Source organism: Klebsiella michiganensis (assembly GCF_002925905.1).
Classification (GTDB): domain Bacteria; phylum Pseudomonadota; class Gammaproteobacteria; order Enterobacterales; family Enterobacteriaceae; genus Klebsiella; species Klebsiella michiganensis.
The window spans coordinates 519045-749730 of the sequence record NZ_PRDB01000001.1; the positions used below are offsets into that span (position 1 = coordinate 519045).

Genomic DNA, 230686 nt, shown 5'->3' on the forward strand with positions numbered 1-230686 from the left:
GGCAGCGACACTATGTGTTGTTGGGTAGGGGAGCGTTCTGTAAGCCGTTGAAGGTGGCCTGTGAGGGTTGCTGGAGGTATCAGAAGTGCGAATGCTGACATAAGTAACGATAATGCGGGTGAAAAACCCGCACGCCGGAAGACCAAGGGTTCCTGTCCAACGTTAATCGGGGCAGGGTGAGTCGACCCCTAAGGCGAGGCCGAAAGGCGTAGTCGATGGGAAACAGGTTAATATTCCTGTACTCGGTGTTACTGCGAAGGGGGGACGGAGAAGGCTATGTTGGCCGGGCGACGGTTGTCCCGGTTTAAGCATGTAGGCGGATGTTCCAGGTAAATCCGGAACGTCACTAACGCTGAGGTGTGATGACGAGGCACTACGGTGCTGAAGTGACAAATGCCCTGCTTCCAGGAAAAGCCTCTAAGCATCAGGTAACATCAAATCGTACCCCAAACCGACACAGGTGGTCAGGTAGAGAATACCAAGGCGCTTGAGAGAACTCGGGTGAAGGAACTAGGCAAAATGGTGCCGTAACTTCGGGAGAAGGCACGCTGATGGTAGGTGAAGCGACTTGCTCGTGGAGCTGAAATCAGTCGAAGATACCAGCTGGCTGCAACTGTTTATTAAAAACACAGCACTGTGCAAACACGAAAGTGGACGTATACGGTGTGACGCCTGCCCGGTGCCGGAAGGTTAATTGATGGGGTTATCCGTAAGGAGAAGCTCTTGATCGAAGCCCCGGTAAACGGCGGCCGTAACTATAACGGTCCTAAGGTAGCGAAATTCCTTGTCGGGTAAGTTCCGACCTGCACGAATGGCGTAATGATGGCCAGGCTGTCTCCACCCGAGACTCAGTGAAATTGAACTCGCTGTGAAGATGCAGTGTACCCGCGGCAAGACGGAAAGACCCCGTGAACCTTTACTATAGCTTGACACTGAACACTGGTCCTTGATGTGTAGGATAGGTGGGAGGCTTTGAAGTGTGGACGCCAGTCTGCATGGAGCCATCCTTGAAATACCACCCTTTAATGGCTGGTGTTCTAACGTGGGCCCCTAATCGGGGTTGCGGACAGTGTCTGGTGGGTAGTTTGACTGGGGCGGTCTCCTCCTAAAGAGTAACGGAGGAGCACGAAGGTCAGCTAATCCTGGTCGGACATCAGGAGGTTAGTGCAATGGCATAAGCTGGCTTGACTGCGAGCGTGACGGCGCGAGCAGGTGCGAAAGCAGGTCATAGTGATCCGGTGGTTCTGAATGGAAGGGCCATCGCTCAACGGATAAAAGGTACTCCGGGGATAACAGGCTGATACCGCCCAAGAGTTCATATCGACGGCGGTGTTTGGCACCTCGATGTCGGCTCATCACATCCTGGGGCTGAAGTAGGTCCCAAGGGTATGGCTGTTCGCCATTTAAAGTGGTACGCGAGCTGGGTTTAGAACGTCGTGAGACAGTTCGGTCCCTATCTGCCGTGGGCGCTGGAGAATTGAGGGGGGCTGCTCCTAGTACGAGAGGACCGGAGTGGACGCATCACTGGTGTTCGGGTTGTCATGCCAATGGCATTGCCCGGTAGCTAAATGCGGAAGAGATAAGTGCTGAAAGCATCTAAGCACGAAACTTGCCCCGAGATGAGTTCTCCCTGACTCCTTGAGAGTCCTGAAGGAACGTTGAAGACGACGACGTTGATAGGCCGGGTGTGTAAGCGCAGCGATGCGTTGAGCTAACCGGTACTAATGAACCGTGAGGCTTAACCTTACAACGCCGAAGATGTTTTGGCGGATTGAGAGATTTTCAGCTTAGATTCAGAGTTGAGTACGCAATAATTTGCGCAGCAGCAAGGCGACAAGCGAAGGAAAGGAAGGAGCATACTGTAGTATGTGACTGACTTTACGAGCGCGGGCAACGCGGCTGATGCGATAAAGAATTGCGTACTGAGCACAAAGAATTTGCCTGGCGGCACTAGCGCGGTGGTCCCACCTGACCCCATGCCGAACTCAGAAGTGAAACGCCGTAGCGCCGATGGTAGTGTGGGGTCTCCCCATGTGAGAGTAGGGAACTGCCAGGCATCAAACAAGTGAAGAGCCCATCCTGACGGATGGGCTTTTTGCGTTTTTGTCGTTTAAAATTGCCAGATTTTAGTCACGCCATGGTACCTGCTCCCCCTGACAATCAGGAAGCCTTCCCTCGCTATATACGGTAAACTAATGCAGATTTTGCATCTGGAAGCCATTATGAGCCACTCACTTAAGCCCTGGAACACCTTCGGTATTGACCGTTCTGCCAAAGCGATTGTACGCGCCGAAACTGAAAAACAGCTACTGGATGCCTGGCAAAATGCCACCGCAGAGCGCCAGCCAACCCTGATCCTTGGTGAAGGAAGCAATGTTCTGTTCCTGAAGGATTATTCCGGTACGGTCATTATCAACCGTATTATGGGGATAGAAGTGAGTGAAACATCTGACACGTGGCATTTGCATGTTGGTGCAGGAGAAAACTGGCATCAGCTGGTCCAGTTTGCGTTAAATAACGGAATGCCGGGCCTGGAAAATCTTGCTTTGATTCCTGGCTGCGCCGGCTCCTCGCCGATTCAAAATATTGGTGCTTACGGCGTTGAATTACAGAAAGTTTGCCGCTACGTCGACTGCATTGAGTTGGTCACGGGTGTGAAACAGCGTCTTTCCGCTGCTGAATGTCGCTTTGGCTACCGGGACAGTATTTTTAAACATGAATATCAGGACCGCTACGCCATTGTGGCGGTTGGTTTGACGTTGCCAAAAGCCTGGCAACCCGTTTTGACCTACGGTGATTTAACCCGGCTCGATCCGCAAACCGTTACCCCGCAGCAGGTATTTGACGCCGTCTGTCATATGCGCATGACCAAACTCCCCGATCCAAAAGTGAATGGAAATGCGGGGAGCTTCTTTAAGAACCCGGTCGTTAGCGCGGACAAGGCGCAAGCGCTGCTGGCGACCTATCCGGGTATCCCTCACTACCCTCAGCCGGATGGCAGTATGAAACTTGCCGCCGGCTGGCTTATCGATCAATGCCAGCTTAAAGGTAAAGTGATGGGTGGCGCAGCGGTGCATAGCCAGCAGGCGCTGGTATTGATCAATCAGCATCAGGCAACCAGTGAAGACGTGGTTGAGCTGGCTCATTACGTACGCCAGCAGGTTGGTGAGAAGTTTAATATCTGGTTACAGCCGGAAGTGCGCTTTATCGGTGAAACGGGTGAAGTTAATGCCGAGGAGACCATCGCATGAAAGACTACACCGTTCCTTTGACGCTAATATCGATCCTGGCCGACGCTGAATTTCACTCAGGTGAACAGCTTGGCGAGCGTTTAGGGATGAGTCGGGCAGCAATCAACAAGCATATTCAAACGTTACGCGATTGGGGAGTCGACGTATTTACCGTTCCGGGTAAAGGCTACAGTCTCCCTGAGCCTATCCAGCTTCTGGATGAAGAGCAGATCGCCAGGCAGATCGAGCATGGCCGGGTAACCGTACTACCGGTGATTGATTCCACGAACCAGTATCTTCTGGACAGACTTAGCGAACTGCAATCGGGTGATGCCTGCGTGGCTGAGTATCAGCAGGCAGGTCGCGGCCGCCGCGGGCGCAAGTGGTTCTCGCCGTTTGGTTCTAACCTTTACCTTTCAATGTACTGGCGACTGGAGCAGGGCCCTGCTGCGGCTATAGGCTTGAGTCTGGTCATTGGGATCGTCATTGCCGAGGTGCTGCAAAGCCTGGGGGCGGATAAAGTTCGGGTGAAATGGCCAAACGATCTCTATTTACAGGATCGGAAGCTGTCCGGGATCCTGGTGGAACTCACGGGGAAAACCGGCGATGCTGCGCAGATAGTCAGCGGCGCGGGGATCAACCTCATGATGCGCCGGGTGGAGTCTGATGTTGTCAATCAGGGTTGGATCAGCCTCCAGGAGGCAGGGATCTCTATCGATCGTAATACGTTAGCGGCTTGTCTGATTAAAGAGCTGCGGGCAGGATTTAAACTTTTTGAGAATGAAGGTCTGGCACCCTATCTCACCCGCTGGGAAAAGCTCGATAACTTTATTAATCGACCGGTTAAACTTATTATTGGCGATAAAGAGATCTTTGGTATTTCGCGAGGTATTGATGCTCAAGGCGCATTATTACTGGAGCAGGACGGGATGGTAAAACCCTGGATTGGCGGTGAGATATCATTGCGCAGCGCTGAATAAAAGAAGGGGAGCTAACGCTCCCTTTTTTATTTTCTTAAACGCACCTGATTCACAGAGTGGTTTGCGCTTTTGGTCATTATAAGGCTGGCTCGCTCACGCGTTGGTAGAATGTTCTCTTTTAAATTCAAAAGATTAATCTCATTCCACAGCGATGTGGCAATATCAATTGCTTCATCTTTAGACAGCTGAGCATAGCTATGAAAATAGGAGTCCGGGTCGGTAAACGCGCCTTCGCGGAATTTCAGAAAACGATTGATATACCAGTTTTTTAGCAGTTCTTCAGGCGCATCAACGTAAATTGAAAAATCAACGAAGTCCGAAACAAATACATGATGCGGATCGTGTGGATAATCCATGCCGCTCTGCAGAACATTTAATCCCTCAAGAATTAATATATCAGGCTGCGTGACGGTTTTATCCCCATCAGGAATGACGTCGTAAATCAGATGTGAATAAACCGGAGCCGTAGCGTCAGGAACGCCGGATTTCAGGTCTGAGACGAATTTAACCAGGCGATGCATGTCATAAGACTGCGGGAAGCCCTTCTTCTTCATCAGGCCGCGTTCTTTCAATACCGCGTTAGGATGCAGAAAACCATCTGTCGTGATTAATTCTACATGTCGATGTTCAGGCCAGCGGCTCAGCAATGCTTGCAGCACGCGCGCGGTAGTGCTCTTCCCGACCGCCACGCTACCCGCAATGCTAATGATGTAAGGAATACGTTGGCCATTAGTGCCAAGAAATTGTTCCAGTACAGCCTGGCGGCGCAGATTAGAGCTGATATAGAAATTGAGTAAACGCGACAGCGGCAAATAAATTTCCGCTACTTCTTCCAGGGAAAGATCTTCGTTGATGCCTTTTAACCGCGTGATTTCTTCTTCTGTTAGCGTCATCGGAACGGAATCACGAAGCGCAGCCCATTGGTCGCGGTTAAATTGTAGATACGGTGTCATTAACGTTTGCTCTTTTAGGCTCATAAGCATGCTCTTGCAACCGCCGAAGTACATGAAAGCGGGGTGCTTCACACTAGTTAATCAGGACAATGGGCAGGAGGGTAACACCAGATTGCGAGGAATAATAAGAAAAAAACTCATTGAATGATGCTTTCTAAAGGTAGCATCACAGAGATGAATGGTTTGGTAAGGGGATATAAAGTTCTCAGCAGAGACCCGTGGGTTATTCATTGAATCGGGTGGTCAGGTGATGGGGTATCGATGCCGCTTTAACGACTTCACTCTACTTTTAGCCCTCCTCGGCAACCCTATCCGTGAGGAAGATTGGCGTATTTTTGTCCTGCTCTGTTTGAAATTACACCATTTTTTCTCGTTTGAGCACAAAATGTGAGCAATAGAACATTTTCTGCAATTTTTTAGTTGCATGAACTCGCAGGTCTCCCTAGAATGCGCGCTACTTGATGCCGACTTAGCTCAGTAGGTAGAGCAACTGACTTGTAATCAGTAGGTCACCAGTTCGATTCCGGTAGTCGGCACCATCAAGTGCCTGGTGGGGTTCCCGAGCGGCCAAAGGGAGCAGACTGTAAATCTGCCGTCATCGACTTCGAAGGTTCGAATCCTTCCCCCACCACCATCTTTCGGCAACGCTTTGCGGAGCCAGAGTTGATTGGTTAAACTGGTCAGCTCAAACAAAAAAAGAGACGCTTCTCTTTTTTTTGTTATAGAAAGAACTGGGTAGCCGAGTTTCAGGATGCGGGCATCGTATAATGGCTATTACCTCAGCCTTCCAAGCTGATGATGCGGGTTCGATTCCCGCTGCCCGCTCCAAACGTGCTGATATGGCTCAGTTGGTAGAGCGCACCCTTGGTAAGGGTGAGGTCCCCAGTTCGACTCTGGGTATCAGCACCACTTCTTTATCTCTCCTCCCCTGTTTCTCTCTTGTTTATTGCATTCAACAAGTCGGGCATGTTGCCCGGTTGATGTGGTGATATCACCGATTTATCCGTGTCTTAGAGGGACAATCGATGTCTAAAGAAAAGTTTGAACGTACAAAACCGCACGTTAACGTCGGTACTATCGGCCACGTTGACCATGGTAAAACAACGCTGACCGCTGCAATCACTACCGTTCTGGCTAAAACCTACGGTGGTTCTGCTCGCGCATTCGACCAGATCGATAACGCGCCGGAAGAAAAAGCTCGTGGTATCACCATCAACACTTCTCACGTTGAATATGACACCCCGACTCGCCACTACGCGCACGTAGACTGCCCGGGCCACGCCGACTATGTTAAAAACATGATCACCGGTGCTGCGCAGATGGACGGCGCGATCCTGGTTGTTGCTGCGACTGACGGCCCGATGCCGCAGACTCGTGAGCACATCCTGCTGGGTCGTCAGGTAGGCGTTCCGTACATCATCGTGTTCCTGAACAAATGCGACATGGTTGATGACGAAGAGCTGCTGGAACTGGTTGAAATGGAAGTTCGTGAACTTCTGTCTCAGTACGATTTCCCGGGCGACGACACTCCGATCGTTCGCGGTTCCGCTCTGAAAGCGCTGGAAGGCGACGCAGACTGGGAAGCGAAAATCATCGAACTGGCTGGCTACCTGGATTCTTACATCCCGGAACCAGAGCGTGCGATTGACAAGCCGTTCCTGCTGCCGATCGAAGACGTATTCTCCATCTCCGGTCGTGGTACCGTTGTTACCGGTCGTGTAGAGCGCGGTATCATCAAAGTTGGCGAAGAAGTTGAAATCGTTGGTATCAAAGAGACTGCGAAGTCTACCTGTACTGGCGTTGAAATGTTCCGCAAACTGCTGGACGAAGGCCGTGCTGGTGAGAACGTCGGTGTTCTGCTGCGTGGTATCAAGCGTGAAGAAATCGAACGTGGTCAGGTACTGGCTAAGCCGGGTTCTATCAAGCCGCACACCAAGTTCGAATCTGAAGTGTACATTCTGTCCAAAGACGAAGGCGGCCGTCATACTCCGTTCTTCAAAGGCTACCGTCCGCAGTTCTACTTCCGTACAACTGACGTGACTGGCACCATCGAACTGCCGGAAGGCGTAGAGATGGTAATGCCGGGCGACAACATCAAAATGGTTGTTACCCTGATCCACCCAATCGCGATGGACGACGGTCTGCGTTTCGCAATCCGTGAAGGTGGCCGTACCGTTGGCGCGGGCGTGGTTGCTAAAGTTCTCGGCTAATTGCTGATAACATTTGACGCAATGCGCAATAAAAGGGCATCATTTGATGCCCTTTTTGCACGCTTTCACACCAGAACCTGGCTCATCAGTGATTTTTTGGGTCATAATCATTGCTGAGACAGGCTCTGAAGAGGGCGTTAAGTCCGAAACGCAGCAGAGCATTTCGGTTTGGTCGCCTCGCATTTCATGCGGGGTGAAGTTATTTGTCTGAATTCTTGTGACAGGTTGGTTTATGAGTGCGAATACCGAAGCTCAAGGGAGCGGGCGCGGCCTCGAAGCGATGAAGTGGACAATCGTAGTCGTGCTGCTGGTTGTGGCCATCGTCGGCAACTTCCTTTATCGTGACATTATGCTGGCAGTGCGTGCGCTGGCTGTAGTGATTCTGATCGCTGCAGCGGGCGGTGTCGCGCTGTTAACGACAAAAGGTAAGGCGACAGTCGCCTTCGCTCGTGAAGCGAGAACCGAAGTCCGCAAGGTGATCTGGCCGACTCGCCAGGAAACGTTGCATACCACGCTGATTGTTGCCGCAGTGACTGCCGTAATGTCACTGATCCTGTGGGGACTGGATGGTATTCTGGTTCGCCTGGTATCCTTTATCACTGGCCTGAGGTTCTGAGATGTCTGAAGCTCCTAAAAAACGCTGGTACGTCGTTCAGGCGTTTTCCGGTTTTGAAGGTCGCGTAGCTACCTCGTTGCGTGAACATATCAAATTACACAATATGGAAGAGTTGTTTGGCGAAGTCATGGTGCCGACCGAAGAAGTGGTCGAAATCCGCGGCGGCCAGCGTCGTAAAAGCGAACGCAAATTCTTCCCGGGCTACGTGCTGGTCCAGATGGTGATGAACGACGCGAGCTGGCACCTGGTGCGCAGCGTACCGCGTGTGATGGGTTTCATTGGCGGTACATCTGACCGTCCGGCACCGATCAGCGACAAAGAAGTCGACGCGATCATGAACCGTCTGCAGCAGGTTGGCGATAAGCCGCGGCCGAAAACGCTGTTTGAGCCGGGTGAAATGGTTCGCGTTAGCGACGGTCCATTTGCCGACTTTAACGGTGTGGTTGAAGAAGTGGACTACGAGAAGTCTCGTCTGAAAGTGTCCGTTTCTATCTTCGGTCGTGCAACGCCGGTTGAGCTGGACTTCGCTCAGGTAGAAAAAGCCTAACAGCCGATCAAAAAAGCAACGTTTTAATCGTTGCATGAGGCGCGGAATTGACATACAATTTCGCGCCTTTTGTTTTTATGGGTCTGATTCCCATAAAGCGATATTTATCACGGGGAGCCTTTTTAGGCGCTACACCCAAACGAGGAAATTTACATGGCTAAGAAAGTACAAGCCTATGTCAAGCTGCAGGTTGCAGCTGGTATGGCAAACCCGAGTCCGCCGGTTGGTCCAGCACTGGGTCAGCAGGGTGTGAACATCATGGAATTCTGCAAAGCGTTCAACGCAAAAACTGAATCCCTGGAAAAAGGTCTGCCGATCCCGGTTGTTATTACCGTTTACGCTGACCGTTCTTTCACCTTCGTTACCAAAACTCCGCCGGCAGCAGTTCTGCTGAAAAAAGCGGCTGGTATCAAGTCTGGTTCCGGTAAACCGAACAAAGACAAAGTAGGTAAAATTTCCCGCGCTCAGCTGCAGGAAATCGCGCAGACCAAAGCTGCCGACATGACTGGTTCCGACATTGAAGCGATGACTCGCTCCATTGAAGGTACTGCACGTTCCATGGGCCTGGTAGTGGAGGACTAAGAAATGGCTAAACTGACCAAGCGCATGTCCGTGATTCGTGACAAAGTTGATGCGACCAAACAGTACGACATCAACGAAGCCATCTCTCTGCTGAAAGAACTGGCTACTGCTAAGTTCGTTGAAAGCGTTGATGTTGCCGTTAACCTCGGCATCGACGCGCGTAAATCTGACCAGAACGTCCGCGGCGCGACCGTACTGCCGCACGGTACTGGCCGTTCAGTTCGCGTAGCCGTATTTGCCCAGGGCCCGAACGCTGAAGCAGCTAAAGCTGCTGGCGCAGAGCTGGTAGGTATGGAAGATCTGGCTGACCAGATCAAAAAAGGCGAAATGAACTTTGACGTTGTTATTGCTTCCCCGGATGCAATGCGCGTTGTTGGCCAGCTGGGCCAGGTTCTGGGTCCGCGCGGCCTGATGCCAAACCCGAAAGTGGGTACCGTAACGCCGAACGTTGCTGAAGCGGTTAAGAACGCTAAAGCAGGTCAGGTTCGTTACCGTAACGACAAAAACGGCATCATCCACACCACCATCGGTAAAGTGGATTTTGACGCTGATAAACTGAAAGAAAACCTGGAAGCTCTGCTGGTTGCGCTGAAAAAAGCAAAACCGACTCAGGCTAAAGGCGTGTACATCAAGAAAATCAGCATCTCCACCACCATGGGTGCTGGCGTTGCCGTTGATCAGGCTGGTCTGAGCGCTTCTGCGAACTAAGATTAGCTTTACGTGGGCGGTGAATTTGTCTACAATCTTACCCCCACGTATTCTGCTTATAGCAGACGTATAGCCGAGATATTCAGGCTGTGGCAAGGCGACAAATGAGTGAATCGCCTGGAGCATAGTTAACTATGTGACTGGTGTGAACGAAGGCAGTCAATGCCGCCACAGATTGAATAGCGACGGATAGACAAGATTTGTTCGTTGGAGCCTGGCCTATCCAGGCCTCCGTCGAAGACCGCAGGTGTTTCGCAAGAGACTTAATGCCCTGCGTAGACGGTGACAGAACGCTAAGATTATTTTTGGATACTCTGGCTTGTTTCTGCTCACCGTATTAAGACGCTCTTCTCTTTGAGTAGAGTGAAGTGAGTTCCGGAGCATGAGCTCTGGCAAACATCCAGGAGCAAAGCTAATGGCTTTAAATCTTCAAGACAAACAAGCGATTGTTGCTGAAGTCAGCGAAGTAGCCAAAGGCGCGCTGTCTGCAGTAGTTGCGGATTCCCGTGGCGTGACTGTAGACAAAATGACTGAACTGCGTAAAGCAGGTCGTGAAGCTGGCGTATACATGCGTGTTGTTCGCAACACCCTGCTGCGCCGCGTCGTTGAAGGTACTCCTTTCGAGTGCCTGAAAGACACGTTTGTTGGTCCGACCCTGATTGCATACTCTATGGAACACCCGGGCGCTGCCGCTCGTCTGTTCAAAGAGTTCGCGAAAGCGAATGCAAAATTTGAGGTCAAAGCCGCAGCCTTTGAAGGTGAGCTGATCCCGGCGTCGCAAATCGACCGCCTGGCAACTCTGCCGACCTACGAAGAAGCAATTGCACGCCTGATGGCAACCATGAAAGAAGCTTCGGCTGGCAAACTGGTTCGCACTCTGGCTGCTGTACGCGATGCGAAAGAAGCTGCTTAATCGCAGTTGTCTTTGTAAAGCATTCGCTTACGTATAAACTTATTCTGATATTCAGGAACAATTTAAATGTCTATCACTAAAGATCAAATCATTGAAGCAGTATCCGCTATGTCCGTAATGGACGTTGTTGAGCTGATCTCTGCAATGGAAGAAAAATTCGGTGTTTCCGCTGCTGCTGCTGTAGCTGTAGCTGCTGGCCCGGTTGAAGCTGCTGAAGAAAAAACTGAATTCGACGTAATTCTGAAAGGTATCGGCGCTAACAAAGTTGCCGTTATCAAAGCAGTACGTGGCGCAACTGGCCTGGGTCTGAAAGAAGCTAAAGACCTGGTAGAATCTGCTCCGGCCGCTCTGAAAGAAGGCGTGAGCAAAGATGACGCTGAAGCACTGAAAAAATCTCTGGAAGAAGCTGGCGCTGAAGTTGAAGTTAAATAAGCCAACCTTTCCGGTTGCAGCCTGAGAAATCAGGCTGATGGCTGGTGACTTTTTAGTCACCAGCCTTTTTGCGCTGTAAGGCGCCAGTAGAATTTCACACTGTTTGACTACTGGTTGTCCTGACAATGCTTGTTTCTATAGACGACTTAATATACTGCGACAGGTTAGGGCTCCTGAGCTGTGTAAATCGCAATGAAATGGTTTAAGCGTGATAGAAACAGGTATTGCGGAAAGTGTTCCATTTTCCGGTCAACAAAATAGTGTTGCATAAAAAACTGCCTTATGTGGGCAGATGGGTCGACTTGTCAGCGAGCTGAGGAACCCTATGGTTTACTCCTATACCGAGAAAAAACGTATTCGTAAGGATTTTGGTAAACGTCCGCAGGTTCTGGACATACCTTATCTCCTTTCTATCCAGCTTGACTCGTTTCAGAAGTTCATCGAGCAAGATCCTGAAGGGCAGTATGGTCTGGAAGCAGCTTTCCGTTCCGTATTCCCGATTAAAAGCTACAGCGGTAACTCTGAGCTGCAGTACGTCAGCTACCGTCTGGGCGAACCGGTTTTTGACGTTAAAGAATGTCAGATCCGTGGCGTGACCTACTCGGCACCGCTGCGCGTCAAACTGCGTCTGGTGATCTACGAGCGCGAAGCGCCGGAAGGCACCGTTAAAGACATTAAAGAGCAAGAAGTCTACATGGGCGAAATTCCGCTCATGACCGACAACGGTACCTTCGTTATCAACGGTACCGAGCGCGTTATCGTTTCTCAGCTGCACCGTAGCCCGGGCGTCTTCTTTGACAGTGACAAAGGTAAGACCCACTCTTCCGGTAAGGTCCTGTATAACGCACGTATCATTCCTTACCGTGGCTCCTGGCTGGACTTCGAGTTCGACCCGAAAGACAACCTGTTTGTCCGTATCGACCGTCGTCGTAAGCTGCCGGCTACCATCATCCTGCGCGCGCTGAATTACACCACTGAGCAGATCCTTGACCTGTTCTTCGAAAAAGTGGTCTTTGAAATTCGCGATAACAAGCTGCAGATGGAACTGGTACCGGAGCGTCTGCGCGGCGAAACGGCCTCCTTCGACATCGAAGCGAACGGTAAAGTGTACGTTGAGAAAGGGCGTCGCATCACCGCACGTCACATTCGCCAGCTGGAAAAAGACGATATCAAACATATCGAAGTTCCGGTTGAGTACATCGCTGGCAAAGTTGCCTCTAAAGACTATGTTGATGAATCTACTGGCGAGCTGATCTGCCCGGCGAACATGGAGCTGAGCCTGGATCTGCTAGCCAAGCTGAGCCAGTCTGGCCATAAGCGTATCGAAACGCTGTTCACCAACGATCTGGATCACGGTCCGTACATCTCTGAGACTGTACGCGTCGACCCGACCAACGACCGTCTGAGCGCGCTGGTAGAAATCTACCGCATGATGCGCCCTGGTGAGCCGCCGACTCGTGAAGCGGCTGAAAGCCTGTTCGAGAACCTGTTCTTCTCCGAAGACCGCTACGATCTGTCCGCGGTAGGTCGTATGAAGTTCAACCGTTCTCTGCTGCGCGACGAAATCGAAGGTTCCGGTATCCTGAGCAAAGAAGACATCATCGAAGTGATGAAGAAGCTCATCGATATCCGTAACGGTAAAGGCGAAGTCGATGATATCGACCACCTCGGCAACCGTCGTATCCGTTCCGTTGGCGAAATGGCGGAAAACCAGTTCCGCGTTGGCCTGGTCCGCGTAGAGCGTGCGGTGAAAGAGCGTCTGTCTCTGGGCGATCTGGATACCCTGATGCCTCAGGATATGATCAACGCCAAGCCGATTTCTGCGGCAGTGAAAGAGTTCTTTGGCTCCAGCCAGCTGTCTCAGTTTATGGACCAGAACAACCCGCTGTCTGAGATTACGCACAAACGTCGTATCTCCGCACTCGGCCCGGGCGGTCTGACCCGTGAACGCGCAGGCTTTGAAGTTCGAGACGTACACCCGACCCACTACGGTCGCGTATGTCCAATCGAAACGCCTGAAGGTCCGAACATCGGTCTGATCAACTCTCTGTCCGTGTACGCACAGACGAACGAATACGGTTTCCTCGAGACCCCGTACCGTAAAGTGACTGACGGTGTTGTAACCGACGAAATTCATTACCTGTCTGCTATCGAAGAAGGCAACTACGTTATTGCTCAGGCGAACTCCAACCTGGATGACGAAGGCCACTTTGTAGAAGATCTGGTTACCTGCCGTAGTAAAGGCGAATCCAGCTTGTTCAGCCGCGACCAGGTTGACTACATGGACGTATCCACCCAGCAGGTGGTATCCGTCGGTGCGTCCCTAATCCCGTTCCTGGAACACGATGACGCCAACCGTGCATTGATGGGTGCGAACATGCAACGTCAGGCCGTTCCGACTCTGCGCGCTGATAAGCCGCTGGTTGGTACCGGTATGGAACGTGCTGTTGCCGTTGACTCCGGTGTAACTGCGGTCGCTAAACGTGGCGGTACCGTTCAGTACGTGGATGCTTCCCGTATCGTTATTAAAGTTAACGAAGACGAGATGTACCCGGGCGAAGCCGGTATCGACATCTATAACCTGACCAAGTACACCCGTTCTAACCAGAACACCTGCATCAACCAGATGCCGTGTGTCTCTCTGGGTGAGCCGATTGAGCGCGGTGACGTGCTGGCTGACGGCCCGTCTACCGACCTCGGTGAACTGGCGCTCGGTCAGAACATGCGCGTCGCGTTCATGCCGTGGAACGGTTACAACTTCGAAGACTCCATCCTCGTTTCCGAGCGCGTTGTCCAGGAAGACCGTTTTACCACCATCCACATTCAGGAACTGGCGTGCGTGTCTCGTGACACCAAGCTGGGGCCGGAAGAGATCACCGCCGACATCCCGAACGTGGGTGAAGCTGCGCTCTCTAAACTGGATGAATCCGGTATCGTTTATATCGGCGCGGAAGTGACCGGTGGCGATATTCTGGTTGGTAAGGTAACGCCGAAAGGTGAAACCCAGCTGACGCCGGAAGAGAAACTGCTGCGTGCGATCTTCGGTGAGAAAGCGTCTGACGTTAAAGACTCTTCCCTGCGCGTACCAAACGGTGTCTCCGGTACCATTATCGACGTTCAGGTCTTTACCCGCGACGGCGTAGAAAAAGACAAACGTGCGCTGGAAATCGAAGAGATGCAGCTCAAACAGGCGAAGAAAGACCTGTCTGAAGAACTGCAGATCCTCGAAGCTGGCCTGTTTGGTCGTATCTACGCGGTGCTGGTCTCCGGCGGTATCGAAGCTGAGAAGCTCGATAAGCTGCCGCGCGATCGCTGGCTGGAACTGGGCCTGACCGACGAAGAGAAACAGAATCAGCTGGAACAGCTGGCTGAGCAGTACGACGAACTGAAACACGAGTTCGAGAAAAAACTCGAAGCGAAACGCCGCAAAATCACTCAGGGCGACGATCTGGCACCGGGCGTGCTGAAGATTGTCAAAGTGTATCTGGCCGTTAAACGTCAGATTCAGCCCGGTGACAAAATGGCAGGTCGTCACGGTAACAAGGGTGTTATCTCTAAGATCAACCCGATCGAAGATATGCCTTACGATGAAAACGGCACGCCGGTTGACATCGTACTGAACCCGCTGGGCGTACCGTCTCGTATGAACATCGGTCAGATCCTGGAAACTCACCTGGGTATGGCTGCGAAAGGTATTGGCGAGAAAATCAACGCCATGCTGAAACAGCAGCAGGAAGTCGCCAAACTGCGCGAATTCATCCAGCGTGCCTACGATCTGGGCACCGACGTGCGTCAGAAGGTTGATCTGAATACCTTCACTGACGAAGAAGTTATGCGTCTCGCTGAAAACCTGAAAAAAGGTATGCCGATCGCAACGCCGGTCTTCGACGGTGCGAAAGAGTCTGAAATCAAGGAACTGTTACAGCTTGGTGGCCTGCCGACTTCCGGCCAGATCACCCTGTTCGACGGTCGTACCGGTGAGCAATTCGAGCGCCAGGTTACCGTTGGCTACATGTACATGCTGAAACTGAACCACCTGGTTGATGACAAGATGCATGCGCGTTCTACCGGTTCTTACAGCCTGGTTACTCAGCAGCCGCTGGGTGGTAAGGCGCAGTTCGGTGGTCAGCGCTTCGGGGAGATGGAAGTGTGGGCGCTGGAAGCATATGGCGCAGCATACACCCTGCAGGAAATGCTCACCGTTAAGTCTGATGACGTGAACGGCCGTACTAAGATGTATAAGAACATCGTGGACGGCAACCATCAGATGGAACCGGGCATGCCGGAATCCTTCAACGTACTGTTGAAAGAGATTCGCTCGCTGGGCATCAACATCGAACTGGAAGACGAGTAACTCTCGCTCAAACAGGTCACTGGTGCCGGGGTAAGACCCGGCGCCAGATTGTGCTAACTCCGACGGGAGCAAATCCGTGAAAGACTTATTAAAGTTTCTGAAAGCGCAAACTAAAACCGAAGAGTTTGATGCGATCAAAATTGCTCTGGCATCGCCAGACATGATCCGTTCATGGTCTTTTGGTGAAGTTAAAAAGCCGGAAACCATTAACTACCGTACGTTCAAACCTGAGCGTGACGGCCTTTTCTGTGCGCGTATTTTCGGGCCAGTAAAAGACTACGAGTGCCTGTGCGGTAAGTACAAGCGCCTGAAACACCGCGGTGTGATCTGTGAGAAGTGCGGCGTTGAAGTGACCCAGACTAAAGTGCGCCGTGAGCGTATGGGCCACATCGAGCTGGCGTCTCCGACCGCCCACATCTGGTTCCTGAAGTCTCTGCCGTCCCGTATCGGCCTGCTGCTCGATATGCCGCTGCGCGATATCGAACGCGTGCTGTACTTCGAATCCTATGTGGTTATCGAAGGCGGTATGACCAACCTGGAACGCCAGCAGATCCTGACTGAAGAACAGTATCTGGATGCGCTGGAAGAGTTCGGTGACGAATTTGACGCGAAGATGGGTGCGGAAGCTATCCAGGCCCTGCTGAAGAGCATGGATCTGGAGCAAGAGTGCGAAACTCTGCGCGAAGAGCTGAACGAAACCAACTCCGAAACCAAGCGTAAGAAGCTGACCAAGCGTATCAAACTGCTGGAAGCGTTCGTACAGTCTGGCAACAAGCCGGAGTGGATGATCCTGACCGTTCTGCCGGTTCTGCCGCCAGATCTGCGTCCGCTGGTTCCGCTGGATGGCGGTCGTTTCGCGACTTCTGACCTGAACGATCTGTATCGTCGCGTCATTAACCGTAACAACCGTCTGAAACGTCTGCTGGATCTGGCTGCGCCGGACATCATCGTACGCAACGAAAAACGTATGCTGCAGGAAGCGGTCGACGCCCTGCTGGATAACGGTCGTCGCGGTCGTGCGATCACCGGTTCTAACAAACGTCCTCTGAAATCTTTGGCCGATATGATCAAAGGTAAGCAGGGTCGTTTCCGTCAGAACCTGCTCGGTAAGCGCGTTGACTACTCCGGTCGTTCTGTTATCACCGTAGGTCCATACCTGCGTCTGCATCAGTGCGGTCTGCCGAAGAAAATGGCGCTGGAGCTGTTCAAACCGTTCATCTACGGCAAGCTGGAACTGCGTGGCCTCGCCACCACCATCAAAGCCGCTAAGAAAATGGTTGAGCGTGAAGAAGCTGTCGTTTGGGATATCCTGGACGAAGTGATCCGCGAACACCCGGTACTGCTGAACCGTGCACCAACCCTGCACCGTCTGGGTATCCAGGCATTTGAGCCGGTACTGATCGAAGGTAAAGCTATTCAGCTGCACCCGCTGGTTTGTGCGGCATACAACGCCGACTTCGATGGTGACCAGATGGCTGTTCACGTACCGCTGACGCTGGAAGCCCAGCTCGAAGCGCGTGCGCTGATGATGTCTACCAACAACATCCTGTCTCCGGCGAACGGCGAACCAATCATCGTTCCGTCTCAGGACGTTGTACTGGGTCTGTACTACATGACCCGTGACTGTGTTAACGCCAAAGGCGAAGGCATGGTGCTGACTGGCCCGAAAGAAGCTGAGCGTATTTATCGCGCTGGCCTGGCCTCTCTGCATGCGCGCGTTAAAGTGCGTATCACCGAATACGAAAAAGATGAAAACGGCGAGTTCGTTGCGAAAACCAGCCTGAAAGATACGACCGTTGGTCGTGCCATTCTGTGGATGATCGTACCGAAAGGTCTGCCTTTCTCCATCGTCAACCAGGCGCTGGGCAAGAAAGCCATCTCTAAGATGCTGAACACCTGCTACCGTATTCTGGGCCTGAAACCGACCGTTATTTTTGCGGACCAGACGATGTACACCGGCTTTGCTTATGCAGCGCGCTCAGGTGCATCCGTTGGTATCGATGACATGGTCATCCCGGAGAAAAAATACGAGATCATCAGCGAAGCGGAAGCGGAAGTTGCTGAGATTCAGGAGCAGTTCCAGTCGGGTCTGGTTACCGCTGGCGAACGCTACAACAAAGTTATCGATATCTGGGCCGCGGCGAACGATCGTGTATCCAAAGCGATGATGGACAACCTGCAAACTGAAACCGTTATTAACCGTAACGGCGAAGAAGAGCAGCAGGTCTCCTTCAACAGCATTTACATGATGGCCGACTCCGGTGCGCGTGGTTCTGCTGCACAGATTCGTCAGCTTGCCGGTATGCGTGGTCTGATGGCGAAGCCGGATGGCTCCATCATCGAAACGCCAATCACCGCGAACTTCCGTGAAGGTCTGAACGTACTCCAGTACTTCATCTCCACGCACGGTGCGCGTAAAGGTCTGGCGGATACCGCACTGAAAACGGCGAACTCCGGTTACCTGACTCGTCGTCTGGTTGACGTTGCGCAGGACCTGGTCGTGACTGAAGACGACTGTGGCACCCTGGAAGGCATCACCATGACCCCGGTTATCGAGGGTGGCGATGTTAAAGAGCCGCTGCGCGATCGCGTACTGGGTCGTGTGACCGCTGAAGACGTTCTGAAGCCGGGTACGGCGGACATTCTGGTTCCACGCAACACGCTGCTGCACGAGCACTGGTGCGATCTGCTGGAAGAGAACTCCGTTGACTCCGTCAAAGTGCGTTCCGTTGTATCCTGTGACACCGACTTTGGTGTATGTGCGCACTGCTACGGTCGTGACCTGGCGCGTGGCCACATCATCAACAAAGGTGAGGCTATCGGCGTTATCGCGGCACAGTCCATCGGTGAGCCGGGTACACAGCTGACGATGCGTACGTTCCACATCGGTGGTGCGGCATCTCGTGCGGCTGCTGAGTCCAGCATCCAGGTGAAAAACAAAGGTAGCATCCGTCTGAGCAATGCGAAGTCGGTTGTGAACTCCAGCGGTAAGCTGGTTATTACTTCCCGTAATACCGAGCTGAAGCTGATCGACGAATTCGGTCGTACCAAAGAGAGCTATAAAGTGCCTTACGGCTCTGTTATGGCGAAAGGTGATGGCGAGCAGGTTGCCGGCGGTGAAACCGTAGCAAACTGGGATCCGCACACCATGCCGGTTATCACCGAAGTGAGTGGTTTTGTCCGCTTCACTGACATGATTGACGGCCAGACCATTACTCGTCAGACCGACGAGCTGACCGGTCTGTCTTCTCTGGTGGTTCTGGATTCTGCAGAGCGTACCACTGGCGGTAAAGATCTGCGTCCGGCGCTGAAAATCGTTGATGCTCAGGGCAATGACGTTCTGATCCCTGGCACCGATATGCCTGCGCAGTACTTCCTGCCGGGTAAAGCGATTGTTCAGCTGGAAGATGGCGTCCAGATCAGTTCTGGTGACACCCTGGCGCGTGTACCGCAGGAATCCGGCGGTACCAAGGACATCACCGGTGGTCTGCCGCGCGTTGCCGACCTGTTCGAAGCGCGTCGTCCGAAAGAGCCGGCAATCCTGGCTGAAATCAGCGGCATCATTTCCTTCGGTAAAGAAACCAAAGGGAAACGTCGTCTGGTTATCACCCCGGTAGACGGTAGCGATCCGTACGAAGAGATGATTCCTAAGTGGCGTCAGCTCAACGTGTTCGAAGGTGAACGCGTAGAACGTGGTGACGTGGTTTCCGACGGTCCGGAAGCGCCGCACGACATTCTGCGTCTGCGTGGCGTGCATGCTGTGACTCGTTACATCGTTAACGAAGTTCAGGACGTATACCGTCTGCAGGGCGTTAAGATTAACGATAAGCACATCGAAGTTATCGTTCGTCAGATGCTGCGTAAAGCGACCATCGAAAGCGCCGGTAGCTCCGACTTCCTGGAAGGCGAACAGGTTGAATACTCTCGCGTTAAGATTGCTAACCGCGATCTGGAAGCGAACGGCAAAGTGGGTGCAACATTCTCCCGCGATCTGCTGGGTATCACCAAAGCGTCCCTGGCAACCGAATCGTTCATCTCTGCCGCATCGTTCCAGGAGACCACCCGTGTCCTGACCGAAGCAGCCGTTGCGGGTAAACGCGACGAACTGCGTGGCCTGAAAGAGAACGTTATCGTGGGTCGTCTGATCCCGGCCGGTACCGGTTATGCGTACCACCAGGATCGTATGCGCCGTCGCGCAGCGGGCGAACTGCCAGCAGCGCCGCAGGTCAGCGTGGAAGAAGCTTCTGCTAACCTGGCAGAACTGCTGAACGCGGGTCTGGGCGGTTCTGACAACGATTAATCGTTGATTCGCTAAACGCTCAAAAAGCCAGTCAGGTCACCTGACTGGCTTTTTTATTGCCTGCCAGTTTATTCCGTCTACTTTTTTATTACATTTTATTGATGTAATAGCTGCAATTAATTAGCAAATATAAACCACTCCTATAATGATTTATTTCCATGACTGTTTTTCATCTTCAATGAAAGGGTGAAAATTCTACGCGTGTCAAAAAATAAGCACCGCAAACGCTATATAGTCAAAAAACTAAAATAATCATGTGATTACTTTCCCGGTTCTTTTCGGTTTACCGCAGCCGAGGGGATTGTTACGCCTGTTAAAAGGCGATGGAGGAGGTGAACTAATAAAAACAAAGCGGAGAGTATTGTCGTTATTTAATGGATAGCTTCTGGGGGATGTATGGAATTTGCTATACAACTTATCATTATCTTAATTTGTTTGTTCTATGGTGCGAGAAAGGGCGGCATTGCGCTCGGCCTTTTAGGCGGCATTGGGCTAGTTATCCTGGTCTTTGTTTTTCACCTGAAGCTTGGAAAACCGCCCGTCGATGTCATGCTGGTCATTATCGCCGTCGTGGCGGCATCGGCGACGCTGCAGGCTTCCGGTGGTCTAGACGTGATGCTGCAGATTGCCGAGAAACTCCTGCGGCGAAACCCGAAATATGTCTCGATCGTCGCGCCATTCGTCACCTGTACGCTGACGATTCTTTGCGGCACGGGGCACGTGGTATATACCATTCTGCCGATTATTTATGATGTCGCCATCAAAAATAACATCCGTCCGGAGCGACCCATGGCCGCCAGCTCGATCGGCGCGCAGATGGGGATTATCGCCAGCCCGGTTTCCGTGGCGGTCGTCTCGCTGGTGGCAATGCTTGGCAACTTTACCTTTAACGGCAAGCACCTTGAATTTCTCGACCTGCTGGCGATAACCATTCCGTCCACGCTGCTGGGGATTCTGGCCATTGGTATCTTCAGCTGGTTTCGCGGCAAAGACCTCGATAAAGACGAAACCTTCCAGGCCTTTATTGCGGTACCGGAAAACCGTCACTACGTGTACGGGGACACGGCCACGCTGCTGGATAGAAAGCTTCCGACCAGCAACTGGGTTGCAATGTGGATTTTTCTGGCCTCAATCGCGGTTGTCGCCCTGCTCGGCGCCTTCTCCGAACTGCGTCCGGCATTCGACGGTAAGCCGCTGTCGATGGTGCTGGTGATCCAGATGTTTATGCTGCTCTCCGGGGCGCTCATCATCATCATTACGAAAACGAATCCGGCTTCGATCTCCAAAAATGAGGTGTTCCGTTCCGGGATGATCGCTATCGTTGCCGTGTACGGCATCGCGTGGATGGCGGAAACGATGTTCGGCGCGCACATGACCGAGATTAAAGGCGTGCTCGGGGAGATGGTGAAGGAGTACCCGTGGGCCTACGCTATCGTTCTGCTGCTGGTATCGAAGTTTGTCAACTCCCAGGCGGCTGCGCTGGCGGCGATCGTTCCGGTGGCGTTGGCGATCGGCGTCGATCCCGCCTACATCGTCGCTTCCGCGCCCGCCTGCTACGGCTATTACATTCTGCCGACCTACCCAAGCGATCTGGCGGCGATTCAGTTCGACCGCTCAGGTACCACGCATATCGGCCGCTTTGTGATTAACCATAGCTTTATTCTGCCAGGGCTCATTGGCGTCAGCGTCTCTTGCGTCTTTGGCTGGGTATTTGCGGCGATGTACGGATTTCTTTAAGAGGATACGGGCGCCGGTAGCGGCGCCTGTTAAATCGTTGACGTTATTGTGCGAGCGGAATTCGGCGATAGAGCTCAATCATGTCGGTAGCCAGATCCTGAATGACCATCGCGTTCATCAGGTGGTCCTGAGAGTGTACGGTAATCAGGTTAACCGGAAGCTTGCCGCTGCCTTCATCCATGCCAATCAGCTGGGTCTGGATTTTATGCGCATGCTTGACGAATTCATGGGATTCCGCCATTGCCTGTTCGGCCGCAGCAAAATCGCCTTTACGCGCCAGCTGCAGAGCGGTTAACGCCGAGCTGCGCGCAGAACCGGCGTTAACCAGCAGCTCCATGATGATTGTTTCTAAATCTTCCATCTCTTACTCCATCAGCTTCAGGGCTTTATCAAGCACGGCATCGCCTTTCATCATGCCGTAATCCATCATATCGATGACGGCGACTTTTTTACCAAACGGGTCGGCCATTGCCTGTAGCTTGGCCTGCTCGTACTTCACCTGAGGGCCGAGCAGGATAATATCGGCAGCGGCAAGATTATCTTTAAACTCGGCAACCGGTACGGCTTTGATGGAGACTTCCACGCCTTTTTGTTGCGCAGCGGCCTGCATACGTTGAACCAGCATGCTGGTGGACATTCCTGCGGCACAGCATAAAACGATATTCTTCATAATTGTTGGCCCTTATGTTCCTTGATGTACCATCTTTATCGCGGGCAGGCGGGCGGGACAACCGCTTTACGGTGATTGTGTGTAAGTCATCACAAAATAATGAAACCGGTTTCGGTTCTGGGGGAGAAAACGCTAAAAGCCGCGTCCGACAGGCCTGAAACGGTGGGCTCTGTTAAGCGCGGACGATGCGATTCTTGCCCTGCTGCTTGGCTTTATACAGCGCTTCATCAACGCGTACGACAAGCTGCTCCAGGGGCTCCATATTCCATTCCCCCAGTCCCGCGCTGAATGTGACCGTTAGCCCTTCTTCACGCCAGGAGCGCAGCGCAACGCGGGCCCGCCAGCTCTCCAGCAGCATCAGGGCGTCATCGCTATGTCCGGTGGTAAAGATCGCCGCAAACTCTTCGCCGCCGTAGCGGTAAAGCGAAATTTGCAGGGGCTGGAGGATTTGCAGCCCTTCCCGGGCGACATTGCGCAGCACGATATCGCCGTTGAGGTGACCCCAGGTGTCGTTTATCGTTTTAAAGTTATCAATATCAACCAGCGCAAGAGAGAAGGGCTGATGATCGTTCATCAGCGCGGCGATATCGCTGTCAAAGGCGCGGCGGTTCTTGCAGCCGGTTAGCGCGTCGATGGTCGCCTGGCGAACGTAGGTTAACTCGCGCTGCTTATTGCTCTCGATGGCTTTGCTGAGCATCGCTTCCAGCCGCGGGGCGCGCTGAACATCCCCGGTTTTAATCGCATTGATGATGTTCATCAACACCGTACGTGAAGCATGGCGCAGATACAGTCCAAACAGCACGATAACGATCGCGGCCAGGGCAAAGCTCCAGGCGACGATATCCGTTTCATGGCGCGTTAAGTTGACCAGCGTCGAGTTATCGACCCGATAAATAACAAACCAGTCGGGGTTGGTAAAGGAGTAGTAATAGTACCAGGTGTCCGTATTGGTATCGTAAAGCTGGCCTTCGCCGCTGGTCATTCTGTCCATCAAGGCTTCACTGACGTAGGGTTTAAATAAAGCGCCGGGGTCGGGGTGGAGAATGACTTTACCATCGCGTTGCACCACAAAAAATTCTCCCTGGACGGGTGCAACCATCTGCCGTAACGCGTAGCCCATTGAGGTGAGATCGAGATGAAACGCGAGACTGCCCTTTAGCCGTCCCTCTGGAGAAATTATGGGTTTGTAGACGGTAATCGTCGGATGATGCGTGAAGTAGTCGTTGTACGGGCTGGTATACCGACTGAAGGTACTGGCTTCCGCTTGCTTAATAAACCACGGCCTTGTTTTGGCATCGAAGGACTGGCTATCTTCGGTTTCCAGAACCTCGGGCGCGCGCAGATAGTGCCCATTGGTATCCGCCAGCGAGATGGACGAAACGGTCTGCATCATATTTTGCAACTGCATAAGCTGCATCAACCCTTTTTCCGGATTGACGTTAACCGCCTCATTCAGCGCATCGTTGCGGGCAAAGAAAGTGGCGGCACGGGTGAGGATAAAGTCGTTGCCCTGCAGCAGCGTCTCCGTGTAGTTGGTCGCCATATTGTGGGTAAAATTGCGATTAATATGATGATAATCTTCGAGAAAATCATTCCTCTGCGTCGTCGTGGCAAACACCGCTATCAGCAAGAAGCTGAATAAAATACCCGCAAATCCGATGATAATCGGCGTGGTGAAAGAGAGCTTTCTATTATGACGAGCCATGAGTCGTAAATCGTTCCAGAAGCGTTAAACCGTGGGTGGAGACGCAGGTTTAGCCAGCATGCCTGCTGAGCGAATCAGATAAAACTCCGGTAATTATAACGCTGACGTTGTGATATGGACTGATTAATATTCGATATTGATGGAATTACCGTTGCAGCGAAGAGGCGGAAGCAGGGCGAAAAGGAGGAAGAGTGAATATTCGCCCTGGTCAGCGTCCGCTGCTGACAGGGGCAGAATAGAGAAACGGGAACAGGGCCACAATCTCCCGTTTCTCTTATTACGATCGTGCATGAAGAACGTTTAAGAAATTACATTCGTTATCATGACGATTGGGAGGCGCGTCCCAGCCAGCTGTCCCAATCCTTCCATACCGGCTGTAGACCGCTGGCCACCAGCGCGCTGGCGACCTCTTCCGGGCGGCGGTCATCGTGAGGCGCGAACTGCTCCAGCTCCGGATGGTTATCGGCATACCCGCCGGGCTGGGTTTTCGAAAAGGCGCTGACGTTGTTGATGGCCAGCGGGATCACCCGATCGCGGAACCAGGGGGATTCGCGGGTGGAGAGCGAGAGTTCCACTTCCGGAGCCAGCAGGCGGAAGGCGCAAATAGTTTGCACCAGCTGCCGTTCATCCATTAATGAGGCGGGCTCGATACCTCCCGCGCAAGGCCGCAGACGTGGGAAGGAGATGGAGTAGCGGCTGCGCCAGTAATACTGCTGGAGCCACAGCAGATGCTCCGCCACCATAAAGCAGTCCACCCGCCAGCTGTCGGAAAGGCCAATAAGTGCGCCAAGGCCAATTTTATCAATCCCCGCCTGCCCAAGCCTGTCCGGAGTATCCAGCCGCCAGAAGAAGTCCTGCTTTTTCCCTTTCAGATGGTGTTTCGCATACATGCTTTCATGATAGGTCTCCTGATAGACCATCACCCCGTCCAGACCGAGGGTTTTCAGCTCGGCGTACTCTTCCATCGCCAGCGGCTGGACCTCCATATGCAGCGAGGCGAACTGGCGGCGAATCGCGGGCAGATGTTGACGAAAGTAGTCCATGCCGACCTTGCCCTGATGTTCGCCGGTCACCAGCAGCAGATGCTCAAAGCCCATTTCGCGGATCGCCGCGCATTCACGGGCTATTTCCGCCTCATCCAGAGTCTTGCGCTTGATGCGGTTACTCATTGAGAAACCGCAGTAGGTACAGTCGTTGGCGCAGAGATTAGAGAGATACAGCGGGACATAAAAGCTGACGGTATTACCAAAACGCTGGCGAGTCAGGCGCTGAGCGCGCTGGGCCAGAGGCTCCAGATAGTCCGCGGCGGCGGGGGAGAGCAGGGCCATCATATCGTCACGGCTGAGCTGTTTTGCCGCCAGGGCGCGTTCAACGTCGGCGGGGGTTTTCCCGTTGATTCGCAGGCGAATATCGTCCCAGTCCAGCTGCCGCCAACGGTCAGTGAAGGTGTTCATACCCGCGCCTCCAGAAAGCCGGTCAGCGGGCTGGTGGCCTGCGCCTGCGCGCTGCGCACGCCCGGGCCTGCCTGTCGGGCCAGCAAGCCGGCATCGATCGCTAAACGGAAGGCCCGCGCCATGGTTACCGGATCGTCGGCAACGGCGATGGCGGTATTCACCAGTACCGCGTCAGCGCCCATTTCCAGCGCCTGCGCCGCGTGGCTCGGCACGCCAATACCCGCGTCAACGACTACCGGCACCGTGGCCTGCGCGATAATAATCTCCAGCATCGCTTTAGTTTCCAGCCCCTGATTGGAGCCGATGGGCGCGCCGAGCGGCATCACCGCCGCGCAGCCCGCTTCTTCAAGGCGCTTGCACAGCACCGGGTCGGCGCCGCAGTAGGGCAGCACCACGAAGCCTTCCCGTACCAGAATCTCCGCCGCTTTCAGCGTTTCGATCGGATCGGGGAGCAGCCAGCGGGCGTCCGGATGAATTTCCAGCTTCAGCCAGTGGGTGCCCAGCGCCTCCCGCGCCAGGCGGGCGGCAAATACCGCCTCTTCCGCCGTTTTGGCGCCGGAGGTGTTGGGCAGCAGGCTAACGCCGGCCGCCAGCAGCGGCGCGAGGATCGCGTCATTATGCTGACGGAGATCGACGCGCTTCATCGCCAGCGTCACCAGCTGGCTGCCGGAGGCGCGAATGGCCTCCACCATGACGTCGGGGGCGGCGAATTTACCGGTGCCGGTGAAAAGATGTGACTCAAAGGTTTTATCCGCAATACGTAACATGTCAGCCTCCAGCGATAACCTGAAAAAGCAGGATTTGATCGCCTTCCTGTAAGAGATGATCTTCCCACCGTTCACGCGGCAGGATGCGTTGATTGAGCGCCAGCGCGACGCCCGGCTGCTGCTGTTCCAGCTGCGTGAGCAGATCGGCGACGGAGGTCGCTTCGGCGCACTGCAACGGTTCATCGTTAAACCATATCCGCATGCAGCCCTCCGCATACCGGACAGCCCTGAGCCCGCTGGAGCGCGAGAGTGCGCCAGTTGCTGGTTCGGGCATCGAACAGGCGCAGCGTGTTCCGCGGGGCCATCATGCCGGCGAGCAGCTTGATGGCCTCCAGCGCCTGTAGGGTACCCATCATGCCAACCACCGGACCAATGATGCCCGCCGTGCGGCAGTTGCGTTCGGGTTCGTTAGCATCCGGCCACAGGCAGCGATAACAGCCCTGCTCCCACGGCGGCGTCAGTACCATCAGCTGCCCCCCAAGCCCGACGGCGCTGGCGGTAATCAGCGGCGTTTTAAGCGCGACGCAGGCGGCGTTGATCGCCTGTCGGGTCGCCATGTTATCGGTGCAATCCAGTACCACATCGGCCTTCGCCACTTCATCCTGCAGGGCCTTTCTGCCTAACCGCTGCTTCAGCGCAATCAGTTCAATCTGCGGATTTAACTGAGCCAGCCGGGCCCTGGCGGCCGTGGTTTTAGGCTGAGCGATATCCTCGCTGGTGAACAAAATTTGTCGCTGCAGGTTACTGACGTGCACGTCGTCGTCATCGACCAGCACCAGCGTGCCGACGCCAGCGCCGGCAAGATAGAGCGCGGCGGGAGAGCCCAGCCCGCCGAGACCCACGATCAACACCCGGCTGGCCAGCAGCATTTGCTGGCCTTCAATGGCGATATCCTCCAGCAGCAGCTGGCGGCTATAGCGCATAAAATCGCTGTCATTCATCACCGGCTCCCGCTATCTCGAGCAGCCGGGCCGTTGCCTGTCGCCAGTCGGCCGCCTGAGTAATGGCGCTGACCACCGCAACGCTGCCGACGCCGGTCGCCAGTACCGCCGGGGCGCGCTCAAGGCTGATGCCGCCAATCGCCACGGTTGGATAATCCCCGAGTCGCTGAATATGCTGCGCCAGCTGATCCAGCCCCTGAGGGGCGGAAGGCATCTGCTTGGTTTGCGTTGGAAAAACGTGCCCAAGCGCGATGTAAGAGGGACGCGCCGCCAGCGCGATATCAATTTCCATATCGTCATGCGTCGAAACGCCAAGACGCAGCCCGGCGTTGCGGATGGCGCTGAGGTCGGTGGTTTCCAGATCTTCCTGGCCTAAATGCACGCCGTAAGCCTGATGTTTGATGGCCAGGCGCCAGTAATCGTTAATAAACAGCCGCGCATGGTATTTGCGTCCCAGGGCGATAGCGGCAACGACATGCTCTTCAACCTCACTATCGCGTTTATCCTTGATGCGCAGCTGGAGAGTGCGAACGCCCGCGGCCAGCAGGCGTTCGATCCACGCGACGCTATCGACGACCGGATAGAGCCCTAAACGGAAAGGGACGGATGGAAAATCGGGTTGATACATCAGGCTTCCTCCTTACGTAGATAGATTTCACTGCCGCGGGCGCGGAAGTTATCCGACATATCGGCCATCCCCACTTCGATGGTCTGCGCGGCGGCGTAGTCGCGAACTTCCTGGCTTATCTTCATTGAGCAGAATTTAGGGCCGCACATGGAGCAGAAGTGGGCCACTTTGCCTGACTCCTGCGGCAGGGTTTCGTCGTGGTAAGCGCGCGCGGTGAACGGGTCGAGCGCCAGATTAAACTGATCTTCCCAGCGGAACTCGAAGCGCGCTTTCGACATGGCGTTATCGCGGATCTGCGCGCCGGGGTGGCCTTTGGCGAGATCGGCGGCGTGGGCGGCAATTTTGTAGGTAATCAGGCCCTGCTTAACGTCTTCTTTATTCGGCAGGCCGAGGTGCTCTTTTGGCGTCACGTAGCAGAGCATCGCGCAGCCGAACCAGCCGATCATGGCGGCGCCAATTCCCGAGGTGAAATGGTCATAGCCCGGCGCGATATCGGTGGTTAGCGGCCCTAAGGTGTAGAACGGCGCTTCGTGGCAGTGCTCCAGCTCTTCGGTCATATTGCGCTGAATCATCTGCATCGGCACGTGGCCCGGGCCTTCGATCATCACCTGTACGTCATACTCCCAGGCGATTTTGGTCAGTTCGCCCAGGGTGTGCAGTTCGGCGAACTGCGCTTCGTCGTTGGCATCCTGAATCGAGCCGGGACGCAGGCCGTCGCCCAATGACAGCGAGACGTCATAGGCGGCGCAGATTTCGCAGATTTCGCGGAAATGCTGGTAGAGGAAATTCTCTTTGTGATGGGACAGGCACCATTTCGCCATGATTGAGCCGCCGCGGGAGACGATGCCGGTCAGGCGCCTGGCGGTCATCGGCACGTACCGCAGCAGCACGCCCGCATGGATGGTGAAGTAGTCCACCCCCTGTTCCGCCTGCTCGAGCAGCGTATCGCGGAAGGCTTCCCAGGTGAGATCTTCGGCGATCCCGTTGACCTTCTCCAGCGCCTGGTAGATCGGCACCGTACCGATCGGTACCGGACTATTGCGCAGGATCCACTCGCGGGTTTCGTGAATATAGCGGCCGGTGGAGAGGTCCATGACCGTATCCGCTCCCCAGCGCGTTGCCCACACCAGCTTCTCGACCTCTTCTTCAATCGACGAGGTGACCGCCGAGTTGCCGATATTGGCGTTAACCTTCACGAGGAAGTTGCGGCCAATAATCATCGGTTCGGATTCCGGATGATTAATATTAGCCGGGATAATCGCGCGCCCGGCTGCGACTTCAGCCCGCACAAACTCCGGGGTGATATTCTCCGGCAGCCGCGCGCCAAACCCAACGCCCGGATGCTGCTGGCGCAGCACTTCGCCACGAATACGCTCGCGGCCCATATTCTCACGAATGGCGATGAACTCCATTTCCGGGGTGACAATCCCCTGACGGGCGTAGTGCAGCTGCGTCACGCATTTCCCGACGATGGCGCGCCTGGGCGTGAGCAGGCCGGTAAAGCGCAGTTCGTTGAGGCCATCATCCGCCAGCCGCTCTCTGGTATAGGCCGAGCTGCGATCGCTGAGTGCTTCGCAGTCGCGGCGCGCATCAATCCACGGCTGACGCAGTTTTGCCAGACCCTGCTGAACGTTAATCGCGACGTGCGGATCGCCATAGGGGCCGGAGGTGTCATAGACCGGAATAGCTTCGTTCGCTTCGTACTGAGGATTATCTTTGCTGCCGCCAATAAGCGTCGGGCTTAGCTGAATTTCGCGCATCGGTACGCGAATATCTTCCTGCGAACCGGGGATATAGATGCGCTGCGAATTGGGAAATGCGGTACCTTCCAGGGTGTCGATAAAGCGCTGGGCGCGTTCGCGTTGCTCTCGACGCGTGAGTTTGGTTGTAGACATAGCTCATTCCAGTTAAACAGGATATGGCTTGCCAGACGACGGATGGAGTAACAGATGCGATCGGCCCTGAAGAGGCAGATGCTAAACGCAGTTTACTCTTGTTCCCTTCGCAGGTATTAGCCTGATCAGGTTCCGCGGATCCCGAATTAACGGTCTCAGCCTTTTCCAGTGTGGAAAATGGGCACTCCGACAAGATGACATCCCCTCTCCGTGAGGGGGAATGTATGTAAACTACGCGTTAATGGCTCACAACTCAAGCGGTCGGCGCGATATTGTCGCTGACGTTGTCTTTGCGGCTGTGGGCGACGGCGAGGGCGATCAGGTTATCTTCCAGCGCAAAGCGCGCTTCCAGCGCTTCGCCGATATCCGACAGCGCCTGCTGGAACTCAAGGTAGTTATCGTGATCGATGGCGTTTTCGAGGCAGGAGTCGTAATAATCCATGATCTGCTGGGTATTGGCCTGCAGCTGTGGATAAATCTTAGTGGCGGCTAAAAGTGGCGTATCGCCTTCCAATTCGCCGATAAAGCGTTCATAAATATTAAAATGGCCGGAGGAGAGGTAGTCCACCAGGCTTTGACAAAAATCATCCAGCGCTTTCTCATTAAGCCGCATAAATGATTCTTTGCCGGGCTTCAGGCCAACCAGGTTGTAGTAAGCCACAAGCAAATGCTTACGTACTTGTAGCCAGCGATCGACCAGTTTATTGCTGCCTCCAACACGTTCCGTCAGGTTTTCCAGCTGGTTTAACATGGTTGACTCCGCAAGGTTTTAAGAGAAATACGTTGCTCACCAAAATGTAAATTTAATGTTAAAAGTGCCAGTAAAATAAAGGTAGTGCAATAGATATGGATCGTATTATTGAAAAATTAGATCGCGGCTGGTGGATCGTCAGCCACGAACAGAAATTATGGTTGCCCGACGGAGAATTGCCCTACGGCGAAGCGGTAAATTTTAATCTTGCGGGGCAGCCCGCGCTGCGAATCGGAGAATGGCAGGGCGATCCGGTGTGGCTGGTCCGCCAGGATCGCCGGCATGAGATGGGATCGCTGCGTCAGGTGCTCGATCAGGATGCTGGCCTTTTTCAACTGGCGGGACGCGGGATCCAGTTGGCGGAATTCTACCGCTCGCACAAATTCTGCGGCTACTGCGGCCATCCTATGCACCCCAGCAAAACCGAGTGGGCAATGCTGTGCAGCCACTGCCGCGAACGCTACTACCCGCAAATCGCCCCGTGCATTATCGTCGCCATCCGTCGGGATGATTCTATCCTGCTGGCGCAGCATACTCGCCATCGTAACGGCGTGCATACGGTGCTGGCCGGGTTTGTCGAAGTCGGCGAAACCCTGGAGCAGACCGTTGCCCGCGAGGTGATGGAGGAGAGCGGCATTAAGGTGAAAAACCTGCGCTACGTGACCTCTCAGCCCTGGCCGTTCCCACAATCGCTGATGACCGCGTTTATGGCCGAGTACGATAGCGGCGAGATTGTCATCGACAAGAAAGAGCTGCTGGAGGCGGGATGGTATCGCTATGACAATCTGCCGCTTTTGCCGCCGCCGGGCACCGTGGCGCGCCGTCTGATTGAAGATACCGTGGCGATGTGTCGGGCAGAGTATGAGTGACATGTTGCATATACTTTATCCTTCAAATTGCCTCTTTGTTGGCTGCTTTCACTTACCCCAGTCACTTACTTGAGTAAGCTCCTTGGGTTCATTCAATTGCCGCCTCGATCCACTTTGAATGATTTTGTGTATAAACTTGGCGCATCAACGCTAAAGGAATGTAAAAATGACCGAACTGAAGAACGATCGCTACCTGCGCGCGCTGCTACGCCAGCCGGTTGATGTCACCCCGGTATGGATGATGCGTCAGGCGGGCCGCTATTTACCGGAATATAAGGCCACCCGCGCCGAGGCGGGCGATTTTATGTCGCTGTGTAAAAACGCCGAGCTTGCCTGTGAAGTGACGCTGCAGCCGCTGCGCCGCTATAAGCTGGATGCGGCTATCCTCTTCTCGGACATTCTCACCATCCCGGATGCGATGGGGCTGGGGCTCTATTTCGAAGCCGGGGAGGGCCCGCGTTTTACCTCACCCATTACCGGCAAAGCGGATGTCGATAAATTACCCGTCCCCGACCCGGAAGATGAGCTTGGCTACGTGATGAACGCCGTGCGCACCATCCGCCGTGAGCTGAAGGGAGAAGTGCCGCTGATTGGCTTTTCCGGCAGCCCGTGGACGCTGGCGACCTACATGGTGGAAGGCGGCAGCAGCAAAGCGTTTACGGTGATCAAAAAGATGATGTACGCCGAGCCGCAGGCCCTGCACGCGCTGCTCGATAAGCTGGCGAAAAGCGTCACGCTGTATCTGAATGCGCAAATCAAAGCGGGCGCGCAGTCGGTGATGATCTTTGATACCTGGGGCGGGGTGCTGACCGGCCGGGATTATCAGCAGTTCTCGCTCTATTACATGCATAAAATCGTTGATGGGCTGCTGCGTGAGAATGATGGCCGCCGCGTGCCGGTGACGCTGTTTACCAAAGGCGGCGGGCAGTGGCTGGAAGCGATGGCGGAAACCGGCTGCGATGCGCTGGGGCTCGACTGGACGACCGATATCGCCGATGCGCGGCGTCGCGTCGGCCATAAAGTCGCCCTGCAGGGCAATATGGATCCCTCGATGCTCTATGCCCCTCCGGCGCGCATCGAAGAAGAGGTGGCGACCATTCTCGCCGGGTTTGGCCAGGGCGAAGGCCATGTCTTTAACCTTGGGCACGGCATTCATCAGGACGTCGACCCGGAACATGCGGGCGTATTTGTGGAGGCAGTGCACCGGTTGTCGGCGCCATACCACCGTTAAGGAGTGAATATGGATTTGTCATCGCTACGCACCAAGCAGCTCAGCCTGGCGGCATCGGTTGAACGAGGCGATCGGCTGGACCAGGATCCGCCGACGCTGATCGGCGGAGCGGATGTTGGATTTGAGCAAGAGGGAGAGGTGACCCGGGCGGCGATGGTGCTGCTGAGCTATCCGTCCCTGGAGCTGGTGGAGTATCAGGTCGCGCGCGTCGCGACCACGATGCCCTATATCCCCGGCTTCCTCTCCTTTCGCGAAACCCCCGCGCTGCTGGCGGCCTGGGAGCAGCTTTCGCAGAAGCCAAATCTCTTATTTGTTGATGGCCACGGTATTTCCCACCCGCGCCGCCTCGGCGTCGCCAGCCATTTTGGTCTGCTGGTGGATGTGCCGACCATCGGCGTGGCGAAAAAACGGCTGTGCGGTAAGTTCGAGCCGCTGGGCGATGAGCCCGGCGCGCTGGCGCCGTTGTTAGATAAAGGCGAGCAGCTGGCGTGGGTTTTGCGCAGTAAAACGCGCTGTAATCCCCTGTTTGTGAGTACCGGGCACCGCGTGGGCCTGGATAGCGCGCTGATGTGGGTGGAGCGCTGCCTGAAAGGCTACCGCCTGCCTGAACCGACGCGCTGGGCTGATGCCGTGGCGTCCCGGCGTCCGGCGTTTGTGCGTTGGCAAGCAAATCACGACTGATTCAGGTACACTGCGGCTAATTTCTGACTTCGAGATTTCATCATGTTACAAAACCCGATTCATCTGCGTCTGGAGAAGCTGGAAAGCTGGCAGCACGTGACCTTTATGGCCTGCCTGTGCGAGCGGATGTACCCCAACTACGCCATGTTCTGTCAGCAAACTGAGTTCGCCGATGGCCAGCTTTATCGCCGTATTCTCGATCTGATCTGGGAAACGCTGACGGTAAAAGATGCGAAGGTGAATTTCGACAGCCAACTGGAAAAGCTGGAAGAGGCGATTCCGGCCGCTGATGATTACGACCTGTACGGCGTCTATCCGGCCATTGATGCCTGCGTGGCCTTGAGTGAGCTGATTCATTCGCGGCTGAGCGGCGAAACGCTCGAACATGCTATTGAAGTCAGCAAGAGCTCGATCACCACCGTTGCGATGCTGGAAATGACCCAGGCTGGTCGCGAAATGACCGACGAAGAGCTCAAGGAAAACCCGGCAGTCGAACAAGAATGGGATATTCAGTGGGAGATTTTCCGTCTTCTGGCCGACTGCGAAGAACGCGATATTGAACTGATCAAAGGGCTGCGTGCAGACCTTCGCGAGGCCGGTGAGAGCAATATTGGTATAAATTTTCAGCAATGAGACCAGAAAACGTGATTTACCGCCTGAATTGTAGCGTCTGAAGGCTTCCATTCCGCCCCCCGTCTGGTCTACATTTGGGGGGCGAAAAAACGTGGCTATCGGTGCGTGTATGCAGGAGAGTGCTTTTCAGGCATTTCCGTCGCACTCGATGCTTAGCAAGCGATAAACACATTGTAAGGATAACTTATGAACAAGACTCAACTGATTGATGTAATTGCGGACAAAGCTGACCTGTCCAAAGCACAGGCGAAAGCTGCCCTGGAATCTACCCTGGCTGCAATTACCGAGTCTCTGAAAGAAGGTGATGCTGTTCAACTGGTTGGTTTCGGTACCTTCAAAGTGAACCACCGCGCTGAGCGTACTGGCCGCAACCCGCAGACCGGTAATGAAATCAAAATCGCCGCAGCAAACGTACCGGCATTTGTTTCTGGTAAAGCTCTGAAAGACGCAGTTAAGTAAGACCGCGTGGCAGTGTACAGTTTTATCGAAGGGGCTTGTCGGCCCCTTTTGTCTACCTGGCGCCGCACGCTGGCGCTGGTAGGCGTATTGCTGCTCACTGCCTGCAGCCATGATTCCTCTCTCCCGCCGTTTACCGCCAGCGGATATGCGGATAACCAGGGGGCGATGCGTATCTGGCGCAAAGATTCTAACGGCGAGGTCCATCTCCTTGCCGCCTTCAGTCCATGGCGTCATGGTAATACTTCGACCAGCGAGTACCGCTGGCAGGATGGCCAGCTCGCGCTGATTGAACTCAACGTCTACGGTAAACCGCCGGAACATATTCGCGCCCGGTTTGATGCGCAGGGCGAACTCAGCTTTATGCAGCGTGAAATCGATGGGCAGAAGCAGCAGCTTTCCAGCGATCAGGTCGCGCTATACCGCTATCGCGCTGAGCAAATACGCCAGACCAGCGACGCTCTGCGTCAGGGACGCGTTATGCTGCGCCAGGGGCGCTGGCATGCCAACAGGACGGTGACCACCTGTGAAGGTCAGACCGTGAAGCCTGACCTCGATACGCAGGCGCTGGCGCATATTGAGCGACGCCAGAATCACTCATCCATTGAGGTCAGCGTGGCGTGGCTGGAAGCGCCTGAAGGCTCTCAGCTGCTGCTGGTGGCAAACGAAGATTTCTGCACCTGGCAGCCGACAGAAAAAAGCTTCTGAGCCTTACCAGTGGCTCATCCCCATATGACCGCGGCCTCCGCCGCAGATCCCTGGTCCCATACCCACACCGCGAGAAATACCCGCCTGCGCTAATGCGAGATCGAACTTAACCCGCTGCTGGGCCAGCTGTTGACCGATAACCTCCATCTCCTGGGCAATGGATTCGACTTTCGCGCTGTCAGGCTTATCCGCGGTTAACAGCGCATGGTATTCGTAGCGTTTTGATTGAAGCTGCTGACGTAAAACGCGGGTTTGTTCATAGAAATCGTTATGCAGCTTCCGGGCAGTGGCCTGCTGATCGGCGGTGAGCTGGCTGTAGCCCTGGGGGCCCATTCCGCTGCCGTTATTCCAGTGGTGCCTTGCCCAGGCTGAACTGCTACCGAAAGTCAGCGCGGCGAGGGCAATCAGCGTCAGCGTCATTTTTTTGTTCCGTTTCATAGTTTATTCTCCTGGCTTATGGTTTCTCAATGATTTGCATCTTCTGTGCCAGAATGGAAAGGCCGCAGGATATCGGGCATTGAGCACCTTCCAGCCAGACGAGAGCGAGTAAAAATGACTCGCGGTCAAGGAGGCTGCGGGTCATTTTTACTCGATCGCCTTCCCGGTTTGCGCATGAGAAGCGGTTAGACGGGACGGAAAAATGGCATGATTTCTGCTGAGCGATACGGTGTCTGAGGAAAGGGAGTTGTCATGAACGCGATGCGGTTGTCTAAGGATTCCGTCGCCGTCTGGCTGAGCTGGTTGTTAACCGGCCTTATCTTGCTGCTGGTGTGCCTGTTCTCTGCGTTAATCGTGCGTGATTATGGCCGTGAAAATGAAGCCGCGCGCCAGACTATCCAGGAAAAGGGCAGCGTGCTGATTCGCGCCCTTGAGTCCGGCGCCCGGGTGGGCATGGGAATGCGTATGCATCATTCCCAACTGCAGGCGTTGCTGGAGGAGATGGCCTGGCAGCCAGGCGTGCTGTGGTTCGCTGTGACGGATGAGAGCGGTAAAATCATTGCCCATAGCGACCCGCAGCGGGTTGGTGAGTCGCTCTACTCTGCCAGCACTCTGCGTGAGCTGAATATTGGGAGCGAGGAGCGCTGGCGCCGGCTCGAAAAACCGGAACCGGCGCTGGAGATTTATCGTCAATTTCGCCCGCTTAACGGCGGCGGGCATCATATGCGCATGATGATGCGTCGCGAAGCTGCCGGGCTACGTACCCAGGCTCCCCAGGTTATTTTTATTGCTTTTGATACCCGCGAGCTGGATGCCGACCATGCCCGTAGCCTGCGTAATATGGTTATCATGCTCTGCGCGGCGGGCGTAGTGATGGCGGCAACGTTGCTGGCGCAGTTCTGGTTCCGCCGCTATCAACGTTCGCGCAAGCAGTTGCAGGAGGCGACGGCGCGTAAAGAAAAGCTGGTGGCGCTTGGTCATCTGGCCGCGGGCGTCGCCCATGAGATCCGCAACCCGCTGTCATCTATAAAAGGGCTGGCAAAGTATTTTGCCGAGCGAACCCCAGCCGATGGCGAAGCGCATCAGCTGGCCCAGGTGATGGCGAAGGAAGCCGATCGCCTGAACAGGGTCGTCAGCGAGCTGCTGGAACTGGTGCGTCCGGCGCATTTAACGTATCAATCGGTTGATTTGAATGACGTGATTACGCACTCGCTTCAGCTAATTAGCCAGGATGCCGCCAGCCGGGCAATAACGCTCGCGTTCACCGCGCAGCCCGCGCTATGCCGCATTCAGGCCGATCCGGATCGTTTGAAACAGGTGCTGCTGAACCTTTATCTCAATGCCGTCCACGCTATTGGCCGCGATGGCGTGATTACGGTGGCGGTGAGGGAATGCGGCGACGGGCGAGTAAAGGTGAGCGTTGCGGACAGCGGCAAGGGGATGACGGCGGAACAGCTACAGGCCATTTTTACCCCGTACTTCACGACCAAGGCCGACGGCACCGGGCTGGGCCTGGCGGTGGTGCAGAACATTGTCGAGCAGCACGGCGGAACGATTCACGCCGAGAGCGCCCCCGGCGAAGGCGCGCTATTTACTCTCTATTTGCCGGTCAACGGGCAACAAAAGGATGAACAAGGATGAGTGGCGAGCAGATCGATATTCTGGTGGTGGACGATGACATTAGCCACTGCACTATCTTACAGGCGCTGTTGCGGGGCTGGGGATACCGGGTTGCGCTGGCCTACAACGGTGTACAGGCGCTGGAACAGGTGCGCCAGACGGTGTTTGATCTGGTGCTTTGCGATATCCGCATGGCCGAGATGGACGGCATCGAAACGCTGAAAGAGATCAAAACCTGGAATCCGTCGATTCCGGTATTGATCATGACCGCATACTCCAGCGTCGATACCGCCGTGGAGGCGCTGAAATCCGGTGCGCTGGACTACCTGATTAAGCCGCTGGACTTTGACAAGCTGCAGCAGACGCTGTCTGAGGCGTTGGCCCATACGCGGCTGAGCGAGTCACCCGTCGCGGGTAGTCCCCCCGCGGCCCAGTTTGGCATGGTGGGCGATAGCCCGGCGATGCGGGCGCTGCTGAATAATATTGCCCTGGTTGCCCCCTCTGATGCGACGGTATTAATTCACGGCGAGTCGGGCACCGGGAAAGAGCTGGTCGCGCGGGCGCTGCACGCCAGCAGCGCCCGCAGCCGCAGGCCGCTGGTGATCCTCAACTGTGCCGCACTCAACGAGTCGTTGCTGGAGTCGGAGCTGTTTGGTCACGAGAAAGGCGCCTTTACCGGCGCGGACAAACGGCGAGAAGGGCGTTTTGTTGAAGCGGACGGCGGTACGCTCTTTCTCGATGAGATTGGCGATATTTCACCGCTGATGCAGGTGCGCCTGCTGCGGGCGATTCAGGAGCGTGAAGTGCAGCGCGTGGGCAGCAATCAGACCCTTTCGGTAGATGTACGGCTAATTGCCGCCACCCACCGGGATTTAGCTGAAGAGGTCAGCGCCGGACGTTTTCGTCAGGATCTCTACTATCGCCTGAACGTCGTGACTATCGATATGCCGCCGCTGCGTCAGCGCAAGGAGGATATCCCTCAGCTGGCGCGCTATTTCCTGCAGCGTTATGCCGAGCGTAACCGCAAAGCGGTGCAGGGGTTTACGCCGCAGGCGATGGACTTACTGATTCACTACGCATGGCCGGGGAATATTCGCGAACTGGAAAATGCGGTAGAGCGGGCGGTGGTCCTGCTGACCGGAGAGTATATCTCGGAACGCGAGCTGCCGCTGGCGATTGCCGGTACGTCGGTTTCGGACGCGCCGCACGGCGAGGATATTATTCAGCCGCTGGTGGAAGTCGAGAAAGAAGCGATCCTGGTGGCGCTCGAAAAAACGGGCGGCAACAAAACTGAAGCCGCCCGTCAGCTGGGCATTACGCGCAAAACGCTGCTGGCAAAGCTCAGCCGTTAGCTGTTTTGCTCACGCTCAATAGCGCGCCAGCCGATGTCGTTACGGCTAAAGCTGCCGTCCCAGCGGATATCGCTCATCAGGGCGTAAGCGCGCTTTTGCGCTTCAGCGACGGTGTGACCCAGCGCGGTAGCGCAGAGCACCCGGCCGCCGCTGGTCAGCACGCGATCGTCATCAGCGAGTCTGGTACCGGCGTGGAAGACCTTGCCGTCAGCCGCTTCTTCCAGCGGCAGGCCGTGGATCTCATCACCGGTACTGTAGTTGCCCGGATAGCCACCGGCGGCGATCACCACGCCCAGCGAGGCGCGTTCGTCCCACTCGGAGGTTTTCTCATTCAGCTTGCCGTCGCAGGCGGCGAGGCACAGATCTACCAGATCCGATTTCATGCGCAGCATGATCGGCTGGGTTTCCGGATCGCCAAAGCGGCAGTTGAACTCGATAACCTTCGGGTTTCCCTGTTTATCGATCATCAGGCCCGCATAGAGGAAACCGGTGTAGGTGTTCCCTTCCGCTGCCATACCTTTTACGGTTGGCCAGATAATGCGTTCCATGGTGCGCTGGTGAACCTCATCGGTTACCACCGGCGCCGGTGAGTAAGCGCCCATACCGCCCGTGTTCGGGCCGGTATCGCCATTGCCCACGCGTTTATGATCCTGGCTGGTGGCCATCGGCAGGACGTGCTCGCCGTCGACCATCACGATAAAGCTCGCCTCTTCGCCGTCGAGGAACTCTTCAATGACGATGCGGTGTCCGGCGTCGCCAAAGGCGTTACCTGCCAGCATGTCGTGAACGGCGGCTTCCGCTTCTTCCAGCGTCATGGCGACAATCACGCCCTTGCCGGCGGCCAGGCCGTCGGCCTTGATGACGATCGGCGCGCCTTTCTCACGCAGGTACGCCAGCGCGGGCTCGACTTCGGTGAAGTTCTGGTATTCCGCCGTCGGGATGTTATGACGCGCGAGGAAATCTTTGGTGAAGGCTTTGGAGCCTTCAAGCTGCGCCGCGCCTTCCGTTGGGCCGAAGATTTTCAGCCCTGCGGCACGGAACGCATCGACAACGCCAATTACCAGCGGCGCTTCCGGGCCAACGATGGTCAGGTCAATCTTCTCGCTTTGCGCAAAGCTCAGCAGCGCCGGAATATCGGTGACGCCGATAGCCACGTTCTGCAGCGCCGGTTCCAGCGCGGTGCCCGCGTTACCCGGGGCGACAAAAACGGTATCAACCTGCGGTGACTGTGCGGCCTTCCAGGCCAGCGCGTGTTCGCGTCCGCCGTTGCCAATAACTAATACTTTCATCGTCTGCTCCGTGAATTAATGGCGGAAGTGGCGCATGTCGGTGAAGATCATCGCGATGCCGTGCTCATCGGCGGCGGCAATCACCTCTTCGTCGCGAATAGAACCACCGGGCTGAATGACGCAGCTCACGCCAACGGCAGCAGCGGCATCAATACCGTCGCGGAACGGGAAGAAAGCGTCGGACGCCATAGCCGAACCTTTCACTTCCAGACCTTCATCACCGGCTTTAATCCCGGCGATTTTGGCGGAGTAAACGCGGCTCATCTGGCCTGCGCCTATCCCGATGGTCATATTCTCTTTGGCGTACACAATGGCGTTGGATTTAACGAATTTCGCCACTTTCCAGCAGAACAGCGCATCGCGCAGTTCCTGCTCGGTCGGCTGGCGTTTGGAAACCACGCGCAGTTCGCCTTCCGTAACCATACCCAGATCGCGATCCTGAACCAGCAGGCCGCCGTTAACGCGTTTGAAGTCCAGACCAGGTACGCGCTGCGTCCACTGACCGCAGGTCAGGACGCGGACATTCTGTTTCGCGGCAGTGATCTTCAGGGCTTCTTCCGTCGCAGACGGCGCGATGATCACTTCAACAAACTGGCGGGAGATGATCGCCTGCGCGGTTTCGGCATCCAGTTCGCGGTTAAACGCGATAATGCCGCCGAAGGCAGAGGTCGGGTCAGTTTTGTACGCACGGTCGTAGGCGTCCAGAATAGAGGTGCTTACCGCTACGCCACATGGGTTGCCGTGCTTCACAATAACGCAGGCCGGCTCGCTGAATTCTTTGACGCATTCCAGCGCGGCATCGGTGTCAGCGATGTTGTTATAGGAGAGCGCTTTACCCTGAACCTGCTGTGCAGTGGCAACAGAGGCTTCTTTGACTTCTTCTTCTATATAGAAGGCCGCCTGCTGGTGGCTGTTTTCACCATAGCGCATATCCTGCTTCTTAACGAAGTTCAGATTCAGGGTGCGCGGGAAGCGACCCGCGGCTTCTTTGCTCTCGCCGTGATAGGCCGGAACCATGCTGCCGAAGTAGTTGGCAATCATGCTGTCGTAGGCGGCGGTGTGTTCGAATGCCTTAATGGCGAGGTCGAAGCGGGTGTCGAGGGTCAGGGAGCCTTCGTTGGCATCCATCTCTTTAATAATGGCATCGTAGTCGCTGCTCTTCACCACGATGGCGACGTCTTTATGGTTCTTCGCCGCTGAGCGAACCATGGTTGGGCCGCCGATATCAATGTTTTCTACCGCATCTTCCAGCGAGCAGCCCTCGCGGGCAACGGTTTGAGCAAACGGATACAGGTTAACCACCACCATATCAATAGGCGCGATACCGTGTTGTTCCATAATACCGTCATCCTGGCCGCGGCGACCGAGAATACCGCCGTGAACTTTCGGATGCAGGGTCTTCACGCGTCCGTCCATCATTTCCGGGAAACCGGTGTAGTCAGAGACTTCGGTAACCGGCAGACCTTTCTCAGCCAGCAGGCGTGCGGTACCACCCGTAGACAGTAGCTCGACACCACGAGCGGAAAGCGCCTGCGCGAATTCGACGATACCGGCCTTGTCAGAAACACTGAGCAGGGCGCGGCGGACTGGACGACGTTGTTGCATGGTATTAAATCCCCAGGATTTGAATATTACAGAGAGCGTTAGGTGAATTTTTGTCTAAAAACTCACCTAACGCACCCAACCGGGCATCCTTGTTATAGCGCGGCATTGTAACGAAAACGTTTGCGCAACGCTCGCGAATTTTTATCTTTCTCTTTTTAGCCCAGGATCGCGCCCTATAGAGAGAGGATAGCGGGCCTTTATAAGAGGGTATCGGCCGCCACCTGTGGATAATTCTGTGCGTAACAGGGTATAAAGCGGGGTTTTGCTGGGGAATGCAGCAGTCAGTCATTTTTCTGCAATTTTACTATTGCGGATGCTCGGGAACTCCCTATAATGCGCCTCCATCGACACGGCAGATGTGAATCACTTCACAAACAACCCGGTCGGTTGAAGAGAAAAAAACCCTGAAATAACGGGTTGACTCTGAAAGAGGAAAGCGTAATATACGCCACCTCGCAACGGTGAGCGAAAGCCGCGTTGCACTGCTCTTTAACAATTTATCAGACAATCTGTGTGGGCACTCAAAGTGACATGGATTCTTAACGTCCTCGGACGAAAAATGAATACCAAGTCTCAAAGAGTGAACACGTAATTCATTACGAAGTTTAATTCTACGAGCATCAAACTTAAATTGAAGAGTTTGATCATGGCTCAGATTGAACGCTGGCGGCAGGCCTAACACATGCAAGTCGAACGGTAGCACAGAGAGCTTGCTCTCGGGTGACGAGTGGCGGACGGGTGAGTAATGTCTGGGAAACTGCCTGATGGAGGGGGATAACTACTGGAAACGGTAGCTAATACCGCATAACGTCGCAAGACCAAAGAGGGGGACCTTCGGGCCTCTTGCCATCAGATGTGCCCAGATGGGATTAGCTAGTAGGTGGGGTAACGGCTCACCTAGGCGACGATCCCTAGCTGGTCTGAGAGGATGACCAGCCACACTGGAACTGAGACACGGTCCAGACTCCTACGGGAGGCAGCAGTGGGGAATATTGCACAATGGGCGCAAGCCTGATGCAGCCATGCCGCGTGTATGAAGAAGGCCTTCGGGTTGTAAAGTACTTTCAGCGGGGAGGAAGGCGATAAGGTTAATAACCTTGTCGATTGACGTTACCCGCAGAAGAAGCACCGGCTAACTCCGTGCCAGCAGCCGCGGTAATACGGAGGGTGCAAGCGTTAATCGGAATTACTGGGCGTAAAGCGCACGCAGGCGGTCTGTCAAGTCGGATGTGAAATCCCCGGGCTCAACCTGGGAACTGCATTCGAAACTGGCAGGCTGGAGTCTTGTAGAGGGGGGTAGAATTCCAGGTGTAGCGGTGAAATGCGTAGAGATCTGGAGGAATACCGGTGGCGAAGGCGGCCCCCTGGACAAAGACTGACGCTCAGGTGCGAAAGCGTGGGGAGCAAACAGGATTAGATACCCTGGTAGTCCACGCTGTAAACGATGTCGACTTGGAGGTTGTTCCCTTGAGGAGTGGCTTCCGGAGCTAACGCGTTAAGTCGACCGCCTGGGGAGTACGGCCGCAAGGTTAAAACTCAAATGAATTGACGGGGGCCCGCACAAGCGGTGGAGCATGTGGTTTAATTCGATGCAACGCGAAGAACCTTACCTACTCTTGACATCCAGAGAACTTAGCAGAGATGCTTTGGTGCCTTCGGGAACTCTGAGACAGGTGCTGCATGGCTGTCGTCAGCTCGTGTTGTGAAATGTTGGGTTAAGTCCCGCAACGAGCGCAACCCTTATCCTTTGTTGCCAGCGATTCGGTCGGGAACTCAAAGGAGACTGCCAGTGATAAACTGGAGGAAGGTGGGGATGACGTCAAGTCATCATGGCCCTTACGAGTAGGGCTACACACGTGCTACAATGGCATATACAAAGAGAAGCGACCTCGCGAGAGCAAGCGGACCTCATAAAGTATGTCGTAGTCCGGATTGGAGTCTGCAACTCGACTCCATGAAGTCGGAATCGCTAGTAATCGTGGATCAGAATGCCACGGTGAATACGTTCCCGGGCCTTGTACACACCGCCCGTCACACCATGGGAGTGGGTTGCAAAAGAAGTAGGTAGCTTAACCTTCGGGAGGGCGCTTACCACTTTGTGATTCATGACTGGGGTGAAGTCGTAACAAGGTAACCGTAGGGGAACCTGCGGTTGGATCACCTCCTTACCTTAAAGAACCTGCCTTTGTAGTGCTCACACAGATTGTCTGATAGATGTAAAGAAGCAAGACGGCTGCGAAGTCGCGACACCTCGTGTCCCCTTCGTCTAGCGGTTAGGACTCCGCCCTTTCACGGCGGCAACAGGGGTTCGAATCCCCTAGGGGACGCCACTTGCTGGCTGTGAGTGAAAGGCACAACCAACCGATATCTCAAAACTCATCTTCGGGTGACGTTTGAGATATTTGCTCTTTAAAAATCTGGATCAAGCTGAAAATTGAAACGACACACTGTTCAAGTGTGTTCGAGTCTCTCAAATTTTCGCGACACGACGATGTTTTACGAAACATCTTCGGGTTGTGAGGTTAAGCGACTAAGCGTACACGGTGGATGCCCTGGCAGTCAGAGGCGATGAAGGACGTGCTAATCTGCGAAAAGCGTCGGTAAGGTGATATGAACCGTTACAGCCGGCGATGTCCGAATGGGGAAACCCAGTGCAATTCGTTGCACTATCGTTAACTGAATACATAGGTTAACGAGGCGAACCGGGGGAACTGAAACATCTAAGTACCCCGAGGAAAAGAAATCAACCGAGATTCCCCCAGTAGCGGCGAGCGAACGGGGAGCAGCCCGGAGTCTGAATCAGCTTGTGTGTTAGTGGAAGCGTCTGGAAAGTCGCAGGGTACAGGGTGATACTCCCGTACACTAAAACACACAGGTTGTGAACTCGAAGAGTAGGGCGGGACACGTGGTATCCTGTCTGAATATGGGGGGACCATCCTCCAAGGCTAAATACTCCTGACTGACCGATAGTGAACCAGTACCGTGAGGGAAAGGCGAAAAGAACCCCGGCGAGGGGAGTGAAAAAGAACCTGAAACCGTGTACGTACAAGCAGTAGGAGCCCACTTGTTGGGTGACTGCGTACCTTTTGTATAATGGGTCAGCGACTTATATTCTGTAGCAAGGTTAACCGTATAGGGGAGCCGCAGGGAAACCGAGTCTTAACTGGGCGTTAAGTTGCAGGGTATAGACCCGAAACCCGGTGATCTAGCCATGGGCAGGTTGAAGGTTGGGTAACACTAACTGGAGGACCGAACCGACTAATGTTGAAAAATTAGCGGATGACTTGTGGCTGGGGGTGAAAGGCCAATCAAACCGGGAGATAGCTGGTTCTCCCCGAAAGCTATTTAGGTAGCGCCTCGTGAACTCATCTTCGGGGGTAGAGCACTGTTTCGGCTAGGGGGTCATCCCGACTTACCAACCCGATGCAAACTACGAATACCGAAGAATGTTATCACGGGAGACACACGGCGGGTGCTAACGTCCGTCGTGAAGAGGGAAACAACCCAGACCGCCAGCTAAGGTCCCAAAGTCATGGTTAAGTGGGAAACGATGTGGGAAGGCCCAGACAGCCAGGATGTTGGCTTAGAAGCAGCCATCATTTAAAGAAAGCGTAATAGCTCACTGGTCGAGTCGGCCTGCGCGGAAGATGTAACGGGGCTAAACCATGCACCGAAGCTGCGGCAGCGACACTATGTGTTGTTGGGTAGGGGAGCGTTCTGTAAGCCGTTGAAGGTGGCCTGTGAGGGTTGCTGGAGGTATCAGAAGTGCGAATGCTGACATAAGTAACGATAATGCGGGTGAAAAACCCGCACGCCGGAAGACCAAGGGTTCCTGTCCAACGTTAATCGGGGCAGGGTGAGTCGACCCCTAAGGCGAGGCCGAAAGGCGTAGTCGATGGGAAACAGGTTAATATTCCTGTACTCGGTGTTACTGCGAAGGGGGGACGGAGAAGGCTATGTTGGCCGGGCGACGGTTGTCCCGGTTTAAGCATGTAGGCGGATGTTCCAGGTAAATCCGGAACGTCACTAACGCTGAGGTGTGATGACGAGGCACTACGGTGCTGAAGTGACAAATGCCCTGCTTCCAGGAAAAGCCTCTAAGCATCAGGTAACATCAAATCGTACCCCAAACCGACACAGGTGGTCAGGTAGAGAATACCAAGGCGCTTGAGAGAACTCGGGTGAAGGAACTAGGCAAAATGGTGCCGTAACTTCGGGAGAAGGCACGCTGATGGTAGGTGAAGCGACTTGCTCGTGGAGCTGAAATCAGTCGAAGATACCAGCTGGCTGCAACTGTTTATTAAAAACACAGCACTGTGCAAACACGAAAGTGGACGTATACGGTGTGACGCCTGCCCGGTGCCGGAAGGTTAATTGATGGGGTTATCCGTAAGGAGAAGCTCTTGATCGAAGCCCCGGTAAACGGCGGCCGTAACTATAACGGTCCTAAGGTAGCGAAATTCCTTGTCGGGTAAGTTCCGACCTGCACGAATGGCGTAATGATGGCCAGGCTGTCTCCACCCGAGACTCAGTGAAATTGAACTCGCTGTGAAGATGCAGTGTACCCGCGGCAAGACGGAAAGACCCCGTGAACCTTTACTATAGCTTGACACTGAACACTGGTCCTTGATGTGTAGGATAGGTGGGAGGCTTTGAAGTGTGGACGCCAGTCTGCATGGAGCCATCCTTGAAATACCACCCTTTAATGGCTGGTGTTCTAACGTGGGCCCCTAATCGGGGTTGCGGACAGTGTCTGGTGGGTAGTTTGACTGGGGCGGTCTCCTCCTAAAGAGTAACGGAGGAGCACGAAGGTCAGCTAATCCTGGTCGGACATCAGGAGGTTAGTGCAATGGCATAAGCTGGCTTGACTGCGAGCGTGACGGCGCGAGCAGGTGCGAAAGCAGGTCATAGTGATCCGGTGGTTCTGAATGGAAGGGCCATCGCTCAACGGATAAAAGGTACTCCGGGGATAACAGGCTGATACCGCCCAAGAGTTCATATCGACGGCGGTGTTTGGCACCTCGATGTCGGCTCATCACATCCTGGGGCTGAAGTAGGTCCCAAGGGTATGGCTGTTCGCCATTTAAAGTGGTACGCGAGCTGGGTTTAGAACGTCGTGAGACAGTTCGGTCCCTATCTGCCGTGGGCGCTGGAGAATTGAGGGGGGCTGCTCCTAGTACGAGAGGACCGGAGTGGACGCATCACTGGTGTTCGGGTTGTCATGCCAATGGCATTGCCCGGTAGCTAAATGCGGAAGAGATAAGTGCTGAAAGCATCTAAGCACGAAACTTGCCCCGAGATGAGTTCTCCCTGACTCCTTGAGAGTCCTGAAGGAACGTTGAAGACGACGACGTTGATAGGCCGGGTGTGTAAGCGCAGCGATGCGTTGAGCTAACCGGTACTAATGAACCGTGAGGCTTAACCTTACAACGCCGAAGATGTTTTGGCGATTTGAGAGATTTTCAATACAGCTTGATACAGATTAAACAGAATTTGCCTGGCGGCGACAGCGCGGTGGTCCCACCTGACCCCATGCCGAACTCAGAAGTGAAACGCCGTAGCGCCGATGGTAGTGTGGGGTCTCCCCATGTGAGAGTAGGGAACTGCCAGGCATCAAACAAGTGAAGAGCCCATCCTGACGGATGGGCTTTTTGCGTTTTGTCGCCAGAATCGACCGGACAGCGGTTACCCTTATCCGGTCTTACTTCATTACTCATGTACCAAATTCAATAACGGATAGGGTTTGCCAAGATCGTCCGTCTCAGAACGGCCTGTCACCTTAAAGCCCATCTTCTTATAAAATCCGACCGCTTGTTCATTCTGCTCATTAACGTTGGTCGTCAGTTTGGGCGCTAACGTCAGCGCGTGTTCAATCAACAGCTTACCCACGCCGCAGCCGCGGACCGTAGGGTCAACGAATAGCGCATCCATATGTTCCCCCGTAAGCAGCATAAAGGCGACCGGCTCGTCTTTCTCCGTCACCGCGACCCACAGCGGCGCTTCGGGTAAAAACGCGCTCACCAGATCTTCCAGTTCCGCTCTATACTCTTTTGATAAAAAATCGTGCGTTGCATCGACCGACCGACGCCAGATCGCAATCAGTTTTTTCCCTTCATCATGCCGTGAACGGCGGATACTAATAACCATATTTGCTCCTTTTCTTTGTTCTTATATTCTAACTCAAATGTCTCCGTGAAATTTTCTCACCCTGCACCTGCAGGCTCGACATTCACCTTATTCCTGGGTATCTTCAGCTGTCTGGATGTCTAAACGTTTATACGTATGCTATGAGGTAATAAAGTTATGCCAATTCGGGTGCAGGACGAGCTACCGGCCGTCAATTTCTTGCGTAATGAAAACGTCTTTGTGATGACGACAACTCGCGCGACGACTCAGGAAATCCGCCCGCTGAAGGTGCTCATCCTTAATCTGATGCCGAAGAAAATTGAGACTGAGAATCAGTTTTTGCGACTGCTTTCCAACTCTCCTCTGCAGCTTGATATCCAGCTGCTGCGCATCGATGCCCGCGAATCACGTAATACTCCGGCGGAACACCTGAACAACTTCTACTGCAACTTTGAAGATATTTGCGATCAGAACTTTGATGGCCTGATTGTTACCGGTGCACCTTTAGGTTTGGTTGAATTTAATGACGTTGCCTACTGGCCGCAGATAAAACAGGTGCTCGAATGGGCTAAAGATCATGTTACCTCAACGCTGTTTGTCTGTTGGGCGGTACAGGCAGCCCTCAATATCCTCTACGGTATCCCTAAACAGACCCGCTCTGAGAAGATTTCCGGGGTCTACGAACACCATATCCTGCAACCTCATGCCTTGTTAACCCGCGGCTTTGACGATAGCTTTCTGGCCCCGCACTCGCGCTATGCTGATTTCCCGGCGGCGCTGATACGCGACTACACCGACCTCGAGATCCTGGCGGAGACGGAAGAAGGGGACGCCTACCTGTTTGCCAGCAAAGATAAGCGCATCGCCTTCGTGACCGGTCACCCGGAATATGACGCGAACACCCTGGCCAACGAGTTCTTCCGCGATGTGGAAGCGGGTCTCGATCCGCAGGTTCCACATAATTATTTCCCGCAGAACGATCCGCAGAACAAACCGCGCGCCACCTGGCGAAGCCATGGCAATTTGCTATTTATCAACTGGCTGAATTATTACGTCTACCAGATCACGCCATACGATCTACGCCATATGAATCCGACTCTGGATTAATCTTCTACACAACGCGATCCTAAAGCGTTTCAGCATTTTGCCTCTGGCACCTTCGGGTGCCTTTTTTATTTCCGAAATGCAGCTCATATTGTAATTAAACTTTATTTATATTGTTATCAATAGGTTAAGTGATAATTAAATTAAAAATGGAAATTGTTTTTGATTTTGAAAAATAAATGCGTAGTCTTAATTGTGCTGAACGAAAACTACACAACGATCTTACGTTCGCGCCAACTGGATCAACCAAGAGGAGCAGCACATGACGCAGCAGGCGACAATCACTGACGAACTGGCTTTTAGCCAGCCATATGGCGACCAGGAGAAGCAAATCTTAACGCCTGAGGCCGTAGAATTTCTGACCGAGCTGGTGCGCCGCTTTACGCCTGAGCGCAATAAACTCCTGGCCGCGCGTATCCAGCAGCAGCAGGCAATTGATAACGGCAAGCTTCCCGATTTTATTTCGGAAACAGCTTCCATTCGTAACGGTGATTGGACGATCCGCGGCATTCCGGACGATTTGCAGGATCGGCGGGTAGAAATTACCGGTCCGGTAGAGCGCAAGATGGTCATCAATGCGCTCAATGCGAATGTAAAAGTCTTTATGGCGGATTTCGAAGACTCACTGGCGCCCGAATGGAGCAAAGTCATTGATGGGCAAATTAACCTGCGCGATGCGGTTAACGGCACCATCAGCTACACCAATGAAGCCGGCAAGATTTATCAGCTCAAGCCGAACCCGGCGCTGCTGATCTGCCGCGTGCGCGGTCTGCATCTGCCGGAAAAACACGTGACGTGGCGCAGGGAAGCGATTCCCGGCAGTCTGTTCGACTTCGCCCTCTATTTCTTCCACAACTACAAAGCGTTACTGGAAAAAGGCAGCGGCCCCTATTTCTATCTGCCGAAGACTCAGGCCTGGCAGGAAGCCGCGTGGTGGAGTGAAGTATTTAGCTTTACGGAAGACCGTTTTGAGCTGCCGCGCGGCACCATCAAAGCCACGCTGCTGATCGAAACGCTGCCCGCCGTATTTCAGATGGACGAAATTCTGCACGCCCTGCGCGACCATATTGTGGGTCTGAACTGCGGGCGCTGGGACTACATCTTCAGCTATATCAAAACGCTGAAGAATCATCCGGATCGCGTTCTGCCGGACCGCCAGGTGGTGACGATGGACAAGCCTTTCCTCAGCGCCTACTCGCGATTGTTGATTAAGACCTGCCACAGGCGCGGCGCGTTTGCGATGGGCGGCATGGCGGCCTTTATTCCGAGCAAAGATGCCGAGCGAAACAACCAGGTGCTGAACAAGGTAAAAGCGGACAAATCGCTGGAGGCGAATAACGGTCATGACGGTACCTGGATCGCGCATCCCGGGCTGGCTGACACCGCGATGGCCGTCTTTAACGGCGTACTGGGCGAGAACAAAAATCAGCTGTCCGTTACCCGCGAAGACGATGCGCCGATTACCGCTGAACAGCTGCTGGCTCCCTGCGAGGGCGAACGAACCGAAGAGGGCATGCGCGCCAACATTCGCGTGGCGGTGCAGTACATCGAGGCGTGGATTTCCGGCAACGGCTGCGTACCGATTTATGGCCTGATGGAAGATGCGGCGACGGCGGAAATCTCCCGTACCTCTATCTGGCAATGGATCCACCATGAGAAAACCCTCAGTAACGGCACACCGGTAACCAAAGCGCTGTTCCGCCAGTGGCTGGCCGAAGAGATGCGGGTGATTCAGGACGAACTGGGCGAGCACCGCTACAGCAGCGGGCGTTTTGATGAAGCCGCTCGCCTGATGGAACAGATCACCACCTCCGACGAGCTGATCGATTTCTTAACCCTGCCGGGCTACCGCCTTCTGGCCTAATTCACCACACAACAATATGGAGCATCTGCACATGAAAACCCGTACCCAACAAATCGAAGAATTAAACAAAGAGTGGACGAATCCGCGCTGGGAAGGCATTACTCGCCCATACAGCGCCGAAGATGTGGTGAAGCTGCGCGGCTCGGTCAACCCAGAATGTACTCTGGCGCAGCTGGGCGCGGCAAAGATGTGGCGACTGCTGCACGGGGAAGCGAAAAAAGGCTACGTCAACAGCCTGGGCGCGCTGACCGGCGGTCAGGCGCTGCAGCAGGCGAAAGCGGGCATTGAAGCGATTTATCTTTCCGGCTGGCAGGTCGCAGCGGACGCCAACCTGGCCTCCAGCATGTATCCGGATCAATCGCTCTATCCGGCGAACTCGGTACCGGCCGTGGTCGATCGGATCAACAACAGCTTCCGCCGCGCGGATCAGATCCAGTGGTCTGCGGGCATTGAGCCGAACGATCCGCGTTATACCGATTATTTCCTGCCGATCGTCGCCGACGCGGAAGCGGGGTTTGGCGGCGTGCTTAATGCGTTTGAGCTGATGAAATCGATGATTGAGGCCGGTGCAGCGGCCGTACACTTCGAAGACCAGCTGGCATCGGTGAAAAAATGCGGCCATATGGGCGGCAAAGTGCTGGTCCCCACGCAAGAGGCGATTCAGAAACTGGTCGCCGCGCGTCTGGCTGCGGACGTCATGGGCGTGCCGACGCTGGTGATCGCCCGCACTGACGCCGATGCGGCGGATTTAATTACCTCAGACTGCGATCCTTACGATCGCCAGTTCATTACCGGCGACCGTACCAGCGAAGGTTTCTTCCGTACCCATGCCGGTATCGAACAGGCCATCAGCCGCGGGCTGGCCTACGCGCCCTATGCCGACCTGGTGTGGTGTGAAACCTCTACCCCGGACCTTGAGCTGGCGAAGCGCTTTGCCGACGCGATCCACGCGAAATATCCGGGCAAACTGCTGGCCTACAACTGCTCGCCGTCGTTTAACTGGCAGAAAAAGCTGGATGATAAAACCATTGCCAGCTTCCAGCAGCAGCTGTCGGATATGGGCTACAAGTATCAGTTCATCACCCTGGCCGGTATTCACAGCATGTGGTTCAACATGTTCGACCTGGCCCACGCCTACGCCCAGGGCGAGGGGATGAAGCACTACGTTGAGAAGGTCCAGCAGCCGGAGTTCGCGGCGGCTAAAGATGGCTACACCTTTGTCTCTCATCAGCAGGAGGTCGGCACCGGCTACTTCGATAAGGTCACCACCATTATCCAGGGCGGAGCCTCATCAGTCACGGCGTTAACCGGCTCTACAGAAGAAGATCAGTTCTGATAATTTCCCCCTCTCCCTCTCTCCGGGGGAGAGGGATGGGTGAGGGGGAAGAGATGACGCGTGGCCTGGAATTATTGATTGCTCAAACTATTTTGCAGGGTTTTGACGCCCAGTACGGTCGTTTTCTTGAAGTGACTTCCGGCGCCCAGCAGCGCTTTGAACAGGCTGACTGGCATGCCGTCCAGCAGGCGATGAAGCAGCGTATTCATCTCTACGATCACCATGTCGGCCTGGTCGTCGAGCAGCTGCGCTGCATTACCGATGGTAAAAATACCGATACCGATTTTTTGCTGCAGGTAAAAGAACACTATACCCACCTGCTGCCGGATTACCCTCGTTTCGAAATTGCGGAGAGCTTTTTCAATTCCGTTTATTGCCGGTTGTTTGACCACCGCTCGCTGACTCCCGAGCGGCTTTTTATTTTCAGCTCTCAGCCAGAGCGGCGCTTACGCGCCATCCCGCGCCCGCTGGCCAAAGATTTCTTCCCCGAGCGCGGCTGGGACACGCTATTACGCAAAGTGTTATCCGATCTTCCTCTCCGTCTGCCGTGGCAAAACAGCGCGCGCGATATCGGTTATATCACCGCTTGCCTGCAGGAGGCGCTCGGCAGCGAGCTGCTTTCCCGGTCGCACCTGCAGGTGGCGAATGAACTGTTTTACCGCAATAAGGCGGCCTGGCTGGTAGGCAAACTGGTTACGCCGATGGCGACGCTGCCTTTTCTTCTGCCAATCCATCGCACCGATGAAGGCGAATTGTTTGTCGACGCCTGTCTGACGACGCATGCCGAAGCCAGCATCGTTTTTGGCTTCGCCCGCTCCTATTTTATGGTTTACGCGCCGCTACCCGGCGCGCTGGTCGAGTGGCTGCGCGAGATTCTCCCGGGGAAAACCACCGCTGAACTGTACATGGCGATTGGCTGCCAGAAGCATGCGAAAACCGAGAGCTATCGGGAATACCTGCACTATATTTCCCGCAGCGATGAGCAATTTATTGAAGCGCCGGGGATTCGCGGCATGGTGATGCTGGTGTTTACTTTGCCGGGATTTGACCGGGTATTTAAAGTCATTAAGGACCGCTTTGCGCCGCAGAAAGAGATGACCGCCGCCCACGTGCGCGCCTGCTATCAGCTGGTCAAAGAGCACGACCGCGTGGGAAGGATGGCCGATACCCAGGAGTTTGAGAACTTCGTCCTGGAGAAACGGCAAATTGCGCCCGAACTAATGGCCCTGTTACAAACCGAAGCCGGAGCGAAAATTACCGATCTCGGCGATCGGATTGCGATCAGCCATCTTTATATCGAGCGGCGGATGGTGCCGCTGAATATCTGGCTGGAGCAGGTGGACGGTCCGGCGCTGCGCGATGCGGTAGAGGAGTACGGCAACGCCATTCGTCAGCTGGCCGCCGCCAACATTTTCCCCGGCGATATGCTATTTAAAAACTTTGGCGTCACGCGTCACGGCCGGGTGGTGTTCTACGATTACGATGAAATTTGCTATATGACGGAGGTGAATTTCCGCGAGATCCCGCCGGCGCGCTACCCGGAGGATGAGCTTGCCAGCGAGCCCTGGTATAGCGTCTCGCCTGGCGATGTTTTTCCGGAAGAGTTTCGCCACTGGCTGTGCGCTGACCCGCGCATCGGACCGCTATTTGAAGAGATGCACGCCGACCTGCTGCGCGCCGACTACTGGCGGGAGCTGCAAACGCGTATCCGCAACGGCCACGTGGAAGACGTCTATGCCTATCGCCGCCGTCAGCGTTTTAGCGTGCGCTACGGCGACCTGAAGCAGGCGGGATAGCCGATGGCCTGCTTCAGGCTGCTTCGATAACGGCAAATTCTTCGTACACCAGCTCCATATCCGGCGCCCAGGTGCCTTCGCGTTCAAAGAATGCCTGATGCGCCGATTGCCAGTAAGCGAGGCTTAAATCACCTTCGCCCTCCAGCGCGGCGAGCTCAGGGCTCATTTCGTTAAAGCGAATGAGCCTGAGGGTCAGGGTGCGTATCACGCAGACGGCTTTCCCTTTGCCGTCCAGCACAATGTGATACGCCCCCGGCGTCACGGGCGGCTGCTCCTGCTGATAGCTGGCAAGCGAGCCGCAGGTGCCGCGTTTCTTCCCGGCGATAACCAGGGCAGCCAGCTCGTCGGCCAGCGCCGGTGAATCGCCGAAAGACCAGCAGAAAGCAGAAGGGTATTTATCCTGCCAGTAGGATTTCAGATCGCTCATTTAGCGCACTCCGCCGTAGGCCAGCGTCACTTCTTTCGCCGCCTTAATCACCATCGCGCCGAACTCGGTCACGCGGTCATCGGTAATGCGGGAAATGGGCCCGGAAATGGAGATGGCGGCGAACGGCTCACGATGTTCATCATAAATACACGACGCTACGCAGCGCAGGCCCAGCGCGTGTTCTTCGTCATCAAACGAGTAGCCGCGCTTACGCGTCTGGGCCAGGTCCTCTTTCAGATGTACCGGCGATACCAGGGTGGCATGGGTATAAGCGTGCAGACCTTGACGGTGCAGCAGGCCGGTAACCTGCTCTTCGCTTAGCTGCGACAGAAACGCCTTTCCGGCGCCGGAAGCGTGCATCGGCAGCTTACCGCCAATCGGTGCCGACATACGCATCAGCTGCGTACACTGCACCTGATCGATAATAATCGCCTGATGATCGCTCTGGTCAAGCACCGCGAGGTTAACCGTTTCACCGGAATCTTCCATCAGCTGACGCAAAATCGGATGGACGATCGCCAACAGATTACGGCTTTGCAGGAAGCTGCTGCCGACGACGAAAGCATGGGCGCCCACCGACCAGTGGCCCAGTTCACCGACCTGACGAACAAAACCCAGCTGCTGCATGGTCGTCAGCAGGCGGTGAGTCGTGGAGTTAGGCAGGCCGGCCTGCTGGGCCAGTTCGGTCAGCGCCACGCTGCCGTGGGATTCAGCAATCCATTCGAGCAGCTTCAGTCCGCGGGTCAGGGACTGAACTTGCCCGCCGGCCGGAGCGGCGGCGGGGGAGGCAGGTTTTCTGCCGCGTTTTGCGGGAGCGGGGGTCGCCATCGCGGACTCCTTTTTTCTGTATCGTGGAAATGATTTTCGTTTTATTTGGCGATAATGCAATCACTACCCGACTGATCGGATGAGTGAAGCTGAACATGTCTCATCTTGCCCGCTGTTCTCTTTTCCACCCCTTCGGTTTGTGCCAGTATGGTCTGTTGAGTTTTTTCGGTCTGGTTGAGCGTTGTCGGGAGCGAGTGTGAGCAGCAAAGTTGAGCAACTGCATCAGCAGTTAAAAGCACGTATTTTGGTTCTGGATGGGGGCATGGGCACCATGATCCAGAGCTACCGTCTGAGTGAGCAGGACTTTCGCGGCGAGCGCTTTGCCGACTGGCCGTGCGACCTGAAGGGCAACAACGACCTGCTGGTTCTCAGCAAGCCGGATGTGATAACCGCTATCCACGATGCCTATTTTGCGGCCGGGGCGGATATCATTGAAACCAACACTTTTAACTCGACGACCATCGCGATGGCGGATTACCAGATGGAATCCCTGTCGGCGGAAATCAACTTTGTGGCGGCGAAACTGGCCCGCGCCAGCGCCGATGCCTGGACCGCACGTACGCCGGAAAAACCGCGCTACGTCGCAGGGGTCCTCGGCCCGACTAACCGCACGGCGTCCATTTCTCCCGACGTCAACGACCCGGCCTTCCGCAACATCACCTTTGACGGGCTGGTGGAAGCCTACCGTGAATCCACCAAAGCGCTGGTGGAAGGCGGGGCGGATCTGATTTTGATTGAGACGGTGTTCGATACCCTCAACGCCAAAGCGGCGATCTTTGCGGTTAAAGAGGAGTTTGAAGCGCTGGGAGTCGATCTGCCGATTATGATCTCCGGCACTATCACCGACGCCTCCGGGCGCACGCTGTCCGGCCAGACCACCGAAGCCTTTTATAACTCGCTGCGCCACGCCGATGCGCTGACGTTTGGCCTCAACTGCGCCCTGGGGCCGGATGAGCTGCGCCAGTACGTGCAGGAGCTGTCGCGTATCGCCGAATGCTACGTTACCGCCCACCCGAACGCCGGTCTGCCGAACGCCTTTGGCGAATACGACCTGGACGCCGACACGATGGCGGCGCAAATTCGCGAATGGGCTGAAGCCGGATTCCTGAATATTGTCGGCGGCTGCTGCGGTACCACGCCGGAACATATCGCCGCCATGAGCCGCGCGGTGGCCGGCCTGCCGCCGCGCCAGCTGCCGGAAATCCCCGTCGCCTGTCGTCTTTCCGGCCTTGAGCCGCTGAATATCGGCGATGACAGCCTGTTTGTGAACGTCGGCGAACGCACCAACGTTACCGGCTCGGCGAAATTCAAACGCCTGATTAAAGAAGAAAAATATAACGAAGCGCTGGATGTGGCGCGCCAGCAGGTGGAAAGCGGCGCGCAGATTATCGATATCAATATGGATGAGGGGATGCTCGACGCCGAAGCGGCGATGACGCGTTTCCTCAACCTGATCGCCGGTGAGCCGGATATCGCCCGCGTGCCGATTATGATCGACTCCTCCAAATGGGAGGTCATCGAAAAGGGCCTGAAGTGTATTCAGGGTAAAGGCATCGTTAACTCCATCTCGATGAAAGAGGGCGTTGAGCCGTTTATCCAGCATGCGAAAAAGGTGCGCCGCTACGGCGCCGCCGTCGTGGTTATGGCCTTTGATGAAGTGGGCCAGGCCGATACCCGCGAGCGGAAAATTGAAATTTGCCGCCGGGCGTACAAAATTCTCACCGAAGAGGTGGGCTTCCCGCCGGAAGACATCATCTTTGACCCGAATATTTTCGCCGTGGCGACCGGGATTGAAGAGCACAACAACTATGCCCAGGACTTTATCGGCGCCTGCGAAGATATCAAACGCGAACTGCCGCACGCGCTGATCTCCGGCGGCGTCTCTAACGTGTCGTTCTCCTTCCGCGGCAACGACCCGGTGCGCGAGGCGATTCACGCGGTATTCCTCTACTACGCCATCCGCAACGGCATGGACATGGGCATCGTTAACGCCGGCCAGCTGGCGATTTACGACGACCTTCCCGCCGAGCTGCGCGATGCGGTTGAAGATGTGATTCTGAACCGCCGCGATGACGGCACTGAACGCCTGCTCGATCTGGCGGAAAAGTATCGCGGCAGCAAAACCGACGATACCGCCAACGCTCAGCAGGCGGAATGGCGCAGCTGGGACGTCAAAAAGCGCCTCGAATACTCGCTGGTTAAAGGCATTACCGAATTTATCGAGCTCGATACCGAAGAAGCCCGCCAGCAGGCCGCGCGTCCGATTGAGGTTATCGAAGGGCCGCTGATGGACGGCATGAACGTGGTCGGCGACCTGTTCGGTGAAGGGAAAATGTTCCTGCCGCAGGTGGTGAAATCCGCCCGCGTCATGAAGCAGGCGGTGGCCTACCTCGAACCCTATATTGAGGCCAGCAAAGAGAAAGGTTCCAGCAACGGCAAGATGGTCATCGCCACCGTGAAGGGTGACGTTCACGACATCGGCAAGAATATTGTCGGCGTGGTGCTGCAGTGTAACAACTACGAAATCGTCGACCTTGGCGTGATGGTGCCTGCGGATAAAATCCTGAAAACCGCTCGCGAGGTTAACGCCGACCTGATTGGCCTCTCCGGGCTGATTACGCCGTCGCTGGATGAGATGGTCAACGTGGCGAAGGAGATGGAGCGTCAGGGCTTTACTATTCCGCTGCTGATCGGCGGCGCAACCACCTCGAAAGCGCATACGGCGGTGAAAATCGAGCAGAACTACAGCGGGCCGACGGTCTACGTGCAGAACGCCTCGCGCACCGTTGGCGTGGTCGCCGCGCTGCTGTCCGATAGCCAGCGCGATGATTTTGTCGCCCGTACCCGCAAAGAGTACGAAACGGTACGTATTCAGCACGGGCGTAAAAAGCCGCGCACCCCGCCGGTCACGCTGGAGGCCGCGCGCGATAACGACCTGGCCTTTGACTGGGCAAGCTACACCCCGCCGGTGGCCCATCGTCTTGGCGTGCATGAGGTTGAGGCCAGTATCGAAACCCTGCGTAACTATATCGACTGGACGCCGTTCTTTATGACCTGGTCGCTGGCCGGTAAGTATCCGCGCATTCTGGAAGATGAAGTGGTCGGCGAAGAGGCGCAGCGCCTGTTTAAAGACGCCAACGAACTGCTGGATAAGCTCAGCGCCGGGAAGGCCCTGAATCCGCGCGGCGTGGTGGGGCTGTTCCCGGCTAACCGCGTCGGCGACGATGTTGAAATCTATCGCGATGAAACCCGGACTCACGTGCTGACGGTGGGGCATCATCTGCGCCAGCAGACGGAGAAAGTCGGCTTTGCCAACTACTGCCTGGCGGATTTTGTCGCGCCGAAGCTGTCGGGGAAGGCGGACTATATCGGCGCCTTTGCGGTGACCGGCGGCCTTGAGGAAGACGCGCTGGCCGACGCCTACGAGGCGCAGCACGATGACTACAACAAGATTATGGTGAAGGCGATTGCCGACCGCCTGGCGGAAGCCTTTGCCGAGTATCTGCATGAGCGGGTGCGTAAGGTTTACTGGGGCTATGCGGCGAACGAAAACCTCAGCAACGAGGAGCTGATCCGCGAGAACTACCAGGGAATTCGCCCGGCGCCGGGCTATCCGGCCTGCCCGGAGCACACCGAAAAGGCGACGATCTGGGAACTGCTGGAGGTGGAAAAACGCACCGGCATGAAGCTGACGGAATCTTTTGCCATGTGGCCCGGCGCATCGGTTTCCGGCTGGTACTTCAGCCATCCGGACAGCAAATACTTCGCGGTAGCGCAAATTCAGCGGGACCAGGTGGAAGACTATGCGTTGCGTAAGGGGATGAGCGTGGCGGAAGTGGAGCGCTGGCTGGCGCCGAACCTCGGTTACGATGCCGACTGATCCACCAAACCGTTATCTTTCCTTACAACTAACAGGGCGCTCAATGAGCGCCCTGTCTCTTTATTGTGCGTAAACCCTTATACTGAAGGAAGCTTGCGATCGTTGCCGTCGGATAAGCGAAGCGCTATCCGGCCTGTAACGGTTTATGAGTTTCGGGAACGAATAAATATAAGGAGAAGCTGATTCCGTGTTAACTCTGCTACACCTGTTGTCCGCCGTCGCCCTACTGGTGTGGGGCACCCATATTGTCCGTACCGGCGTGATGCGCGTCTACGGCGCTCGTCTGCGAAGCGTACTCAGCAGCAGCGTGGAGAAAAAACCGCTCGCCTTCTGCGCGGGGATCGGCGTTACCGCGCTGGTGCAGAGCAGCAACGCCACCACCATGCTGGTCACCTCTTTTGTCGCCCAGGATCTGGTGGCGCTGGCCCCTGCGCTGGTGATGGTGCTGGGCGCTGACGTCGGTACCGCGCTGATGGCGAGGGTGCTGACCTTCGATCTGTCCTGGCTTTCGCCGCTGCTGATTTTTATCGGCGTGATTTTCTTCCTTGGGCGCAAGCAAACGCGCGCGGGCCAGCTTGGGCGCGTGGGGATTGGTCTGGGCTTGATTCTGCTAGCGCTGGAGCTGATCGTGCAGGCGGTGCATCCCATCACCCAGGCTAACGGCGTACAGGTGATTTTCGCCTCGTTGACCGGCGATATTATGCTGGATGCGCTGATCGGCGCGGTGTTTGCCATCATCAGCTATTCAAGCCTGGCAGCGGTGCTGCTGACCGCAACGTTAACCGCCACCGGCGTGATTTCGTTTCCGGTGGCGCTGTGCCTGGTGATCGGCGCCAACCTCGGATCCGGGCTGCTGGCCATGCTAAACAACAGCGGCGCCAATGCTGCCGCGCGCCGCGTGGCGCTCGGCAGCCTGCTGTTTAAGCTGGTGGGTAGCCTGATTATCCTGCCGTTTGTGCATCTGTTGGCAAACGTCATGGATGAGCTTCCGCTGCAAAAATCCGAACTGGTTATCTATTTCCACGTCTTCTACAACCTGATCCGCTGTATCGCCATGGTGCCGTTTGCCGGCCCCATGGCTAACCTCTGTAAGCGTCTGATTCGCGATGAGCCCGAGCTGGACGCGCGGCTGAAGCCGAAGCATCTTGATACTTCGGCGCTGGATACGCCCGCCCTGGCGCTGGCCAATGCCGCCCGCGAAACCCTGCGTATTGGCGATGCCATGGAGCAGATGCTGGAAAGCCTGCATAAAGTGATGCACGGCGAGCCGCGTGAGGAGAAAGAGCTGCGGCGGATGGCGGACGATATCAACGTACTTTACACCGCCATTAAGCTCTATCTGGCGCGGATGCCGAAAGAGGAGCTGGCGGATGAGGAGTCCCGCCGCTGGGCGGAAATTATCGAAATGGCGCTTAACCTCGAGCAGGCTTCGGATATCGTCGAAAGAATGAGCAGCGAGATCGCCGATAAATCGCTGGCCGCGCGGCGCGCGTTCTCCATGGAGGGATTAAAAGAGCTGGATGCCCTCTACGAGCAGTTGCTCAGCAATCTGCAGCTGGCGATGTCGGTCTTCTTCTCCGGCGACGTGCCGAGCGCCCGCCGCCTGCGCCGCAGCAAGCATCGTTTTCGTATCATGAACCGTCGTTACTCGCATGCCCACGTTGACCGCCTGCATCAGCAAAACGTGCAGAGTATTGAGACCAGTACGCTGCACCTGGCGCTGCTGGGCGATATGAAGCGTCTGAATTCACTGTTCTGCTCGGTGGCCTATAGCGTGATGGAGCAGCCGGATGAGGACGATGAGCGCGATGATTATTAAGCGCTGATGTGCCGCCTGACATCCCCGGCTCGCGCTGCGCTTAGCCGGGCTACAGGTATACCGCGGTCTGCGGGATGGTAGCCCGGACAGATGCGCAGCATCGCCTCCGGGGAATTATGCCACTCTGCGCTTTGCTCCCGGGGACGGCGCAGAGCGCCTTGCCCGGGCTACGAGATCTCCACCGTCTGCGGGATGGTAGCCCGGACAGATGCGCAGCATCGCCTCCGGGGAATTATGCCACTCTGCGCTTTGCTCCCGGGGGCGGCGCAGAGCGCCTTGCCCGGGCTACGAGTTCTCCACCGTCTGCGGGATGGTAGCCCGGACAGGCGCGCAGCATCGCCTCCGGGTAATTATGCCACTCTGCGCTTTGCTCCCGGGGACGGCGCAGAGCGCCTTGCCCGGGCTACGAGTTCTTCACCGTCTGCGGGATGGTAGCCCGGACAGGCGCGCAGCGCCGCCTCCGGGAAACGTGCGCACGGGGTTTAGAAACGATGACCGGCGTTGAGGGTCACCGCGTCTTCTCCGGCTCTGAATACCAGCGTTGGATTCGGGCCGCCAAGGGTAGCGTGGCCCTGCGTCACCTGTATCCAGTTGCCTTCCGGCAGGCCGATAATCGTCAGCTCTGGCGCAACCACCAGCAGCTCGCGGATCCGCTGTTCGCGGGTCTCGCCTTTATGGCCTTCCGGCAGCGCGTTGGTGAAATGCGGGTTAATTTGCAGCGGGAACAGCCCCAGCGCAGCAAAACCGTTAGGGTCGACAATCGGCATATCGTTAGTGGTGCGAATCGTCGGGCAGGCCAGGTTAGCGCCCGCGCTCCAGCCGATATACAGCGCCCCGCGCTTCACCACATCCACCATCGGCGCCAGCAGGCCGCGTTCGCGGCACTCTTTCAGCAGCTGAAAGGTATTGCCGCCGCCGACGATAACTATCTCCGCATTCTCAATCGCCGACACCGGGTCCGCGACGCTGTGAATACCGGTAACCGTAACGCCCATTGGGCTGAAGACGGCGGCGGTTTTCGCGGTGTAATCATCCCAGGTTTGCGTCACCCCGGCAAAAGGGATGAATACCGCAGAACGACGGCCATTTAGCTGCCCGGCAATGGTCGGCAGCGCATGTTCCAGCCAGGCTTTGCCCGGCAGCGTTGAGTTACTCAATAGCAGCAGTTCCATTATTTCTCCATTTGACCAGATGATTATTCGGGCAGAGATGTTATCACAGGATATCTTACCGCTTGCTGACGTGGCTCACGCTGGGACGCGCTGAGCAAAGCGGAACGGTGATTATTGGCGCAGCGACTCTCTGAATTAATCTGGAAAGTGCCTCGCAGACTGACTCTACCGGGCGTGACAGGTTAGCGGGAACCGCTTAGTTTTACGTTGATGATTCACAGGCAAAGAATAGAAAATGCTCGTTTATTACGCTAATCTGAGGCATGTCATGCGCATTACCATGGGGGCTATCATGCGCACTACGTCGAACGTTAAAAAATCAGTCAATGTCTCGCTTTCGCCTGAAATCCTGGAAGAGGCGCGTAAACTTAAAATCAACATTTCGGCGGTTTTAACGGAAGCTTTACTTGAGAAATTTCGTGAGCACAAACGTGAAGAGTGGTTACGAGACAATAAGAAATCGATCGATACGATTAACCAATGGGTAGAAGAAAACGGTTCGTTTAGTGATTTTCAAAGGCCGTTCTGATGGAACAATATTGCGCTTATGAGAATACGGGAAGCGGTAAAAAGGTTTTCCCTTATTTAATCAACCTGCAGCATCCGGTCGCGAATGTCCTGAAGCATATCCTGGTTGCCCCTGTGATAGAACAAAACCAACTACCTGATACCCAGCCTCCGACCAAAATTTGTCCCGTGATTACGATTGCCGGTCAAACTTATATTGTGATGACGCATATGATGGCGGGTTTGCCGCAGAAAGAACTGGGCAAGCGCGTTGCTGATTTGACGGCGGACAGGGCTGCGCTGCGCGATGCAATCGACTTTCTGATCAACGGTTATTAGAGCGCCCTCCCTGGCGCTCTCCGTTTTGCCTTTATCCTCTGGCAAAGGCCGCGGCTTCAGCGACCAACGCCGCGTCCGGACGCACGCCGGTGTAGAGCGCAAACTGCTCCACCGCCTGCAGGGCAATCACCTCCGCACCGCTGATAACGCGCTTGTCCAGCCTCTGCGCCAGCTTGATGAGCGGGGTTTCCGGCGGCAGAGCGACCACGTCAAATATCACGTCGGCCCGTTCCACCATCGTCGGGCTAAAGGCCAGGGTTTCGCTTTCCGCGCCGCCCGCCATGCCGAGCGGCGTGACGTTAACCAGAATATCCGCTGCGATTCCCTCCGGCCTGGGCTGCCACTGAAAACCGTACTGCTTTGCCAGCGCCAGGCCGCGCTCGCGATGGCGGGCGGCGATAATCACATCGCGGAAACCGGCATCGCGGAAGGCGGCGATGACCGCTTTGCCCATTCCGCCGCTGCCCTGGATCATCACTTTGGCTGAGGAATCGAGCTGATAGCTGTCAATCAGGCTTTTCACCGCGATATAGTCGGTATTCAGCCCGGTCAGCCTGCCGTCGTCGTTGACGATGGTGTTGACCGAATCAATCGCCTTCGCCGAAGGGGCAAGCGCGTCAAGATACGCTATGCAGCTCTCTTTAAACGGCATAGAGACCGCGCAGCCGCGAATGCCTAATGCGCGCACGCCGTTTACCGCCGCGGCTATATCCTGGGTCGTAAACGCTTTATAGATATAGTTCAGCCCCAGCTTTTCATACAGGTAGTTATGAAAGCGGGTGCCGAAGTTACCCGGGCGCCCGGCCAGCGACATGCACAGCAGCGTATCGCGATCAATCATGAGTAATATCCTCCGCGTGGGCCAGAAGATACTCTTCCGCCTCTTTTGACCAGATACCGTGGTGACGTTCCATAATCGCCGCCAGCTGCGGGTCGCTAATGTTTCCCAGCGGCGTAAGCGGAATGTTTTTTCCGGTATAAACCAGCTTCTTACCGCCGCCTACCGCCGGTAAATCCAGGGTGGTCGCGCCCGCCGCGTTCAGCCCCAGAATATGAGTCACCACCTTCGCGGTCTGCACCTTTTTCTCCTGCATCAGCGCTACGGCGGCGCGCATATCGTCGGTATTGCCGCCGGAGGTGCCCACGTAGTGGGTGAAGGCGTAATGCACATCGTAAAAATTGATCGGTGCGCTGAACTGCTTATCCTGCGGGCCGGCAAAAAAGTTCAGGCAGCCGTCCGGGGCCAGCAGCGAGGATGCCAGGGTGATGAGCTGTTCGTTAGGGACGAAGACGAAGATATCGTCAAAGCCGTGGCCGCCGGAGAGCGCCATCAGCGTTTCGCGGCTGGCGTCGCGCCCATCCAGATAGTGGATCAGCGTTTGCGGCTCGGAGGGATAGTGCTGGCGCGCATAGCTGAGCTTTGGCTTATTGGTATCGGTGACCACCAGCAGCGCCGGGTTGATCGGGCCATGCAGCGCGTAGTCGATGGCCAGCAGACCCATCGGGCCGGTGCCGCCGAGGATCAGCGTGCGGCCCTGCGGGCGAATGCCCATCACATGGTTATAGCTGCCTTCCTGCAGATGATAGTTGGCGTTGAAGGCGCCAATCACGCAGGAAAGCGGCTCCACCAGCGAGCCTTCAAACCAGGTATCGCCTTCCCAGGAAAGCAAACAATCCTGTTCCATCACCTCGTTGGGGATCACCACGTGGGTGGCTTCGCCGCCGATCCATGGAAAAGAATAACCGGGGCAGTCCGGGCGATCCGGCAGCTGCAGGTTGGCCTGAATCACATAGCGCTGGCCGGCGTGAAACTTGTGCTGCCACTTTTTGCCGACGGCGATAATCTCCCCGCAGAACTCATGGCCGATAATGATTGGGTTCGTCGCCACATCGTCCGGCACCTTTTTGTGGTCCTCGCCCTGGTTCGCCTCTTTCCACGAGGAGAGGCACAGGCTGTCGGTGACCACCCTGGCGAGAATTTCATCATCCTGCATCGCCGGAAGTTCAAAGGTTTCCAGGCGCAGATCGCGTTTGCCGTAGAGCCGCAGGGCTGTTGTTGTTTGCATGTTTACCACCTCATCCCCTTCATCTTTCGCATGACGGCTGCGAAATCTTTTGGGTCTAACTTGTTGAAGTAGCCCCGGCATCGCCGGGGCGGAAAAATCAGGACAGGAAGCCCAGCGCGTTACCGATAATCCCCAAACCGAAGAGGGCGAAAATCAGCCATACCGGGTTCACTTTCTTATTGAGCAGGCGCACCATCAGTAGCGTCAGACCCAGAGCCAGCAGGCCGGGGCAGAGCTGATCGAGGATGTCCTGTACGGTCATGGTGACGGTCGAGCCGTCGGCGCCCGGGGTTTGCGAGACCACCAGCGGGACGTTGATGGTGGTCCACTTGGTCACCAGCACGCCCATCACAAACAGGCCAAGAATGGAGGCGCCTTCGGTCAGTTTTTGCAGCAGGTTGCCGCCCATATCGCTGACGATATTGACCCCTTTACGGAAGCCAAGCTGCAGCCCGTACCACTTCATCGCCAGACGTACCGCGTTGAAAATAAAGAAGAACAGCAGCGGTCCAAGAATATTGCCGGAGAGCGCCAGCGAGGCGCCGAGGGCGGCGGTAATCGGCCGCAGCGTGCCCCATACCAGCGGGTCGCCCACGCCTGCCAGCGGCCCCATCAGGCCAACTTTGATCCCGTTGATGGCGCCATCGTCGATAGCGGCGCCGTTGGCCCGGGCTTCCTCCATCGCGGCGGTGACGCCAATCACCGGCCCGCAGACTGCCGGAGTGGTGTTGAAGAACACCAGATGGCGCTTCAGCGCGGCGACCTGATCCTCCTTCAGCGGGTAGAGGCGCTTGATGGCCGGGATCATGTCGTAGCAGAAGCCAAGCCCGTGAATACGTTCGAAGTTGAATGACGCCTGCTGCAGGTTGGAGCGCAGAAACATGCTCACCAGGTCGCCTTGGGTAATTTTTCTCTGTTCCATGTTGGGCTCCATCAGTCGTCAAGCTGGTCAAGGGCAGTGGAAGAGGTGGCGGCGGCCTGCGGTTCGGGTTTACGCCACTGCGGATTAAGCTGGATATAAATCAGCGCGATGATGACCCCGACGCCGCCGAAGGCCAGCAGGCTAAAGTCGAGATAGCCGCCCGCGAGGAAGCCGAGGAAGAAGAAGGGCATCAGATACTTCACGCCCATCATGCGCAGCACCATGGCGTAGCCGACCACCACGATAAAACCGCCGGCGATTTGCAGACCGCGGGTGACGAATTCCGGAATGGCGTTGAGCATATTGCTGACCATATCCGCGCTGACAAACAGAGAAACGATGAGTGCGGGAATGGCGACGCGCAGCGCCTGAACGCCCAGCGCAGACACGTGCAGCAGATCGATTGTTCTGAAGCGCGCCTCTTCCGCGGCCTTATCCGCCGCGTGCTGGAACACCACGGTAATGGTGCGGGCGAACACGGTGAGCACCTGACCTGCGGCAGCGACCGGCAGCGCAATCGCTATTCCGGTAGCGATGCTTTGCTGGCCCACGATCACCAGGATGGCGGAGATAATGCTGGCTAACGCCGAATCCGGAGACTGCGCCGCGCCGACGTTCATCCAGCCGAGCGCGATCAGCTCCAGCGTCCCGCCGAGCATAATCCCGGTTTTTAGATCGCCGAGAATTAAGCCAACCACGGTACAGGCGATTAATGGCCGGTGCGTCTGGAATTCATCCAGCACGCTGCCCATCCCGGCAATACAGGAAAAAATAAATATGGCGATTATTTGTAGGGTACTTATTTCCATAATTTGTCACCTTGAGGGTATAGAAATCCCTGCCTTTTACGGCATTTACACGATGTTCTTCAGGCTGCCTCTTTGTTGACTGCATTCTCTCGCCCCAGTCACATAGTTAGCTATGCTGCTGGTGACTCGCTCATTTGCCGCCGCGATGCATCCAGAATGATAGTGTGTAATAAAAGGCGCGTTTTATTATTCTGTAACGGACTGCTCTGCTATTTTATCGAGAATATTAACCGACGGATCCGAAGCCACGACGCGTAAATCAAGCTTAACGCCCAGAGTATCTAACTGCTGAAAGGCATTAATATCCGCTGCGTCTAATGACACCGCTTTGGTTAACTGTTTTTTACCCGGTCGCCAGGCCATGCCGCCAATATTCAGCGTGGCTATTTTGACGCCCTGCTGCACCATGGTTAATACGTCCTGCGGATTAGTGAATAAATAAAAAACCGTTTCGTCCTGATATTGCGGGTTGTGATAAACGGCGACGGCTTTCTCGATATTCACCACATTGACCTTCATGCCCGGCGGCGCGGCCTGGCGAAGCAGCGTGCGGCGAACGTCGTCGTTATACACGTCGTCATTACAGATAATGATGCGCTGGGCGTTGGCCACTTTTGACCAAACGGTGGTGACCTGGCCGTGAATCAGGCGGTCATCAATGCGTGCGAGCGTAATGTTCATCAGAAATCCTCCTCAACGGTTTCCGGCTGCCGCCAGGTGACGCAGCACTGGCTGGCGATGGTCTCAAGATGTTGGCACAGTGCTTCTGCATTCATCGTTTGCTGGTTATCGACCAGCTCCAGAGCCAGCGGTAGCGACAGGCCGCTGATGACCCGAAGCTGTGGGTTGCGCATCGCCAGGCCGGCGGCGGCGTTCCACGGGCTGCCGCACTGTAGATCGACGGCGATGAGCCACTCCTCCTCTTTGTGAGTACTTACCAACTTTTCAAGCTTATCGGCGATATCGCCCGCGTTTTCCCCCGGTACAAACGCCACGGCGCTGACGTGGACATCGCCGTAAACCATGCGCACCGAGTCGAGCATGGCGCAGGCCAGCTGACCGTGAGCGCAGAAGATGACGTTAACCATGTTTCCCCCTTAGCCGCGCGTTTTGCCGCCCGCAATGTTAGTGGTTACTCCGGTAATGTAGCTGGCGCGCTCTGAGAGCAGATAGCAAACAAAATCAGCAACTTCGCTGAGACGGCCGGAGCGACCAACAGGAATCGCATTTTTGCTATAGCCTTCGCGCAGCTGTTCGACGGTGATATTGCGGGTCCAGGCCAGCGCTTCTTCATATTCCGGCGTACGCAGCCCGGTTTTTTCCAGAATGCCCGGCGCAACGCCTACGACGCGAATACCGTGCTTGCCCAGCTCTTTCGACCAGGAGCGGGTAAAGCTGTTCAGCGCGGCTTTGGTCGCGGCGTAGCAGCTCTGGCCTTCAGAGCCTTCGAGACCGCTTTCCGACGAGACGTTAACAATCACGCCGCTGCGCTGTTTAACCATCTGGCGCGCCACCGCCTGCGACATCAGGAACACGCCTTTTTGGTTGATATTGACCATTTTTTCGAAAGCCGCTTCATTTAATTCATAGCGACCGGACGGCGCTTTCTCATCGACTAATAAACGCGGGAAGTTGACGCCGGCGTTATTGACTAAACCATCAATGCGGCCAAATCGCTGAATAATACTGTCGACGGTTTTATTCACTTCGCTGGCGCTGGAAATATCGGTTGGCCAGAAATTATAATTATCGCGATCCTGATGTTTGTCGCCGCCGTGAATATCGCTCATCTGCACGTTTGCGCCCTGGGATAATAACTCATCGACAATCGCCAGTCCGATTCCTGATGCGCCGCCGGTCACGATAATTATTTTGTCTTTTAAATTTAACCATGTATTCATTATCGACTCCTGTTTCTTTAGATAAAGGGATCCCCCGCAGCAGCGCTGCGTGAAATCATATTCTTGACATTTACTTCAGTAATGACTCAGCGGTTTCTCGATTCGTCACCAGACAATTAATGTAATGACCGTTTAAGGCACCAAGAATCCCGGCGTATTTCTCCTCGCCCATGGCGATACCCACCGAGTAGCGCGCCTGCTTGAGTTTCGCCATCTCGATAGAGAGCGTTTTTTCGCTCATGGCGGTTTCGACCAGCGCGCCATCAATGTTGTAAAAACGCGAACAGATATCGCCGGCGACCTGGCGAGCGTTGAGATCGTCGCTCTCTTCACTGCCGTAAAATGCATGCCAGTTGGCGCCGTCGCGGATCGCCGGAGAACCAATGCCCACCAGCGCGACGTCCAGGTTATCCCAGTAGGAGGCAATCGTTTTAAAATGCCGGGACTGCATAATACCGTTGCGAATTAATGTGTTATCCAGCAGTGCCGGGAAATCAGCGAGATGAGATTCCGCTTTCAGCTTCGCCGCTGCGCCGTAGGTCAGCGTATTCACGTGGTAGCGACTTTCCAGTTTTCCGGAGGGGCCGCCGATAATCGGCACGCAGATAACCTGACGGGACTGGCTGGCCTGCGGCAGATTCTCCACCAGCGCGCGCACCGCCCGACCCCAGGAGAAGCCGACGATATCGCCCGGCTCCAGCAGCCTGTCGACCAATTGCGCGCCATGCAGGCCGATAAGATTGAGCTGATCCTCCTCCAGCAGTGAGTCGCAGGCCGCCACCACCGCCTCTTTGAGACCGAATTTTTGTTTTAGCTGCTGCTCAAGCCACAGATTTTCGTTGTAGTCGTAGTTGATGGCGATAGTGACGATGCCCTGCTCGCGGCCGCGCTTCAGCAGACGGCTGATAGTGGTGCGGTATATCCCCAGCTCGCGGGCAATCTGCGCCTGGGTCATATCCTGCTCATAGTAGAGCTGGGCGATTTTCACGATCAGACGAATATCGTCGCTGTTTTCCATCGTCACTGTCGGCTCCTGCACATTTGTGCAAATGGGAGAGTTGCTGTCATGATCTGATATAACCCCATCAGCGACCCGCTTCAAAGAAATTTTCCTCTATTTCATGATGATGTTCCGACCGTTTCTGTTGCACATTTGCGTTGCTTACCGGTGGTTTATGGCACCTTTGTGCCGGACGTGATAAGAGCCTGATTCTGCTTTGTTTCGCCGGGCAAAGTTGCCGGGCTTTCATGGGCACACTTTTGTGTTGAAAGGCGTGGCAGATCACATTTAGCGGCAGGCGACGAGAGCGCGATTCTTTTTTATCGCCCGCAAGGTAGGGTATATTTCGCTTTTACAGGAGATTTTATGCTGCCCGACTCATCAACCCGACTCAATAAATACATCAGCGAAAGCGGAATTTGCTCGCGTCGTGAAGCCGATCGCTTTATCGAACAAGGCAACGTTTTTATCAACGGCAAGCGCGCTACCATCGGCGACCAGGTTAAAGCGGGCGACGTGGTAAAGGTCAATGGCCGGTTGATTGAGCCGCGCGAAGCGGACGATCTGGTCCTGATTGCGCTGAATAAACCGGTTGGCATCGTCAGCACTACCGAAGACGGCGAACGCGACAACATCGTTGATTTCGTAAACCACAGCAAACGCGTTTTCCCCATCGGTCGCCTGGATAAAGACTCCCAGGGGCTGATCTTTCTGACCAACCATGGCGATCTGGTGAATAAAATCCTGCGCGCCGGTAACGATCACGAAAAAGAGTATCTGGTCACCGTTGATAAGCCGGTGACCGATGAGTTTATCCGCGGCATGGGGGCGGGCGTACCGATTCTCGGCACGGTGACGAAGAAGTGCAAAGTGAAAAAAGAAGCGCCGTTTGTGTTCCGCATTACCCTGGTGCAGGGGCTGAATCGCCAGATCCGCCGGATGTGCGAACACTTTGGCTATGAAGTGACGAAGCTTGAGCGGACGCGGATCATGAACGTCAGCCTGACGGGGATCCCGCTGGGAGAGTGGCGCGATCTGACCGACGATGAGCTGATCGATCTTTTCAAACTGATTGAAAACTCGTCTTCAGAAGCGAAACCGAAGGCAAAAGCGAAGCCGAAAACGGCCGGCATCAAGCGTCCCGTCGTGGCGATTGAAAAAACCAGCGACAAGTCCTCCCGCCCGGCGTCGAACGGCAAACGCTTTACCGCGCCGGGGCGCAAGAAGAAAGGGCGTTAACGTCTGCCGCGCGTCGGGGTATTTGCCGACCAGGAAAACGAGGCCTCTGCGTCCGGTTTATAAGCCTGCTTTTTCTTCAGCTGGCGGGCTTTCTTAGCCTCGGCCTCGCGCAGGGCCATCAGTTTATCGATGTACTCTTTTTTCACGCTGTTGGTTTCCGCGTTGGTCAGCGGACGGCCATGGGCGATGCGCGCGCGGTCGAGCAGGGTTTTCAGTTCGCGCTGTTCGCGCTCGGTCATCTCTTTTTGCGTGATGCGGGGGAGTGCCATAGTGGTGCCCTCAATTAGCCTGTGGTTTCAGTGTACGGTATTGGGGCTGACGTCTCACGGTAAATTGTTGTGCCTCGCAGAAAATCCCGGAGGCGGCGCTGCGCACCTGTCCGGCTACAAAACCCGCAAGCTGCACGGACCGTAGCCCGGCTAAGCGCAGCGCAAGCCGGGAAAATTACGGGTTATTCGCGCTCTTTTACCGTTTACGCGGTTTGTCGGCGATAGGCTTCCCTGACCAGTAGCCGGCCAGCAGCGAGCCGGACAGGTTGTGCCAGACCGAGAACAGCGCGCCGGGCAGCGCGGCCAGCGGGCCAAAGTAGATTTTCCCCAGCGCGGCGGCAAGGCCGGAGTTCTGCATTCCTACCTCGATCGCCAGCGTGCGGCAGGTGGACTCGTCAAAGCCAAACAGTCGCCCGCCCCAGTAGCCGCCGAGCAGACCGATAGTGTTATGCAGGATAACGGCGATAATCACCACAAAACCAACGGAAGCGATATGCGACGCGGAGCCTGCCACCACGGCGCAGATAATCGCCAGAATGCAGACCATCGAAAAGGCCGGCAGGAACGGCTCCACCGCCTTCACCACTTTCGGCAGCAGATGGTGCACGACAAGCCCCAGCGCAATCGGGATCACCACGATTTGCAGAATGCTGAGCAGCATCCCCATCACGTCCACCTGAATATGCGCATCCACGTACAGACGCGTCAGCAGCGGGGTGGCGACCACGCCAACCAGCGTGGAAACCGATGAGATGGTGACTGAGAGCGCGACGTCGCCTTTTGCCAGAAAGATCATCACGTTGGATGCCGTACCGCTGGCGACGCTGCCGACCAGCACCATCCCGGCGGAGAGCTCGGGCGGCATGTGAAAAATCAGCGCCAGCAGCCAGGCGGCGAGCGGCATCACCAGGTAGTGGAGAAAAATGCCTGCGGCGACCGGCGCGGGGCGAGAAAGCACGCGCTTAAAATCGTCGACTTTCAGATGTACGCCCATGCCGAACATAATCAGCATCAGCAGCGTCGGGACCCACGGGCCAACGGGGGTAAAAGTGGATGGCGTGTAATAGGCGATAACCGAGAGCAGCAGCGCCCATAATGGGAACAGCCGCGTAAGCGTGGCGAGCATGTTGTTTTCCTTGCACGTAAGTTGTGTTTGCTTGTTATAGACCGGCCGGGATCGAGCCCGGCCATCGCTATTGTTTATCGTGCTAAGACATATTATTCAAACAAATTATGCTCATGTTCCGCTGCGGATAAGCTCCCAGCTGAGTCCGAAGCGCGCTAAATATTTGCGCAAGCGGTCGGCATCGTTAGGGTTGGCCTTTTTTTGCCGGGAGACGGCGAACAGCTCGCGTCCGGCTTCGGAGAGCGAAGCGCTGCGCTGGCAGACCTCCAGCACCGTTTCCAGCTGGCGGCGATCGAACAGATCGATTTCCATTGCAATATCAGGAGAAGATGTCGTGAGCTGCCAGCTCTCTTTCAGCAGCATTATCTCCTCTTCCGCAACGGCCAGCGTAATGCGCCCCTGCTCGGCCAGGGTCGCCATACGCGCCACGGAGGAGCCTAGCTCGCGGAAATTGCCGCGCCATTGCGCCTGCGGCGAGCAGGCAAAGGCCAGATAGCGTTCGCGGGCGTCTTTATCGAAGCGGATCTGCGTCTGCCGCTCGTTGGCCAGTCGCCGTAATTCATACTCCACGTTCGGCGCAATATCTTCCCGCCGCTGCGCCAGGCCGGGGAGGGCAAAGCGCCACATATTGATGCGCGCATAAAGATCTTCGCGAAAGCGCCCCTCCGCCACCCACTGCTGCATATCGCGATGCGTGCCGGCGATTAGCTGGAAGTCGCTGTGCACCTCTTTATCCGAGCCAAACGGGAAAAAGGTTTTTTCTTCGATGGCCTTCAGCAGCATAGCCTGCTCATCCAGCCCCAGCTCGGCGATTTCATCGAGAAACAGCACGCCGCCGTCGGCTTCGCGTAATAGCCCGGCGCGAGGCGTAACCGCGCCGGTAAACGCGCCTTTGACATGTCCAAACAGCGTGGACATGGCGTTATCACCGCGCAGCGTGGCGCAGTTTACCGCCATGAATTTTCCCGCCACCCGATGGCGCGACTGACGAAGCTGAAAAATACGTTTGGCGAGGACGGACTTCCCGGCGCCCGTTGGGCCGGTCAGCAGGATCGGATCGGTCGATCGGATCGCCACGCGCTCAATACGATCGATAAGCGCGTTGAACGTCGCATTACGCGTCTCGATACCCGCCTTCAGGAAGGAGATGGACTGCTGCTGCTCGCGCTGAAAGCGGCTGGTGAGCGCGGCGTAGCGGCTTAAGTCCAGATCGATCACCGAGTAAATACCGGCGGCGACGGCGTCATCCGCTGCGCCTTTCGGCGCAGGGCTGGTCTGCAGCAGGCTGGCGGGGAGATAGCGCGCTTCGGTCAGCAGGAACCAGCAGATCTGCGCCACGTGGGTCCCGGTGGTGATATGCACCAGATACTCTTCGTTTTCGGTATCAAAGCGATAGCGGTTGGCGAAGTCGAGAAACGCCGCGTAGACCTCTTCAAAATCCCACGGATCGTTTATCTCAATCGTATGCGGGCGCACTTCGGTATGCGGCGAAAGCTGGGCGACATCGTCAATCAGCTTTTGCGCCATATTTTCATCACGCGGCTGGTGGAGAAGCTCCAGCCTGTCGACAGGAAAATCGGCCTGCTGGCATAGCCCAACGGTAGGCCGCCATTTTTTAAAGCGATTCGCCCGCTTGCCGCGTTTGTCCAGCACCGTTCCGAGGACGCCAATGACCACTCGCCGCTTTTTCATGTTTATCCCAAAAGATAAGTTTCGATATTTAAAGATAAAAAAACCTGCTGCCGGAAGCAAGCGTTACCGTTTGAATTAAAAAACAAAAGCGTTATTAATCAATTGATTGAAAAATAACTTTCGCATTTTTTATTGTTGGCACGCAACTGGCAATATCCCTTCCGTCACGACGCTGAAAACGCAGGGGGTTAAACCCCGCCGGCACGCCAGGAACGGTACAGGCCGTTTTTCGGGCGCGTTCCGTCAGCCGATGACCACCAATGGGTTCGATTCCCGATTTCATCTCCAATGAAAACTGGTCGTTAATCATAGAAATAACGCGGGGTGATGCGCAGTCAGAACGCCCCACAGCAGGCCGCCGGTAAAGGCGCCGTGCCGCAGGCAAAAGGGAGTTCCCCTGCGGCTTCGCCCCTGCACCCGCGCCTGATTTTGCTAAGGAACAAAAAATGACGAAGAAAATCACGATACGTAAAGGTCAGCTTGGCCTTTTATCCCGTCAGGGTGACTACTATCAGGTTCTGGAAGCGGGCGAGCATCGCCTGCCGTGGTTCAACGTCCCCGAAGTGCTGATCGTTAACCGGGACGGCAGCGAAGTGCCGGAGGCGCTGGCGGAGTATTTACGACGCTTTCAGCCGGAATGGATTGAACGCTACTGCCTGGCGGCGGATTTGACGGATGTCGAGGCCGGGGCGCTGTATGCCAACGGTGTGCTGCAGGAAATTTTACCGCCTTCGACGCGCCGACTGTACTGGTCCGCCGGTGATGAAATTCAGCTGCTACGTATCGATACCCGGCAGGTTGCGGTTCCGGCTGACATTATGAATGCGGTGCTGCAGCCGCGACGTCACGGGGCGGTAAAAGGTCGCGAAGCGATCCTCACCGTATCGGTGCCGGCGTGGCACGTCGGGGTGCTGAAAATCGACGGCGAGACACAATCGCTGCTGCAGCCTGGCCTGAGCGCGTACTGGAAGGTCAATCATCTGGTGGAAGCGGAAGTGGTCGATACCCGCCTGCAGGTGCTGGAGGTTGGCGGCCAGGAGATTCTGACCAAAGATAAAGTGAACCTGCGTTTAAATCTGGCGGCGAACTGGCGCTACAGCGATGTACTGCAGGCGTTTGGACAGCTGACGAAGCCGCTGGACCATCTGTATCGCGAGCTGCAGTTTGCGCTGCGTGAAGCCGTCGGAACGCGAACGCTGGATGAGCTGCTGGAAGATAAGAAAATCATTGATGAGGTCGTGAGCGCGCAGGTCACCGAGCGCATGGCGGCATTTGGTATCGACGTCGCGTCGCTGGGCGTGAAGGATATTGTGCTGCCCGGCGACATGAAAGCCATTTTGTCGCAGCTGGTGGAGGCGGAGAAATCGGCGCAGGCGAACGTGATCCGCCGGCGTGAAGAGACCGCGGCGACGCGCTCGCTGCTCAACACCGCGAAGGTGATGGAGAATAACCCGGTCGCGCTGCGCTTAAAAGAGCTGGAAACGCTGGAAAGAGTGGCGGAGCGCATCGATAAAATCTCGGTCTTTGGCGGCCTGGACCAGGTGCTGCATGGCCTGGTGAATCTAAAAGGATAATGAAAATGACGTATCACGCTGTAAGCGCCGCCATGCGCCATAAGGTGCGGCGGCAGTTAAAAGACGTGGAGCAGCGCTACGGCGTCAGAGTGCTCTACGCCTGCGAATCCGGCAGCCGGGGCTGGGGCTTTGCCTCGCCGGACAGCGATTATGATGTGCGGTTTCTCTACGTTCACCCGCTGGAGTGGTACCTGCGGGTGGATCCCCCGCGCGATGTTATTGAGCTGCCCATCGACGATGAGCTGGACGTCTGCGGCTGGGAGTGGCGCAAGGCGCTGGGTCTGCTGAAAGGGGCGAACCCGACGCTGATCGAATGGCTGGATTCACCGGTGGTGTATCAGCAGGATGACGCGACGGTTCAGGCGCTGAAGAAAGTGATACCGCATTGGTTTTCTCCGGTTCGCGCCCGCTGGCATTACTATTCGATGGCCCGTAAAAATTTTCGCGGCTATCTGCAAGGCGAACGGGTGCGGCTGAAAAAGTACTTTTACGTACTGCGCCCGCTGCTGGCCGTCCGCTGGGTTGAAGCGGGAAAAGGCGTGCCGCCGATGCGCTTTAATGAACTGCTGGCAGGAAGCGAGCTGGAAGCGGGTCTACGTGCGGAAATAGACGAGCTGCTGGAACGTAAACAGCGCGCAGGAGAGGCGGAAAACGGCCCGCGTCGACCGCTGCTGCATGCGTTTATTCAGTCCGAGCTGCTCAGAGGCGCAATCCCGCCAGCGCTGCCTGAGAGCCGGAGCGGTGATGTCAGGGAGTTGGACAGATTGCTGATGACCACGGTGATGGGAAACTAAAAATGGCCCGGCAGAAATGGCGGGCCATTTTATTCGCTATTACTCGAACAGATTATGATGCAGCTTCTGCACCACTTTTTCGGCATCCGCACCCGGGACCAGGAAGCACAGGTTATGGCTGGATGCGCCGTAGCAAATCATACGAATATTAAACGGGTCCAGTACGCCAAACACCTCTTTACCGACGCCGCACGCCTTCGACAGTTCATTACCAATGATGGCGACCAGCGCCAGATCCTGCTCGACCTCAACGCGGCACAGAGAGGAAAGTTCGGTCAACAGTCCCTGGGTGAGCAGGGTATCGCCAGCCGACGTCGAACCGGTGGTATCCATGGTCAGCGCCACGCTCACTTCCGACGTGGTGATCAGATCGACGGAGATACTGTGGCGGGCCAGAATACTGAATACCTCGGCCAGAAAACCGCGTGAGTGCAGCATATTCAGGCTGTGCAGGGTTAGCAGCGTCTGCTTGCGGCGCAGCGCCAGCGCGCGGAACAGCGGCGGGTTTTCGGTGTTTTTGCACACCAGCGTGCCGCCGGCTTTCGGCTCTTTGCTGGAGCCGACGAATACCGGAATATCGCTGCGCACGGCGGGGAGCAGGGTAGCCGGATGCAGGACCTTCGCGCCAAAGGTCGCCATTTCCGCCGCTTCTTCAAAAGCGATAACGTCAATGCGTTTGGCCGCCGGGGCGACGCGCGGGTCGGTGGTATAGATACCCGGAACATCGGTCCAGATGTCGACGCGGGTGGCGTTTAGCGCTTCGCCGAGTAGCGCGGCGGTATAGTCGCTGCCGCCGCGGCCAAGCGTGGTGGTGCGGCCTTTGGCTTCGCTGCCAATAAAGCCCTGGGTGATCACCACGCCTTCCGCAAGACGCGGGGCCAGCAGCTGCTGGGTTAATTCGGATAAGGCGGCAATATCCGGTTCCGCGCGGCCAAAGCGGTCGTTGGTGCGCATAATTTTGCGCACGTCGAACCACTGGGCGGCGATGCCGCGCTCGCGCAGGATCTCGACAAACAGCAGAGTAGACATCAGTTCGCCGTGGCTGACCAGTTCGTCGGTTAACGCGGTTGAGCTGGCCAGGGAGGCGGCTTCCGCCAGGGTGGTGATGTTTTCCAGCAGGCGCTCAATTTCATCGCGAATAACGTTGGGATAGCGCAGACGCTCCAGAATATTGAACTGGATTTGACGCATGGCATCGAGCTTCGCGAAACGTTCGCCGGGTTCCAGCCCTTCCGCTAAGGCGACCAGCAGGTTGGTCACCCCCGCTGAGGCGGAAAGCACCACCACGCGGGTATTGGCGTCCAGCAGCGCGACGTCCACGCTGCGGTTCATGGCATCAAAATCGGCAACGCTGGTGCCGCCGAACTTGGCTACAACTAAGTCTGTCATAACAACCTCGTGTCAGGGGGCCTGACTTATTAAAACGATTCCAGAAAACCAATCCTGGCGGGGCTGGACGCAACCGGATTGCAATAAAATGTCTTAATAAGCCAGGCCAAATTATTCAGCCATGGCACAAGGGAAGAGCGAAAAACAGGGTGGGCGCAGAGCGATAAACAAACTACGATGTCACCCAGAAGTGCTCCACCTTGTAGACCCGCTTGCCGATGCTGTGCATCAGACGGCGAGTATGAAACGCCCGACTGCGAACGTTTCTGGTGACAACCCAGGGGATTCAGCCCCTGTGGCCGGTGATGAGCGTAACCAGACGCTTATTCACCTCGGCGTTGCTCCCCCTCACGTATTTTCCCCGGACTGGCTCCTCCAATACGGTTACCTGGGCAACGCACCTCTTCTGGCAATTACCGACGTCTTTCACTTTGCCAGGGGGACGCGGGACATTATACCCCCCTGCAATACCCTTTCGCTGTAGCGTGAAATGCGCGATCCATACCTACCTACGTATATGTAGGTACTGCCGTTATATAAAGGCTTCAGGCGAAGTATGTCAACGTCAGGGTTATGCGGATTTTTCATGCGCGAGTCGCTGACAGAAAAAAGCCTTATGATGTCTATACTATGAGGGGCGATTTGCGCCAAATTGGCTCTAATCCTGACGCGTATCATCGGCATAACACAAAAATCATCACAATTTTTCGTCACCGGCGCTACAATCGACCGCAGTCACAATTCTCAAATCAGAAGAGTATTGCTAATGAAAAACATCAACCCAACGCAGACCTCTGCCTGGCAGGCATTACAGAAACACTTTGATGAAATGAAAGACGTTACCATCGCGGATCTGTTCGCGAAGGATAGCGATCGTTTCTCTAAATTCTCCGCCACGTTCGACGATCTGATGCTGGTGGATTTTTCCAAAAACCGCATCACCGAAGAGACGCTGGCAAAACTGCAGAACCTGGCCAAAGAGACCTTCCTGGCAGACGCCATTAAATCCATGTTCTCCGGCGAGAAGATTAACCGCACGGAAGACCGCGCGGTGCTGCACGTTGCGCTGCGTAACCGCAGCAATACTCCGATTCTGGTTGATGGCAAAGACGTGATGCCGGAAGTGAACGCCGTGCTTGAGAAGATGAAAACCTTCTCCGAAGCCATTATCTCCGGCAGCTGGAAAGGCTACACCGGTAAAGCGATTACCGACGTCGTCAACATCGGTATCGGCGGCTCCGACCTCGGCCCGTTCATGGTGACCGAAGCGCTGCGCCCGTACAAAAATCACCTGAATATGCATTTTGTTTCTAACGTCGATGGTACCCACATTGCCGAAGTGCTGAAAACGGTGAACCCGGAAACTACCCTGTTCCTGGTCGCGTCGAAAACCTTTACTACTCAGGAAACCATGACCAACGCTCACAGCGCGCGCGACTGGTTCCTGGCGACCGCTGGCGATGAGAAGCACGTCGCGAAACACTTCGCCGCGCTCTCGACCAACGGTAAAGCGGTTGGCGAGTTCGGTATTGATACCGCCAATATGTTTGAGTTCTGGGACTGGGTTGGCGGCCGTTACTCTCTGTGGTCAGCCATCGGCCTGTCCATCATCCTGTCCGTGGGCTTCGACAACTTTGTTGAGCTGCTCTCCGGCGCGCACGCGATGGACAAACACTTCTCCACCACGCCGGCTGAGAAAAACCTGCCGGTGCTGCTGGCGCTGATCGGTATCTGGTACAACAACTTCTTCGGCGCTGAAACCGAAGCGATTCTGCCGTACGACCAGTATATGCACCGTTTTGCCGCCTACTTCCAGCAGGGCAACATGGAATCCAACGGTAAATACGTTGACCGTAACGGCAACGCCGTGGATTACCAGACTGGCCCAATCATCTGGGGCGAGCCGGGGACCAACGGTCAGCACGCGTTCTACCAGCTGATTCACCAGGGGACCAAAATGGTGCCTTGCGACTTTATCGCGCCGGCGATTACGCATAACCCGCTGTCCGATCACCATCCGAAGCTGCTGTCCAACTTCTTTGCGCAGACCGAAGCGCTGGCGTTTGGTAAATCCCGCGAAGTGGTTGAGCAGGAATATCGCGATCAGGGTAAAGATCCGGCGACCCTGGAACACGTGGTGCCGTTCAAAGTGTTTGAAGGCAACCGCCCCACCAACTCCATCCTGCTGCGTGAAATTACGCCGTTCAGCCTGGGCGCGCTGATTGCCCTGTATGAGCACAAAATCTTCACCCAGGGCGTGATTATGAACATCTTCACCTTCGACCAGTGGGGCGTTGAGCTGGGCAAACAGCTGGCTAACCGCATCCTGCCGGAGCTGAAAGATGGTTCCGAAGTGAGCAGCCACGACAGCTCCACTAACGGTCTGATTAACCGCTATAAATCCTGGCGCGCATAATCGCTAAAACGTTCGCAATGCCGGCCCATGTGGCCGGCATTTTTGTTATAGCCGCCGCAGCAGCTTTGCCGGGTTCCCGGCCCACACGCCTTTCTCCGTAATGGATTTGGTCACCACGCTGCCCGCGCCAATCACGACCCCATCGCAGATGCTGACCGCCAGAATGGTTGCGCCGCTGCCGATAGACACATCGTTGCCAATCACAATTCTTCCCCAGCTCTCGCGGTCGGCGTTGGGTTTTCCCTCGCGGAACATATCGTTGGCGAACATCACGCCGTGGCCGATAAAACAGCGCTCGCCGATGGTCACGTACTCGCAGATAAAGGTGTGGGACTGAATTTTGCTGTCGTTGCCGATACGGGTATGGCCCTGAATCTCTACAAACGGCCCGACGAAGACGTTATCGCCAAGCGTGCAGTCGTAAAGGTTGGCGGGCTGGTAAATCACCACGTTTTCGCCGCTGGCGACGTTGCGAATGGCGGTTTCACGAAGGGTATGCATGCTGCCTCTCAGATTGGTTTAGCCAGAATATGGAGTGTGCTTTCCTGGGTTGCAGAATGAAATGCCACATCCTTCACGTGCTGCATCCCCTGACGTTCATAAAAACGGCGGGCACCGGTATTCGCGGCGAGCACTTCCAGCCATAGCCAGCTTTCACCGGTCTCTTTCGCACGCTTCTCGACGGCGCGAAAAATCTGCTCGCCGTAGCGATGCCCGGTAGCGTCAGGTAATAGATAGAGTTTATGCAATAGCGTACCCGTTGGGCCTTCGGGGTTGATATCCTGGCGGCAGGCATATTTAGCAAAGCCAATTGGCTCCTCTGCCTCAGCAATCAACCAGCAGCACTGCGGATCGGCCAGGCTGTGCGCCAGCGCGGCCATGGAATACTCTTGCTGCAGGTAGTGCTCCATTTCATCGGCGTTGTGCCAGAGGTGGGCAAAGTGGTGGCGATAGCTGGCATTGGCCATCTGGTTGAGTAAAGCCGCATCTTCCGGACGTGCAAGACGAATCTTTAGCATTCTGCGTTCCTCGCAAAGAAGTGGCGATATTTTGCCCGTAAAGTTCGCTGTGGGTAAACCTCAAAAGTGGGGGGATAAGAAGTGGCCGGAGGATGGCCTCCGGCCGGGGATCAGGCGACGGCGATGGCTTCGATCTCAATGCCCGCATCTTTAGGCAGTCTGGCGACTTCGACGCAGGAACGGGCCGGAAAGGCCGCGTTGTGTTCGGTGAAGAACGCTTCATACACCGCGTTGATGGTGGCGAAGTCATTCAGATCCTTGACGAAGACCATCGTCTTAACGATGTTTTTCACCTGCAAACCCGCCGCTTCAACGATAGCCTTAACGTTGTCCAGCGACTGTCGCGTTTGCACTGCGATGTTGTCAGACATGGTGCCGTCCTGCGGATTGACCGGGAGCTGCCCTGAGGTCATCGTCATGGTACCCAGATTTACTCCCTGAACATACGGGCCAATGGCGGCAGGCGCAGCGGCGGTGGTAATTATCATTCTGTTGATTCCTTCTGATAGGTGATTACATGAAATAGTTGAGCAAAACCAGTGAACCGACGCCGCTGACGACGACCCAGACCAGGCCCAGGCGGAAGCTGGCGAGCGTGCAGATAATCGCGGCGATCACCTTCGGGTTTTTCAAATCGAACTCCATGCTGGAGTTCACGCTCAGGATCTGAATCGTGATGATGGCCGGCAGCACGGTCACCGGCACAAAACGCAGCGTTTTGCTGACCCGGCTCGACATCTGAATCTTCCCGGCGAGGCCAATGAACGAGAAGCGAATAAGAAAGGTCACGGCGGCCATGCCAAGCGTCAGGGCGATAAAAAAGCTATTACTCATTTTCCAGCGCTCCTTCGAGAGAGAGTTTGTCAGCGGCCTGCGCCTGTTTACGCTCTTCGGCGAGATCGACGCTCAGGCCCGCCATTACGCCCAGTACGGACGCGACGACGATACCTAACGAGTAGGGCAGTACGACCAAAAGTACCCCGGATACGGCAGCAACAACGGCGGCGACGGTGCAGGCCTGGCTTTTGATTTGTGGGACCACGATGGCGATAAATGCGGCGACCATCGCGAAGTCCAGACCATATTTTTCAATGTGCGGAAAAGAGGCGCCAACCAGAGCGCCAAGGAAATCGGCCAGCACCCAGGCGAACCAAAACGTCAGCATTGCTGAAAAATAGAAAAGATATTTATCTTTTTTATTCTCCTCCATCTCTTTCACCGTCGTGGCGTACACTTCATCGGTCAGGGCATACGCCATAAAGCATTTTTTAAAGAAGGAGGCTTCGCGTACCGTACTGGAAATAGAGGCGCTATAAAGCACATGGCGAAGATTAATAATCAGCGTGGTGAATATAATCACCCCAAGGCTCGCTCCGGTTTTTAGCATATTTAACGCCAGCATTTGTGCCGAACCGGCGATGACAATCGTCGACCATGCCGTACTTTGCCAGATACTCATCCCGGCGCTAACGCTTAGCGCGCCGACAATAAATGAAAACGGAAAGTCGCCGATGCACAGGGGAAGTATGGCGCTCATACCCCGTAGAATCACTTTTTTGTTCATAAACAATACCTGTTGTATTCAGGAGATTAATTATTTGTGTAAGGTACATTAAAACGCTAATTAATGATTACTTTGCTACCATAATGTTGATGATTTCTTTATCGGTATAGGCCATAGGCTTAATTACCAGACGGCAGAGATTATTAATAGTCTGCTCAACGTCAGCACAAACAATGCCGTCATTAGAGCCTGCGCAGCTATTTTGCATCGCCATCAGTACGGCCTTAAAGGCGCTGGAAACCACGGACGATACTTTCATTGCGCAGCTATTAGAGGCGCCATCGCAAATCATGCCGGTAATATCGCTGATCATATTAATAATAGCGGTATTAATTGTTTGCAGGTCACGGGTAAATAACCACGCCATGCCTGCCGCGGCGCCCATCGCTGCCGTGGACGCCGCGCATAGCGCGGACAGACGCGTATAGCGGGAGTGGATCGATATGGCGGTCAGGTGGGAGAGCGCCAGCGCCCGCGCGAGGGTCTCTTCATCAGCGTTAAGATGCTCCGCGACCGTCACTACCGGCATGGTGGCGGCGATACCCTGGTTACCGGAACCAAAGTTAGACATCGCGACGACGGGGGCTCCGCCCATTCGCGCGTCGGATGCGGCGACGGTATTGATGATGACTTTACTCAGCAGGTCGTTGCTGAGCAGGCCATTTTTTACCGCATCAGAGAAGGTGCCGTTGATGTTCAAGCCGTATTTTTTGCTTTTACCTTCCTCCGCCAGCGCCGAATTGAGCCGGGCGGCTTCGAGAATAAATGCGATGTCGGCGAATTCGACCTCGTTAATAAAATTAAAGGCTTCCGCAAGCGAGAAGGTTGCTAATGTTTCCTGCTGCGTTACCGTACTCTGTTTGTCCGCCAGCACCTGCGCTTCGCCATTAATATACAGCTCAACGATATTGGTATGCGTGCCCTTGACCACCACGCGGCAGCTCTTTTCGCCACCCGTTAGCGTCAGATCCAGATGAATAAAGTCAGGAGTATCTTTCACGCTAATATTGACCTGGCCATCGGCAATTAACATCTGGGCTAATTCAACATGCCGTTCGGTAATTCCCTCCAGCGTTTTTAAACCTTTATCCGCATCGCCACCAAATGCGCCAATTGCGGCTGCGAGCGCCACCCCGCTGACGGAAGTGCCCGGAATAGTTACGCCCATCGCATTTTTGTACAGGTTCGCAGAAATAAAACCGCTAATGTTTTGACAAGCCGTATCTAAATGTTTCGCAGCGTAAGCGGCGGTAAAAGAAATAGCAACGGGTTCCGTACAGCCTAATGCCGGAGCCACTTCTTTTTTTAGCCAGTTTATAAACAGGGATGAGTGTTCAGTAGTCATGTTTTATATCGTTCCGCTAACGAGGGTTTATTAATCTGCGAGTATGCTAAGTCAATTTCTAAGGAAAAACTTACTCTAATGCGGGCGTAATTTATGCCTGAAAGAGAAAAATATTCGCTTATTACAATATTGTAAAATTGTGATCTTATTATGGTTAATTAACTGATTTGACGGGTATTTATATTCTGTTTTTTGAACATAAAAAGGGATTTAGTTAACTACCTCACAGCGTTGCCGAAAGTAAAAATTTCTCTTTTTACGTATTTCATCGGAGATGAGAAAGGCAAGCAGTGGAAAGAAGGGACTCACAAATGTAGATCTGGATCACATTTTTGCGTTATACAGGTCACAGGAAATCATGATGATGAGGTGTACCTATGCCGCCGGTTTATCGTCCGTTGGTGAGTTTTATTGCAACCGCAATGCAAACCGTTTTGAATCTTGGCCTGCTGTGCCTGGGGGTCATTCTGATCGTATTTCTGGGAAAGGAGACGCTGCATCTGGCGCACGTCCTGTTCACCCCGGAGCCTGTCAGCAAGTACAAGCTGGTGGAAGGGCTGGTGGTCTACTTCCTCTATTTCGAGTTTATCGCGCTGATAGTGAAGTACTTTGAGTCGGGATTTCACTTCCCGCTGCGCTACTTTGTCTATATCGGCATCACCGCAATCGTCCGCCTGATCATTATCGATCATGAGTCGCCTATGGCGGTGCTGATTTACTCCGCGGCGATCCTGATTCTGGTGATAACGCTCTGGCTGTGTAACTCCAACCGTCTGAAGCGCGAATAAAAAAAGCGGCCTCCAGGGCCGCTGACCAACAGTCACAAATAGAATTTATGTAGGGTCCAGTTGAGGATAGCAGTGGCATTTGCCTTACTTTTTCAGCTGAGGGCGACGGCGGTAATACCCGGTTGGGGTCGCGCATTACCGCTAAACCGTCGGCCCTCATCTGAAATTTGGGGCGGGTGTTACAAAAAAATTAACCTTTCACTCCGCCAGCCGTCAGGCCGTTAACCAACCAGCGCTGGGCCAGCAGGAACACCACGGTAATCGGAATGGCGGAAAGCACCGCCGCGGCGGCAAAGTCGCCCCACAGATAGTTCTGCGGGTTGAGATACTGTTGCATTCCGACCGCAAGGGTATAGCTGTTCACATCGCGCAGCAGCAGGGAGGCCACCGGCACTTCGGTAATCGCCGCGATGAACGACAGAATAAACACCACCGCCAGAATCGGTACCGACAGCGGGAGCAGCACCAGGCGGAAAGCCTGCCATGGGGTCGCACCGTCCAGCGCCGCCGCTTCTTCCAGCGAGCCGTCGATGGTTTCGAAGTAACCTTTGATCGTCCAGACGTGCAGCGCGATACCGCCCATGTAGGCGAAGATGACGCCGCCGTGGGTATTCAGGCCGACGAACGGCACGTACTGGCCGAGACGGTCAAACAGGGCGTACAGCGCGACCAGCGACAGCACCGCGGGGAACATCTGGAAAATCAGCATCCCTTTCAGCAGCGTTGCTTTACCCGGGAAGCGCATGCGGGCAAAAGCGTAAGCGCAGGTGGTAGAAAGCGCGACGATGCCAATGGCGGTAATGCCTGCCACCTTGATGGAGTTCCACAGCCACAGCAGCACCGGGAAGGGGGGCGGCGTGACGCGACCATCAGCGTGTTCGACGCGGAAGCCGAGCGCCAGCCGCCAGTGCTCCCAGGAGATACTTTCGGGGATCAGGCTACCGGTGGCGAAGTTCCCTTCGCGCAGAGAGATAGCGATGACCATCAGCAGCGGGAACATAATCGCCGCGATAAAAATCAGCAGCAGGAGGTGCGTCGTGAACAGGCGCAGCTTCTGAGATTTGGGTTGAACCATAGCCATAATCGTTATCTCCCTTAATCAAACTTCATACGTGTGGCTTTCAGGTTAACAATCGCCAGGGCGCCTACCAGCAGGAAGATCAGCGTGGCGATAGCCGCCGCAAGGCCGAAGTCCTGACCGCCGCCGCCTTCAAAGGCGATACGGTAGGTATAGCTCACCAGCAGGTCGGTGTAGCCCGCCGGCGTGGTGGTGCCGAGCCGGTCCGGCCCGCCGTTGGTCAACAGCTGAATCAGCACGAAGTTGTTAAAGTTAAAGGCGAAGCTGGCGATCATCAGCGGCGTCAGCGGCTTGATCAGCAGCGGCAGCGTAATTTTGAAGAAGTTCTGGAACGGCGTAGCGCCATCCATTGCCGAGGCTTCATATAAATCGTCAGGAATCGCTTTCAGCAGGCCCATGCACAGGATCATCATGTACGGATAGCCCAGCCAGGTGTTGACGATGATAATCATGGTACGCGCGGTGGTCGGGTCGCTAAACCAGGCCGGCTTGATGCCGAACAGCGCGCTGAGCATCATGTTGATCTCACCAAAGCTCTGGTTGAACAACCCTTTGAAAATCAGAATCGAGATAAACGACGGTACGGCGTAAGGCAGAATCAGCAGTACGCGGTAAATCGCTTTACCTTTCAGGGCTTCCCACTGGACGAGACAGGCGAGCACCATGCCGACCGCAACGGTGAGAATCACGGTCAGAACGGAGAACACCACCGTCCAGACGAAAATCGCGAAGAACGGTTTCTGGATGCCTTCATCCTGGAACACGCGAGTGAAGTTATCCCAGCCGATGGTCACGGTGTAGCCCGGGCTGAGCTTTTCGCTGCCCCAGCTACCGTCGGCGTTGATCGCCTGATAGAAACCGACCTCGGCGTTCGGACGGTATTTCACGCCGCTCTGGTTGTTGGTCAGCGTGCCGTCACTGGCCAGCGCGTACAGCGGCTGGGTACCGGAGAACTGACGCAGGGAGCTCATAATGACTTTGCTTTCATCCGGCAACACGGCGGTCAGCTGGTTCAGGGCGGTACGGTTTTGCGTAATCACGCGCAGCGTGGCGCGCTCGCCTTCCGGCAGGGCGTCTGCCTCTTTTAAGGCCAGCTTCTGTTCGCCGCCGAATTTAAAGGCGTCGGAAAGATAGTTTTTGCCGCTTTCGCCGTCGGTCAGCGCCAGCTTCCACTCATCTCCCGCCGGATAAAGCGCGAAGTTGTAGGATTTGCCCGCCTGGAAGGAGCGGTCCATCAGCACCTGTTGGGCGCGTTCGAAGGTCAGCTGGTTAGTGCTGCTGTAGTTGGTGAAAGCGATAGCGATAGTGCAGATCAGCGGGAACAGGACGAACAGCCCCATCCCGGCGAGACCCGGATAGACATAGCGCCAGGCGTAGGCCTTGCGATTGGAAAAAATATACAGGCCAACCGAGCTCAAAATCAGCGTCATGATGGCAAACAGGTACTCCCCCTGGGCGTACATCAAAACAACAAGGTAACCCACCAGCAGGCACAGCAAGCCGATCACAGACCATGTGAGCTGCGGGCTTTGCCACCAGTGCTTCTTTTTCACGACATCCATGGGGATCATCCTCTTTACACTTTATCCTTCGCGCTACCTCTTTGTTGGCTGCGGATGCGCACCCCAGTCACTTACTGATGTAAGCGCCTGGGGATTTGCATCCTTGCCGCCTCGATGTAGCGCGAATGATTTCGCGTAACAACGTATTCAACAAACCTTATTCCCTAAGAAATAAGGGAAACCGTATTACTTGGTGATACGAGCCTGTGCGTCTTTCAGCGCCGCATCGACGGTCTGGCGACCGCTAGCTGCGTTGATCACTGCGGTACGAACGGCATACCAGAAGGCGGACATCTGCGGAATATTCGGCATGATTTCACCTTTCTGGGCGTTAGCCATGGTGGCGGCGATACGCGGATCTTTTTCCAGTTTTTCCTGGAAGGATTTCAGCGCGACCGCGCCCAGCGGTTTGTCCTTGTTCACTTCATCCAGACCCTGATCGGTCATCAGGTAGTTTTCGAGGAACTCTTTCGCCAGTTCTTTGTTCGGGCTGGCGGCGTTAATACCGGCGCTCAGTACGCCAACGAACGGTTTAGACGGGTTGCCTTTGAAGGTCGGCAGCAGGGTAACGCCGTAGTTAACCTTGCTCTTATCGATGTTAGACCACGCCCACGGACCGTTGATGGTCATCGCGGTTTCGCCTTTGTTGAATGCCGCTTCCGCGATGGAGTAGTCGGTGTCGGCGTTCATATGTTTGTTCTTGATAAGGTCGACCAGGAAGGTCAGGCCCGCTTTCGCGCCAGCGCTATCCACGCCTACGTCTTTCACGTCGTACTTGCCGTTTTCAAACTTGAATGCATAACCGCCGTCGGCGGCGATCAGCGGCCAGGTGAAGTACGGTTCTTGCAGGTTGAACATCAGCGCGCTCTTACCTTTCGCTTTCAGTTCTTTATCCAGCGCCGGGATCTCTTCCCAGGTTTTCGGCGGGTTTGGCACCAGGTCTTTGTTATAGATCAGCGACAGCGCTTCAACGGCAACCGGGTAGGCAATCAGCTTGCCGTTATAGCGAACCGCATCCCAGGTGAACGGATAGAGTTTGTCCTGGAACGCTTTATCCGGGGTGATTTCCGCCAGCAGGCCGGACTGCGCGTAGCCGCCAAAACGGTCGTGAGCCCAGAAGATGATGTCAGGGCCGTCGCCGGTCGCGGCAACCTGCGGGAATTTCTCTTCCAGCTTATCCGGATGCTCTACGGAGACTTTAATGCCGGTGTCTTTTTCAAACTTTTTACCCACTTCAGCGAGGCCGTTGTAGCCTTTGTCGCCGTTAATCCAGATAACCAGCTTACCTTCTTCGATTTTTGCGAGGGCAGAGGCGGAAAACATCATCGTGGTCAATGCAGACAGCGCGAGGATGCGAGCGCCAGTTTTGATTTTCATATACCCGTCCTATTTGGTGATGTGCTCGTGGATACACTTGAGTGGCTTAACGGTGATGAGTTTCCTTTTTTAACAACCTCTTTCCATCCTCCCCATGTCTACGCCCCATCCCCCGATAGTGTGATCTCCATTGCAGAAATGCCGGTTATGAGTCCTGGAGCACATAAAAAGGCGGCCAATTTTGCAGGCTACATCACGAAATCGACGTCCGTCCGTCCCCCCCGGCGGCGAGAAGCAATCTCTCATCCTCCCGCCTCCTCCCCCATAAAAAAGCCGGGGGGTGGAGGATTTACCCTATTTATGAATGCCGCATAGTCAGCCCATCTTGAATGTGTCGTTAAGTGACAGGTTGTAACGAAGGGAGAAGGGCATGGCGAGCGTACAGCTGCGAAATGTAACGAAAGCCTGGGGTGACGTAGTGGTATCGAAAGATATCAATCTCGAGATCCAGGATGGGGAGTTCGTCGTGTTTGTTGGGCCATCAGGCTGCGGCAAATCCACCCTGCTGCGTATGATTGCCGGGCTGGAAACGGTGACCAGCGGCGATCTGCTGATTGGCGATACCCGAATGAATGATGTCCCGCCCGCCGAGCGCGGTATCGGGATGGTGTTTCAGTCTTATGCGCTTTACCCCCACCTTTCCGTTGCGGAAAACATGTCTTTTGGCCTGAAGCTGGCCGGCGCCAAAAAAGAGCTGATTAACCAGCGCGTGACTCAGGTGGCGGAAGTTCTTCAGCTGGCCCATCTGCTGGAGCGTAAACCGAAAGCGCTTTCCGGCGGTCAGCGTCAGCGCGTGGCGATTGGCCGTACTCTGGTGGCTGAACCGCGCGTGTTCCTGCTGGATGAACCGCTCTCTAACCTCGATGCCGCGCTGCGCGTGCAGATGCGCATTGAGATTTCCCGTCTGCATAAGCGTCTTGGCCGCACGATGATTTACGTGACCCACGACCAGGTCGAAGCGATGACCCTGGCCGACAAGATTGTGGTGCTGGACGCCGGTCGCGTCGCGCAGGTCGGGAAGCCTCTCGAACTCTATCACTACCCGGCGGATCGTTTCGTCGCGGGCTTTATTGGCTCGCCGAAGATGAATTTCCTGCCGGTGAAAGTCACCGCTACCGCCATTGAGCAGGTGCAGGTGGAGCTGCCAAACCGTCAGCAGGTCTGGCTGCCGGTGGACAGCGCCCGCGTTCAGGTCGGCGCCAACATGTCCTTAGGGATTCGCCCGGAACATCTGCTGCCCAGCGATATCGCCGACGTCACCCTTGAAGGTGAAGTTCAGGTGGTCGAACAGCTCGGCCACGAAACGCAAATTCATATCCAGATCCCATCCATCCGTCAAAACCTGGTTTACCGCCAGAACGACGTGGTGCTGGTAGAAGAGGGAGCCACATTCGCCATCGGTTTGCCGCCGGAGCGCTGCCATTTATTCCGTGAGGATGGCACCGCTTGTCGTCGGCTGCATAAAGAGCCGGGCGTGTAAGGCTTCTAACTAAAAAAAAACACAAAACCATTCGCGCTGCATCGAGGCGGCAAGGGAATGAATCCCTGGGAGCGTACAAAAGTACGTGACCAGGGTGAGTGAGCGCAGCCAACAAAGAGGCAGCCCGAAGGGTGAAGTGTTCAAAGAAAAGCAATGATCTCAGGAGATAGAATGATGATTACTCTGCGCAAACTTCCACTGGCGGTCGCCGTTGCGGCAGGCGTTATGTCTGCTCAGGCGCTGGCCGTTGATTTCCACGGCTACGCTCGTTCTGGTATCGGCTGGACCGGCAGCGGCGGTGAGCAACAGTGCTTTAAAGCCACGGGTGCTCAAAGCAAATACCGTCTTGGCAACGAATGTGAAACCTATGCGGAACTGAAGCTGGGCCAGGAGTTGTGGAAAGAAGGTGATAAGAGTTTTTATTTCGATACTAACGTCGCTTATTCCGTAAATCAGGAAGATGACTGGGAAAGTACCTCTCCGGCGTTTCGTGAAGCTAACATCCAGGGTAAAAACCTGATTGACTGGTTGCCGGGTTCTACCCTGTGGGCCGGTAAGCGCTTCTACCAGCGTCATGACGTTCACATGATCGACTTCTACTACTGGGATATCTCCGGCCCGGGTGCGGGTCTGGAAAACGTTGACCTCGGCTTCGGTAAACTCTCTCTGGCGGCCACGCGTAACTCAGAAAGCGGCGGTTCTTACACTTTCTCCAGCGATGACACCAAGAAATTTGCTGCTAAAACCGCAAACGACGTCTTTGACGTGCGTCTGGCCGGTATGGAAATCAACCCGGGCGGCGTACTGGAGTTAGGCGTGGATTATGGCCGCGCTAACCCGCAGGACGATTACCGTCTGGTTGATGGCGCATCAAAAGACGGCTGGATGTTCACCGGTGAACATACTCAGTCTATCTGGGGCGGCTTCAACAAGTTTGTTGTTCAGTATGCGACCGACTCGATGACCTCCTGGAACAGCGGTCACTCCCAGGGAACCAGCATCGATAACAACGGCAGCATGATCCGCGTTCTGGATCACGGCGCGATGGACTTCAACGATGACTGGGGCCTGATGTACGTTGCGATGTACCAGGACGTGGACCTGGACAGCAACAACGGTTCTACCTGGTACACCGTCGGTGTTCGTCCGATGTACAAATGGACGCCGATCATGAGCACCCAGCTGGAAGTCGGTTACGACAACGTGAAATCTCAGCGCACCAGCGAAAACAACAACCAGTACAAAATTACCCTGGCCCAGCAATGGCAGGCGGGTAACAGCGTCTGGTCTCGCCCGGCAATCCGTATTTTCGCGACCTACGCAAAATGGGATGAGAACTGGGGCTACAGCAACACCTCCGGTCTGCAGACTAAAGACGGCAGCGGTAACGGGGTTTACACCTCCAGCCGCGGTAACGATAGCGAAGTGACCTTCGGTGCGCAGATGGAAGTTTGGTGGTAACACCGCCGTAATCATGTAGTGACACGGAGGGGCTCTGCCCCTCCTGATTCTTCAGGATTAGCGCGCTATTGCCTGGCCACCGCTAAACCTACGCTATCCGAGGTGAGAACAATGAAAATGAAGAAAACTCTCGTCGCCCTGTGTTTATCCGCAGGAATGTTGGCATGCGCGCCGGGAATGAGCCTTGCCGACGTCAATTTTGTCCCGCAAAACACCAGCGCAGCGCCCGCCATCCCCGGCGCTGCCCTGCAGCAGCTCGTCTGGACGCCAGTCGATCAATCTAAAACGCAGACCGTTGATTTACTCACGGGCGGCCAGCGCCTGGATGTTGCCGGCATCTCCGGCCCGGTTGCGGCCTGGAGCGTTCCGGCGAATATTGGCGAACTGACCCTGACGCTCACGAGCGAAGTGAATAAGCAAAAACAGATTTTTGCGCCGAACGTGCTGATTCTCGATCAGAATATGACGCCATCCGCGTTCTTCCCCAGCAGCTATTTTACCTATCAGCAGCCCGGCGTAATGACCGCGGATCGGCTTGAAGGCGTCATGCGCCTGACCCCGGCGCTGGGGCAGCAGAAGCTTTACGTGCTGGTCTTTACGACGGAAAAAGATTTACAACAAACCACGACTCTGCTTGATCCGGCGAAAGCTTACGCTAAAGGCGCGGGCAATGCCGTGCCGGATATTCCAGACCCGATTGCCCGCCACACCACCGATGGCGTGCTGAAGCTAAAAGTCAAAACCAATAGCGGCTCCAGCGTGCTGGTTGGTCCGCTGTTTGGCTCTTCCGGCAATGGCCCGGTGACCGTCGGCAATACCGCAGCGCCGGTTGTCGCGCCGGCCCCGGCTCCGGCGGCGAAAAGCGAACCGATGCTTGATGACACCGAAACCTATTTCAACAACGGCATTAAGCAGGCGGTTGCGAAAGGCGATATCGATAAGGCCCTGAAATTGATGAACGAAGCTGAACGTCTTGGCTCGAAATCTGCTCGTTCCACCTTTATCAGCAGTGTAAAAGGCAAGGGGTGACCGTCTCCCCGCAATGCTGATGTTTAGGCACAGCCTTTAGGTGCGTCCGTCAGGGCGCACTTTTTTTTAGCGCGCCGCAGCCTCTGTTGCACGGCTGTTGCGCGGATGATCGTATATTGACGTTTGCCCGCCCCCGATGCCCCATTCTGCGATACAATACCTTTACGTTATGTACCGGAGATTCAGGCATGCCACATCCTGCGCTTACGCAACTGCGTGCGCTGCATTATTTTGCCGCTATGCCCCCGCTGGATGCGCATCTGCGCGACTGGCTATTGCTGGAAGACTCAATGACCAAACGCTTTGAGCAGCAGGGGAAGAAAGTCAGCGTCATCATGGTTAACGAAGGTTTTGTTGGACGCGACGCGCTGGCCGGTGAGGCGCCCCTGTTACCGAGCGAACCCCGCTACTGGCTGCGGGAAATCATTCTTTGCGCCAACGGTGAACCCTGGCTGGCCGGGCGCACGATAGTGCCCGAATCAACGCTGAGCGGCCCCGAACTGGCGCTGCAACAGCTGGGGCAAACGCCGTTGGGCCGCTATCTCTTCACGTCATCGACGCTAACCCGTGATTTTATTGAAATTGGTCGTCATGCAGAGCTGTGGGGGCGTCGTTCCCGCCTCCGGTTGAGCGGCAAACCGCTGCTGCTGACGGAACTGTTTTTGCCTGCATCGCCGTTGTATTAAGAGGAAAATGAAATGGAGTGGAGTCTGACGCAGAACAAGCTGCTGGCGTTTCACCGCCTGATGCGTACTGACAAACCGATTGGCGCGCTGCTGCTGCTGTGGCCGACGCTATGGGCGCTGTGGGTGGCGACGCCGGGGATACCGCCGCTATGGATCCTCGCCGTTTTTGTCGCCGGCGTCTGGCTGATGCGCGCCGCAGGCTGCGTGGTCAACGACTATGCCGATCGCAAGTTTGACGGCCACGTCAAACGGACGGCCCGCCGCCCGTTGCCGAGCGGCGACGTTAGCGAAAAGGAGGCGCGGACGCTGTTTGTCGTGCTGGTGCTGCTTTCGTTTCTGCTGGTGTTGACCCTGAACACCATGACCATTCTGCTGTCGGTAGCGGCGCTGGCGCTGGCATGGGTATATCCGTTTATGAAGCGCTATACCCACCTGCCTCAGGTCGTGCTGGGCGCGGCGTTCGGCTGGTCGATCCCGATGGCCTTTTCGGCGGTCAGCGAATCGCTGCCGCTGAGCTGCTGGCTGATGTTCCTCGCCAATATCCTGTGGGCGGTGGCCTACGATACCCAGTATGCGATGGTCGATCGTGATGATGACGTCAAAATCGGTATCAAATCGACGGCGATTCTCTTTGGCGACAACGATCGCTTAATCATCGGTATTTTACAGGTGGCGGTACTGGGTCTGATGGCCGCGGTAGGCTGGCTGAGCGGGCTGGGCTGGGAGTATTACTGGTCGTTGTTTATCGCCGCGGCGCTGTTTGCCTGGCAGCAGAAGCTGATATTTAAACGCGAACGCGATGCCTGCTTTAAGGCGTTTATGAACAATAACTACGTGGGGCTGGTGCTGTTTCTCGGCCTGGCGATGGGATATATGCAGTAGCGCTGTGGGTTTCCCGGCTTGCGGCGTAAACGCCTTAGCCGGGCTACAAAACCGCAGGGTCCGGTAGCCCGGCGCAGGCCGGGACATTTCTTTAAACGTTACGCTTCATCCTGGGTAACGCTTTCAATCGTTAATCGCACATCCGAAGTAATCAGATCCGCCAGCATGCGGTAGATCTTCAACGTCTCTTCCGGCTCGGCGTCCCCGGTATCGCTGATATAGCCTTCGTCACGCAGGGTCAGCACCAGCGTGCTGAACACCGCCTTATCGAAGAACTCCGGCGCGTTGATGCCGTGCAGAACGGACAGGCGCTGCGCCACGGTGCGGCTCTCTTTCTCCAGCGAACTGCGGTTGATTGACGGGTTAGCGCTCAGCAGCCAGAAGGTAATGGCGTAGCGCTGCAGCGTTTCGCGCGCGCCTGCGGCCAGCAGCTGCAGAGAACGGGCATGAGACGGATTGACGCTCACCTCAGCGTCGTTCAGGGCGATGAGGCCCTGACGCTGCATCTCAGCGATCAGCGCATCGACGACGCCCGCCAGCTCCGCTTTTTCCCAGCGCAGGAACAGCTCGGCCTTCAGGAACGGATAGAACATCTCGACGTGACGCAGGATTTCGGCACGGGTAATACGACGATGCTGAGTGACGATGGCGGCTAACAGCGACGGCATCACCAGCATATGGGCGATGTTGTTGCGGTAGTAGGTCATCAGGACGGCCTGCTCGCGCGGCAGAATGATGATATCGCCAATGGTATCTTTCTCGACTTCGAACTTGTTCATCTGCAGCGCGTGGTCAATCAGCTCGCTGGCCGAAGCCGCAGGCGTGGTCGCATCCGCTGAATATGGCACGTTGCGCAGCAGGGCGAGATAGCACTCCAGCTGCTCGGTGAGCTGCTCGCGGGTCAGTGAACGCTGACGCGATGCCAGAAGCGCGGTACAGCACAGGTTCATGGCGTTAGCCGCGCCGGCATTATTGATGCGCACCATCAGATCCGAGGCGATATTATTCACCGTCGGGGTCAGCCAGGAAGGGCGAACCGCTTCGATAGGGTCGATAGACTCGCGCCAGTCCGGCACATGCTGGTTCAGATAGGCCATCAGCGGCAGGGGTTCGCCGAAGTTAACGTAGCCCTGGCCGAGATTTCGCAGCTTGCTCAAGCCGCGCAGCATCTGCGGCAGGCTCTCTTTCTCTTTCGTCGCACCGCGTAGCTCTTTGGCGTAGGTACCGACCTCCATCACGTGCTCGTAGCCGATGTAAATCGGCACCAGGGTGATGGGGCGATTACCGCCGCGCAGCATCGCCTGAATGGTCATCGACAGGGTGCCGGTTTTCGGATCCAGCAGGCGTCCGGTACGCGAACGCCCGCCTTCAACGAAATACTCCACCGAATAGCCGCGGCTGAACAGCTCGCCGAGATATTCGCGGAATACGGTTGAGTAGAGCTTATTGCCCTTGAACGTACGGCGAATAAAGAACGCGCCGCCGCGACGGAAGATCGGACCGGCGGGCCAGAAGTTCAGGTTGATACCGGCGGCGATATGCGGCGGCACCAGGCCCTGATGATAAATGACGTAAGAGAGCAGCAGATAGTCCATATGGCTGCGGTGGCACGGGACATAAACGATCTCGTGGCCTTCATGCGCCAGCTGGCGCACGCGCTCGGCGTTATGCACGTTAATGCCCTGATACAGCCGGTTCCAGGTAAAGCCCAGCACGCGGTCGGTCAGGCGAATCATCTCATAGGAGAAGTTTGCGGCGATCTCTTCCATCAGGGCGATAGCGTTTTGCTGCGCCTTTTCATGAGAAATTTTCTTGCTGCGGGCTTCGTCTTCTACCGCACGGGCAATGGCTTTCGACGCCAGCAGTTTATTAAACAGATCCTGGCGCGCGGGCAGGCGCGGGCCGACCGCCGCCAGACGCTGACGGGCGAAGTGCATGCGCGCCACGCGGGCCAGCTTCTGGGCGATGGTTTTATCGGTACCGTGTTCGTCCGCCATCTTACGCAGCGAGACCGAAGGCGAGAAACGGACAAAGCTGTCGCGGCCCAGCCACAGAACGGCGAAGAATTTCTGAATGCCGTTGAGCATGCGCAGCGGCGGGTTCACCTCGCCTTTTTCACGCCCCGGCGCGCGACCGAACATCACCGAAACCGGCACCATCTGCACGTCAAGATCGGGATGGTTGCGGTGCAAATCCAGATAGTCGTGAAAGAGCTTGATAGACTCTTCTTTCGGCGTGTAATAGGTAAACACGCGCGGTCCGCCGTGGATAAATACGTAGCGCGGAAGCAGGCCGCCGTCGATCTCGAGCGGCTCCAGCGGGTCCGGTAACTCATGTTCCAGACATTGCGCGCGCAGCGTCAGCAGGTCCGCCTTCGAATTGTAGGGCAGGACATACATAATGGGACGCGAGGTATCCAGGCCTAATTCCTGAGCAGGTTGTGCCGGAATCGACTTGCTTTTTACCAGCGCCCTTAATGGTAAATTCAGTAATTTATAGTAAATTCGTTGCCAGCCAGACATAGACGATGTGAAGCCTCTGGTTAATCATGCAAATGCGCCGCAAGAATAACAGAAAGTGCGCAAAATTTCCGTTGTAACGCGGCAAACGCGTACACTCATTGACGTCATTTACATAAAAAGGTTTGTTTGATGGCCAATAATACCACTGGGTTAACCCGAATTATTAAAGCGGCAGGGTATTCCTGGAAAGGATTCCGGGCGGCGTGGGTCAACGAGGCCGCCTTTCGTCAGGAAGGCATCGCGGCCGTTGTTGCCGTGGCGATCGCCTGCTGGTTAGACGTCGATGCCATCACCCGGGTGCTGTTGATTAGCTCGGTCCTGCTAGTGATGATAGTTGAAATTATCAATAGCGCGATTGAGGCGGTTGTTGACCGTATTGGCCCTGAACATCACGAGCTGTCGGGGCGAGCGAAAGACATGGGATCGGCGGCGGTATTGCTGGCGATCATCATCGCGCTGATCGCGTGGGGAACGCTTTTATGGGCAAACTACCGCTAACTCCTGGCGTAGCGGCTCGCAAAACGGAAAGAAACTCCTGATTTTTGTGTGAAATGTGGTTCCAAAATCACCGTTAGCTGTATATACTCACAGCATAACTGTATATACACCCAGGGGGCGGAATGAAAGCGTTAACGACCAGGCAGCAAGAGGTGTTTGATCTCATTCGGGATCATATCAGCCAGACGGGCATGCCGCCGACGCGTGCGGAGATTGCTCAGCGCTTGGGGTTCCGTTCCCCAAACGCGGCGGAAGAACACCTGAAAGCGCTGGCGCGTAAAGGCGCAATCGAGATCGTTTCCGGCGCCTCACGCGGTATTCGTCTGCTGACGGAAGAAGAAACGGGTCTGCCGCTTATTGGCCGCGTCGCGGCGGGTGAGCCGCTGCTGGCCCAGCAGCACATTGAAGGTCACTATCAGGTCGATCCGGCTATGTTTAAGCCGAATGCGGATTTTCTGCTGCGCGTTAGCGGGATGTCGATGAAAGACATCGGTATTCTTGATGGCGACCTGCTGGCCGTCCATAAAACGCAGGATGTGCGCAATGGCCAGGTGGTTGTGGCGCGCATCGACGAAGAAGTTACCGTGAAGCGACTGAAAAAGCAGGGTAACGTCGTTGAACTGCTGCCGGAAAACAGCGAATTCTCGCCGATCGTGGTGGACCTTCGCGAGCAAAGCTTCACTATTGAAGGCCTGGCCGTTGGCGTTATCCGCAACGGCAACTGGCAGTAATCTCTTCACCTCGCGGCATCATCACCTGATGCATGATGCTGCGCCGTTTTTCCTCATTTGGGCTCTTTCTCCATGCTTTTTAACGCCGCCGACAAAGCCCTGTGGCGCTTAGCGCTGCCCATGATCTTCTCCAATATCACCGTTCCGCTGCTGGGGCTGGTGGATACCGCCGTTATTGGCCACCTCGACAGCCCGGTTTATCTGGGGGGCGTGGCGGTTGGCGCAACGGCGACCAGCTTCCTCTTTATGCTGCTGTTGTTCCTGCGAATGAGTACCACCGGACTGACGGCGCAGGCGTTTGGCGCAAAAGATCCGCAGCGGCTGGCGCGTGCGCTGGTACAGCCTCTGGGCCTGGCGCTGGCCGCCGGGGCGGCGATTGTGCTCTTACGGATGCCGTTAATCGACCTGGCGCTGCATATTGTCGGCGGTAGCGAAGCCGTGCTCGAACAGGCCAGACGCTTCCTGGAGCTCCGCTGGCTAAGCGCGCCGGCATCGCTGGCGAATCTGGTCCTGCTGGGCTGGCTGCTGGGCGTGCAGTACGCCAGAGCGCCGGTGATCCTGCTGGTGGTCGGCAACGTCCTCAACATCGTGCTCGATTTATGGCTGGTGATGGGCCTGCATATGAACGTGCAGGGGGCGGCGCTGGCGACGGTCACCGCAGAATACGTCACTTTCTTTATTGGCCTGCTGATGGCGAGACGCGTGCTGGCGCTGCGCGGCGTTTCCCTGTCGATGCTGAAAAACGCCTGGCGCGGAGATATACGCCGCCTGCTGGCGCTGAATCGCGACATCATGCTGCGCTCGCTGCTGCTACAGCTCTGCTTCGGGGCGGTGACGGTATTTGGCGCCCGCCTTGGCGCCGATGTCGTCGCGGTCAATGCGGTCCTCATGACGATGCTGACCTTTACCGCCTATGCGCTGGACGGTTTTGCCTACGCCGTTGAGGCGCACTCCGGGCAGGCCTACGGCGCGCGCGACGACAGCCAACTGCTTGCCGTCTGGCACGCGGCCTGCCGCCAGTCAGGGATGGTAGCGCTGGCGTTTGCGCTGATTTACGGCCTTGCCGGTGAGCAGATTATCGCTTTGCTGACCTCACTGCCTTCGCTGCAGCAGCTGGCCGACCGCTATCTGGTCTGGCAGATGATACTGCCGGTCATTGGCGTCTGGTGCTACCTGCTGGACGGAATGTTTATCGGCGCGACGCGGGGGGCGGAGATGCGCAACAGCATGGCGGTAGCGGCGGCGGGGTTTGCCCTGACGCTGCTGACGGTACCGACGCTCGGCAACCACGGACTGTGGCTGGCGCTGACGGTCTTTCTCGCTCTGCGCGGCGTTTCTCTGGCGGTTATCTGGCGGCGCCACTGGCAGCGCGGAACCTGGTTTTCGTAATGCATTTGGTGCATATGATGGTTAAAGATTCCGAATAATAAATCTTACTCAGAATACTCATCTATAGTTAAGTCATGTCCGGCACACAGCGGGCTGTTCATTCACCGAACGATAACCGAACGATGAGGAATGCATGATGAATAAAGACGAAATCGGCGGTAACTGGAAACAGTTCAAAGGTAAAGCGAAGGAAAAATGGGGCAAGCTGACCGACGATGACATGACCGTCATTGAAGGCAAACGCGACCAGCTGGTGGGCAGAATTCAGGAACGTTACGGTTACGCCAAAGACCAGGCAGAGAAAGAAGTGACCGACTGGGAAACCAAAAACGACTATCGCTGGTAGCGAAAACGCCGTGTTTTAACCCCTTACTATTGCCTGCTCTAACGATTTATACCCTAAATAATTCGAGTTGCAGGACAAGGCACTCGTGCTTTGAACAGCGCTTGCGCTGGCCCCGGAGGGGCGAGGCCGCAGGCCGAGTAACGCGGCAACGCAGAGAATCCCCAGGAGCTTACTCCAGTAAGTGACTGGGGTGAGCGACAAATCTGTCTGGAACAGATTTGAACGCCGTATCCCGGCGGCCCGAAGGGCGAGGCTCAGGGATGAGCCGAGTAACAAAGCCAACGCACATGCAACTTGAAGTATGACGGGTATACACCCTTGATTCCCGCTGCGGCTAACGCCTCAGCGGGCTTTCTTTTTGATCTGGATGGTATGGTCGTGGTGGCAGTGGCCCGGCGTACTGCAGGATTCAACCTCGACGCAGGCGGCGCACAGGCCGTGAGCCTCAATGACGTTGTGGCGCAGGGCGAATCCCATTCTTGCCGCCAGCGTATGCATAATATCTTCGACGCCTTCCGCACACTCTTCTTTGACGCCGCCGCAGCGGTCGCAGATAAACATCGCCGAGCTGTGGGTCGGCTGATCGAAAAGGTGACACAGCACATAGCTATTGGTGGATTCCACCTTATGCACGAACCCTTGCTCGAGTAAAAACTCCAGCGCCCGGTACACCGTCGGCGGTTTCGCCTGAGGCTCTTTTTCACGAAGGAGATCGAGCAGGTCGTAGGCGCTGATTGCCCCTTGCTGCAGGCTCATCAAACGCAATACTTCAAGGCGCTGCGGGGTCAGGCGCACGCCACGCTGCGCGCACAGCTTTTCAGCATGCGCTAACATTTGTTGCGAAGTGGTCTTATCCATGAGCGTCCTCTGGTTGCGTGAATCTGAAACTGTTACTTTATCACGATACCGGTAAAACGCCGAGACCCGGCGGGCTATACCCGTCACACTTCACGTTACCTGCGCGCTGGCTGCGCCAATTCGTCCCAGCCGCGCTCCTGGGGTCGCTCAACCTTGCCACCTTATGCTATACCTGATGCATCTCATTTTCGGGAGAAAACGATGAAACGACCTGACTGCATTCGACACTGGCGTGAACTGGAAGGCGTGGATGATTCCACCTATCCCGACAGTACTGAGCTTTTCTCCATCGGCGCGCCGCTGGCGCGGGGCCTGCGGCTGAATCGCCTGGGGATCCACCATGAGCGTCTACCGCCCGGACGCCGAACCTCTTATCCGCATGCGGAGAGCGACGAAGAAGAGTTTATCTACGTGCTGGAAGGCTATCCGGAAGTGTGGATTAACGGCTATCTCTGGAAGCTGGAGCCGGGGGATAGCGTCGGCTTTCCTGCCGGAACCGGCATTTGCCACACCTTCCTCAATAACACCGAGCAGGAGGTTCGCCTGTTAGTCGTTGGCGAGGCAAATAAGAAATTTAATCGCATCTACTACCCGCTTAACCCCGGCTATGCCGCCACGCGACAGGATCGCTGGGTTGACCATCCGCCGCAGTTTTTTGGCCCTCACGACGGGAAGCCACGGAAAATATAGCGTTTATTGCGGGATAAAAAAGGTGAGCGCTGACGCTATGCGTCAGTGGTTTATCTTTGTGCTATAGTAGCGCCCCTTTTTACCCGGATGCTTATTTATTCGCCATGATGTCAGATTCAACGCCTACTGCTTTCGCCGCTCACCGTTTTTCCATCGCGCCGATGCTCGACTGGACCGACAGACACTGCCGTTATTTTCTGCGTCAGCTGTCGCGCCACACGCTGCTGTACACCGAAATGGTGACCACCGGTGCGATTATTCACGGCAAGGGCGACTATCTGGCCTACAGCGAAGAAGAGCATCCGGTCGCCCTGCAGCTCGGCGGCAGCGATCCGGCTGCGCTGGCACACTGCGCGAAGCTGGCGCAGGCGCGCGGCTACGATGAAATTAACCTGAACGTTGGCTGCCCGTCCGATCGCGTGCAGAACGGTATGTTCGGCGCCTGCCTGATGGGGAACGCGCAGCTGGTGGCAGACTGTATTAAAGCCATGCGCGACGTCGTGTCGATCCCGGTCACGGTGAAAACCCGTATCGGCATTGACGACCAGGACAGCTACGGGTTTCTGTGTGATTTTATCGAAACGGTATCCGGGAAAGGCGAGTGCGAGATGTTTATCATCCATGCGCGCAAAGCGTGGCTTTCGGGGCTGAGCCCTAAAGAGAACCGCGAGATCCCGCCGCTTGACTATCCGCGCGTTTACCAGCTGAAGCGTGATTTTCCGCATCTGACGATGGCGATTAACGGCGGCATTAAGTCGCTGGAAGAAGCAAAACAACATCTTGCGCATATGGACGGCGTAATGGTGGGCCGTGAGGCCTATCAGAATCCAGGCATTCTGGCGTCGGTGGATCGGGAAATTTTCGGCGTGGAAGGCGTCGATGCTGACCCGGTTTCCGTGGTCCGGGCGATGTATCCCTATATCGAACGCGAGCTTAGCAACGGTACTTATCTGGGGCACGTAACGCGCCATATGCTCGGGCTGTTTCAGGGGATCCCCGGCGCGCGCCAGTGGCGTCGCTATCTGAGCGAAAATGCGCATAAAGCCGGGGCGGACATCAACGTGCTGGAACAGGCGCTGAAACTGGTTGCCGACAAGCGTTAGTTTTTCACTAAAACCTGGTCAAATTCACCACGCCCTGCACGTATCGTGCCGGGCGTTTTTGTTATTATTCAATAGGTTATATTTGGCACGATTTTTGTAATATCCGGTAAGGTAGATAAAATTTCTTTAGGGGAAAGACGATGCTGGAACTCTTATTCGTTATTGGCTTTTTTGTCATGTTATTGGTCACCGGCATTTCACTGCTGGGTATTATTGCCGCGATTGTGGTCGCGACCGCGCTGATGTTTGTCGGCGGTCTGTTTGCGTTAATGATTAAACTGCTGCCGTGGCTGCTGCTGGCCGTTGTTGTGGTTTGGGTGATTCGGGCGATAAAATCACCAACCGACAACCGTTATCGCGCTAATAACCGCTGGCGCTACTAAGGTATTGAGCGGTATGTCACAACCTGAAGATTTTTGCATAAAACAGCGTAGGCTTTGCTTATTAAATCTGTCACTATTAGCGGGTTAACGAATTCATCGTGCTGTACCCTACATACAGCCGAACAAAAAAAGTAAGGGCTTCCCATGTGGAAGCCCTAAACTTTAGTGCTCCGGCCATTACGGCAAGAGCAAACTTGAACCCTGCGTCGCCCGGCTTTCCAGCACCTCATGTGCGCGTCTGGCGTCGGTTAACGCATATTTTTGGCTCTCCGCGACATCCACTTTTATCACGCCGCTGGCGATCAGCGAAAACAGCTCGTTGCTGGCTTCCGTCAGCTCTTCACGCGTGGTGATATAGCCCTGCAGAGAAGGGCGGGTGACGTACAGCGAACCTTTTTGATTGAGGATCCCGAGATTGACGCCGGTCACCGGGCCGGAGGAGTTGCCGAAGCTCACCATCAGCCCCCGACGCTGCAGGCAGTCAAGGGAGGCTTCCCAGGTATCTTTCCCGACGGAATCATAAACCACGTGGACTTTCTTACCGTCGGTGATCTCTTTCAGGCGCTCGACGATATTCTCTTCGCGATAGTTAATGATCTGCCAGGCGCCGGCCTGTTTGGCGCGTTCAGCTTTTTGCGCGCTGCCGACGGTACCGATCAGCTTCGCGCCCAGCGCTTTGGCCCACTGACAGGCGATGAGCCCGACGCCGCCGGCCGCCGCATGAAATAAGAACGGCTCGCCCGCTTTGATCTCGTAGGTTTTCCGCAGCAGGTAATAGACCGTGAGCCCTTTCAGGAATGAGGCCGCCGCCTGCTCGAAAGAGATCGCGTCCGGCAAAATGGCGGCCTTATCCGCGGGCACGTTGTGGACGGTGCTATAGGCTCCCAGCGCCGATTGCGCGTAGACCACCCGATCGCCGGCTTTGATATGTTTCACGCCGCTGCCGACTTTGCTTACTACGCCAGCGGCTTCGGTACCCAGACCGCTCGGCAATGACGGGGGCGGGTAGAGGCCGCTGCGGATATAGGTATCAATGTAGTTGATGCCGATGGCCTTATTCTCTACCTGAATTTCGTGCTCTGCGGGATCTTTCGGCGTGAACTCCAGCGCTTGCAGAACATCAGGCCCTCCGTGCTGGTGAAATTCAATTCGTGTTGCCATGCTTCCTCCAGAAATGTGGTAATCTTTCGACCCATTCACTATCTCGGTAACTCCATTCACTATGGCAGGAAATAAACCCTTCAACAAACCACAGACTGAACCCCGCGAGCGTGATTATCAGCTCGATGGGTTGAAGGTCCCGCCGCACTCGATTGAAGCGGAACAGTCGGTGTTGGGCGGTTTAATGCTGGATAACGAACGCTGGGACGATGTTGCCGAGCGGGTTGTTTCGGAAGATTTTTATACCCGTCCGCATCGCCATATTTTCACCGAAATGGCGCGCCTGCAGGAATCGGGCAGCCCGATTGACCTGATTACGCTCGCCGAATCGCTGGAGCGTCAGGGGCAGCTGGACAGCGTCGGCGGCTTCGCCTACCTGGCGGAATTATCGAAAAATACGCCAAGTGCGGCGAACATCAGCGCTTATGCCGATATCGTCCGCGAACGTGCGGTGGTACGCGAAATGATCTCCGTGGCGAATGAAATCGCCGAGGCCGGTTTCGATCCCCAGGGCCGCACCAGCGAAGATCTGCTCGACCTCGCCGAATCCCGGGTGTTTAAAATTGCCGAAAGCCGCGCGAATAAAGACGAGGGGCCGAAGAATATCGCCGACGTGCTCGACGCTACCGTGGCGCGTATTGAACAGCTCTTCCAGCAGCCGCATGACGGCGTCACCGGGGTGAATACCGGCTATGACGATCTCAATAAAAAAACCGCCGGTCTTCAGCCGTCGGACCTGATTATTGTCGCCGCGCGTCCGTCAATGGGTAAGACGACTTTTGCGATGAACCTCGTGGAAAACGCGGCGATGCTGCAGGATAAGCCGGTACTCATCTTCAGTCTCGAGATGCCCTCGGAGCAGATTATGATGCGTTCTCTGGCCTCGCTGTCGCGCGTTGACCAGACCCGCATTCGTACCGGCCAGCTGGATGATGAAGACTGGGCGCGCATTTCCGGCACCATGGGAATTCTGCTGGAAAAACGTAACATCTATATTGATGACTCCTCCGGCCTGACGCCAACCGAAGTGCGCTCCCGCGCGCGGCGCATCGCCCGCGAGCACGGCGGCATCGGTCTTATTATGATCGACTACCTGCAGCTGATGCGCGTGCCGTCGCTCTCCGATAACCGTACGCTGGAAATCGCCGAAATTTCCCGCTCGCTCAAGGCGCTGGCGAAGGAGCTACAGGTGCCGGTGGTGGCGCTGTCGCAGCTTAACCGCTCGCTGGAACAGCGCGCGGATAAGCGCCCGGTCAACTCCGACCTGCGTGAGTCCGGCTCCATCGAGCAGGACGCCGACTTAATCATGTTTATCTACCGTGATGAGGTTTATCACGAAAACAGTGATTTAAAAGGCATCGCTGAAATTATTATTGGTAAACAGCGTAACGGCCCTATCGGGACGGTGCGCCTGACGTTTAACGGTCAGTGGTCGCGTTTTGATAATTATGCTGGGCCACAATACGACGACGAATAAATCTCCGTCATCCTTCTTGCCGCAGGTGCGTTGACTACGCCTGTTCATCCCGGTCACTTAGTTTACTAAGCTCCCGGGGATTCTCAGGCTTGTCGCCTTCCTGCAACACGAAGGATTTAGGAGATTCTTTTATTAAGGAATTCAAATGCAAGCGGCAACTGTAGTCATTAACCGCCGCGCTCTGCGACACAACCTGCAACGTCTGCGTGAACTGGCGCCCGCCAGCAAACTGGTTGCGGTGGTGAAAGCGAACGCCTACGGACACGGTCTTCTTGAGACCGCGCGAACGCTCCCGGACGCCGATGCTTTTGGCGTCGCCCGTCTTGAAGAAGCCCTGCGCCTGCGCGCGGGCGGTATCGCCCAGCCGATCCTGCTGCTGGAGGGATTCTTTGAGGCCGCCGACCTGCCGGTGATCTCCGCCCAGCGCCTGCACACGGCGGTACACAGCCCGGAGCAGCTGGCTGCGCTGGAGGAAGCGGATTTACCCGAGCCGGTAACCGTATGGATGAAGCTGGACACCGGGATGCATCGATTAGGCGTTCTGCCCGAACAGGCTGAAGCCTTTTATCAGCGCCTGAGCCAGTGTAAAAACGTCCGCCAGCCGGTCAATATCGTGAGCCATTTTGCCCGTGCGGATGAGCCTGAGTGCGGCGCGACCGAACGTCAGCTGGATATCTTTACCACCTTCACGGAAGGGAAACCGGGGCTGCGCTCAATCGCCGCATCCGGCGGTATATTGCTATGGCCGCAGTCGCACTTCGACTGGGCGCGTCCGGGGATTATTCTCTACGGCGTATCACCGCTCGACGGTGGATCCACCGGCGCGGATTTTGGCTGCCAGCCGGTGATGTCTCTGACCTCCAGCCTGATCGCGGTCCGCGAGCATAAAGCCGGCGAGCCGGTGGGCTACGGCGGAACCTGGGTCAGCGAGCGTGATACGCGTTTAGGCGTTGTGGCGATGGGCTACGGTGACGGCTATCCGCGCGCCGCGCCGTCCGGCACGCCGGTACTGGTTAACGGCCGGGAAGTGCCGATTGTCGGACGCGTGGCGATGGATATGATTTGCGTCGATCTCGGGCCTGAAGCACAGGACCACGCTGGCGACGCGGTCGTGCTGTGGGGCGAAGGCCTCCCCGTCGAGCGGATTGCCGAAATTACAAAAGTAAGTGCTTACGAACTTATTACGCGCCTGACTTCACGGGTATCCATGAAGTACGTGGATTAATGTCAGCCAGCGCGCTTTCCCCCGGTGGCGGCTGACGCCTTACCGGGGCTACGGGGCCGCTACCGGCTACGGGCCGGTAGCCCGGATAAGGCGGTTTAAGCCGCCATCCGGGATGGGCGTTCACGTTGTTGCGTCAAATCCAGCCCGTTCTGTTTTATCCGCCAACATCCCCTCGACCTTCTTTCACATCCAGTTTATTGTGTTATAACGAGCCCATGTAAACCTGGAGAAACATCGCGTGTTTCAGAAAGTTGACGCCTACGCTGGCGACCCCATTCTCTCCCTGATGGAGCGTTTTAAAGACGATCCGCGTAGTGACAAAGTAAATCTCAGCATCGGTCTTTATTACAACGAAGACGGCATCATTCCGCAGCTGAAGGCGGTTGCCGAAGCGGAAGCACGTCTTAACGCCCAGCCGCACGGCGCCTCAATCTATTTACCGATGGAAGGGCTGAACACCTATCGCCACGCGATTGCGTCGCTGCTGTTCGGGGCCGATCATCCGGTACTGGCGCAGCATCGCGTGGCCTCTATTCAGACGCTGGGCGGCTCCGGAGCGCTGAAAGTCGGCGCAGACTTCCTGAAACGCTACTTCCCAGGCTCGCGCGTATGGGTCAGCGACCCGACGTGGGAAAACCACATCGCTATATTTGAAGGGGCTGGATTCGAAGTAAGTACTTACCCTTGGTTTGATGATAAAACCAATGGCGTGCGTTTCGCGGCTTTCCTTGAAAAACTCAATACGCTACCGGAACGCGATATCGTGCTGCTGCATCCCTGCTGCCATAACCCAACGGGAGCCGATCTTACCAACGCTCAGTGGGATCAAGTGGTTGAGGTGCTGAAAGCGCGTAATTTGATTCCTTTCCTCGACATCGCCTATCAGGGCTTTGGCGCCGGCATGGAAGAGGATGCCTACGCTATCCGCGCTATAGCGAACGCCGGGATGCCTATGCTGGTCAGCAACTCGTTCTCGAAAATCTTCTCCCTGTACGGTGAGCGCGTTGGCGGGCTGTCGATCGTCTGTGAAGATACTGAAACCGCGGGGCGCGTACTGGGGCAATTAAAAGCGACCGTACGTCGCAACTACTCCAGCCCGCCGAACTTTGGCGCGCAGGTGGTTGCGGCGGTGTTGGGCGACAGCGCGCTGAAAGCCTCATGGCTGGCGGAAGTGGAAGGGATGCGCACCCGTATTCTGGCCATGCGTCAGGAGCTGGTTGATGTGCTGAAAGAGACGGTTCCGGGCGGTGATTTTGACTATCTGCTCAAGCAGCGCGGCATGTTTAGCTATACCGGTTTCAGCGCGGCCCAGGTTGACCGCCTGCGCGATGAGTTTGGCGTCTATCTGATTGCCAGCGGCCGCATGTGCGTCGCGGGGCTGAATGCAGGAAACGTGCGCCGCGTAGCGCAGGCGTTTGCTGCGGTAATATAAGTTCTTCCTGACCTTTTGCCCGCGCCAAATCATGACGCGGGCAATTCGCTTCCCGAAGTGTGATCATTCTCTTTTTATATGACATCAGAGCAGAAAAACCTTCCTATCCGCCTTCGCGGGGGGTAAGGTCTGGGTGCATTAATAAGCGTACACATTATTGAAAATTATAACGATTCGATTATTTAGGGAAAAATATGCGCAAGATCACCCTGGCCTTTGGGGCCGTCTGCTTACTGTTCACGCTAAATAGCTCCGTCGTTGCTCGCGCCTCCACACCGCAGCCGCTGTGGACGGGCACCAATATGGCGAAACTCGCCGAACAGGCGCCGATCCATTGGGTTTCCGTCGCCCAGATTGAAAATAGCCTGCTGGGACGCCAGCCGATGGCCGTCGGTTTTGATATTGATGATACCGTCCTGTTCTCCAGCCCGGGCTTCTGGCGCGGGCAGAAAACCTATTCCCCCGGCAGCGATGATTACCTGAAAAATCCGGAGTTCTGGGAAAAAATGAACAACGGCTGGGATGAATTCAGCATGCCGAAAGAGGTGGCGCGCCAGCTGATTGCGATGCACGTAAAGCGCGGCGATAGCATCTATTTCGTTACCGGCCGTAGCCAGACCAAAACCGAAACGGTATCAAAAACCCTGCAGGATGATTTTCTCATCCCGGCGGCGAATATGAACCCGGTTATTTTTGCCGGCGATAAACCTGGCCAGAACACCAAAACGCAGTGGCTGCAGGAGAAAGGGATCAAAGTTTTCTACGGCGATTCGGATAACGATATCTCCGCTGCCCGCGAGGTGGGCGCGCGTGGGATCCGTATCTTGCGGGCCTCAAACTCTTCCTATAAGCCGCTGCCGATGGCGGGCGCTCAGGGTGAAGAGGTCATTGTGAATTCAGAATATTAAGCTGCCCGCCGGCTTAATCATCAATCGCTAAAACGGCAGCCGGCACGCTGCCGTTTTTTTGTGCAAAATAGCGTGCCAAAGGTTTTACCTTTTCGCTTATTGCTGCACACTTAGGAAGGTTCATTAGTAAAAGGAGTGGCTTATGTGGCATCAGCAAACCCTGACGTTAGGCCCGAAAGTACGGGGCTTCCATCTGGTCACTGATGAAATTCTCGGGCAAATCCGCGAAATATCGCGGGTGAAAACTGGCCTGCTGCATTTGCTGCTCCAGCATACATCTGCTTCCCTGACGCTAAACGAAAACTGCGATCCGACCGTTCGCTTCGATATGGAGCAGCATTTTCTGCACGCCGTACCGGATAACGCGCCGTATGAACACGATTATGAAGGTCCTGATGACATGCCCTCGCACATTAAGTCGTCGATGCTGGGCGTATCGCTGATGCTGCCCGTACGGGATGGCAGCGTCAGGCTGGGGACCTGGCAGGGGATCTGGCTCGGGGAGCATCGTATTCATGGCGGATCGCGCCATATCATCGCGACGCTGATGGGGGAATAAAAATGACAATTTCGGATTTATTGCAGTACTGCATGGCAAAGCCGGGCGCCGAACAAAGCGTACATAGCGACTGGAAAGCGACGCAGATCAAAGCGGCGGACGTCCTGTTTGCGATGGTAAAAGAGGTTGAGGACAACCGGCCAGCGGTATCGTTAAAGACCAGCCCTGAGCTTGCGGAACTGTTGAGGCAGCAGCATCGAGATGTTCGCCCCAGCAAACATCTCAATAAAGCCCACTGGAGTACGGTGTTTCTTGACGGCTCCCTGCCTGATTCGCAAATTTACTATCTGGTGGATGCTTCCTACCAGCAGGCGCTTGATTCGCTTTCCGAGGCTAAGCGTAAGCTGTTGCCATAGCGCTAAATTCTGCCCAGCAGCGCCAGCAGGGTCACATCAAACAGACGAAGCAGCGTGGACTGCAGATGCGCCTGCATGGCGATCTGTTCGTTGTTGGCGCGAATGCTGGCAATATCGCGCTGCCCTTGCAGGAGCAGAATGAGGTCGTCCTGACTTAACCAGCCGCGCGCTTTCTCCTGTAACGCCTGAAGCGTGAGCATCCCGGCGTCGCGAATGTCGCTGTCTTCATCATTTACAATCGCGTGCATAAGCTGCAACCACTCTGCCGTATTCGCGCCGGCGCCGGCCAGCTGGGCGCTTAACTCTTCTATGGTGGACATGCTTATCTCCCTGAACGCTGTTGTTCGCCGTTGATGGCCTGCTGGTAAAGTTTTTCCGTCTGTTGCGCCAGAATTTCGGCCTCGAAAGGCGTCAGCGCTCTCTCCTGGGGGACGACGCGCCGGTACAGCCGCTGATAATTTTCCTCCAGTACGTGAAGATTACTCTGCCGTAGCGCATCGCTATCGCTTAACGCCAGGCTGAATAGCGGGCGAATCTGGCGATCCTCGTAACTGAGCAAGCGTTGGTCGAGTGGCGCTGCCGCCGCGTCGCTGATGAACTGCAGATGAAGCTGTTCCAGCATCAGCAGCTGCTGATGAGCCGCGCTGCTGTAGCCGTCTATCCAGCTGCAGGCGGTCAGCGCGAATAACGCCGCGACGAGCGAAAATCGATAAAGTCCGTGCTTTAAGTACATGATGCATCCTGCAATTTTTGGCGGTGGTGCTATCTGATAACAGATGCCGTCCGGCCGCAAATCACAAAATATCAGCGGGAGAAAATGAGAGGAAATGAGGCCTCTTCCCGGGACGGGAAGAGGCAGATGAGATTATTTCAGCATGGGCTTGAGGAAGCGAGCCGTATAGGAGGCCTCGCACTCGGCGACCGTTTCCGGCGTACCGGAAACGAGGATCTCTCCGCCGCCGCTTCCGCCTTCCGGCCCAAGGTCAACGATCCAGTCAGCCGTCTTGATGACATCCAGGTTGTGCTCAATCACCACGATGGTATTCCCCTGGTCGCGCAGCTGGTGCAGAACCTCCAGCAGCTGCTGAATATCGGCAAAGTGCAGACCGGTGGTCGGTTCATCAAGGATATACAGCGTTTGCCCGGTACCGCGTTTGGACAGCTCGCGCGCCAGCTTGACGCGCTGGGCCTCGCCGCCGGAGAGCGTGGTAGCCGACTGACCAAGGCGAATATAGGTCAGACCGACGTCCATCAGCGTTTGCAGCTTACGCGCCAGCGCCGGAACCGCATCGAAGAACTCACGCGCTTCTTCAATGGTCATATCCAGCACTTCATGAATCGTTTTGCCTTTGTACTTAATCTCCAGCGTTTCGCGGTTATAGCGTTTGCCTTTGCACTGGTCGCACGGTACGTAGATATCCGGCAGGAAGTGCATCTCGACTTTGATCACGCCATCGCCCTGGCAGGCTTCACAGCGGCCGCCGCGTACGTTAAAACTGAAGCGGCCGGGCGTGTAGCCACGCGAACGTGATTCAGGTACGCCGGCAAACAGTTCACGGACCGGCGTAAAGACGCCGGTGTAGGTTGCGGGGTTAGAACGCGGCGTACGGCCGATGGGGCTCTGGTCGATATCGATCACTTTGTCGAAATGTTCCAGCCCCTGCACGTCGCGGTAAGGTGCCGGTTCCGCGATGGTGGCGCCGTTGAGCTGACGCTGGGCAATCGGGAACAGCGTGTCGTTGATCAGCGTGGATTTACCCGACCCGGAAACGCCGGTGATACAGGTGAAGAGGCCCACCGGCAGCGTCAGCGTCACGTCTTTCAGGTTGTTGCCGCGCGCGCCGGACAGCTTCAGTACTTTCTCCGGATTGGCGGGTACGCGCTGTTTCGGCACTTCGATTTTACGCTTGCCGCTCATGAACTGGCCGGTCAGCGATTCCGGCACCGCCATAATATCTTCCAGCTTGCCTTCAGCCACGACCTGACCGCCGTGTACCCCAGCCCCTGGACCGATATCGATAACGTGGTCGGCGGCGCGAATGGCGTCTTCATCGTGCTCAACGACAATCACGGTGTTGCCGAGGTTTCGCAGGTGGATCAGCGTGCCCAGCAGGCGTTCGTTATCGCGCTGGTGCAGGCCGATAGAGGGCTCATCCAGTACGTACATGACGCCGACCAGGCCTGCGCCGATCTGGCTGGCGAGGCGGATACGCTGCGCTTCGCCGCCGGAGAGGGTTTCCGCCGAACGGGAGAGCGTCAGGTAGTTCAGACCGACGTTGACGAGGAATTTCAGGCGATCGCCAATCTCTTTCAGTACTTTTTCAGCAATTTGCGCACGCTGGCCGGAGAGCTTCAGGTTGTTGAAGAAGTCCATCGCGTGGCCGATGCTCATATCCGAGATGGTCGGCAGCGGGGTATTCTCCACAAACACGTGCCGCGCTTCGCGCTTCAGGCGGGTCCCTTCACAGCTGGTGCAGGGACGGTTGCTGATGAATTTCGCTAACTCTTCACGTACTGCGCTGGATTCCGTCTCTTTATAACGGCGCTCCATATTATGCAGCACGCCTTCGAACGGATGGCGGCGCACCGAGGTATCGCCGCGATCGTTCATATATTTGAATTCAATATTCTCTTTGCCTGAGCCGTACAGAACCACTTTTTGTACGCTGCTATTCAGCGTGCCCCAGGGCGCTTCCACATCGAATTCATAATGTTCCGCCAGCGACTTCAGCATCTGGAAGTAGTAAAAATTGCGCCGATCCCAGCCGCGAATCGCCCCGCCAGCCAGCGACAGCTCTGGGTTCTGAATGACGCGTTCCGGATCGAAATACTGCTGGACGCCGAGACCATCACAGGTCGGGCAAGCGCCAGCCGGGTTGTTGAAGGAGAACAGGCGCGGTTCCAGTTCGCGCATGCTGTAGCCGCAAATCGGGCAGGCGAAGTTGGCGGAAAACAGCAGCTCTTCGGCTTTCGGATCGTCCATATTGGCGACGATGGCGGTGCCGCCCGACAGCTCCAGCGCGGTTTCAAAAGACTCGGCCAGGCGCGTGCTGAGATCGTCGCGCACCTTAAAGCGGTCAATCACCACTTCAATGGTGTGTTTCTTCTGCAGCTCCAGCTTCGGCGGATCGGAGAGATCGCAGACCTCGCCGTCGATCCTCGCGCGGATGTAGCCCTGCCCGGCGAGGTTTTCCAGCGTTTTGTTATGCTCGCCTTTGCGCTCTTTAATGATCGGCGCCAGCAGCATCAGGCGCTGGCCTTCTGGCTGGGAGAGCACGTTATCGACCATCTGGCTCACGGTTTGCGCCGCCAGCGGAACGTCGTGATCCGGGCAGCGCGGCTCGCCGACGCGCGCGTACAGCAGACGCAGGTAGTCGTGAATTTCGGTAATGGTGCCTACCGTTGAACGGGGGTTGTGGGACGTTGATTTCTGTTCAATGGAAATCGCCGGCGACAGCCCTTCAATATGGTCGACGTCGGGCTTCTCCATCAGCGACAGGAACTGCCGCGCGTAGGCGGAGAGCGACTCAACGTAGCGACGCTGCCCTTCGGCATACAACGTGTCGAAAGCCAGTGAGGATTTGCCTGAACCCGAAAGCCCGGTGACGACAATGAGTTTGTCGCGCGGGATGACGAGGTTGATATTTTTGAGATTGTGGGTGCGGGCGCCCCGAACTTCGATCTTATCCATTCACCTTTCCCGGTAGATACGCGGATTGCCTGGTTTGTTAGAAGGACAAACGGCAGAAACGGCTAATTATGACACAATTTAACCTGTTTGAATATACAGTATTGGAATGCATTTTCCGGTGGGGTGTGTAAAAATGTCGCACCGCGAGAGTTATCTGGAACCTACTTCCCAGCTATCAACATAGTACCTGGAAATGGTACACTCGCGCGTTTACACTATTAAGAAACGCATTCAGGAGACACAAACATGGCCAGCAGAGGCGTAAACAAGGTGATTCTCGTCGGTAATCTGGGCCAGGACCCGGAAGTACGCTACATGCCGAGTGGTGGCGCAGTTGCCAACATTACGCTGGCTACTTCCGAATCCTGGCGTGATAAAGCGACCGGTGAGATGAAAGAGCAGACCGAATGGCACCGCGTTGTGCTGTTCGGCAAACTGGCGGAAGTGGCCGGCGAGTATCTGCGTAAAGGTTCTCAGGTCTATATTGAAGGCCAGCTGCGTACCCGTAAATGGACTGACCAATCCGGTCAGGAAAAATACACCACCGAGGTTGTCGTTAACGTTGGCGGCACGATGCAAATGCTCGGCGGTCGTCAGCAGGGCGCGGGCGCCCCGGCAGGCGGTGGTCAGCAGCAGGGCGGTTGGGGCCAGCCTCAGCAGCCGCAGGGCGGAAACCAGTTCAGCGGCGGCGCGCAGTCTCGTCCGCAGCAGCAGGCGCCGGCTGCCCCTTCCAATGAGCCGCCGATGGACTTTGATGACGATATTCCGTTCTAACGAAGCGTTAGCGTCGTAAAGTCATCTCTGAAAAAGCCCCTGTTCGGGGCTTTTTCTATTTTGTCACCCAGGCCATCTGCGCTATTTCACTGCGTGGCAGGCGTGGCAGGCGTGGCAGGCGTGGCAGGTGCGGCAGGCGTGGCAGGCGTGGCAGGTGCGGCAGGCGTGGCAGGTGTGGCAGGTGTGGCAGGTGCGGCAGGCATTCCCACTGTCGGCACGACCTGATTTTTGGAGGCCGTCGTCGCCTGCTGTTTACGCGCTATTTCATCCACGATCAGCCGGTAAGCGATGTAATATTTATAGATATTGCTGACATAGCTTACGGTCTCGGAGCCGATCTTCTCGGCGGCCAGATACTCCACGTTGCCAAACCAGACGTTCGGATCAAAACCGCGCTTTTTGGTATCCGCCCGCAGCCGGGCGATGCGCGCGGGGCCCGCGTTATAAGAAGCGAATGAGAACAGCGCCTTATCAAGCTGGGTCATCGGTTCATCGCCATAGTAGCGGTCTATCATCCAGCGCATATATTTCACCCCGGCATGAATGTTGGGGTCGAGCTGCTTAATATCGCCGACCTTCAGCTCCTTGCCGGTGCTCGGCATTACCTGCATAACGCCAATTGCGCCGACGTGGCTACGCACCGACTGATTTAGCCGCGACTCCTGATAGCCCTGCGCGGCCATCAGCAGCCAGTCAACATCGTAGCGATCGCCATATTTGCGGAAGATCTCCACCATGGTCAGAAATTTACGCCGCTCTTTTTGCGCCGCCGCGTTTTTAACGTACCTGGCATCCTTCAGGTAGCGCAGCAGAATCGTATTACCCAGCTTGCTGCCCTGACGATTCTTGTTGATGAATTCATTAAGCAAGGCCAGCAGCTGCGGGCTATTGTTGCGTACCGCCCAGCCGATATTGCCTTCCTTGCGCAGAATGATGTTCTGATGAACCTGAATGTTGGGGAAAACCTGTTTCCAGAACAGAGCCTTGTGGCGGTCGACGACGGTCAATGGAATCAGGCCCGCGTTAAGCATCTCTATCAGATCTTCATCCTCCAGCGCTTCGGGCGCCGGTTCGATGGTGATGGGGGGCAGCGATTGCTGGGCAAAGCGCGCGTTGAGCGCGACCAGGCTCTCGTAATAGCTCGATGAGGTACGCACAAAGACCGTTTTACCGGAAAGCTGCTGCAGATTTTCCACTTTGGGCGAGCCGGGGCCGGAAAGAAGCAGCTCCTGAACGTGAGAGTAGATTGGCGCGGTAAAGGTCATCTCCTGCTGGCGAGCGGGGGTAATCGTCAGGTTGGCGGCGATAATATCCCCCTTACCAGCGTTAAGCGCGCTGATGAGCTGGTCGCGGGCAACCGGAACAAAGATGATACGGACCTTAAGATGACGATGTTTGAGCTTTTTCTCCTTCGTCAGGCTTTGATTGAGGCTTCGCTCAAACTCCATAAAAATATCGTGAGTGGCGCCGCGCTGCGTCCCTTTGTTAATAAAGAAAAAGGTTTTGCTGAAGGTGGTTAATACGCGAATGGTTCGCCGGTCGAGCATACCCGGTAAATCTCCCTTCCATGGCTGCAGCATATCGTCAACGTTGACTTCCAGGGCCTCGCGCTCCTCGGGCTCTGACAGTTTATTCTCTGTGGCGGCGTAAACGGATGTGAAGCATAGCAGGGCGGCAAGGCATGCAAGTCCGCCGACAAGGTATCGATAGAACGACGACGTATTCATGGCGCGGTGCTCCGCAGGAGGATTTCCTTATTTTAGTCAATTTCTGGCCGTTAGCATGCCCGGCGATCGAGAATGTCGGTCGGTTAATCAGCTATTTTATTAATTAACAGGCTCAGTATTTATAGTGAAATAATAAAGAAATAAATATCGGTAATTATGGAGAGAATATGCTCAGATTGTGTTTTTTTAGTGTGGATATATTTTGATTATTTAAAGTGCAAATAAGGAGTAAACGTAAGTAATTATTTCATCTTTTTGTTTTTATTGAATTATTTAAAATTATTGCTGTGATGCATAATTATCCACTTGATAATAAATCTCATTTCTAATAACGTTGTGTGGCACAATACTCCTATTACTGCTGTTCGGCGAATGCTATCAAAGAATAGCGCGGTGCGTTTATTTCTTCATTTTTGCCAGAGTAATAAATCTATTTTGGTCGCTCATTATTTATTGCTATCCCTATTTAAACGGGAGGGCCTGACTACGCCAAAAAAAGAGATGTTACGCCAGGCATGGAAGACATGACCGGTGTTTATCTGGCGGATGAAGAAGGCGTGCCCCGACGGCTAAAAAGAAAAACAGGGCATATTCCATGAAATACGATTCACACTACTCGCTGGCCGTGCTGATCCCGATGGCCATCTGGGGAGGGATGCTGCCGGCGCAGGCCGCTGACAGCAACACGCCAGACGATACGAAGAAATCAGAAACGGCTACGGCAAATGATGACGAAACCATGGTGGTCACCGCGGCGGCGCAGACGCTGCAAGCGCCCGGCGTATCGACCATCACCGCTGAGGAGATCCGTAAACACCCGCCCGCGCGCGATGTCTCCGAGCTGATTCGTACCCAGCCCGGCGTCAACCTCACCGGCAACTCCACCAGCGGCCAGCGCGGTAATAACCGTCAGGTCGATATTCGCGGCATGGGGCCGGAGAACACCCTGATTCTGGTGGATGGTAAACCGGTGACCAGCCGTAATTCCGTGCGCTATGGCTGGCGCGGCGATCGAGATACGCGCGGTGATACCAGCTGGGTACCGGCGGAAATGATCGACCATATCGACGTGATTCGCGGCCCTGCGGCGGCCCGCTACGGTAATGGCGCGATGGGCGGGGTGGTAAATATCGTCACCAAACCGGCCACCAGCGAATGGCATGGATCATGGAATACCTATATGAACGCACCTCAGCACCGTAAAGAGGGAGCGACGAAGCGGACAAACTTCAGCCTCAATGGCCCGCTATCGGATGAGGTCAGCTTTAATTTATGGGGAAATCTGAGCAAAACGCAGGCCGATGCCCAGGATATTAATTCCGGTCACGAAGCGGCGCGAACCGGTAGCTATGCGGGATCGTATCCGGCTGGACGCGAAGGCGTAGTGAATAAAGATATCCACGGTAAGCTGCGCTGGGAATTTGCGCCGATGCAGGCGCTGGAGTTTGAAACCGGCTACAGCCGCCAGGGCAACCTGTATGCAGGCGATACCCAGAATACCAATACCAGCACGCTGGTGAAAAGTATGTACGGTAAAGAGACCAACCGCCTCTATCGTCAGACTTATGGCGTCACGTGGACCGGCGGCTGGGATAACGGCGTGACCAGCAATACTTACGCGCAGTATGAGCACACCCGTAACTCGCGTATGAACGAGGGGCTGGCGGGGGGAACGGAGGGGATCTTCTCCAGCAGCGAATTCTCCGATATCGACCTGTCGGATGTGCTGCTGCACAGCGAGGTGAATATTCCGTTTACCCTGGGATTCGAGCAGAATCTGACGCTGGGTACCGAGTGGAACCAGCAGCGGATGAAAGATGGCGTATCGACCACCCAGTCGCTCTCTTATGGCTCCATTGACGGTATCTTGGCAACCGGGCGTAGCCCCTATTCCAGCGCCGAGATTTTCTCGCTGTTTACCGAAGATAATATCGCGCTGACCGAGAGCACTATGCTGACGCCGGCTCTGCGCTTCGACCATCACAGCATCGTTGGCAATAACTGGAGCCCATCGCTGAACCTCTCGCAGGGGCTGTCGGATGACTGGACGCTGAAGCTGGGCATCGCCCGCGCCTATAAAGCGCCAAACCTTTATCAGCTCAACCCGAACTATATTCTCTACAGCAACGGCCAGGGCTGCTATGCCAGCAGCTCAGCCTGTTACCTGATGGGGAACAGCGATCTGAAGGCGGAAACCAGCGTTAATAAAGAGATTGGCCTTGAGTATAAGCACAACGGCTATCAGGCGGGGCTGACCTGGTTCCGTAACGACTATCATAACAAGATTGAATCGGGCTACTCGGCGGTGGGAACGGCCAGCAACGGCACGACCAATATTTATCAATGGGAAAACGTACCGAAGGCGCTGGTTGAAGGGCTGGAAGGCTCATTAAACCTGCCGGTAAGCGAAACGGTCAACTGGAGCAACAACCTGACGTGGATGCTGCAGAGTAAGAACAAGACCACCGGCGATCGCCTGTCGGTGATCCCGCAGTTCACCCTTAATTCGACCGTCAGCTGGCAGGTACGCGACGATCTTTCGCTGCAGAGTACTTTCACCTGGTATGGTCGGCAAAAACCTAAGCGCTTCAACTATAAGGGCGAGGCGGTATCCGGCAGCGAGCTGAATGAAGTGAGTCCTTACAGTATCGTCGGGCTCAGCGCGACCTGGGATGTGAATAAAAACCTGAGCCTGACCAGCGGCGTGGATAACCTGTTCGATATTCGCCACTACCGCGCCGGTAACGCGCAGACCACGGGGAATTCGACGACCGGCGCCTATCTGTATGGCGCGGGCGCGGAGACCTATAATGAATCGGGTCGGACGTTTTATGTCAGCGTGAATACGCACTTCTGATTATCTACTCAAACACCCGCCGGGATAGTGAACTATTCCGGCTTTTTATTTTTTATGTCGGGGAAAAAGGCCGGAGATATAAATGATGACAAAATCTCCACGGCTTCTACACAATTAACTCAACTTAGCAGCTTACACTGTTTCCTGTTGATCGGGTCTGCTTGATCCCGGAAACGATTAACGGTGGCATCCTGCCATTTCCATTCTAACGTTGTGTTCCTCTTCCCCCTTCCATTCCCAACCGCAGCAATGCGGAGGAGGGGGATCCCCTATCCGGAGATACACAGGATTTTGCGAAACTGGCCAGGCGTAATCGCATAGTATCTTTTAAAGGTACGGTTAAAGGCGCTGATATCTTCATAGCCCGCCATAATACAAATATCAACGATGCGAAAAGCCGGTTTAACCTTTAATAAATCAAGGGCTAATTGCATCCGCTGTTGGCGAATATAGGCCATTGGCGACATATTAAAATAGTGACGAAACAGGCGAAAAAGATGCCATTCAGAATAGCCGGAAAAGAGGCTCAGCGCCCGCATGGTGAGCTTCTTTTCAAGATTGTTTTTTATCCATTGCACCAGCTCGCTAAGCACTGAACGCTGAATTTCATTTCGTGGCATGATATCTACTCATTTCATTATAATGGCAATCTGGCTGCATAATTTATTCACTGTCTCTTCATTTTATCTACGGGGTTATAGGTTAGTTTGTGGCTGTTCCTGGTTTATCCCAGAGAGCATCATTCCTAACAAGATCTTTTTCCCCCTTTCAATCAATGAGAAAGGGGGCTTTTTGTTTTTTTAATTAAAAAACAAAAGATGTTGAATTTTAATGTTGTCAGGAAATGCTTATCTGACTGGGTGGGAGAAGGAAAGTTCCATTAGAAAATAATTTTTTCACCATTCTCATATATCCATTTTTTCTCCATTTTCTCGTCATAATTGCGTGCAATTCTGCGCCTCGTTCAGGTTATTTAAAACGGCGTCAGAATCTGTCTGGCGCAATGAACTGCATTATTCCCAGCAGGTATCTGCTATTGCCAAATATCTTTTAGACGACACCTCCATGCTAAAAAAAACGAGTCTCATCGCCGGTCTATTGATTTCCCCTTTAACGCTTTACGCATCAACCGCCTATACGGTAGATGACATTCGTTTCGAAGGGCTACAGCGCGTTACCGTTGGCGCTGCGCTACTGAGCATGCCTGTTCATACGGGAGAAGAGGTTTCTAACGAGGATATCAGTGATTCGGTCCGCGCCCTGTACGCCAGCGGCAACTTTGAGAACGTGCAGATCCTGCGCGATGGCAGCACGCTGGTGGTGCAGGTCACAGAGCGGCCAACCATCGCTAAAATCAGCTTTTCCGGGAATAAATCCGTTAAGGATGATGCTCTCAAAGAGAATCTGGCCGCCAGCGGTATTGAAGAAGGCAGCGCGCTGGATCGCAATGCGCTCACGGAAATAGAAAAGGGGCTCCAGGATTTCTATTACAGCGTCGGGAAATATAGCGCTCAGGTCCATGCTGTCGTCACGCCGCTACCGCGTAATCGCGTTGATTTAACCTTTGTCTTTCAGGAGGGGGTATCGGCAAAAATTGCGCAAATTAATATTATTGGCAACCAGGCCTTTAGCGCAGAAACATTGCTGGACCAGCTGCAGCTTCGCGACAGCGTTCCGTGGTGGAACGTGATTGGCGATAAGAAATACCAAAAGCAAAAAATGGCGGCGGATCTTGAGACCATCCGTAGCTATTATCTCGATCGCGGCTACGCGCGTTTTACCATTAACTCCAGTCAGGTCAGTATTACTCCGGATAAAAAATCGCTGTATATCACGATCAATCTTACCGAAGGCGATCGTTATAACGTGGCCAGTACGGTCGTGACCGGCGATATGGCGCAGCATAACCAGGAAATTGAAGCGCTGGTGAAGCCTTTAGCGGGGAAATGGTACAGCGGCGCGGAAATCACGGCGGCTGAGAACAGCATTAAGACGCTGCTGGGAAAATACGGCTATGCCTGGCCGCAGGTTAATACCGCGCCGGATATTGATGAGACGAAAAAAAGCGTCGTTTTGCATATTAACGTCAATGCCGGACGCCGTTATTCGGTTCGTCAGATTCGCTTTGAGGGTAACGATACTTCCCGCGATGCGGTGCTGCGTCGCGAAATGCGCCAGATGGAAGGCGCGTGGCTGAATGACGAGAAAGTCGAGCAGGGGAAAACGCGGCTGGATCGTACCGGATTTTTTGAAACCGTCGACAAGCAGATCGTTCCGGTAAGCGGTAGCCAGGATCAGGTGGACGTGGTCTATAAGGTGAAGGAGCGCAATACCGGCTCCTTTAACGTTGGTCTGGGCTTTGGTACCGACAGCGGCGTGAGCTACCAGCTCGGCGTCACTCAGGATAACTGGCTGGGGACCGGCAATAGCGTCAGCTTCAACGGCACGCGCAACAGCTACCAGTCCTATATTGAGCTGGGAGCGACGAACCCTTACTTCACCGTGGATGGCGTCAGCCTCGGCGGCAAAATTTTCTACAACAGCTACGACGCCTCGGATGCCGATTCCGGAAGCTACAACCAGCAAAGCTACGGCGTTGGCAGTACGCTGGGATTCCCGATTAGCGAGAATAACGCCCTCAACCTTGGCCTGGACTATGTCCATAACCGCCTGACCAATATGGAGCCGGAGCTCACCACCTGGAGCTATCTTAACTCACGGGGCATCTATCCTGACGTCGTCACCAAAGACGGCGACAGCGGTGCGACCTATAGCGCCAATGACTATTTTGCCAGCGTTGGCTGGAGCTATAACAACCTCGATCGCGGTTTCTTCCCGCGGGCTGGGAATAAAAGCAGCCTGACCGCCAAGGTCACCGTACCCGGTTCGGATAACAGCTATTACAAAGTGACTTTCGATACCACCCAATATATGCCGCTGGCCGAGAGCAAAAGCTGGGTATGGATGGAGCACCTGCGCGCGGGCTATGCCGATGGGCTGAACGGCAAATCGGTGCCGTTTTACGATAACTTTTATGCCGGCGGATCGTCGTCGGTTCGCGGTTTTTCGTCGAATACGATTGGCCCAAAAGCGGCTTATTATCGTTGTAATGGTTCTGAAAGCAGCTACAGCACCTGTCCGCTGGACTCATCATCCGATGCGGTTGGCGGTAACGCGATGGCGGTGCTGAACAGCGAGTTTATTGTGCCGACGCCGTTTGTGAATGACAAATATGCCGACAGCCTGCGAACGTCGCTATTCCTCGACGCCGGTACGGTATGGAGCACCTCCTGGCAAAATACCGGCCAGACGCTGGCGGCCGGGATCCCGGACTATGGCGATCCGTCGCATATCCGGATGTCTGCCGGGATTGCGGTGCAGTGGATGTCGCCACTGGGCCCGCTGGTGTTCTCCTGGGCCGAACCCTTTAAAAAATACGATGGTGATAAAGCCGAGCAGTTCCAGTTTAATATTGGTAAAACCTGGTAATCCTGCTGCTTATTATTTGAAGGAGAGCTCGGTTCTTTGTGGTAAATGCTAAAAATAGTACCGCAGGCTACCGCTGTGGGTAGCCTGTAATTAATTGTCAGTATATTCTTATTTATGTATATTCCTGCGGGGCGCGCTTCTGGCTATTATGGTTAACCATTCATTATTAGAATGCTATATTTAAGGTAAGCCTTATTGAGTACGGGTGGTATTGAGTATTGTCTGATATCACATTATTAATCGATAACCTTGCGGTTAGCTATCATGGATGCTATCACTATATAGAGTCATTTATCAGCAATGCCAGCAAGGATAAAAAATGAAATGGACTATTCATAATACGCTTGTCTGCCCGTATTCCGGCGTGGCTTTTTCTTCGATTTCCAGCCTGCGGTTTTTAAAGTTTATTCTTTGGTATGAAGCCGACATTTTATTACTGCCGGGAGAGTCGATGAAGCTCTACTCGTCCAGCGTGTTAATTAACGAGCAATATCATGCGGTAAAGGTTTATAACATCACGCGATACGATGAAGCCCAGTGGGAGAAACTGCGGGAGCGGCCTTCTTGTCCGTATCAATCTACCGCCACGACGGCAAACGCCTGTTCTTACCAGGCGCACTGCGCAATAAAACGCTGCCCGAACAACTTTCCACGCGGGCTATTGGGCAGTCGTCCGTCGGCCAGCGGAAGCGTTATAACCAGACCATAATGGTGTCATCGCTGCGGTGTATATCGGTGATGGGTTTAGGCTGTCGCAGAGGGGGAAATCGCGGGTGGCGGTGCTGTGCACCTGTCCGGGCAACCGGTTCACCGCCGTCTGGTGGTCCGGTCAGCGACATCGGCGCCCGGATAAGGTGGGCCGACATCAGGTCATCATCATCGGCCATTCTGGCGGAGTCTGGCTCATGACTTCAATCATCACGTCCTTGATATTGCCCCAGATTTTCGCCACGTCCAGCAGCGTAATGCCTAACAGACCGGTGGCGAACCAGCAGGCTGCGGCCAGGCCCATACAGCTACAAATCACCGCTAAACCGGCATAATCGCTTTTACGTAGCTGAATGTTCAACGAGCTGGCCAGAAACATCAGCACTGCGCTCACGAGTGGCCAGCGCAAAAGCACGACACTGGTAGTAATGGAAGCCATCAACCTATCCTCAACGAAATTTGGGAGCCTTTGACAACCGGATGAGACTGACGATGGAACGGCGCTCTGGCTATCTTCAGGCAAACAAGATCGTAATGAAACAACGTTTTTGTTTCATCAGCTAATGTGAACTATATCACACTTGTTCTTTTATTCACCAGCCAAAAATGGTGTTTTCTTGCGCTTATTAGCCATGTAAATAGCAGGGTTAATAAGGAGGGCGCGGGGCTTTCTTGCAATGTGAAGGCTGATTATAAGGGATTATCGGCGGTTTTGGTTTTTTAATAAGGTTTATGTTCTGCGGATTTTATTACTTATTCTGGCTAATTATACGGATAAACCGAATGACATAGTGGAGCTAATCTCATTATGTTGAGAATGTTTCTCCAGTGGTCCTATAAGCCAGTATTATTCATAATTCATCGTCATGAGGTTTTTACGTCAAAGCGTGGGTTGCTGAGATGCTCCGTTCATATCACAGTAAGCAGAGTCATCGGGGCTGTTCACCTTGATTAAGGCGTATCGCATGGATAAAAAGCGGAAATGAATCATAGCGCGCCGCATAAGGCGTTGAGAATATTTGGCATCGTGCTGGTCATTCTGCTGCCGGTGCTGCTGGCGTTGTGGTTTGCGCAAATTCGCGCCAAAGCGGAAACCGCCGATCAGCTGAGGCTGTTTTCTCGACTGGCGCTGCAAAAAACGGAGATGGTGATTCGTGAAGCCGACGAAGCGCGCGATAAAGCCCGCTTGTATCAGGGAGCGATATGTTCACCACAGCATCAGCAATATTTGCTCGGTATTGTTCGCGGCCTGCTCTATATCGACGATTTAATCTACGCCAACGGCACCCATTTCTTCTGCTCCACTTCGGTTCGCCGCCAGACGGGGTGGCAAATTCCGGCCGCAACCTATACCAAAAAGCCGGATGTCGCGATTTACTACTACCGCGAGACCCCTTTCTACCCTGGCTATGCGATGAACTATATGCAGCGCGGCAACTATGTGGTGGTGGTTAATCCGCTCTCATACAGCGCGTTGATCACCAGCGACCGCGACCTCGCCTGGGGCGTTTTTGATACCAAAACCCACCAGTTTTTTTCCGTCAGCAAGAATGCCGACCCCGATGAGCTGCATCGCCTGATTCGCGCTGAAGCGTCTTTATTTCACCAGGATGGCCGCGTTTATACCATCGCCCATTCCACCGTTCGCCCGATAGCCGTCATTATGTCCACTTCGCGCGTCAGCTATTATCAGAATTTTTATAATCAGGTGACCCTGACGCTACCGCTGGGGCTGATTTGCAGCGTATTGCTCCTGCTGGTGTGGTCGCGCACCCGTCAGCAGTACCACTCTCCGCGGAAGATGCTGCAGCGCGCGTTAAACCGTCGTCAGCTGTGCCTTCACTATCAACCGGTTATCGATATTAAAAATAACCGCTGCGTCGGTACCGAAGCATTATTGCGCTGGCCAGGCTTTGATGGGCCGGTGATGAGTCCGGCGGAGTTCATTCCGATGGCGGAAAATGAAGGGATGATCGCCCAGGTCACCGACTATGTCATCGATGAGGTATTTTCCGACCTGGGCGAGTTTCTGGCGCGGCAGCCGCATCTGTACGTGGCGATTAACCTCTCCGCTTCCGATTTCCATTCCGCACGCTTGATTGAGCACATCAACGAGAAGATCCAGCGCTACGCGGTCAAGGCGGAACAAATCAAAATCGAAGTGACCGAACGCGGGTTTATCGACGTGGCGAAAACGACGCCGGTGATCCAGGCGTTCCGCGATGCGGGATATGAAATCGCCATCGATGATTTCGGCACCGGTTACTCCAACCTGCACAATCTTCATGCGCTCAACGTCGACGTTCTGAAGATTGATAAATCTTTTGTCGACATGCTGACGAGCAATACCACCAGCCACCTGATTGCCGAGCATATTATCCAGATGGCAAACAGCCTGCATTTAAAAATCGTGGCTGAAGGCGTCGAAACGGCAGAGCAGGTAGCCTGGCTCCAGCAACGCGGCGTGCAGTACTGTCAGGGGTGGCACTTTGCGAAAGCGATGCCGCCGCAGGAGTTCATGCTGTGGCTGGCGAATGAGCGCACCTGCCTCAGCCCCTATCAGCCGCACTATCAGGCAGAAATTTGATGGCGATAGGCGGTCGGCGTTCGGTCAAATTCGCGACGGAACACCCGCGAGAAGGTTTGCTGCGACACGTAGCCGAGATCCATCGCGATATCAAAAATAGGGCGCTGGGTGGTTCTTAGCGCTTCCGCGGCGAGCAGCAGGCGGCGCTGGCGAATGTAATCACCCAGCGTTTGATGCATCACGGCGCGGAACATCCGCTGCAGATACCATTTCGAGTATCCCGATTTTCTGGCGACTATATCAATGTTAAGTGGTTGATCGATATGTTCATCAATCCATTCAATAAGCGTTTGGATAATATCCTGATGGGACATAAAGCGGCCTCTCTCAATTCTCGATTCGTCGTTTTGTCTGCGGGCGAGTATAATTCCTCAAGTTAACTTGAGGTAAAGCGCTTTATGGAAAAGAAATCACCCCGCATCAAAATGCTGCTGACGCCCGGCGAAGTGGCAAAACGAACCGGCGTGGCCGTCTCCGCGCTGCACTTTTATGAAAGTAAAGGGCTGATCCACAGCCAGCGCAACGCGGGCAATCAGCGGCGCTACCGGCGCGACGTCCTGCGCGCGGTGGCGATCATTAAGATTGCGCAACGCATTGGTATTCCGCTGGCGACCATCGGCGACGCGTTCGGCGTACTGCCGGAAGGGCATAACCTCAGCGCCAAAGAGTGGAAGATGCTGTCGTCCCAGTGGCGGGAGGAGCTGGACCGGCGCATTCATACCCTGACCGCGCTGCGCGATCAGCTTGATGGCTGTATCGGCTGCGGCTGTCTGTCGCGTCGCGACTGCCCGTTACGCAACCCGGGCGATAAGCTGGGTGAAGAGGGGACCGGCGCGCGATTGCTGGAGGATGACTAAAAAACTAAAGCGCCACAACAGGGCGCTTTAGTTGTTTTCCGGTCTTGGTCTTTCGCACTATCCCGCTGGTACGCAGGAGGGTTTCCCCCGACGTCGGCTCACCTCAGTATTGCGCAATCTTTGATGGAGGTTCCGGTTTGCGCCGACAATTTAAGTGTGGCTCTTTTCTCTGAATTTGCCTCTTCAGTTTGCCGAAAAATTCCCGGCATCCGCCGCCTGTTCCTATAGTTAATTTGAACAAACAGCGGGAGAGGCCCATGTTAACGGTACATCATCTCAATCAGTCACGATCGCAGCGCGTGTTATGGGCGCTGGAAGAGCTGCAGCTGCCTTATCAGGTTGTCTCTTATCAGCGTGGCAAGGATATGCTCGCACCGGCGGAATTAAAAAGCGTTCATCCGCTGGGTAAATCGCCGGTGGTTGAGGATAACGGCCACATTCTGGCGGAGTCCGGCGCCATTCTGGAATATTTACAGGAAACCTATGATAGCGCCCGGCGCTTAAAACCTGAGTCGGTGGAAGATAAGCTGCAATATCGCTTTTGGCTGCACTACGCCGAGGGGTCGCTGATGCCCCTGCTGCTGATGAAGCTGGTGTTTGCCAGCCTGGGCAAACCGCCGGTGCCGTTTGGTATGCGCACGCTGGGTAATGCGTTGGGCAAGGGGGTACAGAAGGCCTGGCTTAACCGCCAGGTGGACACCCATGCCCGCTTTATTGAAGCGCACCTTTCCCGCCAGCGCTGGTTTGCCGGCGCTGAGCTGAGTATGGCCGATATTCAGATGAGCTTTCCCGCGATGGCGCTGCTGGCGCGCGGCGGCGTGGAGAATTTACCCCATCTGACGCAGTGGGTTCAGCGCGTGGAGCAGCGCCCGGCCTGGCAAAAAGCGGTTGAGCGCGGGGGGCCGTTCACCTTACCCGGCGAATAAACTATTACTAAAGCCGATGACTGGGGAAAATTGCTATCAGCGCAATACAAAAATGTTACCGGATTGCGCATGGACGATAACGTTTGCGCATCGGCTGGTTATTTCCTGAACGTCATAAGCGAAATTTAGCGAAATACGACAAACTTCAGTTGAAAAGGCCCGTCTAAAGGCTGGATAATCGTTTGCCTTTTTATTTTGCTCATCATTTCCTCTGCTGGCAGAGGGGAGCAAAGTCATTCTTCACACCGTACTGTATGCGCGGAGTTAAACGTTTGCTTTTTCGCGGCCCCTGGCGCTGCGATGTAGCACAAGGAGATCGCGTTTAGCTGGCAGTGGATGGTCCACCACGCATTCGGACGAACGATAAAAATTCTCAGGGGAAGTTTTCTATGTCTACGCCTTCAGCGCGTACCGGCGGTTCATTGGACGCCTGGTTTAAAATTTCTGCTCGCGGCAGCACCGTGCGTCAGGAAATCGTTGCCGGTCTTACCACCTTCCTGGCGATGGTTTACTCCGTCATCGTGGTGCCGGGTATGCTCGGCAAAGCGGGTTTTCCACCGGCTGCGGTATTTGTTTCCACCTGTCTGGTTGCCGGCGTCGGCTCGCTGGTGATGGGGCTGTGGGCGAACCTGCCGCTGGCGATTGGCTGCGCCATCTCGCTGACCGCGTTTACCGCCTTTAGCCTGGTACTGGGTCAACAGATCAGCATTCCGGTCGCGCTGGGCGCGGTGTTCCTGATGGGTGTCCTGTTCACCGTGATCTCCGCGACCGGTATTCGTAGCTGGATCCTGCGTAACCTGCCGCAGGGCGTGGCGCACGGTACGGGGATTGGTATCGGTCTGTTCCTGCTGCTGATTGCCGCCAACGGCGTGGGCCTGGTGATTAAAAATCCGCTGGATGGTCTGCCGGTGGCGCTGGGTAATTTTGATAGCTTCCCGGTGATTATGTCGCTGGTCGGGCTGGCGGTGATTATCGGCCTCGAAAAACTGAAAGTGCCGGGCGGTATCCTGCTGACGATTATCGGCGTCTCGATTATCGGCCTGATTTTCGATCCTAACGTTCACTTCTCCGGTATCTTCGCCATGCCGTCGCTGAGCGACGATAAAGGCAACTCGCTGATCGGTAGCCTGGATATCGTGGGCGCGCTGAACCCGGTGGTGCTGCCAAGCGTGCTTGCGCTGGTGATGACCGCGGTGTTTGACGCCACCGGAACCATCCGCGCGGTGGCCGGCCAGGCGAACCTGCTGGATAAAGACGGGCAGATTATTAACGGCGGCAAAGCGCTGACCACCGACTCCCTGAGCAGCGTCTTCTCCGGCCTGGTCGGGGCGGCGCCGGCGGCGGTGTATATCGAATCCGCTGCCGGTACTGCGGCGGGCGGCAAAACGGGCCTGACGGCAGTGACCGTCGGCGTGCTGTTCCTGCTGATCCTGTTCCTCTCTCCGCTCTCGTATCTGGTGCCGGCTTATGCCACCGCGCCGGCGCTGATGTACGTCGGCCTGCTGATGCTGAGCAACGTGGCGAAAATCGATTTCAACGATTTCGTCGACGCGATGGCGGGCCTGATTACCGCGGTCTTTATCGTGCTGACCTGCAACATCGTGACCGGCATCATGATCGGCTTTGCGTCGCTGGTGATCGGTCGTCTGGTGTCCGGCGAATGGCGTAAGCTAAACCTGGGTTCGGTGATCATCGCCGCGGCGCTGGTTATCTTCTACGCCGGCGGTTGGGCGATTTAACTTTTCCTGCTAACAACGGGCGGCTTTGGCCGCCCGTTTAATTTTTAAGCCACATCCTGTTTCCTTTTGCGTTAATCTGAGTAGCGTATTATGCCGAGACATGACGCCTCAGATGTAAAAAAAAGACACGCAGCAAACAGGGAACACATGGAAATATTCTTTACCATACTCATCATGACCCTCGTGGTCTCTCTCTCCGGGGTGGTTACACGCGTACTGCCCTTTCAGGTTCCACTCCCCTTAATCCAAATTGCCATCGGCGCGCTGTTGGCCTGGCCTACCTTCGGATTGCACGTTGAATTCGACCCCGAACTCTTTCTGGTTCTGTTCATTCCGCCGCTGCTTTTTGCCGATGGCTGGAAGACGCCAACCCGTGAGTTCATAGAGCATGGACGGGAAATTTTCGGTCTGGCGCTGGCGCTGGTGGTGGTAACGGTGGTCGGTATTGGCTACCTCATCTACTGGATCGTGCCGGGTATTCCGCTGATTCCGGCTTTTGCTCTGGCGGCGGTTCTGTCGCCAACGGATGCCGTGGCGCTGTCGGGAATTGTCGGCGAAGGGCGCATTCCGAAAAAAATAATGGGCATTTTGCAGGGCGAAGCGCTGATGAACGATGCCTCCGGCCTGGTCTCCCTGAAGTTTGCCGTTGCGGTGGCGATGGGCACCATGGTCTTTACCGTCGGCGGCGCGACGGTGGAGTTCTTCAAGGTGGCGGTCGGCGGTATTCTCGCGGGCTTTGTGGTCAGCTGGCTGTACGGGCGCTCGATGCGCTTCCTCAGCCGCTGGGGCGGCGATGAACCGGCAACGCAAATTGTGCTGCTGTTCCTGCTGCCGTTCGCCTCTTATCTGATCGCGGAGCATATCGGCTTTTCCGGGATCCTGGCGGCGGTCGCCGCGGGGATGACCATTACGCGTTCCGGGGTGATGCGCAGCGCGCCGCTGGCGATGCGCCTGCGCGCCAACAGCACCTGGGCGATGCTGGAGTTCGTGTTTAACGGCATGGTCTTCCTGCTGTTGGGCCTGCAGCTGCCGGACATTCTTTCCAGCTCGCTGGTGGCCGCAGAAGCGGATCCCAACGTCGAAACCTGGATGCTGTTTACCGATATCATTCTGATTTATGCCGCCCTGATGCTGGTGCGTTTTGGCTGGCTGTGGACGATGCGCAAACTGAGCCAGCGTTTCCTGAAAAAGAAACCGATGGAGTTCGGCTCCTGGACCACGCGCGAGCTGCTGATCTCCTCCGTCGCCGGCGTTCGCGGGGCGATTACCCTTGCCGGTGTACTGTCTATTCCTCTGCTGCTACCGGACGGCAACGTCTTCCCGGCGCGCTATGAGCTGGTGTTCCTCGCCGCCGGGGTGATTCTGTTCTCACTGTTCGTCGGCGTGATTGTGCTGCCGATTCTGCTGCGCCATATCGAGTCGACCGACCATGTCCAGCAGCGCAAAGAGGAGCGTCTGGCGCGGGCCGCTACGGCGGATGTGGCGATTGTCGCGATTCAGAAAATGGAAGAGCGTCTGGCTGCGGATACCAAAGAGAATATTGATAATCAGCTGCTGACCGAGGTCAGTTCGCGGGTGATTGGTAACCTGCGTCGTCGCGTTGATGGCCGCAACGATGTTGAAACGTCGATGCTGGAGGAGAGCCTCGAACGCCGGTTCCGCCTGGCGGCGCTGCGTTCCGAACGCGGTGAGCTGTACCACCTGCGCGCCACCCGGCAGATCAGCAACGAGACGCTGCAGAAGCTGCTGCACGACCTCGATCTGCTGGAAGCGCTGCTTATAGAAGATCAGTAACGCCGTACCTGTTCCCCGGGTCAGGCGTTGACGCCGCGACCCGGGGACTTACTTCAGCCAGAACGCCTTACTGCACTCCAGCCACGCTCGCGCGCTGTGCGACAGATAAACGCCTTCCCGCCAAATCATCCCCAGCTCCCAGCGCAGATCGCTCTGCAACGGCATCCAGCAAAAGCTCTGCGGGTCGAGGCGCTGGCAAATCGGCTCCGGCAAAATCGCGATGCCAATCCCCGCCTGGACCATGGCGGCCAGAAAATCCCACTGTCCGCTGCGCACGGCGATGCGCGGCTTAACATCATGCTGAGCAAACAGCCGCATCAGCTGCTGGCTGAGGGCGAAATCCTCGTTGTAAATCACCAGCGGATGCGCGGCGAGCGCCTGCGGCGACAATGACCTGAGGCCCTCCCATTGTGCCGTTCTCGGCGTCAGTACGCAGAGCGGATGGCTGAACAGAGATAGCGTCGTCAGGCCACTGGCCTCATCAACCGGAAGTGCCGTCATGGCTAAATCCAGTTCGCCGTTGCTGACCGCCTGCTGCACGGTCAATCCGCCAAACTCGGAGATTTTCAACTCGATACCCGCATAGCGCTGGCGAAAGCGGCTAATCGGCTCGGCCATCAGCATGCCGACCATCGGCGGGATCCCGAGACGCAGTACGCCTTTGTGCAGATGATTAATATCGCTCAGCTCCGACTCCAGCTGGTGAAATTCGCCAAGGATAGCCTGCCCGCGCTCGAAAACCACGCGTCCGGTATCGGTCAGCAGCAGCCGGCGACCGTCGCGGATCAGCAGCGTGCAGTTCAGCTCATCTTCAAGGTTTTTAAGCATCTTGCTGATGGTGGGCTGCGTGACGAACAGTTTCTCCGCCGCGCGGGTAAAGCTTTGCTGGCGAACCACTTCGACAAAATAACGCAGCGTTCGGATATCCATAATTATTCCCTGAGACTATACCTGTGATGATTTTAATTCATTTCTGCCGCGCCGGGCGGCTCTCTATACTGCACGCCTGTCTTCTTTTTCAGGAATACCGCTCATGGCCTTTGCGCCAGCTCGCGTGACGCCCTTCGTTATGCAACGTCTTCAGGTACCGGTTCAGGTCCTGATCTACGCCGGACTGTTCGTCTGCGCTGAATATTTAGTTAACTGGCTGCACCTGCCGCTTCCGGCGAATCTGGTGGGCATGCTGATGATGCTGGCGCTGATCGTCTGCCGGGTGATTCCTTTAAACTGGGTACGCGCCGGAGCCCGCTGGCTGCTGGCGGAGATGCTGCTGTTTTTCGTACCGGCGGTGGTGGCGGTCGTCAACTACGCGCAGCTGCTGATGGTTGATGGCTGGCGTATCTTTCTGGTGATTGGCTTGAGCACTACGATGGTGTTGGGCGCCACGGCATGGGTGGTTGATAAAGTGTATCGCTATGAAGTCAGCAGGATGAAACATGAGTGATTTTCAGCTGAGCCTCCTGTGCCTTCTTGTCACGCTGGGACTCTATTTTGCCAACAAGCGGCTTTATCGCCGCTTCCATAAACTGCCGCTGATGCCGCTGGTTTTCACCCCGATCCTGTTGGTCATGATGCTGGTATTCGGCCATATCTCTTATCAACGCTATATGGGGGAGACCCACTGGCTGCTGTGGCTGCTGGGCCCGGCGACTATCGCCTTTGCCGTGCCGGTATACGACAACCTGGCGATTATTAAACGCCACTGGATGTCGCTGACGGCTGGCGTCACTACCGCCTCGGTTGTCGCGGTGACCAGTTCGGTGTGGCTGGCGCGATTATTTACCTTGCCTGATGAGATCCAGCGCAGCCTGGCGGTACGCTCCGTTACCACCCCCTTTGCGCTGGCGGCAGCCAAACCGCTGGGCGGCCAGCCAGATTTAGTCGCTCTGTTTGTCGTGGTCACCGGGGTATTCGGGATGGCGGTAGGGGATGTACTGTTTCTGCGTCTTTCTATTCGCGAAGGTATGGCAAAAGGGGCCGGATTGGGTGCCGCATCGCACGGCGCCGGTACCGCACGATCCTACGAGCTTGGCCCTCAGGAGGGCGTGGTCGCCAGCCTGGTGATGATGCTATCCGGAGTGGTGATGGTGCTGGCCGCGCCGCTGGTGAGATGGGCCATGTTCTGAACCCCTTTTTAATTAATCAACGCATACTCGCTAAGGTACTTTTCCATATCTCACGACTATTTATACTCATATGAATAGTCATTTCATCTTATCGAGATGAACGGTTAATTAAATATTCGTATTTGTAAGATAATCCGATGATATCATAGGTTTTATCCTTATTTGTCCCCCTCTTAAATTGTAATTAAATGTTTCAATTTGAGGTTTTTTTGATATTAATGAAGAATGTGAATATGTGAAATGATATTTTTTATGAATAAGTTTAATGTTTAACGCTATGATTTTATTTGGTTATTTATAATATATATTTTGTATTAATTGGTTCAAAGTTATTATTCATTTGAGATGATTCACATATGGTTATTGAGAATAGTCTCGATTTTAGATACCTTATTGACGTGAGCTTTTATTATTGAATGGATTCATGTGGAACTAAAGCTCTTGTATTTATAGGTTAGTAATATTAAATGCAGGTTACTCACTCCCCATGCACATTATCGGCTTATAGTTTTAGCTGATGTCTGGCTTCATTCTCTAATAGACGCCATAAAACAATTGATGGATTGATTGTTAATCTTAATAAAAAGGGGAATACCAATGAACTTCAGTACCAAAACTCTTGCCAAAATATTAGCCTTATCTGCCGGCTGCGCTCTGGTTAATCTGTCTCAGGCCGCGAATACCATTACTTTTAAGGGTAAGGTCTCCGACACTACCTGTACAGCCACTATCGATAATGGCGTTTCGTCCATTGATATGGGGACCTCATCGGTAGCCGATCTGGATGCGAATATCTACGGTGCGGCGAAGAGTTTTTCTTTCACTTTAACCGGATGCCCTAAGACGACAGACGGCGGTACCAGTGTGGCCAAAGTGACGTTTGGTGGCGAAGCGGACACGACGAATAGCGATTACTTCAGGAACCAGGCGACAGACTCACCCGCTACTGGCGTTGCGGTGGCGATTTTTGACAACAAGGGTGCCCTGCTGAAGAACAATACGGAAGGTGCTGACGTCGATATTACCTCCGGCACCGCGACCATTCCTTTTACCGTCAAACTGGCTAAATCTGGCGCGGATGCTCCCACCAAAGGGGCGGTGCAGACAACCGTGACTTACAACGTTACCTACTATTAATTTAGCGTCATATAAACCGACAAAAGGGAAAGCTCGCCGCTTTCCCTTCCTGGACTCTACCATGAAAAAATTAGCTTACTTAATCTGTTTTTTTTCCTGCATGTCTGTCGCACAGGCCAGCGTGGTGGTGGGGGGCACGCGAGTCATATTCGATGGTACCCAAAAGGCGGCGACGGTCTCTGTGCAAAATAAGGATAACGTGACAAATATCGTACAGTCCTGGATCGCGGTTGTGGATGAGGCATCACCAGCAAAAGATTCCTTTATTACCACCCCTCCGCTGTTTCGCCTGAAGGCCGGCGAACAAGGGTTTGTCCGAATCCTCCGCTCAGGTAAACCGCTGCCCGAAGAGCGAGAGTCGATGTTTTGGCTGAATATTAAAGGTATTCCCGCTATGGATAGCGCGCCGGACAAAAACATGGTGCAGTTTGCCATTAACTCGCGGATTAAACTTATTTTTCGACCAGCGGCATTAAAAAATGCCATACCGGAAAAGTTTGCCGAAAAACTGCAGTGGTCTGCTGAAGGCAGAGATATTAAAGTTAAAAACCCCTCGCCATTATATATGAACTTTTCTGATATTACGGTTAATGGTAAGTCAGTTCCTGAAGCATGGTTTGTTGCGCCTTTTTCAACCATAAAAATACCGGTAGCAAACACATCTTCACCAGGGAAAAAGAAAATCACATGGAGCGTGATCAATGACTATGGAATGCCGGGACCAAAATATACCGCCATCATTCAATAACGTTGGACAGAATTTTACATTCCTGTTGAAACGTGGCTACGTTGCCATTATTTCCTGCTTTATCACTATTCCGTTACCCGCTATCGCAGGTGAGTATTTCAATCCTCACCTGCTGGAGGTCAATGAAACCGGTACAACGGCCGTCGACCTGAGCTATATTTCCCAGGAAACCGTCCCGCCGGGCGAATATAACCTTGATGTTTATATTAACGACGAATTTATTGCTTCCGAATCAATCAGCTTCACGCAACAGAGTGAAGATCGTGACGCTTCTTCACCCTGTATCAGCGTCGCGCATCTGAAAGCGTGGTCAATCAAAACGGAAAATTATCCCGAGCTCACGGTCGCGGGTTCCCGCTGTGCCCGACTATCCGCAATCCCTGGATGGGGAACCACGGTATTACTTTCACAACAGCGCGTTGATTTTAACGTGCCTCAGGTCGCGGTGATGCATCATCCGCGGGGATATGTCCCTGAAAGCCGGTGGCAACAGGGTATTACCGCGGGGCTACTTAACTATAATCTCTCCGGGCAAAAGACCGATCCGCGGCACGGCGGCGAAGCGACGTCCAGCCAGTTTGTGAGCCTGCAGCCGGGTTTAAACGTCGGGCCGTGGCGTTTACGGAACTACAGTACTCTCAACCATAATGATGACGGCAACCAGTGGGACTCGGTCTACAGCTATATTTCACGTGATATCCAGGCCCTGAAAGGCCAGCTGATCCTGGGCCAGACCTATACGTCATCAAGCGTGTTCGACAGTATTAGCTTCACCGGGCTACAGCTGAACTCAGATAAAGAGATGCTGCCGGATAGCATGAATGGTTTTGCGCCGGTCATTAAAGGCATCGCCCGCACCACCGCCGACGTGACGGTCTATCAGAACGGATACAGCATTTATAAAACAACGGTTCCCCCTGGCGCGTTTGAAATAAACGATCTTTACCCAACCGGGAGCGCGGGCGATCTGAATGTGACGGTAAAAGAGTCCGATGGCAGTGAACAGAGCTTTGTGGTGCCTTTTGCTTCGCTGGCGATTTTGCAGCGCGAGGGCCAGATAGATTACGCCCTGAGCAGCGGTAAAACGCGTTCGGGGAGTTCCGGCGGAAAAGAATATAGCTTCCTGCAATCTAACATTGCCTGGGGAGCATCGAGCAACGTCACGCTGTATAGCGGTTTTCAGCAGCTGGAGAACAAATACAGTAATGTTATCCTGGGCGCCGGGCTTAACCTGGGCACGATCGGCGCGCTCTCCCTCGATGCGTCCCAGTCCCGGGCGGATATAAAAGAGACGCCAACGTCGAATCACACGTCATCCAGCGAAGGGCAATCTTATCGCGTGCGCTTTAGCAAAGATATTCCGCAGACGGGAACCAACTTCTCCGTTGCCGGGTATCGTTATTCAACCCATGGCTATTATTCTCTGCAGAATTTTATTGATAGGTCGAATGCGCATAGCGGGTGCTGTTCATCAACGGGGCGGACTAAAGATCGTTTTGACGCTTCAGCCTCTCAGACTCTCTCAGGGTATGGTTCACTCTCCTTCTCTTTGGTCAGTGAATCTTATTGGGATAATTCACGCATGGAGTCGTTGGGCGTGAGCTACAGCAATACCATTGGCCGCATTTCCTATTTCATTAACTACTCCTATAGTCGAAATGTCCAGAGTTCAGGCCAGAATAGCGATAGTTCTCAGATCAGCGATAACCTTATTTCACTCACGGTGAGCGTGCCTTTTGGTGCGGATATCTCGGCCAGCTACAATATGAACAGCAGCCGGATGGGCGACACGACCCATAGCCTGGGTTTAAGCGGTTCGGCTTTTGCGGACCGTTCTCTGAACTGGAATATGCAGGAGGGTTACAATGCCAGCGCTAAAAGGACTTCCGGCAACGTCAATCTCAACTATCAGGGTTCAAAAGGTGAAGTCACCGCGGGATACGGGTATGACAGCTATAGCGCCCACTATAATTACTCGCTACGCGGTGGGATGCTGGCCCATTCCAGTGGAATAACGCTGTCACGCTATCTGGGCGAAAGCGTTGCGCTGGTTGAAGCGCCTGGCGTCAGCAATATTGCGGTGCGCGGGCAGACTAACGTGATGACCGACTCTGCCGGATACGCCGTTGTACCCTTCGTACGGCCCTACCATGAAAATAATCTCTCTCTTGATGAACAGCAGGTCTCGGGAGCGGAAATCGATAATATTGCCAAAACGGTGGTCCCGACGCGCAATGCGATTGTAAAAGTTAAATATAATACCTGGATTGGCTATAAGGCGATGATGACTTTGCGTTTTAATAATAAAGAGGTCCCTTTTGGCGCCGTTATTACATTAGATGATGCAAGCCAGCAACCTCAAGAAAAACGCAGCACTATCGTAGGGGATTCCGGACAGGCCTATCTGACCGGGCTATCTGAAAAAGGCCGGTTATTTGTGAAGTGGGGTGATAGCAAAAATAGCCAATGCTATGTTAACTATGATTTATCCACCAATAAATCGGTTGATGATATCGTTTTTTATGCAGCGGATTGCCGATGATGAATAACTGGATGATTGCCTTGATACATAAATTAAGAATGGAATTAATGAGGGTAAATAATGGCGGGCGATTAATGAAATCGTTCGGGGTATTTATTATCACTATCGGACTTGCGTTGATGTTTGTAAGGCCAGCCTGGGCTTATGACGCCAATAGTACTGTTAATTTCAATATCACCGGTAAGATTGAAGAGCCCGTATGTGAGGTATCGGTAAAACCCTCCAGCGCTATCGATTTAGGAACGGTTTCCTATCAAAGTTTGAGCGGTAAACCGGGCGCGAGTAGCGCGGCTAAGATAGTTTCAATCGCCTTTGATAATTGCTCAACGGGTACGGCGTCAGTGACGCTAATGTTTAGCGGTATTGTATTTGTTGGCAACGATATCAATGTATATATGAATGAGCTTTTTTCTGGTGCTCAGGACGTGTGGCTACAGTTGCAAAGCGCGGTGGACCAGAAAAACCTGGGACCAGGTGATAGCTATACCTATTTTTTCACTGATGGCGCTGAACATGTTTTTAATATGATCGCAAGAATGTATACGCCGAATGGTCGGGTGACGGCGGGCAGTGTCTCCTATACGGTCACGTTCAATGTTGCCTATAAATGATCTATTTTCGCCAGGGAAGAACTATGAAGACGTTAATTTTATTGCTGCTGGCCTGCTTATTACCGGCTTACAGTTGGGCATGCCAAACGGGTGCAAACTCGGGCGATATCGCTTTAACTAATTTACCTCCACAGATACTGGTTAATGCCGGTAGCTACTCGGCGGGGACCATCCTTTATGATTCAGGGCAGATAACGCATCCAACCACCTCCATTACGGATTGTCGGGGTTGGTTATATGCACTGTTCGGATGGAGCTCGGGGAATGCGGGCACCTTAGTGGGGGATAACATCTACTCGACCTCCGTGCAGGGTATCGGTATTCGCGTCAAATTCTGGCTCAATATCACGGGTGAATATGGTGGTGATAACGATGATTTTAATGCTGACTACAGCGTTCATCATATCGGTGATGCAGACTTGTATCTGGGAAAACCTAATGGATCTTTTGATGACAAGGCAAGCACATATTATGCGCCAACGTACCAGGTCCAGCTTGTGGCAACGGGGGGAGCTATTGCCAGTAACAGCACGCTGACGCTGGCCGATCCGATTTCCACGGTTTCTATTCTGGATCTTGACGGAACGATGGCTATTTCCCAGCTGCACGTGACGGGCTCGACAAAAATCCAGCTGACCCCGATGGGGTGTTCGGTTGATTCGACCGCGCTGAATTTCCAAATGGGCTCAGTGAAAACAAGTGAGTTTAATCTTTCTAACAAAGCTGGCTCAGCTCAGCAAACGCTGACCCTAACCTGTGAGCCGGGAACATTCGTGGCGATGCGCGTTACGGCGCCAGAAGCGGAGGGTGATAATTCCGATCATACCGTTATTGCGTTAACGTCCGGCGAAAACGTAGCGACCGGCGTTGGAGTACAGCTGAATCTTTATAACACACCATTAATCGTGAATAATGCAATCTACAGGGTATTTTCAGAATCGAAAAGAACGACTGTGACCAACCCCGGCTCGGAGGCCAGCTATACAATATTCACCGATCCTGATAATCCCGGCGGGGCGGCGGCATCGAACGTCCTGACGTTTACCGCGAACTATTACAAAACCGGATCTAACGTGACGCCAGGCACCGCGAATGCGAGCGGAACGATAACCTTTATCTACCAATAAAATATTCCCCGACCGGCAGGCCGGGGAACGGGCAATGATTAATGCGCCTGGCCTTTCTCGATGCCGATACCGGTCTGCGAACGGATAAACTGAGCGCGGAACAGCTCGCGCTCGCGCGCGCCTTCCGCTGAGCTATCGGTGGCGGAGAAGAACCAGATACCGATAAAGGCCACGGCGATAGAGAACAGCGCCGGATATTCATACGGGAATATCGCCTTTTCGTGACCGAGGATCTGCACCCAGATGGTCGGGCCGAGGATCATCAGAATCACCGCGGTCAGCAGACCCAGCCAGCCGCCAATCATCGCCCCGCGGGTGGTCAGCTTCGACCAGTACATCGACAGCAGGATAATCGGGAAGTTACAGCTGGCGGCGATGGAGAACGCGAGGCCGACCATAAAGGCGATGTTCTGATTCTCGAACAGGATGCCCAGCAGAATCGCCACCACGCCGAGGATCAGCACGGTAATCTTCGACACCTTCAGCTCCTGACGCTCGGTCGCCCCTTTACGGAACACGTTCGCATACAGGTCGTGAGAGACCGCCGACGCGCCAGCCAGCGTCAAGCCAGCGACCACCGCCAGAATAGTGGCGAAGGCCACGGCGGAGATAAAGCCGAGGAACAGGTTACCGCCGACCGCGTCCGCCAGATGCACCGCCGCCATATTGTTACCGCCGATAAGCTGACCGGCCGCGTCTTTGAACGCCGGATTCGCCCCCACCAGCATGATGGCGCCGAAGCCGATGATAAAGGTCAGAATATAGAAGTAGCCCATAAAGCCGGTGGCGTAGAACACGCTCTTACGCGCTTCTTTGGCGTCGCTCACGGTGAAGAAGCGCATCAGAATATGCGGCAGACCCGCGGTGCCGAACATCAGCCCGAGGCCTAGCGATAGCGCCGATATCGGGTCTTTCACCAGTCCGCCGGGGCTCATAATCGCCGAGCCTTTCGGGTGGACCGCCATCGCTTCGGTGAACAGATTATTGAAGCTGAAGCCGACGTGCTTCATCACCATAAAGGCCATAAAGCTGGCGCCGAACAGCAGCAGGACGGCTTTGATAATCTGCACCCAGGTGGTGGCGAGCATGCCGCCAAACAGGACGTAAAGCACCATCAGCACGCCGACCAGCACCACCGCAATGTGGTAGTTGAGGCCGAACAGCAGCTGGATAAGCTTACCCGCGCCGACCATCTGGGCTATCAAATAGAGCGCCACCACTACCAGCGAACCGCAGGCGGAGAGGGTGCGGATCGGCCCCTGCTTAAGACGATAGGACGCTACGTCGGCAAACGTGTAGCGGCCGAGGTTACGCAGGCGTTCGGCGATAAGAAACAGAATAATCGGCCAGCCGACGAGGAAACCGAGCGAGTAGATCAGCCCATCGTAGCCGGAGGTGTAAACCAGCGCGGAAATGCCGAGGAACGAGGCCGCCGACATAAAATCGCCGGCAATCGCCAGCCCGTTCTGGAAACCGGTGATATTGCCGCCCGCGGTGTAGTAATCGCTGCGCGAACGTACGCGTTTTGAGGCCCACCAGGTGATATAGAGCGTCAGGGCGACGAAAATCAGGAACATGATAATCGCCTGCCAGTTGGTCGGCTGGCGCTGTACCGCGCCGGTGAGAGCATCAGCGGCATTGACGGTCAACGGGAGCGTGGCGGCGAGCGCCGTCAGGACTTTCTTCATGATGCTTTTACCTCGCTGAGAACGCTTTTCGTCAGCCGATCAAATTCACCATTTGCCCGCCAGACGTATATTCCGGTTAAGACGAAAGAGATAACGATCACGCCGATACCAATCGGAATACCCCGGGTGACGCTGGTTCCCGCATGCAGCGGCGTGCCCAGCCAGCCGGGGGCGAAGGCGATAAGCAGAATAAAGCCCACATAAATCACCAGCATAATCAGTGACAGGATGGCGGCAAACCTTTGCCGGGCTGCAACAAGCTCCTTAAAATGCGCACTATTTTCTATCCGCTGACAAATCTGTTCGTTCATCGTAGCGTCTCCAGAGGTTCCCTTTCGTCATTCACGCACCGGTCGTTGGCAACACTCATCCGCCCGGCAGTTAACTGTCGGGAATCAGCCTGTTTACCGCTTTCCTGCTACCTGAAATCCTTGGGGAGTCGTAATTATATCCTCTCCCCTGGTGGGGAGAGGGTGTAGGGGATCGTTGGTTTACGATGGCATAGCGATGGCCTGCTTCTCTTCGAGCAGTTTTTCCACCACGCCAGGATCGGCAAGCGTTGAGGTATCGCCGAGGTTACTGGTATCGCCCGCGGCAATTTTGCGCAGAATGCGGCGCATGATTTTGCCCGAACGGGTTTTCGGTAACGAATCGGTCCAGTGCAGCACGTCCGGCGTCGCCAGCGGGCCAATCTCTTTACGTACCCAGTTGCGCACCTCGGCGTACAGCTCCGGCGTCGGCTCTTCGCCATGGTTGAGGGTCACGTAGGCGTAGATGGCCTGGCCTTTAATGTTATGCGGAATGCCGACCACCGCCGCTTCGGCGATTTTCGGATGCGACACCAGCGCCGATTCAATTTCGGCGGTACCCAGACGGTGGCCGGAAACGTTCAGCACGTCATCGACGCGGCCGGTGATCCAGTAGTAGCCATCTTCGTCACGGCGCGCGCCGTCGCCGCTGAAGTACATATTTTTAAAGGTGGAGAAGTAGGTTTGTTCGAAGCGTTCGTGGTCGCCAAACAGCGTGCGCGCCTGGCCCGGCCAGGAATCGGCGATCGCCAGGTTCCCCTCGGTCGCGCCTTCCAGCGGCGCGCCTTCGTTATCCACCAGCACCGGCTGGACGCCGAAGAAGGGACGCGTGGCGGAACCGGCCTTCAGCTCGATAGCGCCGGGCAGCGGGGTGATCATAAAGCCGCCGGTTTCGGTCTGCCACCAGGTGTCCATCACCGGGCACTTCTCGTTGCCGATCTTCTTCCAGTACCACTCCCAGGCTTCCGGGTTAATCGGTTCGCCGACGGAGCCGAGAATACGCAGGGAAGAGCGGTCGGTGCCTTCGATGGCCTTATCGCCCTCCGCCATCAGCGCGCGGATCGCCGTAGGGGCGGTATAAAGAATGTTGACCTGATGCTTATCGACCACCTGGCACATACGCGCCGGGGTCGGCCAGTTCGGTACGCCTTCGAACATCAGCGTCGTCGCGCCGCAGGCCAGCGGGCCGTAGAGCAGGTAGCTATGGCCGGTGACCCAACCGACGTCGGCGGTGCACCAGTAGATGTCGCCCGGATGATAGTCGAACACGTATTTAAAGGTTGACGCCGCATAGACCAGGTAGCCGCCGGTGGTGTGCAGCACGCCTTTTGGCTTACCGGTCGAACCGGAGGTATAAAGGATAAACAGCGGATCTTCGGCGTTCATCTCTTCGGGCTGGTGTTCCGCGCTGGCTTTCTCGATCAGATCGCTCCACCACAGGTCGCGGCCTTCCTGCCAGTCGATTTTGCCGCCGGTACGTTTGAACACCACCACGTTTTCGATGCTCTTCACGTTCGGATTTTTTAGCGCGTCGTCGACGTTCTTTTTCAGCGGGATCGCGCGGCCGGCGCGCAGCCCTTCATCCGAGGTGATCACCAGGCGAGAGTTGGAATCGATGATACGGCCGGCGACCGCCTCCGGCGAGAAGCCGCCGAAAATGACCGAATGGATAGCGCCGATACGCGCGCAGGCCAGCATGGCCACCGCCGCTTCCGGCACCATCGGCATATAGATAGCCACGACATCGCCCTTTTTAATGCCCAGATCGAGCAGGACGTTGGCAAAGCGGCAGACATCGCGATGTAGCTCGCGATAAGTGATGTTTTTGCTCTGGCTGGCATCGTCGCCTTCCCAGATGATGGCCGTCTGGTCGCCGCGCTCCGCCAGATGGCGATCGAGGCAGTTAGCGGCGAGGTTCAGCGTACCGTCTTCATACCACTTAATGGAAATATTGCCCGGCGCGAACGAGGTGTTTTTCACGCGCGTATAGGGTTTTATCCAGTCAAGGATTTTGCCCTGCTCGCCCCAGAAGGCGTCAGGTTCGGTGACGGACTGCTGATACTGCGCCTGGTACTGTTCCGGGTTAATCAGGCAACGTTCCGCAATATTAGCGGGAATAGAGTGTTTATGTATTTGGCTCATGGCTTTTTTTCTCCTGTAGGTTGTTAAATATATGTCAAATAAACGTTAATAGTAGGGGCTTTGGCGGCTTTGTTTGCTATTTGGGGGGCAGATCACGCAATAATTAAATTGAATGAAAAGCAATCAAATGAAACTTTGATATGAAATAATTTCTGAAGTGGATTTATAGAAAATGAATATATTAAATATTTTTTATAACAAATACTTATGCAACATAAGGTGGGGATATTAGCGGGTTTATGCATAAAACCAGAGTAAACCGCTGTTCTTAAAGACTTGCGCAGCATGCCGTGCAAATGATACTGATACTGCGCGTTAAATAACCCTATAAAGCAACGCAACACAATTCATACCCCTTTCAGTGGGTGCCATTACCTCCCGGAATGGCGCTTTTCATCGAGGAAGTCTGTAGTGAAGAAAAAAACAAAAGTCAGCCTGGCCTGGCAAATTTTGCTGGCTCTGGTGCTGGGCATACTTCTGGGCAGTTACCTGCATTACCATGCCGAAAGCCGTGACTGGTTAATCTCAAACCTGCTGACCCCGGCAGGCGATATCTTTATCCATCTGATTAAAATGATCGTCGTACCGATCGTCATCTCGACCCTGGTGGTCGGTATTGCGGGCGTGGGCGATGCGAAGCAGCTGGGCCGTATCGGCGCGAAGACCATTATCTATTTTGAAGTGATCACCACGGTGGCGATCGTGCTGGGGATTACCCTGGCTAACGTCTTTCAGCCGGGGAGCGGAATCGATATGTCGCAGCTGGCGGCGGTGGATATTTCGAAATATCAAAACACCACGGCGGAAGTGCAGAGCCACGCGCATGGCCTGATGGGCACGATCCTCTCGCTGGTCCCGACCAATATCGTGGCCTCGATGGCGAAAGGCGACATGCTGCCGATCATCTTCTTCTCGGTGCTGTTTGGTCTGGGCCTCTCCTCGCTGCCCGCCACCCACCGCGAACCGCTGGTAACGGTGTTCCGCTCTATTTCAGAAACCATGTTCAAAGTGACGCACATGGTCATGCGCTATGCGCCGGTGGGCGTGTTCGCGCTGATTTCGGTGACCGTGGCGACCTTCGGCTTCGCCTCGCTGTGGCCGCTGGCTAAGCTGGTGATTCTGGTTTATTTCGCCATTCTGTTCTTTGCGCTGGTGGTATTAGGCATCGTGGCGCGGGTGTGCGGACTGAGCATCTGGACCCTGATCCGCATTCTGAAGGATGAGCTGATTCTGGCCTACTCTACCGCCAGCTCCGAGAGCGTGCTGCCGCGGATTATTGAGAAGATGGAAGCCTATGGCGCGCCGGCGTCAATCACCAGCTTCGTGGTGCCGACCGGCTACTCCTTTAACCTCGATGGCTCAACGCTGTATCAGAGCATTGCGGCGATCTTTATTGCCCAGCTGTACGGTATCGACCTCTCCATCTGGCAGGAAATTACCCTTGTGCTGACGCTGATGGTGACGTCGAAAGGGATTGCCGGCGTACCGGGCGTCTCCTTCGTGGTGCTGCTGGCGACGCTGGGCAGCGTGGGCATTCCGCTGGAAGGTCTGGCGTTTATCGCCGGCGTTGACCGTATCCTCGATATGGCGCGTACCGCGCTGAACGTGGTGGGCAACGCGCTGGCGGTGCTGGTTATCGCCAAATGGGAACACAAGTTTGACCGCAAAAAAGCGCTGGCGTACGAGCGTGAAGTGCTGGGAAAATTTGATAAAACGGCGCAATAAAACAGAAAGCCCGGTGACATCGCACCGGGCTTTTTCTTATCTTTTACTGATCCTGTCGAACTCTTCACAGCCGGTATCAAACCCCTCCTGACAGCTGACGTTGAGCCAGTGCAGCGCTTTCTGCTTGTTGGGTTCGATAAAGCCTTTTTCTCCCTGCTGGAAAAGCATCCCGGCCCAGTATTCAGCGTAGCCGGTGCGGGAGAGGGCAGAGCTCTCTTTAAAATACTGCGTCGCCTTTACGTCATCTTCCGGGGAATGAACGCCGCTGGCGTAGATAAGCCCCAGCAGCATCTGGGCGTCGACGGCTGAATCGCTTTCCGGATCCTGGGCGGCATGCTGTAACAGAGAGATGGCGTGCGGATAGTTCGGCGTACCGGCCTGCTGGTTCACCAGCACCCGGGCGAGGACTATTTCTCCCTCCCTGCTGCCGGTCTGCACCGACTTTTCCGCCAGCGCTTTCGCCTGGCGGTAGTCGGCCTGCTGCGGATTGCGGATTTTGAGCTGAGCCAGCAGCGCCAGCGCATCGCCGTCGCCCTTGTCTGCCGCTTTCTGCGCCCAGTATTCAGCCTGCGGAAAATCGCCGAAGCTGACGTAAGTGTCGGCCAGGTAGTACTGCGCGCGCGGGTCGCCCGCTTCGGCCAGCGGTTTGTACTGGCTGCCGGGTTCCATGGCGCCTGCGGCGACGCTTGCCATCACCAGCAGTAAATAGAGGTATTTCATTTTTTATTATCGGTAGAGGACATAGCGAGCAGTATAAAGGCAGGTGAAGGAGAAGAAAACGACGGGAACGAGTGGGGGATATGAACGTTTTACTCGAACCATCGTGCCGTCTGTTTCCCGGGTTGCGGCGTAAAAGCCTGACCCGGGCTACGGATTGTGTAGCCCGGACAGGTGCGAAGCACCGCCTCCGGGGAGGCGGCCTGATTAGCCCATCGCGCTTTCGCGCAGGCGGGTTTTCAGCTTATTGTACTCGTCAATTACGTACTGCTCGGCGGCCCGCTGGTCGGCAATCGGCTCAACGTTGACGGCGCAGTACTTGTACTCCGGCGTTTTGGTTATCGGGCTCAGGTTCTCGGAAACCAGCTCGTTACAGGCGCCAATCCACCACTGGTAGGTCATATAGACCGCCCCTTTATTCGGACGATCGCTGACCTGCGCGCGGGTGATAATACGGCCCTTACGCGAGTTCACCCACACCAGCGCCTCATCCTCAATGCCCAGACGTTCGGCATCAGCGGTATTGATCTGCGCATAGCCCGGTTCATCCGCCAGCGCGGCCAGCGCCGCACAGTTGCCGGTCATCGAACGGCACGAGTAGTGGCCGACTTCGCGCACCGTCGACAGCACCATCGGGTATTCGTCGGTGAGCTTATCAATCGGCGCGACCCAGTCGCAGGTGAAGAACTGCGCCAGACCGTTCGGGGTATCGAACTTCTCTTTAAACAGATAAGAGGTCCCCTGGTCGGCGTCGGACTCATCGCGGCACGGCCACATGACGTAGCCCAGCTCGCCCATTTTCTCGTAGGTGGCGCCGTAGAAATCCGGGCACAGATGACGCAACTCGTCCCAGATTTCCTGAGTGTTGTTGTAGTGCATCTTGTAACCCATCCGGGTGGCGATTTCGCTGATGATCTGCCAGTCGGTTTTCAGGTCCCACTTCGGCTCTACCGCTTTAAAGAAGCGCTGGAAGCCGCGGTCCGCTGCGGTATAAACGCCTTCGTGCTCGCCCCACGAGGTGGAGGGCAGGATAACGTCGGCCGCTGAGGCGGTTTTGGTCATGAAAATATCCTGGACGATAACCAGTTCCAGATCGTCGAAAGCCTTACGCACGGCGGACAGCTCGGCGTCGGTCTGGAGCGGATCTTCCCCCATGATGTACGCCGCCCGCACTTCGCCATGCGCCGCGCGGTGCGGCAGCTCGCTGATGCGGTAGCCGGTGTGCGCCGGCAGGCTGTCGACGCCCCAGGCTTTGGCGAACTTCTCGCGGTTTTCCGGGAATTTAACGTACTGATAGCCCGGATAGGTATCCGGCAGCGCGCCCATGTCGCAGGCGCCCTGAACGTTGTTCTGGCCGCGCACCGGGTTGACGCCGACGCTCGGCTTGCCGAGGTTGCCGGTGAGGATCGCCAGGCTGGTCAGCGAACGTACGGTCTCTACGCCCTGGTAGAACTGGGTGACGCCCATGCCCCACAGGATGGCGGCGGATTTCGCGCTGGCGTACATGCGGGCGCAGGCGCGGATCTCCTGGGCACTCACGCCGGTAATCTCTTCCACCGACTCCGGCGTATAGCCTTCGACGATTTTGCGATACTCTTCGAAGCCTTCGGAACGGCTGGCGACGAAGGATTTATCGTAGAGATCCTCTTCGATGATCACGTGTCCGATAGCGTTGAGCAGCGCGATATTCGAGCCGTTCTTCAGCGCAATGTGCATATCGGCGATGCGCGCGGTTTCGATTTTACGCGGATCGCAGACGATGATTTTCGCCCCATTGCGTTTGGCGTTAATCACGTGATTCGCCACAATAGGGTGTGAATCTGCCGGGTTATACCCGAAGATAAACACGAGATCGGTGTTGTCGATCTCGGTGATGGCATTACTCATAGCGCCGTTACCGACCGATTGGTGCAGACCTGCAACCGATGGGCCGTGTCAGACGCGAGCGCAGCAGTCGACGTTATTGGTACCAATAACGGCGCGCGCGAATTTTTGCATCACATAGTTGGTTTCGTTACCCGTCCCGCGGGACGAACCGGTAGTCTGAATCGCGTCCGGGCCATACTTCTCTTTAATGGCGCTGAGGCGAGTGGCGACGTAATCGAGCGCCTCATCCCAGGAGACGGATTCCAGCTTGCCGCCGCGCTGGCGACGGATCATCGGGGTTTTCAGGCGCGGGGTAAGGATCTGGGTATCGTTAATGAAGTCCCAGCCATAATAGCCTTTCAGACACAGGGTTCCCTGGTTGGTTTTCCCCTGTGCCGCCTCCGCCCGAACGATTTTGCCGTTATCGACCACCAGGTTGATTTTGCAACCTGATGCGCAATACGGGCAAACCGTGACGACTTTTTTCATCGGTCTTGCTCCAGTTAATCAATTGGCGCATACGCGCTATCGCGCCGTCACTATGCATCTTCTATGCCATGTTTTCACTGTGGGTATTGACTGATGATACGTCGTTTTTTTGGGCGAAATGCTGACGAAAAACAGGCTATCGTCAGTTTTGACGTGTCGACGCGGGCGCCTGTGACGCGGCCGGGTAGCCCGGCCAGGCGCGCAGCACCGCCGCCGGGGGGGAAGAGGCAGGTCCGGGCTATTGGCGTTACCTCGGCTAGCTTAAATACCGGCTTCTCGCCAGCGCCGCCGCGCCCTGAGCGCCGTTAAACGCGGAAGAGGAGGCGGCGATAAAGCGTACGGCCTGATACGGCAGCGGACGGCGGACGTAGGTTTTGACCATGGCGATGACGGCGTCACGCGGGAAGGCGGGCATATCCATCACGCCGCCGCCGAGGATCACCGCATCGGGGTCGAACAGGTTGATGCTGGTGGCGATGGCGCGGGCGGCGTGGTTTAGCAGCTGCTGCACAAACGGCTCCCGCGCGGCGTGAACGAACAGCTCGCCCAGTTCATAGGCGCGCGGCTGCTGTTCATACCAGCGCTTTAGCGCAATCCCGGAGCAGACGGTTTCCAGACAGGCGGGGTTGCCGCAGGCGCAGGTGAGGGCGTCATCGCCCTGCGGAATATGCCCCAGCTCGCCCGCCACGCCGTGGGCGCCGGTCCACGGCCCGCCGTTCAGCCAGACCGCGAAGCCCATTCCGGTGCCAAGATAGGCCGCCAGCACCTCCTGCTCCTGCAGGCCGTTCTGCTGCACATCAAAAGAGAGCTGCAGATTCACATCGCGGGAAAACTCCACCGGGCAGCCCAGCGCCGCTTCCAGCCGGTCGGCCAGGTTATACAGGTCGTCGGCGGCCAGCGGCAGATTGGGCGTTGAGATAATCGTCCGCTTGTCTTTTGCCACCAGCGCCGGAAATCCCATCACCAGCCCGCAGCAGTGGGCGTCGTGCTGGGTCAGCTGCTGCTGCAGCAGGTTTTTAATACCGTTGACCAGGCCGTCGGCGCTAATCACGTCGGCGGTGCGCCGCTTTTCGCAGTGCAGCGCTTCGCCCTGCGCCGTTTGCAGGCAAAGCCGGATATGGGTCGCGCCCATATCCACGCCCGCGACGACGTTACGCTGTTTTTGCATGAGGCAGTACCTCGCGTTTTGCCGTCAGGATCTGCTCTGCCATGATCTGCCACGCGTCTTCTATCTTATCGGCGTGATTGAAGAGGCCTGATGTGCCGACGATAAAGACGTCCGCGCCCGCCGCCATCAGTTTTTGATAGGTGGCTTTATTGCAGGAGCCGTCGATTTCGATCTCGTAGCTCAGCCCCTCTCGCTCGCGCCAGGCTTTCAGTTCGGCGATTTTTTCCAGCATCTCCGGGATGAACGGCTGCCCGGCGAAGCCCGGATCGACGGTCATCACCGTGATTTTGTCGGCTTTATGAATGTAGTACTTCATGGTCTCAACCGGGGTTTCCGGGTTAAGGATCAGTCCGACCTTCATGCCTTGGCGACGGATCTCTTCGATCAGGCGGAAGGCCTGGCCGTTAATCGTTTCCGGATGCAGGGTGATAAAATCCGCCCCCGCCTGCGCCAGCTGGCTAATGTAGTCCTGCGGGCGGGTGACCATCAGATGGCAGTCCAGCGGTTTGCTGGCCAGCTTTTTGACCTGGCTGACGAAAAAAGGCGACAGGGTCAGGTTTGGTACAAAATGACCGTCCATAATGTCGATGTGAAAATAGTCTGCGTGCTGGTCGATAAACTCGATCTGTTCTTTGAATTTCAGCAGATCCATACACATTAAAGAGGGAGCAATTTTCATGATAAATTCCTTACTTACTGATAAGACGGTCGAGGGCGACAGCCGCGATGATTAATCCGCCCATTACCACCAGCTGGTAGTAGGTTTGTACTTGCAGGATGTTCAGTCCGTTGTTGATAGTGCCGATAATCAGGCCGCCGATGACCACCGAGAAGATGCGTCCTTTACCGCCGAAGAAGCTGGTGCCGCCAATGATGGCGCTGGCGATGGCGTAGGTTTCAAAGCCCATGCCGGCCAGCGGTTCCGCCGCCCCGAGGCGGGCGGTGGAGACCACGCCCGCCAGTCCGGCGCAAACGCCGGAAATGATGAATACCAGCAGCATGTGGAACTTGACGTCGATGCCGGAGTAGAAAGCGGAGTGCTTGTTACCGCCCAGCGCGTAGATGTTGCGGCCCACGCGCATACGGGTGGTCAGGAACCACAGGATCACCGCCACAATCAGCGAGAAGATCACCGGAACCGGAATGCCCAGCGGCGTGGCGGCGAAAAAGTTAACGAAATCAAAAGAAAACCCGTACACCGAGTTGGCATCAGAGATCACCAGCGTAATACCGCGGAAGATGGCGTTGGTGCCGAGGGTAATAATGAACGGATGCAGGCCGGTCCAGTTGACCAGGCAGCCGTTGATGGCCCCCAGCGCGCCGCCGACCAGCACGCCGCCAATCAGCGCCGCGAGGAACGGGTCGACGCCCGCCAGCATCAGCTTCGCGGTGACCATCCCGGAGAGCGCGAGGATCGCCCCGACCGACAGGTCGATCCCGGCGACGAGGATCGCGAAGAACTCGCCCATGCCGATCAGGACGGTGACCGAGCTCTGGACGAAGATCTGCGTAATATTGTTGGTCGTCAGGAAGTACTCTGACGACAGGGTGCCGAAGATGGCGACGATGATGGCGAGAATAAAAAAGGTGCCGTATTTATCCCAGAACAGCGCGAAGTTAAACGGTTTTTTCTCGCCCATCTCGCCTTTCACTCTTGTGGTAGTGCCCATGCCATAATCTCCTCTTCGCTCATGTCGTCGCGATTGGTCAGGATTTGCGTCAGTCGCCCTTCGCAGAACACGGCAATGCGGTCGCAGACGGCGATAATTTCAGGTAGTTCGGACGACACCATCAGGATGACTTTTCCGTCATCGGCCAGCTGGCGCATCACTTTATAAATTTCGGCTTTTGCGCCCACGTCGATACCGCGCGTCGGCTCGTCAAAAATGATCACTTCGGGGCTGCAGCATAGCCATTTGGAAATCAGTACCTTCTGCTGGTTGCCGCCGGAGAGCTCGGTGATGTTTTGATCGACCGAATGGCACTTCAGCGCCAGCAGCTTGCGCTGCTCCTCCGCCGTTCTGCGTTCGTCGCCTTCGCGGAACAGCCCCATGGCCCCTTTGTAGCCGCCGCGCTTCAGGCTCTGGCTGACCGCCATATTCTGGGCGATGGAAAAATTGGGGAAAAAGCCGTTTTCCCGGCGGCTTTCGGTGATATACCCCATGCCTTTCTTTAAGGCGTCGAGCGGCGAGCGGGGCGAGATCGCGTTGCCGTTGAGGTATATTTCACCGCTGCTACGCTTATCGACTCCAAACAGGCAGTCCATCAGCTCGGTGCGCCCGGAGCCGACCAGCCCGGCAAAACCGAGAATTTCGCCGCGATTCACGCTAAATGAGATATCGCGTACCTTTTTCTTGTCATGGCTGGTGACGTTTTTCACTTCGAACACCGTCTCGCGGGCGATGTTGCCGGTGCTCTCTTTCATGGCGTTGAAGCGGTTTTGCAGCTCGCGGCCGACCATCAGGCGTACGATGTCGTCGTTATTCACTTCGCTGACCTTCCCGCTGCAGACGCTGCTGCCGTCTTTCATCACCGTGTAGCGGTCGCAGATGCGGCGTATTTCCGCCAGCTTGTGCGAGATATAAACAATGGCGGTGCCCTCTTTACGCAGCTGGTTCATGATCAGGAACAGATAGTCCACCTCTTTATTGGTCAGCGAGGAGGTCGGTTCATCCATGATCAGCACTTTAGCGTCGAGCATCAGCGTCTTGGCGATCTCCAGCATCTGCTTGTGGCTGATGGAGAGATTCGCCACCTTTTCGTCTAAATCGATCTTCAGCCCGACGCGCAGCAGCATCATCGCCGCCCGTACGCGCATTTCCTTCCAGTCGATAACGTTGACGCCGCAGACTTTTTTCGTCAGATGGCGGCCAATATATAAATTCTCCAGCACCGTTAATTCATCAATGACGCTGAGCTCCTGGTAAATAATACCAATGCCGAGCTGGGCCGCTAATTTATGGTCAAGCTTGTGGTAGTTAACGTTATTAATCGTAATGGTGCCTTTGGTCGGTTCATGTATTCCCGACAATACTTTCATCAGCGTTGATTTACCGGCACCGTTTTCCCCTAGTAACGCATGTATTTCATGGGGGTAAATAGTTAAATCAACCGATTTTAATGCGTGAACCGGGCCAAAGGATTTGCCGATCCCCGCCATTGAAATATATGGCGTGAGCATAGAAAATTTCCTTTATTACCGCTGCGTGATTTCCCCTCTCCCAAAGAAAGAGGGGATTTACAAACCTATTTCGTCACCAGAATGGAATCCACCAGCGTAAACTGCGGGGCTTTATCCAGCGGGATGACTTTGCCGCTCTTCTCGGCGTCGACCATCAGCTTAAGACCCGTAGCGCCAATATCCGCCGGGTTCTGCGCAATAGTGGCGGTCATTTGCCCGGCTTCGACCATTTTGCGCGCTTCCGGAATACCGTCGGTACCCACCACCAGCACCTTGCCGGTTTTGCCGGCGTTCGCGACGGCCTGGGCGACGCCCATTGCCATGGTGTCGTTGGCACAGTAAATCGCTTTAACGTTCGGGTTACGCTGCAGCACGTTCGTGGCGACGTCCAGCGCTTTGATGCGGTCCCAGTCGGCAGGCTGGCTGGACACTAGCTTGATCTGGCTCGCTTTTTTGAAGGCGTCGGTGGCGCCGCTGCGGCGGGCCTCACCGGAGGCGTTACCGGCTTTGCCTTCGATAATAGCGACTTCGCCGCCTTCAGCACCCAGTTTGTCGATGATAAATTCCGCGCCTTTTGCCCCGACCGCCACGTTATCGGTGGTGACAAAACCTTCGACGTTGCCGCCGGCTTTCTTCAGGTTATCCATATCGATTTTTTCATCGAGGTTGACCAGAAAGATGCCCTTTTTCCACGCTTTGGCCACCGGCATGACCAGGTTTACCGAGGAGAGCGGCGCAAAGGCGATACCTTTGTAGTTTTTGTTGCTCAGGTCTTCAAACAGCTGCAGCTGCGACTGAAAATCCCCTTCGGAAGGCGAGGCAAAAATATCGACGCTTACGCCCAGCGTTTTGGCTTCGTCTTCAATACCCTTTTTCATATCCACCCAAAATGGATTGGATAAGGTTTTTAATACCACAGCATAATCGGCGGCGGCAAAGGCGCTGGTGGATAACATTACGCCCATGAGCGTGCCGCTGAAAAGTTTCAGATATTTATTCATGGCAGTATTCTCAGTGTAGGATACAGTTATATTGATCCCACCAGTGTGGGATCGGTTTTTTTATTTAAGCGCGCCGGGTGAAAAGAAATTAACAATCGCGCCAGTTTTTTGCATATTTAAATTCGCTTGCTCAATGTTGAGCTGTGCAACGGAAACAAAAAACGCATCTAATAATGTGAGTTGTAATATACGCGCTGAGGCGTTACGCCCTAATAAAGGCGTCTCTGGTGCTGGCGAACAAATAATAAAATCAGCTAACTTGGCAATCGGCGAATGATAGCTATGGGTGATACAGATAATTTTCGCCCCGTTCTTTTTCGCCAGCTCCACCGCTGATTTGATATCGCTGGTGCGCCCGGAGTGAGAGACCACCAGCACGACATCGCCTTCCTTCAGCAGCGAGGCGGACATCATCATGATATGCGCGTCCGGGTAGGCCTGGCAGCGTACGCCGATGCGTAAAAACTTATGCTGCACGTCGGCGCAGATGGCGTTGGAGCCGCCCGCGCCGTACAGGTCGCGCTGGTTGGCCTGGGCAAAAAAGCGCGCCGCGCGGTGAATTTCGTCAACGTTCACGATCGACTGGCCTTCCATAATGGTGCGCAGGGTGATGTTGAACACCTTATTCACCACATCCTGCGGCGCATCATCAAAGGAGAGTTCGGTCGGTAACACCTGTTCAGACTGCGAAAAGTAGGCCTCCAGCGCGCTGCGCAGGTTACGAAAACCGCTAAACCCCAGCAGCTTAGAAACCTTAACGATCATGGCTTCTGATACCGACAGCGCTTCCGCGACGTCCTTGATTGCCGGCGCATCGCTGAGATTGCCGGGGGTAAGCAACCATTCGACGATACGGCTCTCGTTTTCGGTCATTCCTTCCTGCTTCATGCGAAGCCAGGGGGCAAGGCCGATGCCGTTAGGGAGCGAACTGGATTCTGTCTGACTCATCGCTTTCTCATTGTCCATAAAATGAAGACGACACTATATCACCACAGGCGAAACAAAAAAGATACTACCAACTTCACAAAATTATATTTTTTATAAAGTTATGTTTATCGTGAAGTTTTGTTAATGTTGATTTCATCTTAATTTCTTAAAAATTAATTATAAATCAATGTGTTGTTGTTTTATTTTAGTTCTTTCTTTGCAAGGTGAAAATCAGGTTAAATAACGATTTTGTATTGATTTGTAAAATTTGCCCGTGTAGAAAGGAGCCTGACGATGCTGTTTTCAGCGTTTCCTGGGGCATTTTTAGGCGTTTAAATCACAACGCTAACCATCCTTGTAAAGTTAACAACAGGCGAGGCTAAGTATGAAAAGGATTGCATTTGGCTGCGATCACGTCGGGATTATCCTGAAAGACGATATTCTTGCGCATCTGCGCCAGCGCGGTATTGACGTCGTAGATAAAGGCGCATGGTCCACGGAACGTACCGACTATCCGCGCTATGCCAGCGCCGTCGCTCAGGCCGTTGCCGCCGGCGAGGTCGACGGCGGGATCCTGATCTGCGGCACCGGCGTCGGCATCTCTATCGCCGCCAATAAGCACCCGGGTATTCGTGCGGTGGTGTGCAGCGAGCCCTACTCGGCGCAGCTTTCACGACAGCATAACAACACCAATATTCTGGCCTTTGGCGCGCGGGTGATCGGCCTTGAACTGGCGAAAATGATCGTCGATGCCTGGCTGGCTGCCGAATTTGAGGGCGGGCGACATCAGGGGCGAGTGGACGCCATCGGCGCGATTGAACAGCAGCGGATTTGAGATTCCTCCGCTACTCCCGGCGATAGCCCTTGATTAACGTAGAGCCAGCCCCCCGATGAGACTGGCTTTATGAAACGTTACTCTACCGCTTTGCTTATCTGCACCTTGTCCCTCGCCGGCCAGCTGGCGCACGCCGATATGATTGACGACGCGATCGGCAATATTCAGCAGGCCATTAATGATGCTTACCATCCGGGCGATAGCCGGTCTGACGATGATGACTATGATGATGGGCGCTATCAGGACAGCCGCCAGCAGAGCGCCGATCGCCAGCGGCAGTATGACGACCGGCGGCGACAGCTTGAGGATCGCCGACGCGAACTTGACGAGCGCCAGCGCCAGCTTGATCGGGACCGCCGTCAGCTGGAAAGCGACCAGCGCAGGCTGGATGATGATTATTGATGCGGCACGACCCGCGGCTTTCGCCGCGCCCGCTTAATCCAGCGCTATCTCCATGCCGTCAAATCCCGCTTCAAATCCCGCCGGTAGAGCATTTTCCATCATCCACGTATCGAAGCGGTGGCTGATATGGGTGAGGATCACCCGCGGGCAGCCGATGATCTGGTTAATGGCCCGCACGGTGTTCAGGTCGCAGTGGTTGCGCGGCGGCTGCGGGCGCGGCTCGTGGCTACAGTCGATAATGATAAGCTGCGGCTGGTTATTCAGCAGGAACTTCAGCGTTTTCTCCGGCAGCGCGGCGGTGTCGGATAGCCAGGCGACCCGGCTGTGGGCCGACTCCAGCAGATAGCCAAACGTGAGCCTTGAGTGGTTCAGCGGCAGCGGCGTAACGCGCAATCCCTGAAGTTCAAATCTTACAAAGGGTTCGACGGTATGGCTGAAATCCAGCAGGCCAGGATGCTTAAACAGATCATCGCAGCCCTGTTCATCCGGGGGGCCGTATACCGCAATAGGTTCGCCCACGCCCCAGCGCAGCGGGAACAGGCCTTGAACGTGATCCATATGATAATGGGTGAGCAGAAACTGCTGAAAGCTGCCGGCGGGCCACTGGGTCATCAGGTCCGGTAGCCCGGCATCGAGCAGGGTCACCGCGTTGTTGAATTTGACGACCGCGCTACAGGGACGGCGACGATGCGCTTCGTCGACGCGGGCGCGGCGACAGGCGGGGCAATCGCAGCCGAAAACCGGTACCAGCTGCGCGCCGCCGGTGCCGGTTAAGCGGATAGTCAGGCTCATCTCTTCTCCTCGCGTTCAGGCAGTCTGCTGTTCGCGACGGTTGCCGTGAATACGAATCAGCGAAACCAGGGCATCCACCGACTGGCTAAGTCGGCCATCGTTATTCAGCATCAGACACTCATTCGGCGTATAGCGCGCCGCGCGCGCCAGGCGCTGGGCGATTTCCGTCTCGTTCTCCCGTCCGCGCTGCTCCAGGCGCTGTCGCAGCACCGCCGGAGAAACCTGCAGACAGATGGGCAGCAGCGCGTCGGCATAGCGCGCCTGCGCCTGCGGCAGATGGGCGCGTGAACCGTTAGCGACCACGTCGAACCCGGCGTGCAGCCACAGGTCAATCTCGATGCCAATGCCATAGTAATTGTTGTTAGCATGCCAGCTAAGAGCAAACAGATGCTGTTCGGCGCGGGTAAAAAACTCATGCTCGCTGAGGGCGATATGGTTTTCACAGCCCGCGTTGTGTGGACGGGTTATGTAGCGGTGCGCCACCAGCAGCTGCGGATGCTCCCGCTGGCGCAGCGCCGCCAGCAGGCTGTCTTTGCCGGAGCCGGAGGGGCCGACCAGCCAAATCAGTTTCCCTGTCATCAGAAGACCCTCTTGCCTTGCCGCCAGACGTGATCAATATGGATATGCTCGCCGTGACGGCGCGCCAGCACCAGGTCCGCCCGCTTACCTTCGGCAATCGCCCCGCGGTCGTGCAGCCCCAGCGCCTGGGCCGGGTTTTTGCTCACCAGACGAATGGCCTGCGCGAGGGTAAAGGCGTTGCCCTCGTCGTCGGCGATGCGAAAAGCGGCATCCAGCAGGCTGGCGGGATAATAGTCGGAGGAGAGAATGTCCAGCAGGCCGCTGGCCGCCAGATGGTGGGCGGCGACGTTCCCCGAGTGCGAGCCGCCGCGTACGATATTCGGCGCACCCATCAGAATGTTCATCCCGTGCTGGCGCGACGCCTGCGCTGCGGCGATCGTGGTAGGAAATTCGGCGATGACGCTGCCAAGCTGGCGCGATTCGAGCACATGTTCGCAGGTGGCGTCATCGTGGCTGGCCAGCGCGATATTCCGCTCGCGACAGATGGCGGCGATGCGCTGCCGGTTAGGCTGAGACCAGGCCGCTGCCAGCGCCATCTGCTCCTCTTCGAATTTGTCCATCTCTTCGTTGGTCAGGTGATATTTGCCCTGATAGTAGTCGCGGTATTTGCTGCGGTCGGCATACTGGCGCTGGCCAGGGGAGTGATCCATCAGGGAGACCATGCTCACCGGCTCGCGGCCAACCAGCTTCTCAAACAGCGGCAGGGTGGTGTGATGCGGCAGTTCGCAGCGCAGATGCAGCCGATGTTCAGCGCGGTTGAGGCCGCGCTTCTGCGTCTCTTCCACGGCGTTGATCATTTTTTCGAGATTTTCCAGGCGATCGCCGCCGTCGCGCACATCGCCAATAGCCACGGCATCCAGCACGGTGGTGATGCCGCTGGCGACCATCAGCGCGTCGTGGCTGCTCATCGCCGAGTGGGCGGGCCAGTCCACTTTCGGTCGCGGGGTGAAAAACTTGTCCAGGTTGTCGGTATGCAGCTCGATAAGCCCCGGCAGCAGCCAGCCGCCCTCTCCATCGATGGCCTCCGCCAGTCGGCTCTGGCTTTCGGCAAAGGCCGAAATTCTGCCGTCCTGCACTTCCAGCGAGCCGTTAATCACCTCGTCTTCGAGAACCAGCTTTACGTTATTGATAATCATGCTGAAATCCCCATCGGGTGCAGACGGTTGGCGACCTGGTTGCGCGTGGCCTCGTCGTGAAAAATACCGACGATCGCCGCGCCGCGGGCTTTGGCTTCATGGATCAGTTCCACCACCGCGGCGCTATTTTTGCCGTCCAGCGAGGCGGTGGGTTCGTCGAGAAGCAAAATCGGGTAGTCGACCGCGAAGCCGCGGGCGATGTTAACCCGCTGCTGTTCGCCGCCGGAAAAAGTCGAGGGGGCGAGGTGCCACAGGCGTTCGGGTACATTCAGCCGCGTTAGCAGGCGGGCGGCTTTCGCGGCGCTCTCTTCGCGCGGGATGCCCAGTTCGAGCAGCGGCTGCATCACCACGTCGAGGGCGGAAATGCGCGGGATCACCCGCAGAAACTGGCTGACCCAGCCAATGGTGGTTTTGCGCACTTCCAGCACTTTACGCGGCGTGGCGGTGACCAGGTCCACCCATTCATCGCCGTGGCGAATATGAATGTGGCCGCTATCGGGGAGATAGTTGGCGTACAGCGAACGCAGCAGGGTCGATTTTCCGCTACCGGAATGGCCGTGCAGCACCACGCATTCACCGGCATTCACGGTCAGCGAGGCGTCGGCGAGTACCGGCAGACGGACGCCGTGCTGCTGGTGCAGAACAAAGGTTTTATGGATGTTTTCAACGCGGATGGCGTTCATTTTTAGCCTCATCGTGCCTGAATTTCCCCGGATCGCGGCGTGAACGCCTTATCCGGGCTACCTGATGCATTAACTCACGAAGCGCGACCGGGGAGTGGACATTCACTCAGTTCTGCAACACCGACGACACCAGCAGCTGGGTATAGGGGTGATGGGGATCGTCGAGCACCCGGTCGGTTAAGCCGCTTTCGACTACCTGGCCCTGCTTCATCACCAGCAGACGGTTAGCCAGCAGGCGGGCGACGCCGAGGTCGTGGGTCACAATCACCACCGCCAGGTTCAGCTCCACGACCAGGCCGCGCAGCAGATCGAGCAGGCGCGCCTGCACCGATACGTCCAGCCCGCCGGTGGGCTCATCCATAAACACCAGCCTCGGCTGCGTCACCAGATTGCGGGCGATTTGCAGGCGCTGCTGCATCCCGCCGGAAAAGGTGGTGGGCAGGTCGTCAATGCGCGAAGGCGGGATCTCCACCTCCTGCAGCCACTGTCCGGCGGTGGCGCGAATATTGCCGTAGTGACGGGACCCGGTGGCCATCAGGCGTTCGCCGATATTGCCGCCGGCCGAGACCTGGCGGCGCAGGCCGTCCATCGGATGCTGATGCACCACGCCCCATTCGGTGCGCAGCAGACGTCGGCGATCCGCTTCGCTCATGGCGTATAGCGAGCGCTGTTGATACAGCACTTCTCCCTGCTGCGGGGCCAGGCGGGCGGAGATCGCTTTCAGCAGCGTGGTTTTTCCGGAGCCGGATTCGCCGACGATACCCAGCACCTCCCCCGGCCACAGCTCGAACGAGACGTCGCTGAAGCCTTTGCCCGGCGCGTAGAGGTGGGTCAGGTTGTTCACCGCCAGTAACGGATGACTCATTTTTTCTGCTCCTCGCTCTGTTGGCGGCAATAGTCGGTATCGGAGCAGACAAACATCCGTTTGCCGCTGTCGTCGAGCACCACTTCATCAAGATAGCTATGGCGAGATCCGCAGATGGCGCAGGGTTCATCCCACTCCTGAACGGTAAACGGATGATCGTCGAAATCGAGGCTCTCAACCGGGGTATACGGCGGTACCGCGTAGATGCGTTTTTCGCGTCCGGCGCCGAACAGCTGTAGCGCAGGCATCATATGCATCTTCGGATTATCGAATTTTGGAATCGGCGACGGATCCATCACGTAGCGGCCGTTGACCTTCACCGGGTAGGCGTAGGTGGTGGCGATATGGCCGAAGCGGGCAATATCTTCGTACAGCTTCACCTGCATCACGCCGTACTCCTCCAGCGCGTGCATGGTGCGGGTTTCGGTTTCGCGCGGCTCGATAAAGCGCAGCGGCTCCGGGATCGGCACCTGGAAGATCAGGATCTGATCGTCAGTCAGCGGCGTTTCCGGGATCCGGTGGCGGGTCTGGATCAGCGTGGCGTCTTCGGTGCGCTCGGTGGTCGCGACGCCGGTCACGCGTTTGAAAAACTGACGAATCGATACCGCGTTGGTGGTGTCGTCGGCGCCCTGATCGATCACCTTCAGGACGTCATTTTCCCCGATGACGCTGGCGGTAAGCTGGATACCGCCGGTTCCCCAGCCGTAGGGCATCGGCATCTCGCGACCGCCGAAGGGCACCTGGTAGCCGGGGATGGCCACCGCTTTCAGGATGGCGCGGCGGATCATGCGTTTGGTTTGCTCGTCGAGATAAGCAAAGTTATAGCCGGTCAGTGCGTTAGCCACGTTGATTCTCCCGTTGCAGGCGTTTAAGCAGCGCCAGTTCGGCCTGGAAATCGACATAGTGGGGAAGTTTAAGGTGTGAAACGAAACCGGCGGCCTCGACGTTATCGGCATGGGCCAGCACAAACTCTTCATCCTGGGCAGGGCCCGCCACCTCTTCGCCGTACTCCGGCGCCTGGAGCGCGCGGTCAACCAGCGCCATCGCCATCGCTTTGCGCTCGCTCATGCCGAACGTCAGGCCGTAGCCGCGGGTAAAGTGCGGCGGTTCATCCTGAGGGTCGACAAAGCCGTTGACCATCTCGCATTCGGTCATCAGCAGTTCGCCGATAGTGACGGTGAAGCCCAGCTCTTCGGGAGCGATCTCCACCGCGACGTAGCCGCTGCGAATTTCACCGGCAAACGGATGGTTGCGTCCGTAGCCGCGCTGGGTGGAGTAGGCCAGCGCCAGCAGGTAGCCCTCGTCGCCGCGCGTCAGCTGCTGCAGGCGCGAAGAGCGCGAACAGGGATAAACCGGCGGATGGCGGGTGATATCGTCGGGCTGCGCGTCGGTATCCCGCTCCGGCTTCGCCAGTCCCTGCTGGACGAGCAGATTAAAGACGTGCGGCGTCGCTTCCTGCGGCGCGCTATCGGTGGCCAGCGGCGGCGTTTCGCCGTTGGCCAGCAGGGTAAAATCGAGCAGACGGTGGGTGTAATCGTAGGTCGGGCCGAGCATCTGGCCGCCGGGGATATCTTTATAGACCGCCGAGATACGGCGCTCAAGGCGCATACCGGCGGTGTCGACAGGCTCGCTGACCGCCAGCCTTTGCAGGGTGGTGCGATAAGCGCGCAGCAGAAAAATCGCTTCGACGCTGTCGCCGCTGGCCTGCTTCAGCGCCAGCGCCGCCAGCTCCCGGTCGGCGATGCCGCCTTCGGTCATGACCCGGTCCACCGCCAGATTAAGCTGTTGGCTAATCTGATCAACGCTGATTTCAGGAAGCCGTCCCTCGCCTCGGCGTTTCTGTTCCTGTAGGGCGTGAGCGGCGACGATCGCCTTCTCGCCGCCTTTGACGGCTACGTACATTAGCAGACCTCGACGTGAGTGGTGCGCGGAATCGCCAGCAGGCGTTCGCCGCAGGTGAGGATCAGATCGATTCCCAGCGGGAACGGATGCGGACGCTCGGTCAATTCTTCAATAATGCATTCCGGCAGCTGCGGGGCGATCATCCGCTCTTCGGCGATCCCCGCGCCGGTCAGCCGCAGCATCCGGCCGCCGCTCAGGCTGGCAAGCTGAACCACCAGCGTGACGCCGGTTTCCGGGGCGACGACGGTACCGGCGGAAAGCACGTTCAGCTGCTCGGCGCTGATGCTGTCGCTGGCGACGGCGAAGGTCGCCTGCTGCGGCTGCTCAACCAGCGGCGCGCCGGTATGGAAGCGCAGATTCTGGCCGACAAGATCGTTATGCAGCGCGGGAGCGAGCCAGACCGGCGTATCGTGATCCACCAGCGTCAGCAGCAGGCTGGTGGAGGCGACGTTCAGCGGCTGCCAGCCGTGCTGAAGCTGCTGCAGGGAGACAATCACTCCCGGCTCGCTCATCGCCTTTAGCAGGCGGCGGAAACTGTGCTGGGCATCCTGCACAGCCAGGGTAAAGGCGGGTTGTAATGTCATGCGTTATCTCCGCGAACCAGAGTAAAGAAGTCGACCCGGCTGGCGTTGACTTCGGCGCGTCGGGCTTCAATGCGCGCGCTGCGTTGTTCTTCCAGCGGGGTTATCAGGGTTTCCATCAGGGTGTGAAAATGGTGTGGCGACTGCATCAGGGCATCAATGGCCGCGCAGCGTTCAGCGTGCGGGCGGTCGCGGCCCAGAATCCAGCTATAGCCGAGGGTGCCGTCGGCCAGGCGAATAGCGGCGCGGGTTAAGGTGGCGTCTCCGGCGAAGAATCGGTCGCCGATGCCGCCCATACGCGCCTGCAGCTGCACCAGCCCGGTCTCCGGGGCGCTAATCAGCTCATACTGCGGCGCGAGCTGCAGCGTCTGCATCCGCGCCGCCAGTTCTTGTGGTTCACTGTGGGCCAGCACGGACATCCAGCGCTGGCGGGTTGCGGTATCAAAGTGCATTCAGTGCTCCATGGTGAATTCAATCATGTCGGCGCGGGTCAGGCTGACGGAGTACTCCGTCGCGCTCTGCTCGTCCTGGCGATGATTCAGGGTGCGCACGCACAGCAGCGGCGCCATGTTAGGAATGCCGAGAATATTGCTCTCTTTGGCCTGCGCGCGGCGGGCGCTGATTTTGGTGCGCACGCGGGTCAGTTCGATATCCAGCCGATCGCGCAGCAGGTCATGGAGAGAGCCGTGGGTAAAGGTTTGCAGAACCGGCCACAGCTGCAGGTCGGTAAAGTAATGGTCGATCAGACACAGGGCGACGCCGTTCACGCGGCGCAGGGTGCGCAGGTGAATGACGTTATCGCCTTCACTGATAGCAAACGCCTCGGCAACGTGGCTGCTGGCCGGACGCACCACCGACAGCAGCTTCTCGCTGGTCGGGTGGCTGCCCTGTTCGAGAAGATTCTGGCTAAAGCGGGCCTGGGAGTTGAGCGGATAATCTATCGGGCGCATCAGCACCAGCACGCCGACGCCCTGACGGCGCTGGACCCAGCCGCGTTCGACGAGCTGATCGATGGCCCGGCGCAGGGTGTGGCGGTTAACCTCAAAGCGGGACGCCAGCTGCTGCTCGGCGGGCAGATAGTCGCCGCAGCGGTAATGATGGCGAAGCTCTTGCTCCAGTTTGGCGGCAATTTCCTGATATCGCGTTGGATAACTGGTCGGATGTCTGGATAAGTACATGTCAATCGAGCCTCACTAAGGACAAGGAAGTATTTCCCTCTGAGCGTGGGCCGATCCTGACGGTTTTTTGTTACATTTCGGTTAACTCATGATGACCGGGGGATGAAGAGTTGATGCCGGTGGAATGACAGGGTAAGGGGGAGTGAATGCACAGATGCCCTCACTCCGCCCTCTCTCCCTTTCGGGGGGAGCACAGGGTGAGGGGAAAAGGCCAGCGTTAAGGCTCTTTCACCACGTTGACCATCCACGGGACGCCAAAGCGGTCGATAACTTTACCGAAGCCGTGCGCCCAGAAGGTTTCCTGCCAGGCCATCTCAATCTGCCCGCCGTCGGCGAGGCCGTCAAACCAGCGTTTACCCTCAATAACATCCTGCGAGTCCAGCACGACGGTAAATCCGGCGTAGCGCTCCATGTTGCTGGAGGGGCTGTCGCTGAGCATCAGGATACTATCGGCAATGCGCAGGCTGGCGTGCGCGATACCGTCGGCAGCCAGATGCTGGCCGGAAGGGCAGCCATCTTCGGCGTCCTGCGTATTCTGCGGCATTTCACCCCAGGTGATTTTGTGGATGAGCTCCGCGCCCAGCGCCTGCTGGTAGAAAGCGATGGCGGCAGCGCAGTTGCCGCTAAAAGCGATATAGGGACTTAAGGGCATAACCATTACCTCAGGTAACGAATATTCCATTAAGCGTAGAAGGGGATTGCAGAATTAAGCCAGGCGGCAGCGAGGGATTCCGGGAGGCCACGGGAAAATATATTTCCCCCCGACAACGGGCGTCGGGGGAATAAAATCAGTTCTTTTTAACAAATTCGGATTTTAGCTTCATCGGGCCAAAACCATCTATTTTACAGTCAATATTATGATCGCCTTCAACCAGGCGGATATTCTTCACTTTAGTGCCGATTTTTAGCATCGAAGAGCTGCCTTTAACCTTCAGATCTTTTACCACGGTGACGCTGTCGCCGTCGGCGAGTAAATTACCGTTGGCGTCTTTGACCACCAGCGCGTCGTTATCGTCCGCAGGCTCGGCATTGTTCCATTCGTGGGCGCATTCCGGGCAGATAAACATGCCGCCGTCTTCATAAGTGTATTCAGAATGGCATTTTGGGCAGTGTGGCAGTTGCATGACGTTCCTCGCGATTACTGGGTAAAACAGGACGTTGGTCCTTTAAATGGCGGCTGATAGCCGAAAGTAATGCTGATTATAGCGCAATCCCGCACTTTTGTCGGGCCTTTTTTATGACTTATCGCAGCGGAGAAAGAGGATATATATCGTGAGGCCTGGCGGGCTTATTTTCATAAAAAGCGCAGGATATTTCCGGAAATGTATCGCTAAGTTCCAATATTCATTGAACTTATTGCTTTTGGATGACTCTGTTTAAGGGTAGGTAAATTTTTGTGAAGTTGATCCCAAATTTAAACGCTGTTAGGGTAAAAAGGCGAGAACGCAAATTCACTACACTTATTAGCGGTACCGCTTATTTCATTATGGCCAGAGCAGGCGTCAACAGGTTCGGTTGTACGGACTGTCAGCAGACAGTGCAGGCAAACCTGCTACGCTTGAAATGTGGAGCACAGCAATTCGCCGCTCCCAACGCATGACGCGAATGACCTTGTCATTCGGCGGAGATTCGTGCGCTCAAGGCGAGAGCAAAAGAGGATAATTATGCTTAAAAGGAAAAAAGTAAAACCCATCACGCTTCGGGATGTGACCATCATTGATGATAGCAAACTGAAGAAAGCGATTACCGCAGCGTCGCTGGGTAACGCGATGGAATGGTTCGATTTTGGGGTATATGGTTTTGTTGCATATGCGCTTGGTAAGGTCTTTTTCCCCGATGCCAACCCCAGCGTGCAGATGATTGCCGCGCTCGGTACTTTCTCGGTTCCCTTCTTAATTCGTCCATTAGGCGGCCTGTTCTTCGGGATGCTGGGCGATAAATACGGTCGACAAAAGATTCTGGCGATAACCATCGTTATCATGTCGATAAGTACATTCTGTATCGGCCTTATTCCGTCGTATGCCACGATTGGTATCTGGGCGCCAATCCTGCTGCTGCTGTGTAAAATGGCGCAGGGCTTCTCGGTGGGCGGCGAATATACCGGTGCCTCTATCTTTGTTGCAGAGTACTCGCCTGACCGTAAACGCGGCTTTATGGGCAGCTGGCTGGACTTCGGTTCGATAGCCGGTTTTGTCATGGGCGCGGGCGTAGTCGTGCTGATTTCCAGCGTGGTGGGCGAAGAGAACTTCCTCGACTGGGGCTGGCGTATTCCGTTCTTCCTGGCGCTGCCGTTAGGGATTATCGGTCTTTATCTGCGTCATGCGCTGGAAGAGACGCCGGCGTTCCAGCAGCACGTTGATAAAATGGAGCAGGGCGACCGCGAGGGCCTGCAGGATGGGCCGAAAGTCTCTTTCAAAGAGATTGCGACCAAACACTGGCGTAGCCTGCTGACCTGTATCGGTCTGGTGATTTCCACCAACGTGACCTACTACATGTTGCTGACCTACATGCCGAGCTACCTGTCGCATAACCTGCACTATTCTGAAGACCACGGGGTGCTGATCATCATCGCCATCATGGTCGGGATGCTGTTCGTTCAGCCGGTTATCGGTATGCTCAGCGACCGTTTTGGCCGTCGTCCGTTCATCCTGATTGGTAGCGTGGCGCTGTTCGCGCTGTCGATTCCGGCCTTTATCATGATTAACAGTAACGTCCTTGGCCTGATTTTCGCCGGTCTGCTGTTGCTGGCGGTGGTGCTGAACTGCTTTATCGGGGTGATGGCCTCGTCGCTGCCGGCGATGTTTCCGACCCACATCCGCTTTAGCGCCCTGGCCAGCGCCTTTAACATCTCGGTGCTGATTGCCGGTCTGACGCCGACTCTGGCGGCGTGGCTGGTGGAAAGCACGCAGAACCTGATGATGCCGGCTTACTATCTGATGGTGGTGGCGTTGATTGGTCTGATTACCGGCCTGTCGATGAAAGAGACCGCCAATCGTCCGCTGAAAGGGGCAACGCCAGCGGCTTCGGATATTCAGGAAGCGAAAGAAATTCTCGGCGAGCACTACGATAACATCGAACATAAAATCGAAGATATCGATCAGGAAATCGCCGACCTGCAGGAAAAACGTTCTCGTCTGGTGCAGCAGCATCCGCGCATCAACGACTAAATCGTTTTGCTGGTAACTCATGCCGCCGCGGGCTTCCCCCGGCGGCATTTTTTATGTCCTGAGCTGAGGTCATTCGCGGACCGCCCGGGCCCGGTAAGGACCGGGCGGTGCTACAGGAAGCGGGCGGGCTACGGCTTAGCTATGGGTCAGAAAGCGCGCCAGCCGCTGCTGCAGAATTTGATTTTCGCGGCTCAGGCGCGCGTTCTCGTCCAGCAGCGTTAAGGCCACAGCGATGCCCGGCCAGTCCAGCTCCAGCTCTTTGCGCAGGCGTACGGCGCGGTGAACGATGGTCACCGCGCTATCGTCAAACAGCCAGTTTTCCCGCTGCGGCTGGCGCGGCTCGATCATGCCGAGGCCGACAATCTCGTTAAGCTCCTCTTCGGAAAGGCCGGTGTGGAGACAAAACTCGGTAATCGTGAACGTCACTGTTATCTTAGCCATCAGGCTTTCCCCCATGTCTTACGCGGCTCGAAGCTGGATTGTGCATCCGCCAGCTGCTGCCAGAGCTCACGGCTCTTCTCATCTGGTTTTGGCGGCATGACGATTTTGATCACCGCATACAGGTCGCCGGTGGTGGTTTTGCTGGTCAGCCCTTTGCCCTTCACCCGCAGCCGCTGACCGGCCTGGCTGCCCGGCGGAATGGTCAGCAGGATGCTCTCTTTCAGCGTCGGGATAGTGACCCTGGTGCCTAGCGCTGCTTCCCACGGCGCCAGCGGCAGGACGATTTCAAGGTTGTGTCCGACGATATCAAACAGCGGATGCGGGGCGATATGAATCACCAGCCACAGGTCGCCGTTAGGGCCGCCATTTTCGCCAGGGGTGCCCTGGCCTTTCAGGCGGATCCGCTGGCCGTCGACGACGCCCGCGGGAATTTTCACGTTCAGGGTTTTCGGCGTTTCGCTTTCGACCATGCCAAAGACGTTATAAACCGGCAGCTTATAGCTGATGGTGCGCGTCTGCTCGGCCAGGGTCTCCTCAAGGAATACCGCGACTTCTATCTCTAAGTCATGACCGCGGACGCCGTGCTGGCGGCGGCTATGGTGCGCCTGCTGGCCAAACATGGAGGAGAAGATGTCGTCGAAGTCCTGCTGGCTATAGCTCTGCTCGTGGGAATGCTGCTGCTGACGGCCAAACTGCGGATCGTTACGGTGCTGCCAGAGCTGGTCGTATTCGGCGCGGCGCTGGTCATCTTTAAGCACTTCCCAGGCTTCGGCGAGATCTTTGAATTTGGCTTCGGCATCGTTTTCTTTGCTGACATCGGGGTGGTATTTACGTGCCAGACGGCGATAGGCGGTCTTAATGGTTTTCAGATCGTCCGTTGGCTGAACCCCTAAAATGGCATAATAATCCTTTAATTCCATGGTTTTATCTCATTTATGCGCAATATTATGGTTACAGATCCCTGGATCAGGTGTCTTTACTAAGCGTAGGGCAAATGAGGGCGGATGTGGGGGAAAAATGGCGCAAACTTGACGCCGTCGGGATTGACGGCGGCCAAGCGTGAACGCCAGCTATTCGCTGGAGCGCCTGCGGTTTCTGCGCAACCCTTCCAGCAGCACAAGGGCGGCGCCAATGGCTCCGCCCATCACGGGGAGCGCGGCGGGCGCGTTGGGGAACAGATGAACGATGGTCACATCGGTCACCATCATGGAACCGGCTATCCAGCCGATGAGCGCCCCGCCCAGCATCACCACGGACGGGAAGCGGTTGAGGATAGCCAGCACCAGCTTGCTGCCGAGGACGATAATCGGAATGCTGATCAATACGCCCAGCGCGACCAGCAGCAGATGGCCTTTTCCGGCGGCGGCCACCGCCAGCACGTTATCCAGCGACATAATGACATCGGCAACGGTAATGGTGACCGCGGTACGCCACAGGCTGCTGGAGCTGCTGACATCATTCTCTTCTTCCTGATTGGTCACCAGCTTGATGCCAATCCACAGTAGCATCAGCGCGCCGACCACTTTAAGCCACGGCAATGAGAGTAAATAGATCGCGATAGCTAAAAGCAGCACGCGCGCCGCTATTGCGCCGACGGTGCCGATGATAATCGCTTTGGTACGCTGCTGAGGCGGCAGTTTACGACAGGCCATCGCGATCACCACCGCGTTGTCGCCACCCAATAACAGATCGATAGCAATAATTTGCAGCAGAATAACCGCCACGTCCCACTGACTGAAAAACGCATTCATACCCAACTCATCGAACCAAAAAAGAGAACCTACGGAAAAACGCAGGGGCGAAGCGTACTCTCGTTAGGGCATTCTGGCCACCTTCAAGAGAGACCGCGCGCAGCGAGTGATTGAAAAATATCGTTACCAATCATTGCATGGTCCGGCAATGATTCGCAGGCAAAGGATGATATTTTGTTCGTAGAAATACATCTGCCGTTCACCTATCGCAAGGACTAACTACATGCCCGGCCATAAGAATTTACTCACATTTGCCTTTATCGGCGCTACCCTGTTTCCGCTTATGGCGACCGCTGCTGATGCGCCGACTTTTACGCCTGAACAAGAGGCCCGTATTGGCAAAATCGCCGCGGATTACTTAGTCGCGCATCCGGAAGTGCTGCTGCAGGCCAGCCAGAAGCTACAGCAAATTCAGCAACAGCAGCAGGCCAGCGCCGCGACCCAGGCGGTACTGAAGAATGCGGCTGCGCTGACCCAGGATAAAAATACGCCAACCTACGGCCCGAACGAGGGCAAAGTCACGGTCATTGAATTCTTTGATTATCAGTGCGTTTACTGCAGTCGTCTGGCGCCGGTAATGGAGCAGGTGATTAAAGAGAACCCGCAGACCCGCTTTGCCTTTAAAGAGTGGCCGATTTTTGGCAGCCGTTGGGAAACCTCGCTTGAAGCGGCCAAAACCGGCCTGCAGATTTATCAGCAGAAGGGCGCAGAGGCTTATCTGACCTACCATAACGGGATCTATTCCACCGGACATAACGAAGGCAAGCTGACGGCTGCCGACATCCAGCAGCAGGCGAAGAAAGTGAATTTCGACGCGAAGAAAGCGGCGGACGTTGAGCCGGTACTGGAAAGCACCAATCAGCTGGCGCAGGAAATTGGCCTGAGCGGGACGCCGGGCGTTATCGTGATGCCGACTACCGGCGCCACGGAAGCGACGATCACCGTATTCCCGGGGCTGGCGGATAAAGCCTCGCTGGATGCGGCGATCAAGAAAGCGGGCGGCTGATAATCAACGCGTCCGCCGGACGGCGGGCGCGATTTAGCGATGACAGCAGCGCTGCAGCATCGACATAATCACCTGAAAGAGCTCATCTTTAGCCTGCTGCTCCGTGATGACGCCGTTCACTACCGCGGCCGATAGCCCGTCGGCGGAGCCGAGCATGGCGAGAATGGCCGCCTCGCTGAGATTCTCACTCTCGCAAAGCGGCGAAAAATAGTCCCGACATTTTCCGGTAAAGGCGGCGATGCACTCTTGTTTGATCTTCTCCAGCTCTGGCGTCCCGGCCAGCGCGGCCATGACGCTGGGCATCTCGCGCCCCTGAAGCAGCACGCACTCGATATAGGCGTTGGCGATCGCCGAGGCCAGCTTCTCCGCATTCGGTTCGGTATTGCGCAGTATCTCATCCATTCGCGCCGTCTGGCGTTGGTCGTATTCGCGATAAAGCGTCGCGAAAAGCCCTGAACGGCTGTCAAAGTGATCGTAAACCACGGGTTTAGTCACGCCCGCCTGCGTCGCCAGATAACCCAACGTCAGGGCATCGGTCCCTTCTTGCCGAATAATATGCCAGGCGACATCAATCAGCTGCTTGCGCCGCTCTTCTCGCGTTAAACGCTGACGTACGAGTGGTTCAGACATGGAAACATTCTCCCGTTGACATATTAATATACTAAAGGTAACTTACCAATGGTAGGTTACTGTTGGTATATAAGACTACGTCCAATATCGTTATAGCGCAACTGGGGTATCCGTCATGCATGCATTAATCGTGGTTTCTCATCCTCTCAAGACGTCGCTGACTCACAGCGTAGCGACGGCGATTGCGCAAGGAATTGCCGAATCCGGCCCGCAGCATACGGCTGACATAGAGGATTTAACGCAGGAAGGCTTTAACCCGGTATTTGCCGAGCCGGATATCGCCGCATTTCTGCAAACCGGCGACACGCCGCCCGACGTGATGGCCGAGCAGGCCAGAATTGATAACGCCGACGCGCTGGTGCTTGTTTTTCCCGTTTACTGGTGGTCGATGCCTGGGCTGTTAAAGGGCTGGGTTGACCGCGTGTTTTCAAACGGCTGGGCCTATGAGGAGACCGCCGACGGCGATGTCGTGAAGAAGTTGGGCCGCCTGCGGGTGCATCTGGTGGCATTAGGCGCAGCGAGTCAACAAACGTATGACAAGCACGGATTTACCGATGCTTTTAATGCGCAGATTGTCCACGGGATTTTTGATTACTGCGGGGCGACGGTAGCCAGTTCGCAGATGCTGCTGTTGCCGGACCTGAAAACGGCGGAGGCGCATCTGGAGGCGGGTCGCCAGCTGGGAAGAAAGATGTTTGCCTGAGGCTCGCTTCGCTCCCGAGCCTGGGTTTCCGCCGGGCGGCTTTATCCGGGCCCGGCCTGAAAAAAAATATATTATCAATGGCTTATGTTCGTCATATCGGGACAGAACGCGCGATAATCCCACGAGGGGGCGTCATGCTGATATGCCATGTTTTCATCGCGTTATGCTGCCCTGCGCGGACGGCATCTGACGACATTTTTGGTGTTAGCCAGAGGTACCTTATTGTATAATCCTCCGGTTCCCCTTCTGGAAAACAATGATGAATAAATTACAGCGTTTCGAAAGTCTCGGTGATAATTGTGAGTTTGCTTTCTTTCTCAGAGAGTCAGGTTATGATGAAGGCAGCTTGTTTCGTTGGACTTTAATAAAAAACTATCATGCTCTTCTAAAACTAATAGAATCTGATTTTGCTGGTTTGTATGTCTATGAAAACCTGACCCCATCCTGGCTGGATATGGTGCTTGATCAACAGTATGATATTTGTTTTCATACTGAAATGTATAGCGATAATAAAAATGATAGCTGGGTCTGGCGTTATTCTGAACAGGAAAATGATCTTATTTATAAAAAAGAAGTAGAGAAGATTAATTACCTGATAAGCAAATTTAAGAAAAGCCTTGTTGATGACAATAAAATTTTTGTCGTAAAAAGCAATGGCAATAATCTTGATGATATAGTATTCGCTTTAGCAAAAGAGTTTAAGAAGCACGGTAACAGTAAAATACTTTACGTGAAAAGTAACGTGGAAAGCTCAGCTCCAGGTGAAATCAAGAAAGAGACTGATAATCTTTTTATTGGCGCAATCGATAGATTTGCCGACTATAGCCGGGCAAATGAATACTCGCGTGAAGGCTGGCAGGCAATAATTGATAATGCTGTAAAGGTTATGTGAATTTTTTTGCAGCGTATTAATATACGCTGCATTTTTTAGCTGGTAGTAATAAAGCACGTTTTTGGGTAATGATTTAACAGCGAGTAATTATAAACGGCTTCATTCTTGTAGTATGAGTTAGGGTAGAAGTTGACTTCTTTCCCCAGCAGGGAGGCTAAAATTGCCACGTGAAGTCTGTCGGTATTTACAACTTTATACTCTTCAAGAAAGTTGATCATGCAGCGGGTAGAGTTTCGTGCCAGAAATTCATTATCCCAATAGTCGCCATTCCACGTGAGCGAAATATCATGATTGTTTTCTTTATGTTCTCCTGTCAGAGACTCTGAATCTGTTCTGAAACAGTTTGCCTGTTGTTTATAGGCAGGTTTAAGAGACAGGTACTGGCTAAGGTCGAGATAAAATGCCATGTCATCAGCAATGAATACGTTCTTATTTGGCTCATAGCTGAGAGATTTTATATAATCGAAAGTGGTATTTTCACGGCAAAAGACAACTAGCTTATCTATATTATTAGTGAATAAATCGCTATACCCTCTGATGGTCGAAGGCATAATGATCGTTTTGTGAAATTTGTGAATATTACTTTGAATAAAATCGCGGCCCTCAGCGTATAGTCCTTCTATGAGGTTTCCTCCGCCACCAAAAATTAAAATATCAGTATCAGCGCTGTAGCGCTCATCGGCCCTGTAAGGAACATAGGTAAGCGCATTTCGTTCGAAAAAGTCGTACGTTGCCGATGCAATCACGCCATCACCCGCGTTACCGGGGTTTGCCTTATAGACAAATCGATGAGATGGATGATAGGATTTTAGAAATAAATCAAATTTTAACTCTGCATTGGTCATTTTTTATCCTGTTTAACAGAAGCTATTGATTGCTATCTTAATATTACTTCAACTCACTCATTATTATAGAAAAGTCTAGGTTACTAAGGAAAGATCACAATGAAAAAAGTTCTTATAATGACGCCGGACATAGAGGGGCCTGTCCGTAACGGCGGCATTGGTACTGCTTTCACTGCCCTTGCCACTACTTTGGCAAAAAAGGGTTATGATGTCGATGTATTGTATACATGTGGTGACTATTCGGAGTCTTCTGCATCAACTTTTAGCGATTGGTCACGTATTTATAGCACCTTTGGTATTAATCTGCTAAGTACCGGTCTGGTAAAAGAGATTAATATTGATGCGCCTTATTTTAGAAGAAAAAGTTACTCAATTTTGCTCTGGCTGAAAGAAAATAATGTCTACGACACTATTATTTCTTGTGAATGGCAGGCAGATCTGTATTACGCTTTATTAAGTAAAAAGAATGGCACTGATTTTGAGAATACAAAATTCATTGTCAATACTCATAGCTCAACATTATGGGCTGATGAAGGTAATTACCAGCTCCCATATGATCAGAATCATCTTGAACTCTATTATATGGAGAAAATGGTTGTTGAGATGGCTGATGAAGTCGTTAGTCCTTCTCAGTATTTAATTGACTGGATGTTGAGTAAACACTGGAACGTTCCTGAAGAACGCCACGTTATTTTAAATTGTGAGCCATTTCAAGGGTTTGAGACGAGAAGTGATGTTGTCGTAAAAACAAATGAAACACCCGCTTCAGGCGTTGAGCTTGTATTTTTCGGCCGGCTTGAAACCCGTAAAGGGCTCGATATCTTCCTGCGCGCATTAAGAAAACTCTCTGACGAAGACAAAGAGACGATCTCTGGCGTGACCTTCCTCGGGAAGAATGTCACGCTGGGTAAAATTGATTCCTTTACCTATATCATGAACCAGACCAAAAATCTGGGTCTGGCAGTCAATATCATCAGCGATTACGATCGTACTAATGCTAATGAATATATAAAAAGAAAAAATGTATTAGTCATCATCCCATCGCTCGTTGAAAACTCCCCGTATACAGTTTATGAGTGTCTGGTTAATAACGTTAACTTCCTCGCCTCAAACGTCGGAGGAATTCCAGAACTGATTCCGCAAGAGCATCATGCTGAGGTTCTGTTTACCCCAACGCCGGTTGATTTGTACGGTAAAATCCACTATCGCTTAAAAAATATAAATATCAAGCCTGGGCTGGTTGAGTCACAGGAAAATATCCAGGCAGCGTGGTTTGCCGCTATTGAGCGAAAAGATAACAGCGTCTTCAAGAAAATAGATGAATCGAATCGCCCGTTAGTTAGCGTGTGTATCACTCATTTCGATCGCCACCATTTGCTCCAGCAGGCACTTGCCTCAATTAAAACGCAGACGTATCAAAATATTGAAGTCATTTTAGTTGATGATGGAAGTACAAAAGAAGAATCTCATCGATATTTGAACCTTATCGAGAACGATTTTAACGCTCGAGGCTGGAAAATCATCCGTAGTTCTAATAACTACCTGGGCGCAGCGCGAAATTTGGCTGCGCGACACGCCTCCGGTGAATATCTGATGTTTATGGACGATGATAATGTCGCTAAACCTTTTGAGGTTGAGACATTTGTCACGGCAGCATTAAACTCCGGGGCCGATGTGTTAACCACCCCAAGCGATCTCATTTTTGGTGAAGAGTTCCCTTCTCCGTTCCGTAAAATGACGCACTGCTGGCTGCCGTTAGGCCCGGATTTAAATATCGCCAGCTTTAGCAACTGCTTTGGCGATGCTAATGCCCTTATTCGCAAAGACGCTTTCGACAATATCGGTGGCTTTACTGAAGATTATGGTTTAGGCCATGAAGATTGGGAGTTTTTTGCGAAAGTCTCCTTACAAGGCTATAAATTGCAGCTCGTTCCTGAACCACTATTTTGGTACAGAGTAGCAAACTCCGGAATGTTGTTAAGCGGAAATAAGAGCAAAAATAACTATCGTAGTTTCCGTCCATTTATGGATGAAAATGTGAAATATAACTATGCGATGGGGTTGATTCCTGCTTACCTCGAAAAAATTCATGAACTTGAGAGCGAGGTGAGCCGACTGCGTAGCATCAATGGCGGCCACTCTGTCAGCAATGAACTGCAGCTTTTAAATCATAAGATTGATGGTCTTATTTCCCAGCAAAGAGATGGCTGGGCCCATGACCGCTTTAATGCCCTTTATGAAGCCATTCATGTTCAGGGCGCCAACAGAGGCAGAAGTCTGGTTCGTCGGGTGGGCAGAAAAGTTAAATCCCTGTTGAAATAGCAGCGTCCGCGGAGCTCGAAAGGGCTCCGCAAAAAAGAGTTTTAATGAAGTTTAATTGTTCGATGCACTCAGCTCACCCGGATACTAACGTCCGCTTATCTCGCGATTAGGCTGCTTTTGGGCGGGTTCTTTAAATAGTGGTGCCTGGACTCGGACTAACGCCGCAGGCGTTGAACAGCGCGCTTGTCGCGCTGGCCCCGAAGGGGTGAGCCGCCGTGCGGCGAATAATCGAACGCAGTTCGATGGAGAGTCCGGCCGCAGAAAAGCAAAAACCCAGCCATAGGCTGGGTTCTCTGAATAGTGGTGCCCGGACTCGGAATCGAACCAAGGACACGGGGATTTTCAATCCCCTGCTCTACCGACTGAGCTATCCGGGCAACGGGGCGCATTAAACCGTAATCCGTACGCGGCGTCAATCAAATTTCTCGATTTATCTACCGGTTGCTTAAGTTTGCGGCAATTCTGCGCCTGAATACGCTTTTTTGCTGAAAATTACATCATCCCGTTGTCGCCTTCACGGATTTTCCAGCCGCTGGTCACCGAGATAGCGCGGCGTAATCCAGAAATCGCGTAGTCGCCAACAATGTCTTCGTCATCGCGCGGCGAGCTGATCGTGATTTCCGCATCGACGCCGTGACGATAGGCGCCGTGGTGGCTAAAGATGGTGCCGATAAAACATTTATCGTTCAGCCAGACCGGGATATATGCCACGGTTTCATAGATATAGTTCGACGCTACCCCGCTATAGTAGTTTTCCGCGTCGTCGGATGATGTGCCCGGAGGAATAGGGCAAATTGGCGCGTCATTGTCGCTCTGTGGCTTATCCTTGAGCAGGTTGCTCTGCATCACTTCCAGCGACTTCAGCAGGTCTGACTTTTCCCGCTCATTCAGCGCGGGCGTCAGAGGCTGGTCTTTTTCCGGCGAGCGAATGTCGTTAAGGGTGTAGCGATAGCGGATTGTCACTGCCGGCGTACTGCCTGAGGGGCCAAACGGGCGCAACAGATAGAGATTGTCTTCGCCAAACTGGCCGTTGTACCAGAGCGCGTAAACCTGGCCGTTAATGCGCACCCAGTGACTCCACTGGTTGGCGCCGCGGCCGTTGAGAGAATAGAGCGCGCCCGGAACGCCTGCGTCAAAATCATCGCCATTGCCGCTATCATCGCTGTTAACCGCAGCAAAAGCGTCGTCGCTGCGTTTTAGTATCCCGGTATAGCTAAAGAGTCCGGTGCCGCCAACGTAGCTGTCGATAATTAAATCGCGTTTACCGTCTCCGTCGAGGTCGACCAGCGTAAAGCTCACTTTACCGTTTTCGGAGTCGGCGCTGATATCGGACTGGAGAAACGCCTGCCACTCATCATCGCTGATATCGGCGGACGGTTTCGTCGTCGATACCAGAGAGTCGTCCGCGTAGGTCAGCGTAAAATGGCTGACGTTCCCGCTGAGGGGGAACTGCTCGGCGATATTATTCAGATCCAGTTCAGGATTGGCCTTCTGCTCCTTTAATACGGCGTTATACAGCGCTTTCAGCGCGTTGTTATCGGCATCTTTCTGCTGCTTCGGGATAACCTGGCTCACAAAGGTGGGCAGCATCCACGCGCCGCCGGGGGCGATCTCCCGGCAGTCGCCGGTGGAGTATTTCAGGCTCTGGACAAACGTTTTGCCATCCCAGACGCGCTCTTCACCGCTGATGCAGTCGGCGATACCGCGGCCTTTATTGAAAAAGGTGAGCACGCCGTCGGCATAGCTGGAGGCGTCGGTGGTGACCAGCTGAGGCTGGGTCATAAACGCCTTGTCGACCACCCACGTTGCATAGCCGTCGTTGTAGGCAGCGCGCCAGCACAGCGCCTGAATCAGCGTGTGGCTTTTATCCAACGGCGTTGCGGTGATCTGGCGCTCAGATGCCGGGATATCCGCGTTTTGCCAGTCGTCGCAATGGCTATTTAGCAGAGGGACGAGCTGGGGACGGAGTTTCTGCCGCTGCTTTGCCGTCAGCGCTACGGTGGCGGCATTGTGGATGACCGGTGCGGCGATAATTTCCGGTGCGGGCGCGGCTGATAAAATATTGACATCACCGGCGTCGCCCTGGCGTAACAGCGCATCGGCAGTGCCCAGACGCTGCTGAAACTCATCCATTTTCAGGAATACGGCGCTGCTGCCCGCGTCGGAGAGCGTCTTACGCTCGCCGTTAAGGGCAAGCTCAATTTTGCCGTTGTGCTCCAGGGCCTGAATCAGGGCCGCCGTTTGGGTGTCATCAAAGCGAAAGTGGCTCTCGTCGGCGGCCTCAAGTGGGCCGTTATCCCGATCGTCAATGAACAGATTTACCGTTGCGTCAGGGGGGATATCGCGTTCGGTTTGCGCGAAAGTCGCCACAGCGATGACGTGCTGCGCCGCGCCCGCATTGCGGGTCAGCAGAACGCTGACTTCGCCCATGGTGGCGCCATAGCCGGCGGCTCGGCAGGTCCCGGTGTTGTCGCAGGCGAGCTCCCAGTCTTTGTGCGCGAAAGAAAAGCCTTGCGGAGAAGCTGCCAGGAGCGGTGTCGAACACAGCCCCATGATGGCAACCCAAAGAAGAGAGCGCATATCAAACCCTGTCAGCATATCGATGAGGAGGGGATTATATGCGCGATGAATTGGTTAAGATATCGGAATCAGGTCAGGGCGCCGCCCATACGGCACTGGGCAAAACGCAAAATGTCTTCTGCCAGGCGACGCGCGGTATCGACATCCGTCTGGCTGCGCTTGATCAGCAGTCGGCTCAGGCAGCCTTCAACGATCAGCTCCATCTGCTTTGCGACCATTGCCGGATCGTCAACTTCGAGCTGGCTAAGCAGTTCATGGGTATAGGCCAGCGAAGCCTGCTTTTGCTGCTCGGCCAACTGATGGATCGGATGCTGAGGGTCCGGATAAAAAGTACAGGCGGCAATAAACAGGCAGCCGGGATAACGATGGTTGCTTACGCAGGTGGTCAGCGCGGCGTAGCGGGCCAGCAGCTTCTGCTCCGCGCTGAGCGACTCGTCCAGTAAAAGCTGGCGGCGCCAGGCATCGACCTGATGGCTGAGATAGCGAAGCGCGTCGTACAGCAGCGCTTCCTGGTCAGGCCAGAAACGTTTGAGGTCATTGAGCGGGTAAGCCACGCGCTCGGCGACCATTTCCAGCGTGGTGTTAGCGATACCCTCGATTTCGAGGATTTGGATGGCTTCACCCAGGACATCTTCACGTTGCACGGTCTTTTCCTCCATTATTCCTCCTACAGTGTCGCTCACGGTTGTCGATCGCGCAAATGGGCGCTGAATGCCGCGGCATCCATAAAGCCGGTGACGCGCTGCGCGGGCTGCTCCTCGCCCTGTTCATTGAAAAACAGAATGGTGGGCAAGCCGAGCACCTGGAGGTGCTTCAGCAGCGCCGCGTCCCGCGCGCTATTTTTGGTGACATCAACCTGCAGCAGAACGGTCTCTTTCAGGGCCTGTTGAACCTCAGGTGAGGTAAAGGTGTATTTCTCGAACTCTTTGCAGGCCACGCACCAGTCGGCGTACAGGTCGAGCATCACCGGTTTGCCTTTCGCCTGCGCCAGCGCCTGATTGAGCTCATCGACGCTATGGATACGGGTAAACTGGAGATGGGACTGCCGTTGCGCGACCGGCGCATCGAAAGCCCAGTCCTGCAGCGGACGGGCGCTGACCAGCGCGGCGCCGAGCATCGCTATTTGCACAATACGCAGCCAGGGGCGCGTGCCGCCCAGCGAGGTAATAAACGCCCAGCTAAAAAAGGCGACGCCAAGCAGCGACCAAAGCCGCAGGCCCCACGGTTCGCCCACGACACGCTCGAGTAAAAATACCGGCAGCGCCAGGATCACAAAGCCAAAGGCGGTTTTGACGTGGGCCATCCACGGGCCGCTTTTCGGCAGCAGACGGTTACCGAATACGGTCACCAGGATCAGCGGCAGCCCCATACCGAGCGCGTAGAGGTACAGGGTACCGCCGCCCAGCCACAGATTACCGCTCTGGGCGATATAGAGCAGAATGGCGCTCAGCGGCGCGGTGGTACAGGGCGAGCAGATTAATCCGGCAATCGCCCCCATGGCGAATACGCCGCCGGGTGAACCGCCCTGGCGTTTATTGCTCATCAGCGTCAGGCGCGTTTGCAGCGACGAAGGCAGCTGGAGCGTAAACAGACCAAACATCGACAGCGCCAGCAGGATAAACAGCACCGACAGGCCGATCAGCACATAAGGGTGCTGTAGCGCCGCCTGGAACTGCAGGCCCGCAGCGGCAACGACCAGCCCCAGGGCGGTGTAGGTTAGGGCCATGCCCTGGACGTAGATAAAGGCCAGCAGCAGCGCGCGGGCGGTGGAGAGGCGTTTTTGCCCGCCCAGCACGATGCCGGAAATCAGCGGATACATCGGCAGCACGCAGGGGGTAAACGCAATGCCGATACCAATCAATAGCGCCCACAGCGCGCTAAAGGGGAGAGCGGCATCTTTATTGTCCACAGCGGGGGGCGGAAGGTCAGACGGCGACTCTACCGGCAGCGCCGGGCGCGTTTCCAGCGGCAGAGGCGGGGTCAGCCCGGGTTGCCCGACGGCGGTATCGCTGCTGGAGCGCGCGAGCGCGTTGCCGAGCGGCACGATTTTGGTTTCCGGCGGATAGCAGAAACCGGCATCCGCGCATCCCTGATAAGTCACGGTAAGAGTCGCGCCGGCGGCGGCGTGAGTCAGAGTGACCGGCACGGTCAGGCGCTGGCGGTAAATTTCGCTTTTACCGTAAAACTCGTCCTCATGCCATTCGCCTGCAGGCAGCGAGGGGTCGGTAAACGCCGCATCTGCGGACGTCAGCTTTATCTGTTTACGGTAAAGATAGTAACCATCCTTGATTTGCCAGGTCAGATTAAGATCGTGTTGATTCTGCTGAAAATCGAAGGCAAAAGCCTGGTCAGCAGGAACAAAGTTCGAGCGGCCAGGGGCGTCGAACAGGCCGGCAATGGCCGATGTGCTGCAAAGCAGCAGGATCAGCGTAATGATGCGTTGAGCCATGAGAGGTAATCGTTGTCTCCGTGAATAACGGGCAGAACCAGAAGTTCAGGGGTTTGATACGGGTGATGGGACTTCAGGCAGTCCAGCAGCGCCTGCTGATGGGCAAGGTCGGTTTTCAGCAGCATTTGCACTTCATACTCCTGCTCCAGTTTTCCTTCCCAGTAGTAGAGCGATGTCGCTCCCGGCAGGAGAGTGGCGCAGGCGGCGAGTTTTTCCGCCAGCGCTTTGGCCGCCAGGTCCTGGGCGGTCGCTTCATCCGGCGCGGTACAGAGTACAACAACAGCATCAGGCATCGTCATCGTGAACCTCGTATCAGCGAAAAGAGGCACTATAGCATGCAAGATAGGGAGGATTAACGAAACGGGCCAGGATCTGGCCCGAATTTGAAGAGATTTACAGCATGATGCCGCCGAAAATAAACCCGAGGATCACGCATAGCGTAATGGCGATGACGCCGGGGATCAGGAAGGCATGGTTAAAGACATATTTGCCGATGCGGGTGGAGCCGGTGTCATCCATTTCGACCGCCGCCAGCAGGGTGGGGTAGGTCGGCAGAACGAAAAGGGCGGAGACGGCGGCAAATGAGGCGATGGCGGTAAGCGGGCTCACGCCCAGCATCAGCGCGGCGGGCATCAGCGCCTTAGTGGTCGCGGCCTGGGAATATAGCAGGGTCGCGGCGAAGAACAGCACCACCGCCAGCAGCCACGGGTAGTTGTGCAGCAGGTCGCCCGCCACGGTCTGGATATCGCTGATGTGGGCTTTGACGAAAGTATCCCCCAGCCATGCGACGCCGAGAACGCAGACGCAGGCGCTCATGCCGGATTTAAAGGTGCTGGCGTTGAGCACTTCACCGGTGTCGATTTTGCAGGTGATGCTTATCAGCGTCGCGATAGTCAGCATAAACACCACAATCGCTTCGTTACGCGGCAGGACCGGATCCTGGATCAGCCCTACGGTATCGCTGATGGCGGTGGCGTAGAACATCACCGCGACGATACCGATCAGAAACAGTAATACCGAGCGTCTGGCGTGCGGCTTCAGTTCAAAAACCTGGCTGCCGCGCAGTTTGACTTCCCCTTTTGCCAGCCGCTCCTGATAAATCGGATCGTCTTTCAGCTCACAGCCGAGGAAGTTACAGACGATGGCGGTAAGCATGACGGCAATCAGGGTAACCGGAATACAGATCGCCAGTAGCGTCAGGTAGCTGACACCCAGGGGCTCGAGAATACCGGCAAAGAAGACTACCGCTGCGGAAATCGGCGAGGCGGTAATAGCAATCTGCGAAGCGACCACCGCAATGGAGAGCGGGCGTGAGGGGCGGATGCCCTGTTCTTTTGCCACTTCGGTGATAACCGGTAAGGTTGAGAACGCCGTATGCCCGGTTCCGGCAAGCACGGTCATAAACCAGGTGACCAGCGGCGCGAGAAAGGTGATGTATTTGGGATGACGCCGGAGCATACGTTCGGCAAGGCTGACCAGGTAATCCATCCCTCCGGCGACCTGCATGGCGGCGATAGCGGCGATAACCGCCATAATGATTTCGATGACGTCGAAGGGGATCGCGCCAGGTTTAATTTGAAACACGAGGGTCAGGACGAGGACGCCCAGGCCACCGGCGAAACCGATGCCGATTCCCCCGAGCCTGGCTCCCAGATAAATCGCCAGCAGGACAATAACGAGTTCTGCACCAAACATATTTGCCTTCCTTGTTTTATTAACAAGTTGATATTGGGTTGTTGTAATTTAGTAAATCAATAAGAACAAAAAGGGCATGTCATTGCTGACATGCCCGTGGTTAGTTTAATCGGAAAACCTACTGTTCGCTTTCATCGGTATAACGCTTCGCTTTATAGGCCGGATGCATCAGGTTTTGCGCAGAGAAGATATCGTCCAGCTCCGCCGCGGTCAGCAGGCCGCGTTCAAGCACCACATCCCGCACGCTTTTGCCCGTTTCAGCGCAGATTTTGCCGACGATATCGCCATTGTGGTGGCCGATATACGGGTTGAGGTAGGTGACGATGCCAATAGAGTTGTAGACGTAGCTTTCACATACCGCTTTGTTGGCGGTGATGCCGCTGACGCATTTTTCCAGCAGGTTGTAGCAGGCGTTGGTCAGAATATGGATAGATTCAAACATCGCCTGGCCAATCACCGGTTCCATCACATTCAGCTGCAGCTGGCCCGCTTCGGAAGCCATGGTGACGGTGGTGTCGTTACCGATTACTTTGAAGCATACCTGGTTGACCACTTCCGGGACCACCGGGTTAACCTTGGCGGGCATGATGGAAGAGCCCGCCTGCAGTTCAGGCAGGTTGATTTCGTTCAGGCCAGCGCGCGGGCCGGAAGAGAGCAGGCGCAGGTCGTTACAGATTTTGGACAGTTTTACCGCCAGACGCTTCAGAGAGCTGTGGACCATCACGTAGGCGCCGCAGTCGGAGGTCGCTTCGATCAGATCTTCCGCGGGGACAACCGGCAGGTTGCTGACTTCCGCCAGTTTTTGTACCGCCAGCTGCTGATAGCCATCCGGGGTGTTCAGACGGGTGCCGATAGCGGTCGCGCCAAGGTTCACTTCCAGCAGCAGTTCCGCGGTGCGCAGAATGCATTTGGTCTCTTCGTTAAGCAGAACATTAAACGCGTGGAACTCCTGACCGAGGGTCATCGGTACCGCATCCTGTAGCTGAGTCCGGCCCATTTTCAGAATGTCCTGGAACTCTACGGCCTTCTGCTGGAAGCCTTCGCCCAGCTGATTAATCGCATCGATCAGTTTGAGGATGGAGGCGTAGACCGCGATGCGGAAACCGGTCGGGTAGGCATCGTTGGTGGACTGGCATTTGTTAACGTGGTCGTTCGGGTTGAGATACTGATATTCGCCTTTCTGATGGCCCATCAGCTCAAGGCCGATGTTCGCCAGTACTTCATTGGTGTTCATGTTAACGGAAGTGCCCGCGCCGCCCTGGAACACATCGACCGGGAACTGGTCCATGCATTTACCGTTATTCAGGACCTCATCGCAGGCGGCGATAATGGCATTGGCGACGCTTTTGGGGATAGTTTGCAGCTCTTTGTTAGCCTGCGCAGCGGCCTTCTTCACCATCACCATTCCGCGGACAAATTCAGGGATATCGCTGATTTTGTTGTTGCTGATGTAGAAGTTTTCAATCGCTCTCAGAGTATGGACGCCGTAGTAAGCGTCAGCTGGAACTTCCCTGGTACCCAACAGGTCTTCTTCGATACGAATGTTGTTTAACATGTGAACCTTCTCTTTCAAGCTGCCTATGAATTCACCAAATACGCAGAATTAATGGGATCTAGCGCATTTTCTGGCCGCAGATTATTTCCTTAATCGGCCCGGTGCCCACGATCATATGCTGATGATAGCGAATATCAGCCGCCCTGATCACTTATTATGTAGTGAATCTTATAAGAATTATTAATCTGTGAAATGAGTCACCGGTTTTCTAATTTTGAAAAAAATAAGCTTTTTTTACGATTGAAAAGTGACGTTTTGGCCCAACATCTTGCTGATGCGAATAGCACATCTATGACTACGGGCGCCGATGCTGGCGTCTGTTAATGAAGGAGACGCCGGTGCGTTGGATTCCGTTAATTGCCGTTTTTTTATACGTTTACATTGAAATATCGATCTTTATCCAGGTCGCTCATGTGCTTGGCGTTCTGCTGACGCTGATTCTGGTGATCTTCAGCTCGGTGGTGGGGATATCTCTGGTGAAAAACCAGGGCTTTAAAAACCTCATGCTGATGCAGCAGAAGATGGCGGCGGGGAGAGCCCGGCCGCAGAGATGATCAAAAGCGTGTCGCTGATTATCGCCGGTTTGCTGTTGCTTCTGCCGGGGTTCTTTACCGATTTCCTGGGGCTGCTGCTGCTGTTACCTCCGGTACAGAAGCATCTGACCTTAAAACTGATGCCGCATCTGCGCTTTAGCCGGATGCCGGGCGGCGGGTTTAGCGCCGGAACGGGCGGCGGCGATACCTTTGAAGGCGAATACCAGCGTAAAGACGACGAACGCGACCGTCTCGATCATAAAGACGATCGCCGCGACTAACATGCATTGCCCGGGCCGGTTACTCCGGCCTGGAATACCCCTCCGCCAGCCTGCGCTTCGGTAAAAACAGCCACAGTACCGCCAGCATGATAAACGCGTAAAGGCTCTTCCAGCCCACCATCGCCAGCAGCAGCAGGCACAGCAGGCTGCCAAACGCCGCTAACGCGCGATAACGTCCCTCAAGCAAACGGCAGCCCGCCAGCATGCACAGCAGATAGATCATAATAAAAATGCCGTTGGCGTAGACGATCAGCGCATCAAGATTGATATTGAGCGCATAAATGCATAACGCGCTAATGACGCAGCAGCCGAGCACCGCGTTCAGCGCGTTGCGCGGAATCTGTCGCGGCGACAGCCGGGCCAGATAGCTCTCGGGTTTGTACTGCGCCTGCGACCAGACCAGGCGAGCAAAACTCTGAATATAGATATTGAGGCTGGCGAAGCAGGCGAGATAGCCGATAACGCAGGCAATCCACAGCGCCTGCACGCCAAACAGGTGCACCACGATATTGGGCAGCGACGCGGCGGCGGCCATCTCCTCGCCAAAGGCATGAAAATGCAGGACCAGCACGGTACAGGCCCAGTAGACGGAACCCGCCAGTAATAAGCCAATCATCAGCGCGCGGGGGAAATCGCGTTCCGGCTGCTTAAACTCAGAGGCCAGGTGTGCAAAAGCCTCCAGCCCGACAAAGCACCAGAACATCACGGAAAGCGCGGAGAAAAGCTGCGAACTATCGATTTCAGCGGGCGCGGGGAAGGGGATCTGCGCGGGATTGATCGCGCCGCGCCACCAGATGGCGACGATCAGGGCGACAATCAGCACGGCAACCAGCGTTTGTAGATTGGCGCTGGAGCTGGCTCCGCGGGAACCGACCCACCAGATAATCGCCAGCGTTCCCAGCTCGGCCAGCAGCAGCTGGCTGTCGTGCCAGCCAAAAAGCGCCTGACCAAAGCCGGTGGCGATGTGCAGGGCCGCGGGTAATCCCACCGGGATCACCGATAAAAAGAGCCAGCCGGTGACGCGCGCCAGACGCGGGCCAAAGGCCATATTCACAAAATGCGCCACGCCGCCGGCGCTGGGAAAGTGGCGGCCCAGCGTCGCAAAGACGATAGCGATGGGAAACACCAGTAAAATCAGCGCCGGCCAGGCCCAGAGGCTGTTATCGCCGGCGACCAGCGCGGCCAGTGCCGGAACGGCGAAGACCCCGGTTCCCAGTAATGACGTGGAGAGTAATCCCACGCCTTGAGCCAGCCCTAACTCCTGTTTTAAACCACTCATGATTCAACCTTGCGCCCGGCAAAAAAAGGATGGTATCACAATCGCTTTTGCTTATGACGTCAGGCGAGGACGGCAAATTTATGTGCGTCCGAGCACGAGGACAAATTTTTTTTTGCGTTTCCCCTTGAAGCGGTAAAACCCCATCCCCATCTCTCAGGGCACTAGCCGGAAAACCGTGTGCGGACCGGCGTCATCCATAACTGATAATGACTTTCTCAAAGGAGAGCTATCAAAATGAGTATTCGTCCGTTACATGATCGTGTGATCGTCAAACGTAAAGAAGTTGAAACGAAGTCTGCTGGCGGCATCGTTCTGACCGGTTCTGCGGCAGCAAAATCAACTCGTGGCGAAATCATCGCTGTCGGTAAGGGCCGCATCCTGGAAAACGGAACCGTGCAGCCTCTGGACGTTAAAGTTGGTGACATCGTCATTTTCAACGATGGCTATGGCGTGAAGTCCGAGAAGATCGACAATGAAGAAGTGTTGATCATGTCCGAAAGCGACATTCTGGCAATTGTTGAAGCGTAATCCGCGAACGACACTGAACATACGAATTTAAGGGAAAGATAAAATGGCAGCTAAAGACGTAAAATTCGGTAACGACGCTCGTGTGAAAATGCTGCGCGGCGTAAACGTACTGGCAGACGCAGTTAAAGTAACCCTGGGCCCGAAAGGCCGTAATGTGGTTCTGGACAAATCCTTCGGTGCGCCAACCATCACTAAAGACGGCGTTTCCGTAGCGCGTGAAATCGAGCTGGAAGACAAGTTCGAAAACATGGGCGCGCAGATGGTGAAAGAAGTTGCCTCTAAAGCGAACGACGCTGCAGGCGACGGTACCACCACCGCAACCGTACTGGCTCAGGCTATCATCGCTGAAGGCCTGAAAGCCGTTGCTGCGGGTATGAACCCGATGGACCTGAAACGTGGTATCGACAAAGCTGTCGTTGCCGCCGTTGAAGAACTGAAAACGCTGTCCGTACCGTGCTCTGACTCTAAAGCCATTGCTCAGGTAGGTACCATCTCCGCTAACTCCGACGAAACCGTAGGTAAACTGATCGCGGAAGCGATGGACAAAGTCGGTAAAGAAGGCGTTATCACCGTTGAGGACGGTACCGGTCTGGAAGACGAACTGGACGTGGTTGAAGGTATGCAGTTTGACCGCGGCTACCTGTCCCCGTACTTCATCAACAAGCCGGAAACCGGTGCTGTTGAGCTGGAAAGCCCGTTCATCCTGCTGGCTGACAAAAAAATCTCCAACATCCGCGAAATGCTGCCGGTTCTGGAAGCCGTGGCGAAAGCTGGCAAACCGCTGGTTATCATCGCTGAAGACGTAGAAGGCGAAGCGCTGGCGACCCTGGTGGTGAACACCATGCGCGGCATCGTTAAAGTGGCTGCGGTTAAAGCTCCGGGCTTCGGCGACCGTCGTAAAGCTATGCTGCAGGACATCGCAACCCTGACCGGCGGTACCGTTATCTCTGAAGAGATCGGTATGGAGCTGGAAAAAGCGACTCTGGAAGACCTGGGTCAGGCGAAACGCGTTGTTATCAACAAAGACACCACCACCATCATCGATGGCGTGGGTGAAGAAGCTGCGATTCAGGGCCGCGTTACTCAGATCCGTAAGCAGATCGAAGAAGCGACTTCTGACTACGACCGTGAAAAACTGCAGGAGCGCGTTGCGAAACTGGCAGGCGGCGTTGCGGTAATCAAAGTTGGCGCAGCGACCGAAGTTGAAATGAAAGAGAAGAAAGCCCGCGTTGACGATGCCCTGCACGCGACCCGTGCTGCGGTTGAAGAAGGCGTGGTTGCCGGTGGTGGCGTAGCGCTGGTTCGCGTTGCGGCTAAACTGGCTGGCCTGACCGCTCAGAACGAAGATCAGAACGTCGGTATCAAAGTTGCGCTGCGCGCAATGGAAGCTCCGCTGCGTCAGATCGTATCCAACGCCGGTGAAGAGCCGTCAGTTGTTGCTAACAACGTGAAAGCCGGTGAGGGTAACTACGGTTACAACGCCGCAACTGAAGAATACGGCAACATGATCGACTTCGGTATCCTGGACCCAACCAAAGTGACGCGTTCTGCTCTGCAGTACGCAGCATCCGTTGCTGGTCTGATGATCACCACCGAGTGCATGGTTACTGACCTGCCGAAAAGCGACGCGCCTGACTTAGGTGCTGCTGGCGGTATGGGTGGCATGGGCGGTATGGGCGGCATGATGTAATCGTGCGCTATACCCCTTAGAAATAAAGAACCCTCGGGCAGAAATGCTCGGGGGTTTTTCTTTTTGTCGTCTTTTTAGTATAAGGTTGTACATCCGGGCCAGTGCGTCCAGCTCATTGATCGTGGGGAATAACATGCAGGTAAAATATTTAGCAGGGATTGTCGGCGCAGCATTGTTGTTAGCAGGTTGCAGCTCCAGCAACGAATTGACCTCTGGTGGCCAGAACGTACGCTTTGTTGAGGATAAACCGGGTTCCGAATGCCAGCTGTTAGGCACTGCGACCGGTACGCAGAGCAACTGGCTGTCCGGGCAGAATGGTGATGAAGGCGGCTCTATGCGCGGTGCGGCAAACGCTCTGCGTAACCATGCGGCAGAAATGGGAGGCAACGTGATTTACGGCGTCAGCAGCCCGACGCAGAATCTGTTGTCCAGCTTTGTCCCGACAGATAGCCAAATGAACGGCCAGGTTTATAAGTGCCCGAATTGATTTAACAGGTGCCTCTTTTGAGCCAATAGAGGCACCTGGCATATTTTTTAGCGCGCGTTGATTTTGGCCTGTGTCGCCATGTAGAACGCATGTAAAGGCCGCAGGCACTCCTCCAGCGACAGCATTCTTCCCGGCTGAGAAGGAATAATTTGGCTAAAAATCTGGCAGGGCTGATGCTTTGCGTGCACTTCTTTCAGTTTTGGGCTCTTCTCAATTAAGCGCATCACTACGCTATTCTCCTGCTCTGACGGATGGGCGGCGTTGGTTTTAATCACCGCGCCGGAGATGATTTTTCGGCCTGCTTCCGTATCACAGCAGTACAGCACGCCCAGATAATGGGAAAACAGATTGAGCTTCCACTCATCCTGGATGTACTGTTGATAATCAACATTCTTGTTATTCGTTAAATCCAGGGCATATAGCATCAGGCTTTCCAGTGATGACGTTAAATTTTTAATCAGTTCGTTATCACCGGCGTTTTTAAGAGATTGCTGAACTCCAACCAGCAGCGCTTCAACCTGCATATCATCAATGCGCAGCGTAGCAATTTGCTCGTTTTGCAGCACAAGAATGAGCGTTGACCAGGTATCTCCTGGTTTTAACGTAATCGATATGACTCGCCTTTCCGAATTGGGCTGCTGGACTTCCGGCATATCTATAACCGGGGTGTTTTCTATGAGCTGCTCATTAAAAGCGACCAGTTCGCTCTTATAACTTTCACCTTCAGCGTTTAAGCGCTGTAATACGATGGCCATCCTGTGTTGTAAAACTAACAGGAGGTCGGTAAGCGCCTGGGCCTGAAGATAGTAAGACTGGCAAAGTTGATTACTCAGCTTTACTTTGAGCATTAAAGCTAAAAATTTGTCTTCATATTTAATTGATGCGGTATTAAAACCAATAAACGTGCCTTGCATTCGGATCTCCTTTTCCTGAGGGTTACGCTGGTGCCAGCGTGCGTAGCTGTGATAAATCAATGATGCGATCGGCCGAGGCAATGGTGGATGGCCGATGGGCGACGATGATTCGGGTAATGCTTAGCCCAGAGATAGACTGGTTAATCACCGACTCATTTTTAAGATCGAGATGACTGGTGGCTTCATCCATAAACAGAATGCTGGGTTTTCGATAGAGGGCGCGAGCGATTAAGAGCCGCTGTTTTTGCCCGCCAGAGATGCCTAAACCGAGCTCGCCGACAATGGTTTCGTACCCCATCGGCATTTTCATGATTTCATCATGGATATTACATCTGCGTGCGCATTCAACGATAAAGTCCATATCGGCGTTATCTTCAAAGCCGCTGATATTATCGATCAGGGAACCCGAAAAGAGTCTGTCTTCCTGCAGAACGCAGGCCGTTCCATGACGGAAGTTGTTAATGCCGATTTTCTGAATATCGAGGTTATCCGCTATCACATCGCCGCTGGTTGGGGACAGCAGGCCGCACATGACTTTCAGTAGCGTGGTTTTACCGACGCCGGAAGGGCCGACCAGCGCGATGGATTCGCCCGGTTCAACGGTAATATTTAAATTAGAAAAAATAGGCTGCGAGAACGGATCGTACTGGTAGCTGAGATTCTTCACTTCCAGTTTAACGCCCGTGTTTTCTGCAAAAACGCGTCGTGAAGGCAGTTCTTTTTCCGGCTCGCTAAAGACGATCTCTGAAAGACGCTCATTATGTAACGACAGCATACGCAGCTGCATAATCAGATCGATCAAACTTGAGGCGCGCTGCGAGAACTGACCGCGATAGGCATTAAAGGCCATAAACATGCCAAGGGTCATATTGTTATCAATAACCATAATTGCCCCCAGCCAGAGAACCGCAACCTGGTCGATAGAAGTAATAAAGGTATTAATACCGCCAAACATCATATCGAACCGAGTCTGTTTGATGCCGGCATTACAGGCGTCGATGTTGATATTTAACCAGTGCTGCGAACGGCGTTCTTTTAAGTTCAACGCCTTAATGGTTGAAATACCATAGAGCGACTCCATAAAGTGCGAGCTGGAACGGGCGCCCTTGATAACCTGCTCTTCGGCAACGCGGCGGTAGAAGCTGTAGGTCGCAAAACGCATGATGACGTAGCATAAAGTAAAGCCCACCACGACCCAAACCAGCCAGCCGCCATAAAGCGTTAGCATAATCAGCAGGCCAACGGTCATAATCGAATCGATAATGCCGGTAACAATACTATTGGTGAAGGTTGAGCGGATAGTATCCAGCGAGGAGAAACGAGACTGAATATCGCCCAGATGGCGCTTCTCAAAAAAGGATAACGGCAGGCTCGCCAGATGATCGAACAGCGTTGTCTTCCACTGAATATTGGTCAGCGTATTTAACGTTAATGAGATCCAGGCCCGCAGCATACTAATAAATGTACGGAAGAGCGTGAAGAAAACCAGGCCAATACAGATAACCGAAAGCAGGCTCTGATCGTGCGCCATGATGACGTGGTCGGTAACCAGCTGCGTGCCGATGGGTAACAACAGACCGATAGCCTCAACCACTACCGAAAAGGCAAAGATCTTGAGCAGGACGGATTTCAGCCCAACAATATTACGCATCAGGTCCAGCAGGCGTAGACGAGATTTCGCCTGTTCCTGCTGAAAGTTTTGGTCCGGCCATAGCTCCAGCGCAACGCCGGTAAAGTTATTGGACATTTCCTGGATGCCAATAACCCGTTTACCCAGCGCCGGGTCGTGAACAATAAAGCTGCTTTTACGCACTTTAGTGAGCACCACGTAATGATTCAAACCCCAGTGGATGACGCAGGGCAGCTTTAGCTGCTTGATTTCATCCAGGTCGAGGGATAGCGCGCGGCTTTTCAACCCGGCATGTTCCGCCGTTTTGCTCAACGACATGAGCGTAACGCCCTGAGAAGGACTGCCGTAGCGATGGCGGAAGTTGAACAGGTCGATATTGAGCCCGTAGAAGCCGCAAACCATCGCCAGACAGGCGATACCGCATTCGGCAGCCTCCGACTGTAATATCACCGGCGTTTTATGGCGGAGCGAAAAATTTAGCTTATCGGTAATCGTTTTAAACAGTTCTTTATGCATCGATCGGGCCACTCACGCTTTGCGTCATCTTATAGAAAGGGGTAAACATCCACATATAAAGCGGACGCTCTTCAAGAAAAACTACCGCCTGAGCCTTCAGGCCGTTAGAGAGCGTGAGCGTTTTTCCGTTGTAGTTAAAAGTCTTGTCTTTAATTTTTATAATGGCTTTATAGAGCGCCAACTCCTGCTGGCTAGTGCCGTTATTAACGTTGGTATATTCAGCCATCTCCTGGCGTGATGCTGGAACCGAGGAGATAGAAATAACCTTTCCTGGAAACTGCCCAAATTTATCCGCAGGAAAAGCATCATAGCGAATATTAATCGTGTCGCCTGGCTTCACATAAGGGATAGTATTATTGGGTAACCATAGGATGAGATAATACTCAATATCCCCTGTGGGTTTGATCTGTGCGAGGCTGCTGCCGTTCTCAACCATCTGCCCCTTAGGGAAGGTGCGAACAAGTTCCTGATATGAGATCATCATATTCATCCGGAGCGCATCCCAGAGGGACATCATGAGCCATCAACTCACCTTCGCCGATAGTGAATTCAGCACTAAGCGCCGTCAGACCCGAAAAGAGATTTTCCTCTCCCGCATGGAGCAGATTCTGCCATGGCAGAATATGACCGCTGTCATCGAGCCGTTTTATCCCAAGGCGGGCAATGGCCGACGGCCCTATCCGCTGGAGACCATGCTGCGTATTCACTGCATGCAGCATTGGTACAACCTGAGCGACGGTGCCATGGAAGATGCCCTGTACGAAATCGCCTCCATGCGCCTGTTTGCCCGATTATCCCTGGATAGCGCCCTGCCGGATCGCACCACCATCATGAATTTCCGCCACCTGCTCGAGCAGCATCAACTGGCCCGTCAATTGTTCAAGACCATCAATCGCTGGCTGGCCGAAGCAGGCGTCATGATGACCCAAGGCACTTTGGTGGATGCCACCATCATTGAGGCACCCAGCTCTACCAAGAACAAAGAGCAGCAACGCGATCCGGAGATGCATCAGACCAAGAAAGGCAATCAGTGGCACTTTGGCATGAAGGCCCACATTGGTGTCGATGCCAAGAGTGGCCTGACCCACAGCCTAGTCACCACCGCGGCCAACGAGCATGACCTCAATCAGCTGGGTAATCTGCTTCATGGAGAGGAGCAATTTGTCTCAGCCGATGCCGGCTACCAAGGAGCGCCACAGCGCGAGGAGCTGGCCGAGGTGGATGTGGACTGGCTGATCGCCGAGCGTCCCGGCAAGGTAAAAACCTTGAAGCAGCATCCGCGCAAGAACAAAACGGCCATCAACATCGAATACATGAAAGCCAGCATCCGTGCCAAGGTGGAGCACCCGTTTCGCATCATCAAGCGGCAGTTCGGCTTCGTGAAAGCCAGATACAAGGGGCTGCTGAAAAACGATAACCAACTGGCGATGTTATTCACCCTGGCCAACCTGTTTCGGGTGGACCAAATGATACGTCAGTGGGAGAGATCTCAGTAAAAACCGGAAATAACGCCAGAAATGGTGGAAAAAATAGCCTAAATAGGCTGATTCGATGTGTTTGCGGGAAAAAAATCGGCCCAGATCCGCGAAATTTTAATCAGCGAGTCAGCTTGGGAAGAAATGACCTGCTTATTCGCACCTTCCTTAGTACTGACGAAGGGGTAGGCACTCAGATCGTTAAATTTTATCGCAGAACCATTTTTTTTAAGAATGATACCTATGTTTTGAGCGCCGTCTGGTAATGAATTTAGTAATAGTCCATTTACGCTTGTTGATGCTACAGATATAGGGCTAAACCAGTAAACATATTTTTTATTGATTTCTGAATCCGGGCAGTTAATATCGAGGATAATATTTTTGGACTTGCCTGCGGCACTGCCGACTGCTACGGAATTTAAATCCGAAATATCAATGGTTGATAGTTTTACGATACCTCCATTGCGCGGCGAGATTTCGCAGGTAGTTTCCTTAAAAGTAATGTTAGTCAAATCCACATTGATTCTGAATAATTCAGCGGTATTCGATGCACCCGTGTTGGTCTGATTTGGCGGGCCAGCCATAAAATAAACCGCCGTTTTGTTTCCCTTTTGTTTCGTTATGGGGCCGGTTTTCACTAACCAGACCATGACCTGTCCAGACGCTTTAGAAAAATAATGATTGCTGGCTATTTCTGGCTGATCTATTTCTGCAGGGGAAAAATAGTTAACTGATGGTAAGGTAATATCAGAAATCTGAAACCCAATACCGGGGATACCTGTCTCATAAACTATTTTTCCACCAATTTTAGTAATATTAGATGGGCTTACGACAGGTACGGTTCTGACGACATAAACATCGCTGGAACTACACGATGAAAATGTTTTGGGATTTACACTTCCACGTCTTGCCGACGCTAATATGCTACCGTTAGGTAATGTGGAATCCGCGATGACAGAACCGTTAAAACTAACGGTAATCGCACCGCCACCCGTTTTACTATATGAGCAGGTAGCCACCGCCTGTAAGCTTATGCTGAGTAAACTAATAATAAAAAAAAGACATTTCATAGTATTACTTTCCCTGTTGGTGGCAAACCGCAGTCGTCTGCGCGATGCCTTCGATTTCCCTGGCCAGACTATAAGCCGCTTTACACTGCTGGCCAGTCTTTGAACCCCACTGGGCATAGACTTCACCGTTATCTTTTAGACCGGACATGTAGACCATCCCACCATCAGACACGATACTGGCCTGGGCATTTTTATCGGTAGTTGACGTTACCGTTGCGCCATACGGCACGTTTTCGCCTGATGCTCTCTTAAGGATAAGGAATGCGCGGCGGCCAATATTACCCGCGAAGTTCGCCCGTACCACGGCTGCACGGGTAGGCACGACTTTTTGCGTCGTATTTGGCAATTCCATATTATTCCCCAGAGTCGTGCTATCTAAGGTTACGTTGGTCCGATGGTATGGCGTAACGTACGGAATAATCGCGTAGCCGCGGGAGTCCGTTTCGATAGTCGCGTCGTTTTCCAGGCGTACATTTTTCAGCCCGGGTGCTTTAACCAGTACGGCGGTTTCAGACATTTCCTGACCCAGGGTAATACCGTCGGCATGCATTAATACGCCGCCGCTCAGACCATAGTTAATCAACTGGCTATGTTTGGCATAACTGTAGCCGGCGTTAACTGAACCCGTTGAACCACGATAGTTGCCGTAGACGCCGCCGCTGGCATCCTCCCGATTGCTGTAGCCCTGCTGTACGTTCCAGTCGAGGTTATGATTTTCCAGCGCCACCCCGCTCAGAGAAACATACTGATCGGTCGAGCCCGGGCTGCTGTTGGTGACGTTGTAGGTCGCATAAGCATTAGGCAACCACTCGCTTAAAGGAATAGAGATATTAAATGAAACGACATGGTCATCCTCTACATAACGGCCGGAGCCACTATTTCCCCAGCTGTAGCGGCTATAGCTATAGCCGGCATAATAGTTAAAGCGACGGAACCCGCCGTTGTAACCAATATTCAGCGAGTTATTGTGGCGCTTGCTGTCCCAGTAATCCTCGAATATACCGGATACAGAAAGGCTACCTAACCCGGCCCCCAGGCTTTGGCTGACGGTAATATTGGTTCTGTTACGCAGAGAGCGTGGAGTATAGCCGCCGTATCTGTTGCTATAGGTGTTCATCACATCGCTTAGCGTATTGTACCCGGAGGTCGAATAGCGGTAGCCGGCTACGGTAATATTGGTGCCGGTCTCAAGAATATTTTTACCATAGCGGATACGCCAGGATTGGCCGGACGTTTTATCTTCATCTTTCTTGTGGGACCAGGCTGTCGTGACGTCTGCGGAAACCGCGCCAATATCGCCAAGGTTTTGCCCGGCCCCGAAAGCGAGCGCCTGATAGTTGGATGCCGCCTGCAAACCGGTATAGAAAGTGGTGTTGCTTAAGACACCGTAGCCGATCGTAGCCTGCGTAAACGGCTTTTCATCTATATTGCCGTCATATGGGCGATATTTACCGCTCGTGATCTCATACTCCATCTGGCCTTCTCTGAGCATTAATGGCAGAGAGGCGTAAGGCACGACGAAGTTCTGTTGGGAACCATCGGACTCCTCGACGGTGACGTAAAGGTCACCGTTGCCGCCGGTCGAGTAGAGATCGGTGATTTCGAAAGCGCCCGGAGCGACAAAGGCCTGGTAGATTTGATAGCCATTCTGTTTAATGACGATGCGAGCGTTGGTCCTGGCAATACCACGAACAACAGGCGCGAAGCCGCGCAGGCTTTCAGGAATCATGTCCGTATCGGTTGCCAGCTGAATCCCCGTGAAGGGCACGCTGTCAAAAATGCTGGAGAGAGAGGTGCTTTCACCCATGACTAAGGTGCTTTTCAACGACACAATGCTTCGCTGCGCATAGAGATAGACGGAATCCCAGTCACTCTTCGTGCCTGCTGATTTATTCCAGGTACTAAGGTTGCGCAGGCGCCACGGCCCAATGTTCAGGCCGGATTGTAGGTTAAGATTGTAATACTCATTGTCCGCTTCATAGTCTTTGCCTGAACTGAACTGATAGTTGGTCAGCAAGGCGTTAATACCGTCATCAAACTCATCGGGAGAAACAAATCCCTGAGCTATCGTCGACAGGGCTGCCTGCGGTATGGATATCAGCAGCTGTTGAGTATTAAAGTTAAAATCGGTGGTGAAATCCGGGATGACGCTCGTATCAGCACAGCCGTTAGCATCCTCTTTTAATGTTGGAAATGCTTCGGAACGTAAACCATAGGTGGTTAATTTAGCAATGCTTAAACATGGCGCGAGTTTTAAGGCATCAGTCGCCGGATCTTTTTTGTCAACAAAGCGAATATCGGCCGTTTCTTGCAGACTATTATTTAAAATAACGTCAATGCGGTACACCCCTGGTGCCTGTGCATCCTTGGTTGAATACAGGGACAGGTCCGGTATTGAGGATGGATCGCCCTGATTTACTGATTTTATAAAAGCGGGATCAAAAAAATCACGTGCCAGGGCATTAGCGCTTAAACCGAGAGCGAGCGCCGGAACGAGAACGAAAAATGTGTGGTAGGTTCCGGATAGCGCCCCTCCCATCTTTTTTATTGAAATAGACATACTTTTCACCCTGGCCAATGAAAAAGAATTTAAATCGATGAGGTGTTAGCTGGGCCCGAGCCCCCATTATCCGTAGCTACCTTCCATACGATCTCTGAACCATTTATACCTGCAGGCAAAGTAAATTCTTTGCTGGAAAAAGCATCAATGTTATTAACTGAACTAGTAATATCCCTGCCGTTTATTGTTATTGTTTTAAAATAAATAAAGAATGGGGTCGGGTTTTTTAACGTTATTTTATTACCGGACTTACGCCACTGCAGATTTTTGGCCTCAGTAGTAATATTCATATCCTGAATAGCGCGTGGACGATAGATGAGGCGCATTCTGTGGCGAACGGCGAGCTGCAGCTTGTTTTTATCGGCTTCAGTATCGCTGGTTGGCGGGATAGACATAACGTTAAAGAAGTAGACGGTTTCACGATCCTGCGGTGCTTTGGATATATACGCATTAGGAAAAACACGCACCGTATTCGTTTGCTTTCCCTCCAGACGGAAAAGTGGAGGCGTCACCATAAAAAAGCTGTCTTTCGTTCCTTCAGGTGCTTCTACCCAGGATTTAATAAGATATGGCGTATCATCTTTATTTTCAATGTTTGCGCTGATTTCTCGCGCGCCTTCTTTATAAAGATGACGGGTTGAATCCACCACGACTCCGCTGTGGGCTACGAAGCTGATGGTAATAAAAGAAAGTGTAGTTAGCCTTAATAATGACTTCAGCATAATTCATTCCCTGAATATAAGAATGGGGTTTACCTCAGGTAAACCCCGGCATGCTTATTAGTAGCTAATAGTAAAGGTTGCTACACCCTTAACTGCACCATCGGTAACGCCATTTGCGGTTTTAACGTATGCGGCTTTATAACGCAGATAAGAAGGCGTACCCGCAGTATATGCAATAACCTTAGGCGTAGTGCCGGTGAAGCTTACGCGAGTTCCATCGGTATTAACTACGGTAACCGCAGCGTTAGTCGCCGGGCTGGCCGCGGAGTTGGTCAGCACGTCATCCTGGCCGCTGATATAGTCGCCTGTTACGGTGACGTTGATATTGCCACTAAAGTCTTTAGCGCCTTTCTGGCAGTCTTCGATTTTGTACTCAATATCTTTTGCTGTAGACATATACGGTGCGTTGACAGCCAGGGCCTCCAGCACGGATGCTTTTACATCATCCAGCGTTAAAGATCCGCCTGAAATCATCGCGGACGGCGTTACGTTACAGGATTCGCCGGTGTCGGTTACGTTGCCCAGAATAGTCAGATTAGAACTGTTTCCTGCCGCAAAAGCCTGGGCACTCAGAACTGCTGAAGCAGCGACCATTACAGCTACAATTGTTTTTTTCATTTATTTAATCCATATAGAGATACTAAAGTCCTGAATAGCGTCATGGCGTGGATGTTAATTAGTATGAATAGTAATAACTAGCATTCCGCTATGCTGCCTGAGCGCTATCGTTATCTTTCTCCTGCCGCCACTATTGTACAAATCAGCGCGTATTGTGCCGGAGCGGTAACAAATCTAAGTGCAGGGTAGATAAAATGCATGTGAATTCTGCTTGAATTTAAAGCTTGTTTATTGAAGGTTGCAAATTCACAAGTAGACTTCGTAGATAATAACGAGCGTATCTGGAACGTATAGTTGTAAATCAGTCTTCCATTTGGTTCAAATATCATGATAATATTATCTTTGCTCTGGGAGGAGCGGGAATTTATCCTTGAAATTATCTAATCTGGCAGGCTAAAAGGGATGTGTTGTGTTTGCTAAAGGTGAATTTGAATTTAATTCATCTTTGTTTCATATGGAATGGTGAGAGAGGATTGGGATTATGATATTCAATGAATATATCATTAATAATGAAGTTATTTTTAATGTAAATATGAATGAGCTACAGCCTGTAGGAGAGAATGGGGACAGCGTGACCCTCAATGTGCCAACGGCACGCTGCCTGCAACTTTTGCTCGAAAGCAACGGGAAGATTATATCCAGGGAGGAGTTTCTGGATATAGTGTGGAAAAATAGAGGGATTGTTGTTTCTCAGAATACGTTCTATCAGAACATTTCCTTGCTAAGAAAATCATTACTGAAAGCAGGATTATCGCAAGATATTATTGTCACAGTAAGGCAGCGGGGATTTGTTCTCGCCGCAGGGGCTTTGTTGAATAAATCGAACTTTTGCTGAGTTGAAGGATCAGATCACGCATCTTCCCGACAACGCAGACCGTTCCGTGGCAAAGCAAAAGTTCAAAATCACCAACTGGCCCACCTACAATAAAGCCCTCATCAACCGTGGCTCCATAACTTTCTGGCTGGATGATGAAGCTATTCAGGCCTGGTATGAGTCGGCAACGCCTTCATCACGGGGAAGACCTCAGCGCTATTCTGATCTCGCCATCACCACCGTTCTGGTCATTAAACGCGTGTTCAGGTTGACCCTGCGGGCTGCACAGGGTTTTATTGATTCCATTTTTACACTGATGAATGTTCCGTTGCGCTGCCCGGATTACACCAGTGTCAGCAAGCGCGCAAAGTCGGTTAATGTCAGTTTCAAAACGTTCACCCGGGGTGAAATCGCGCATCTGGTGATTGATTCCACCGGGCTGAAGGTCTTTGGTGAAGGCGAATGGAAAGTCAAAAAACACGGCAAAGAACGCCGTCGTATATGGCGAAAGTTGCATCTGGCAGTTGACAGCAACACACATGAAATCATCTGTGCAGACCTGTCGCTGAACAATGTGACGGACTCAGAAGCCTTCCCGGGTCTTATCCGGCAGACTCACAGAAAAATCAGGGCAGCATCGGCAGACGGCGCTTACGACACCCGGCTCTGTCATGATGAACTGCGGCGTAAGAAAATCAGCGCGCTTATCCCACCCCGAAAAGGCGCGGGTTACTGGCCCGGTGAATATGCAGACCGTAACCGTGCAGTGGCTAATCAGCGAATGACCGGGAGTAATGCGCGGTGGAAATGGACAACAGATTACAACCGTCGCTCGATAGCGGAAACGGCGATGTACCGGGTAAAACAGCTGTTCGGGGGTTCACTGACGCTGCGTGACTACGATGGTCAGGTTGCGGAGGCTATGGCCCTGGTACGAGCGCTGAACAAAATGACGAAAGCAGGTATGCCTGAAAGCGTGCGTATTGCCTGAAAACACAACCCGCTACGGGGGAGACTTACCCGAAATCTGATTTATTCAACAAAGCCCGCCGCAGGATCAAATATCGCGTCATTCTTCCGAACGGACGAAAAAGAGCCAGAAAACCCTGAAAATGTGCAGATCACCGCGAGCACATCTTCGCCTCCGGTTGAGAACAATGTGACTCATAATTTAGCCATTCAGGAAGATGCGCAAAAAAGTTTCAATGACAATAAAGCAACAGAGTTCAAATTACCCAAGTGGATTTTACCCCTGCTATTGGTTATGACCGCAGCAAACATTCTTTCTCTTTTCTTGTAGCTTTAATGAATGGGTTTACAGCTTGCTTTTATATTTGCTTTTACTTTCTTTCAGAAAGGATAACGACTGGTTTTACGAAAATGATTAAGCAGTAGTAGTTATATACCAGTGAGTAATAGCAAATAGGCAGTCTGCCTGGCCATGCCCGGCAGACGGATTGACTATTGCTGCTTTAACCCCAAGTCGAGGGGCGTCTTGCTGGGTTCCCCGCCGATTTCCCGCGCAAGTTTTGGTACTAAATAGCCGGACACCAGCGTCAGCAATTCGCGCACGATCGCTCTGGCCTCTTCGTCACTGACCATAAAATGCGCCGCTCCCTGCACTTTGTCTAACACGTGCAGATAATAAGGCATGACGCCGGCGTCGAATAGCGCGTTGCTCAGGTCGGCAAGCGTGTTGGCGTTATCATTTACGCCGCGCAGCAGCACGCTTTGATTCAATAAGGTCACGCCAGCCATACGCAGTTTTTTCATGGACGCACGAAACGCCGCATCAATCTCGTTGGCGTGGTTAACGTGGTTTACCAGCAGTACCTGTAACGATGATGCAGCAATACGGGCAACCAGCGTATCAGTTATACGCGCAGGAATCACAATGGGCAGCCGGCTGTGAATACGCAGGCGCTTGATGTGCGGAATAGATTCCAGCTGCGTCAATAGCCAGTCGAGTTCATGATCCTTGGCCATAAGCGGATCGCCGCCGGAAAAAATGATCTCATCCAGCTGTGGATGTGCCGAAATGTACTCCAGGGCCTGCTGCCAGTTACGCTTATTGCCCTGGTTTTCAGCATAGGGGAAGTGACGACGGAAGCAATAACGACAATTTACCGCGCAGCCGCCTTTCACCAGCAGTAGCGCACGGTTGCTGTATTTATGCAGCAGACCGGGTACCACGCTATGCTGTTCTTCCAGCGGATCGGTAGAGAATCCCGGGGCATTAATAAACTCTTCCTGGGAGGTAAGTACCTGACGTAGAAGAGGATCGTTGGGATTGCCTGGCTCCATACGGGCAATAAACGCCCGCGGAACACGCAGTGCGAACAGGCGCTTAGCATCACGTCCTGCCAATAGATTCGCATCTGCGTCTACATTTAAAAGATGCAGCAGTTCATCAGGACTGGTCACAACATCGGCAAGTTGCGTTAACCAATCTTCTCTGGATGGGGTATTTAGGGTTACAATATGCGCCATTTTGTGGCTTAGCTACCAATTAACAAAATTTCAGAGGGCCTTATGGCGACTTACTATAGCAACGATTTTCGTGCCGGTCTTAAAATCATGATGGACGGCGAACCTTATGCCGTTGAAGCCAGTGAATTCGTTAAACCCGGCAAAGGCCAGGCTTTCGCGCGCGTTAAGCTGCGCCGCCTGTTGACCGGTACTCGCGTTGAGAAAACCTTCAAGTCTACCGATTCTGCTGAAGGTGCGGACGTTGTCGATATGAACCTGACTTACCTGTATAACGACGGTGAGTTCTGGCACTTTATGAACAACTCTACCTTCGAACAGCTGGCCGCTGATGCTAAAGCCGTTGGCGATAACGCTAAGTGGCTGCTGGATCAGGCTGAATGCATCGTGACCCTGTGGAACGGTCAGCCTATTTCCGTCACCCCGCCAAACTTTGTTGAGCTGGAAATCGTTGAAACCGATCCAGGCCTGAAAGGCGATACCGCGGGTACCGGCGGCAAGCCTGCAACGCTGTCCACTGGCGCAGTGGTTAAAGTTCCTCTGTTCGTACAGATTGGCGAAGTCATCAAAGTCGATACTCGCTCTGGCGAATACGTCTCCCGCGTGAAGTAATTCAGGCGGCGAAAGAGTTGGCGCAGCGCCATGCTGCGCCTCTACAGGTTGAAACCGCAGGCAAGGAAGATGACTCCTACACTGAAACTGTTGTTACTGTTATTGCTGAGCGGTTCTCTGCTTGCCGGGTGCAATACGGCTCGCGGCGTGGGCGAGGATATCCAGAGCCTGGGTCATGCTATTTCTCACGCGGTCAGCTAATCTTATTTCATCAGGCAATTCTTATTCATATACTCACCCTCTATCTGATTCACTTTCTTCACTTCTTTTTCTCTTAAAAATCGTCTCGCTTCCCTCATCCTGGACCAGTTTGTCTATGCTTATAGAGCACGATAACTAAAACTGGTTAATAAGGATGACATTATGGTAAAAAAAGCGATTGCAGCGTTCTTTACGGTTTTGGCACTTTCCTCTGTACTGACCGCATGTAACACCACGCGCGGTGTAGGTCAGGATATTTCAGAAGGCGGTAGCGCGATTTCGGGCGCCGCGACCAAAGCTCAGCAATAGACCATGGCGGTACGGCCGTTGGTCGTACCGTTCTTCCTCACCGTTGCCACGTCGTGTATAATTCCTGCGGAATATCATCTACCTTACGGGACGGCCTGTAAGCGTTTCACATCTGGGGACGGCCCCATCAAAGGAGCCATATGTCCTGGTTGATTCTGTTTATCGCGGGTCTGCTGGAAGTCGTCTGGGCTGTCGGCCTGAAATATACCCATGGGTTTAGCCGCCTGGTGCCAAGCGTGATAACGATTGCCGCCATGGTCATCAGCATGGCGCTGTTGTCGTGGGCGATGAAAACGCTACCCGTGGGGACGGCTTACGCCGTTTGGACCGGAATTGGCGCGGTCGGCGCAGCCGTGACGGGGATTATCCTGCTAGGCGAATCCGCCAGCCCGATGCGCATTGCCAGCCTGGCGTGTATTGTGGTTGGTATCATTGGCCTGAAAATGAGCGCGCATTAATACTGCTGATTGACCCACAGCAGTTTGCTGACGTCGAATCCCTGCCGGGTAGCGATATCCAGCATCTGCTGCTTCACTTCTGGCGGGATTTTCGGCGCGCGCGCCAGTAGCCAGAGATAATCCCGGTCAGGTCCGCAAACCAGCGCGTAGCGATAATCCTTGTCCAGCGCAATCACGTTATAGCCGCCATAGAAGGGGCCGAAAAACGACACTTTCAGCGCGGCTCGCGTGGGCTCCCCGGTAAAGTAAGCCACGCCGTCGGTTTTCTGCCACATCCCCCGGTCGGGGTTGTATCCCTTATTGACCACGTCCAGCCCACCATCGTCGCGCAGGCTATAGGTTGCGGTAACTTTTTCTAAACCGCTCTCAAAATGGTGATCGAAGCGGGCAATCTCATACCAGGTGCCAAGATAGCGTTGAGGGTTGAACGGACTGACCACGGTTACGCCAGAAGGTGGCGTCGGCGCGCTGCAGGCTACAAGCAGAAATGAAGCGGCAACAACCGCAATAACGGGTAGCAGACGCATAATGTTTTCCTTGCCAGTTTTAAGCTAAGTGTAGATTCAGGCAGGAAAAATGCGGCGGAATTTTCTTGAGAAGCGAGCCCGGTAACATAATGCTACCGGGCTTATCGCCGAGGAGGTAAAAGCGGCCTCCGGCGAGCGCTTTAGATGAACAATATGCCGACCAGAGTGACGACGGTCAGAATCGCCGCTAGGCCGTAGAAGACCCACTTACCGTTGGGTACGTGAATTTTCAAATCATGCATCGCATGGTGAATACGGTGAAGTCCACACCATAGCGGCAGCACAATCATCAGGAAAATGAATGCGCGGCCAATAAAGCTATGGGCGAAAGCCAGCACGCGTTCGTAGCTGAAGGCGTCCGCGGGCGCCAGTCCGAGCGGCAGCATAATACCCACCAGCAGCACGATAACGGGGGCGACAATCGCTCCCCACATGCCGCCAGCGCCAAACAGCCCCAGAATACCGGTTCATCAGAACGTTTTGGTTTGGGATTAATCATTCCAGCCTCCTTACCAGAACAGCGCGACAAACAGGATCACCACGGTGACGACCGCAGTGACGACCCAAAGCCCCTTAATAACCGGCTCTGGCCCCATTTTCTCGCCTTTAAGGATAATATTGGCAGCTTTCGGTGCCAGCTCAAACCAGGTTTTGGTATGCAGCAGTGCGGCTGCAAGCGTGATCAGGTTCAGGATCACGACAATCGGATTTTGCAGAAAACCGATATACCCGGCCCAGCTCTCCGCGCCGTGCTTCAGTGCGAACAATCCGTAAATCAGCACGATGCTGAACCAGACCGTGGGTACCGCTGTTCCCTCACGCAGCATATAGAAGCGATAAAACGGCAGCTTTTTCCACCAGGTGGACGGCATCGGCCGCACGTAGGGTTTGCGTTTAGTCGTCATACTGCACTCCTTAGCGTGGTTTCAGGGTGGCGATAAGAAAGTCTTTCGAGCTTTCTACCTTGCCTTGCTGGATCGCGGCCGCCGGGTCGACGTGTTTCGGGCAGACTTCGGAGCAGTAGCCCACGAAAGTACATGTCCAGACGCCATTCTGGCCGTTAAGCTGCGCCATACGTTCCTTTTTACCGTGGTCGCGGCTGTCTTCGTTGTAGCGATGGGCGAGGGTGATCGCCGCCGGGCCGATAAACTCCGGATTAAGACCAAACTGCGGGCAGGCCGCGTAGCACAGGCCGCAGTTAATGCAGCCGGAGAACTGGTGGTACTTGGCCATTTGCGCCGGGGTCTGGGTGTTAGGCCCCTGATCGGGCGTGCGCGGGTTGCCAATGATGTACGGCTTAATCGCTTCCAGGCTTTCAATAAAGTGGGTCATATCGACCACCAGATCGCGCTCAATCGGGAAGTTAGCCAGCGCCTCGACTTTAATGCCTTTGGTGTATTCGCGCAGGAAGGTTTTGCAGGCCAGTTTTGGCACCTTGTTCACCATCATGCCGCAGGAACCGCAAATCGCCATGCGGCAGGACCAGCGGTAGCTGAGGTCCGGCGCGAGGTTGTCTTTGATATAGCCCAGCGCATCAAGCAGCGAGGTTTGCTCATCATAGGGAACTTCATAGAAAGCGCTGTGCGGTGCGATGTCTACTTCCGGGTTGTAGCGCACCACTTCGACTTTCATGTTTTTCATCTCAGCCATTCGTCGTCTCCTTCTTCTCGGCTGCTTCCGCTTCCGCACCGTACACGCGTTTTGCCGGCGGCAGAGTGGTGATTTTCACATCACTGTACTCCAGACTGGTGTGGCCATCGGCATCGCGGAAGGCGAGGGTATGCTTGAGGAAGTTGACGTCGTCGCGCTCGGTGCAGCCTTCATCCAGGCGCTGATGCGCGCCGCGGGACTCTTTACGCGCGAGGGCGGAATGCGCCATACATTCGGCGACGTTCAGACCATGGCCCAGTTCGATGGTGTACAGCAGGTCGGTATTGAACACGCTGGACGTGTCGGTGATCCGCACGCGCTTGAAGCGCTCCTGCAGCTCGGCGAGCTTATCGACCGTTTTCTGCATGAGCTCCGGCGTACGGTAGATGCCGCAGCCTTCTTCCATCGACAGACCCATTTCGTCGCGAATCTTCGCCCAGTTCTCGTTACCTTCCTGATTAACCAGATCTTTCAGGCGCTTCTCGATATCGACGACCTGCGCGTCCAGCGCGGCGCTATTGGCTTCGCCCGCTTCGGTTGCGCGCTGCATGGCCTGCTCACCGGCCAGACGACCAAAGACCACCAGCTCCGCCAGGGAGTTGGAGCCAAGGCGGTTGGCACCGTGCAGACCCACAGAAGAACATTCGCCAACGGCAAACAGCCCTTTGATACGGGTTTCACACTGCTGGTCGGTTTCGATCCCGCCCATGGTGTAGTGTGCGGTTGGACGCACCGGAATCGGCTCTTTTACCGGATCGACACCAACGTAGGCTTTCGAGAGTTCACAGATAAACGGCAGACGTTCAAGCAGCTTTTTCTCACCCAAATGGCGCAGATCGAGATAGACCACATCGCCTCGCGGCGTAGGGATCGTGTTGCCCTTGCGCCATTCGTGCCAGAAAGCCTGGGAGACTTTATCGCGCGGACCCAGCTCCATATATTTATTTTTCGGTTCGCCCAGCGGGGTTTCCGGACCCATGCCGTAATCCTGCAGGTAGCGGTAGCCGTTCTTGTTGACCAGAATACCGCCTTCGCCGCGGCAGCCTTCCGTCATCAGAATACCGGAGCCCGGCAGGCCGGTGGGGTGATACTGCACGAACTCCATATCGCGCAGCGGTACGCCGTGGCTGAGCGCCATACCCATCCCGTCGCCGGTGACGATACCGCCGTTGGTATTGTAGCGATACACGCGTCCAGCGCCGCCGGTAGCCAGAACTACCGCGTTGGCGCGGATCTGCACCAGCGTACCTTCCATCATATTCATTGCGACCAGACCGCGAGCCTGCCCATCATCGACCAGAATATCCAGAACAAAATGTTCGTCGAAGCGTTGGATTTGCGGGAATTGAAGCGAGGTCTGGAACAGGGTGTGCAGCATATGAAAGCCGGTTTTATCGGCAGCGAACCAGGTTCGTTCGATCTTCATACCGCCGAATCGCCGGACGTTGACGCTGCCGTCCGGGCGGCGGCTCCACGGGCATCCCCACTGTTCGAGCTGGGTCATTTCCGTCGGGCAGTGATGAACGAAGTAGTCAACGACGTCCTGCTCACATAGCCAGTCGCCGCCGGCAACGGTGTCGTGAAAATGGTACTCGAAGCTATCATGATCCTGCGCGACGGCAGCGGAACCCCCTTCAGCAGCAACGGTATGGCTGCGCATAGGATAGACTTTTGAAATTAGAGCGATTTTTGCATTTGGATTAGCTTGCGCGGCGGCTATTGCGGCGCGAAGACCTGCTCCGCCTGCGCCTATTACGGCAAGATCGGCTTGAAAAGTTTGCACGACATTCCTCCAGTTTTTGTTTATTTCGCCGCCGGGCTGGCGAAAACGTATCACTGCTCCTTTATAGGTAAGGAGTATAGCCGTAGGGTTATGAGGGAAAATTGACGTGTTCGATTTTTTTATCGTTCTGTGCGGTCGTTTATCTCATTGCTTTATGTTTTTGGGTTATCAATAAATTAAGTGTATGTAACGCGTTTACGTATTCGCACAAAATTTGTTTCATCCGCCAGTTACGAGTAGACTTCGTGCCCTTGTTTCAAATCGGAGAACGTACCATGAGCGAAACGGCAACCTGGCAGCCGAGCGCATCCATTCCAAATCTATTAAAACGTGCAGCGGTCATGGCGGAAATTCGCCGTTTCTTTACCGACCGCGGCGTGCTGGAGGTGGAGACGCCCTGCATGAGTCAGGCGACGGTGACGGATATTCATATGGTCCCGTTTGAGACGCGTTTCGTCGGTCCTGGTCATTCTCAGGGGCTGAACCTGTACCTGATGACCAGCCCGGAGTATCACATGAAGCGCCTGCTGGCGGCCGGCTGCGGCCCGGTCTTTCAGCTGTGCCGTAGCTTCCGCAATGAAGAGATGGGGCGCCACCATAACCCGGAATTCACCATGCTGGAGTGGTATCGTCCGTGCTATGACATGTACCGGCTGATCAATGAAGTGGACGATCTGCTCCAGCAGGTCCTCGACTGCCAGCCAGCCGAAAGCCTCTCCTATCAGCAAGCCTTCCAGCGTCATCTGGAAATCGATCCGCTGTCGGCGGATAAAACGCAGCTGCGCGAAGCGGCGGCGAAGCTGGATCTGAGCAATATCGCCGATACGGAAGAGGACCGGGATACGCTGCTTCAGCTACTTTTTACCATGGGCGTCGAGCCGCACATCGGTAAAGATCGTCCGACGTTTATTTATCACTTCCCGGCAAGCCAGGCGTCGCTGGCGCAAATCAGCACCGAAGATCACCGCGTGGCGGAACGTTTTGAGGTCTATTACAAAGGCATTGAGCTGGCGAACGGTTTTCATGAGCTGACCGACGCGCGCGAACAGCAGCAGCGTTTTGAACAGGATAACCGCAAGCGCGCCGCTCGCGGCCTGCCGCAGCAGCCAATCGATCGTCATCTGCTGGCCGCTCTCGAAGCCGGGCTGCCGGATTGTTCCGGCGTGGCGCTGGGCGTTGACCGCGTCGTGATGCTGGCCCTGGGGGCAGAAAGCATCGGTGAGGTTCTCTCTTTCACCGTCGACCGCGCCTGATCCTCTCTCAGCTTCCCTTTCGATGATGGAAGGGAAGCCCGCCTTTTAGCCCTAATACCCACAAGAACCGTTTGGGTTTTTGCTACTATCCGCGCTCATTTTTTTTGGCTATCCGGCATCCTCTGCCGCGATACCGCGTTTGGATAGATTTATGCACCAGCAAATAAAGAAGATGAGCCTGATTGGGCTGATATTAATGATCTTCACCTCGGTATTTGGTTTTGCAAACAGCCCCTCTGCGTTCTACCTGATGGGCTACAGCGCGATGCCGTTTTATCTCTTCTCCGCTCTGTTTTTCTTTATCCCTTTTGCGCTAATGATGGCGGAGATGGGAGCGGCCTATCGTAAGGAGGAGGGCGGGATCTATTCATGGATGAATCATAGCGTCGGCCCGCGCTTTGCGTTTATGGGGGCCTTTATGTGGTTTTCATCCTATGTGGTCTGGATGGTCAGCACGGCGGCTAAAATTTGGGTGCCGTTTTCCACATTCTTATTCGGCGCGGATAAAACGCAATCCTGGGCGCTGGCCGGACTGACCTCCACGCAAACGGTCGGTATTCTTGCCGCGTGCTGGATGCTGCTGGTGACCTTTGTCGCGGTAAAAGGCATGCACAAAATCGCCAAAATTACCGCCGTCGGCGGGATCGCGGTCATGGGCCTTAATCTGGTCCTGCTGCTGGTGAGCCTGGTGATTTTACTGCTCAACGGCGGCCATTTTGCCCAACCATTGGATTTCACGGCCTCGCCTAATCCAGGCTATCAGTCCGGTCTGGCGATGCTATCGTTCGTGGTTTTTGCCATCTTTGCCTACGGCGGAATCGAAGCGGTTGGCGGTCTGGTGGATAAAACCGAGCAGCCGGAAAAGAATTTTGCCAAAGGCATTGTTATCGCGGCGGTCGTCATTTCTGTTGGCTATTCGCTGGCGATTGTTCTGTGGGGCGTGAGCGCCAACTGGCAGCAGGTATTGAGCAACCCTTCCACGAACCTCGGTAATATCACCTACGTGCTGATGACCCGCCTTGGCGCCACCCTGGCTAATGCGATGCATCTGCCGCCCGCCGTCGCCGCCCTGAGCGGATTATGGTTTGCCAGAATCACCGGACTCGCCATGTTCCTCGCTTATACCGGCGCTTTCTTTACCCTGAGCTACTCGCCGTTAAAGACGATTATTCAGGGCACGCCAAAAGCGCTCTGGCCTTCAGCAATGACGCGAATTAACGCTAACGGTATGCCGGCGAACGCCATGTGGTGGCAGTGCCTGCTGGTGAGCGTGTTTATTCTGCTGGTTTCCTTTGGGGGCGATACCGCGTCGGCGTTTTATAACAAACTGACGCTGATGGCGAATGTCTCTATGACGCTGCCGTATCTGTTTTTAACGCTGGCATTTCCTTTTTTTAAGGCGAAGCAGGATCTCGATCGCCCCTTTGTGATTTTTAAACACCGCGGCTCGACGCTGCTGGCGACCGCCGTTGTGGTACTGGTGGTGGCATTTGCCAATATCTTTACCGTGATTGAGCCGGTGATGGAAGCGGGTGACTGGAGCAGCGCGCTGTGGATGGTCGGCGGACCGGCTTTCTTTTCGCTGCTGGCGCTGGGGATCTATGAGAATTACCGCCGGCGTACGGCGGTGCAGCTGATGGTCGAGGAGAGCTAAAACGCTGGCCTTGCCTGCGTTCAGGCAAGGCCGTTCTTACAGGCTGCCGGGCGTGCGGCTGGTTTTCCCTGCCGAGGTCAGCGCCCTGCTGCTTTTTCTGCCATCGATGCTCTCCAGGCGCATCTGGAACGGCGGGAACGGCATATCGATACCGTGCTCGCGGAATCCGGCCAGAATCAGCTGGTGCATCTCGTGGCGCAGCGGCATCCGGTGACCCATTTCGGCGGCGTAGATACGCAGCTCGAAAATCTGGATCCCCTGCTGCAGATCAACGAGGAACGCTTCCGGCGCCGGGGTATCGATAACCAATGAACAGCGGTGCGCGGCATTTAACAGGATCTGCGCCACCTCTTCGGTATCGGCATCTACCGGAGCAGGCACCGTTAGCACCACGCGGGTCACGGAATCCGACAGCGACCAGTTGATGAACTGTTCGGTGATGAACGCCTTGTTCGGTACGATAATCTCTTTACGGTCCCAGTCGCTGATGGTGGTGGCGCGGGTATTAATTCGCGTCACGCTGCCGGTGAGATCGCGAATGGTGACCGTATCGCCAATGCGGATCGGTTTCTCAAACAGGATAATCAGGCCCGAGATAAAGTTGGCGAAGATCTCCTGCAGGCCAAAACCGAGACCCACACCGAGCGCGGCAATAAGCCACTGCAGCTTGGACCACTCAATCCCAATCATCGAGAAGCCGACCAGACCGCCGATCAGCATCAGCAGATACTTAGTGATGGTGGTGATGGCGTAGCCGGTGCCCGGCGTCAGTTCCAGATGCTGGAGGATGGCCAGCTCCAGCAGCGCGGGCAGGTTGCGCACCAGCTGGGTAGTAATAATCAGCACCAGGATGGCTATCAGCACCGCGCCGAGGGTAATCGGCTCCAGGCTCTCAACGCCCTGTACCGTGGAGGTGACGTCCCACAGCGAGATATTCTCCAGGAAGCCAAACGCGGAGTGGATTTCTGACCACAGCACGATAACCGACACCAGCGCGATCAGCATCAGCAGGGAGCGCACCAGACGCAACGACTGGGTACTGATGGCATCAAGATCGACCTCGCTGACCTCAGCTTCCATCGAACCTTCCGGGCTGCTGGTATGCTGGACTTCCTCTTCGCCGCGGGCGCGCTGGGCGAGGATCTCCGCCCGGCGGTGCTTCGCGCGATCGAACGCCAGGCGGCGCCGCTGGATCAGCATCCAGCGGCGTATGATGTGATAAACCACCAGCAGCAGGAACCAGATGGCGACCGAGGTTTCAAGCCTGGCGAGCAGCGCCTGCGACGTGGCGAGATAGCCGATCGCCGCCGCCAGCATCGCTATCAGCGGCGCGCCGAGCAGCATATTCCACAGCAGCCGGTTCAGCATATTGTCGCCGCTGCCTTCTTTGTCGAGATACAGCGGAATGCCGGCGCGTTTCAGGCTCAGGGTCACCATCGCCAGCGCGCCGCAAATCAGCATAAAGCAGAGGCGGCCCAGCGAGGCGGAGAACTCGCGATCGTTGAGGTTATCGAAAGTAATCAGCGCCATAATCAGCGGCACGATCAGCCCGATGCTCATCAGGTAGTAGCGCATCGCTTTGCTGACGCGGCTGCGCGGCCAGCCAAAGTGGGCGATAAACAGGCCGTTAGGGCGGGCGAACGTGGCGCAAATCATCACGACCCACAGCAGCGGTACCGTGGCGGTGACGCTATCGCCAATCGCCACGGCCAGCGGGAAAGGCCAGGCGGCCTGCAGGCCATAGCCCAGCGTCATCCACAGCACCGGCAGCGGCGAGGCCACCAGTATGGACCAGAACACCGTGCGCAGGGTGAGCCAGAAGTGATCCTGCGTAACCTTACCGACGCGCGCGCTGGAGCGCTCTAGGAAGCTGGTGAAATGGCGGCGTGAGCTAATACTGAACCCCACCAGAATGAGCGCGACGAAGAGCGGCAGCAGGGTCTCTTTGCTGGTCAGCATCATCATACTGGCCTTACCGAGCTGGCTCATGGTATCGAGCGAGATCAGGCGGCGGAGATCCTGAACGATCTCCAGCGGCCACGAGAAGCCGATTGGGCTGACGTCCGAGGTCCAGAACAGATAGCGGTGGGTCGCTTCGTTGATCTCTTTAAGCGCATCCTCTAGCTGACCGTTGGCGACCTTCAGCTTGGTCAGTTCGAGCATAAGCGTATCGCCGCCGCGCAGCAGGGAGTTGAGCAGCTCGGTCTGCGTGCGCATCTGGGCCTGCAGAATACGGTTCTGTTCCGCGGTGAGCGGTTCACCGTTGGCCTGACGAATTTGTCTTAGCTGCGGCTGTTTGCCGAGCTGATCTTCATAGCGTAAACGCTGCACGCGCAGCTGCGCCATTTCGGTATCCAGCTGCTGCGGCCGCGGGATTTCCGGCAGTCGAGCCACCTGCGCGCGCAGGGCTTCACCAAGTAGATTGGAAGAGCCCAGCCACTGGGACTGCTCGCGCAGGGTGTTTAACGCCTGACGCACCTGGAGGGTCTGATTGGTCGCCTGGCGCTGCTGCGAGGCGATCAAATCCATCCGCTGCGCCTGCTGGTTGAGCGCCTGCGACAGCTCGCGGTTAACTTTAAACTGCGCCACGATATCCGGCGGCAGGTTTTCGCTGTTTTCCGCCAGCAGTTCGGTGCTTTCCAGCGCTTTCTCCGCCTCGCGCTGCCGTTGGTTATTGAGCTGATTTCTCAGCGCCTGTAGCCAGGCGTCGAGCTGCTCGCTCTCTTTCTGCGCCAGCTCGGAGCGCAACCGCGAAAGTTCCTGGCGGTTATTGGCGGAAAGCTGCGCCAGATCCAGCTCATCGACCAGCGCTTTCAGCCGCGCGGACTCCGCCTGCAGACCAAGATTTTGCGCCTGTGCCAGCGGGGTATTGCTGCTTTGCGCGCCGACCCGGCGTTCAACCTCATTCAGCTGGCGGCGGGCATCGCTCTGCTGCTGCGGCAGCTGGTTGAGGGAGTCGGCGATGTCGCGGGCGCGATCCTGCTCCTGCTGGGCTTTACGACTGGCTTCCAGCAGCTGGCTGCTGACCTGGAGAATCTCCTGATTCAGGGCATCGGAGGAGAGGGTAGTGGAGACCTGGCGCGGCTCATCGCTGAGATTGTTGAGCTGCGCGCGCAGGTTTTGCGACAGTTTGGGGAAGTTATCGATAACGTCCTGGTACTGACGGGCGCGCTCAAGGGAAGCATTTCGCTCCTCAAAGGCGTTCAGGGCAGATTGCAGGACTTCAACGGTTTCAGGCTGGGCAGGCTTTGCCGCCTTCGCCTGTTCCAGCTCCTGGGCTATCTGTTTAGCATCCGGGGCTGTCGCTGCGTACGCCCCAAAACTGAGGCACCAGGCCAACAGGAAAGTGTATATCAGGCGCACGGCGTAACCTTTTTTCAGGAATTAACCTTCGTCTTGTTTATCGTCAACCAGCGGGCTGGCGGCGTGTTCAGCGCGGACTTCTTCTTCCGCCAGCGGCGCGGGCTCTACCGGCGCTGTGGCTTCAGGCGCGAGCGCCAGCGGCTGGCCTATTTTGGTCACCGACAGGCTTTGTAACTGCTCAACCAGCTTCACCTGGCCCGGAGCAAACAGGTTAATCACCGTGGAGCCCAGCTTAAAGCGGCCCATCTCCTGGCCTTTCAGCAGGGCGACGGAGCCTTCGCTATCGCCAGCAGGCCAGGTCCAGCGCTTAATGATGCCTTCGCGCGGCGGCGTGACGGTACCGGACCACACGGTTTCGATGCTGCCGACGATGGTGGCGCCGACGAGGATTTGCACCATAGGGCCAAACTCAGTATCGAACAGGCAGATGACGCGCTCGTTGCGGGCAAAAAGATTCGGCACGTTTTGCGCGGTCAGATGGTTTACGGAAAACAGATCCCCCGGCACGTAGATCATTTCGCGCAGAATACCGTTGCACGGCATATGCACGCGGTGGTAATCGCGCGGCGAAAGATAGGTGGTAACGAAGCTACCGTTACGGAACAGGTCAGCCATCTGGTAGTTACCGGCCAGCAGCGCTTCCAGGCTGTAGTTATGGCCTTTAGCCTGCAAAATTTTGTCGTCTTCAATGGCGCCCAGTTGGCTGATGACGCCGTCGGCGGGCATTACCAGCACGTTCGGGTCGGTGTTTAACGGACGGACGTCGTCGCGCAGCGGGCGAACGAAGAAGTCGTTAAAGGTACGATAGCTGGCGGTGTCAGGCTTTTGCGCCTCTTTCATATCGACCTTGTAATATTTCACGAACAGATCGATGACCAGTTTTGTCAGCCAGCCTGCTCGTTTGCGTGCACCCCAGCCTGCGAGGCGGGTGAGCCACAGTTTAGGCAGAATGTATTGCAGTGAAAGTTTAAGATCGTTTAACAAGGTAGCCTCCAGGCCATTATTTGTCGTTCCTGGCCCCGCGTAGCAGCGGAGCCTGAAAAAAGGGGACGATTCTAACGATGCTCAGCTTAAATGTCAGTCATCGGTTGATGAAAAGCTTTTACGCGTTTTTACCTGTACCTGCGCCATGCTTTCCAGAATGCGATGGTAGTTTTCAAACCGACTTTCGGCGATTTCGCCTTTCTCCACCGCTTCGCGAATGGCGCAGCCCGGGTCATTGTCGTGTTTGCAGTCGCGGTATTTGCACCGGCCTAAATAATCATGGAATTCGACAAAGCCGTGGGTGATTTGTTCCGCGTCGAGATGCCACAGGCCGAACTCGCGTACGCCCGGCGAGTCAATCACATCGCCGCCGTGCGGGAAGTGGTACAGGCGCGCGGCCGTGGTGGTGTGCTGCCCCAGTCCGGAGACATCCGAAACGTCATTGGTGAGGATTTGGTCATCATGCAGGCCCAGCAGCGCGTTCAGCAGGCTGGATTTGCCTACCCCTGACTGCCCGGCAAAGATACTGATACGATCGGTGAGCGCCTCTTCAAGCGGCTTCAGGCCATCCTGCGTGCGGCTGGAGACCATCAGTACGCGGTAACCAATATGGCGATAGATGTCCATTTGCTCGTTGACGAAGTCCATGCTCGCCTGATCCAGCAGGTCGATCTTATTGAGCACGATCAGCGGCTCAACGTTCAGCGTTTCGCAGGCCACGAGGTAGCGGTCGATAATATTCGGAGAAAGCTCAGGCAAGATCGCGGAAACAATGACAATCTGATTGATATTGGCGGCGATGGGTTTGACGCCGTCGTAGAAATCCGGACGCGTCAGTACGGAGGTCCGTTCATGGACGGCCTCGACGATGCCCTTGACGTTGACGCCGTCAGCTTCGCTTTTGCCAGGCCGCCAGACCACGCGATCGCCGGTGACCAGCGAACGGATAGTGCGGCGTATGTTGCAACGGTGGACGCTACCGTCGGCGGATTCGACATCGGCATGCATGCCAAAGCGGCTAATGACGGTCCCTTCGGATTTCTCACCGAACAGGTTGTCATCAAAATCGGCCTTCTCCGAAGTCGTTTTCAGGCGGCGCTGGTGGTTGGCCTTCACGCGGCGCTGTTGGCCTTTGGAGAGTTTATTTTTACTCAATCGAACTGGCTCCTGGTCGCCCTGTACGGGCAAAACCTCTATGATACACGCTATTTTAGATGAATATAGTGACGTAAGAAGGGTGGAAAATAACATGAGTGCAGATGAAAACAACCTGATTTGGATCGATCTTGAAATGACGGGGCTGGATCCGGAGCGCGATCGCATCATCGAAATCGCCACCCTGGTGACCGACGCGAATCTGAACATTCTGGCGGAAGGGCCGACCATTGCGGTGCACCAGTCAGACGCGCAGCTGGCGCTGATGGACGAGTGGAACGTGCGTACCCATACCGGCAGCGGGCTGGTGGAACGGGTGAAGGCGAGTACCCAGGGCGATCGTGAAGCCGAACTGGCGACTATCGAATTCCTCAAAAAGTGGGTACCGGCGGGTAAGTCGCCGATCTGCGGCAATAGCATCGGCCAGGATCGCCGCTTCTTGTTTAAATATATGCCTGAGCTGGAAACGTATTTCCACTACCGCTATCTGGACGTCAGCACGCTGAAAGAGCTGGCTCGTCGCTGGAAGCCGGAAATTCTCGACGGCTTTAAGAAACAAGGAACCCACCAGGCGATGGACGATATTCGCGAATCGGTCGCGGAACTGGCCTACTATCGCGAACACTTTATTAAGCTTTAACGCCCGTGCCGGGGCCAACACACCCCGGTCATCCCCCCGACTATTTAAACCACTTCTGTTCCATGGCCTGGAACTCCGGCGAGGCTTTTACGACATCCAGAGCGGCATTGATGTTATTCAGCAGCTCAGGATCGTCTTTACGTACCGCAATGGCGTACTGCTTACCGTAGTAGCCGGGATCCGTGGCGCGTTCGTCCATCATGGCGTAGTCGGGGTTATCCTGGAGCCATTTCGTTAACGTCTCCTGATCGCCCATCACGCCGCTAATCACGCCTTCTTTCAGCGCGCTCAGGGCGCTTTCGTCGCTGTCGTAAGGCACCGCATGCACGGCTTTTTGTTTGTCACGCAGATAGTGCTGATGAAGGGTGCCTTTCACGACGCCGATTTTTTTATCCTTCAGATCGGCAAAGGTGTGGGCGGCGTCTTTCGCGGTGACAACTACGCCGGACAGCGCCTGACGATAGGGATGGCTGAACGCAACCTGCTTTTCTCGCATCGGAATCACTTCGATACCGGCAATCACGGCGTCGAATTTCTTAAAGCGCAGCGCCGGGATGAGGGTATCGAACCCCTGGGGAGTGAATTTGCATTCGACCTGCATCTGCCTGCACAGCGCGTTGGCCAGGTCGATATCAAAACCCGTGGGCTGATTTTTACCATTGACGGTTTCATACGGCGGATTGGCCGTCGTTGTCCCAAAATGTAGCGTTGTTGCCGATGCTGTTCCTGTGGCAAGCGTGGCCAGCAGCAGGACGGTAAGCGCTTTTTTCATTTTATTTCCCTGGTTGTCATCGTTGTTGACCGTCAGCGGGCGATATCCGCCTATAAACTTGAGCGATTTTGCGCCTTTAGCGGGCCCGGAAAAAGTGATTTTGCCGCATTTGCTGGTTATTTAGACAATTCAGGCCGGTGTGTGGTGATAAAGTGGTCACTTAAACCAAAAACGAAAAAAATTGCGCTCAGGGGGGTTGCAGGTAAATCGAATTCTCGTATAATGCGCCTCCCGTGACGAAGCAGAAATGCAAATCACGACGCCATAGAAATATGGCCAGAAGTATGCGGGAATAGCTCAGTTGGTAGAGCACGACCTTGCCAAGGTCGGGGTCGCGAGTTCGAGTCTCGTTTCCCGCTCCAAAAAGTTGAAAGTTACCACACCCAAGCGGGAATAGCTCAGTTGGTAGAGCACGACCTTGCCAAGGTCGGGGTCGCGAGTTCGAGTCTCGTTTCCCGCTCCAAAATTTGAAAGTTACCATACCCAAGCGGGAATAGCTCAGTTGGTAGAGCACGACCTTGCCAAGGTCGGGGTCGCGAGTTCGAGTCTCGTTTCCCGCTCCAAATTTCTTCTCATACCCAGTTTATCCACAGCGCAAGCACGCGCCGGTGATGATTTTCGCGCGGTCCTGAAAATACTGTGAACAGAGTTATCCACAGGTTAACCTTTCGTCCTCTCTCAGAAAATTACTTCACTATGTAAATAGTATTCTTATATCTAATTGAAAGATAAGAGTTAAATTTCATTTCAAAGTGTTAATCCGATCACTTGACGAACGTCTGCCCCTTGAAACGCAATGTGTTTTTATTTTTATTCACACCCTGTGAATGAATCAGGCGTCGCGCGGTAGCCCTTTTTCAACCACCCTGACCAGACGCAGCTTTTTGGGTAACTGCACCTCAACCACATTGGCATTTCTCTTTTCAATTTGCTGCGCCATCGCCCACTCGATATGTTCGTCGAGAAGCGGGTGCTCACCCCTGCGGCTTTCCAGCGCCTTCAGGTTCGCTTCATCCCAGGGCGCGTTGCCCAACGCGACGGCGATATTACGCAGCCAGCGCAGATGACCAATACGGCGAATGGCCGAACCTTCCGTCACTTTTAAAAACCAGGGTTCGCTCCAGGCGAACAGCTCAATAAGCGCCGGGGCGTGTAGCGCCTTGCGCGGACTGAAATCCTCTTCATCGGTGAGCTGCGCGAAGCGGTTCCACGGGCAAATCAACTGGCAGTCATCGCAGCCGTATATGCGGTTGCCGATCAGCGGACGAAACTCTTCCGGAATAGCGCCTTCCAGTTCGATAGTCAGATAGGAAATACAGCGCCGGGCATCGACGGTATAGGGCTCGACGATGGCGCCGGTTGGGCAGATGGTCATACAGGCAACGCAGCGGCCGCACTCTTCCTTGACGGGCTGGTCAATGGGAAGAGGGAGATCGATAAGCAGTTCACCGAGGAAAAAGAACGAGCCGGCATCGCGACTAAGGATGAGCGAGTGCTTACCTGTCCATCCCAGCCCCGCTTTTTCGGCTAAAGGGCGTTCAAGAATCGGCGCGGAATCGACAAAAGGTCTAAAATTGAGCGAAGCACACTGTCCCTGAATCATCTCACCTAATTTTTTCAGGCGATGACGTAATAGCTTGTGATAGTCCCGTCCGAGGGCGTAACGGCTAACGTAACCCACGGCGGGGTCTTTCAGGGTACGGGCGAAAGCGGCATTAGCGGGCAGGTAGTTCATTCTCACGCTAATCACGCGCAGGGTACCGGGCTGGAGCTCATGGGGGCGCGCGCGCATCATGCCATGACGCGCCATCCACGCCATTTCGCCGTGGTATTGTTTATCCAGCCAGGCCTGCAGTTTAGGTTCGCTGGCGCTGAGATCGGTATCGGTAATACCGACCTGCTGGAACCCCAACTCTGTGCCCCATTGTTTGATTTGCTGCGCTAACTGATTGAGATCGAGGGGCTGTGACATGATGGACCATACGATGACGAAAAACACCGGGAGTATACCACATATCATCTGGTCGGCGGAGGCGCTACGGCGAGCGGAAAAAGAGGCGGCGGATGCCCTTGGGCTGACGTTGTATGAATTGATGCGTCGTGCGGGCGAAGCGGCTTTTGAGCTTGCGCGCGTCCAGTATCCTGAAAGCCGGCACTGGCTGATTCTCTGCGGCCACGGTAATAACGGCGGCGACGGCTACGTGGTGGCTCGCCTGGCACAGTCGCGAGGCATTCAGGTCACGCTGCTGGCGCTGGAGAGCGAGAAGCCGCTGCCGGAAGAGGCCAGCCTCGCGCGTGAGGAGTGGCTCAACGCCGGCGGCACGATTCATGCCGCCAGCATCCCCTGGCCGGAAGATATCACGCTGATTATTGACGGCCTGCTCGGTACCGGGTTACAGAGCGTGCCCCGGGAAAACGTTGCGGCGCTGATCGCGCGGGCAAACGCCCATCCGGCTGCGGTTGTGGCGCTGGATATTCCCTCCGGCCTGAATGCGCAAACGGGGACGACGCCGGGCGCGGTTATCCATGCCGCTCATACCCTCACCTTTATCGCGCTTAAGCCGGGGCTGCTGACCGGCAAGGCCCGCGATGTCGTTGGCCGTTTGCATCACCACGCCCTGGGGCTTGAGGGTTGGCTGGCAGGCCAAACGACGGCGCTCAGTCGCTTCGATGCCTCGCAGCTCCCCGGCTGGCTGCCGCCGCGGCGTCCAACCTCGCACAAAGGCGACCACGGTAAGCTGGTGATTATTGGCGGCGAACCGGGGACGGCGGGCGCCATACGAATGAGCGGTGAAGCGGCGCTGCGCGCGGGCGCCGGGCTGGTGCGAGTACTGACTCACCGGGACAACATTGCCCCCATTCTGACCGCCAGACCGGAGCTGATGGTCCATGAGCTGACGTCCCGTTCTCTCGAAGAGAGTCTGCACTGGGCGGATGTCATTGCGATTGGGCCGGGTCTGGGGCAGGGCGAGTGGGGTAAAAATGCGCTACGCCAGGCGGAGAATTTTCGCAAACCGATGGTCTGGGATGCGGATGCGCTGAACCTGCTGGCAATCAATCCCGATAAACGTCACAATCGCGTGCTGACGCCGCATCCCGGCGAAGCCGCCCGCCTGCTGAACGTGAGTGTGGCAGAAATTGAAAGCGATCGCTTACATTCTGCACAACGTCTGGTAAAACGTTATGGTGGCATCGTGGTGCTGAAAGGTGCAGGTACGATCGTGGCGAGCGAAACGGGCGAAATGGCTATTATCGACGCCGGTAACGCTGGGATGGCCAGCGGCGGGATGGGCGATGTGCTGACCGGTATTATCGCTGCGTTGTTAGGCCAGCGCCTGACGCCGTATGATGCTGCCTGCGCCGGATGCGTTGCTCATGGCGAAGCCGCCGATCGGCTGGCGGCGAGACACGGCACCCGCGGAATGCTGGCGACCGATCTTTTTTTCACGCTCAGGCGTGTTGTTAACCCGGATGTGATTGACGTAGACCATGATTAACCGAGTGATTCCTTTACCCGATGAGCAGGCGACTTTAAGCCTTGGCAACCGCGTCGCGCAGGCATGCGCTGGCGCGACGGTCATCTATTTGTATGGCGATTTAGGGGCGGGTAAGACCACCTTTAGCCGCGGTTTCCTTCAGGCTCTCGGTCACCGTGGCAACGTTAAAAGCCCAACCTACACCCTCGTCGAGCCATACAGTCTCGATAATTTGATGGTCTATCACTTCGATCTTTATCGCCTGGCGGATCCTGAGGAACTCGAGTTTATGGGGATCCGCGATTATTTTACTGACGATGCTATCTGCCTGGTGGAATGGCCTCAGCAGGGCACGGGAGTACTGCCGGACCCGGATGTTGAAATTCACCTTGAGTATCAGGCACAAGGGCGTGAGGCGCGCGTAACCGCGGTCTCCTCATTGGGTGAGTCTTTATTGGCGCGTTTGGCTAATTAGCCTGAAGGACGACGGGATGATGTATCGCTTAACCAGTTGGCTGGCCGCCGCACTGATGCTGTTCAGCATTCAGGCCACTGCGGCAAGTTTATCCGATATCCAGGTCTCAAATGGCGATCGGCAGGCCCGCATTACCATTAGCTTTATCGGCGAACCTGAATATTCGTTTAGCCCCCAGGGCAAACGCATCGTGGCGCTGGATATTAAACAGACTGGCGTACTCCAGGGGCTACCGCTGCAGTTTAGCGGCAATAATCTGGTAAAAAGCATTCGTTCCGGGACGCCGCAGGATACGCAGTCGCTGCGCCTGATGGTGGATCTCACCGCCGACGGCAAAACCCGCGCGGTGAAACAGCAGAACGGCTCTAACTACACCGTGGTGTTTACGATTAACGCCGACGCGCCGCCTCCGCCTCCACCTCAGCCAGTGGTGGTTAGACAGGCGGAAAGGCCCGTGGCGCAGCCCGTGCGTCCGAGCGAACCCGCGCGCAACCCGTTTAAAGCCGATAACGACCGGCTTACCGCGGTGACCAGCACCAGTAGCGTAACGCGTCCTGCGGCGCGTACCGTTTCCGGTGACGATAAAGTGATTATCGCCATTGACGCCGGCCACGGCGGCCAGGATCCGGGAGCCATTGGTCCGAACGGCACGAAAGAAAAGAATGTGACCATAGCGATTGCGCGTAAGCTCCGCGCGCTGCTGAATGCCGATCCGCAGTTCAGGCCCGTGCTAACGCGCGACGGCGATTATTTCATTTCCGTCATGGGGCGTTCTGACGTCGCACGTAAGCAAAACGCCAATTTCCTTGTCTCGATTCACGCCGACGCTGCGCCGAATCGCGATGCTACCGGGGCTTCGGTTTGGGTGCTTTCCAACCGTCGCGCGAACAGCGAAATGGCCGGCTGGCTCGAGCAGCATGAGAAACAGTCAGAACTGCTGGGCGGCGCGGGCGATGTACTGGCCAACAGCCAGTCGGACCCTTACCTGAGCCAGGCGGTGCTGGATTTACAGTTCGGCCATTCCCAGCGCGTCGGGTATGATGTGGCGACCAATGTGCTGAGCCAGCTGCAGCGGATCGGCGATTTACATAAGCGTCGCCCTGAGCATGCCAGCCTCGGCGTACTGCGTTCGCCGGATATCCCGTCGATCCTGGTGGAAACGGGTTTTATCAGTAATACCGGCGAAGAGCGGCTGCTGGGTAGCGATGCTTATCAGCAGCAGGTCGCAGAGGCGATTTATAACGGCCTGCGTAACTACTTTATGCAGCATCCTCTGCAATCCGCGCCGCGCGGGGCAGCCGCGCAGACTGCCAGCGCAGGTTCGTCAGACGGGACGTTGTTAAATTAAGGAGACGGCCATGCCGATTCAGGTTCTACCGCCGCAGCTCGCCAACCAGATTGCCGCAGGTGAAGTGGTGGAACGTCCGGCGTCGGTGGTCAAAGAGCTGGTGGAAAATAGCCTCGATGCCGGGGCGACGCGCATCGACATTGATATTGAGCGCGGCGGGGCGAAGTTAATCCGCATTCGCGATAACGGCTGCGGCATCAAAAAAGACGAGCTGGCGCTGGCGCTGGCTCGTCACGCCACCAGTAAAATTGCTTCGCTGGATGACCTTGAGGCGATTATTAGCCTCGGCTTTCGCGGCGAAGCTCTGGCCAGTATTAGCTCAGTGGCTCGCCTGACGTTGACCTCGCGTACCGAAGATCAGCAGGAGGCCTGGCAGGCCTATGCCGAAGGGCGCGATCAGGCGGTCACCGTGAAGCCGGCGGCGCATCCGGTGGGAACAACGCTGGAAGTGCTGGATCTGTTTTATAACACCCCCGCCCGGCGCAAATTTATGCGCACCGAGAAAACCGAGTTTGGCCATATCGACGAGATCGTGCGGCGCATTGCGCTGGCGCGCTTCGACGTGACCATCAACCTCAGCCACAACGGCAAGGCCGTGCGCCAGTACCGGGCGGTATCGCAGGACGGCCAGCGTGAGCGGCGTCTGGGCGCGATCTGCGGTTTGCCATTTCTCGAACACGCGCTGGCGATTGAGTGGCAGCACGGCGACCTGACCCTCAGCGGCTGGGTGGCCGATCCGCTACATACCAATCCGACGCTGGCGGAGATTCAGTATTGCTACGTCAATGGGCGGATGATGCGCGATCGCCTGATTAATCACGCGATTCGCCAGGCCTGTGAAGACAAACTGGGCGCCGACCAGCAGCCTGCCTTTGTGCTGTATCTGAAGATAGATCCGCATCAGGTGGATGTGAACGTCCATCCGGCCAAACATGAAGTGCGTTTTCATCAGTCGCGCCTGGTGCATGACTTTATCTATCAGGGCGTGCTGAGCGTCCTGCAGCAGCAGCTGGAGGTGCCGTTGGCGGAAGAGGGCGATGAGCCCGCGCCGCGGCAGGTGCCGGAAAACCGCATTGCGGCGGGCGGCAATCATTTTGCCCAGCCGGCGGTCGCGCGTGAAAGCGCCGCTCCCCGTTACCGGGATGAGCCCGCCGCGCCGCGTTTTAATACCGGAGGTTCGCGAGAGTCCGCCGCCTCGGGTTCATCTGGCGGAGCCGCCTGGCCGCACGCGCAGCCAGGCTACCAAAAACAGCAGGGTGCGCTTTATCGCCAACTGCTGGACACGCCGGCCACGGAGCGCAAACCCCTGGCTCCCGCACCGGCAGCGGAAGGCCTGTCGGGCCATAGCCAAAGCTTTGGCCGCGTACTGACGATTATCGATAGCGACTGCGCGCTGCTGGAGCGCGGCGGTAAGTTAGCGCTGCTGGCTCTGCCGGTTGCTGAGCGCTGGCTGCGCCAGGCGCAGCTAACGCCGGGCGCAGAGGCGGTTTGCGCCCAACCGCTGCTTATCCCGCTGCGGATAAAAGTGTCCGACGAGGAAAAAGACGCGCTCAAGCAGGCGCAGTCGGCGCTGGCTGAGGTCGGGATTGAACTCCAGTCCGATGCGCACCACGTGACGGTCCGCGCAGTGCCTTTACCCTTAAGACAACAAAATTTACAAATCTTGATTCCTGAACTGATAGGCTACCTGGCGCAGCAAAAAACCGTCGACGTCGGCAATATTGCTCAGTGGATGGCGCGTAATCTGGCGAGCGAACATGCGCAGTGGAACATGGCGCAGGCGATTGCCGTCCTGGCGGATATCGAACGCTTATGTCCGCAGCTGGTTAAAGCGCCGCCGGGTGGTCTGTTACAACCTGTTGATTTACATTCGGCGATGAATGCCCTGAAAGATGAGTGATGTAACTGAGGCAAGCCTGCCTAAGGCAATATTTTTAATGGGCCCGACGGCCTCTGGTAAAACCGCATTGGCTATCGCCTTACGTAAAGTTTTGCCAGTAGAGTTGATTAGCGTTGATTCAGCCCTCATCTATCGAGGAATGGACATAGGCACGGCCAAGCCCGATGCCGCGGAGCTGAGCGCTGCGCCGCATCGTCTGCTGGATATTCTTGACCCGGCCGAGGCTTATTCCGCGGCGGATTTTCGCCGCGATGCGCTGGCAGAGATGGCCGATATCGTCGCTGCCGGGCGTATTCCGCTACTGGTTGGCGGAACGATGTTGTATTTCAAGGCGTTGTTGGAAGGATTGTCGCCTCTACCCTCGGCTGATCCTGAGGTCAGAGCCAGGATCGAGCAACAGGCCGCAGAGCAGGGATGGAACGCGTTACACCAGCAGCTACAGGAAATTGATCCGGTTGCCGCCGCGCGTATTCATCCAAATGATCCGCAAAGACTTTCCCGAGCACTGGAAGTTTTTTTCATTTCGGGTAAAACTTTAACGGAGCTGACGCAAACGTCAGGTGATGCTCTGCCGTATAAGGTGCACCAGTTCGCCATCGCCCCGGCGAGCCGTGAACTGCTCCATCAGCGCATAGAACAGCGTTTTCATCAGATGTTGGCTTCAGGTTTTGAAGCAGAAGTGCGGGCGCTTTTTGCCCGGGGAGATTTGCATACGGATATGCCTTCCATTCGTTGTGTCGGATATCGCCAGATGTGGTCTTACCTTAATGGCGAGATCCCGTATGATGAAATGGTTTATCGAGGTGTTTGCGCCACGAGACAGTTAGCTAAACGTCAGGTGACCTGGCTGCGCGGTTGGGAAGGTATCCACTGGTTAGACAGTGAACAACCTGAACAAGCGTTCAACAAAGTATTACAGGTTGTTGGTGCTAGCCTGGACTGAACGTGTACAATTGAACGGGTATCGTGCGTAATTTTTTTAAGAATCGTAAGGTTCTGAGTACAAAACAAGCATACATATAAGGAAAAGAGAGAATGGCTAAGGGGCAATCTTTACAAGATCCGTTCCTGAACGCTTTGCGTCGGGAACGTGTTCCGGTTTCTATTTATTTGGTGAATGGTATTAAGCTGCAAGGGCAAATTGAGTCTTTCGATCAGTTCGTGATCCTGTTGAAAAACACGGTCAGCCAGATGGTCTATAAGCACGCAATTTCTACTGTTGTCCCGTCTCGCCCGGTGTCACACCACAGCAACAATGCTGGCGGCGGTACAAACAACTATCACCACGGTGGTGGTGCGCAGGGTTCTTCTGCGCCGCAGCAAGACAGCGAAGACGCCGAATAAGGCAGATGCTGTTTTTCCACGTCGGGGAGCCAGGTTTTCTGCGTTCCCCGCTGGTATTTTATAAGGGGTTTACGCTTGTTTGACCGTTATGATGCCGGTGAGCAGGCGGTACTGGTACACATCTATTTTTCGCAAGACAAAGATATGGAAGATCTCCAGGAGTTTGAAACTCTGGCCTCTTCCGCCGGTGTCGAAGCAATGCAGGTGATTACCGGTAGCCGTAAAGCACCGCACCCGAAGTATTTTGTTGGTGAAGGTAAAGCAGTCGAAATTGCGGAAGCCGTAAAAGCGACCGGTGCATCGGTCGTGCTCTTCGATCATGCCCTGAGTCCGGCACAGGAACGAAACCTGGAGCGCTTATGCGAATGTCGGGTTATCGATCGTACCGGCTTGATTTTAGATATTTTTGCCCAGCGAGCGCGTACCCACGAAGGGAAACTGCAGGTCGAGCTGGCGCAGCTGCGCCACATGGCGACTCGCCTCGTTCGCGGCTGGACCCACCTTGAAAGACAGAAAGGCGGGATTGGTTTGCGCGGCCCGGGGGAAACCCAGCTCGAAACTGACCGCCGCTTGCTGCGTAACCGTATTATGCAGATCCTGGCGCGACTGGAAAAAGTTGAAAAACAGCGTGAGCAGGGACGGCGGTCACGCGCCAAAGCCGATATTCCAACCGTGTCGCTGGTCGGTTATACCAACGCCGGTAAATCCACGTTGTTCAATCAGATAACCGAAGCCGAGGTCTATGCTGCGAACCAGCTGTTCGCCACTCTGGATCCGACGCTGCGCCGGATTGATGTCCCTGATGTCGGCGAAACCGTCCTGGCGGATACCGTAGGCTTTATTCGCCACCTGCCGCACGATCTGGTGGCCGCGTTTAAAGCGACGCTCCAGGAGACGCGCCAGGCGACGCTGTTGCTGCATATCATTGATGCGGCCGATGTGCGCGTGCAGGAAAATATTGACGCAGTTAATACGGTGCTCGCGGAAATCGAAGCTGATGAGATCCCGGCGCTGCTGGTCATGAATAAAATCGACATGCTGGATGATTTTGAGCCGCGTATCGATCGGGATGAAGAAAATAAACCGATTCGGGTCTGGCTTTCCGCCCAGACCGGGGTTGGCGTACCGCTGCTTTTTCAGGCTTTGACGGAACGGCTTTCTGGTGAAGTGGCCCAGCACACGCTGCGCCTGCCACCGCAGGAAGGTCGGTTGAGAAGCCGGTTCTATCAGCTTCAGGCGATAGAGAAAGAGTGGATGGAGGATGACGGTAGCGTTGGTCTGCAGGTGCGCATGCCGATCGTTGACTGGCGTCGCCTCTGTAAACAAGAGCCAGCGCTGGTTGAATACGTGATTTGACCTTGCAGCTTGCCTGAAGATATTGACCCCTGTGGGGATATCAAAAACAAATATGGAGCATATACATGGCGTGGAATCAGCCCGGTAATAACGGACAGGACCGCGACCCGTGGGGAAGCAGCAATAACCAAGGCGGCAACTCTGGGGGAAATGGCAACAAAGGCGGTCGCGAGCAGGGACCTCCCGATCTGGATGATATCTTCCGTAAGCTAAGTAAAAAACTTGGCGGCCTGGGTGGCGGAAAAGGTGGACTGGGCGGCGGTAGCGGCTCTCAGGGACCTCGCGGGCCAATGGGCGGACGTATCGTCGGCATCGTTGCCGCCGCTGCGGTTATTATCTGGGCAGCCAGCGGTTTCTATACCATTAAAGAAGCTGAACGTGGCGTCGTCACTCGCTTTGGTAAATTTAGCCATCTGGTTGAGCCTGGCCTTAACTGGAAACCTACTTTCATTGATAACGTTCAGGCGGTTAACGTTGAGTCGGTCCGCGAACTGGCGGCTTCCGGCGTCATGCTGACGTCTGACGAAAACGTCGTGCGCGTTGAGATGAACGTGCAGTACCGCGTGACCGATCCGGAACGCTATCTGTTTAGCGTCACCAGCGCGGACGACAGCCTGCGTCAGGCCACCGACAGCGCCCTGCGTGGCGTGATCGGTAAATACACCATGGACCGTATCCTGACCGAAGGACGTACCGTCATTCGTAGCGATACCCAGCGCGAGCTGGAAGAGACCATTCGTCCGTACAACATGGGTATCACCCTGCTCGACGTCAACTTCCAGACGGCGCGTCCGCCGGAGGAAGTAAAAGCCGCGTTTGATGATGCGATTGCCGCGCGTGAAAACGAACAGCAGTACATTCGTGAAGCGGAAGCTTACACCAACGAAGTCCAGCCGCGGGCTAACGGTCAGGCGCAGCGTATCCTTGAAGAGGCTCGCGCCTATAAGACCCAGACCGTTCTTGAAGCGCAGGGTGAAGTGGCTCGTTTTGCAAAAATTCTGCCTGAGTATAAAGCGGCTCCGGAAATTACCCGCGAGCGTCTGTATATCGAAACCATGGAAAAAGTGCTGAGCCATACGCGCAAAGTGCTGGTTAACGATAAGGGGAGCAACCTGATGGTTCTGCCTCTGGATCAGATGCTGAAAGGCGCCGGCGCGCCGGCGGCAAAGAGCGATAGCAGTGGCGCAAGCGATCTGCTGCGTCTGCCGCCTGCAGCCAGCTCAAACAGCGCCAGTAACGCTTCTACCTCTACGGGAGGCACCATTATGGACCAACGCCGCGCCAACGCGCAGCGTAACGACTACCAGCGTCAGGGGGAATAACGATGCGTAAATCTGTTATCGCGATAATTGTCATCGTGCTGGTGGTGCTCTACATGTCCATCTTTGTGGTCAAAGAGGGCGAGCGCGGCATTACGCTGCGTTTTGGTAAAGTTCTGCGCGACGATGAAAACAAACCGCTGGTGTACGCGCCTGGCCTTCACTTCAAGATTCCTTTTATTGAATCCGTGAAGATGCTTGATGCGCGTATCCAGACGATGGACAACCAGGCCGACCGCTTTGTTACCAAAGAGAAGAAGGACCTGATTGTTGACTCTTACATCAAGTGGCGCATCAGCGACTTTAGCCGTTACTACCTGGCAACCGGCGGCGGTGACGTTTCCCAGGCCGAGGTGCTGCTGAAGCGTAAATTCTCTGACCGTCTACGTTCTGAAATTGGCCGTCTGGATGTGAAAGACATCGTGACCGACTCCCGCGGCCGTCTGACCCTGGAAGTCCGCGATGCGCTGAACTCAGGTTCTGCGGGCACAGAAGATGAAGTCAGTACGCCGGCTGCCGATGACGCGATTGCTAAAGCGGCGGAGCGTGTTGAAGCAGAAACGAACGGTAAGGTTCAGGTGATCAACCCGAACAGTATGGCGGCGCTGGGTATTGAAGTCGTCGACGTGCGTATTAAACAGATCAACCTGCCTGCCGAAGTGTCTGAAGCGATCTACAACCGTATGCGCGCCGAGCGTGAAGCGGTAGCGCGTCGTCACCGTTCACAGGGTCAGGAAGAAGCTGAAAAACTGCGCGCGACCGCGGATTATGAAGTGACCAAAACGCTGGCGGAAGCCGAGCGTCAGGGGCGTATTCTGCGCGGTGAAGGCGATGCTGAATCGGCGAAACTGTTTGCTGATGCATTCAGCCAGGATCCAGGCTTCTATGCCTTTATCCGTAGCCTGCGTGCGTATGAGAACAGCTTCCAGAGCAATCAGGATGTGATGGTTCTCAGCCCGGACAGCGATTTCTTCCGCTATATGAAATCACCCGCGTCAGCGACCCGCTGATAAGCAATGAGTAAGCAAAAAGGCGCCCGTTGAGGCGCCTTTTTTTACAATGTTCGCAGCGGATTTGGGTTCGCCAATGGGTTATGTATTTTGTTTCATAAAGCCGGTTCATAACAATGATGAAATACCGGAGAATATGAATTGAGCAACGACTCACAGGGGTGAGCGACGGTGGCTGTACTTAAATAAAGGTGAATAATGAACTCAACAATCTGGCTGGCACTGGCGCTGGTTTTAGTACTTGAAGGGCTTGGGCCGCTGCTTTATCCGCGCGCGTGGCGTCGAATGGTCGCCACGATGAGCCAATTACCGGATAATTTATTACGCCGGTTTGGCGGAGGTCTTGTGGTTGCCGGTATCGTCATCTACTACATGTTGAGGAAAACGATTGGCTGAGCGTAAAGTAGACTAATTTCCCGCCTTTTGAGTGCAAAAAGTGCTGTAACTCTGAAAAAGCGATGGTAGAATCCATTTTTAAGCAAACGGTGATTTTGAAAAATGGGTAACAACGTCGTCGTACTGGGCACCCAATGGGGTGACGAAGGTAAAGGGAAGATCGTCGATCTCCTGACTGAACGGGCTAAATATGTTGTGCGCTATCAGGGCGGTCACAACGCCGGCCATACTCTCGTAATCAACGGTGAAAAAACCGTCCTCCATCTCATTCCATCAGGTATTCTTCGCGAGAATGTCACCAGCATCATCGGTAACGGTGTCGTGCTTTCTCCGGCTGCGCTGATGAAAGAGATGAAAGGTCTGGAAGACCGTGGTATCCCTGTCCGCGAGCGTCTGCTGCTTTCTGAAGCGTGCCCGCTTATCCTCGAATATCACGTTGCGCTGGATGTCGCGCGTGAAAAAGCGCGCGGCGCGAAAGCTATCGGTACGACCGGTCGCGGTATCGGCCCGGCTTACGAAGATAAAGTGGCTCGCCGCGGTCTGCGCGTTGGCGATCTGTTTGATAAAGCCACCTTCGCTGAGAAACTGAAAGAAGTGATGGAATATCACAACTTCCAGCTGGTGAATTTCTACAAAGCTGAAGCGGTTGATTACCAGAAAGTTCTCGATGACGTCATGGCGATTGCCGACATCCTGACCGCGATGGTTGTTGACGTTTCCGATCTGCTTGACCAGGCGCGCAAGCGTGGCGATTTCGTCATGTTTGAAGGCGCACAGGGTACGCTGCTCGATATCGACCACGGTACCTATCCGTACGTAACCTCTTCCAACACCACCGCAGGTGGCGTGGCGACCGGCTCCGGTCTGGGTCCGCGTTATGTAGACTACGTTCTGGGTATCATCAAAGCGTACTCCACTCGCGTAGGTGCGGGTCCGTTCCCGACTGAGCTGTTTGATGAAACCGGCGAGTTCCTGTGCAAGCAGGGTAACGAGTTTGGCGCTACCACCGGCCGTCGTCGTCGTACCGGCTGGCTGGATGCCGTAGCGGTGCGCCGCGCGGTGCAGATTAACTCCCTGTCCGGTTTCTGCCTGACTAAGCTGGACGTCCTGGACGGCCTGAAAGAAGTTAAAATCTGCGTAGCCTACCGGATGCCGGATGGCCGCGAAGTGACGACCACTCCGCTGGCTGCTGACAACTGGGAAGGCATCGAGCCGATTTACGAAACCATGCCGGGCTGGTCTGAAACCACCTTTGGCGTGAAAGAGCGCAGCGGTCTGCCGCAGGCAGCGCTGAACTACATCGCACGCATTGAAGAGCTGACCGGCGTACCGGTTGATATTATCTCTACCGGTCCTGACCGTACCGAGACGATGATTTTGCGCGATCCGTTCGACGCATAACGATCTCCAGGGGCGCCGTTAAGGCGCCTCTTGTTTTTGCTGTTCGCCCGCCCCATTTAAATAAATTAGCGGCCTGAGCGCTGGCTGGTTTATCATCAATAGTAATTGTCTACCGACGCACTCTGTTTTTCTTTTCCCTGAGGTTGATTGTGCAGTTAACGAGTTTCACTGATTACGGATTACGCGCGCTGATTTATATGGCGTCGCTACCGGATGGAAGAATGACCAGCATCTCCGAAGTGACGGAGGTTTACGGCGTTTCCCGTAATCATATGGTTAAAATAATCAATCAGCTAAGTCGCGTGGGGTACGTGACGGCGGTACGGGGAAAAAACGGGGGAATTCGTCTGGGGAAACCGGCAAATATGATTCGCGTGGGTGATGTTGTTCGCGATCTGGAGCCGCTCTCGTTGGTCAACTGCAGCAGCGAATTTTGCCATATTACGCCCGCCTGTCGTCTGAAACAGGCGCTTGCTGAAGCCGCGCAAAGTTTTCT

At 55.0% G+C, this 230686-nt stretch carries 201 protein-coding genes, 9 tRNA genes, 5 rRNA genes, 4 pseudogenes and 2 riboswitches (2 of these 221 only partly in view); of the genes and pseudogenes, 114 read left to right on the plus strand and 105 right to left on the minus strand.

The annotated features are described in order from the left end of the window. The 4 genes from CDA56_RS02525 to birA all read left to right on the plus strand — a co-directional run. A 23S ribosomal RNA gene (locus tag CDA56_RS02525) occupies positions 1–1746 on the plus strand; it begins 1160 nt to the left of the window's first position. A gap of 194 nt (positions 1747–1940) precedes the next feature. After that, positions 1941–2056 (plus strand): 5S ribosomal RNA (gene rrf, locus CDA56_RS02530). Positions 2057–2222: 166 nt separating this feature from the next. Next, on the plus strand, positions 2223–3251 hold the full coding sequence (gene murB, locus CDA56_RS02535; RefSeq protein ID WP_064375892.1) for a UDP-N-acetylmuramate dehydrogenase: 1029 nt from the start codon (positions 2223–2225) through the stop codon (positions 3249–3251). Then, complete coding sequence (gene birA / locus CDA56_RS02540; protein WP_014837096.1) at positions 3248–4210, plus strand: bifunctional biotin--[acetyl-CoA-carboxylase] ligase/biotin operon repressor BirA; 963 nt, start codon at positions 3248–3250, stop codon at positions 4208–4210. The genes murB and birA overlap by 4 nt, the downstream gene beginning before the upstream one ends. 26 nt (positions 4211–4236) lie before the next feature. Here birA and coaA read toward each other — a convergent pair whose 3' ends face one another. Further along, positions 4237–5187, minus strand: coding sequence for a type I pantothenate kinase (coaA, locus tag CDA56_RS02545; RefSeq protein ID WP_014227490.1), 951 nt, complete (start codon positions 5185–5187; stop codon positions 4237–4239). A gap of 439 nt (positions 5188–5626) precedes the next feature. Here coaA and CDA56_RS02550 point away from each other — a divergent pair. From CDA56_RS02550 to dcuB, 14 genes are all read left to right on the plus strand, one after another. After that, positions 5627–5702: transfer RNA gene (locus CDA56_RS02550), tRNA-Thr, on the plus strand. A 10-nt stretch (positions 5703–5712) separates the two neighbouring features. Continuing rightward, positions 5713–5797, plus strand: a tRNA-Tyr gene (locus CDA56_RS02555). Positions 5798–5916: 119 nt separating this feature from the next. Continuing rightward, positions 5917–5991 (plus strand) — tRNA-Gly (locus tag CDA56_RS02560). Between the two features lie 5 nt (positions 5992–5996). After that, positions 5997–6072 (plus strand) — tRNA-Thr (locus CDA56_RS02565). 116 nt (positions 6073–6188) lie between these two features. Further along, complete coding sequence (gene tuf, locus CDA56_RS02570; RefSeq protein WP_004097636.1) at positions 6189–7373, plus strand: elongation factor Tu; 1185 nt, start codon at positions 6189–6191, stop codon at positions 7371–7373. 232 nt (positions 7374–7605) lie between these two features. Beyond that, a complete protein-coding gene (gene secE, locus CDA56_RS02580) occupies positions 7606–7989 on the plus strand; it encodes a preprotein translocase subunit SecE (RefSeq protein ID WP_004097638.1) in 384 nt (127 codons plus the stop codon). A 1-nt stretch (position 7990) separates the two neighbouring features. Beyond that, entirely contained in the window at positions 7991–8536 is a 546-nt protein-coding gene (gene nusG / locus CDA56_RS02585; RefSeq protein WP_002438628.1) for a transcription termination/antitermination protein NusG, read from the plus strand. Positions 8537–8689: 153 nt separating this feature from the next. Next, a complete protein-coding gene (rplK, locus tag CDA56_RS02590; RefSeq protein ID WP_004097640.1) occupies positions 8690–9118 on the plus strand; it encodes a 50S ribosomal protein L11 in 429 nt (142 codons plus the stop codon). Between the two features lie 3 nt (positions 9119–9121). Next, positions 9122–9826 carry a 50S ribosomal protein L1 gene (rplA, locus tag CDA56_RS02595; RefSeq protein WP_004097642.1) on the plus strand — a complete coding sequence of 235 codons (705 nt, stop codon included), beginning with the start codon at positions 9122–9124 and terminating at the stop codon, positions 9824–9826. 415 nt (positions 9827–10241) lie between these two features. After that, positions 10242–10739 (plus strand): 50S ribosomal protein L10, encoded by a 498-nt coding sequence (rplJ, locus tag CDA56_RS02605; protein ID WP_004097644.1) that lies wholly within the window; start codon positions 10242–10244, stop codon positions 10737–10739. A 66-nt stretch (positions 10740–10805) separates the two neighbouring features. After that, positions 10806–11171 (plus strand): 50S ribosomal protein L7/L12, encoded by a 366-nt coding sequence (gene rplL, locus CDA56_RS02610; RefSeq protein ID WP_004097645.1) that lies wholly within the window; start codon positions 10806–10808, stop codon positions 11169–11171. A 325-nt stretch (positions 11172–11496) separates the two neighbouring features. Next, positions 11497–15525, plus strand: coding sequence for a DNA-directed RNA polymerase subunit beta (gene rpoB, locus CDA56_RS02615; RefSeq protein WP_004097647.1), 4029 nt, complete (start codon positions 11497–11499; stop codon positions 15523–15525). A 76-nt stretch (positions 15526–15601) separates the two neighbouring features. Then, a complete protein-coding gene (gene rpoC, locus CDA56_RS02620; RefSeq protein ID WP_004097649.1) occupies positions 15602–19825 on the plus strand; it encodes a DNA-directed RNA polymerase subunit beta' in 4224 nt (1407 codons plus the stop codon). A 396-nt stretch (positions 19826–20221) separates the two neighbouring features. Beyond that, complete coding sequence (gene dcuB, locus CDA56_RS02625; protein ID WP_103815460.1) at positions 20222–21562, plus strand: anaerobic C4-dicarboxylate transporter DcuB; 1341 nt, start codon at positions 20222–20224, stop codon at positions 21560–21562. A 43-nt stretch (positions 21563–21605) separates the two neighbouring features. On the opposite strand, the gene CDA56_RS02630 is transcribed toward dcuB, so the two are convergent. The 10 genes from CDA56_RS02630 to CDA56_RS02675 all read right to left on the minus strand — a co-directional run bounded on the left by CDA56_RS02630 (position 21606) and on the right by CDA56_RS02675 (position 30373). Beyond that, a complete protein-coding gene (locus tag CDA56_RS02630; RefSeq protein ID WP_004097651.1) occupies positions 21606–21923 on the minus strand; it encodes a PTS lactose/cellobiose transporter subunit IIA in 318 nt (105 codons plus the stop codon). A gap of 3 nt (positions 21924–21926) precedes the next feature. Beyond that, positions 21927–22232 carry a PTS sugar transporter subunit IIB gene (locus CDA56_RS02635; protein ID WP_004097653.1) on the minus strand — a complete coding sequence of 102 codons (306 nt, stop codon included), beginning with the start codon at positions 22230–22232 and terminating at the stop codon, positions 21927–21929. Positions 22233–22404: 172 nt separating this feature from the next. Then, positions 22405–23937, minus strand: a complete 1533-nt coding sequence (locus CDA56_RS02640) for a sensor domain-containing diguanylate cyclase (RefSeq protein ID WP_064375742.1) — start codon at positions 23935–23937, stop codon at positions 22405–22407. Between the two features lie 320 nt (positions 23938–24257). After that, positions 24258–25391 (minus strand): 2-iminoacetate synthase ThiH, encoded by a 1134-nt coding sequence (gene thiH / locus CDA56_RS02645; protein ID WP_046878335.1) that lies wholly within the window; start codon positions 25389–25391, stop codon positions 24258–24260. After that, positions 25388–26158 (minus strand): thiazole synthase, encoded by a 771-nt coding sequence (thiG, locus tag CDA56_RS02650; protein ID WP_025107535.1) that lies wholly within the window; start codon positions 26156–26158, stop codon positions 25388–25390. The genes thiH and thiG overlap by 4 nt, the downstream gene beginning before the upstream one ends. 1 nt (position 26159) lies before the next feature. Next, positions 26160–26360, minus strand: coding sequence for a sulfur carrier protein ThiS (thiS, locus tag CDA56_RS02655; RefSeq protein ID WP_025107534.1), 201 nt, complete (start codon positions 26358–26360; stop codon positions 26160–26162). Continuing rightward, on the minus strand, positions 26344–27099 hold the full coding sequence (locus tag CDA56_RS02660; RefSeq protein ID WP_102804035.1) for a HesA/MoeB/ThiF family protein: 756 nt from the start codon (positions 27097–27099) through the stop codon (positions 26344–26346). Before CDA56_RS02660 ends, thiS begins: the two co-directional genes overlap by 17 nt. After that, positions 27092–27727, minus strand: coding sequence for a thiamine phosphate synthase (gene thiE / locus CDA56_RS02665; RefSeq protein WP_025107532.1), 636 nt, complete (start codon positions 27725–27727; stop codon positions 27092–27094). The genes CDA56_RS02660 and thiE overlap by 8 nt, the downstream gene beginning before the upstream one ends. Further along, positions 27727–29622: a phosphomethylpyrimidine synthase ThiC gene (gene thiC / locus CDA56_RS02670; protein WP_014837105.1), complete on the minus strand. Its 1896-nt coding sequence runs from the start codon at positions 29620–29622 to the stop codon at positions 27727–27729. Before thiC ends, thiE begins: the two co-directional genes overlap by 1 nt. An 85-nt stretch (positions 29623–29707) precedes the next feature. Next, positions 29708–29821, minus strand: a riboswitch (TPP riboswitch). Positions 29822–29875: 54 nt separating this feature from the next. Then, on the minus strand, positions 29876–30373 hold the full coding sequence (locus tag CDA56_RS02675) for an Rsd/AlgQ family anti-sigma factor (protein ID WP_014837106.1): 498 nt from the start codon (positions 30371–30373) through the stop codon (positions 29876–29878). A 95-nt stretch (positions 30374–30468) separates the two neighbouring features. Between CDA56_RS02675 and nudC the strand changes: the two genes are divergently transcribed. The 6 genes from nudC to CDA56_RS02705 all read left to right on the plus strand — a co-directional run bounded on the left by nudC (position 30469) and on the right by CDA56_RS02705 (position 34951). Continuing rightward, a complete protein-coding gene (gene nudC, locus CDA56_RS02680) occupies positions 30469–31242 on the plus strand; it encodes an NAD(+) diphosphatase (protein WP_004097667.1) in 774 nt (257 codons plus the stop codon). Between the two features lie 166 nt (positions 31243–31408). Further along, the gene (hemE, locus tag CDA56_RS02685) at positions 31409–32473 is read left to right on the plus strand and encodes a uroporphyrinogen decarboxylase (protein WP_014227501.1); all 1065 of its coding nucleotides are present in this window, start codon (positions 31409–31411) and stop codon (positions 32471–32473) included. A 9-nt stretch (positions 32474–32482) separates the two neighbouring features. Next, positions 32483–33154, plus strand: a complete 672-nt coding sequence (nfi, locus tag CDA56_RS02690; protein ID WP_064378466.1) for a deoxyribonuclease V — start codon at positions 32483–32485, stop codon at positions 33152–33154. Between the two features lie 42 nt (positions 33155–33196). Next, positions 33197–33787: a YjaG family protein gene (locus tag CDA56_RS02695; protein WP_004097673.1), complete on the plus strand. Its 591-nt coding sequence runs from the start codon at positions 33197–33199 to the stop codon at positions 33785–33787. Between the two features lie 186 nt (positions 33788–33973). Beyond that, positions 33974–34246 (plus strand): nucleoid-associated protein HU-alpha, encoded by a 273-nt coding sequence (gene hupA, locus CDA56_RS02700; RefSeq protein WP_004097675.1) that lies wholly within the window; start codon positions 33974–33976, stop codon positions 34244–34246. A 12-nt stretch (positions 34247–34258) separates the two neighbouring features. Beyond that, a complete protein-coding gene (locus CDA56_RS02705) occupies positions 34259–34951 on the plus strand; it encodes a DUF1481 domain-containing protein (protein ID WP_004097677.1) in 693 nt (230 codons plus the stop codon). A gap of 3 nt (positions 34952–34954) precedes the next feature. Here CDA56_RS02705 and zraP read toward each other — a convergent pair whose 3' ends face one another. After that, a complete protein-coding gene (zraP, locus tag CDA56_RS02710; protein ID WP_064358925.1) occupies positions 34955–35389 on the minus strand; it encodes a zinc resistance sensor/chaperone ZraP in 435 nt (144 codons plus the stop codon). 252 nt (positions 35390–35641) lie between these two features. Between zraP and zraS the strand changes: the two genes are divergently transcribed. Continuing rightward, positions 35642–37030: a two-component system sensor histidine kinase ZraS gene (zraS, locus tag CDA56_RS02715; RefSeq protein ID WP_025107528.1), complete on the plus strand. Its 1389-nt coding sequence runs from the start codon at positions 35642–35644 to the stop codon at positions 37028–37030. After that, positions 37027–38361 (plus strand): sigma-54-dependent response regulator transcription factor ZraR, encoded by a 1335-nt coding sequence (gene zraR / locus CDA56_RS02720; protein WP_032721071.1) that lies wholly within the window; start codon positions 37027–37029, stop codon positions 38359–38361. The genes zraS and zraR overlap by 4 nt, the downstream gene beginning before the upstream one ends. Here the strand turns inward: zraR and purD are convergent. Next, positions 38358–39650, minus strand: coding sequence for a phosphoribosylamine--glycine ligase (purD, locus tag CDA56_RS02725; RefSeq protein WP_014227507.1), 1293 nt, complete (start codon positions 39648–39650; stop codon positions 38358–38360). The genes zraR and purD overlap by 4 nt on opposite strands. Before the next feature lie 15 nt (positions 39651–39665). Beyond that, positions 39666–41255, minus strand: coding sequence for a bifunctional phosphoribosylaminoimidazolecarboxamide formyltransferase/IMP cyclohydrolase (gene purH, locus CDA56_RS02730; RefSeq protein ID WP_102804034.1), 1590 nt, complete (start codon positions 41253–41255; stop codon positions 39666–39668). Positions 41256–41883: 628 nt separating this feature from the next. On the opposite strand from purH, the gene CDA56_RS02740 reads away from it, so the two are divergent. The 4 genes from CDA56_RS02740 (at position 41884) to rrf (CDA56_RS02755) (ending at position 46867) form a co-directional block, all read left to right on the plus strand. Beyond that, positions 41884–43423, plus strand: a 16S ribosomal RNA gene (locus CDA56_RS02740). Between the two features lie 87 nt (positions 43424–43510). Then, positions 43511–43585: transfer RNA gene (locus tag CDA56_RS02745), tRNA-Glu, on the plus strand. Between the two features lie 190 nt (positions 43586–43775). Beyond that, positions 43776–46681, plus strand: a 23S ribosomal RNA gene (locus CDA56_RS02750). A gap of 70 nt (positions 46682–46751) precedes the next feature. Then, a 5S ribosomal RNA gene (rrf, locus tag CDA56_RS02755) occupies positions 46752–46867 on the plus strand. The 16S, 23S and 5S rRNA genes sit together here with 1 tRNA gene alongside, the layout of an rRNA operon. Positions 46868–46964: 97 nt before the next feature. On the opposite strand, the gene CDA56_RS02760 is transcribed toward rrf (CDA56_RS02755), so the two are convergent. Beyond that, positions 46965–47402, minus strand: coding sequence for an acetyltransferase (locus CDA56_RS02760; RefSeq protein WP_009651731.1), 438 nt, complete (start codon positions 47400–47402; stop codon positions 46965–46967). Between the two features lie 156 nt (positions 47403–47558). On the opposite strand from CDA56_RS02760, the gene metA reads away from it, so the two are divergent. The 4 genes from metA (at position 47559) to aceK (ending at position 53481) form a co-directional block, all read left to right on the plus strand. Next, a complete protein-coding gene (gene metA / locus CDA56_RS02765; RefSeq protein ID WP_064375855.1) occupies positions 47559–48488 on the plus strand; it encodes a homoserine O-acetyltransferase MetA in 930 nt (309 codons plus the stop codon). Positions 48489–48747: 259 nt separating this feature from the next. Further along, a complete protein-coding gene (gene aceB / locus CDA56_RS02770; protein ID WP_004097698.1) occupies positions 48748–50349 on the plus strand; it encodes a malate synthase A in 1602 nt (533 codons plus the stop codon). Between the two features lie 31 nt (positions 50350–50380). Further along, entirely contained in the window at positions 50381–51685 is a 1305-nt protein-coding gene (aceA, locus tag CDA56_RS02775; RefSeq protein WP_004097699.1) for an isocitrate lyase, read from the plus strand. Positions 51686–51738: 53 nt separating this feature from the next. Continuing rightward, a complete protein-coding gene (aceK, locus tag CDA56_RS02780; protein WP_032719360.1) occupies positions 51739–53481 on the plus strand; it encodes a bifunctional isocitrate dehydrogenase kinase/phosphatase in 1743 nt (580 codons plus the stop codon). A 13-nt stretch (positions 53482–53494) separates the two neighbouring features. On the opposite strand, the gene CDA56_RS02785 is transcribed toward aceK, so the two are convergent. Then, positions 53495–53899 (minus strand): ASCH domain-containing protein, encoded by a 405-nt coding sequence (locus tag CDA56_RS02785; RefSeq protein WP_086074014.1) that lies wholly within the window; start codon positions 53897–53899, stop codon positions 53495–53497. Between the two features lie 9 nt (positions 53900–53908). After that, on the minus strand, positions 53909–54736 hold the full coding sequence (iclR, locus tag CDA56_RS02790) for a glyoxylate bypass operon transcriptional repressor IclR (RefSeq protein ID WP_004097706.1): 828 nt from the start codon (positions 54734–54736) through the stop codon (positions 53909–53911). 196 nt (positions 54737–54932) lie between these two features. On the opposite strand from iclR, the gene metH reads away from it, so the two are divergent. Both metH and CDA56_RS02800 read left to right on the plus strand, forming a co-directional pair. After that, the gene (gene metH, locus CDA56_RS02795; protein WP_025107717.1) at positions 54933–58616 is read left to right on the plus strand and encodes a methionine synthase; all 3684 of its coding nucleotides are present in this window, start codon (positions 54933–54935) and stop codon (positions 58614–58616) included. 187 nt (positions 58617–58803) lie between these two features. Next, positions 58804–60435, plus strand: a complete 1632-nt coding sequence (locus tag CDA56_RS02800) for a Na/Pi cotransporter family protein (RefSeq protein ID WP_103815539.1) — start codon at positions 58804–58806, stop codon at positions 60433–60435. 482 nt (positions 60436–60917) lie between these two features. Here the strand turns inward: CDA56_RS02800 and pepE are convergent, their stop codons facing one another. Then, positions 60918–61607, minus strand: a complete 690-nt coding sequence (gene pepE / locus CDA56_RS02805; protein WP_014227515.1) for a dipeptidase PepE — start codon at positions 61605–61607, stop codon at positions 60918–60920. 235 nt (positions 61608–61842) lie between these two features. Here pepE and CDA56_RS02810 point away from each other — a divergent pair, with 235 nt between their 5' ends. Beyond that, on the plus strand, positions 61843–62136 hold the full coding sequence (locus tag CDA56_RS02810; protein ID WP_004138471.1) for a type II toxin-antitoxin system CcdA family antitoxin: 294 nt from the start codon (positions 61843–61845) through the stop codon (positions 62134–62136). Next, complete coding sequence (locus CDA56_RS02815) at positions 62136–62453, plus strand: CcdB family protein (protein ID WP_014837118.1); 318 nt, start codon at positions 62136–62138, stop codon at positions 62451–62453. The genes CDA56_RS02810 and CDA56_RS02815 overlap by 1 nt, the downstream gene beginning before the upstream one ends. Positions 62454–62484: 31 nt before the next feature. Here CDA56_RS02815 and CDA56_RS02820 read toward each other — a convergent pair whose 3' ends face one another. From CDA56_RS02820 to CDA56_RS02860, 8 genes are all read right to left on the minus strand, one after another. Continuing rightward, on the minus strand, positions 62485–63294 hold the full coding sequence (locus CDA56_RS02820) for a shikimate 5-dehydrogenase (protein WP_049071052.1): 810 nt from the start codon (positions 63292–63294) through the stop codon (positions 62485–62487). Further along, entirely contained in the window at positions 63287–64519 is a 1233-nt protein-coding gene (gene sorE / locus CDA56_RS02825; RefSeq protein ID WP_032747477.1) for an L-sorbose 1-phosphate reductase, read from the minus strand. The genes CDA56_RS02820 and sorE overlap by 8 nt, the downstream gene beginning before the upstream one ends. A gap of 97 nt (positions 64520–64616) precedes the next feature. After that, positions 64617–65441, minus strand: coding sequence for a PTS system mannose/fructose/sorbose family transporter subunit IID (locus tag CDA56_RS02830; RefSeq protein ID WP_004097717.1), 825 nt, complete (start codon positions 65439–65441; stop codon positions 64617–64619). 11 nt (positions 65442–65452) lie between these two features. Continuing rightward, positions 65453–66250, minus strand: coding sequence for a PTS mannose/fructose/sorbose transporter subunit IIC (locus CDA56_RS02835; protein WP_103815534.1), 798 nt, complete (start codon positions 66248–66250; stop codon positions 65453–65455). 186 nt (positions 66251–66436) lie between these two features. After that, positions 66437–66931, minus strand: a complete 495-nt coding sequence (locus CDA56_RS02845; RefSeq protein ID WP_025107712.1) for a PTS sugar transporter subunit IIB — start codon at positions 66929–66931, stop codon at positions 66437–66439. Beyond that, a complete protein-coding gene (locus tag CDA56_RS02850; RefSeq protein ID WP_014227521.1) occupies positions 66931–67338 on the minus strand; it encodes a mannose/fructose/sorbose PTS transporter subunit IIA in 408 nt (135 codons plus the stop codon). Before CDA56_RS02850 ends, CDA56_RS02845 begins: the two co-directional genes overlap by 1 nt. Positions 67339–67347: 9 nt before the next feature. Continuing rightward, the gene (locus CDA56_RS02855; protein WP_064375617.1) at positions 67348–68151 is read right to left on the minus strand and encodes an SDR family oxidoreductase; all 804 of its coding nucleotides are present in this window, start codon (positions 68149–68151) and stop codon (positions 67348–67350) included. A gap of 70 nt (positions 68152–68221) precedes the next feature. After that, positions 68222–69169: a sugar-binding transcriptional regulator gene (locus tag CDA56_RS02860; protein WP_014227523.1), complete on the minus strand. Its 948-nt coding sequence runs from the start codon at positions 69167–69169 to the stop codon at positions 68222–68224. 348 nt (positions 69170–69517) lie between these two features. Between CDA56_RS02860 and rluF the strand changes: the two genes are divergently transcribed. Then, entirely contained in the window at positions 69518–70390 is an 873-nt protein-coding gene (gene rluF / locus CDA56_RS02865; RefSeq protein WP_014227524.1) for a 23S rRNA pseudouridine(2604) synthase RluF, read from the plus strand. Here the strand turns inward: rluF and CDA56_RS02870 are convergent. The 4 genes from CDA56_RS02870 to CDA56_RS02885 form a co-directional block, all read right to left on the minus strand. Further along, on the minus strand, positions 70387–70659 hold the full coding sequence (locus CDA56_RS02870) for a YjbD family protein (protein WP_009653910.1): 273 nt from the start codon (positions 70657–70659) through the stop codon (positions 70387–70389). The two genes, rluF and CDA56_RS02870, sit on opposite strands and share 4 nt — an antisense overlap. A 196-nt stretch (positions 70660–70855) precedes the next feature. After that, positions 70856–71785, minus strand: a complete 930-nt coding sequence (gene panS / locus CDA56_RS02875) for a ketopantoate/pantoate/pantothenate transporter PanS (protein WP_025107709.1) — start codon at positions 71783–71785, stop codon at positions 70856–70858. A gap of 111 nt (positions 71786–71896) precedes the next feature. Continuing rightward, complete coding sequence (rtcR, locus tag CDA56_RS02880; RefSeq protein ID WP_064375618.1) at positions 71897–73477, minus strand: RNA repair transcriptional activator RtcR; 1581 nt, start codon at positions 73475–73477, stop codon at positions 71897–71899. A gap of 94 nt (positions 73478–73571) precedes the next feature. Continuing rightward, on the minus strand, positions 73572–73787 hold the full coding sequence (locus CDA56_RS02885; protein ID WP_072351824.1) for a hypothetical protein: 216 nt from the start codon (positions 73785–73787) through the stop codon (positions 73572–73574). Between the two features lie 136 nt (positions 73788–73923). Between CDA56_RS02885 and CDA56_RS02890 the strand changes: the two genes are divergently transcribed. Together CDA56_RS02890 and CDA56_RS02895 are read left to right on the plus strand one after the other, a co-directional pair. Beyond that, a complete protein-coding gene (locus CDA56_RS02890; protein ID WP_014227527.1) occupies positions 73924–75051 on the plus strand; it encodes a slipin family protein in 1128 nt (375 codons plus the stop codon). A 5-nt stretch (positions 75052–75056) separates the two neighbouring features. Beyond that, on the plus strand, positions 75057–75845 hold the full coding sequence (locus tag CDA56_RS02895) for a nucleotidyltransferase domain-containing protein (protein ID WP_049083124.1): 789 nt from the start codon (positions 75057–75059) through the stop codon (positions 75843–75845). A gap of 39 nt (positions 75846–75884) precedes the next feature. On the opposite strand, the gene lysC is transcribed toward CDA56_RS02895, so the two are convergent. Continuing rightward, positions 75885–77234 (minus strand): lysine-sensitive aspartokinase 3, encoded by a 1350-nt coding sequence (gene lysC, locus CDA56_RS02900; RefSeq protein WP_004097732.1) that lies wholly within the window; start codon positions 77232–77234, stop codon positions 75885–75887. 180 nt (positions 77235–77414) lie between these two features. Continuing rightward, positions 77415–77648, minus strand: a riboswitch (Lysine riboswitch). Between the two features lie 352 nt (positions 77649–78000). Between lysC and pgi the strand changes: the two genes are divergently transcribed. Then, entirely contained in the window at positions 78001–79650 is a 1650-nt protein-coding gene (gene pgi, locus CDA56_RS02910) for a glucose-6-phosphate isomerase (RefSeq protein ID WP_064375616.1), read from the plus strand. Positions 79651–79695: 45 nt separating this feature from the next. On the opposite strand, the gene CDA56_RS02915 is transcribed toward pgi, so the two are convergent. The 6 genes from CDA56_RS02915 to CDA56_RS02940 form a co-directional block, all read right to left on the minus strand. Then, a complete protein-coding gene (locus CDA56_RS02915) occupies positions 79696–80151 on the minus strand; it encodes an acyltransferase (RefSeq protein WP_004097740.1) in 456 nt (151 codons plus the stop codon). A gap of 8 nt (positions 80152–80159) precedes the next feature. Beyond that, a complete protein-coding gene (locus CDA56_RS02920) occupies positions 80160–80669 on the minus strand; it encodes a GNAT family N-acetyltransferase (protein WP_014227531.1) in 510 nt (169 codons plus the stop codon). A 110-nt stretch (positions 80670–80779) separates the two neighbouring features. Beyond that, positions 80780–81157 (minus strand): Rid family detoxifying hydrolase, encoded by a 378-nt coding sequence (locus CDA56_RS02925; protein WP_064375615.1) that lies wholly within the window; start codon positions 81155–81157, stop codon positions 80780–80782. Between the two features lie 25 nt (positions 81158–81182). Then, on the minus strand, positions 81183–81503 hold the full coding sequence (locus CDA56_RS02930) for an AzlD domain-containing protein (protein WP_004097748.1): 321 nt from the start codon (positions 81501–81503) through the stop codon (positions 81183–81185). Continuing rightward, positions 81496–82233 carry an AzlC family ABC transporter permease gene (locus tag CDA56_RS02935; RefSeq protein WP_004097750.1) on the minus strand — a complete coding sequence of 246 codons (738 nt, stop codon included), beginning with the start codon at positions 82231–82233 and terminating at the stop codon, positions 81496–81498. The genes CDA56_RS02930 and CDA56_RS02935 overlap by 8 nt, the downstream gene beginning before the upstream one ends. Positions 82234–82300: 67 nt before the next feature. Further along, entirely contained in the window at positions 82301–83578 is a 1278-nt protein-coding gene (locus CDA56_RS02940) for an L-cysteine desulfidase family protein (RefSeq protein WP_025107706.1), read from the minus strand. 377 nt (positions 83579–83955) lie between these two features. Between CDA56_RS02940 and psiE the strand changes: the two genes are divergently transcribed. Further along, a complete protein-coding gene (gene psiE, locus CDA56_RS02945) occupies positions 83956–84366 on the plus strand; it encodes a phosphate-starvation-inducible protein PsiE (protein WP_004097754.1) in 411 nt (136 codons plus the stop codon). A gap of 190 nt (positions 84367–84556) precedes the next feature. On the opposite strand, the gene malG is transcribed toward psiE, so the two are convergent. The 3 genes from malG to malE all read right to left on the minus strand — a co-directional run bounded on the left by malG (position 84557) and on the right by malE (position 88383). After that, on the minus strand, positions 84557–85447 hold the full coding sequence (malG, locus tag CDA56_RS02950; protein WP_103815289.1) for a maltose ABC transporter permease MalG: 891 nt from the start codon (positions 85445–85447) through the stop codon (positions 84557–84559). Positions 85448–85461: 14 nt separating this feature from the next. Then, complete coding sequence (malF, locus tag CDA56_RS02955; RefSeq protein WP_014227533.1) at positions 85462–87006, minus strand: maltose ABC transporter permease MalF; 1545 nt, start codon at positions 87004–87006, stop codon at positions 85462–85464. A gap of 186 nt (positions 87007–87192) precedes the next feature. Next, positions 87193–88383, minus strand: coding sequence for a maltose/maltodextrin ABC transporter substrate-binding protein MalE (gene malE / locus CDA56_RS02965; protein WP_014227534.1), 1191 nt, complete (start codon positions 88381–88383; stop codon positions 87193–87195). A gap of 370 nt (positions 88384–88753) precedes the next feature. Between malE and malK the strand changes: the two genes are divergently transcribed. The 5 genes from malK to ubiA all read left to right on the plus strand — a co-directional run bounded on the left by malK (position 88754) and on the right by ubiA (position 93921). Then, the gene (gene malK, locus CDA56_RS02975; RefSeq protein ID WP_004097762.1) at positions 88754–89863 is read left to right on the plus strand and encodes a maltose/maltodextrin ABC transporter ATP-binding protein MalK; all 1110 of its coding nucleotides are present in this window, start codon (positions 88754–88756) and stop codon (positions 89861–89863) included. Positions 89864–90034: 171 nt separating this feature from the next. Continuing rightward, positions 90035–91324, plus strand: a complete 1290-nt coding sequence (locus CDA56_RS02980; RefSeq protein ID WP_014227535.1) for a maltoporin — start codon at positions 90035–90037, stop codon at positions 91322–91324. Between the two features lie 111 nt (positions 91325–91435). After that, a complete protein-coding gene (gene malM, locus CDA56_RS02985; RefSeq protein WP_014837132.1) occupies positions 91436–92353 on the plus strand; it encodes a maltose operon protein MalM in 918 nt (305 codons plus the stop codon). A gap of 188 nt (positions 92354–92541) precedes the next feature. Continuing rightward, complete coding sequence (ubiC, locus tag CDA56_RS02990; RefSeq protein ID WP_014227537.1) at positions 92542–93039, plus strand: chorismate lyase; 498 nt, start codon at positions 92542–92544, stop codon at positions 93037–93039. Between the two features lie 12 nt (positions 93040–93051). Next, on the plus strand, positions 93052–93921 hold the full coding sequence (gene ubiA, locus CDA56_RS02995; protein WP_004097768.1) for a 4-hydroxybenzoate octaprenyltransferase: 870 nt from the start codon (positions 93052–93054) through the stop codon (positions 93919–93921). A 98-nt stretch (positions 93922–94019) separates the two neighbouring features. Here the strand turns inward: ubiA and plsB are convergent, their stop codons facing one another. Further along, positions 94020–96443 carry a glycerol-3-phosphate 1-O-acyltransferase PlsB gene (gene plsB, locus CDA56_RS03000; protein ID WP_102803504.1) on the minus strand — a complete coding sequence of 808 codons (2424 nt, stop codon included), beginning with the start codon at positions 96441–96443 and terminating at the stop codon, positions 94020–94022. 129 nt (positions 96444–96572) lie between these two features. Between plsB and CDA56_RS03005 the strand changes: the two genes are divergently transcribed. The 4 genes from CDA56_RS03005 to CDA56_RS03020 all read left to right on the plus strand — a co-directional run bounded on the left by CDA56_RS03005 (position 96573) and on the right by CDA56_RS03020 (position 99407). Next, entirely contained in the window at positions 96573–96941 is a 369-nt protein-coding gene (locus CDA56_RS03005; RefSeq protein ID WP_014227539.1) for a diacylglycerol kinase, read from the plus strand. 122 nt (positions 96942–97063) lie between these two features. After that, the gene (gene lexA / locus CDA56_RS03010; RefSeq protein ID WP_004097774.1) at positions 97064–97672 is read left to right on the plus strand and encodes a transcriptional repressor LexA; all 609 of its coding nucleotides are present in this window, start codon (positions 97064–97066) and stop codon (positions 97670–97672) included. A gap of 72 nt (positions 97673–97744) precedes the next feature. After that, positions 97745–99061 (plus strand): MATE family efflux transporter DinF, encoded by a 1317-nt coding sequence (gene dinF, locus CDA56_RS03015; protein WP_049083110.1) that lies wholly within the window; start codon positions 97745–97747, stop codon positions 99059–99061. Between the two features lie 136 nt (positions 99062–99197). Beyond that, complete coding sequence (locus CDA56_RS03020) at positions 99198–99407, plus strand: CsbD family protein (RefSeq protein WP_004137568.1); 210 nt, start codon at positions 99198–99200, stop codon at positions 99405–99407. Between the two features lie 342 nt (positions 99408–99749). Here CDA56_RS03020 and zur read toward each other — a convergent pair whose 3' ends face one another. Next, positions 99750–100265, minus strand: coding sequence for a zinc uptake transcriptional repressor Zur (gene zur / locus CDA56_RS03030; RefSeq protein WP_004097781.1), 516 nt, complete (start codon positions 100263–100265; stop codon positions 99750–99752). Between the two features lie 201 nt (positions 100266–100466). Here zur and CDA56_RS03035 point away from each other — a divergent pair, with 201 nt between their 5' ends. The 3 genes from CDA56_RS03035 to pspG all read left to right on the plus strand — a co-directional run bounded on the left by CDA56_RS03035 (position 100467) and on the right by pspG (position 102441). Beyond that, on the plus strand, positions 100467–100955 hold the full coding sequence (locus CDA56_RS03035; RefSeq protein ID WP_014227541.1) for a cupin domain-containing protein: 489 nt from the start codon (positions 100467–100469) through the stop codon (positions 100953–100955). Positions 100956–101062: 107 nt separating this feature from the next. Beyond that, positions 101063–102058 (plus strand): tRNA dihydrouridine(20/20a) synthase DusA, encoded by a 996-nt coding sequence (gene dusA / locus CDA56_RS03040; protein ID WP_032750020.1) that lies wholly within the window; start codon positions 101063–101065, stop codon positions 102056–102058. Between the two features lie 140 nt (positions 102059–102198). Continuing rightward, positions 102199–102441 (plus strand): envelope stress response protein PspG, encoded by a 243-nt coding sequence (gene pspG / locus CDA56_RS03045; protein WP_014227543.1) that lies wholly within the window; start codon positions 102199–102201, stop codon positions 102439–102441. Positions 102442–102618: 177 nt separating this feature from the next. Here the strand turns inward: pspG and CDA56_RS03050 are convergent, their stop codons facing one another. Further along, a complete protein-coding gene (locus CDA56_RS03050; protein ID WP_014227544.1) occupies positions 102619–103602 on the minus strand; it encodes a quinone oxidoreductase in 984 nt (327 codons plus the stop codon). A 61-nt stretch (positions 103603–103663) separates the two neighbouring features. Here CDA56_RS03050 and dnaB point away from each other — a divergent pair, with 61 nt between their 5' ends. The 6 genes from dnaB (at position 103664) to CDA56_RS03080 (ending at position 109559) form a co-directional block, all read left to right on the plus strand. Next, complete coding sequence (gene dnaB / locus CDA56_RS03055; protein WP_004097788.1) at positions 103664–105079, plus strand: replicative DNA helicase; 1416 nt, start codon at positions 103664–103666, stop codon at positions 105077–105079. Between the two features lie 145 nt (positions 105080–105224). After that, positions 105225–106304: an alanine racemase gene (alr, locus tag CDA56_RS03060; protein ID WP_032747492.1), complete on the plus strand. Its 1080-nt coding sequence runs from the start codon at positions 105225–105227 to the stop codon at positions 106302–106304. A gap of 238 nt (positions 106305–106542) precedes the next feature. Beyond that, on the plus strand, positions 106543–107736 hold the full coding sequence (tyrB, locus tag CDA56_RS03065; RefSeq protein WP_014837136.1) for an aromatic amino acid transaminase: 1194 nt from the start codon (positions 106543–106545) through the stop codon (positions 107734–107736). Positions 107737–107930: 194 nt separating this feature from the next. After that, positions 107931–108644, plus strand: coding sequence for an acid phosphatase AphA (aphA, locus tag CDA56_RS03070; RefSeq protein WP_004097791.1), 714 nt, complete (start codon positions 107931–107933; stop codon positions 108642–108644). Between the two features lie 142 nt (positions 108645–108786). Next, complete coding sequence (locus CDA56_RS03075) at positions 108787–109203, plus strand: secondary thiamine-phosphate synthase enzyme YjbQ (RefSeq protein WP_038423946.1); 417 nt, start codon at positions 108787–108789, stop codon at positions 109201–109203. Positions 109204–109205: 2 nt separating this feature from the next. Then, entirely contained in the window at positions 109206–109559 is a 354-nt protein-coding gene (locus tag CDA56_RS03080) for an MmcQ/YjbR family DNA-binding protein (RefSeq protein WP_004097793.1), read from the plus strand. Between the two features lie 2 nt (positions 109560–109561). Here CDA56_RS03080 and CDA56_RS03085 read toward each other — a convergent pair whose 3' ends face one another. The 3 genes from CDA56_RS03085 to uvrA all read right to left on the minus strand — a co-directional run bounded on the left by CDA56_RS03085 (position 109562) and on the right by uvrA (position 113250). Beyond that, complete coding sequence (locus tag CDA56_RS03085; RefSeq protein WP_102803506.1) at positions 109562–109879, minus strand: hypothetical protein; 318 nt, start codon at positions 109877–109879, stop codon at positions 109562–109564. 2 nt (positions 109880–109881) lie between these two features. Further along, on the minus strand, positions 109882–110292 hold the full coding sequence (locus CDA56_RS03090) for a hypothetical protein (protein WP_102803507.1): 411 nt from the start codon (positions 110290–110292) through the stop codon (positions 109882–109884). Positions 110293–110424: 132 nt separating this feature from the next. Beyond that, positions 110425–113250: an excinuclease ABC subunit UvrA gene (uvrA, locus tag CDA56_RS03095; RefSeq protein ID WP_004097797.1), complete on the minus strand. Its 2826-nt coding sequence runs from the start codon at positions 113248–113250 to the stop codon at positions 110425–110427. A 246-nt stretch (positions 113251–113496) separates the two neighbouring features. Here uvrA and ssb1 point away from each other — a divergent pair, with 246 nt between their 5' ends. Next, complete coding sequence (ssb1, locus tag CDA56_RS03105; RefSeq protein WP_004097799.1) at positions 113497–114024, plus strand: single-stranded DNA-binding protein SSB1; 528 nt, start codon at positions 113497–113499, stop codon at positions 114022–114024. Positions 114025–114110: 86 nt separating this feature from the next. On the opposite strand, the gene CDA56_RS03110 is transcribed toward ssb1, so the two are convergent. After that, complete coding sequence (locus CDA56_RS03110; protein ID WP_103815291.1) at positions 114111–115751, minus strand: MltF family protein; 1641 nt, start codon at positions 115749–115751, stop codon at positions 114111–114113. A gap of 595 nt (positions 115752–116346) precedes the next feature. Between CDA56_RS03110 and CDA56_RS03115 the strand changes: the two genes are divergently transcribed. After that, positions 116347–118608: a TonB-dependent siderophore receptor gene (locus CDA56_RS03115; RefSeq protein ID WP_103815293.1), complete on the plus strand. Its 2262-nt coding sequence runs from the start codon at positions 116347–116349 to the stop codon at positions 118606–118608. Between the two features lie 269 nt (positions 118609–118877). Here the strand turns inward: CDA56_RS03115 and CDA56_RS03120 are convergent, their stop codons facing one another. Beyond that, positions 118878–119228, minus strand: a complete 351-nt coding sequence (locus CDA56_RS03120) for a helix-turn-helix transcriptional regulator (protein ID WP_025107696.1) — start codon at positions 119226–119228, stop codon at positions 118878–118880. 445 nt (positions 119229–119673) lie between these two features. Here CDA56_RS03120 and bamA point away from each other — a divergent pair, with 445 nt between their 5' ends. Both bamA and iraM read left to right on the plus strand, forming a co-directional pair. Then, complete coding sequence (bamA, locus tag CDA56_RS03125) at positions 119674–122097, plus strand: outer membrane protein assembly factor BamA (RefSeq protein WP_025107695.1); 2424 nt, start codon at positions 119674–119676, stop codon at positions 122095–122097. 319 nt (positions 122098–122416) lie between these two features. Then, the gene (gene iraM / locus CDA56_RS03130) at positions 122417–122806 is read left to right on the plus strand and encodes an anti-adapter protein IraM (protein ID WP_004097807.1); all 390 of its coding nucleotides are present in this window, start codon (positions 122417–122419) and stop codon (positions 122804–122806) included. 156 nt (positions 122807–122962) lie between these two features. Here iraM and CDA56_RS03135 read toward each other — a convergent pair whose 3' ends face one another. Next, positions 122963–123244, minus strand: coding sequence for a YjcB family protein (locus tag CDA56_RS03135; RefSeq protein WP_004097808.1), 282 nt, complete (start codon positions 123242–123244; stop codon positions 122963–122965). 543 nt (positions 123245–123787) lie between these two features. On the opposite strand from CDA56_RS03135, the gene CDA56_RS03140 reads away from it, so the two are divergent. Continuing rightward, on the plus strand, positions 123788–125392 hold the full coding sequence (locus CDA56_RS03140; protein WP_025107694.1) for an EAL domain-containing protein: 1605 nt from the start codon (positions 123788–123790) through the stop codon (positions 125390–125392). Here the strand turns inward: CDA56_RS03140 and soxS are convergent. Beyond that, a complete protein-coding gene (gene soxS, locus CDA56_RS03145; RefSeq protein ID WP_004097813.1) occupies positions 125377–125706 on the minus strand; it encodes a superoxide response transcriptional regulator SoxS in 330 nt (109 codons plus the stop codon). The genes CDA56_RS03140 and soxS overlap by 16 nt on opposite strands. Positions 125707–125790: 84 nt before the next feature. Here soxS and soxR point away from each other — a divergent pair, with 84 nt between their 5' ends. The 4 genes from soxR (at position 125791) to CDA56_RS03175 (ending at position 130708) form a co-directional block, all read left to right on the plus strand. Further along, complete coding sequence (gene soxR / locus CDA56_RS03150; RefSeq protein WP_004097815.1) at positions 125791–126249, plus strand: redox-sensitive transcriptional activator SoxR; 459 nt, start codon at positions 125791–125793, stop codon at positions 126247–126249. A 257-nt stretch (positions 126250–126506) separates the two neighbouring features. Then, positions 126507–127175 (plus strand): glutathione S-transferase family protein, encoded by a 669-nt coding sequence (locus CDA56_RS03155; protein WP_014227554.1) that lies wholly within the window; start codon positions 126507–126509, stop codon positions 127173–127175. Between the two features lie 389 nt (positions 127176–127564). Beyond that, entirely contained in the window at positions 127565–128914 is a 1350-nt protein-coding gene (locus CDA56_RS03170) for an NCS2 family permease (protein WP_103815295.1), read from the plus strand. 147 nt (positions 128915–129061) lie between these two features. Then, on the plus strand, positions 129062–130708 hold the full coding sequence (locus tag CDA56_RS03175) for a Na+/H+ antiporter (protein ID WP_004109468.1): 1647 nt from the start codon (positions 129062–129064) through the stop codon (positions 130706–130708). Positions 130709–130756: 48 nt separating this feature from the next. Here the strand turns inward: CDA56_RS03175 and CDA56_RS03180 are convergent, their stop codons facing one another. Next, positions 130757–131638 carry a LysR family transcriptional regulator gene (locus CDA56_RS03180; protein ID WP_025107691.1) on the minus strand — a complete coding sequence of 294 codons (882 nt, stop codon included), beginning with the start codon at positions 131636–131638 and terminating at the stop codon, positions 130757–130759. Positions 131639–131741: 103 nt separating this feature from the next. Between CDA56_RS03180 and CDA56_RS03185 the strand changes: the two genes are divergently transcribed. The 7 genes from CDA56_RS03185 to CDA56_RS03215 all read left to right on the plus strand — a co-directional run bounded on the left by CDA56_RS03185 (position 131742) and on the right by CDA56_RS03215 (position 138999). Then, positions 131742–132152: a CidA/LrgA family protein gene (locus CDA56_RS03185; RefSeq protein ID WP_004097823.1), complete on the plus strand. Its 411-nt coding sequence runs from the start codon at positions 131742–131744 to the stop codon at positions 132150–132152. Next, entirely contained in the window at positions 132145–132834 is a 690-nt protein-coding gene (locus CDA56_RS03190) for an LrgB family protein (protein WP_046876820.1), read from the plus strand. The genes CDA56_RS03185 and CDA56_RS03190 overlap by 8 nt, the downstream gene beginning before the upstream one ends. Before the next feature lie 597 nt (positions 132835–133431). Further along, positions 133432–133971, plus strand: coding sequence for a fimbrial protein (locus tag CDA56_RS03195; RefSeq protein ID WP_032747511.1), 540 nt, complete (start codon positions 133432–133434; stop codon positions 133969–133971). Between the two features lie 61 nt (positions 133972–134032). Next, a complete protein-coding gene (locus tag CDA56_RS03200; protein ID WP_025107688.1) occupies positions 134033–134719 on the plus strand; it encodes a fimbrial assembly chaperone in 687 nt (228 codons plus the stop codon). Then, complete coding sequence (locus CDA56_RS03205) at positions 134673–137261, plus strand: fimbria/pilus outer membrane usher protein (protein WP_047724832.1); 2589 nt, start codon at positions 134673–134675, stop codon at positions 137259–137261. Before CDA56_RS03200 ends, CDA56_RS03205 begins: the two co-directional genes overlap by 47 nt. Then, positions 137258–137872, plus strand: a complete 615-nt coding sequence (locus CDA56_RS03210) for a fimbrial protein (protein ID WP_077259527.1) — start codon at positions 137258–137260, stop codon at positions 137870–137872. Before CDA56_RS03205 ends, CDA56_RS03210 begins: the two co-directional genes overlap by 4 nt. A gap of 23 nt (positions 137873–137895) precedes the next feature. Then, on the plus strand, positions 137896–138999 hold the full coding sequence (locus CDA56_RS03215) for a type 1 fimbrial protein (RefSeq protein WP_025107685.1): 1104 nt from the start codon (positions 137896–137898) through the stop codon (positions 138997–138999). 38 nt (positions 139000–139037) lie between these two features. On the opposite strand, the gene actP is transcribed toward CDA56_RS03215, so the two are convergent. The 3 genes from actP to acs form a co-directional block, all read right to left on the minus strand. Further along, positions 139038–140687: a cation/acetate symporter ActP gene (gene actP / locus CDA56_RS03220; RefSeq protein WP_025107684.1), complete on the minus strand. Its 1650-nt coding sequence runs from the start codon at positions 140685–140687 to the stop codon at positions 139038–139040. Further along, complete coding sequence (locus tag CDA56_RS03225; protein ID WP_025107683.1) at positions 140684–140998, minus strand: DUF485 domain-containing protein; 315 nt, start codon at positions 140996–140998, stop codon at positions 140684–140686. Before CDA56_RS03225 ends, actP begins: the two co-directional genes overlap by 4 nt. Positions 140999–141178: 180 nt before the next feature. Then, the gene (gene acs / locus CDA56_RS03230; protein WP_047724829.1) at positions 141179–143137 is read right to left on the minus strand and encodes an acetate--CoA ligase; all 1959 of its coding nucleotides are present in this window, start codon (positions 143135–143137) and stop codon (positions 141179–141181) included. 411 nt (positions 143138–143548) lie between these two features. Here acs and gltP point away from each other — a divergent pair, with 411 nt between their 5' ends. Next, positions 143549–144862 carry a glutamate/aspartate:proton symporter GltP gene (gene gltP / locus CDA56_RS03240; RefSeq protein ID WP_004109428.1) on the plus strand — a complete coding sequence of 438 codons (1314 nt, stop codon included), beginning with the start codon at positions 143549–143551 and terminating at the stop codon, positions 144860–144862. Between the two features lie 36 nt (positions 144863–144898). Here gltP and CDA56_RS03245 read toward each other — a convergent pair whose 3' ends face one another. The 8 genes from CDA56_RS03245 to CDA56_RS03280 all read right to left on the minus strand — a co-directional run bounded on the left by CDA56_RS03245 (position 144899) and on the right by CDA56_RS03280 (position 154232). Continuing rightward, complete coding sequence (locus CDA56_RS03245) at positions 144899–145582, minus strand: tetratricopeptide repeat protein (RefSeq protein WP_103815300.1); 684 nt, start codon at positions 145580–145582, stop codon at positions 144899–144901. 204 nt (positions 145583–145786) lie between these two features. Beyond that, positions 145787–147934: a formate dehydrogenase subunit alpha gene (gene fdhF, locus CDA56_RS03250; protein WP_077598876.1), complete on the minus strand. Its 2148-nt coding sequence runs from the start codon at positions 147932–147934 to the stop codon at positions 145787–145789. 256 nt (positions 147935–148190) lie between these two features. Next, complete coding sequence (gene alsK / locus CDA56_RS03255; protein WP_102803512.1) at positions 148191–149102, minus strand: allose kinase; 912 nt, start codon at positions 149100–149102, stop codon at positions 148191–148193. Further along, the gene (gene alsE / locus CDA56_RS03260) at positions 149086–149781 is read right to left on the minus strand and encodes a D-allulose 6-phosphate 3-epimerase (RefSeq protein WP_014227571.1); all 696 of its coding nucleotides are present in this window, start codon (positions 149779–149781) and stop codon (positions 149086–149088) included. Before alsE ends, alsK begins: the two co-directional genes overlap by 17 nt. Before the next feature lie 10 nt (positions 149782–149791). Beyond that, positions 149792–150772, minus strand: coding sequence for a D-allose ABC transporter permease (gene alsC, locus CDA56_RS03265; RefSeq protein WP_014837152.1), 981 nt, complete (start codon positions 150770–150772; stop codon positions 149792–149794). Next, on the minus strand, positions 150751–152283 hold the full coding sequence (gene alsA, locus CDA56_RS03270; RefSeq protein ID WP_025107678.1) for a D-allose ABC transporter ATP-binding protein AlsA: 1533 nt from the start codon (positions 152281–152283) through the stop codon (positions 150751–150753). The genes alsC and alsA overlap by 22 nt, the downstream gene beginning before the upstream one ends. Positions 152284–152348: 65 nt before the next feature. Next, positions 152349–153284 carry a D-allose transporter substrate-binding protein gene (gene alsB, locus CDA56_RS03275; RefSeq protein WP_102803513.1) on the minus strand — a complete coding sequence of 312 codons (936 nt, stop codon included), beginning with the start codon at positions 153282–153284 and terminating at the stop codon, positions 152349–152351. A gap of 60 nt (positions 153285–153344) precedes the next feature. Beyond that, positions 153345–154232 (minus strand): MurR/RpiR family transcriptional regulator, encoded by an 888-nt coding sequence (locus CDA56_RS03280; protein ID WP_004097852.1) that lies wholly within the window; start codon positions 154230–154232, stop codon positions 153345–153347. A gap of 364 nt (positions 154233–154596) precedes the next feature. Here CDA56_RS03280 and rpiB point away from each other — a divergent pair, with 364 nt between their 5' ends. Both rpiB and yjdP read left to right on the plus strand, forming a co-directional pair. Continuing rightward, a complete protein-coding gene (rpiB, locus tag CDA56_RS03285) occupies positions 154597–155046 on the plus strand; it encodes a bifunctional allose-6-phosphate isomerase/ribose-5-phosphate isomerase RpiB (RefSeq protein WP_025107676.1) in 450 nt (149 codons plus the stop codon). Between the two features lie 69 nt (positions 155047–155115). Further along, on the plus strand, positions 155116–155448 hold the full coding sequence (gene yjdP, locus CDA56_RS03290; protein ID WP_014837157.1) for a DDRRRQL repeat protein YjdP: 333 nt from the start codon (positions 155116–155118) through the stop codon (positions 155446–155448). 33 nt (positions 155449–155481) lie between these two features. On the opposite strand, the gene phnP is transcribed toward yjdP, so the two are convergent. From phnP to CDA56_RS03350, 12 genes are all read right to left on the minus strand, one after another. Then, positions 155482–156240 (minus strand): phosphonate metabolism protein PhnP, encoded by a 759-nt coding sequence (phnP, locus tag CDA56_RS03295; RefSeq protein ID WP_064379943.1) that lies wholly within the window; start codon positions 156238–156240, stop codon positions 155482–155484. A gap of 15 nt (positions 156241–156255) precedes the next feature. Then, the gene (phnN, locus tag CDA56_RS03300; RefSeq protein WP_004097857.1) at positions 156256–156819 is read right to left on the minus strand and encodes a ribose 1,5-bisphosphokinase; all 564 of its coding nucleotides are present in this window, start codon (positions 156817–156819) and stop codon (positions 156256–156258) included. Then, complete coding sequence (gene phnM / locus CDA56_RS03305) at positions 156819–157955, minus strand: alpha-D-ribose 1-methylphosphonate 5-triphosphate diphosphatase (RefSeq protein ID WP_049083643.1); 1137 nt, start codon at positions 157953–157955, stop codon at positions 156819–156821. Before phnM ends, phnN begins: the two co-directional genes overlap by 1 nt. After that, positions 157952–158638 (minus strand): phosphonate C-P lyase system protein PhnL, encoded by a 687-nt coding sequence (phnL, locus tag CDA56_RS03310; protein WP_102803514.1) that lies wholly within the window; start codon positions 158636–158638, stop codon positions 157952–157954. The genes phnM and phnL overlap by 4 nt, the downstream gene beginning before the upstream one ends. A gap of 106 nt (positions 158639–158744) precedes the next feature. Further along, positions 158745–159503 carry a phosphonate C-P lyase system protein PhnK gene (phnK, locus tag CDA56_RS03315; RefSeq protein ID WP_004097860.1) on the minus strand — a complete coding sequence of 253 codons (759 nt, stop codon included), beginning with the start codon at positions 159501–159503 and terminating at the stop codon, positions 158745–158747. Continuing rightward, positions 159500–160348, minus strand: coding sequence for an alpha-D-ribose 1-methylphosphonate 5-phosphate C-P-lyase PhnJ (locus CDA56_RS03320; RefSeq protein ID WP_004097861.1), 849 nt, complete (start codon positions 160346–160348; stop codon positions 159500–159502). Before CDA56_RS03320 ends, phnK begins: the two co-directional genes overlap by 4 nt. After that, the gene (locus CDA56_RS03325; RefSeq protein ID WP_102803515.1) at positions 160341–161405 is read right to left on the minus strand and encodes a carbon-phosphorus lyase complex subunit; all 1065 of its coding nucleotides are present in this window, start codon (positions 161403–161405) and stop codon (positions 160341–160343) included. Before CDA56_RS03325 ends, CDA56_RS03320 begins: the two co-directional genes overlap by 8 nt. After that, positions 161405–161989, minus strand: coding sequence for a phosphonate C-P lyase system protein PhnH (gene phnH, locus CDA56_RS03330; protein ID WP_004097865.1), 585 nt, complete (start codon positions 161987–161989; stop codon positions 161405–161407). The genes CDA56_RS03325 and phnH overlap by 1 nt, the downstream gene beginning before the upstream one ends. Next, positions 161986–162438, minus strand: a complete 453-nt coding sequence (gene phnG / locus CDA56_RS03335) for a phosphonate C-P lyase system protein PhnG (protein ID WP_103815298.1) — start codon at positions 162436–162438, stop codon at positions 161986–161988. Before phnG ends, phnH begins: the two co-directional genes overlap by 4 nt. Further along, positions 162439–163164: a phosphonate metabolism transcriptional regulator PhnF gene (phnF, locus tag CDA56_RS03340; RefSeq protein WP_102803516.1), complete on the minus strand. Its 726-nt coding sequence runs from the start codon at positions 163162–163164 to the stop codon at positions 162439–162441. 217 nt (positions 163165–163381) lie between these two features. Continuing rightward, entirely contained in the window at positions 163382–163816 is a 435-nt protein-coding gene (gene yjdN / locus CDA56_RS03345) for a VOC family metalloprotein YjdN (RefSeq protein WP_004097869.1), read from the minus strand. A 136-nt stretch (positions 163817–163952) separates the two neighbouring features. After that, positions 163953–164288 carry a zinc ribbon domain-containing protein YjdM gene (locus tag CDA56_RS03350; RefSeq protein ID WP_004097870.1) on the minus strand — a complete coding sequence of 112 codons (336 nt, stop codon included), beginning with the start codon at positions 164286–164288 and terminating at the stop codon, positions 163953–163955. Positions 164289–164828: 540 nt separating this feature from the next. Here CDA56_RS03350 and proP point away from each other — a divergent pair. Next, positions 164829–166331, plus strand: a complete 1503-nt coding sequence (gene proP / locus CDA56_RS03355; protein WP_048262038.1) for a glycine betaine/L-proline transporter ProP — start codon at positions 164829–164831, stop codon at positions 166329–166331. 135 nt (positions 166332–166466) lie between these two features. Here proP and cbpM read toward each other — a convergent pair whose 3' ends face one another. The 3 genes from cbpM to CDA56_RS03370 form a co-directional block, all read right to left on the minus strand. Beyond that, positions 166467–166772, minus strand: a complete 306-nt coding sequence (gene cbpM / locus CDA56_RS03360; protein ID WP_004097873.1) for a chaperone modulator CbpM — start codon at positions 166770–166772, stop codon at positions 166467–166469. Further along, the gene (gene cbpA, locus CDA56_RS03365) at positions 166772–167692 is read right to left on the minus strand and encodes a curved DNA-binding protein (RefSeq protein ID WP_014227587.1); all 921 of its coding nucleotides are present in this window, start codon (positions 167690–167692) and stop codon (positions 166772–166774) included. The genes cbpM and cbpA overlap by 1 nt, the downstream gene beginning before the upstream one ends. Before the next feature lie 150 nt (positions 167693–167842). Then, positions 167843–168523 (minus strand): TerC family protein, encoded by a 681-nt coding sequence (locus CDA56_RS03370; RefSeq protein WP_004097877.1) that lies wholly within the window; start codon positions 168521–168523, stop codon positions 167843–167845. 223 nt (positions 168524–168746) lie between these two features. Between CDA56_RS03370 and CDA56_RS03375 the strand changes: the two genes are divergently transcribed. Continuing rightward, positions 168747–169529: a DsbA family protein gene (locus tag CDA56_RS03375; protein ID WP_102803517.1), complete on the plus strand. Its 783-nt coding sequence runs from the start codon at positions 168747–168749 to the stop codon at positions 169527–169529. Positions 169530–169562: 33 nt separating this feature from the next. On the opposite strand, the gene CDA56_RS03380 is transcribed toward CDA56_RS03375, so the two are convergent. After that, a complete protein-coding gene (locus tag CDA56_RS03380; protein ID WP_025107665.1) occupies positions 169563–170159 on the minus strand; it encodes a TetR/AcrR family transcriptional regulator in 597 nt (198 codons plus the stop codon). Positions 170160–170274: 115 nt separating this feature from the next. On the opposite strand from CDA56_RS03380, the gene CDA56_RS03385 reads away from it, so the two are divergent. Then, positions 170275–170862, plus strand: coding sequence for an NAD(P)H-dependent oxidoreductase (locus CDA56_RS03385; protein ID WP_102803519.1), 588 nt, complete (start codon positions 170275–170277; stop codon positions 170860–170862). Between the two features lie 256 nt (positions 170863–171118). After that, positions 171119–171754, plus strand: a complete 636-nt coding sequence (locus tag CDA56_RS03390) for a hypothetical protein (RefSeq protein ID WP_227632990.1) — start codon at positions 171119–171121, stop codon at positions 171752–171754. Positions 171755–171789: 35 nt separating this feature from the next. Here the strand turns inward: CDA56_RS03390 and CDA56_RS03395 are convergent, their stop codons facing one another. Beyond that, a complete protein-coding gene (locus CDA56_RS03395) occupies positions 171790–172599 on the minus strand; it encodes a polysaccharide pyruvyl transferase family protein (protein ID WP_049079894.1) in 810 nt (269 codons plus the stop codon). 99 nt (positions 172600–172698) lie between these two features. Here CDA56_RS03395 and CDA56_RS03400 point away from each other — a divergent pair, with 99 nt between their 5' ends. Next, a complete protein-coding gene (locus CDA56_RS03400; RefSeq protein ID WP_102803520.1) occupies positions 172699–174921 on the plus strand; it encodes a glycosyltransferase in 2223 nt (740 codons plus the stop codon). Positions 174922–175222: 301 nt separating this feature from the next. Here CDA56_RS03400 and CDA56_RS03410 read toward each other — a convergent pair. The 7 genes from CDA56_RS03410 to aspA form a co-directional block, all read right to left on the minus strand. Next, positions 175223–175298 (minus strand) — tRNA-Phe (locus CDA56_RS03410). Between the two features lie 115 nt (positions 175299–175413). Continuing rightward, a complete protein-coding gene (locus tag CDA56_RS03415) occupies positions 175414–177501 on the minus strand; it encodes a DUF1176 domain-containing protein (protein WP_104011293.1) in 2088 nt (695 codons plus the stop codon). Positions 177502–177569: 68 nt separating this feature from the next. Continuing rightward, entirely contained in the window at positions 177570–178145 is a 576-nt protein-coding gene (locus CDA56_RS03420; RefSeq protein WP_009653888.1) for a transcriptional regulator, read from the minus strand. 35 nt (positions 178146–178180) lie between these two features. Beyond that, positions 178181–179950: a protein-disulfide reductase DsbD gene (locus tag CDA56_RS03425; protein WP_038423959.1), complete on the minus strand. Its 1770-nt coding sequence runs from the start codon at positions 179948–179950 to the stop codon at positions 178181–178183. After that, complete coding sequence (gene cutA / locus CDA56_RS03430) at positions 179926–180249, minus strand: divalent cation tolerance protein CutA (RefSeq protein ID WP_004097896.1); 324 nt, start codon at positions 180247–180249, stop codon at positions 179926–179928. Before cutA ends, CDA56_RS03425 begins: the two co-directional genes overlap by 25 nt. A gap of 94 nt (positions 180250–180343) precedes the next feature. Further along, the gene (locus CDA56_RS03435; protein WP_014227594.1) at positions 180344–181645 is read right to left on the minus strand and encodes an anaerobic C4-dicarboxylate transporter; all 1302 of its coding nucleotides are present in this window, start codon (positions 181643–181645) and stop codon (positions 180344–180346) included. A 118-nt stretch (positions 181646–181763) separates the two neighbouring features. Further along, positions 181764–183200 carry an aspartate ammonia-lyase gene (aspA, locus tag CDA56_RS03440; RefSeq protein ID WP_004097898.1) on the minus strand — a complete coding sequence of 479 codons (1437 nt, stop codon included), beginning with the start codon at positions 183198–183200 and terminating at the stop codon, positions 181764–181766. 338 nt (positions 183201–183538) lie between these two features. Between aspA and CDA56_RS03450 the strand changes: the two are divergent. After that, positions 183539–184014: pseudogene (locus CDA56_RS03450) on the plus strand (FxsA family protein). A 19-nt stretch (positions 184015–184033) separates the two neighbouring features. Here CDA56_RS03450 and yjeH read toward each other — a convergent pair. Next, positions 184034–185293 carry an L-methionine/branched-chain amino acid transporter gene (yjeH, locus tag CDA56_RS03455; RefSeq protein WP_025107653.1) on the minus strand — a complete coding sequence of 420 codons (1260 nt, stop codon included), beginning with the start codon at positions 185291–185293 and terminating at the stop codon, positions 184034–184036. Positions 185294–185527: 234 nt separating this feature from the next. On the opposite strand from yjeH, the gene CDA56_RS03460 reads away from it, so the two are divergent. The 3 genes from CDA56_RS03460 (at position 185528) to CDA56_RS03470 (ending at position 187998) form a co-directional block, all read left to right on the plus strand. Continuing rightward, positions 185528–185821, plus strand: coding sequence for a co-chaperone GroES (locus CDA56_RS03460; RefSeq protein WP_003855929.1), 294 nt, complete (start codon positions 185528–185530; stop codon positions 185819–185821). A gap of 43 nt (positions 185822–185864) precedes the next feature. Beyond that, positions 185865–187511 (plus strand): chaperonin GroEL, encoded by a 1647-nt coding sequence (gene groL / locus CDA56_RS03465; RefSeq protein ID WP_032747587.1) that lies wholly within the window; start codon positions 185865–185867, stop codon positions 187509–187511. A gap of 133 nt (positions 187512–187644) precedes the next feature. After that, positions 187645–187998 carry a DUF4156 domain-containing protein gene (locus tag CDA56_RS03470; RefSeq protein WP_004097909.1) on the plus strand — a complete coding sequence of 118 codons (354 nt, stop codon included), beginning with the start codon at positions 187645–187647 and terminating at the stop codon, positions 187996–187998. Positions 187999–188045: 47 nt separating this feature from the next. Here the strand turns inward: CDA56_RS03470 and yjeJ are convergent, their stop codons facing one another. The 3 genes and pseudogenes from yjeJ to CDA56_RS03485 form a co-directional block, all read right to left on the minus strand. After that, entirely contained in the window at positions 188046–188912 is an 867-nt protein-coding gene (gene yjeJ, locus CDA56_RS03475) for a YjeJ family protein (RefSeq protein WP_025107651.1), read from the minus strand. 22 nt (positions 188913–188934) lie between these two features. Further along, positions 188935–191058 (minus strand): peptidase domain-containing ABC transporter, encoded by a 2124-nt coding sequence (locus tag CDA56_RS03480; protein WP_004097913.1) that lies wholly within the window; start codon positions 191056–191058, stop codon positions 188935–188937. After that, positions 191051–191503 (minus strand): annotated as a pseudogene (locus tag CDA56_RS03485) (beta-barrel domain-containing protein); the annotation flags it as partial. The pseudogene CDA56_RS03485 and the gene CDA56_RS03480, both read right to left, overlap by 8 nt. Before the next feature lie 70 nt (positions 191504–191573). Between CDA56_RS03485 and CDA56_RS03490 the strand changes: the two are divergent. Further along, positions 191574–192554, plus strand: a complete 981-nt coding sequence (locus tag CDA56_RS03490; RefSeq protein ID WP_000019441.1) for an IS5-like element ISKpn26 family transposase — start codon at positions 191574–191576, stop codon at positions 192552–192554. Between the two features lie 38 nt (positions 192555–192592). Here the strand turns inward: CDA56_RS03490 and CDA56_RS03495 are convergent, their stop codons facing one another. Genes CDA56_RS03495 through CDA56_RS03510 form a run of 4 tightly spaced genes read right to left on the minus strand, consistent with a single transcriptional unit; the run spans position 192593 to position 197503 of the window. Continuing rightward, on the minus strand, positions 192593–193603 hold the full coding sequence (locus CDA56_RS03495; RefSeq protein ID WP_103815591.1) for a fimbrial protein: 1011 nt from the start codon (positions 193601–193603) through the stop codon (positions 192593–192595). Between the two features lie 4 nt (positions 193604–193607). Next, positions 193608–196163: a fimbria/pilus outer membrane usher protein gene (locus CDA56_RS03500; protein WP_102803522.1), complete on the minus strand. Its 2556-nt coding sequence runs from the start codon at positions 196161–196163 to the stop codon at positions 193608–193610. Positions 196164–196192: 29 nt separating this feature from the next. Then, a complete protein-coding gene (locus tag CDA56_RS03505) occupies positions 196193–196885 on the minus strand; it encodes a fimbrial biogenesis chaperone (RefSeq protein ID WP_102803523.1) in 693 nt (230 codons plus the stop codon). Positions 196886–196942: 57 nt separating this feature from the next. Then, positions 196943–197503, minus strand: coding sequence for a fimbrial protein (locus CDA56_RS03510; protein WP_025107645.1), 561 nt, complete (start codon positions 197501–197503; stop codon positions 196943–196945). Between the two features lie 481 nt (positions 197504–197984). Between CDA56_RS03510 and CDA56_RS03515 the strand changes: the two are divergent. Both CDA56_RS03515 and CDA56_RS03520 read left to right on the plus strand, forming a co-directional pair. Next, positions 197985–198317: pseudogene (locus tag CDA56_RS03515) on the plus strand (winged helix-turn-helix domain-containing protein); the annotation flags it as partial. A 22-nt stretch (positions 198318–198339) separates the two neighbouring features. After that, positions 198340–199308, plus strand: coding sequence for an IS5 family transposase (locus CDA56_RS03520; RefSeq protein WP_023279773.1), 969 nt, complete (start codon positions 198340–198342; stop codon positions 199306–199308). Between the two features lie 470 nt (positions 199309–199778). On the opposite strand, the gene epmB is transcribed toward CDA56_RS03520, so the two are convergent. Then, positions 199779–200807: an EF-P beta-lysylation protein EpmB gene (gene epmB / locus CDA56_RS03530; RefSeq protein ID WP_032695144.1), complete on the minus strand. Its 1029-nt coding sequence runs from the start codon at positions 200805–200807 to the stop codon at positions 199779–199781. 42 nt (positions 200808–200849) lie between these two features. On the opposite strand from epmB, the gene efp reads away from it, so the two are divergent. From efp to sugE, 4 genes are all read left to right on the plus strand, one after another. Continuing rightward, positions 200850–201416: an elongation factor P gene (gene efp, locus CDA56_RS03535; protein ID WP_004097931.1), complete on the plus strand. Its 567-nt coding sequence runs from the start codon at positions 200850–200852 to the stop codon at positions 201414–201416. A 69-nt stretch (positions 201417–201485) separates the two neighbouring features. Continuing rightward, positions 201486–201617, plus strand: a complete 132-nt coding sequence (locus CDA56_RS03540) for an entericidin A/B family lipoprotein (RefSeq protein ID WP_064375709.1) — start codon at positions 201486–201488, stop codon at positions 201615–201617. Positions 201618–201779: 162 nt separating this feature from the next. Next, positions 201780–201926: a lipoprotein toxin entericidin B gene (ecnB, locus tag CDA56_RS03545; protein WP_004097935.1), complete on the plus strand. Its 147-nt coding sequence runs from the start codon at positions 201780–201782 to the stop codon at positions 201924–201926. Positions 201927–202066: 140 nt separating this feature from the next. After that, positions 202067–202384 carry a quaternary ammonium compound efflux SMR transporter SugE gene (gene sugE / locus CDA56_RS03550; protein ID WP_103814238.1) on the plus strand — a complete coding sequence of 106 codons (318 nt, stop codon included), beginning with the start codon at positions 202067–202069 and terminating at the stop codon, positions 202382–202384. Here sugE and CDA56_RS03555 read toward each other — a convergent pair. From CDA56_RS03555 to frdA, 5 genes and pseudogenes are all read right to left on the minus strand, one after another. Continuing rightward, positions 202381–202911 carry a lipocalin family protein gene (locus tag CDA56_RS03555; RefSeq protein ID WP_025107642.1) on the minus strand — a complete coding sequence of 177 codons (531 nt, stop codon included), beginning with the start codon at positions 202909–202911 and terminating at the stop codon, positions 202381–202383. The two genes, sugE and CDA56_RS03555, sit on opposite strands and share 4 nt — an antisense overlap. A 140-nt stretch (positions 202912–203051) precedes the next feature. After that, positions 203052–203410 (minus strand): annotated as a pseudogene (gene frdD, locus CDA56_RS03560) (fumarate reductase subunit FrdD). 10 nt (positions 203411–203420) lie between these two features. After that, positions 203421–203816, minus strand: coding sequence for a fumarate reductase subunit FrdC (gene frdC, locus CDA56_RS03565; protein WP_004097939.1), 396 nt, complete (start codon positions 203814–203816; stop codon positions 203421–203423). 10 nt (positions 203817–203826) lie between these two features. Continuing rightward, entirely contained in the window at positions 203827–204561 is a 735-nt protein-coding gene (locus CDA56_RS03570) for a succinate dehydrogenase/fumarate reductase iron-sulfur subunit (protein ID WP_004097940.1), read from the minus strand. Further along, positions 204554–206344 (minus strand): fumarate reductase (quinol) flavoprotein subunit, encoded by a 1791-nt coding sequence (gene frdA, locus CDA56_RS03575; RefSeq protein ID WP_025107641.1) that lies wholly within the window; start codon positions 206342–206344, stop codon positions 204554–204556. Before frdA ends, CDA56_RS03570 begins: the two co-directional genes overlap by 8 nt. 275 nt (positions 206345–206619) lie before the next feature. On the opposite strand from frdA, the gene epmA reads away from it, so the two are divergent. Both epmA and yjeM read left to right on the plus strand, forming a co-directional pair. Further along, on the plus strand, positions 206620–207597 hold the full coding sequence (gene epmA / locus CDA56_RS03580; protein WP_004097943.1) for an elongation factor P--(R)-beta-lysine ligase: 978 nt from the start codon (positions 206620–206622) through the stop codon (positions 207595–207597). A gap of 151 nt (positions 207598–207748) precedes the next feature. After that, positions 207749–209251 carry a glutamate/gamma-aminobutyrate family transporter YjeM gene (gene yjeM, locus CDA56_RS03585; protein WP_102803524.1) on the plus strand — a complete coding sequence of 501 codons (1503 nt, stop codon included), beginning with the start codon at positions 207749–207751 and terminating at the stop codon, positions 209249–209251. A gap of 36 nt (positions 209252–209287) precedes the next feature. Here yjeM and mscM read toward each other — a convergent pair whose 3' ends face one another. From mscM to rsgA, 3 genes are all read right to left on the minus strand, one after another. Beyond that, positions 209288–212614, minus strand: a complete 3327-nt coding sequence (mscM, locus tag CDA56_RS03590) for a miniconductance mechanosensitive channel MscM (RefSeq protein WP_102803525.1) — start codon at positions 212612–212614, stop codon at positions 209288–209290. 21 nt (positions 212615–212635) lie between these two features. Beyond that, on the minus strand, positions 212636–213598 hold the full coding sequence (gene asd / locus CDA56_RS03595; protein ID WP_102803526.1) for an archaetidylserine decarboxylase: 963 nt from the start codon (positions 213596–213598) through the stop codon (positions 212636–212638). A 93-nt stretch (positions 213599–213691) separates the two neighbouring features. Beyond that, positions 213692–214753 carry a small ribosomal subunit biogenesis GTPase RsgA gene (gene rsgA / locus CDA56_RS03600; protein WP_004097952.1) on the minus strand — a complete coding sequence of 354 codons (1062 nt, stop codon included), beginning with the start codon at positions 214751–214753 and terminating at the stop codon, positions 213692–213694. Between the two features lie 94 nt (positions 214754–214847). Here rsgA and orn point away from each other — a divergent pair, with 94 nt between their 5' ends. Continuing rightward, positions 214848–215393, plus strand: a complete 546-nt coding sequence (gene orn, locus CDA56_RS03610; RefSeq protein ID WP_049082935.1) for an oligoribonuclease — start codon at positions 214848–214850, stop codon at positions 215391–215393. A gap of 40 nt (positions 215394–215433) precedes the next feature. Here orn and CDA56_RS03615 read toward each other — a convergent pair whose 3' ends face one another. Next, a complete protein-coding gene (locus CDA56_RS03615) occupies positions 215434–216165 on the minus strand; it encodes an arginine ABC transporter substrate-binding protein (RefSeq protein WP_025107636.1) in 732 nt (243 codons plus the stop codon). Between the two features lie 286 nt (positions 216166–216451). Between CDA56_RS03615 and CDA56_RS03620 the strand changes: the two genes are divergently transcribed. From CDA56_RS03620 to CDA56_RS03630, 3 genes are all read left to right on the plus strand, one after another. Beyond that, positions 216452–216527 (plus strand) — tRNA-Gly (locus CDA56_RS03620). A gap of 25 nt (positions 216528–216552) precedes the next feature. Beyond that, positions 216553–216628: transfer RNA gene (locus CDA56_RS03625), tRNA-Gly, on the plus strand. 24 nt (positions 216629–216652) lie between these two features. Continuing rightward, a tRNA-Gly gene (locus CDA56_RS03630) sits at positions 216653–216728 on the plus strand. 269 nt (positions 216729–216997) lie between these two features. Here CDA56_RS03630 and queG read toward each other — a convergent pair. Further along, complete coding sequence (gene queG, locus CDA56_RS03635) at positions 216998–218137, minus strand: tRNA epoxyqueuosine(34) reductase QueG (RefSeq protein WP_014227617.1); 1140 nt, start codon at positions 218135–218137, stop codon at positions 216998–217000. 13 nt (positions 218138–218150) lie between these two features. On the opposite strand from queG, the gene nnr reads away from it, so the two are divergent. The 12 genes from nnr to nsrR all read left to right on the plus strand — a co-directional run. Next, entirely contained in the window at positions 218151–219662 is a 1512-nt protein-coding gene (gene nnr, locus CDA56_RS03640) for a bifunctional ADP-dependent NAD(P)H-hydrate dehydratase/NAD(P)H-hydrate epimerase (RefSeq protein ID WP_165795108.1), read from the plus strand. Continuing rightward, on the plus strand, positions 219655–220116 hold the full coding sequence (gene tsaE / locus CDA56_RS03645) for a tRNA (adenosine(37)-N6)-threonylcarbamoyltransferase complex ATPase subunit type 1 TsaE (protein WP_014227619.1): 462 nt from the start codon (positions 219655–219657) through the stop codon (positions 220114–220116). The genes nnr and tsaE overlap by 8 nt, the downstream gene beginning before the upstream one ends. A 16-nt stretch (positions 220117–220132) precedes the next feature. Continuing rightward, entirely contained in the window at positions 220133–221464 is a 1332-nt protein-coding gene (gene amiB / locus CDA56_RS03650; protein WP_025107634.1) for an N-acetylmuramoyl-L-alanine amidase AmiB, read from the plus strand. 10 nt (positions 221465–221474) lie between these two features. Next, a complete protein-coding gene (gene mutL / locus CDA56_RS03655) occupies positions 221475–223364 on the plus strand; it encodes a DNA mismatch repair endonuclease MutL (RefSeq protein WP_049103790.1) in 1890 nt (629 codons plus the stop codon). Continuing rightward, the gene (gene miaA / locus CDA56_RS03660) at positions 223357–224307 is read left to right on the plus strand and encodes a tRNA (adenosine(37)-N6)-dimethylallyltransferase MiaA (RefSeq protein WP_032695150.1); all 951 of its coding nucleotides are present in this window, start codon (positions 223357–223359) and stop codon (positions 224305–224307) included. The genes mutL and miaA overlap by 8 nt, the downstream gene beginning before the upstream one ends. Before the next feature lie 92 nt (positions 224308–224399). Further along, positions 224400–224708, plus strand: a complete 309-nt coding sequence (gene hfq, locus CDA56_RS03665) for an RNA chaperone Hfq (protein ID WP_004097968.1) — start codon at positions 224400–224402, stop codon at positions 224706–224708. A 75-nt stretch (positions 224709–224783) separates the two neighbouring features. Next, a complete protein-coding gene (gene hflX / locus CDA56_RS03670) occupies positions 224784–226064 on the plus strand; it encodes a ribosome rescue GTPase HflX (RefSeq protein WP_004097973.1) in 1281 nt (426 codons plus the stop codon). A gap of 65 nt (positions 226065–226129) precedes the next feature. Continuing rightward, on the plus strand, positions 226130–227386 hold the full coding sequence (hflK, locus tag CDA56_RS03675; protein WP_014227623.1) for an FtsH protease activity modulator HflK: 1257 nt from the start codon (positions 226130–226132) through the stop codon (positions 227384–227386). 2 nt (positions 227387–227388) lie between these two features. Beyond that, positions 227389–228393 (plus strand): protease modulator HflC, encoded by a 1005-nt coding sequence (gene hflC / locus CDA56_RS03680; protein ID WP_032747622.1) that lies wholly within the window; start codon positions 227389–227391, stop codon positions 228391–228393. A gap of 198 nt (positions 228394–228591) precedes the next feature. Further along, on the plus strand, positions 228592–228789 hold the full coding sequence (locus CDA56_RS03685) for a DUF2065 domain-containing protein (RefSeq protein WP_004097978.1): 198 nt from the start codon (positions 228592–228594) through the stop codon (positions 228787–228789). A 102-nt stretch (positions 228790–228891) separates the two neighbouring features. Then, on the plus strand, positions 228892–230190 hold the full coding sequence (locus CDA56_RS03690; protein WP_004097979.1) for an adenylosuccinate synthase: 1299 nt from the start codon (positions 228892–228894) through the stop codon (positions 230188–230190). Between the two features lie 149 nt (positions 230191–230339). Further along, positions 230340–230686, plus strand: the 5' portion of a protein-coding gene (nsrR, locus tag CDA56_RS03695; RefSeq protein WP_004097980.1) for a nitric oxide-sensing transcriptional repressor NsrR. It continues 79 nt past the right edge of the window; 347 of the gene's 426 nt are visible here — the first part of the coding sequence; its start codon is at positions 230340–230342; its stop codon lies beyond the right edge, outside the window.

Bases quoted from the DNA above. Each gene is read 5' to 3' on its own strand.
- murB (WP_064375892.1), top strand. From the start codon at position 2,223: ATGAGCCACTCACTTAAGCCCTGGAACACCTTCGGTATTGACCGTTCT.
- birA (WP_014837096.1), top strand. From the start codon at position 3,248: ATGAAAGACTACACCGTTCCTTTGACGCTAATATCGATCCTGGCCGAC.
- coaA (WP_014227490.1), bottom strand. From the start codon at position 5,187: ATGAGCCTAAAAGAGCAAACGTTAATGACACCGTATCTACAATTTAAC.
- tuf (WP_004097636.1), top strand. From the start codon at position 6,189: ATGTCTAAAGAAAAGTTTGAACGTACAAAACCGCACGTTAACGTCGGT.
- secE (WP_004097638.1), top strand. From the start codon at position 7,606: ATGAGTGCGAATACCGAAGCTCAAGGGAGCGGGCGCGGCCTCGAAGCG.
- nusG (WP_002438628.1), top strand. From the start codon at position 7,991: ATGTCTGAAGCTCCTAAAAAACGCTGGTACGTCGTTCAGGCGTTTTCC.
- rplK (WP_004097640.1), top strand. From the start codon at position 8,690: ATGGCTAAGAAAGTACAAGCCTATGTCAAGCTGCAGGTTGCAGCTGGT.
- rplA (WP_004097642.1), top strand. From the start codon at position 9,122: ATGGCTAAACTGACCAAGCGCATGTCCGTGATTCGTGACAAAGTTGAT.
- rplJ (WP_004097644.1), top strand. From the start codon at position 10,242: ATGGCTTTAAATCTTCAAGACAAACAAGCGATTGTTGCTGAAGTCAGC.
- rplL (WP_004097645.1), top strand. From the start codon at position 10,806: ATGTCTATCACTAAAGATCAAATCATTGAAGCAGTATCCGCTATGTCC.
- rpoB (WP_004097647.1), top strand. From the start codon at position 11,497: ATGGTTTACTCCTATACCGAGAAAAAACGTATTCGTAAGGATTTTGGT.
- dcuB (WP_103815460.1), top strand. From the start codon at position 20,222: ATGGAATTTGCTATACAACTTATCATTATCTTAATTTGTTTGTTCTAT.
- CDA56_RS02630 (WP_004097651.1), bottom strand. From the start codon at position 21,923: ATGGAAGATTTAGAAACAATCATCATGGAGCTGCTGGTTAACGCCGGT.
- CDA56_RS02635 (WP_004097653.1), bottom strand. From the start codon at position 22,232: ATGAAGAATATCGTTTTATGCTGTGCCGCAGGAATGTCCACCAGCATG.
- CDA56_RS02640 (WP_064375742.1), bottom strand. From the start codon at position 23,937: ATGGCTCGTCATAATAGAAAGCTCTCTTTCACCACGCCGATTATCATC.
- thiH (WP_046878335.1), bottom strand. From the start codon at position 25,391: ATGAACACCTTCACTGACCGTTGGCGGCAGCTGGACTGGGACGATATT.
- thiG (WP_025107535.1), bottom strand. From the start codon at position 26,158: ATGTTACGTATTGCGGATAAAACCTTTGAGTCACATCTTTTCACCGGC.
- thiS (WP_025107534.1), bottom strand. From the start codon at position 26,360: ATGCGGATATGGTTTAACGATGAACCGTTGCAGTGCGCCGAAGCGACC.
- CDA56_RS02660 (WP_102804035.1), bottom strand. From the start codon at position 27,099: ATGAATGACAGCGATTTTATGCGCTATAGCCGCCAGCTGCTGCTGGAG.
- thiE (WP_025107532.1), bottom strand. From the start codon at position 27,727: ATGTATCAACCCGATTTTCCATCCGTCCCTTTCCGTTTAGGGCTCTAT.
- thiC (WP_014837105.1), bottom strand. From the start codon at position 29,622: ATGTCTACAACCAAACTCACGCGTCGAGAGCAACGCGAACGCGCCCAG.
- CDA56_RS02675 (WP_014837106.1), bottom strand. From the start codon at position 30,373: ATGTTAAACCAGCTGGAAAACCTGACGGAACGTGTTGGAGGCAGCAAT.
- nudC (WP_004097667.1), top strand. From the start codon at position 30,469: ATGGATCGTATTATTGAAAAATTAGATCGCGGCTGGTGGATCGTCAGC.
- hemE (WP_014227501.1), top strand. From the start codon at position 31,409: ATGACCGAACTGAAGAACGATCGCTACCTGCGCGCGCTGCTACGCCAG.
- nfi (WP_064378466.1), top strand. From the start codon at position 32,483: ATGGATTTGTCATCGCTACGCACCAAGCAGCTCAGCCTGGCGGCATCG.
- CDA56_RS02695 (WP_004097673.1), top strand. From the start codon at position 33,197: ATGTTACAAAACCCGATTCATCTGCGTCTGGAGAAGCTGGAAAGCTGG.
- hupA (WP_004097675.1), top strand. From the start codon at position 33,974: ATGAACAAGACTCAACTGATTGATGTAATTGCGGACAAAGCTGACCTG.
- zraP (WP_064358925.1), bottom strand. From the start codon at position 35,389: ATGAAACGGAACAAAAAAATGACGCTGACGCTGATTGCCCTCGCCGCG.
- zraS (WP_025107528.1), top strand. From the start codon at position 35,642: ATGAACGCGATGCGGTTGTCTAAGGATTCCGTCGCCGTCTGGCTGAGC.
- zraR (WP_032721071.1), top strand. From the start codon at position 37,027: ATGAGTGGCGAGCAGATCGATATTCTGGTGGTGGACGATGACATTAGC.
- purD (WP_014227507.1), bottom strand. From the start codon at position 39,650: ATGAAAGTATTAGTTATTGGCAACGGCGGACGCGAACACGCGCTGGCC.
- purH (WP_102804034.1), bottom strand. From the start codon at position 41,255: ATGCAACAACGTCGTCCAGTCCGCCGCGCCCTGCTCAGTGTTTCTGAC.
- CDA56_RS02760 (WP_009651731.1), bottom strand. From the start codon at position 47,402: ATGGTTATTAGTATCCGCCGTTCACGGCATGATGAAGGGAAAAAACTG.
- metA (WP_064375855.1), top strand. From the start codon at position 47,559: ATGCCAATTCGGGTGCAGGACGAGCTACCGGCCGTCAATTTCTTGCGT.
- aceB (WP_004097698.1), top strand. From the start codon at position 48,748: ATGACGCAGCAGGCGACAATCACTGACGAACTGGCTTTTAGCCAGCCA.
- aceA (WP_004097699.1), top strand. From the start codon at position 50,381: ATGAAAACCCGTACCCAACAAATCGAAGAATTAAACAAAGAGTGGACG.
- aceK (WP_032719360.1), top strand. From the start codon at position 51,739: ATGACGCGTGGCCTGGAATTATTGATTGCTCAAACTATTTTGCAGGGT.
- iclR (WP_004097706.1), bottom strand. From the start codon at position 54,736: ATGGCGACCCCCGCTCCCGCAAAACGCGGCAGAAAACCTGCCTCCCCC.
- pepE (WP_014227515.1), bottom strand. From the start codon at position 61,607: ATGGAACTGCTGCTATTGAGTAACTCAACGCTGCCGGGCAAAGCCTGG.
- CDA56_RS02810 (WP_004138471.1), top strand. From the start codon at position 61,843: ATGCTCGTTTATTACGCTAATCTGAGGCATGTCATGCGCATTACCATG.
- CDA56_RS02815 (WP_014837118.1), top strand. From the start codon at position 62,136: ATGGAACAATATTGCGCTTATGAGAATACGGGAAGCGGTAAAAAGGTT.
- CDA56_RS02820 (WP_049071052.1), bottom strand. From the start codon at position 63,294: ATGATTGATCGCGATACGCTGCTGTGCATGTCGCTGGCCGGGCGCCCG.
- sorE (WP_032747477.1), bottom strand. From the start codon at position 64,519: ATGCAAACAACAACAGCCCTGCGGCTCTACGGCAAACGCGATCTGCGC.
- CDA56_RS02830 (WP_004097717.1), bottom strand. From the start codon at position 65,441: ATGGAACAGAGAAAAATTACCCAAGGCGACCTGGTGAGCATGTTTCTG.
- CDA56_RS02835 (WP_103815534.1), bottom strand. From the start codon at position 66,250: ATGGAAATAAGTACCCTACAAATAATCGCCATATTTATTTTTTCCTGT.
- CDA56_RS02845 (WP_025107712.1), bottom strand. From the start codon at position 66,931: ATGAACATTACGCTCGCACGCATTGATGACCGCCTGATTCACGGCCAG.
- CDA56_RS02850 (WP_014227521.1), bottom strand. From the start codon at position 67,338: ATGGTTAACGTCATCTTCTGCGCTCACGGTCAGCTGGCCTGCGCCATG.
- CDA56_RS02855 (WP_064375617.1), bottom strand. From the start codon at position 68,151: ATGAATACATGGTTAAATTTAAAAGACAAAATAATTATCGTGACCGGC.
- CDA56_RS02860 (WP_014227523.1), bottom strand. From the start codon at position 69,169: ATGGAAAACAGCGACGATATTCGTCTGATCGTGAAAATCGCCCAGCTC.
- rluF (WP_014227524.1), top strand. From the start codon at position 69,518: ATGCTGCCCGACTCATCAACCCGACTCAATAAATACATCAGCGAAAGC.
- CDA56_RS02870 (WP_009653910.1), bottom strand. From the start codon at position 70,659: ATGGCACTCCCCCGCATCACGCAAAAAGAGATGACCGAGCGCGAACAG.
- panS (WP_025107709.1), bottom strand. From the start codon at position 71,785: ATGCTCGCCACGCTTACGCGGCTGTTCCCATTATGGGCGCTGCTGCTC.
- rtcR (WP_064375618.1), bottom strand. From the start codon at position 73,477: ATGAAAAAGCGGCGAGTGGTCATTGGCGTCCTCGGAACGGTGCTGGAC.
- CDA56_RS02885 (WP_072351824.1), bottom strand. From the start codon at position 73,787: ATGATTAACGACCAGTTTTCATTGGAGATGAAATCGGGAATCGAACCC.
- CDA56_RS02890 (WP_014227527.1), top strand. From the start codon at position 73,924: ATGACGAAGAAAATCACGATACGTAAAGGTCAGCTTGGCCTTTTATCC.
- CDA56_RS02895 (WP_049083124.1), top strand. From the start codon at position 75,057: ATGACGTATCACGCTGTAAGCGCCGCCATGCGCCATAAGGTGCGGCGG.
- lysC (WP_004097732.1), bottom strand. From the start codon at position 77,234: ATGACAGACTTAGTTGTAGCCAAGTTCGGCGGCACCAGCGTTGCCGAT.
- pgi (WP_064375616.1), top strand. From the start codon at position 78,001: ATGAAAAACATCAACCCAACGCAGACCTCTGCCTGGCAGGCATTACAG.
- CDA56_RS02915 (WP_004097740.1), bottom strand. From the start codon at position 80,151: ATGCATACCCTTCGTGAAACCGCCATTCGCAACGTCGCCAGCGGCGAA.
- CDA56_RS02920 (WP_014227531.1), bottom strand. From the start codon at position 80,669: ATGCTAAAGATTCGTCTTGCACGTCCGGAAGATGCGGCTTTACTCAAC.
- CDA56_RS02925 (WP_064375615.1), bottom strand. From the start codon at position 81,157: ATGATAATTACCACCGCCGCTGCGCCTGCCGCCATTGGCCCGTATGTT.
- CDA56_RS02930 (WP_004097748.1), bottom strand. From the start codon at position 81,503: ATGAGTAATAGCTTTTTTATCGCCCTGACGCTTGGCATGGCCGCCGTG.
- CDA56_RS02935 (WP_004097750.1), bottom strand. From the start codon at position 82,233: ATGAACAAAAAAGTGATTCTACGGGGTATGAGCGCCATACTTCCCCTG.
- CDA56_RS02940 (WP_025107706.1), bottom strand. From the start codon at position 83,578: ATGACTACTGAACACTCATCCCTGTTTATAAACTGGCTAAAAAAAGAA.
- psiE (WP_004097754.1), top strand. From the start codon at position 83,956: ATGCCGCCGGTTTATCGTCCGTTGGTGAGTTTTATTGCAACCGCAATG.
- malG (WP_103815289.1), bottom strand. From the start codon at position 85,447: ATGGCTATGGTTCAACCCAAATCTCAGAAGCTGCGCCTGTTCACGACG.
- malF (WP_014227533.1), bottom strand. From the start codon at position 87,006: ATGGATGTCGTGAAAAAGAAGCACTGGTGGCAAAGCCCGCAGCTCACA.
- malE (WP_014227534.1), bottom strand. From the start codon at position 88,383: ATGAAAATCAAAACTGGCGCTCGCATCCTCGCGCTGTCTGCATTGACC.
- malK (WP_004097762.1), top strand. From the start codon at position 88,754: ATGGCGAGCGTACAGCTGCGAAATGTAACGAAAGCCTGGGGTGACGTA.
- CDA56_RS02980 (WP_014227535.1), top strand. From the start codon at position 90,035: ATGATGATTACTCTGCGCAAACTTCCACTGGCGGTCGCCGTTGCGGCA.
- malM (WP_014837132.1), top strand. From the start codon at position 91,436: ATGAAAATGAAGAAAACTCTCGTCGCCCTGTGTTTATCCGCAGGAATG.
- ubiC (WP_014227537.1), top strand. From the start codon at position 92,542: ATGCCACATCCTGCGCTTACGCAACTGCGTGCGCTGCATTATTTTGCC.
- ubiA (WP_004097768.1), top strand. From the start codon at position 93,052: ATGGAGTGGAGTCTGACGCAGAACAAGCTGCTGGCGTTTCACCGCCTG.
- plsB (WP_102803504.1), bottom strand. From the start codon at position 96,443: ATGTCTGGCTGGCAACGAATTTACTATAAATTACTGAATTTACCATTA.
- CDA56_RS03005 (WP_014227539.1), top strand. From the start codon at position 96,573: ATGGCCAATAATACCACTGGGTTAACCCGAATTATTAAAGCGGCAGGG.
- lexA (WP_004097774.1), top strand. From the start codon at position 97,064: ATGAAAGCGTTAACGACCAGGCAGCAAGAGGTGTTTGATCTCATTCGG.
- dinF (WP_049083110.1), top strand. From the start codon at position 97,745: ATGCTTTTTAACGCCGCCGACAAAGCCCTGTGGCGCTTAGCGCTGCCC.
- CDA56_RS03020 (WP_004137568.1), top strand. From the start codon at position 99,198: ATGAATAAAGACGAAATCGGCGGTAACTGGAAACAGTTCAAAGGTAAA.
- zur (WP_004097781.1), bottom strand. From the start codon at position 100,265: ATGGATAAGACCACTTCGCAACAAATGTTAGCGCATGCTGAAAAGCTG.
- CDA56_RS03035 (WP_014227541.1), top strand. From the start codon at position 100,467: ATGAAACGACCTGACTGCATTCGACACTGGCGTGAACTGGAAGGCGTG.
- dusA (WP_032750020.1), top strand. From the start codon at position 101,063: ATGTCAGATTCAACGCCTACTGCTTTCGCCGCTCACCGTTTTTCCATC.
- pspG (WP_014227543.1), top strand. From the start codon at position 102,199: ATGCTGGAACTCTTATTCGTTATTGGCTTTTTTGTCATGTTATTGGTC.
- CDA56_RS03050 (WP_014227544.1), bottom strand. From the start codon at position 103,602: ATGGCAACACGAATTGAATTTCACCAGCACGGAGGGCCTGATGTTCTG.
- dnaB (WP_004097788.1), top strand. From the start codon at position 103,664: ATGGCAGGAAATAAACCCTTCAACAAACCACAGACTGAACCCCGCGAG.
- alr (WP_032747492.1), top strand. From the start codon at position 105,225: ATGCAAGCGGCAACTGTAGTCATTAACCGCCGCGCTCTGCGACACAAC.
- aphA (WP_004097791.1), top strand. From the start codon at position 107,931: ATGCGCAAGATCACCCTGGCCTTTGGGGCCGTCTGCTTACTGTTCACG.
- CDA56_RS03075 (WP_038423946.1), top strand. From the start codon at position 108,787: ATGTGGCATCAGCAAACCCTGACGTTAGGCCCGAAAGTACGGGGCTTC.
- CDA56_RS03080 (WP_004097793.1), top strand. From the start codon at position 109,206: ATGACAATTTCGGATTTATTGCAGTACTGCATGGCAAAGCCGGGCGCC.
- CDA56_RS03085 (WP_102803506.1), bottom strand. From the start codon at position 109,879: ATGTCCACCATAGAAGAGTTAAGCGCCCAGCTGGCCGGCGCCGGCGCG.
- CDA56_RS03090 (WP_102803507.1), bottom strand. From the start codon at position 110,292: ATGTACTTAAAGCACGGACTTTATCGATTTTCGCTCGTCGCGGCGTTA.
- uvrA (WP_004097797.1), bottom strand. From the start codon at position 113,250: ATGGATAAGATCGAAGTTCGGGGCGCCCGCACCCACAATCTCAAAAAT.
- ssb1 (WP_004097799.1), top strand. From the start codon at position 113,497: ATGGCCAGCAGAGGCGTAAACAAGGTGATTCTCGTCGGTAATCTGGGC.
- CDA56_RS03110 (WP_103815291.1), bottom strand. From the start codon at position 115,751: ATGAATACGTCGTCGTTCTATCGATACCTTGTCGGCGGACTTGCATGC.
- CDA56_RS03115 (WP_103815293.1), top strand. From the start codon at position 116,347: ATGAAATACGATTCACACTACTCGCTGGCCGTGCTGATCCCGATGGCC.
- CDA56_RS03120 (WP_025107696.1), bottom strand. From the start codon at position 119,228: ATGCCACGAAATGAAATTCAGCGTTCAGTGCTTAGCGAGCTGGTGCAA.
- bamA (WP_025107695.1), top strand. From the start codon at position 119,674: ATGCTAAAAAAAACGAGTCTCATCGCCGGTCTATTGATTTCCCCTTTA.
- iraM (WP_004097807.1), top strand. From the start codon at position 122,417: ATGAAATGGACTATTCATAATACGCTTGTCTGCCCGTATTCCGGCGTG.
- CDA56_RS03135 (WP_004097808.1), bottom strand. From the start codon at position 123,244: ATGGCTTCCATTACTACCAGTGTCGTGCTTTTGCGCTGGCCACTCGTG.
- CDA56_RS03140 (WP_025107694.1), top strand. From the start codon at position 123,788: ATGAATCATAGCGCGCCGCATAAGGCGTTGAGAATATTTGGCATCGTG.
- soxS (WP_004097813.1), bottom strand. From the start codon at position 125,706: ATGTCCCATCAGGATATTATCCAAACGCTTATTGAATGGATTGATGAA.
- soxR (WP_004097815.1), top strand. From the start codon at position 125,791: ATGGAAAAGAAATCACCCCGCATCAAAATGCTGCTGACGCCCGGCGAA.
- CDA56_RS03155 (WP_014227554.1), top strand. From the start codon at position 126,507: ATGTTAACGGTACATCATCTCAATCAGTCACGATCGCAGCGCGTGTTA.
- CDA56_RS03170 (WP_103815295.1), top strand. From the start codon at position 127,565: ATGTCTACGCCTTCAGCGCGTACCGGCGGTTCATTGGACGCCTGGTTT.
- CDA56_RS03175 (WP_004109468.1), top strand. From the start codon at position 129,062: ATGGAAATATTCTTTACCATACTCATCATGACCCTCGTGGTCTCTCTC.
- CDA56_RS03180 (WP_025107691.1), bottom strand. From the start codon at position 131,638: ATGGATATCCGAACGCTGCGTTATTTTGTCGAAGTGGTTCGCCAGCAA.
- CDA56_RS03185 (WP_004097823.1), top strand. From the start codon at position 131,742: ATGGCCTTTGCGCCAGCTCGCGTGACGCCCTTCGTTATGCAACGTCTT.
- CDA56_RS03190 (WP_046876820.1), top strand. From the start codon at position 132,145: ATGAGTGATTTTCAGCTGAGCCTCCTGTGCCTTCTTGTCACGCTGGGA.
- CDA56_RS03195 (WP_032747511.1), top strand. From the start codon at position 133,432: ATGAACTTCAGTACCAAAACTCTTGCCAAAATATTAGCCTTATCTGCC.
- CDA56_RS03200 (WP_025107688.1), top strand. From the start codon at position 134,033: ATGAAAAAATTAGCTTACTTAATCTGTTTTTTTTCCTGCATGTCTGTC.
- CDA56_RS03205 (WP_047724832.1), top strand. From the start codon at position 134,673: ATGACTATGGAATGCCGGGACCAAAATATACCGCCATCATTCAATAAC.
- CDA56_RS03210 (WP_077259527.1), top strand. From the start codon at position 137,258: ATGATGAATAACTGGATGATTGCCTTGATACATAAATTAAGAATGGAA.
- CDA56_RS03215 (WP_025107685.1), top strand. From the start codon at position 137,896: ATGAAGACGTTAATTTTATTGCTGCTGGCCTGCTTATTACCGGCTTAC.
- actP (WP_025107684.1), bottom strand. From the start codon at position 140,687: ATGAAGAAAGTCCTGACGGCGCTCGCCGCCACGCTCCCGTTGACCGTC.
- CDA56_RS03225 (WP_025107683.1), bottom strand. From the start codon at position 140,998: ATGAACGAACAGATTTGTCAGCGGATAGAAAATAGTGCGCATTTTAAG.
- acs (WP_047724829.1), bottom strand. From the start codon at position 143,137: ATGAGCCAAATACATAAACACTCTATTCCCGCTAATATTGCGGAACGT.
- CDA56_RS03245 (WP_103815300.1), bottom strand. From the start codon at position 145,582: ATGAAATACCTCTATTTACTGCTGGTGATGGCAAGCGTCGCCGCAGGC.
- alsK (WP_102803512.1), bottom strand. From the start codon at position 149,102: ATGCAAAAACAGCGTAACGTCGTCGCGGGCGTGGATATGGGCGCGACC.
- alsE (WP_014227571.1), bottom strand. From the start codon at position 149,781: ATGAAAATTGCTCCCTCTTTAATGTGTATGGATCTGCTGAAATTCAAA.
- alsC (WP_014837152.1), bottom strand. From the start codon at position 150,772: ATGGGCACTACCACAAGAGTGAAAGGCGAGATGGGCGAGAAAAAACCG.
- alsA (WP_025107678.1), bottom strand. From the start codon at position 152,283: ATGCTCACGCCATATATTTCAATGGCGGGGATCGGCAAATCCTTTGGC.
- alsB (WP_102803513.1), bottom strand. From the start codon at position 153,284: ATGAATAAATATCTGAAACTTTTCAGCGGCACGCTCATGGGCGTAATG.
- CDA56_RS03280 (WP_004097852.1), bottom strand. From the start codon at position 154,232: ATGAGTCAGACAGAATCCAGTTCGCTCCCTAACGGCATCGGCCTTGCC.
- rpiB (WP_025107676.1), top strand. From the start codon at position 154,597: ATGAAAAGGATTGCATTTGGCTGCGATCACGTCGGGATTATCCTGAAA.
- yjdP (WP_014837157.1), top strand. From the start codon at position 155,116: ATGAAACGTTACTCTACCGCTTTGCTTATCTGCACCTTGTCCCTCGCC.
- phnP (WP_064379943.1), bottom strand. From the start codon at position 156,240: ATGAGCCTGACTATCCGCTTAACCGGCACCGGCGGCGCGCAGCTGGTA.
- phnN (WP_004097857.1), bottom strand. From the start codon at position 156,819: ATGACAGGGAAACTGATTTGGCTGGTCGGCCCCTCCGGCTCCGGCAAA.
- phnM (WP_049083643.1), bottom strand. From the start codon at position 157,955: ATGATTATCAATAACGTAAAGCTGGTTCTCGAAGACGAGGTGATTAAC.
- phnL (WP_102803514.1), bottom strand. From the start codon at position 158,638: ATGAACGCCATCCGCGTTGAAAACATCCATAAAACCTTTGTTCTGCAC.
- phnK (WP_004097860.1), bottom strand. From the start codon at position 159,503: ATGAGTCATCCGTTACTGGCGGTGAACAACCTGACCCACCTCTACGCG.
- CDA56_RS03325 (WP_102803515.1), bottom strand. From the start codon at position 161,405: ATGTACGTAGCCGTCAAAGGCGGCGAGAAGGCGATCGTCGCCGCTCAC.
- phnH (WP_004097865.1), bottom strand. From the start codon at position 161,989: ATGACATTACAACCCGCCTTTACCCTGGCTGTGCAGGATGCCCAGCAC.
- phnG (WP_103815298.1), bottom strand. From the start codon at position 162,438: ATGCACTTTGATACCGCAACCCGCCAGCGCTGGATGTCCGTGCTGGCC.
- phnF (WP_102803516.1), bottom strand. From the start codon at position 163,164: ATGTACTTATCCAGACATCCGACCAGTTATCCAACGCGATATCAGGAA.
- yjdN (WP_004097869.1), bottom strand. From the start codon at position 163,816: ATGCCCTTAAGTCCCTATATCGCTTTTAGCGGCAACTGCGCTGCCGCC.
- CDA56_RS03350 (WP_004097870.1), bottom strand. From the start codon at position 164,288: ATGCAACTGCCACACTGCCCAAAATGCCATTCTGAATACACTTATGAA.
- proP (WP_048262038.1), top strand. From the start codon at position 164,829: ATGCTTAAAAGGAAAAAAGTAAAACCCATCACGCTTCGGGATGTGACC.
- cbpM (WP_004097873.1), bottom strand. From the start codon at position 166,772: ATGGCTAAGATAACAGTGACGTTCACGATTACCGAGTTTTGTCTCCAC.
- cbpA (WP_014227587.1), bottom strand. From the start codon at position 167,692: ATGGAATTAAAGGATTATTATGCCATTTTAGGGGTTCAGCCAACGGAC.
- CDA56_RS03370 (WP_004097877.1), bottom strand. From the start codon at position 168,523: ATGAATGCGTTTTTCAGTCAGTGGGACGTGGCGGTTATTCTGCTGCAA.
- CDA56_RS03375 (WP_102803517.1), top strand. From the start codon at position 168,747: ATGCCCGGCCATAAGAATTTACTCACATTTGCCTTTATCGGCGCTACC.
- CDA56_RS03380 (WP_025107665.1), bottom strand. From the start codon at position 170,159: ATGTCTGAACCACTCGTACGTCAGCGTTTAACGCGAGAAGAGCGGCGC.
- CDA56_RS03385 (WP_102803519.1), top strand. From the start codon at position 170,275: ATGCATGCATTAATCGTGGTTTCTCATCCTCTCAAGACGTCGCTGACT.
- CDA56_RS03390 (WP_227632990.1), top strand. From the start codon at position 171,119: ATGATGAATAAATTACAGCGTTTCGAAAGTCTCGGTGATAATTGTGAG.
- CDA56_RS03395 (WP_049079894.1), bottom strand. From the start codon at position 172,599: ATGACCAATGCAGAGTTAAAATTTGATTTATTTCTAAAATCCTATCAT.
- CDA56_RS03400 (WP_102803520.1), top strand. From the start codon at position 172,699: ATGAAAAAAGTTCTTATAATGACGCCGGACATAGAGGGGCCTGTCCGT.
- CDA56_RS03415 (WP_104011293.1), bottom strand. From the start codon at position 177,501: ATGCGCTCTCTTCTTTGGGTTGCCATCATGGGGCTGTGTTCGACACCG.
- CDA56_RS03425 (WP_038423959.1), bottom strand. From the start codon at position 179,950: ATGGCTCAACGCATCATTACGCTGATCCTGCTGCTTTGCAGCACATCG.
- cutA (WP_004097896.1), bottom strand. From the start codon at position 180,249: ATGACGATGCCTGATGCTGTTGTTGTACTCTGTACCGCGCCGGATGAA.
- CDA56_RS03435 (WP_014227594.1), bottom strand. From the start codon at position 181,645: ATGTTTGGTGCAGAACTCGTTATTGTCCTGCTGGCGATTTATCTGGGA.
- aspA (WP_004097898.1), bottom strand. From the start codon at position 183,200: ATGTTAAACAACATTCGTATCGAAGAAGACCTGTTGGGTACCAGGGAA.
- yjeH (WP_025107653.1), bottom strand. From the start codon at position 185,293: ATGAGTGGTTTAAAACAGGAGTTAGGGCTGGCTCAAGGCGTGGGATTA.
- CDA56_RS03460 (WP_003855929.1), top strand. From the start codon at position 185,528: ATGAGTATTCGTCCGTTACATGATCGTGTGATCGTCAAACGTAAAGAA.
- groL (WP_032747587.1), top strand. From the start codon at position 185,865: ATGGCAGCTAAAGACGTAAAATTCGGTAACGACGCTCGTGTGAAAATG.
- CDA56_RS03470 (WP_004097909.1), top strand. From the start codon at position 187,645: ATGCAGGTAAAATATTTAGCAGGGATTGTCGGCGCAGCATTGTTGTTA.
- yjeJ (WP_025107651.1), bottom strand. From the start codon at position 188,912: ATGCAAGGCACGTTTATTGGTTTTAATACCGCATCAATTAAATATGAA.
- CDA56_RS03480 (WP_004097913.1), bottom strand. From the start codon at position 191,058: ATGCATAAAGAACTGTTTAAAACGATTACCGATAAGCTAAATTTTTCG.
- CDA56_RS03490 (WP_000019441.1), top strand. From the start codon at position 191,574: ATGAGCCATCAACTCACCTTCGCCGATAGTGAATTCAGCACTAAGCGC.
- CDA56_RS03495 (WP_103815591.1), bottom strand. From the start codon at position 193,603: ATGAAATGTCTTTTTTTTATTATTAGTTTACTCAGCATAAGCTTACAG.
- CDA56_RS03500 (WP_102803522.1), bottom strand. From the start codon at position 196,163: ATGTCTATTTCAATAAAAAAGATGGGAGGGGCGCTATCCGGAACCTAC.
- CDA56_RS03505 (WP_102803523.1), bottom strand. From the start codon at position 196,885: ATGCTGAAGTCATTATTAAGGCTAACTACACTTTCTTTTATTACCATC.
- CDA56_RS03510 (WP_025107645.1), bottom strand. From the start codon at position 197,503: ATGAAAAAAACAATTGTAGCTGTAATGGTCGCTGCTTCAGCAGTTCTG.
- epmB (WP_032695144.1), bottom strand. From the start codon at position 200,807: ATGGCGCATATTGTAACCCTAAATACCCCATCCAGAGAAGATTGGTTA.
- efp (WP_004097931.1), top strand. From the start codon at position 200,850: ATGGCGACTTACTATAGCAACGATTTTCGTGCCGGTCTTAAAATCATG.
- CDA56_RS03540 (WP_064375709.1), top strand. From the start codon at position 201,486: ATGACTCCTACACTGAAACTGTTGTTACTGTTATTGCTGAGCGGTTCT.
- ecnB (WP_004097935.1), top strand. From the start codon at position 201,780: ATGGTAAAAAAAGCGATTGCAGCGTTCTTTACGGTTTTGGCACTTTCC.
- sugE (WP_103814238.1), top strand. From the start codon at position 202,067: ATGTCCTGGTTGATTCTGTTTATCGCGGGTCTGCTGGAAGTCGTCTGG.
- CDA56_RS03555 (WP_025107642.1), bottom strand. From the start codon at position 202,911: ATGCGTCTGCTACCCGTTATTGCGGTTGTTGCCGCTTCATTTCTGCTT.
- frdC (WP_004097939.1), bottom strand. From the start codon at position 203,816: ATGACGACTAAACGCAAACCCTACGTGCGGCCGATGCCGTCCACCTGG.
- CDA56_RS03570 (WP_004097940.1), bottom strand. From the start codon at position 204,561: ATGGCTGAGATGAAAAACATGAAAGTCGAAGTGGTGCGCTACAACCCG.
- epmA (WP_004097943.1), top strand. From the start codon at position 206,620: ATGAGCGAAACGGCAACCTGGCAGCCGAGCGCATCCATTCCAAATCTA.
- yjeM (WP_102803524.1), top strand. From the start codon at position 207,749: ATGCACCAGCAAATAAAGAAGATGAGCCTGATTGGGCTGATATTAATG.
- orn (WP_049082935.1), top strand. From the start codon at position 214,848: ATGAGTGCAGATGAAAACAACCTGATTTGGATCGATCTTGAAATGACG.
- CDA56_RS03615 (WP_025107636.1), bottom strand. From the start codon at position 216,165: ATGAAAAAAGCGCTTACCGTCCTGCTGCTGGCCACGCTTGCCACAGGA.
- queG (WP_014227617.1), bottom strand. From the start codon at position 218,137: ATGTCACAGCCCCTCGATCTCAATCAGTTAGCGCAGCAAATCAAACAA.
- nnr (WP_165795108.1), top strand. From the start codon at position 218,151: ATGACGAAAAACACCGGGAGTATACCACATATCATCTGGTCGGCGGAG.
- tsaE (WP_014227619.1), top strand. From the start codon at position 219,655: ATGATTAACCGAGTGATTCCTTTACCCGATGAGCAGGCGACTTTAAGC.
- amiB (WP_025107634.1), top strand. From the start codon at position 220,133: ATGATGTATCGCTTAACCAGTTGGCTGGCCGCCGCACTGATGCTGTTC.
- mutL (WP_049103790.1), top strand. From the start codon at position 221,475: ATGCCGATTCAGGTTCTACCGCCGCAGCTCGCCAACCAGATTGCCGCA.
- miaA (WP_032695150.1), top strand. From the start codon at position 223,357: ATGAGTGATGTAACTGAGGCAAGCCTGCCTAAGGCAATATTTTTAATG.
- hfq (WP_004097968.1), top strand. From the start codon at position 224,400: ATGGCTAAGGGGCAATCTTTACAAGATCCGTTCCTGAACGCTTTGCGT.
- hflK (WP_014227623.1), top strand. From the start codon at position 226,130: ATGGCGTGGAATCAGCCCGGTAATAACGGACAGGACCGCGACCCGTGG.
- hflC (WP_032747622.1), top strand. From the start codon at position 227,389: ATGCGTAAATCTGTTATCGCGATAATTGTCATCGTGCTGGTGGTGCTC.
- CDA56_RS03685 (WP_004097978.1), top strand. From the start codon at position 228,592: ATGAACTCAACAATCTGGCTGGCACTGGCGCTGGTTTTAGTACTTGAA.
- CDA56_RS03690 (WP_004097979.1), top strand. From the start codon at position 228,892: ATGGGTAACAACGTCGTCGTACTGGGCACCCAATGGGGTGACGAAGGT.